Raw genomic sequence first — 230686 nt, 5'->3', positions numbered from 1 at the left:
CCAGATAGGCATTGGAGCCGGCCCAGAACTTCGGCACGATGATATGGCTACCCTTCACGAGACGGACGTTGCGGCCGGAGTTCGAGCCGGTGACACGATTGATGATGTCCATCACCCAGGGGCCGGCGCAGTTGACGAGACATTTTGCGCGGAAGGTTCGCGTCTCTCCGGTGAGGCTGTTTTTCGTCGTAACGATCCAGCTGCCGCTCTCACGACGCGCCGAGATTGCTGCCGATCGAGTGAGAATAGTAGCGCCCTTTTCCGCCGCGCTGACCGCATTCAGGATCACGAGGCGGGCGTCATCGACCCAGCAATCGGAATACTCGAAGCCGCGCGTGTATTGATCGAGGATCGGGGTTCCCTCCGGATCGCGCAGCAGATTGAGCGTGCGTGTCCCCGGCAGCTTTTTGCGGCCGCCAAGGTGATCGTAAAGGAACAGGCCGAGCCGCACGAGCCACGCCGGACGATCCTGCGGGCTGTGCGGCAGGACGAAGCGCATCGGCCAGATGATATGCGGCGCGGCATTGAGCAACACTTCACGCTCGATCAGCGCCTCGCGCACCAGGCGGAATTCGTAGTATTCGAGATAACGCAGACCGCCATGCACCAGTTTGCCCGAACGAGACGAGGTTCCCTGTGCCAAATCGTCCTTATCGCACAGCGCGACTTTCAGCCCGCGGCCCGCAGCATCGCGTGCGATTCCCGCGCCATTGATGCCTCCGCCGATGACGAAGAGATCCAGGAGGTCGGGTTCAGTCATGTCATGCTCCTTCGATGCCTGCTGCATCAAAACTTGATTTACTCGCCTACCGGCGATGTCGTTGCGGCTCGGGCGAGCTTGCCCCACGCAGGCGCCATTGCCTGGCGCACATCGGTGTAGGCGGAAAATAGCCGGTCGAACCGGGCAGCCTCGTTTACATCCGGAATCTCCGCGTCGCCGAGCAGCGGCGTCACCCAGTCGGCAATGCATTCGTCCATGCTGGAATAGACGCCGACGGCCACCGCGGCCATCATCGCCACGCCGGCGGCCCCCGTCTCATCGCGGCGCGACTGGCGGATCGGTGCGTTAACGGCGGCCGAGAGTGAACGGCGAAGGGCGAGCGAGCGTGTTGCGCCGCCCGTGACCCGCAACTCTTCGGGCATCGCGCCCATTGCCGCGTAGCAATCGCGGGTGGCAAGCCCCAACCCTTCGACCACACTGCGCAGCAGGTCGGGGAAGCCGTGGCGCGTAGAAAGCCCCGTGAAGCCCGCGCGCGCATTGGCGTTGACGAAGGGCCCACGTTCCCCAGCTTCGGAGATGTAGGGATGGTAAAGCACCGAACCCGGCCGGCTTTCCGCAAACCAGCCGTCGATGCGCGCAATCAGGTCTGCATGCGAAGCAGGCTTGCCCGCCTCGGCCATCAAGTAGGCGGCGACGTCCAGGATCCAGTCGATGTTGATCGTAGCGCCCATGTTGGTCTGGACCTGGGTGACGATACCGGGGATGGGCAGGGCGATCACATAGCCCGTTCCCTCATGATTGAGCTGAACGTCAGCAACGGGCTTGGCACGCATGTGCACGCCCGTCGAGCCGATCGTCGAGCAGGCGGCATTGCGAGCGCCGCTGCGCACGCCTGCACCGAGCGCCGTCATCGCCATGTCCACATAACCAAGGCAGACCGGCGTACCGGCAAGAAGTCCGCAGGCCCTCGCCGCCTCGGACGTCAGCGGGTGACTGATCGAGGTGCCGTCGATGATTTCAGGCAGAAGCGCCCGTCTATGGCTCAGGCCGAGCGCATCGATCACCACCGCATCATATTGCCGCGTCCGGAAGTTGCCGAAGGTAAAGCTCGCTTCGGACGGATCGGTCGCTCGCACGGTTGTCAGGTTGAGATAAAGCCAGTCCTTGCAGTGCAACGCCGTCTCCGCTCGGTCGAGAAGGTCCGGTGTGAAGCGATCCATATGGGCGAGTTGCGCACCCTGCTGGCAAGTGTTGAGGCCGGTGCCCGTTGCCTCGAAGCGGGCACGGTTCTCATTTCCGCCGGCAAGCGACGTGACGGTCGGTGCGGCGCGCGCATCGAGCCATAGCCAGGCATCAGCGACCGGCGTATTGCCGCGGCCGACGAGCCAGGTGCCGTCGCCCTGGCCGGTGACCGCGACGGCTGCGGTGCGTGATGCGAGATTGGGTATTTTTTCTCCGAGGCCACGTAATGCACTGGCGCAATCAAGCCAAGTCTGACCCAGCGACTGCGTTGCGGAGCCGTCGTCTCCCGTCGTGTATCTGTTGCGTACGGAGGCCGTGGCGATCTGGCGTCCGGACAGATCAAAGGCCACCGCCTTGATGACGGAGGTACCGGCATCTATCCCGATGATGATCTTCTCAGTCGATGTCATCGCAGGACCATCCCGCCTCTATTGCGAGCGCCTCGGCGGCTGTTATGCGCGTCCAATTCATCTGAAGTCCTCCCGATCGGCAAGATTCGTTGGGGATTCGGCATCCGGCTGCCAACTACTTCGGTCCTTCTGGCCTGCGGCAAGCTGCTCTGCCTTTTGAAAATCCTGGATGGAATATGTGGCCGAACCTCCGACAGGCCCTCGTTGCGAAACATAACATAAAGATACCATAAGGCTAGTAAGATTTTGCTGGCATTGAAATTTTTTTCAGCTAGAATAAATCGCATAAGAGTGTAGAAAGCCGCTTGCGAAGTGATGGGCCGCAACGTCATCATCGCCAGTCTCCGCCGCGCCGGATCTGAATAATACGCAATCTGTACAGCGAGTTATATGCCTCTGCCGGGTACGAAGCGTAGAGGAAAGTTTGTGCGTTTGCTTCCAATTATTCCGCGCTGCAGCGGGAAAAACTGAACGCGAAGTCACGCGTTTTTGCTCAGGTTCTCATCAAGTGGCCGTTGACATGTGTCGAAATTTATAACATCGTTTGCGACGTAAATAACATAGTGCTATCACGGAGGTGCGCTTCCGGATCGAGAGCTGCAGGTCCAGGTGGTTGGAGGAGACAGTCGCCGGTCTTGCTGAGGAGGCTTCCCAATGAGGATTTTTGTCCACGGTTGCGGTCCTGCCGGTGATCCGCCGATTTTTTGCTCTGGTGCGGCACAACGGGTCCGCCGGTCTGCGATTGCTGCCGCGCTCGCCCTTCTTTCCTCGCCATTCAAGTCAAAGGCCGTCCGGACATGAGTACACCGCCTGATTATGCAGCATCAAAGCCGAGCAGCGGCAATTTCAAGCTCATCGCAAGCGCGGCGCTTGCCGTCATCGTCGTTGGAGCGATTGCGCTCGATACCACGGTCGTCAAGATCGGCTCCGCCAACGATGTCCGCCAACAGGCATTTTCCGCGGAGACTTTCGGCGCGGACCAGTTCCCGAAAATTAAGGCGAATGTCGAGGATCGGGCCGTTGCGGTCGCCGAGCTTGCGGCCGCAATCGCTGCCGACAAGAAGGCAGCCGCCGAAAAATACGGCACTGCGACGAGCACCGGACCGGTGATTCCGGTTACGCTGACGGGTGTCTTCGGCGCCCGCAAGGCGAATATTAGCGAGATAAAAGTCGATGGGTTGCCTCCCGAGACGGTGGTCCGTGTCCAGACCGGTCCTGCGGTCAATGGCACGGACCTCCGTGACGCGACCGGAACCATCGAATTCGGGCAGTTTACCAACCAGATCCAGTATCAGGATGCCGGTTCGGCCATCAACAACGAGATGAAGAAGACGGTCTTTGCAGGCCTCGATCCTGACACGCTGGATGGAAAGACGGCGACCGTGGTGGGTGTCTTCAAGCTCATCAACCCGAAGAACTGGCTCGTCACGCCGGTGAAGGTCGAGGTCAAATGAGCCAGCCGCTATGCAACTCCGGAAGCCGGGGCGAGGTCGTTCTTGCCGCTCGCAACATCGCCAAGTCCTATGGCAATGTTCACGCCCTGAAAGGAGTGAACTTTGACATCCACCGCGGCCAGGTCACGACTCTGTTCGGAGAGAACGGCGCGGGCAAGTCGACTTTGATGAAAATCCTTTCGGGGGTCGTGCAGCCGAGTTCCGGCGAGATCATCCTCGACGGCTCGCCTGTCAGCTTTGCATCGTCGACCCATGCGCGCGGGTGCGGGATTTCTATCATTCACCAGGAGCTCAGCCTGGCACCCAATCTCAGCGTCCGTGACAACATCTTCATGGGTCGAGAGATCATCAAGGGTGGGGTTGTCGACTTCGCCGAGGAAGAGCGCCAGACACGTGCGCTCATGGAAGAGCTCGAGGAAGACATCGATCCGCTGACGCGTGTCGAGGATCTCCGCCTCGGCCAGCAGCAGATCGTCGAGATCGCGCGCGCCCTTTCTATCAATTCGCGTATCCTCATCATGGACGAACCGACTTCGGCTTTGAGTGCCACCGAAGTGGAAGTGCTCTTCAAGGTCATCCACGACCTAACCAGCCGCGGCGTCTCGATCGTCTACATCTCGCATCATCTGGAAGAGGCCCTGCAGATCACCCACCACGCCGTTGTCCTCCGCGACGGGAACATGACGGCCTATGCGGAGCGCAAGGATATCGACCTCGAATGGATCGTCCGCAACATGGTCGGCGATAACTTTGACCTTGGCAATCCACCGCAAGGCCATCAGTTCGGCGCAGTGGCGCTTTCCATCGAAAACCTGAGTGTTCCCGGTCCTTCCGGCGCTGCCTATAATGCGGTCGACCGCCTATCGCTGCAGGTGCGCACCGGCGAGGTCGTCTGCATATACGGGCTGATGGGGGCCGGGCGGACCGAACTCCTTGAATGCATCGCCGGTCGCCTGCGTTCGAACGGCGGCAAGGTTCTGCTCGAAGGACAGGACGTCGGCGGGCTCAGCATCGCCGGACGCATCGCCGGCGGTCTCGTCCTTGTACCCGAAGATCGCCAGCGCGATGGCCTGGTCCAGACGATGACGGTCGGATCCAATCTGTCGCTTGCGAGCATCGGCGCCTTTACGAAGGGGCTGTTCACCTCCGGCCACCGGGAGCGCGATCTCGTCAACGATGCGATCCGCCGGGTGCATGTGAAGACCGATGGCGGCGCGGCAGCTATCGGTTCGCTGTCCGGCGGCAACCAGCAGAAGGTCGTCATCGGCAAGATGCTGGCAACCCAGCCGAAGGTGATCCTGCTCGACGAGCCGAGCCGCGGGATCGATATCGGCGCCAAGGCCGAAGTGTTCAAGCTGCTCGCGGAGCGCGCCAAGCAGGGACTGGCGGTCATCTATTCGACATCCGAAGTCAATGAATGCCTGAGCATCGCGCACCGCATCGTCGTTATGCACCGCGGCAGGATATCGGCCGAGTTTGGCTCGGACGTCACCAAGGAAAAGATCATGGCAGCCTCCGGCGAAGCCGTGGTCGCGCACTAGCCTGGAACTATGGAGCGCTGAGTATGTCAGTCACAAACATCGTCGAGAAGAAGTCAGTTTCCACCGGGCAGAAACGCAATACCAACGTCGTGCGTCTCATCCTGGAAGGCCGGGCATTCTTTGCGCTGATCGTCATCATCGCAGTCTTCTCGTTCCTGTCACCCTACTATTTTACGCTGAACAACTTCCTAATCATGGCGTCGCACGTCGCGATCTTTGGCATTTTGGCAATCGGCATGCTGCTGGTGATCCTGAACGGCGGCATCGACCTGTCGGTGGGGTCGACGCTGGGGCTCGCAGGCTGCATCGCCGGCTTCATGATGCAAGGCGTCACGCTCAACTATTTCGGCGTCATCCTCTATCCGCCGGTCTGGGCCGTCGTCATCATCACATGTGCGCTTGGTGCTTTGGTGGGTGCCGTCAACGGCGTGCTGATCGCTTACCTCAAGGTGCCGGCCTTCGTCGCTTCGCTGGGTGTGCTTTATGTAGCCCGCGGTATTGCGCTATTGATGACCAATGGCCTGACCTACAACAATCTCGGCGGCCGCCCGGAGCTCGGCAATACCGGGTTCGATTGGCTCGGCTTCAACCGGCTCGGAGGCATCCCGATCGGCGTGATCGTGCTTGCGGTTCTGGCAATCGTCTGCGGCATCGTGCTGAGCCGAACGGCCTTCGGCCGTTGGCTCTATGCCTCGGGTGGTAACGAACGTGCGGCCGACCTTTCGGGCGTTCCCGTCAAGCGCGTCAAGATCGTCGTCTATGTGCTGTCGAGTGCCTGTGCCGCGATCGCCGGCCTGGTGCTGTCGTCGCAGCTGACCTCCGCCGGTCCGACTGCCGGCACCACGTACGAACTGACGGCGATCGCAGCCGTCGTCATCGGTGGTGCAGCGCTGACCGGCGGCCGCGGTACGGTTCGCGGCACCATGCTCGGGGCCTTCGTCATCGGCTTCCTCTCTGACGGCCTCGTAATCATCGGCGTCTCAGCCTACTGGCAGACCGTCTTCACCGGCGCGGTGATCGTTCTCGCCGTCCTCATGAACAGCATCCAATACGGCCGCCGGGTCAAATCGTCCTGACGGCTTCAACTGAACTTATCCGCGACGGCAGGCTGGATTCCATGAAGGCCGATTGGGGAAAGCACCGCCGGGTCTCCGGCAATAACTGAGCTCACTAATGGGAGAGAGACTATGTTTAAAAAAGGCATGCGCATTCTTTTTGCCGCCGCGACTGTGGCGCCGCTTCTTGCAAGCTCGGCCTGGGCGGCCGGGATGATGACGATCATCGTCAACGACCCGTCGAACCCGTACTGGCTGACGGAAGGCAACGTTGCCAAAGCCGCCGCCGAAAAGCTTGGCTATACCGCCTCGGTCAGCGCGCACAAGGGTGACACCAACACCGAAAGCAACCTGATCGATACGGCCATCACCAACAAGTCGGTTGCGATTATCCTTGATCCGGCGAATGCTGACGGTTCCGTCGGTGCGGTGAAGAAGGCCGTTGCCGCAGGCATTCCGGTTATCCTCGTCAACGCGGAAATCAACCAGGAAGGCCTGGCGAAGGCGCAGCTCGTTTCCAACAACGCCCAGGGTGCAGCACTCGGTGCCCAGCAGTGGGTCGAAGCTATCGGCGACAAGGGCAACTATGCCGAACTCTTCGGCGCACCGTCGGACAACAATGCCGCGACGCGCTCCAACGGCTATGAGACCGTGCTTTCGCAGTATCCGGACCTGAAGAAGGCTGCCAAGGAAGTCGCCAACTGGGACCGTACTCAGGGCCATAACAAGATGCAGTCCATGCTGCAGGCAAACCCGGACATCGTCGGCGTCATCTCTGGCAACGACGAAATGGCGCTGGGCGCCATCGCCGCTCTCAAGGAAGCCGGCAAGCTCGCCAACATCAAGGTCGGCGGTTTTGACGGTTCTCCGGATGCTGTTGCGGCCATCAAGGCAGGTGAACTCCAGTACACCGTCCTGCAGCCGGTTGCCGTGTTCTCCGAAGAAGCGGTGAAGCAGGCAGACAGCATCATCAAGACTGGCAACACCGGTGCCAAGAGCGAGAAACAGCTCTTCGATTGCCTGCTGATCACCAAGGACAATGTGGATAAGTACACGGGTCCGTTCGTCCTGTCGCAGTAATTGTCGAAGGGGCGCTCGAAAAGGCGCCCCTTTCAGCGACGGCGGCACAGGCTGCTCGGCTCTTCGGATGCCGGAAACGCTAACTTGTGGGCCGCAACCGCCCGTTCCATGTCGCCTTTTTGCCTTGGAACGGCAATCACTGTACGAAGCTGGGATCCAGAGTTCAGCGACAAGGGTGACCCGTGACACAGAAGACGAGCCAGGGCGACGATCTGTTGGACCAGCTTACGAGCGACAGCCGCCAGACGCGCCAGATCGCTCGCCGGCGGATGATTGCCGAGGCCGTCATGAATGAAGGCTCGATGCGGATAGAAGACCTCACCGACCGTTTCGGGATCAGCCTGATGACTGCTCATCGCGACGTGGACGAACTTGTCAGCCGCGGTCTCTTCAGGAAGACGCGCGGCATCGTCACTGCGGCTGCCACCAATCTCATAGAATCAAGCGAGGTCTATCGCTCGAACCGCCAGTCGGCGGAGAAGAAGCTGATCGCCGAAGCGGCGATGCAGTTCGTTGAGCCGGGGCAGGCCATTTTTTTCGATGATTCGACCACGGTACTACAGATGGCGGCGCATCTGCCGTCGAAGGTACCGGTCACGGCCATCACCAATTCGCTGACGCTCATGAACGCGCTGAAGGGCATGCACGACGTGACGCTGCTCGCACTCGGTGGACAGTATTACAACTGGTGTAACGCCTTCATGGGTCGCATGACCATAAACGAGATCAGAGGTCTCAGGGCCGATGTCGCGTTCATCTCCATGTCGGCGATCAGCGACGGCACGGTTCTGCACCAATCCCCGGAGACGGTCGATACCAAGCGTGCCATGTTCGACTGTTCCGTCAAGCGCATCCTGCTTGCCGATCACACGAAGTTCGAGCAGCGGGCGCTTCACAGTTTCGCGGCACTGGACGAGTTCGACGTCGTCATCGTCGACGACAAGACGCAGCCGGTGCACATCGACCGCATGCGGTCCAGAGATATCAACGTTGTCATCGCCAAGGGCGCCGGAGGGCGCTCGTGACCGGACAAGCCCGTTGCTGATAGCGAGGTAAAAGCGAATGCCGAGTCTGCTCGGGATCGATAGTGGCCTGACGGTCACCAAGGCCGTCATCTTCGATATTGACGGCACGCCGCTCGCAGTCGCCCGGCGCCGCGTCACGCAGTTTATCCCAAATGCCCGCCATATCGAACGGGACATGGACGAATTGTGGAGCGCGACGGTTGACGCGATTCGGGAGGCGATCACCCTCAGCAATCGGCCGGCAAGCGACATCCAGGGCATCGCGGCAACGGCCCACGGGGATGGCATCTATCTGCTCAACCACGAACGGACACCTTTGGGCCGGGCCATCCTGTCCCTGGACAGCCGGGCCGGTGCCGTCATCGATCGGTGGATGGAAAGCGATGTCGCCGACCAAGCCATCGAGCTCACGGGTCAGATCCCGCATGTCTCCGCACCATCGACACTGCTTGCCTGGATCCGCGACATGGAACCCGAGCGGTTCAAACGCATTGGTCATTTCCTGAGCTGCAAGGACTGGCTGCGGTTTTGCCTGACAGGCATCGTCGGTACGGATCGCACGGAGGCAAGTACCTCCTTTACCGATGTGAAGACACAGGAATACAGCCAGGAGGCCCTGAGGCTCTTTGGGTTGCAGAAACTTGTCCATGCTCTGCCGCCGGCCGCGCGTTCCGATCAGATCATCGGGCGGGTGACAGGTGAGGCGGCGCATCTGACCGGCCTTGCCAAGGGAACGCCGGTCGTTGCCGGGCTGCATGACGTCACGGCCTCCGCGCTCGGGGCAGGCGGCTATGCCAAGGGCGTCGTCGCCGTCATTGCCGGTACCTATTCGATCAATGAGACGCTATCGTCGGAACCGCGGGTCGACCGGCGTTGGTTCTGCCGCAACGGCATCGCGCCCGGCATCTGGAATAACATGTCGATCTCGCCGGCATCGACCGCGAATTACGACTGGTTTCTCGACAAGCTGTGCGCCGGCGAGCGGACGAAGGGCGAGGCGCAAGGCAGCTCCATTCACGCGTTGCTCGCGCCGGAAATCGATGCGGCTTTCGATCGGCCATCGACGGCGCTCTTCCATCCCTACCTGTTCGGCTCGCCCTATGGTGCTTTGGCAAGTGCCGGCTTCTTCGGCCTCGGCGGCTGGCACGATCGCGGCGACATGCTGCGGGCCGTGCTTGAGGGTATCGCTTTCAATCATCGCATCCATGTCGATGCACTTGGCGACGGCTTTGAATTTGAAGAGGCAAGGCTTGCCGGGGGTGTCTCGCGCAATCCGCTGGTCGTTCAAATGTTCGCCGATGTGCTCGGCATACCGGTGACCGTGACCGAAACGGATGAGGCCGCCGCCTGGGGTGCTGCTCTTTGCGCCGGATCGGGCGCCGGCGTTTATGCTGATCCGCAGAGCGATCCGCGCGACATCTCCCGCATCGCGAAGACGTGCCAGCCGGATGCGGCACGCAGCGCGGACTACGACAAACGCTACCGGGTCTTCCGCCAGATCGCCGACGCTATGACGCCCCTTTGGCCGAAAATCGCCGGCCTTGCGCCGGAGCAATCGGTAACCGACGAGGCAGAACCCCGGCACTAATGCGTGGGCGATTTAGGACGACAAGATCATGACTCCCGACATGCAGCAACGCTTCTCGAACCTTGGAGAGGGCGACATCGACGTCCTGATCATCGGAGCGGGCATCAATGGTGCCGGACTGTTTCGCGACCTTTCGGCGCAAGGCGTCAATTGCGTGATCGTCGACAAGGCCGATTTCGGCTCCGGGACGAGTGCTGCGCCATCGCGCCTTATTCACGGTGGCCTGAAATATCTCGAGACGGGCGAGTTCGGCTTGGTCGCCCAGTCGACGTTGGAGCGCAATTTGCTGCTGAAGAACGCTCCGCATTGCGTCGAGCCATTGCCTACTTTCATACCGGTATTCTCCTGGACACGGGGTATTTGGGCAGCGCTGCGCACGCTGCTTGGCTCCAAGACTGCGCCACGCAGCCGGGGGGCCGTTCTCATCAAGATCGGGCTTAGGCTCTACGATTTCTTTGGATCACGCGACCAGGTCATGCCGCGCCATCGGCTGATCCTGAAAAAGAAGGCGCGCAAGGAAATGCCGCACCTCACCCCGGCAATCGTTGCCGGCGGAATTTATTACGACGCCAAGATCAGCAGGCCCGAGCGGCTCGTCTACGAACTCGTCATGGACGGGCTCGAGGCAAATGCGAAGAGCCTTGCCGCCAATTTCGCGACGCTTGCGGCAGTCTCCGGCGGGCGGCTGACATTCAGGCAACCGGACGGCGGCGAATTTGCTGTGTCTCCCAAACTGGTGGTGAACGCCGCCGGTCCCTGGATCGATCATGTCAATGGGGCGCTCGGCGCTCCCTCTCGGATGATCGGCGGTACCAAGGGTTCCCACATTCTGCTGGATCATCCTGAGCTGGTTCGCAGCCTGAACGGCCACATGGTCTATTTCGAGGCCGATGATGGGCGCATCTGCCTTGTCTACAGCTATCTCGGGATGGCGCTCATCGGTTCCACTGATATCCCTGCCGACGACCCGGATAATGTCCGCTGCGAGGAACCGGAAACCGAATATTTTCTCGATAGCGTCCGCTCGCTGCTACCGACGCTTCGCTTCGATCGTGATCAGATCGTCTACAGTTATAGCGGCATCCGTCCGCTGCCGGCCTCCGACGCGACCGCCCCGGGGCTGATCAGTCGCGATCATTCCGCACCAGTGAAGGAGCCGGAAGAAGGCAGGCCGTTTCCGATCATCTCGCTGGTCGGCGGAAAGTGGACTACTTTTCGCGGTTTTGCCGAGGAAGTTGCCGATTCCGTTCTCGCGCGCCTGCAGCATGTTCGCAAGCAGTCGACCCGCTACCTGCCGATCGGTGGCGGAAAGGCCTTCCCAATGGATGTGCAGCAACGAAGCGTCTGGATCAAGGAAATCGCGGCGCGGACCGACGCGCCGGTCGAGCGCGTGGACGAACTGCTTGGCCGCTACGGAACGACGGCTGCGGCCGTGCTCTCTTTCTCGTCGGCATATTCCGATGAACAGCGGCTGACGGGCGCGGGGCACTACAGTTTCAAGGAAGTCGACTGGATTGCTCGAAACGAACTCGTCGTACACCTCTCAGATATCGTCCTTCGGCGCACGACGCTTGCTATCGAAGGCCGCTTGAAGCTCGAAGGCTTGCGGGAAATCGCCGGTGTCGCCGGGGCTGCGCTCGGCTGGAACGCCGAACGCATTGCAGGCGAGATCGAGGACGTCGTCAACCAGCTTGAAAATTTCCATGGCCAGACGCTCGCAAGCAGCATGCCTGCCGCCGGGCCTAAGCAGGCACAGCACCCCGCGTCAGCATAGGCTGCAGCTCAAGAGAAGACCGGATCGAGCGAACCGGATTTGTAGCGCTTGGCCATTTCCGACACAGGAAGCGGCGTAATCCGGCTTGCCATTCCGGCCGTGCCGAACTGTTCGAAGCGCTCCTTGCAGAGCTTGCTGAGCGCAGCCATCGCCGGCTTAAGATATTTGCGCGGGTCGAATTCGCTCGGATCTTCCTGCAGCACTCGGCGGATCTGGCCGGTCATCGCCATCCTGCCATCGGTATCGATGTTCACTTTGCGCACGCCGTTCTTGATGCCGCGCTGGATTTCTTCGACCGGCACGCCCCATGTCGGCTTCATCTGGCCGCCGTACTTGTTGATGATCTCCTGCAGTTCGATCGGGACTGACGACGAGCCGTGCATGACGAGGTGCGTATTCGGCAGTTTGCGGTGGATCTCTTCGATGACGCTCATCGCCAGCACGGATCCGTCCGGCTGGCGGGTGAATTTGTAGGCACCATGGGACGTGCCCATGGCGATCGCCAGCGCATCGACCTTGGTTTCGCGCACGAACTTTACGGCCTCGTCGGGGTTTGTCAGCAGCTGGTCATGCGACAGCTTGCCTTCGGCGCCGTGGCCGTCCTCGGCCTCGCCCATGCCGGTTTCCAGCGAGCCGAGAACGCCGAGTTCGCCCTCGACTGAGATGCCGCCGAAATGCGCCATGTCCGTCACCATCTTGGTGACGCCGACATTGTAGGCCCAGTCAGCCGGTGTCTTGGCATCCGCCTTTAGCGAACCGTCCATCATCACCGAGGTGAAGCCTGCCTGGATCGCCGTCATGCAGCTCGACGGATCGTTGCCGTGGTCGAGATGAACGCAGACCGGAATATGTGGATAGATCTCGACGACGGCATCCATCATGTGCTTCAGCATGATGTCGTTGGCGTAGGCGCGCGCTCCGCGCGACGCCTGCATGATAACCGGTGCACGAGACGCGTCCGCGGCCTCCATGATGGCGAGTGCCTGCTCCATGTTGTTGATGTTGAAAGCGGGAACGCCGTAGCCTTCCTCCGCAGCGTGATCGAGCAGCTGCCTCAGCGTGATGCGTGCCATTCAAGATTTCCCCATATCGATGGTCGAACGGAACGCCGCCATCCTGTCGAAAGTAGAGCCCCGGCGCGCTGGCTGTTCGCGCGCCCAATTTGTAAAGGGCAGAATGGCATAGGAGGAGGAATGTAACAAGCAGGAATAACAATATCACAATCAGTATGATATTTGCGGGAAGCCATCTTCGCATGCGCTCAACCGATCGGAGCAGTGACCAGGAAGGCAGTAGCCCTATAAATGCTCGCTGCACCGCGCTTCTCCTTTCCAGGCGAAGAATTGTTGGTTGTTGGTGGCAAAGCGGACTTTTCCGCCGCAATATCTCAGTGAAACTGCAGCTGTTGGTCGCGCCAGCTCGTGGACGCAGGGAGTGACAAACCCTGGCTGCGTCAGTAATCTCGCGCGACTAGCCGGCAATCCCGCTGCAACAACCGAACAACGTTTATAGAGAGGAACCATGAAGCGAACCTGTTTTGCGGCCACGTTGGTGGTGGCGTGGAGCCTGACATCGGCACTGACCTTCGCGGCGGACGACGCTCTATCGGAAATCAAGAAGGCTGGCGTGATCAAGATCGGCACGACGGGCGACTACAAGCCCTTCAGCTACAAAGCTGCTGATGGCACCCTCACGGGTGCCGACATCGCCATGGCCAAGGATCTTGCCGCCGATCTCGGGGTCAAGGCGGACTTCGTTACCACGACCTGGAAAACAATGTTGGACGATTTCAAGGCCGGCAAGTTCGACATCGCACTCGGCGGCATTACCGTAAACGCCGCTCGTGACGAAGTGGGCGACTTCTCGGTGCCCAATGTGACCGACGGAAAGCGACCGATTGCCCGCTGCGAGGACAAGGAAAAATACACCACGCTTGATGCGATCGACCGACCCTCCGTGCGGGTGATCGTCAATCCGGGCGGGACCAACGACAAGTTCGCCCACGAGCATTTCGACGAGGCGTCGATCGAGGTGTTTCCCGACAACAAGACAATTTTTGACCAGATTGCGTCGGGCAGGGCCGATGTGATGGTCACGGACGGCGTGGAGGTGGACCTGCAGTCCAAGCTGCATGCCAGCGTCTTGTGCCCGGTCGCCGTCAAAGAGCCGTTCACGCATTTCCAGAATGCCTATCTGCTGCGCGAAGACCCCGCCTTAAAGGCGGCGGTGGACGCTTTCATGCGCAAGCAACTGGAAAGCGGTGGGTGGAAAGAGAAACTCGACGCGGCAATGCAGTAAGGAATCTCTGCTGCGTAATAGCGGACGAAAAGAGTATTGTCCGCACTCATCTGCTGGGATCCTCGCCAGCGCTCAGCGGAACCAATAGGCCTAACTTGACGTCCCTCAGCACTACATTCGTGTGCATGCGCCGGATCTGCGGGTTTTCTTTCATGATCAGCGCCGCGATGTCGTCATAATGTTCGACGTCGCGGGCCGTGATAATGGTGATCAAGTCCACCGCTCCGGTAACGTAGTAAACTTGCTGGATGTGATCCTGCTTTTCCGCCCAAAGGCGGAACTTCGCTAGCGCATCGTAGTTGTCACGCTCGATCTCCAATCCGGCGATGAACACCATCGGTGTGCCCGTCGCCTTGCGATCGACGACGGCTACTTCTGCCTTGATGATGCCGTCCTCGCGCAGGCGTTTCAGCCGCCTCTGCACCGCCGAGGTCGAAAGCCCGACATTTTCGGCGATGGTTTCCGCCGTCAGCTGACAATTGCGCTGAATGATGTCGAGAATATCGCGATCAAAGCCATCCAATCTTTCCATGCTGCTCCCTCCGCTTCCGACGGCGAAATTACCCGGCGACACCGGTGTTCTGTCATATTAAACGCATTAGAAACAGATTTCTGCATAATAAATGCAAAACAATCAGAATTTGCGCGCAAAAACCGCAGCTATCCGCGATATTCTCCAAACATTATTTGAACCGGTACCGCGCATGACAAAACCGTCTATCCAGGCACTTCGTGTGGATGATCTTCACAAGAGCTATGGCCCACATGAAGTCCTCAAGGGCATTTCGACAACGGCCCGTAAAGGCGACGTGATTTCGATCATCGGTTCGTCGGGCTCCGGGAAGAGTACATTCCTGCGCTGCATCAATTTGCTGGAGATACCGGATCGGGGCCGCATTGTCGTGAACGGCGAGGAAATCGCTTTGAAACACAGCCGCAGCGGGCAGATGCAGCCGGTGAACTGGCGGCAGATCGAGCGGCTGCGGACCGGCCTCGGCATGGTTTTCCAGAACTTCAATCTCTGGGCACATCGAACGGTTCTTGAGAACGTCATCGAAGCACCGGTCCAGGTCATGGGATATGCTCGCCGCGAGGCCATCGAGAAGGCGGACGCTCTCCTCAATAAGGTTGGGCTCTACGACAAGCGCGACGCGTACCCCGCCTTTCTTTCCGGCGGCCAGCAGCAACGGGCGGCCATTGCCCGGGCGCTTTGTGTCGATCCGGCCGTCATGCTGTTCGACGAGCCGACCTCGGCGCTCGATCCCGAGCTGGTCGGAGAGGTGCTCAAGGTGATCCGCGAGCTCGCCGAGGAGGGCCGCACAATGCTGATTGTCACCCATGAGATGCGCTTTGCCCGCGACGTCTCAAGCCACGTTCTCTTCCTGCATCAGGGCCTGATCGAGGAGGAGGGATCGCCTCGGCAGATCTTCGACGCCCCACTCAGTGCCCGCTGCCGGGAATTTACCGGCATGCTCGCCCATCATTGATCCGCTGCTTGGTCACAGATACCCCCAAACAGGAGAAATCCACGAATGAAACTGCTCCCCCTGCTGCTCGCCGGCGCCACGTTTGCCATTTCTGCCATCACGGCTCAGGCTGAAGTCCGTTTTGGCGTCATGAACGAATCGTATCCTCCCTTTTTCGCCAAGGATGCCTCCGGTGAGTGGCAGGGCTGGGAAATCGACCTGATGAACGCCGTGTGCGAGCAGATGAAGGAGAAATGCTCAGTTGTCGAGGTCTCCTGGGATGGGCTCATTCCGGCGCTGCAGAGCAAGAAGTTCGACGTCATCTGGTCGTCGATGTCAAACACTGCAGAGCGCTCGAAGGTCATCGACTTCACCGACAAGTATTACAACACGCCGAGCACCTTGATCGGCCCAAAAGACCAGAAGCCGGGCGCGACGGCCGATGACGTGAAGGACAAGACTCTCGGCATTCAGGTCTCAACCATTCAATCGGAATACTACAAGAAGTATTTCGCTGATGTCGCTGACGAGAAGACCTATCAGACCCTGGATGAGGCATTCCAGGATCTTGCCGCCGGCCGCATCGACTATGTGTTCGGGGATTCCCTTGCCCTTGATGCATTCCTGAAAAGCGACGCCGGCAAGGATTGCTGCGTCAAGATGGGTGACGTCGCCGACGACGAGGAGATTCTCGGAGCCGGCGTTTCCGGCGGCCTGCGAAAGGAAGATTCCGAGCTCAAGGCAAAGCTGAATACTGCGATCGCCGCCGTGCGCGCCAGCGGCAAGTACGGTGAAATCACCAAGAAATATTTCGCCTTCGACATCTACGGTACGAACTGACCTCGATCCCGGATCCGGCCGGACGATGGCAACCGAACCACGAGGCATATTAGACCTGCTTTCCCCCTATCCGCCCGGATGGGGTGGAACCCTGCTTGTCGGTGCCGCCTCCACGATTGCCATCTCCGCCGGCGCTTTCCTGATCGGCATTCTGCTCGGGACGGGAGGCGCGCTTGGCAAGCTTTCCGGCAACAGGCCGCTCGGCTTGCTGCTCAATGTCTATACGACAGCTATCCGCGCCATTCCGGAACTGATTTTGATCGTCGGGCTCTATTATGCGGGAATGGACGGCCTCAACCGGCTTTTGGCCGGGCTCAATCTGCCTGCGATCGAAGTGAACGGCTTCGTCGTCGCCGTCGCCGTGCTCGGCTTCGTGCAGGGTGCCTATATGACGGAAGTGCTGCGCGGCGCGATCCTCGCCATCCCCGTTGGTCAGATCGACGCGGCGAAAGCCTTCGGCATGGGGCCGATGCTGCGTTTCCGCCGAGTCATCCTGCCGGCATTATTGCCAAATGCCCTGCCGGGCCTTGCCAATCTGTGGATGTCGGTCACCAAGGACAGCGCGCTGGTTGCCGTCGTCGGCTATCAGGAACTGGCGCTCGCCACTCGCCTGGCTGGCGCGAGCACCAAGCATTATTTCATCTTCTTCCTCGCATCTGCGCTTCTCTATCTCGCTCTCACGCTCGTCTCCAATATCTTCGGGTCCTACGAACCCCAGAACTTTGATCCTTTGCGGGTCCAGGACTATCTCAAGGTGCTAGTTGAACAGCTCAGCCCCTTTGTGGACCTGTGGCTCGGGGAAACCCTCAGCCTGATCGCCGAGGGCGAGGCTGTGCGCACTGCAGTCGCCGCAAACGGGAAGCCGTTCTGGATCTCATTCACGCTGGCCGATGACGAGGTACAAGTAAAAGGAGGTGAACCGAAGCTGCGTTCCGGCGAGCGGGTCGACGATGCGGCGAATTGGGCAGCCTCGTCTGGCGCGCAGGCGCTCTTGTTCAACTGCAGCAAGCCAGAAGTCATGCGGGCGGCGGTTGAAACAGCATCCCGTGCATTTAAGACTCGGGGCTCCACGGTAGAGATCGGTGTCTATGCCAATGCCTTCGAAGGGGAGCAAAATGATTCCGGCGCGAATGAAGGCCTCCATACTACCCGCAACGATCTGAACGATGATGGCTATTCGCGCTTTGCCTGCTCTTGGGCGGAGGCCGGTGCAACAATAATCGGCGGTTGTTGCGGCATTGGTGCCAGGCATATCCATCGCCTTAAGCAGACCCTGGCGGGTGAATCTGTATGAGCGAATGCTGTAAAGCCGCGTTTGTGTCGCAGGTTTCCTAAGTTTACAAAGCCGAGGCTGTGATGAGTGTACGACCGATCAGGAGGCATATACCTTGAATCTTATGCGTCGCGTGCTTTTGGGATCGATGTGGACCATGATCGGCTGGAAACCTTCGTTGGCGCAGGAATTCGGTCGAGATTCGTCTGACGGGGAAACAACGACGCAAACCGAGGCGAAAGGATCGTCAGTAACGCCCCGGCATGTTCTCTGTTTTCTCGGCAAGGAGCGCGACCTGACGCCTTTGTCCGGTGCGGCATCGCAGGCCATCCGCGACTTCGCCACGGGGTTCAGCGTCGACGAGGACTATTCTCAGGCCGAGCCGGATGATCGTATGGAGCAGTCATTCGCCGTGTGCTGGGATCGGGTCGAACCTAGAGCGTGGAACGCGGCAGACGAGGAAGGCGTCGCCAATCACCAATCCGTGCTCTATGTCCTTGGGCCGAGCATGACCCAGGTGGAGACGGTGAAGGTTTCGATGGCAGCCCTGCGCCTTGTCGGACGGTTGATCGACGCGGGGGCGGTTGCCGTAAAGGGAGAAAGCGCTGGCGTCGCCCATGGGCTTGATCGATGGAGAGAACTGATACGCCAAGGAGCCGAAGCGCTCAAGGCCGGCGACCTTTTGGCTCAACAGCGGGTCGGACGCCTGGCTTTTGCGAAACGCCCGCTATCAGCTCGGGGATATTTTGAGAGTGTCGGTTTTCATCTCGTGGGGCTTCCGGAAGTGTATGTGCCGGAACCGGTTGGCTCTGAAAGGCAGGCTGTCGCCACGATGGATGCGGTCGCTGACGAGATCGCGAAGCGGGGGCTCGAGCCGACACTTAAGATACGCCATGCAACCCTTTCCTTTGATTCAACTTACGACGTGGACGAGTTCAAGTTCAATCCATATGGAATTGTCAGGCTCGCCCTGTGAGCTGGGCGGATCCAGGCGAGGGGCCGTCGTCAAAAAGAAGGCGGTAGGCCCTCATGTTTGCCCACCGCCCTCCGCCTCCGAGCGTTCGCCGCCACGCGCTCAAGAGAGAGGCTGAGTCTATCTCAGCGGGGCCTCGGTTTGTATCGAAGCCGACAAACAAATGCATAGTGTCATCCAACAGTCACATAGCAATTGTGTGTTGTGATTACCGTCACGCAAATGTCATTGAAGTTGCTGCGGTCGTCGTCGCCATTGCTGTGGACAAGCTGTGGATAATCGGTGGATAACGCAATCAGTCAGCGCATGATATGGTCCCCAGATCCGATCCCATGTTGCCTATCCGTTCCGAATCTCTTCATCCTGTCGGTGCCTGCTGTCGACCTCCGCCGCAAACGTCGTCGACCGCATGCTACGGGCGCTCCGACATGAAGTCGTGGAGCGCCCTTTCTCTTCCGGCAAGATCGCTGCAAAGCTGGCGGGTGAGCCAGAACCCGATATGTTGCATTACCTTGTCGTGCAGTCGCTGGATCAAGTAATTGCCGACGCCCCCCGTGATCCTCCGGCACCACCAGAGGCGACGTTCTCTGAGCATTACCGTGACTACTACGGGAGCGCGGCTTGCGCGGACATTTGCGGATACTGATAAGTCTGCTACCGTCTTCCTTCTATCCAAACGGTGCTTCAACTCCCGGGAATTTCGGGCAGACAGCCCCGCGCGATCACGTAAAGCGCACTCTTCAGTGAAAGCGCTTTAATCGCACATCTCTGCCTGCACGCAAGAACTGACGAAAAGGCTTGCGGAAGATGAGTTGGTAGGCAGCACCGGAGGTGTAGTCATCGGAGAACCTACGATTGTCGGTCTACAACCTACAACGTCGGACGCAAATATAGGTGACTTATCTTTCCCCCGTAGGTATCCAAAGCACAGGGACGACTTGTCCAGGCCGCCATGTCACAACGCGACATATCCCGTTTCCGATCTTTGCAGGAACTTGCCATCGAACGCGGCACCCTCTACCCCTTCATCGAGACACAAGGGCGAACTCTAGGGCAATGTAACGTCCTGGGCTTAGTGGAGGATGGAACCGAGACATCCCGACGACGATTGAATGGGCGAAAATCAGAGCTCGGTCGTCAGTGTAATTCAAGATATCAGAGCTAGAATATGAATGTGAAGAACTGCCACAATTTCCATGATTTCCGCCAATTGGCCAAGCGGCGCCTCCCCGGGCCCATCTTCAATTATATCGACGGTGCGGCTGACGACGAAGTCACCTATCGTCGCAATACGACATCCTTCGGTGACTGCGACCTGGTGCCTAACGTATTGCGCGGCGTGAGCGATGTAGACATGTCGGTGACGATCATGGGCCAAAGACTAGCAATGCCAGTCTATTGCTCGCCGACGGCGCTGCAGCGGCTGTTTCATCATCAAGGCGAGAGGGCGGTGGCGGCAGCAGTAGCCAAATACGGCACTATGTTCGGGGTGTCGTCACTGGGAACTATCAGTTTAGAAGAAGCACGTCAAATCAGCGACGGGCCGCAAGTCTATCAGTTCTATTTCCACAAGGACCGTGGCCTGAACCGGGAAATGATGGCACGCTCCAAGCAGGCCGGTGTAAACGTGATGATGCTGACCGTCGACAGCATCACCGGCGGCAATCGCGAACGCGACAAGCGCACGGGCTTTTCGATTCCGTTTAAACTGAACCTCGCCGGCCTCACCCAGTTCGCGGTCAGGCCGGCTTGGGCCATCAACTATCTCATGCATGAACGTTTTCGTCTGCCGCAACTCGACAGCCACGTCGACATGAGCGGCGGCGCCATGTCGATCAGCCGCTATTTCACGGAAATGCTGGATCCTGCGATCTCATGGGCCGATGTCGCCGAAATGGTACAGCATTGGGATGGACAGTTCTGCTTGAAAGGCATCATGTCGGTTCAGGATGCTCAGCGAGCAGCCGAGATAGGATGTACCGGCATCGTGATCTCCAACCATGGCGGCCGCCAGCTGGACGGCTCGCGTAGCGCATTCGACCAACTCGCCGAAATCGTCGACGCGGTCGGCCACAAGATCGACGTGATGATGGATGGCGGCGTTCAGCGTGGCACCCATGTGCTCAAAGCATTGTCATTGGGCGCGAAAGCTGTCGGCCTAGGTCGATACTACCTGTTTCCGCTCGCCGCCGCGGGGCAAGCGGGCGTCGAACGCGCGCTGGATTTGATGCGTAGCGAAATCGCGCGCGATATGACGCTTATGGGGTGCGCATCCGTCGATCAGCTCACAAGACAGAACCTGCGCTTCCGTCAAAACCTCCCATATTAGATTGACCAGCAACCAAGCTCGCTCAAGTTTTGGCGACTTCGCCCGTGCCGCAAACGACCTATCCCGCCTGCGGGTTTGTAAAACCGGCTTCCTGATCGTGGAAAACCTGCTGCGGGGATAGGCGCGGCGTCGGTTCCATCGAGACGCAAGATGCGAATAGCGCGGTCGATCTGCCGGTGCCGGACCGCATGCATGTGCAGTGGCGGAACATCTGCGCTTATGCAGAGTTGAGACGCGATGAAACATGATGGCGACCATCAGCCGACCTCCAATCCATTTGACTGGCTTCAAGGGAAGATGCCCCAGAAACGGCGGCAAGGCCACCTGTTCGGGAGCTAAAAGCTTGCTCCCCAATGCGATGTGTGGGGTCGACTATTCCTTCCCCGACCCGGCGGATGGACCAGCTTATTCCTCCATGATTCTCGTAGCGGTCCCGGCACTAGCTTTGCCCTCTGGTTCCAGCTTGCATCGGATCCGCCCCTTTGGCTGCATGTGTTGTCACGTTACCAATTCCCTACTCGCATGCGTCCTCCTCTCAGACCGCTGAGGGGCTGGCTCGTCTTTTCCTCGTTTTTTTCATAAAGCGGAGGAAGGAAGTATCGATGTCGAGCGGCACACCGCCGCGGCTGAGCTTCGTTCATAGAAATAGCTACCAGCCGACCTTGGGTTTCGAAATGCGAGAACTGCCAGCGCTCGCTTTTCCAGGCCTCACAACCTGCATGCAGCTAGACAGCCATCGATAGTCAATGCCGCTCGGCAGCTTTCTTAGCATTATCAAGGCACCAGGCCCTGCAGCGTTGTGGAACAAGTTGCCGGTATCGGCCATTTGTTGTCCATGAAAACAGCCCTGCCGATGTCGCTGCTCGCTCTGGTCTTCACCGTTGGTGGTGTTGGCGCGCAGGAACTTCGGCGCGAAGCCATCGATGCCGCTTCGATTGCTTCCATCGTTGCAGAAAGGCCGACTAAGGCGCCTACCGATCCAGATCCAGCGGTCGTGCGTCTTCAGGTCCTGCTCGACCGCGCGGGCTCGTCTCCAGGTGTGATCGACGGCTTCTACGGCGAGAATGTCCGCAAAGCCGTGGCCGGGTTCGAGATGATGAACAGCCTTGTTGTCGATGGTAAGCCGGATCCGGAGGTGGTCGCCCGCTTGGAAGGCAATTCGCCCATCGTTGAGAGCTACGTCGTCTCGGCAGAGGATGCCACGGGCCTCGTCGACAAGATCCCTGAAGATTACGACGAGAAGGCGAAGATGCAGAGCCTTGGATACACCAGTGTTGCCGAGAAGCTTTCCGAGCGGTTTCACATGGACGTCGGCCTTATGCAAGCGCTTAATCCCTCTTCGCGGTTCGCTCCTGGTGACACGGTTTGGGTCGTGACGCCCGGCCCTCCGAAAGAAGGAAAGGTCGAGAGGATCGAGGCCAACAAGAAGACAGGGCAGATCCTGGCCTATGCCGAAAGCGGATCGCTGCTTGCAGTCTATCCTGCGACGATCGGAAGCGAAGACAATCCGGCCCCGTCGGGCAAGCACAAGGTGAAAGGCGTCGCGAGGATGCCAGCGTACAGGTACGACCCAAGGCTCAACTTCAGGCAGGGGAAGAATAACAAGGTTTTGACGATACCAAAGGGGCCGAACGGTCCGGTCGGCAGCGTCTGGATCGACCTGACCGAGCCGACTTATGGAATACATGGGACGCCTGAACCAAAACTCATCGACAAGGTTGGATCGCACGGTTGCGTGCGTCTGACGAACTGGGACGCCGAAGAGCTGGCCGGAATGGTCAAGCCAGGAGTCGTGGTGGAATTCGTCAATCAAGGTCCGGCCGCTCCTAAGTGAAGCGTATGGCATTTCGGTCGGTCGAAAAAACCGTGCGACTGGCGGTAATGAGCGCCACCCTTGCTCGGTCGCGGATTTTGGCCGGTCTTTCCGCTTTTGACGAGTGCTTGGCTCACGGCAAGCGATGCCTGAGCGCCGCCTCGAAAGTGGGCGGCGTTGTTTCTGGCGATCGACGTGCAAGGTATACGAACTGCGGCGCTGGCGTTGACCGAGTGTCCTAAGGGGCTAGCGCTCACGACAATTATGGCCGCGTTGACAAGTGCTCGGAATCCAAACACCACGTGCGCCAGTTTACACTGTGTTTACCAACTTTAAGGCGAATAATAGCCCTATATGATTAATTGACTTCGCCTTCTGGCTGTACGAATTATCCCGCGGGCTGGAAAACGGAGGGTGTTGCCAATGGCAATCGTTTTTCAATCACACGGGGGTACAGAGCAAAAGCGCACCGTTTCTATCTCAAGCCTTCGCGCCGGGCCGCCAGCGACAGGTGACGTCGCGGTCGACGAAGAGGCGGACTTCGGCTATTTCGTACCGCCACTGGATGCGCCCGAGAATTACTTGCCCAGCACGGCGGAGACGGTGGGGGAACTCGATGAACTGGGCGCAATGTTGATCGACGTTGTCGCTACGCCGACGAGTGAGGACCCGACTGAAGATTCTACGCTCCCGCCGGTTTTCACATATTGGGGGCAATTCCTGGATCATGAGCTGACAGCCCGAACTGATCGCGAAGGGGCGATTTCGAGCATGGTCAACGCACATCCGCCTGTCGCCTCGTCGACAGTGGAGAGCCAGTTCAGGAACGCCCGTTCGCCCCGCTTCGATCTTGATAGTGTCTACGGCGGATCTGCCGTCGGTGACGGTATAGATGCAGACGTTGTCAAAGTGATTTCTGGTCTTCGCCACCCCACGCTGAAAGACAAAATGCGTGTCGGAACAGCGATCGAACCGGGGCCTTTGCCCGACATGCTCGACCAACATCGAGACCTGCCTCGGTATGGCCAGGTCCAGTCGTCTGTCCGGGAAGCGGCTTTACGTCTGGCTCAGGCGGCGATGAACCCTGAGGCGTTTCAGAAATTCTCCGATACGTTGCCCCAGCGCGCGATAATCGGGGATAATCGCAACGACGAAAATCTCGTCGTTGCGCAGTTCCATCTGAGCTTTCTTCGGTTCCACAACAAGGCCATCGACTACCTTGCGTCGCACGACACGGGCTGGATCGCCGATTTCAGCTCAGCGCAGGCTCTAACCAGACTCCATTATCAGTGGCTGATCGTTGATGGATATCTCAAGGGCGTGTGCGACCCGGTTGTGGTGGACCGCGTCGTCAACGATCGGGCATCTCATTTCTTCAAGTTCAGAGCCGAATTCGATGCCCGAAGGCAGAATACCCGACTTGGAAATGCTTTGCCGTTGGAATTCTCCGCGGCGGCTTATCGGTTCGGTCATTCCATGGTCAGAGCCTTCTATGATTACAACAAGAACTTTGGGCGACCGGGCACTGGTTTTCTACCGCGCGCCACCTTGCGGTTACTTTTCGAATTCACCGGCGGCGGCGGCAGGCTGGATGACGAGAAGAAGCTGCCCAAGAACTGGATAATCGACTGGGCGCGCTTTACAGGGGTCGATCCCCACGACGGGAGCGACGGCGAGCCGGCCCGTCTTGCCAGAAAGATCGACACGGAACTCGCTCCGCCATTGCATACGATGTTCAAGGAAGGCGAAGACCAGGGCGATCAACAGCTCAAGGCGTTGTTCAAGAACCTGGCAAGGAGGAACCTTCGTCGAGGCTACAATCTCAGGCTTCCGACGGGCCAGGCGCTACACAAGCATCTCAAACAAATCGGCGCAGTGGAGTCCTCGCCGATCCAAGATGTCTCAGCCCTGTTTGCCACGAAGCCCGATTTGCAGAACTTCCTCGCCAGCACCGCGTCGCGCTTCCACGAACGCACACCCCTGTGGTTCTATATTCTTGCCGAAGCCGAGGCTGCAGGTGGAAACCGATTGGGCGAAGTTGGGAGCTGTCTCGTGGCATTGACATTCGTGGGCGTGCTGCTTGCCGATCCCGACTCGGCCCTTTCGCGCGGGTTCACGCCCGATCAGAGCCCTCTCAAGATGCCGGACAACGCACCGATCGACTCGATCGCCAAGTGGATGCAGTTCGCCGCGGTTATGCAGTAGGGGCTCTTGACACTGCTGCCTCGCCGCATCGCGGCGAGGCAAAGAGACATACTTGCTGCTTTGGGAAATCACTGGAGACGAGCTCAAGGCTGCCGCCGGCAGTGGCCGGCACGACCAACACCGTCTAACTGGCGTGCTGACGGCATCCTGTCCGCTGGTGTCGCTGATCTTGGCATCGGCTTTGCGTCGGAATGGACCGAGGGCTGCCGAACCGGTCCTTCGAGCTGAAGACGGTCAGGAGCATCGGTTCTAAGGATCGGATTGGGTGTTGCCCGGAACAAGTAAGATCCGATTACTCGTGCGAGGACATTCGTCGATATTGCACGGTCGTTGGTACAGATGGTGATGTGAGGGGGCATCTCAGTGCCTCCAGCCGAACAGCTTGCCGGACGCAGTCGATCCCGGTTTCCGCCTTTCCACGTGGCGCTCGCTAAACCCCTGCGGCTGCCCTTACCGGCCCACATGAGCTCGAACTGGCTCCGCGCATGGGCGCTTGCGCTTTGTATGCTCATTGTTTGAAGTAGCGTGCTTGCTGTGGCAGGTACGACGTCGACCCGAATGGCCGGCAACTGTTCTTCCCGGCGGATCGAGTTGGCGGCCGCGTTGCCCACGCGATTTCCGGCGTTCTATTTGGCGTTGACTGTACTGGCGGTGTCACGAACCCATGCCGCGGATCGTGTTACCGCAGGCGGAGAGTGAAAGCAGGATGCCGCAGGCGGCCGCAATTGTTGTCACGGTCTTCGTCATCTTCTCGTTCCTTTTGCCATGATCAGGGTTGCTCACGGGTGCCGGGCGCGGCCTCGCGCTGATCGGCATCTTCAAGGTCGGTTGCAACCAGGAACGCGTCGGTATGTTCGCGTGCGGCTTCTCTCAGGGCGTCCAAACTTGGAAGGTCGTCGCCTTCGATTTCCCCGGCCTCCCGTTCGATCTCCCCCTTCGCCTGGATCCAGTGATCTTCCTGACGACCCTCAGGTCGTCCTTCTCGCTCCCAAATGGCATGAGCTCGTCTCCGCACTTCGTCTTCGTGGATGGAGCCATGCCGTCCTCCATATTCATCAATACTCTGCGATCGAGCGTCATTTTGCTCTCCTGCCATGTCATTACCTCCAATACCGATTTCTGGTGGAGACGGACGACCTGCCCAGCAGGTAGCCAATGCCGAAGGCTGCCGCTCCAATACCGAGGATGAGTGAGCTTGCGGCCTGCGGATGGTCTGTCACGCCGACTGCGACAGCGTTGGCCTCCCGCTTGATTGCGGAGGCCGTGTCAGATGCGACTTTCCGGATGCCCTCAGGTTTTTCAACTGGCGATCCGGTGAAGCCGGCTTCGAGTTCATTTGCCATTGAGTTTTCCTTTCATAAAAGGAGAACTGGCGGGGAGGGGTGTCGGTTCCTCAGTATTTTACCGGCCGATGCGGATACTCCCGAGGTGGTCCGGACAAAGTTCCTGATCGCGTCCAATGAGGCGTTTGCAGGATGCGGCTTTTAAGATCGGCGGTTAGATGCCATTCAGGCGTCTGCTTAAAGAGCGAGCCAATGGCGATTGCCGCAAGAACTCCGGACCATATGCGGCAGACGCATAGCTGCGGTGACGGATTGTTGCTGTTTTAAAACGATTGAAACACCTATATTCCAATCATCGAAACGACGCCAGAGCCCAAGCACGGTTGCTGACGTCAGACAGCCCTCGGGAAAGGGGATTTATCATGAACGTGGCACGCTCTTTCAACAACTGGCGCAAGTTCCGCCAGACCGTTTCCGAACTTGGCCGGATGTCCAGCCGTGAATTGCAGGATCTCGGCATCGACCGCGCCGATATTCGTAGCATCGCCCGGGCATCGATCGCTCGCTAATAGCGCTGCTCCAAGCTCGCCGACACTGCCGACGCCCGCTCATGCGGGCGTTTTCGCGTCAATTTTCATGTTACCATATTCTCTAGGGCTTTTGCCGGTCGCGAGCCTGGTGGCTTGTGTTTCTTGCATAGCTGCAGTGCAACATAAAGCCTATCAACCGCCGAGCGATCGCGTATGATCTCTCTCAACGAAGCAATTGCATCTCCTCCCGCAGAGCTTCGTGTTTCAGGCGGCCCACTCCTCCTCCCAAGGGACGTCTGTAGGAATGGCGGCACTCCTCCTCCCAGTCGCTGTTCGGTTTTTTTGAGAAAGCCTGCCGCACCTCCTCCCGCGGCAGGCTTTTTCGTTTCTGGGCTCTGCTTGAGCACCACGTAGCGATGGTAGCGTATGTGAATTATAATTCACGAGATGAATTATATTGACAGGCGCGGCGCATTGCGTTTAGCTACCCCTACCGGACTTCGAGGAGGAAATCCGGTCATCACTGCGATCACCGGCGCCGGTCTGGCGCCCTTCGGGCTTTTTTGGGAGGGGCTTTGGCCCCGAGGAGGACACTTGCGCACTTTTTTCAGCACGACCGCGATGGCGGTCCTTGCGTCGACGCTCTTTGCCGGTTCCGCGGCCGCCGAAACGGAAAACCCGTTCCGCTGCAAGCCGGGCGAAAAATACGTCATGAACGTCATGGTGTCGGGCGTGGAATACTGGTTCCCCGTCTATGAAATGTTCAAGCAGGCCGGCCAGCAGCTCGGCTGTGAGACGGAATATACCGGCACGCCGGAATATGACGTCAACAAGCAGATCGCCACCTTCGACCAGGTGTTGGCACAGAACCCGGCCGGCATTCTCGTTCATCCGATGAATTCCGATCCCTTCATCGAGCCAATCAACCGCGCGATCGACCAAGGTACGGCGGTCGTCACGTTTGCGGCCGATTCGCCGCTTTCCAAGCGCGTCTCCTTCATCACCTCGGACAACACCCGCGAGGGCACCTATGCCGCCGACGCGATCGCCGAGAAGATGGGCGGCAAGGGTGAGTATGCGGTTCTCGAAAATCCGGGCCAGGACAACCACGACAAGCGTATCGCCGCCTTCATAGCCCGTATGGAAGAGAAGTGGCCGGACATGAAGCTCGTCGGCCGCGCTGCTTCCAACCAGGACCCGACCAAGGCTTATCAGGGGCTTTCGAGCCTTATCCAGGCCAATCCGAACCTCGGCGCGGTCTTCATGCCCGAAGCGAACTCGGCGATCGGCGCCGCACAGGCAAACAAGGAAAGCGGCGGCAAGGTCCTCGTCATGTGCGCAGATGTCAACGCCAACATCCTCGACATGATCAAGGCCGGTGAAGTCTTCGGCTCGATCAATCCGAACCAGGGCATGCAGGGCTATATGGGCTTCATGCTGCTGTGGTTCGCCGAGCATCCGGAACTGATCGACCCGATGAACGACGCCAAGCGCTCCGGATTCAACCCAATGAGCATCCCGGTCGTCGATAACGGCCTGTCTATTGTGACGGCGAAAAACGCCGACGACTTCTACTGGGACAAGTACCTGAAGAGCCGCGGCACGAAGGGTATCGAGGAATAAGCTTCTGAAGATCGCCATCCGCACCCTTGAGTGCGGATGGTCGTGATGGAGAGGGAGAAGACGATGGCAGAGCCGGTGCTCAGCATTCATGGCGTGACCAAGCATTTCGGGGCGGTGAAGGCGTTGACCGACGTCGATTTCACGCTGGAGCGCGGCGAAGTCCATGCGCTCTGCGGCGAGAACGGCGCCGGCAAATCGACGCTGATGAACATTATCGCCGGCGTGCTGCAGCCGAGCGAAGGCGAAATTCGCGTAGACGGCAAGGTCGTGCGCATATCCTCCCCTGCCGCCGCCCAATCGCTCGGCATCGGGCTCGTGCATCAGGAAATCGCCCTCTGCCCGGATGCGACCGTGGCCGAAAACATGTTCATGGCGGCGACCAACCGCCGCCGTGCTCCCTTCATGAACTATCGCGCGCTGGAGCGCGATGCACAGGCCGTCATGGATCATCTCGCCGCGATCGACGTCCGCCGCAAGGTCGCGGACCTGCCGATTTCCAGCCAGCAACTCGTCGAGATCGCCAAGGCTCTGACGCTCGACTGCCGCGTACTGATCCTGGACGAGCCTACCGCGGCGCTGACCGAAACCGAGACGCGGCAGCTTTTTGCAATCATCCGCGACCTTAAGGCGAAGGGCATTTCGATCATCTATATCAGCCATCGCATGGCGGAGATTTTCAGCCTGTGCGACCGGGTTACCGTGTTCCGCGACGGCCGCTACGTGTGTACCGACCACATCGCCGACATCACGCCAGACGACGTGGTGCGCCGCATGGTGGGGCGCGAGATCACGCAGCTCTATCCGGACAAGCTCCGTGCGGACGACGCGTCCGGGGAGGCGATCCTCGAGGCCGACAATATCGGTGACGGCGAGCGGTTCCATGATGTGAGCTTCGACCTGCGCAAGGGCGAGATCCTCGGGATCGGCGGCCTCATCGGCTCCGGCCGCACGGAAATCGCCGAAGGCATCTGCGGGCTCAAATCGCGCTCGGCGGGCACGGTTCGCCTGCATGGCAAGGCGCAGTCGATCCGCGCCTATTCCGATGCCGTGAAGGCCGGCATCGTCTATCTCTCCGAGGACCGCAAGGGGTCGGGCGTGTTTTTAGAGATGTCCATCGCACAGAACATCTCCGTACTGGACCTTAAGTCGCTGACCAATCCGATCGGTCTGCTCAACCGTCGCGCGGAAGCCGCACTGGCAGAGAATTTGGCGCGCCGGCTTGGGGTGCGCATGGGCGGCATTGAGGCGCCGGTCAAATCGCTCTCCGGCGGCAACCAGCAGAAGGTTGCGCTCGCCAAGCAACTTGCGGTGAAGCCAAAGGTCATCCTGATGGACGAACCGACGCGCGGCATCGATGTCGGCGCGAAAACCGAAATTCACCGCCTACTACGCGAGCTTGCGCGGTCGGGCATCGGCATCATCGTTATCTCTTCGGAAATGCCGGAGCTCCTCGGGCTATGTGACCGCGTGCTTGTCGTCCGGGAGGGGCGCATCGCCGGCGAGCTCGGCGTCGACGAGATGACGGAGGAGGCCGTGATTCGCCTCGCTTCGGGGGTGGGCACGGCAAAGGCGGCGAGCCATGCCGCGTGAGGACAAAGTGGGAGAGACGGGAATGGCAATCGACACGTTGGCGACAGGCGCACCGAAGACAGCATCCTTCAAACGCATCGGCACAATGCGCGAGGCGGGGCTGATCGCGATCATCCTCGCGCTCTGCGTGATCATGAGCTTTGCCTCGCCGCACTTCCTGACGCTTGGCAATTTCCGCGCCATGCTGATGAGCTTTTCCGTTGAAGGCATCGTTGTCGTGGGCATGACGATCCTGCTCATCGTCGGCGGCATCGACCTCGCGGTCGGCTCCGTGGTCTGCTTCGCGATGGTGCTCTCGGGCTCGCTCTTCCTCGCCGGGCTCGACCCGTGGACGGCCTCGCTCATCGGCATCCTCGCGAGCAGCACGATCGGTGGCATAATGGGCTTCTTTGTGACGGTCGTGGGTCTCAACCACTTCATCACCTCGCTTGCGGCAATGGTGATCGTGCGAGGCCTTTGCCTCATTATCACAAAGGGCACGCCGCTCTCGCTCTTCACGCTGCCGGCGGGCTTCAAGGCGGTGGGGCAGGGCACGTTTTACGGCGTACCCTACGTCATCTTGATCTTCGTCGCCGTCGTCATCCTGTTCGATTTCCTGCTGCGCCGGGCCACCGCCTTCCGCAAAGTCTTCTATACGGGCAGCAACGAGAAGGCCGCGCTCTACTCCGGCATCAAGACCAATCAGGTGAAATTCTGGGTGACGGTGCTCTGCTCCACGCTCGCCGGTGTCGCAGGCGTCATCTACATGTCCCGCTTCGGCGCGGCGACCCCCACCTTCGGCGTTGGCATGGAACTCAACATCATCGCTGCGGCGGTGATCGGCGGCGCCTCGCTCAACGGCGGCTCCGGCACGATACTCGGCGCCATCCTCGGCATCGCGCTTCTATCTGTCGTCACCAGCTCTCTGATCCTGCTCGATGTTTCAGTCTATTGGCAGGACATGATCAAGGGGTGCATTCTGCTCGCTGCCGTTTCGATCGACCATTTCCTGCACAAGCAGAAAGCTGCCTGACATGCCAATTGCGAAATTGAAAGCCAAGACGACAGTACCGCGCGAGGAGATTGTCATCGCCCGCCAGATGCACCAGGCGCTCGTCCTTCACTTTATGGAGGGCCTGACGCAGGCACAGATCGCCGGCCAGCTCGGCATCTCGCAAGCCACCGTCAACCGCCTCATCAAACGCGGCCGTCAGCTCGGCCTCGTCGAGATCAAGATCAAGTCCCCGGTCGAGCCGCTGGTCGACATGGAGGAGCGGCTTCTGGCACTCGGCGGCATCAGCCGCGCGATCGTGGTCCCGACCGTCTCCGACAATCCGCAGACCGCGCTCCAGGCAGTCGGGGAGGCGGCGGCGCGCCTACTGATGGAGGAGCTCGGCGACGGCGACACAATCTGCATCACTGGCGGCAAAGGGGTGAGCGCCGTCGTCGCCGGTCTGCAGCCGCCGCGCCGTTTTGATGTCGAGGTCATTCCGGCAACGGGCTGCGTCCAGGGCAAGCACTATACCGACGTCAACCATGTTTCGACCCTGATGGCCGACCGGCTCGGGGGTCATTCCTACCAGATCCACGCGCCCCTCTTCGCCGACGATGCCGAGCAGCGGGCGATGCTGATCAACATGCGCTCTGTCGCCGACGTCTTCAAACGTGCGCGCGAGGCGAAGGTGGCGGTGGTCGGCATCGGCTCGATCCTAACGGACGACTCCAGCTATTACGACCTGCATCCCTCCTCGAGTACTGATCGCGTGGCGATCGAGCGCTCGGGCGCAAGCTGCGAATTGCTTGCCCATCTGCTCGATGACCAGGGCCGGGTCTGCGACTACAGCCTCAATCGTTCGCTGGTGTCGCTCACCCTGGCGGAATTCGCCTCGATCCCGATGAAGATCGGCGTCGCCAGCGGCCCGAACAAGGCGGGCCCGATCCTCAGCGTCCTGCGCGGCAACCATCTCGACACGCTTGTCACCGACGAGGCGACCGGGGCACGCATTCTTGAAATTGCATCCAAGGAAGGGGTTTCGGCATGAGCGGCGAACAACTGATCCGCGAGATCGGGCGCTCCGGCGTCAAGGCGTCGGCCGTTGGGCTCGGCACCTGGGCGATCGGCGGTTGGATGTGGGGAGGAACCGACGAGGCGCAATCCATCGCCGCCATTCAGGCCTCGCTCGAAGCCGGCGTAACCCTGATCGATACGGCGCCCGCCTACGGGCTCGGCCGCTCAGAGGAAATTGTCGGCAAGGCGCTTGCCGGCCGGCGTGACAAGGCAGTGATCGCCACGAAATGTGGCCTCGTCTGGCACACGCATAAGGGCAATCACTTCTTCGACCAGGACGGTAAGCCGGTTCACCGCTATCTCGGCGGGGATTCGATCGTCCATGAAGTGGAGGACAGCCTGCGCCGGCTCGGCACGGATTATATCGACCTCTACATCACCCATTGGCAGGACGTGACGACGCCGGTCGAGGAGACCGTCGCGGCGCTGGAGGAACTGCAGCGGGCCGGCAAGATCCGCGCCATCGGCGCCAGCAATGTCAAACGGTCCGCGCTTGAGCAGTACATAGCCACTGGCTCGCTTGACGCGATCCAGGAGCGGTACAGCATGATCGATCGAGAGATCGAGGCGGACCTTTTGCCGCTCAGCGTTGCAAACGGCGTATCGACGCTCAGCTATTCCTCGTTGGCGCTCGGGCTACTTTCGGGCAGCATCGGGCCGGACCGGATCTTTTCCGGCGACGATCAGCGCAAGGACAATCCGCGCTTTTCCGTCGCCAACCGGCAGAAGGCCCGCGATTTCTCCGACGCGATCCGGCCCGTCGCGGAGCGTCACGATGCGAGCATCGCCCAGACGGTGATCGCCTGGACACTGGCGCAGCCAGGTGTGACTTTTGCCCTTTGCGGCGCGCGTAACCCGGCACAGTCACTCGACAATGCCCGGGCCGGCACGCTTCGACTGTCTCCGCAAGATCTCGCGGCCATCGACGCCGCCCTATCGGCGAAGCTGGCCAACATGGACGGATAACGGATTGTCATGATGAACCGCGAACAGACATTGGACGGGCTTCGCCGAAGCCCGAAGGTGGACGTGTGCGTCCTTGGCGGCGGCATCAACGGTCTCAGCGTGTTCCGCGAGCTGGCGCTGCAGGGCGTCAACGTGCTCATCGTGGAAAAGGGCGACTATTGCTCCGGGGCCAGCGCCGGGCTCTCGCGCATGGTGCATGGCGGTCTGCGCTACCTGGAAAACGGTGAGTTCAACCTCGTGCAGGAATCGCTCGTCGAGCGCGACCGGTTGCTGCGCAATGCCCCTCACTATGTCGCCCCGCTGCCGACCATGGTGCCGATCTTCGATATCTTTTCCGGGCTGGCAAACGGCATCGTGCGCTTCCTGGGGCTCACCCGTCGGCCGAGCCGCCGCGGCAGCGTCGCCATCAAGGCTGGACTGAGCATCTACGACTTCCTGACGCGCAAGCGCGCCCTGATGCCGCGCCATCAGTTTCGCGGTCGCAGGAGCACGCTTTCGAAATGGCCGGCGCTCAATCCGGCGATCCGCAACTCCGCCACCTATTATGATGCCTGGGTCAGTCACCCGGAGCGCATCGGCATTGAGCTCCTGCTTGATGGGCTCTTGGCCGGCCCGAGCGCCGGCGCCTTGAACTATGCGACGATCGAGCATGCACCGGCCGGGGCGTTTCTGCTGCACGACGGGATTTCGGGCGAAACCTTGGCAATCAAGCCGTCACTGGTCGTCAACGCGACCGGCGGCTGGATTGACATCGCCAATGGCGCGCTCTTTCCTGAGGCAGCTCGTCCCGCGCCGCTGATCGGCGGCACGAAGGGCTCGCACCTCATCATCGACCATGCGGGGCTTCGCGACATGCTCGATGGCCACATGATCTATTACGAGAACGAGGACGGGCGCATCTGCATCCTCTTTCCTTATCTCGGCAAGGTGCTCGTCGGCTCAACGGATATCCGCGTGGACGACCCCGGAACGGTGCGCTGCGAGGCCGACGAGCGGGACTATATCCTGCAATCGCTCGCCTTCGTGTTGCCGGGTGTCCGCATCCGCCCGGAAGAGATCGTCTTCCAGTTCGCAGGCGTGCGCCCGCTGCCGGCAAGCAATGACAGCTTCACCGGCCGCATCCCGCGTGACCATTACTGCACCGTTCTCGAAGGCCGCGACGGCGGGCCGCCAGTGCTCTGCATGATCGGCGGCAAGTGGACGACCTTCCGCTCCTTCGGCGAACTCGCCGCGGATATGGCGTTGGAACGGCTTGACCGGAACCGCCGCCTCGACACGGCGGACCGCACTTTCGGCGGCGGACGGGCATTTCCGGTAGACCGTAGCGGCTGGATTCGGGACCTGTCGGAATCGACAGGCCTTTCCCTCGATCGCGCCGCAACGCTTTTCGAGCGCTATGGCACAGATGCGAAGGCCGTCGCCCGCTTCACCGCCGCGGGGCCGGACAACCTCTTGCCTCATGCCGGCTACAGCGCCCGGGAGCTCCTGCATCTCATCCGCACGGAGGCGGTCGAGCATCTGGACGACCTGCTCCTCCGGCGCACGACACTTGCCATCACCGGTGAGCTTTCCCTCGACATGGCCGAGATCGCGCTCGACCTCCTCGCCGACGAGAAAGGCTGGCCAGTACAGCGCAAGGACGAAGAGCGCACCCGTTTTCTCACCCTCATGCGCGAGCGCCACGGCGTCGCGGAGGCAACCCTTTCCGCAAGGAACAAACAAAGGAGTGAACCATGCGAGACAACCGCAAGATCCGGATGAACCGGCTGTTCGGCAACGGCCGTTGCCTGGACGTGGCGATCGATCACGGCGTGTGCAACGAACCGTCCTTCCTCGATGGACTCGAGAACATGCCGGCCATCGTCAACGCGCTGGTCGATGCGAAGCCGGATGCGATCCAGATGAACTACGGCCAAGCCGACCTGCTGCAGGACATTGCCGGCAAGGAGAAGCCGGCGCTCGTCATGCGCATCGACATGGGCAACCCCTATAACCGGATCCGCCATCGCGACATGTGGGCGGTGTTGCAGAACGAGGCGGAGCCGCTGATCGGCGCGTTGCAGATGGATGCCGCCTGCGTGGTGGTCAACCTCTTCATGCTGCCGGACGAGCCGGATCTCTTCCGCCAGTGCGTGCAGAACATTTCTCGCGTACGGGCAGACTGCGAAAAGTACGGCGTGCCGCTGATGATCGAGCCGCTCGTCATGCAGCCGGTCACCGAACGCGGCGGCTACATGGTCGATGGCGATGCCGACAAGATCGTCACGCTGACGCGGCTTGCCCGCGAGATGGGCGCGGACATAGTCAAGGCGGACCCGACGACGAATGCGGAAGATTTTCACCGCGTGGTCGAGGCTGCGCGCTGCCCGGTTCTGGTGCGCGGCGGCGGCAAGGAAGACCTGCGCGCCGTGTTCGCCAAGTCCGCGGCCTTGATGCGGCAAGGCGCGGTGGGCATGGTCTATGGGCGCAACATCTACCAACATGCCAATCCGAGCGCCGTCGTGCGCGGGCTCATGGCGATCGTGCACGAGGATGCGAGCAGCGAGGACGCCTTCGCGCTCTATCAGCAGGGGTGAAGGCGTAACCAACCGAACCTGGGAGGGGTTGCGAATGGGAGACTATCTTTTAGGGATCGACGCCGGCAACACCGTCATCAAGGCGGTGATCTTCGACCGGACGGGCCAGGAACTGGCGCATGCGGGGGAGGAGGGCCACAGCCGCATGCCATACCCCGGCCATGTCGAGCGCGATCTCGGCGAGCTCTGGGCCCATGCCAAGCGCGTCATCCGCACCTGTCTGGACAAGGCGGGCATCGCGGCGACCGATATCGCCGCAATCGGCTGTGCCGGCCATGGCAACGGGCTTTATGCGCTCGACCGGAACGGCGAACCGTTCCTCGCCATCCAGTCGCTCGACACGCGGGCGATAGGTCTCGTCGAAGAATGGGCGGCGGAAGGCGTGGGCGACCGGACCTATCCGATCGGCCGCCAGCGCCCCTGGCCCTCGCAGACGCCAACGCTTCTTGCTTGGCTGAAGCGTCACAGGCCGGAGCTCTTCGAGCGCATCGGCACGGTGTTCTTCTGCAAGGATTTCGTCGTCAACCGTCTGACCGGCCGTCGCGTCAGCGAGGTCTCGGACATGTCCGGCGCCGGCCTTCTCGATCTCGCCGCCCGCCGGTACGACCGGACGCTGATGGCTGCCTATGGGCTGGCTGACTGCATGGACCTGCTGCCGCCGCTCATCGAAAGCGCCGACATCGCTGGCACCGTGACTGAAGAGGTCGCAGCGCAAACCGGGCTTGCAGCCGGCACGCCAGTCATCGGCGGGTTGTTCGACGTCGTCGCCTCAGCACTCGGCTCGGGCGTCTCGCGCACCGGCAGCGCCTCGATCATCGCAGGCACCTGGAGCATCAACCAGGTGATCATCGATCGCCCCGCCCTCGACGGGCCGGTCTTCATGTCCGCGACCTTCGACCGCAGCCGTTACATGGCGATGGAAAACAGCGCGACCTCGGCCGCCAATCTCGAATGGCTGGTGCGGGAATTCTTCGAGGGGGAACATCAGGATGGCGTATCGCCCTTCGACGCCTGCTGCGCTTTGGCGGCTGCGATCGAGCCTGCGTCCGACGATCCACTCTATCACCCCTATCTCTACGGTGCCCAGCAGGACGGCCATGCGCGGGCGGGCTTTTATGGAGTTGCGGGCTGGCATGGCAAGGGGCACCTGGTTCGCGCGCTTCTGGAAGGCGTGGCCTTCGGGCATCGTCAGCACATCGAGACGATCCGCAAGGCGGGCGCCATCTTCGACGAGGCCGTGCTGTCGGGCGGCGGATCGCGCAGCCGCCTCTGGCCGCAGATATTCGCCGACCTGCTGGGTATGCCGGTTTCCGTCGCTGTCTCGCGGGAAACAGGCGCGTTGGGCGCGGCGATTGCGGCGGGAACGGGCGTCGGCCTCTTTGCGGATTTCACGGAAGGGGCGAATGCCATGGTGCGGGTCGAACGGCACTACGAGCCGAACGATGCGCTGACGGCGCACTACAACAGGCGCTATGCGCTCTACAAGGATATTGCAGAAGCGATGACCCCCCTCTGGCGGCGGCTTTCGGCAACCAAAGGCCAGGTGGCGGGAGCTGCGGCATGACCATGCATAGCACTGAAATGCCGGTGGACGAAGGCAGCTACGATTTCATTGTCGTGGGTGCCGGCTCGGCCGGATGCGTCCTGGCAAACCGGCTGTCCGCCGATCCGAAGAACCGGGTCCTGCTGCTCGAAGCCGGCGGCTCGGATCGCTACCATTGGGTCCATGTGCCGATTGGCTATCTCTATTGCATGGGCAACCCGCGTACCGACTGGATGATGAAGACGGCCGCGGAAGCCGGCCTCAACGGCCGCGCGCTGAACTATCCGCGCGGCAAGCTGCTTGGGGGCTGCTCGTCGATCAACGGCATGATCTATATGCGCGGGCAAGCCGCCGACTACGACGGCTGGCGGCAGGCCGGCAATGTGGGCTGGGGCTGGGACGACGTACTGCCCTACTTCTTGAAGTCAGAAGATAACTATCGTGGCAAGTCCGCCACGCACGGCGCCGGCGGCGAATGGCGCGTCGAGCGCCAGCGTCTCTCCTGGCCGATCCTCGACGCCTTTCGCGACGCGGCGGAAGAACTCGGCATTCCGAAGACCGGCGACTTCAACGACGGTGTCAACGAGGGTTCGGGTTATTTCGAGGTCAACCAGCGCGGCGGGGTGCGCTGGAACACAACAAAAGCCTTCCTGCGGCCGGCGATGAAACGCACGAATCTGCGCCTGCTCACAGGCGCCGAAACTGAACGACTTGAATTCAACGGAAAGACGGTCACCGGCGTGCGCTTCCAGCATCGCGGCCGCCTCTGTTTCGCTCGCGCATCCCGAGAAGTCGTGCTGTCGGCTGGCGCGATCAACTCTCCGAAGATCCTGGAGTTGTCCGGCGTCGGCCGGCCGGAGGTGCTCTCGGCCAACGGCATTCCCGTCCACCACGACCTTCCGGGTGTCGGAGAAAACCTTCAGGACCACCTTCAGATCCGCACGGTTTTCAAGATTGAAGGCGCGCGCACACTGAACCAGCTCTATCACAGTCTCTTCAGCCGCGTCGGCATGGGTTTGCAATATGCCATCAGCCGGTCCGGCCCGCTCTCCATGGCGCCGAGCCAGCTCGGTATCTTTGCCAAGAGTGATCCGGCCGTCGCGACGGCCGATCTCGAGTACCATGTCCAACCGCTCAGCACCGATCGGCTTGGCGAACCGCTCCATCGCTATCCGGCTGTAACGGTGTCCGTCTGCAATCTCCGGCCCGAAAGCCGCGGCACGGTGCATGTGACGACGCGCGACGCGGCGCTGCCGCCAGAAATCCGCCCTAATTATCTCTCCACCGCCGGCGACCGGATTTTGGCGGCACGGTCCATCCGCCACGCCCGCAGCCTTATGAAAACGAAGGTGCTCGCGCGCTTCCGGCCGCAGGAAATCCTTCCCGGTCGGGAGCACGACAGCGACGAGGATTTGATCCGCAGGGCGGGCGACATCGCGACGACCATTTTTCACCCAGTCGGCACATGCAAGATGGGGAATGACACTTTGGCGGTGGTGGATCCGACGCTGAACGTGCACGGGATCGATAGATTGCGTATCGTCGACGCCTCTATCATGCCGACGATTGTCTCCGGCAACACGAACTCACCGGTGATTATGATCGCGGAGAAGGCTTCGGAAATCATTCTGAAGCGGTTGTGAGCATTAATTGAAAATGTGCCAGCGCTGACGTTCGCGTTCAATCGCAGTGAGCGAGGCTCCAGTTCTGATCCGTTTAAGGCGCCTAATCTGTGCAGCAGAGCGATTCTACGAGAGGCGAGCCAGTTTTTGTGTTGTGCTGGTGATTGTGCGGCAGATCAGCCGCCATGGACCATCACTTGACGAGTCCACCCATGAGCTTAAGACCGAGACTTGATCCAGCCTCGCGGGTTCTCCGGCAACCGACCCCTCTCTGTCGTCTTCGTCATCGCATAAAGAATGGGGACCTTTTTCCCAGAAAGGGCGCTCGCCATTGAGCGTCATCACGTCTGCGGTTCGACGGGAATGGATCCGATTGATGCGTCTCTTTCAAGCGCACGACGGCGCACGGCATGACCTCCACTCATGTCAAAGGCGCTCCTGTGTGGTTAGATTTGGCGGCTGATGGCTGTTGCCTGCGACCAGACGACCGTCCAGACGCCGTCGCGATGCTCGTAAGCGTCCGTGTGCCAGTAGTCTCCGGGCGGAACGGGATGCCCGTTGAATACGACTTCGAGGCGTGCGCGGTAGCGTATCACCGCCGCGAAGCTGTAGAGGCGGACCGCGATGTCACCCGCTTCCCAGGCGCGATATTTGATCTGCCCGGCTGCGATCGCACCGAGATATTCGTCCCCCAGCGAAACGCTTCTTCCTCGGAGCGTGGCTGCCGTTGAAACCGCTTCTCTGCCATTGCGAGCTATCGTGGTCAACGACGCGCATGGTTGAGCGCCTCCATTCACCCATCTATGTCCGCGGCTGTGCACCGCCTTGTAATGCAGACGGGCACCTCTTATCTTTTGGCAATCACCCACATATCCCATACCGCGCGGCTTGCTCCTGATGAGGTCGACAATCCGCGTGTCAAAAGGGCGGCCGAGGTGTGGCCGCCTGTACTGCTAAGGTACTCGATTGAACAAGACAAGCATCGCTACCGCGCCTGCGGTCATGAAGCCGCGCGAGCGCGGTGACGTCGTCGCTCGGCCGGACAACAACTGGAAGCCGTACCCCTGCCTTCTAACGCGCAGGGAACTGGAGGCGATCATTGCCAAGCAACTCGGCTGAACATAAACCACAATGATAGGGGAAGAAGCAGATGCAGGTCATCGTCAGAGAGATGTCGAACAGGCCAGCCGCGCGGTGAAAAAGATATACAGCGCGAAGGCCTGTTCCTCGAGATAAAGGAACGCCGCGCTTACGAGAAACCGTCGGAACGTCGGGTTCGCGAACGAGCCCAGGTGATTGCCAGATGGCAAAAGGCAGTCCGCAAGAAGATGCAGCGCGAGGGCCTTCTGCCTATCGCCATGCGCCGAGCGTCTGCCCGTAAATTATTTTGGCCCGCCGGCACATTGAGCAGCCGGCAGCCGAAACCTTGAAAGGTCGAACGATGGAAGAATTGCACAGCATAACAATCTCGGACGAGCGGCTCGACGATTGCCGCGATGTCGTCGAGCCTGATCTGCAGGATCTGATCCGCACTACGATCGCTTCTGGCTTCTCGGCCGAGGAAGTCCTGATTGCGATCAGCGAACTGGTGGCAGAAGATTTCGCCGCAGTCGTCAAAACGCCGCGTGTCCACTGACACGCCGGCGAGGAACTGACCATGAGCATTTCGCCGCAAGGAGACTTGTTTGCCGAAGCGGAGACGCGATTGCCGCAGGGCTTCCGCTATCAACCCGCCGTCGTTCCCGAGGCGGTCCAGTCGGATCTGCTTCGAGAGATAAGACAATTGCCGCTGAAACCCTTCGATTTTCATGGCTTTGAGGGCAAACGAAAGGTCATCTCCTATGGCTGGAAATATGACTTCGATAGGGAGCGGGTGAGGCGCATTGACGACGTTCCGCCGTTCCTTTTGCCCGTGCGCACCCTTGCGGCAGATTTCGCCGGTATCGAACCCGATGGATTGCAACAGGCGCTGATCACCGAATATGCGCCGGGCGCGCCGATCGGCTGGCATAAGGACAAAAAAGTGTTCGGCAGGGTCGTCGGTGTCTCATTGCTATCGCCATGTACTTTCAGGTTGAGGCGCCCTGCCGGCCCGAACTGGGAGCGTGTCTCGGTGATTGCCGAGCCGGGCTCCGTCTACCTGCTGTCGGGTCCCGCCCGGAGCGAATGGGAGCACTCCATCCCGCCTGTCGGGCAGCTTCGCTATTCCATTACCTTCCGGGAGATCGGTTGACGGAACCGTGCAGATTCCCTGAACAACGGCGCGATGATCTGGTTGGCCTTACGGTCTTGAACAGTCGGAGACAACTCCCAATATCATTTCGTCAGGATCATTGGTGGCATGAAAGGAGGAAAAGATGCCGCTCAACGATGTTCCATGGACCCGGCCGGTAAGGATTCGGCTGCAATGCGGTTTGGAGCGGACCTTCACAGGCGCTTACGACGCGTTGGATTTTCTCGAAAACGAATGGCCACTGCGCCACGGAGAGCGCCATGAACGCGCGGTGAAGACTTGCCGGGGTGCCCTCAACGGAACCATTCCCGCTGTGATCGCGCGCGAGGCATTCCTGGCGGCTTGTCTCGAAGCCGGCATGCCTGCCGTCATGGCCCCGTGGAAGAGAAGGCCGGCCATCCACGCGGCCCGGCCAGCACGTGTAGCCATTATCTAGAGCATCAGCGATGGCCTCGTCTCCGAAGAGACGAGGCCTGGTACAAGCTTCCTGTTTTCCAATTATCGGCTGGAGGAACGCCATCATGGAACTTCCAGCTGCCAACCAGCATTTCGCTGTCGGACGCTGTTTGCGGGAACAACCATGGCCAGTGACAAACTATCGACCTATCGATCGAAGCGCGATTTTCAAAGGACTGCTGAGCCGAGCGGTGAAGGGCGCATTGCGCGCAGCAATCGCCCTCGTTTCGTCATCCAGAAACACGACGCGACCCGCCTTCACTACGATCTGAGGCTCGAGTTCGATGGGGTCTTCAAGTCCTGGGCCGTCACGAAAGGCCCGTCTCTCGACCCGCACGACAAGCGGTTAGCGGTCGAGGTGGAGGACCACCCACTCGATTATGGCGATTTCGAAGGGACGATCCCGAAAGGCCAGTATGGCGGCGGTACTGTGATGCTATGGGACCGCGGCTATTGGAAGCCGGAAGGAAAGAAGAGCCCGAAGCAAGCTCTGGAAAAGGGCGACTTCAAATTCACCCTCGAAGGCAAACGCCTGCATGGCGGCTTCGTGCTGGTGCGCATGGGCAACGATCGCGAACGTGGTAAGCGAACCAACTGGCTGCTGATCAAGCACCATGACGCGTTCTCGGTCGAGGAGAATGGCGCGGCGATCCTGGAGGACAATGACACATCGGTCGCCTCCGGCCGAACAATGGAGATGATCGCCGCTGGCAAAGGGCGCAAGCCCAAACCATTCATCGTCGCAGGAGGCGACGTTCAGGCTGATGCGGTCTGGGACAGCCATCAAGGGCTGGCCGCTGACGAGCGAAAATCGGATGTGCGAGCCGGCAAGGCGTCGGTTTCGCCTGTCGACCTGCCTGACTTCATCGCGCCACAGCTCTGTCAGACCCTGGAGCGCCCTCCCGTGGGCAAGGGCTGGATCCACGAGATCAAGTTCGACGGTTACCGGATCCAGATGCGCGTGCTGGACGGTGAGGCGACACTGAAGACCCGCAAGGGCCTCGACTGGACAGCCAAATATCGCGAAATAGGCGAGGCGGCATCTGCACTGCCCGATTCGATTATCGATGGTGAGATCTGCGCCCTCGACGAGAATGGTGCGCCCGATTTCGCAGCCCTCCAAGCGGCGCTTTCGGAAGGCAAAGCCGGCGATCTCGTCTACTTCGCATTCGATCTTCTTTACGACGGTGGTGAGGATTTGCGATCTCTGTCAGTTGTAGATCGGAAGGCGCGGTTGCAGAGCCTGCTGGCCGAGGCAGGCAATAATCCCCGCATCCGGTTTGTCGAGCATTTCGAGACTGGCGGCGACGCGGTCCTCAGATCTGCCTGCAAACTGTCGCTGGAAGGCATCATCTCAAAGCAGGTGGACGCGCCGTATCAATCCGGCCGAACCGAAACCTGGGCCAAATCCAAATGTCGGGCCGGCCACGAGGTCGTGCTCGGGGCTTATGCCAAGACGAATGGCAAGTTCAGATCCTTGTTGGTCGGCGTCTACCACGGCGACAACTTCGTCTATGTCGGCCGCGTCGGTACCGGATACGGCGCGAAGAAAGTGGAAACGCTCCTTGCGAAGTTGAAGGCGCTCGAGACGACGAAATCGCCCTTTACTGGCATCGGCGCGCCGAAGAAGGGGGCGGAGGTCACTTGGCTGAAGCCCGAACTCGTAGCGGAAATCGAATTCGCAGGCTGGACCGCCGACGGTCTTGTCCGCCAAGCTGCATTTAAGGGACTGCGCGATGACAAGTCGGCCAAGGAAGTCGAGGCCGAACGGTTGGCGAAGCCTTCGAAAACCGACGTGCCCGGGCCGGCGCTGCTAGTTCCGGCGGCCAGGTCAACGCGGCGGAAGGGTGTTAAGGCGGAAGTGATGGGTGTGCTGATCTCCAACCCGGACAAGCCGCTGTGGCCGGATGCTAGCGACAAGGGACCCGTCACCAAGGAAGAGCTGGCCCGTTATTACGAAGCCGTCGGCTCCTGGATGATCGAGCACATCAAGGGGCGGCCCTGCTCCATTATCCGCGCTCCCGACGGGATCGGTGGCGAGCAGTTTTTCCAGCGACATGCCATGCCTGGCACCTCGAGCCTTCTCGAACTAGTAAAGGTCTTCGGTGACAAGAAGCCTTACCTGCAAATCGACCGGATCGAGGGTTTGGCTGCCGTCGCTCAGATCGGTGCTGTCGAACTGCATCCTTGGAATTGCGAGCCGCAGCAGCCGGAAGTGCCGGGACGGCTCGTCTTCGACCTCGATCCTGGTCCGGACGTACCCTTTTCTACAGTCGTTTCAGCAGCCCGCGAGATGCGTGACAGGCTTGAGGAACTGGGCCTGATCAGTTTCTGTAAGACAACTGGCGGCAAGGGCCTTCATGTGGTCACTCCGCTTGCCATCAACAAGCGCAAGCCGCTCTCCTGGTCGGAGGCGAAAGGGTTTGCGCATGCTGTCTGCCAGCAGATGGCGCGCGACCATCCCGAACTCTATCTGATCAAGATGACCAAGAGCTTGAGGAACGGCCGGATCTTTCTCGACTATTTGCGCAATGACCGCATGGCGACGGCGGTTGCACCATTGTCACCACGGGCCCGAGCGGGCGCCACCGTCTCGATGCCGCTGACATGGACGCAGGTCAAATCCGACCTCGATCCGAAGCGATTCACGGTCAGGACTGTGCCGGTTCTGCTCGCAAAGACATCGGCTTGGCAGGGCTATTGTGATGCCCAGCGGCCGCTGGAGCAGGCGATTAAGCGTCTGGGCAAGACAAGAGCCGCCGCATGAGCGGCATCTGCAATAGCTCTGATGCGGATCGTATTGCCTTGATGGTCATGGCCTGAGTTGCCGTCATGCCAAAGCGCACGACGGCTGGCTTATCGCCGTAGCCGATGATTTCATGCTGGCATCAAGCGCGGATCGCCTGTTCCGGCGCGCCGACGGTGTGATCTATTCCCATCACCAATCCGTCACATCGAAGACGGCCGCGTTGTCCTGGACCTCCCGAAGCCCCTTGTAGGAAGCGTGTCGTAGATTGCGGTCATGCGTCCAGCCGCGAAATTCGATCTCGACGATCAGTGTCGGCTGCGCGAAGACGAAGCGCTTGCCCTTAAGCGGAACCACCGGCGTGTTCGTTCTCAGCTGATCGAGCGCCTTTTTCAAATACTCGGCATCGCTCCTGGTGAAACCGGTTCCGACCGACCCGACATAAACCCAGTCGAAGCCCTTCTTGCCGGCCAATAGCAGACTGCCGATGCCGCCGCACGCTGATGCCGATTGTTCATAGCCGACGACCATGAAGCTTTCACTCTGGACGCACTTGATCTTCAGCCAGTCGCCAGTCCGACCGCTGCGGTAAGGCTGATCCCGATGCTTGGCTATGATCCCTTCCAGGCCGACCTGGCATGCGTGCTCAAGGAGATCTTCGGCTGGCAGTTCTATCGCTTCGGAAAGGCGGATCGTCCCATTGCCGCCTTCTGGTATCAGATCTTCAAGAAGGCGCCGGCGCACGGCAAGCTCGGTGCGAGTGAGATCGTATCCGTCGAGATAGAGAAGATCGAAGGCGTAGAGGATGGACTCGGTCGAGATCCGTTTGCCGCCCCGACCTCCGAGCGAACGCTGCAAGGCGCCAAAGTCCGACCGGCCCTGATCGTCGAGAACAACGGCCTCGCCGTCGAGAATGGCGGTCGTCACCCCGAGGTCTTTTGCCGCCGCGGCGATCGAGGGAAAGCGGCGGGTCCAGTCATGGCCGCCGCGGGTAATGATGCTCACACCCTTTGGTTCGATATGGATCGCGAGCCGGTAACCGTCCCACTTCACCTCGTAAAGCCAATCCGGTCCCAGCGGAGCCACGCTCTTCAGCAGCGCGAGGCAGGGTTCCACGCGCTGCGGCATCGGATCGAAAGGCAGGTTCGGCTGCTCAGGATCGCGCTTGCGGATTGGACGAGACTGCAGCGCCGAATGAGACACGTCGAGCAATGGCAAAGAGGGTCGGCGCGGGCGCGTCATGAGGCTACTGCCTCTCCGAGCGGTTTTCAGCTTCGACCGATCTGCGCAATGCATCCATGATATTGATGACGTTGGTTGGCGCCGGCTCTTCCTTGCCCTTGCCTTTCGGCTTTGCCCTGGCGGGCTTCTTCATCAGCTTCTTCTTCGCCTCGATCATGTCGAGGAGCTTATCCTGGACAGGGTCGGAGGCCATCTTCGGGTTCCAGGGTTGTGTCTGCTTTTTGATGAGTTGCTGGACCAGGGGCATCAACTCATTGTCGGCCATTTCGTCATCGATCTTCTCGAAGTAGGTCTCGGCGTCGCGGACCTCATCGCCGTAACGCAGCGTCCAGAGCACGATGCCCTTACCGCGCGGCTCAAGCATGACAGCGCGTTCCCGCCGCGAGATGACAAGTCTGGAAATACCGACCATATTCTCGGCCGCCATGGCGTCGCGAATGACCGAGAAGGCTTCTTGGCCGACAGGATCGGCCGGCGACAGATAGTAAGGCGTGTCGAGCCAGATCCATCCTACGCTATCGCGCGGCGCGAACACCTCGATATCTATGGTTTTGGTGCTCTCGAGTGCAACATTTTCGAGTTCCTCGTCTTCGAGAATGACATAGTCGTTCTCGCCTTTTTGGTAACCTTTGACTTCGTCTTCGTCCTTCACCTCCTTGCCGGTGACGGAATCGACATAGTGGCTCACGACGCGATGCTGGGTTTGCCGGTTCAGCGTGTGGAAGCGCACCTTTTCGTTTTCCGACGTGGCCGGCATCATCTGTACCGGGCAGGTAACCAGCGAAAGCTTCAGATAGCCTTTCCAGTAGGGGCGGAGAGCCATGGTGTCCTCTTCGATCAGCCAGCACGACGCTGGTGGGCACCAGTGCTGCGGGCCTTGGATGCGGCGGCCCGACTGGCTTGTTGCCGGCCTTTGCCGGCGTTGGCGTTGGCCGCGGTGCGTTTGCTCTTGGCAGGCGTGGACATTCCGGCACTTTCACGCAGGGCCTCCAGAAGATCGCCCGGTTTGGATGCTGGGGGTGCCTTCTTCTTCGGCAGCGTGCGGCCTTCCATCTTTGCTTTCACGAGCTCGGCCACCGCCTCCTCGTAGCGGTCGTCGAACTGTTTCGGGTCGAACTCACCCTTCTTGGTGTTGATGATGTGCTTTGCCAGCTCCAGCATCTCGCCTTCAATCTTCAGGTCCGGCATCTCCTCGAACGCCTTTTCGGATGAACGCACCTCGTAGTCGTAGTTCAATGTCGATCCAATCAGGCCCTTGCCGTGCGGTCGGATAAGTAGGGTGCGCAGGCGCCGGAACAGGACCGCACGAGCGATCGCGGCGACCTTGGCTTTTTTCATGCCGTCGCGCAGAAGCTTGTACGCATCGCTGCCCATCTTGTCGGGCGCAAGATAATACGGTTTGTCGAAATAGACGTCGTCGACCTCGTCGCAAGGAATGAATGCCTCGACCTTCAGTGTCTTGTCGCTATTTGGAATCGCCGCTGCGACTTCTTCGGGTTCGAGGACAACATAGCGCCCGTCCTCGATCTCGAAGCCCTTCACCTGTGCATCGCGCTCCACCGGATCGCCGGTTTCGCTATCGACGAATTCGCGGCGGACGCGATTGCCGGTCTTGCGATTCAAGGTATTGAAGGCGATCCGCTCGGAGGACGAGGCGGCCGTGTAAAGCGCGACCGGAAACGCAACTTCACCGAACTTGATGTAGCCCTTCCAATTCGCTCGCGGGGTAACCATTTACGCGGACTCCTGACTCCAACTATCGCGAATCAACCGAATCACTGATCGATTGTTCCGATTCGAAACGAATCTAATTTCAATGACTTAGCCTTGCGTCGAGGCTCGTTTTCCGAGTCATCATCATGGCCTTGATTCGATGCATCTTTTTGCCCCGGCGTGCGGTCTTCGTTAGTCGCAACTGACGGATGGATGTTGACCAAGCCCGAACTGATGATACAGGCAGCGACGAACGCTATGTCCGCCGCAATGAAAAGGGGAGGGAGAGCGACGACCTCGGCGGCTCTCTTTCTGTCGATCGCCGCCGGACGGCAAAACCAAAGCAAGGCCTGGGGTGTTGTGCGGCTGGTCTATAATCTGGCGCTGGAGCAGCGCAGGGACTGGTGGCGGCATTACCGGCGGCAGACCGGGAACCGCTTGAATTACATCGCCCAGGCGCGGGAATTGACCGCACTGCGGGCCGCGTTCGACTGGATTGCCGCCGTGCATGTGACGCCCCAGCAGCAGGCCCTGCGCGATCTGGATAAGGCGTATGCCAACTTCTTCGCCGGGCGCGCAGGATATCCCTCGCGCCCCGCAAGAAGGGCGTGAACGGCGCCTTCCGCTTTCAGGGGCGGGAGATCGAGGTCAAGCGCCTGAACGGCAAGTGGTCCGCCGCGCGCCTTCCCAAGATCGGCTGGGTGAAGTTCCGCGACACGCGGCGCCTGCGTGGCAAGACCATGAATGTGACGGTGAGCCTGGCGGCGAACGGCTGGCACATCGTCTTCGCCTGCGAAATCGACCATGCCGTCCCGCAAAACGATTTGCCCGCCGTGGGGATCGACCGGGGCGTGGCGAACACGCTGACGCTTTCGACCGGGGAGCATTGGTGGATGCCTGCCGGCCTTGCGGAGATCGAGCCCAGGAAGCGCCGGGCCCAGCGCGTTCTGGCGCGGCGCAAGCGCGGGTCGAGCCGCCACGCCAAGGCCCGCCGCCGCGTTGCCGCCTTGCAGGCCCGTGCTGCCCGCATCCGGCAGGATTGGCGGCACAAGGCCAGTCTTGATATCGCCCGTCGCTTCGCAACGGTCGTGCTGGAAGACCTCGCCACGCGCAACATGACGCGCAGCGCCAGGGGAACCGTGGACGCGCCCGGAACCAACGTCTGCCAGAAGGCGGGCCTGAACCGGGCGATCCTCGAACAAGGCTGGCACGGCTTTGAAACCGTGTTGGCCTACAAGCTCGAAGAACGGGGCGGATACCTGTGCAAGGTCGATCCCCGCCACACCTCGCAGACCTGTTCGGCCTGCGCAGCCGTGGACAGGGAAAGCCGCGAAAGCCAAGCGTCTTTCCGCTGTTGCCAATGCGGCTTGCGCGCCCATGCCGACCACAATGCTGCAATCAACATCCTGCGTCGGAACACGGCGTCTATGATCGTGGAGGAAGGGCAGCGGCTCTCCGTTGAAGCGATAACGATCGGCGGAGCTTCGCGCACCCTCGGAAATCCCCCGCTTTCAAGCGGGGGAAGATGTTAATGAAGTGCTTCGATCAGTTCCCCGATCGTCCGGATTGGTCGCTGCTATGCGGCCACTTGCATTGTGTCTTGTCTCCAGTCTTGATGAAAACTACCCGTGAAGATTCCCATGAGAAATTCGCCAGCGGTCAAGGCAAAACTGGCGATTCGTGCTATAGGGCTGAATCGGTGAGATGATGCAAAGCATTGGGAGGACCTGGAATGGTTGAAGCCGGCTCCAATAGCCGACTAACTGGCGGATGCCGTTGCGGCGCCGTTCGATATGAGTCGGATCGACCTGTTCACGCCGCGATCTGCCACTGCGAGGATTGTCGTCGTTCGTCCGGTGCGCCGATGGTCGGTTGGATGGGGGTAGAGGCCGGCAGCTTCCGAATTACCAAAGGCGAACCTCGCATCTGGTCATCCAACGGCCAAGCGCACCGCCATTTCTGCGCGATATGTGGAACAGGCCTTGTCTATCTGAACGAAGCCCTCATTCCCGGGATCGTTGACGTGCAAATTGCCACCCTCGACGATCCAACGATGGTTGCCCCTGACATTCAGGTTCAGGTCGCCGAGCGCTTGCCTTGGTCCGCGCACATCCAAGCGCTTCCAATATTCGATCGGTATCCAGATTGAGTCGGCCGTGAGAGGAAACCGCGGAAGAGAATGCTCAAACCTAAGCCGCGAGAGGCGGGTAATATAGTCTTTCCAGCTCGGTCTCTCCTGAATGAAGGTTCCCGGTAAACAGCTTACAATATTTGAGTGCGGTCGCAGAGGATTGAGGCTACTCGACAAGCTGGATCTCCGGGTTCGGCTCGTACCAGCCGTGGCGGCGCCGTGACCAGAAGATCGCAGCTGGCGGCGCGAAATCTGGCTCGGCGAAACAGCCAATCGAGACGACGATCTGCTCGTCCAGCACCTCAGCCTCCATGTAGATCAGCGTGCCGCAATTCGGGCAGAAGATCTGATCCATCCAGCGGCCCTTGTCGGTGAAGCGCCGGAAGCGCCGTCGCTCGCCGTCGTCGGCGATAATGGCCTGTTTTCGATAACGCGCCCGGTAGGAAAATGCCGAACCAGTCGCTTTCTGGCAGTTCAGACATGCGCAGGCATAGACCCGTTCCGGCGCGCCGCGGAGGCTCAGCTTCAGGCTGCCGCAGGAACAGCGTGCCGTGCGGACGACGGGCTTTTCCGCACCGGTCATGGCGCCCTCATGAAACGAGCCAGTATCGCGAAATCGTCGCCGACGTGACCATTTTGGATGGCGGTTCTGAAGAGGCTGTCGAAGGCATCGGCAAGGACCGGATTCAGGCCGCGCTCGGCGTTGATATGCCGCAGATGCTGGAGAGCGACATTGTGAGCAGCGATTGTTGCAAATGTTTCATCGTCACCGCGGTCGCGGCCGTCGCGGACCCGTTGCATGAGGTCCCGCTCGGCCCCGTCGATGACCGGCTGGACGAGCTTGAGGTACGTCGCGTAGGTGTCGGCATTAATGTTTTCTGCCCTGTTAATGGCGAGCGCTTGAAGCGTGCCGAACAACGTGCCCCACATCTGCCCAAGAAGGGCGCTGTCGAGGGCCGATGCAGCCCCGAAATCCTCGCTGAGGAAGGCGGATTTGCCGCCGAGCGCCACAAATACCCTTTCGTGCTTTTGGTAACGCGACTTCGACCCGGCGAAGAGGATCAGCGTTTCGGGTTCTCCGATGACATTTGGTGTCGCCATAATGGCTCCGTCGAGATAGGCGATCCCGTGGCCGGTCGCCCAGGCGCCGGTGTCGCGCGCCGCTTTTGGGGAGCCCGAGGTGAGCTGCACCAGGAGCTTGCCCTTCAGCGTCTGTGTGACCTCCGGCTTTCTCAGCTGTGCGTCGGAGGCAGCATAGTCTATCAGGTTGACGAAGACGATCTCGGCCTCAGCCGCCGCCGCTTCCGGCGTTAGTTTCGGCTGCACACCGAACGGCGCCAGCGCTTCCGCCTTCGCCGCCGTTCTGTTCCAGACATGCACCTCATGGCCGCTTTTTGCGAGCGTCCGAACAAGTGAAGCTCCCATCCGGCCCGCGCCGAAGAACCCTATTGTAGTCATCGAATTGAACTCCAATATTTGAGACGTCATTTGATACGGCTGCAAGTCGGTGAGGTAAATTGCGTACCTTCAGGTAAGCGGTTACTCTGCAGTAAGGGGAGAACGGAAATGAAACGCCTGCCGGACGACGATTGCGGCTTTGCAAGTGCACTCAACGTGATCGGTGGAAAGTGGAAGACTGACATCCTCTGGGAGATCAATCTCTCGCCCCGCCGCTTCGGCGAGTTGAGGCGCATCCTGTCAGGGATCAGCGAGAAAGTCCTCGCCCAGCAGCTCCGCGAGATGGAGGCGGACGATCTCATCAGCCGCGCGGTATTTCCGGGGAAGGTGCAGCGGGTGGAATATTCTGCGACCGAGTTCGGCCGCAGCCTCAACCATGCCGTGACCGTGATGGCAAACTGGGGTAAGGCATACGAAATCCGCATGGCGGAGAAGGCAGAGCAGGAGCGTCGGCCCGTCTTGGCGATGGGGGCCTGAGGCAGATCCTGCCGAAATTCATCGCCGTTCCACGCTACGGCTTCACCGTATTTGTTGAGCAGCCGATGACGCTTGTCTTGTCGCTCAAGCGGGACAGCACCACCACCACTGCGGGGTAAAGTTTCAGTTCTATGGGAGCCGCCAGGCCATTCCTTGGGACCTTCTTTCAAGCATCGTGCTGGATCATGATGCCGTTCTGTCCGTCGGAATAAGGGCATCTGCGAATCACCGGCGAATTCGGCGGCGGGACCCCGCGCGAAGGCGTGGATCGCACCAGTTCGATCTTGGAATTCGCGACGTGAGCGGCAATCAGCCAGATCACGTCTTGTTCAAAAAATGTTGCGACGCAATATGCTGCGAGACTCTTTTTTTGCTCTCGTTCTGCCCTTTATTGTGCATCTGCGAACAGATCGCTTCTGCAACCCGCCGGATGAGAGACATCCTCCCAGTCCGACGTCCGGCCAGAAAGAGGATCCGATATATGGGTGACTTCCTGAAAGGTATCTCCAGTTTTCGTGGCGCCGTGTTTCCGAATCATTCGGCCCTTTACCGCAAGCTGGCGCGCGAAGGCCAGCAGCCACATGCCCTGATGATATCTTGTGCCGACAGCCGAGTGATGCCGGAAACGATAACACAGTCCGGTCCCGGCGATCTCTTCGTCTGCCGCAATGCCGGCAATATCGTTCCCCCCTTCTCGACCCTCAATGGTGGGGTCTCTTCCGCAATCGAATATGCCATCCTGGCGCTCGGCGTCAGCGACATTGTCGTTTGCGGTCACTCCGATTGCGGGGCGATGAAAGGGCTGTGCCACCCGCAAATGCTGGAACCAATGCCGAATGTCGCAGCCTGGCTGCGGCACAGCCACGCCGCCTATTCGATTGTTTGCCAAGCCTATCCCGACGATCTCTCCGAAACTGACCGCGTGCGTGCGGTAGCAATGGAAAACGTCGTCGTGCAGCTCGACCATTTAAAGACCCATCCGTCGGTGGCTGCGAAGCTTGCGACCAACGAGATCACGCTGCACGGCTGGTTCTTCGACATCGGGACGGGCGAGGTCCAAGTCTATGACGGGGTTTTGGCGACGTTTACCGAGGTGCAGGAGGGCGAGCCGCTGCCGGTCGCCATCACAGGACGAGACCACCCGCATGTCATGCCGCGGGTTGCCGCAACGCTTGGCGGGGAGTAGTGCCATGATAAACAACGGCTCTGCATTCTCGCGCGACCTCGCTTCGTCTCTGGTGGTTTTTCTTGTCGCCATTCCGCTCTGCCTGGGAATTGCGATCGCCTCCGGGGTACCAGCGGCCATGGGGCTTATCTCCGGTATCATAGGAGGCCTCGTTGTCGGCCTGCTGGCAGGCTCGCCTCTTCAGGTCTCCGGGCCTGCCGCCGGTCTTGCCGTCATCGTCTTCGGCTTCGTCGAACAGTACGGCGTTGCCATGCTCGGTCCCGTGCTGCTCATCGTCGGCCTCCTGCAGATCTTGGCGGGTTTCCTCAGGATCGGCTCCTGGTTCAGAGCAATTTCGCCGGCCGTCGTTCATGGCATGCTGGCCGGCATCGGCATTTTGATCATCCTCGGACAGGTCCATGTGCTCATGGATGCCAAACCTGCCGCCGGCGGCATCGAGAATGTCACCGCGATAAACGAGAGTGTCGGTAGATTGTGGGGCGCCAGCGTGACCAACGAGGCCGTCGCGCTACTGGTCGGTCTAATCGCCCTCCTCGCCATGGTCTGCTGGGAACAATTCCGGCCCAAATGGCTGGCGCTGGTTCCGGGGGCGCTTGTCGGGGTTGCTGCCGCGACGGTCCTGACGACCACTCTTGAACTCCCGATTGCCCGTGTGGAAGTGCCTGCCTCACTGGCAGAGAGCATATCGATACCGACGGCCGAGAATTTTGGCCAGCTAGCGCAGCCCGGCATTATCTTGACGATCCTGATGATTGCCGTCATTGCGAGCGCCGAAACGCTTCTTTCGGCGGCCGCTGTCGACCGCATGCATGACGGGGGACGCACGCGCTTCAACAGGGAGCTTTTCGCCCAAGGCGTCGGTAACGGGCTTTGCGGATTGCTCGGGGCATTGCCTATCACCGGTGTCATCGTCCGTTCATCGGCCAACGTCCAGGCTGGGGCTCGCACGCGGACCTCGGCAGTATTGCATGGCGTGTGGATCCTCGGCCTTGTTGCGCTTTTGCCGGGATTGCTGGAAATGGTACCCTTGACGGCGCTCGCCGCCGTGCTGCTCGTCACCGGCTGGCGGCTGATCAGCCTTCACCATGTGCGCCACCTGTTCGAACACCATGGTCTCATGCCGGTTGGAATCTGGGCCGTCACGGTGGCCATGGTCGTCCTGCAGGACCTGCTGGTCGGGGTGGCGCTCGGCCTTGCGCTGTCGATCCTCGAAATTCTTCCTTATCTGCGCCGAAAGCTCGCAATCAGGCATTCCGAGGTCGACGATGAAATTCATGTCCGACTGGGCGGAGCGGTCACCTGCAAGGACGTGCCGGTGCTGCTTAGCACGCTCGAAGGGCTGCCCGAAGGCCGTAAAGTCAGTATTATCGGCAAACACCTGCTCTACATGGATCACACTAGTGCAGAGACCATCAGCGAATGGCTCAGGCGCGAGACGAAATCCGGCCGAACCGTAGAGATTCATCCGCCTCAGGCGGCGCGTCATCCTCGCCTTAAGCCGCTATTTGCACGTTTCTCTGCAGAAGCCGCCTGATTGTTCGCGGGAGGGCAATTCTTCCGTTGCCCTCCCGTCTAAAGCCCGTCTCACTGAACCGGCAGCCTGTAATACCCGCCATGATGGCGGGAGCTAGAGAACGCTCCAACCGGGTGCGATCACGTCGCATTTGTGGATTTTGCTTCCGTAATTGCGAGGATGATTTGCCGCAGAAATGCCACCCAGCTCGTGGAGCTCTATGGATTGCGCGGTGCCCAGGCCCACCTTATGGCCCAACCGCGTAAGAACGCGAGCCCCGCTCGCATGAAGCCGGCTGCTCAGAGACAGAGCCTTTGGAAGAGTTCGTTTTTAGATCCTCTTCCGCATCGATTTCTCCGTCAGGCTCCTCCGGCCACTCAATCGATTTCGCGACCCTTGCCGTAGTCATCGTCGGAAACCTTCTCCATCCAGGTGACCGAACTGCCGTTTAGGGCTTCGGCCACTGCAAAATGTGTCATCGGCTCGCCTGCCGAGGCGCCGTGCCAGTGCTTGACCAGCGGCGGTATCCAGACCACGTCGCCCGGTCCGACCTGCTCGATAGGCTTTCCTTCTGTCTGAATCCAGCCGCGGCCGGAGATGATGAAGAGCGTTTGACCAAGCGGGTGGGTATGCCATGCCGTGCGGGCTCCAGCCGGGAAGGATACTGTCGCTCCTCCTATGCGGGCGGGCGTATCGCCCCGATAGAAGCCAGAGGTCTCAACCTCGCCCGTGAAATATTGTTCGGGAGCGCTGGCCCGGCCCTGATTGACGCGGGTTATCTTAAGATCGGCCGAGGCCGCAGATGCTTTAGAGGCGGCCTCCCGACTGTCGAACACCCGCTGGAGCACCTGCACTGCGGACATGGCTCGTGGCCAACCCGCGTAGAAGGCAACCTGGGTTACGACCTCGGATGCCTCCGCGCGGGTCAAGCCGTTGTCCATCGCCCGGTTCGCATGGAAAGGAAGCTGCTCCGGTTGTCCAATGGCAATCAGCGCCGACATCGTCACCAGGCTGCGGTCGCGGGCCGAAAGATCTGGCCGCTGCCAGAGGTCCCCGAAAAGCACGCGGTTTGTGAGACCGGCAAGACCCGCGGCGGTCGGAGCGACGGACGCATTGACCGTCGCTGCGCGAGCCGCCTCGGCGGCAGCCTCGAGCTCGATCCGGGCCGTCACACTGTTCTTGACCGGAGCGATGTTGCGCTCGTCAAATACCGTTTTAGTCTCTGCTACGGCGGAGATGGCGTTCGGCCAACCGGAATAAAAGGCGAGCTGGGTGATCAGTTCGCCAATCTCTCCGGCTTTGACGCCGTTGTCGAGGGCGCGCCGGACATGACCGCCGATCTGCGCCGTCTTGCCAGTCGAGATGATCGCCGAGACGGTGACGAGGCTGCGATCGCGAGGTGCAAGTTCTGCTCGTTCCCAAACCTCGCCGAAGAGCACATCGTCGGTGAAGTGGGCAAGGCCGGGCGCGACGTCGTAGACGGCGGGTGGAGCGACCCGGCGACGTTCCTGAGCCTCGACTCCTGCCGCGGCGAGAGCGGAAATGGCGATGCCTGCGGCAATGTTCTTCATCTGGTTTTCCTCTTCCATGGTCTGCTCCCGTGAACACTAGCTCTCCAGTAGCGCGCCGCGTCTAGTGTGTCAGATGCGTAACGAATCCCATTCGATTAGATTGCTGCATCCGATTAGGTCTATGTCTCCCATTCATGAACCGGACTGTGTGTACGCGTCCCGCAGTAGCAGCGCCTCGCCGACGTCCAATTGGACCCTGAGCAGCGTATTGCGCGGCGTTCGTCCATGGCGCCATAGCCTTCGGCGACATCGGCAAGCGGCAGTTCGAGGTCGAAAACCCTGCCTGGGCCGATGGTGCGGTCGAGCGCCAGGTCCATCAGCCAGGGCAGGAACGGCGGACTGGGGCCGGACCGCCGAGCAGGCTCTTCTGCGCGAAGAACAGGCCCTGTCGGTCAAGCTGCACGCCGTGCGGGACCCCGACGAAGCCGATCTTGCCATCCGGGCGGGCACAGTTGTGCGTCAACCCGCCCAAGCGTCAGCGCCCGGTAGTGGCCATCAATTGTTCCGGATAGCGTTCCCCCTCGATTTCGATCGTCGCGGCGGCATCCTCGATCTCGGCAAGGTCCGCGGCCGTCAGGGCGACGTCGACTGCTCCCAGATTCTCTTCTAGGCGATGCAGCTTCGTGGTGCCCGGAATCGGCACGATCCACGGCTTTTGGGCAAGCAACCAGGCCAGAGCGATCTGAGCGGGCGTCGCGCTTTTCTCTCCTGCGATGCGTTTCAACAGATCGACGAGGGCCTGGTTCTTTTCAAGCGCTTCAGGAGTGAAGCGCGGCAGAATTTTACGGAAGTCATTGTCTCCGATCTCCGTGTCCTTGCTGATCGCACCGGCGAGGAAACCCTTGCCGAGGGGACTGTAGGGAACAAGGCCGATACCGAGTTCCTCGCACGCGGCCAGGATTCCGTTGGTTTCCGGCCCGCGGGTCCAAAGCGAATACTCGTTCTGTAGTACTGCAACGGGCTGGACGGCGTGGGCGCGGCGGACCGTCTGCGCGCCAGGTTCGGACAGTCCGAAGTGCCTGACCTTGCCCTCTGCGATCAGTTCTTTCACCGCGCCGGCGACATCCTCAATCGGCACGTTCGGATCCACGCGGTGCTGGTAAAAGAGGTCGATGACCTCGACACCGAGCCGCTTCAGCGATGCGTCGCAAACCTCGCGTATGTGTTCCGGATGGCTGTTCAGTCCCGCCATCTTCCCGTCTTCGATGTTGAAGCCGAACTTGGTTGCGATGACCGCGCGGTCGCGGACCGGCGCGAGCGCTTCACCTACGATCTGCTCGTTCGTAAATGGGCCGTATACCTCAGCCGTGTCGAAGAAGGTCACGCCGCGTTCGACCGCGGCGCGGATGAGCGCGACGCTGTCCTGCCTGCTCAGGGACTGACTGTAACTGAAGTTCAGCCCCATGCACCCGAAGCCGAGAGCCGATACCTCCAGGCCACTCTTTCCAAGGACACGTTTCTGCATTTGCTTTCTCCATTTTTGCGTGGTGGGGTCGGGGCTACACCTGCCATGGCGCAATCTCCGATGATGATGAAACGCGTGACCTAAAATTTAGCGCTGGTAGGGACGAGCTGTTAGGTGCTAGGTTCGGCATGAACCTATGCTGTGGATTCATGAATGAAGCGGGACGAACTCGGGGATCTTGTCGCCTTCCTCGCTGTCGCGGAGGAGCGTAGCTTTACCCGCGCGGCTGCACAGCTCGGAACTTCTCAGTCTTCGCTGAGCCACACCGTGCGCCGTCTGGAAGAGCGCATGGGCGTGCGGTTGCTCACACGAACGACGCGTAATGTCTCTCCCACTGATGCAGGCGAGCAACTGGCCGAAACTCTGCGCCCAGCCTTCAATGACATCCGGAGCAGGATCGATGCCCTGAGCGCGTTGCGTCAGCGGCCCGCCGGAACGATACGCGTCACGTCCAGTCGACACGCGGCCGAGACCATACTCATGCCCGCCGTGAAACGTCTGATGGCCGAATTTTCTGAGATCAACGTGGAAATATCGATCGAGCAAAGGTTCGTTGATCTGGCCGCTGAGCGCTTCGATGCTGGCATACGGCTTGGAGAGGGCGTTGAGAAGGACATGATCGCTGTGAGGATCGGACCGGAGCTTCGCATGGTGGTTGCCGGATCGCCGCAGTACTTCGAGCGTCATACGAAGCCTCGGACACCCCACGACCTGACGCAGCACTCCTGCATCAATCTGCGCCTTCCTACGCTCGGCGGGCTCTACGCATGGGAATTCGAGAAAGATACACGTCCGCTGAACGTCCGCGTCGACGGCCAATTCATCTGCAATGATGTGCCGATGATAATCGACGCCGCTTTGAGCGGTATCGGGTTGACGTGTCTCCCCGACGATCATCTCGGTCCGCTGGTGAAGGAGGGTAAATTGGTTTCGGTGCTGGAGGACTGGTGCCCTCTATTCCCTGGCTATCACCTCTACTACCCGAGCCGCCGCCTGGCTTCGCACGCGTTCGCGCTTCTGGTCGACGCTTTGAGATATCGCTCGGCCTAGAGCCAAAGAAAAAACAACTCTGAGTGTTACGCCAGCTCTCGGGCAGTGCTCCTTCGGCAGCACTGTTTACAAATCGAAGCCCCGTCGATTTGGGATTTGGCGGAGCTGATTGAGACGGAGGAATTTCCATGAAACCGCGAATTTCTGTCTTGACGCTGGGTGTTGCCCATCTTGAGCGCTCGCTTGCCTTTTACCGTGACGGACTGAAACTGCCCACTCAAGGGATCGTCGGCCGTGAGTTCGCGCATGGCGCCGTCGCGTTCTTTGACCTTTCCAGCGGGGTTAAACTTGCGATTTGGGCTCAGGATGATCTAGCCCACGACAGCGGTCTGACGAAAGCGCCCGCGAGCAGCACCTCGTTCTCGATCGGCCACAACGTCTCGCATCGACGTGAGGTTGACGAGGTCATGGAACAGGCCCGGCTTGCGGGAGCAGACATCGTAAAGCCCGCTGAGGAAACGTTTTACGGTGGATACGCTGGATACTTTACTGATCCGGACGGCCACCTTTGGGAAGTGGTGTGGAATCCGGCCAATCTGCCACGGCAGGATTGAATGACTTGACGTCCGCTACTGCGAACGGAACGGATGCCCGCATCCTGGCCAACGCGCCGCGCCGGGGGATGCTGCCCTGCAGATTGTGCGGCCGTAGGCTCTGAGCCCTGCACAGTGCAGAACTCAGCCCTTAAATCAGCCGGCCTTCTAAACTGTCCAACTTAATGGGGTCAGTTCAAAGGCGGGCCTCCTTGATCCGAACGATCACTTGTTCAGAGCATCCTTCACTGCCTTGGCCGGCGTGAAGGCGAGCTTCTTTGCGGCAGCGATCTTGACGGTGGCCCCGGTTGAGGGATTGCGGCCTTCGCGCTCCGGCGTCTCCTTTACCTTGAACTTGCCGAAGCCCGGGATCGAGGTCTCGGCGCCAGATGTGGCGGCCGACGTGATGGAGGCGAAGACCGCCTCTACGACGGCTTTGCTCTGGGCTTTGGTAAGGCCATGTTCACCGGCAATCTTGTCTGCGATTTCGTTTGTCGTCGTCATGTAAGATGGTTCCTTTTGAATGTTTCCTATCCACCTTGACACATCAGCTTCGCAAAAGGGTAGAGAGGGAACGGGTTCAACGGCGTCAATCCACTGATTTGATGCGTACTTCCCTTCGGCGGTCATGAAACGAGAGGCTGAATTGCAGCGTGTGCGTGAATGCCTAACATCCTGCTCGTTGAGCTCTGGGAGCCGTTGAAGCCTATGGGACGGCAAACGAGACGGTGCGTCCACGAGCTACGATTGGATCCAGACGAAGAGTATCGTTCGCTATCCGTATCTCCCTGGCGAGACCGAAGACGCAAAAGGAGGGTCGCCTCAGGTGTTCGTCTGGCCGACCTGAGGACCGCAAAACACCAAAGCGGAGATTTGGCTTCAGGCGCCGAGGCGCACTTTGCAGAATCGTCTCCGCAAGCGTCTGCAGGTCCTTCACCCGCGCGACAAGCCATTGCAGTTCATCATTGCTGACCGTGTATTTCGAGGAGTAGCGCGCCTCGACATAAGCCCGTGACAACGGCTCGAAGCAGCGGCGGCAAAGCGAGTGTCGCGCGGCCAGGCCGCGACCAGCCGCGCATCGGTGCTCTCGGCTTGAGAACGCAGCACTCTGATCCGGTGCGATTTCGGGCTGTAGAGGGTCAGGGTCGGCAAGACGCAATGATAAAAGCGCTCTGTCGATTGGTGAAGGTCGAATGCGGCGCTGCGCCTCATCGGTTGGTGCGCACCTAAACTCTTTACGTGCACAATTTGTAAACTGAAACTGGACTTCGGGCGGAAAGTCGTCTGGATCCCAAACTTCACCTCGATCCCGCGAGGCTCCGGATTCACTTTCGAGCAGTTCCGCTGCCCTTTCGGCCGCGCCCACTTCAAAGTGACAGGCAATTGCGCGCGAAGCGCTGTGTGACAAAGGATGCATGGCCGGCATAACCTTGCACTAGCCTGTCGGAATGCCATTCATGAATCAGATCGATAAGAGTATGCAGCAGGAAGGCCTAATCATCGCTCGTTTCTGCTCTATCTAGCCTGCTGGCGCCTTTACCGGATCGACTGGACGCGCCCCCATGCAATGAGCGTGAAGTGGAGCTGCACATGCATAACCCCATTCAACTCGAAATCTCCCGTCGGGATTTACTTATCTCGTCTGCCGCGACCGTCGCGGTCACCGGCGTTGCAGCCGGGGGAGCGGCGGCACAATCTGCGGAAACCGCAATGCACTACACAACGAAGATGTCCTTCACCGTCAACGGCGAGAGGCGTGATCTCGACGTTGACAATAGAACAACGCTCCTCGACGCGCTGCGCGAACACCTCCATCTGACGGGTACGAAGAAGGGATGCGACCACGGTCAGTGCGGCGCGTGCACAGTCATGGTCGACGGCCGTCGCGTCATCTCGTGTTTGACGCTTGCCGTCATGCATGAAGGCGACCAGATTACGACGATCGAAGGTCTCGGAAAGCCAGGCGATCTCCACCCGATGCAGGCGGCCTTCGTCAAGCACGACGGATTTCAGTGCGGCTATTGCACGCCTGGGCAGATCTGTTCCTCCCTGGCGGTGCTAGAGGAGATCAAGGCGAACATCCCGAGTCACGTCACTGGCGACCTAACCGCCAAGGTGGCTGTCACCCCGGCCGAGATCCGCGAGCGCATGAGCGGCAATATCTGTCGTTGCGGCGCCTATTCCAACATTGTCGACGCCATCGTCGAGGTCGCGGGGACAAAAGCATGAGAGCCTTCACCTACGAACGGGCCTCGTCCGTCGAGGCCGCGGCCCAAGCGGCCGCCTCCAATCCGGAAGCGAAGTTTATCGCCGGGGGCACTAACCTTCTCGACCTCATGAAGCTCGAGATCGAGACGCCGACGCATCTGATCGACGTGAACGGCCTCGGATTGGACAAGATTGAACCCACTTCGGAGGGCGGACTGCGTATCGGAGCCCTGGTTCGCAACACGGACCTTGCGGCACACGAAACCGTTCGTCGAGATTACGAGCTCCTGTCCCGAGCGCTCGTCGCGGGCGCTTCCGGTCAACTCCGCAACAAGGCGACGACGGCGGGGAACCTCTTGCAGCGCACGCGCTGTCCGTACTTCTACGACCCGAACCAGCCGTGCAACAAGCGTCAGCCAGGCAGCGGCTGTTCGGCCATCGGCGGCTTCACCCGCCAGCACGCCGTCGTCGGCACGAGCGACGCCTGCATCGCCACCCATCCGAGCGACATGGCGATCGCCATGCGAGCGCTGGATGCCGTGGTCGAAACGGTAAAGGCAGACGGCAGCCAGCGTTCCATCCCCATCGCCGACTTCCACCGCCTGCCGGGCAACACCCCGCATATCGAGACGGTTCTCGAACGCGGCGAGTTCATCACAGGGGTCATTCTCCCACCGCCGATCGGGGGGCGTCACATCTACAGGAAGGTCCGCGATCGCGCCTCCTACGCCTTCGCACTCGTTTCCGTGGGCGCGGTTATCCAACCTGATGGGACCGGTCGCGTCGCCGTCGGTGGCGTTGCCCATAAGCCTTGGCGCGTCGAGGCGGCCGAAGCCGAGCTGCCAAAAGGGGCCCGCGCCGCCGCTGGTGTCCTTCTCGCGGACGCCCGTCCTACCGAACAGAACCGTTTCAAGGTCGACCTGGTCGAGCGCACGCTCGCAGCGGTCATCTCGCAAGCCAGGGGGTAGCCATGCAGTTCGATACGCCAGCAACTACGAACCCGATCGACCAGCTCAAGGTCGTCGGCCAGCCGATCCACCGCATCGACGGCCAGCTCAAGACGACAGGCCGGGCGATGTACGCCTACGAATGGCACGATGCCAAGGTGCCGTACGCCTACGGCTATCCCGTGGGCGCGGCTGTCGCCAAGGGCCGCATCAAATCCATGGACGTCTCTGCCGCAAAAAAGGCGCCAGGCGTCATCGCCGTTGTGACCGCGCCTGAAGTCGGCGAACGGAAGAAGGGCAAGTTTAACACCGCCAAGCTCTTCGGCGGTGACGAAATCCAGCATTACCACCAGGCGATCGCCGTCGTCGTGGCCGAAACCTTCGAACAAGCCCGCGCAGCCGCAGCACTGGTAATAGTCGACTATGCCGAAGAGAAGGGCGCCTTCGACCTCAGAGAGGCGAAGGAATCGGCGGTGAAGCCGGACGAGTCCCAGCAGCCGGACTCAGCTGCCGGCGACTTCGATGCGGCTTTCAGGACGGCTCCGATCACTTTCGACGAAACCTACACGACGCCGGACCAGTCCCACGCGATGATGGAGCCGCATGCCTCCATCGCAGCCTGGGATGGCGACGAGCTAACAGTCTGGACCTCGAGCCAGATGATAGACTGGTGGCGGTCAGACCTGGCGACCACCCTCGACGTGGAAAAGGAGAAAATTCATCTGATGTCGCCATTCATCGGCGGCGGGTTTGGAGGCAAGTTATTTCTTCGTGCCGACGCCGTCCTTGCCGCGTTTGGAGCAAAGGCTGCGAAGCGACCTGTCAAAGTGGCGCTGCCGCGTCCGTTCATGATGAACAACACAACCCACCGCCCGGCGACCATCCAGCGCATCCGCATCGGAGCGGAACGCGACGGCAAGATCACCGCGATCGCCCATGAAAGCTGGTCAGGCGATCTGAAAGGCGGACAGCTCGAGACGGCCGTCAATCAGACCAGGTTGCTCTACGCCGGCGCGAACCGCATGACGGCGATGCGGCTGGCGACGCTCGACCTTCCCGAGGGCAACGCGATGCGTGCTCCAGGCGAAGCGCCTGGCTTGATGGCGCTGGAGATCGCCATCGACGAGATGGCCGAGAAGCTCGGTCTCAATCCCGTGCAATTTAGGATTATCAATGACACCCAGGTCGATCCCGAGAAGCCCGAGCGGCCGTTCTCGCACCGCGATCTCGTCGGATGTCTGAAGCTCGGCTCCGAGCGGTTCGGGTGGAGCGCGCGAGGAAGACCGGGGTCGAAGCGTGAGGGCAACTGGCTGATCGGCATTGGCGTCGCAGCCGCCTTCCGCAACAACCTGCTGCTTCCTTCCGGAGCACGCGTCCGCCTCGCCCGGGAAGGGGTCGTTACCGTCGAAACCGACATGACCGATATTGGAACGGGCAGTTACACCATCATCGCGCAGACTGCGGCCGAGATGATGGGCGTCACCGTCGACAAGGTCGCGGTCCGGCTTGGCGACTCCCGCTTTCCGGTGTCCGCCGGTTCCGGCGGGCAGTTCGGGGGCAACTGCTCGACGGCGGGTGTTTACGCAGCCTGCGTGAAGCTGAGGGAAGCCATTGCGCAGAAACTTGGTTTCAATTCCGAGGATGTCGTCTTCGAAAACGGCGAGGTCCGCTCCGGCAACCGGTCGGTGTCACTCGCAGAGGCAGCGGGCGCCGAGGGACTGGTTGGTGAAGATACGATCCAATGGGGCAAGCTTTCCGAAACGCACCAACAATCGACCTTCGGCGCGCACTTCGTCGAGGTCGGCGTGGACGTCGCCACGGGAGAAACGCGCATCAGACGGATGCTGGCGGTGTGCGCGGCGGGACGCATTCTCAATCCGATTACCGCGCGCAGCCAAGTGATCGGCGCGATGACCATGGGGGCGGGCGGGGCTCTTTCGGAGGAGCTCGCGGTGGACGCGCGCCGCGGCTTCTTCGTCAATCACGATCTTGCCGGCTATGAGGTACCAGTGCATGCCGACATCCCTCATCAGGACGTTATTTTCATGGACGAGACGGATCCGATGTCGTCACCGATGAAGGCGAAAGGGGTCGGCGAGCTCGGCCTGTGCGGTGTCTCCGCCGCAATCGCCAACGCCATCTACAACGCGACCGGCGTCAGGGTCCGGCACTATCCGATCACAATTGACAAACTGATCGGCGGCCTTCCAGACACCGCTTAGCGCAGGCAACACGGAACCGCCGTGCACGAGGTCTTGAGCCGCCGCTGCCTAGAGGCTCCTTGAGTCAGAGAAGTGACCATCGGTTGAACATGAGCTCACCGGCTTGCGGTGTTGTCGGATTCCGAGAGCAATCTCACCACTTCTGTGATGAATTGCGAACGGCCACGCTCGGAACGATCGAGGTGGACATAATGCGTGGCGCCCGGAATCGTTACGCTACGGACACGGGCCGCATTGACGAGGTGACCTTCAAGCGTCGTTACGTCATCAGGACGGCTCCAAAAGTCGTTCTCAGAACGGATGATCAGCACGCGTGCGGTAATCGATGCAGCGTCCCAAAGCTGCCTGCTGGAGGCAAGATAGAAGCTGTCTTCCATTGCCCCGGAAGGGGAGCGGAATGCAGCTGGCTTCCGATCGCCAGATGTCTGATCGGACGCCAGCGCCGCCTGTTGGTAGGCTTCGACCACTGCCGGATCACGCCAGCTTTCCTTGGCGTCCACAGGAATGGATTTGTCCCAGGAGGGCATGAGTGAAGCAGCCGTGTTCAATCGGTAGGCCCCGAACTTCGCAATGTTGAAGCGGCGGTGATCATTCGGGTCGGCGGTCTCGCTGTCCGATCCAAGTGTCGGATGTCCAGAGGTTGCGCCGTAAAGCGAGTTATAGACGACCAGGTGGCTGACCTTTTCCGGGAAAAGAGATGCGTACATGCCAGCCCAATGTCCGCCGGTGGCCCAGCCGAGCAACCCGACTTGCCGACTGTCAGTCCTATCCCGGATAGCCTCGACCGCAGCATCGATGTCGCGGGCGACTTCGTTGGAATGGGTCAGCGGCCGGCCTTCCGGTGGACCATCCTGTCCGGGACGGTCCGATCTGCCGTAGCCACGGGCGTCCACGATGAACACCTGATATCCTCTCGTTGCCAAGTCCGCAGCCAGTGATCCTCCTTCGACCGGCAAATCGAAGGAGGCAATACCCGGCACCCGTGCTCCATGGACAAGGACGATGGGAGGCCCGTTGCGTTCTGCCTCTGTCTTCCAGACCTCCCGGATAGCCAGTTCGACATCAGGTGCAGCATTTACCCGGAAATCCTTGCGTTCGACTTCTGCGAATGTAGGCACAACACCGAACGTCGTCGCGATGGCAGCGCAATAGAAAGCAAGTTTTTGCATGGTCACTCCTTCGAAATAGTTTTCCGCCCATGGGCTGGCTTCGACTGGATCGAACCGTAAATCGTTGTTGCCGGCGAATTTTTCCAATATCAAAACAGTGTTTATTGATATTCTCTTGATATGGTGATCAGCTTGCTCCATATGCGGCATTTCATTGCCGTGGCCGAAGAATTGCATTTCGGACGCGCCGCTGCCCGGCTCGGCATGGCGCAACCGCCGCTTAGCCAATCGATCAAAAGGCTTGAGGAGCGTTTGGGATTTCCGCTATTCGAGCGGACGCAACGCATGGTGAGCCTCACTGCCGCGGGTCGCGTGTTTCTGGAGGAGGCTCGTCGAACAATTGCGCAATCTGAAGACGCGGTTCGCTTGGCCCGCCGCGCGGCTTCAGACGACCTTGCCCAGATTTCCATCGCCTTTGTCTCCGCAGCTCTCTATCGGCTGCTTCCTCGGGCCATTCGCGCCTTCCACAACGTTTGGCCCGATACGACAATTCGCCTCTATGAACGTTCCACGGAGGCGCAACTGGCCGATCTTGCCGGCGGTGATATCGACCTTGGCTTCTTCCATCCGCCCATCAAGACTGTCGATGGCCTCGCGGTGGAACTGATACACCGGGACAAGCTGGTTGTCGCAGCGCCATCACATCACCCGCTCGCTGTTTCGAACTTTTGCCGGCTTGCTGATCTGGCTGGACACGATTTCATTATGTTTCCTCACCCTCAAGGCCCGACGCTTCATGGGAGGATTACAAACGCCTGCAGGACGGCGGGTTTCGTACCGAATATCGTCCAGGAAGCGAGGCAGATGCATACGATTTTGAGCTTGGTCGCCGCTGGGCTCGGCGTATCGTTGGTGCCCGTGGGCGCGACGACGATGAAGATCGCTGGTGTAGCATTCATCCCACTGATTGACGCACCTGTAGAGCTGGCCTGGGAACTGGCCATGGGATGGCAGCCACGAGGTGCGCGAAAAGCACTGCGAAACTTCCTGGAAGCGGTACGATCAACAAGTCAGGAGCTGAAGTCCGAAATAGCCTGCCTCCCTAACCAACGCTCAAACTCATGACGTTTCCAGGCATAGCTGCCGTCCCGCTCCACGGGTCGGAAGAGGAGCCGCTTTAGTGAGTAGGTACGGAAGAATAACCCCTTTTCGGAGGAGCACATGGACCCTGGCGGAGGCAGGATATCTCATTCGTTCGATTGCAGAGGTTAGTGCCGCCGGCGTCAATGTTTAAAGCGCGCGGTGGGGCCTAACGCTATGTCGAAACACATCCTTGAAAACGAGGGGAAGCCTCGGCTTTCAACGAGTTGCACAAGCCACTCGTCGGCGCTCACGGTCTTCGAGTGAGCTCCGATGCGGTCTTCGTCAGCCGTCCCGCTTCTGGCCTTGCGCTCTTCCGATCCTAGAGACGCAAGCGTTGGCCAAGCGACGGAAAGTCCGCCCGCGAATTTGGCCCAGGGATGGCCGAGAACGGGGCGCTTACTGTGCTTGCCGCTCAATTCGCCGCTGCTCTGCCTACCCGATTTCCGGCACTTTGGGTGGCATCCACGGTATTGGCAGCATCACGCCCCACGCCGCGGATAGTGTTCCCGCAAGAGGAAAGGGCGAGAAGAACGCAGCAGGCGGCGGCGATTTTTGTCGTCAGTAACATTGCATAGATCCTTGGAGTTTAAGGCCGTTTGCGAATTCGCGACGCCTTCTGTTGGTCGACATCCTTGGTACTCTCGGAGAGAAACATGTCGGTGTGCCTGCGCGCAGCTTCGCGAAGCGCGTCCATCCTCGAAAGGTCGTCTGCGTTGGCGCCGGCTGCGCCTTGACCGATTTTCGGTAAAGCCTGGCCCCAGTGCTCAACGCTTTTGCCCTCTTGCCGGCGTTCCTTCTGTCCGGCGCGCAGGCATAAAGGCCGTCCTCCGTTTTCATTGACACCCTCCCATCGGGCACCTTTTGATCCGCTGATCATGATGATCTCCTTCCATGAGAGGAGAACTGCCGGGGAGGGCGTGTGTTCCATCGCGGCGAGAATAAGCGCGGCGCGCCTAGAGGTAGTTCCTCGACACTCGTCATATTAAACCTTCCTCTTCAGCGAGGCTTGCCTGAAGGAGAGGGATCGCGTCCTTCAGACCCAGCTGCTTGGCCCAGGCGATCAGCGTGCCGTAGAGGTCGATTTCGTAATGTTCGACGGCCTGGGCCGCAGAGATCAATCCTGCGTCGAGTGCGGCAGAGCCCTTGAACTCTTCGATGATCTCTTCGCTTTCGGCGATGATGCCCTTCAGGAAACCCACTTTGCCTTCCTCCGATTGCGCCGCGCGCGCCATCCTCGGCAAGGCTTTGAGGATTTGCTTCTCGGCGAAGTAAATGTCCTTCAGCGTGTCGACGAACAGGTCGGTTTAGCGTCTTTGCAGCCATTCTGCTCTCCTATGGTGGGGGTAAGGCACCAACCCGCCGCGTAGGGCGTCGCGGGATGTTCCGCTCAGCAACGATAGGCGCATTTTTCGAGCTCGCCTCTGGATGCAATCAATCGGAAGAATGGAATTCCGGCCGGCAACCAGCTCATACCTGCGCCGGCTGGAACTTAAAGCGCACCATGGTGTTCTCCGGTCATGGATCGGACATGAGGTCCGCAAAAAAGGAAACACCGATGAAAAACATCATTCTCGTGGCGGCCCTCGGGGCATCCGCGCTCTCGGCGTTTGCCCAGACAACCCCCGCTCCCTCGTCGAACGGAAATACCCCTGCAGTAGCGACCCCGGACACGAAGAACCCGGCGGCGCCTGTCGAAGGTGCCAACAGCTTTACCGAAGCCCAGGCCAAGGAGCGCATCGTGAACGCAGGTTACACCGATGTCAAAGGCCTGAAGCTCGATGACAAGGGGATCTGGATGGCGTCCGCCACCAAAGACGGCAAATCGTTATCGGTCGCACTCGACTACCAAGGAAATGTAGTCGCCAAGTAACCAGCACCATCAAGGAGAAGAACAATGAGAACTGTAAACGGACTATTCGACGACTATTCCGACGCCCGCTCGGCCGTGAATGAACTGGAGTCGGCCGGAGTTCCCTCCGATGATATCAGCATCGTCTCGAACAATGGGCGCGATCAGGATAACGCCTCTGGCGCAGCAGAAGGTGCGGCGACTGGCGCCGGTATCGGCGCGGCGGTGGGTGGCACCGGTGGACTACTTGCCGGGTTGGGCCTTTTGGCCATTCCAGGTGTCGGGCCTGTCGTTGCAGCCGGTTGGTTGGTCGCGACCGCGGCTGGCGCCGCTGCTGGCGCGTTAGCTGGCGGAGCTGCGGGCGGTCTGATCGGAGCGCTCACCAGTTCGGGAGTCTCGGAAGAAGATGCTCACCTCTATGCAGAGGGCGTGCGTCGGGGCGGGACGCTCGTGAGCGCAAGGGTGGACGAGGGTCGGGTCGCTGAAGCCGAAGCCATCCTCCGGCGTTCCAACTGGGTGGATCCGAGCGAACGCCGCCGTGCCTATATGGAGGAGGGCTGGACACGGTTCGACGACAGCCTCGATCCCTATAGCCCCGAGCAGATCGAACAGGAACGGAACCGCTACCGCCGTACCGCACCCTAAGAAAGCGCGGGATTGAGAGCACGAATGTCTTTGGGCTCTGCTTATGATGTCGTGCGACTTGCGTTAGGCGGGACACTTTTTTCGGGAAGCGGCAACCAGACGACTGGCGATCGCGCCTGGGCCCCACATCGAGCCTTTCCATAACCGTCCGGTCGTTGCCCCCGAGCCCTGGGGCACGTGGTTCGATCTCATCCGGTCAGAAGCGGGACTCCTGCGACCCTATGGGCGGGCAGCCCTGGAGGTAGCAGCTTGGGTCAGCAAGCGATTGAGCGAGACGAGATGCCTGAGGGATGGAGTGGGCAATGCCTTCGCATTTGATCCGCGACACCAATTATGATGCGGCGAGCCGCACACTCTCGGTCTGGCTGGTCACCAGCGAGAACCGCTACGACTACGAGGATGTTTCTCCCGAAACATATGCGGCGTTCCGGCGGGCCTTCTCGAAGGGACGGTTCTTCAACGCCCATATCAGGAATCGGTTCACATATCGAATTTCCAAGGAGGAGTGACGTGTTGGCCCTCTGGTGGTTGGCGCTGCTGGGTGTGGCGAGAAGGGTCCGAGCCACTAGGGACGGTACGCCCGTATATGGCAGACGGTTGACCTGAACCACTGCCGAGCGAGCGTTCTTGTCCTGTCTGGAGGAAAAGACCTAACGCCGGATTGTCGTGCGTAGCAGCGATTGCACGGGCAGAACGTGCCAATCGCTATCGACAAATCTGTGCCAACATGTATCGACTGTTTCATCTTGCTCGCGAAACCACTTAACTTGACCAGCTAAATTCGGACTGGCAGTCGACGTACCCTCATCGGTACATGGCGCATAGGAGTGAGAGCTGCGATTGGGCCCAATCGCGGGCCATCTGTTGGGTTTCTGTCAGTCCGGACAAGAGCGCGCCAATTTCGCCGCTGATTTCAAGGTTCGTATCTCTTATCCGGCATTCAACTGTATCAAGCGTTATCGTGGCCACAACCTGACTGTCGAGTGGCGGCGTCTGAAAAAGCGCCTCTGAATCAGCCTCGCACGTCAGCAATGCCCTTGCTGTGACTGAGGAGACACTGCTCGAAACGGAGCAGAAATCGACCGACTCCACCTGAAGCCGGGCGGTTTGATTTGGGCCGACGGGAATCTGTTCGCACAACTGCAAGGAAGCAATTGACTTGGCGATCCTTGGCCACTCTGGGTTGTCGAGGGCTGATCGGCAGTCTGCTGAAACTGGAGCATAAGACCAAAACGAGATTGCTGCCGCAAGGCAGCAAGCTTTGGATTCTCTGGAAAATCGTCCCCTCATTGACCATCCTCGTTGGCCGAGAGGTCGATTTTACGCTACTTGGGGACAGTCAACAAAGGGTTCCCTCCAAAAATTGAGAACTGGGCTCTTGGAGGCTGCCTTCGGTAGCGGCCGCAGAAGTCCTGCTTCGGGTTTGTGAGCTCTAGCCGGTGCCACCAGCGTGCGGCTTCAGGACGACGATCTGTCGTGCACGACGCGGGGTGGCTGCTTTCGCCCTCCCGCCAAAGGCTGCCGAAAGCCATGAACGGTGCGCCGACAAAGGTGAACCGATGCTCGGCCTTACGATATTTCGTGCCGTAACTTCAGAATGCCGAGGCAGGGACGAGGCACCTCTTGCTGTCGCCGAAGTAGCGGCCTCCGAACCGGAAATTGAAGGCTGGTCCGCGTCTCTTGCCTGCGGGCGGCCGGAAGCCGTTCCTTCATGGGAGACAGGCTGACGATGCTCTCACCGGCGGCGCGCATTACCAGCCCCGTATCGCCGAACTTGATGTCGTCGGCCAGAGGCAAATCGAGCTCGGATTGGTGATCCGGTAGTCCGAGCGCGAGATACTGCATCATTTTGCAGTGGCGCCATCGAGCGGCGACTGACCCCGCCAACGGATAGTTGGCTGCGCTCCGATCGAGCCGCTCAGGTCTTGTCTGTCATTACGGCCCGCAATGTCTCGTTGATCCGATCCTGCCAGCCGGGGCCGTCTTCCTGGAAATAGGCGAGCACATCGCTGTCAATCTTGAGCGAGACAAGCTCTTTTGTTTTTGGGAGCGCTGGCCGGTCGATCGCAGGTGCTGCGGCCTTTCTCGCTGGTTTGAACAGCGCTTCGGCCGCGTCCATTGGATTGAGGGGTCTGCGAGGCGGGTTTGCCATGAGCGAATCTTTCTATTCTGACAGCAGCCGTAACCGTCTGATCTGTTAAAGGCATATCACCTTTTCGCCGGTTATGTGAACCGCTCCTACCCGCCGAAGATGTGTGCAAACGATGTCTCGTTACTTGAAATGCCCGCGTCGCCATCACACCTATCGAGCGCCTTTTCGTTTTCAGACGGGTGCCTGACCGCCTGAGTCATTTTGTCCTCGTGGAATGCCGGAAGTCCGAAAACTAATTTGATGCGTGCAGATGGGGGACGCATCCCTTGAAATTGGCAAGCACAGGCCGTCGTCGCGCCGAAGCGGCATTCTGACACCATTTGCCGCCCTCTCCGAGTTGGCTTCGAGCGATGACTGGCGGGCGAAGGACGAGGCAACCTGAAAATCTGTTTCCAGATCAGTGTCTCTTAGTCGAGGAGTTCAAGCACCTTCAGGAAGTGCGGATGACGACGGATCGGGTCGAGATCCGAGTCGTATTTCACCCACCTTTTTGTTTCGTGGGTGGCGCGCGGGAGAAGCTCCACTAGCAGGCCGATGGCTCGTTCATGTTCACCCTCGAGCGAGTAAAAGCAAGCCACGTTGTATTTCGCCAGGCGGTCGTCGGGATCGATGGTCAAAGCGCGTCCTGCCCATTCCTTAGCACGATCAAGCTCACCAAGGGCCGCGAGACCCAAAGCCCCCAGGTAGGCGGCCCTCGCGTTTTCCGGACGCAAAACGAGCTCGCGCTCGGCGCGTGCAACACCTTCACGCGCCGCTATCTTCATTTCCTGCTCGCGCCCGAGCGATCGGAGAACGTTAATGAGCACAAGCAAGGCCTGGTAATCGTCAGGCTTGATCTCTGCGGCGCGCTGGAAAAGCCTGGCCGCTTCGTCCAGTTTTCCCTGGGTGAAGCAGGCGCGGGCATAGAAGTAATAGGCTTCAAACAGATTGGGATCGAGGGCAATTGCCTGATCGAACTCTGCCATCGCTTCCGGATGTCGCTCGCGAAGCGAAAGAGCGAGGCCGCGTGAAGCATGCGCTTCTGCGAGACCGCTCTCAAGATCCAGCGCCTTTGCGCTGGCCGCCAGAATGCCGTCGATTGAGACATCAGCGTTATAGTGAAGGAAGAGAAAGGAATCGCAGTCCGCAATTCCGGCGTAGGCCCGGGCATAGAGTGGGTCGAGTTCGACGGCCATGGCGAACATGCGCTTCGCCAGGACGTAATGAGATTTGGAGTGCCAGTGCAGGAAATGCCGTCCTCTAAGGTAGTACGCATAAGCCTCGAAACTCCCGGTCGGGGCCTGACCGATGACCTTCTTCTCCTCGGGTAACAGCTTGACCTTCAAGTGGTCCACGATGGTATGGGTGATCTCGTCTTGAAGGGCGAAGATGTCGGTGAGATCACGGTCGTAGCGATCGGCCCAGAGATGACCTCCGCCCTTTCCCTCGACGAGCTGCGCGGTGACGCGCACACGCGAGCCGGCCTTGCGGACGCTTCCTTCAAGAATATAGTTCACCCTGAGATCCTGGCTCACCTGCTGTACCTTCGCCGGCTTGCCCTTGTAGGTATACACCGTATTGCGCGCGACGACGAACAGACCGGAGATTTTCGACAGGTCAGTAATTATGTCCTCAGTGATCCCATCACTAAAATATTCTTGCTCGGGGTCGCCGCTGATGTTGTTGAATGGCAGGACCGCGATGGACGGCTTTTCGATCTCCCAAGGCTCTTCTTGGCTTGCATCCGAGCCGCTCGGAGCCGGAGGAAAGTCCAGGGAGATACCATAAGCGCGCACGGGCCTGTCGATGTTCTTGAGCGTCTGCTCGCCCATGTCCTCGAACCGAAGATCGAGCCGGTTGCCGACATTATCTCGGACGGCTGCAGAGACCGCGATTCCGCCCGGCGCCGCTATGCTTTCAAGCCTCACCGCCACGTTGACGCCGTCCCCGAAGATGTCGTCGCCCTCAACGATCACGTCCCCAAGGTTGATGCCCATGCGAAGCTCTATTCGGCTGCGCTGCGGCACACCCGCATTACGCTCTAGCATGCCCCGCTGGACTGTGGCCGCGCAGGTGACCGCATTCACGACGCTCGGAAATTCCGCCAGAAATCCGTCGCCGGTGAGCTTCACGATGCGACCCTCACATTCGGCGATCTTGGCGTCGATCAGTTCCTTGCGATGCGATTTCCATGCCGCGTGAGTGCCTTCCTCGTCCCGGCCCATGAGTCGGCTATAAGTTACAACGTCTGCGGCGAGGATTGCCGTCAAACGTCTGTGCACCGTCGGATCGTCCATGTGACCATCTCGTCTCCGTGTACTGCCACGCTCGGGGTGCCATATTTCCAGGCCGATCCGATCATACTCCAGCGGTTGATGAATGTCTCTTTTTGCTGCCGCCAAGACCGCGAACTTGCGCTTTCTGGTCGTTCCCGACCGCCGATATTCAGGGGGTGCGGATCAAGTTCCATAGTTTTTACGCGGACTTACGAGAGAGCCTTGCTCTTCCAAAGAGTTGAAACCGCAGCGCGTCGAGATCTGGCTCACGGGCTAAGGAAAAAGACGGCAATCGACATGACTGCGGCCGGTTTTCGGATGCCGAGTAAGCTAATCCATTCTGTTGAGGTCTAACTGGATACGTGATCTGGACGGTGGCTTTTGGGATTCCCTCCGGGAGATGAGACCACGGTCTTGGAACCACGACGGTTTTGGCTATAACTGATAGGGTTCCAACGAGGCTCTTCCATGACGAAGGTTTTCAATCCGCCGTCGGTTCGCCGACCCTTCGGAAACTATAATCACGGCATGCTGGTGCCGCCCGGAGCTTCGTTGCTGGTGACATCCGGCCAACTCGGGATCAGCCTCGACGACACAGTGCCCGGGGACGTGACGGCGCAGGCCGCACTGTGCTTCGAGGCGATCAGGGCTATACTCGAAGAGGCGGATATGAGCTTTGCCGATGTCATCCGCATTTCAGGCTTCCTGACGCGGCGCGAGGATTTTCCGGCCTATATGGCCGTGCGCGACCGCTTTACCGCGGACCTGAAGCCCACGTCGACGCTGATCATCGTCAATGGCTTTACCCGGCCGGAATTTCTGGTCGAGGTCGAAGTGACCGCTGCTAAGGTTTTCTAGAAACGCTCCATTGCCGTCTTCACCTTACCAAGGAATGCAGCGCGCGTTTCCGTCGTGCAGTTGTTCATGTCGTAATGGGCGAGGAAAGTGACCGGCCTCAGTGGGTTTATCTGGGCGCGCAGCACCCGCTTGACGATCTTCTTCGGCGGATTGCCGGCGACGAAGGCGCGAAAAGGCGTGGCGCCGTAAGTCAGGACGGCTGCTAGTTTTTGGATGTGCCGGAGCCGCGATTGCACCTGTCCGTCAACCAGCTCGAAAGATACACCCGGTAGCCAGACGCGGTCGAAATATCCTTTGAGGATCGCCGGGAAACCGAAATTCCACACGGGTGTGACGATGACGAGCCCTTCCGCCTGCTTGAGGCGATCGACATAGGGTTTCACCAGCGCGATATTCCCCGGATATTCGTGATAGACGAGGCGATCGTCACGGGAGAGCACCGGATCGAAGCTTTCCGCATAAAGATCGCAGCCATCGACCGTGTGTCCGGCCGTGGCGAGACTTTCGAGCGTCTGTCGGTAAAGGGCTGCACCGTAACTTGCTTCCACCGGATGGGAATGAAGGACGAGAACCCTCATGAGGGCTCCATGATGCTGGCAAGACCCGGGAACAGATAGTTCTTGCCTGCCGAGAAGTCGAAATTCGGGTTCTCCCAGGCAATCATCTTGCCGGGATTGAGTAAGCCCTTTGGGTCCGTTTCATGCTTGAAAGCAAGCTGAACCTTGTCGGTCCGCTTCATGCCGCCCTCCTCCAGCGTATAGCGGTGCGGATTGAAGATCGGGCAGCCATGGTCCTGATGGATCTGAATGATTTTTTCGAGCCGCTCTTCCGTCGTGTAGCGCACCAGCGGCAGGCCGGAGCACTGGATCTGACCGTCGAACCTGATGAATTCGAGATGCCCAGGCACTTCATCGCCGAAGATTTCGACCATCTTCTGAACCTTCTCGACATGGTCCGGTCCCGGATACTGGACCTGAAGATAGGTGAATTTCGGATCGATCTTCAGCGCACGGAGCGTCGTGTGGTTCCAGGCAAGCTCGTAGGCATGCGGAATACCCCGCATGCTCTCCACCTTGTCGGAGCGGAAAATGATCTCGCCGTTCTGCGATGCCGCAAAGGCAAGGAACGCATCCATGGAATGCGGCGCAATCATCAAGACGACGACTGACTGATCCTTGCGGATGTAGGGCCTGTGGCGGGTGAAGTAGTCATGCGGGATCGGGGCGGCAATCGGCGCGATTTCCTTGACGAGGATGCCGTTGCACCGCGCGAGCTTATCGGAGAAGCGGACGGCCGTCATGAAATCGTCGTAGCCGACCAGCACGTCCACCCAATCGTAGGCCGGCGCGAGCGGCATTTCGATCTCGGTGATGATGCCGTTCGTGCCGTAGGCGTGGCTCACCTTCTGCAGGTCCCAGCCCGTCAGGTCGAGCACCCGCGGTTCTGCTTCCATGGTAACGACGCGCAGCCGCAGGATATTGCCGAGGTCGCGCAGTCCACCCCAGGTGATCGAGCCGACGCCGCCGGAGCCGCCAGCAATGAAGCCACCGATCGTTGCGGTCTGGGCCGTCGACGGGTGGAAGCGCAGTTCCTGGCCGGAATGGGCCTTCGTCTCTTTGTCCAGTTGCGCCATGACGATGCCCGGCTCGCAGATGACGCGCCCTGGATGGATTTCCTTGATCTTGTCCATGGCCGCAAGATTGAGCACGATGCCGCCGGAAAGCGGCATGGCCTGGCCGTAATTGCCGGTGCCGGCGCCGCGCGGCGTCACGGGTACGCCGTGTGCGAAGGCGACCTTCAGCGCCTGGATCACCTCGGCTTCATTTTTCGGCGTGACGACGAGATCAGCGGTCACGTTGTCGAGCTGGGCCTTCAGGATCGGCGAGTACCAATAGAAATCGCGGCTCTTTTGACGCACGAGCGCTGGATTGTCCTCGATGGCTATGCCTGCAAGTTCCTTTTTGATCTTTTCGTAATCCGGCATGTCAGGCTCCAACGACACTATCGAGTTCACGGTAATCCGGCAGGCTGCGGTCGATCACCTTGCCGCGCCGAAGCACGACGCGGTCAGACTGCGGACGGGAGAGAAATTCGCTCCAGCGCCGGGCGCTGAAGAGGACGAGATCGGCCGGGCTTCCGGGGGCGATCCGGCCGATATCCGGGCGGCCGACGATCGACGCTGGCGACGTGGTGATGATGCGAGCAGCCGTATCCAGAGGATGATCGAGATGCAGGATGCGTACCGCCTCGCGGAAAACCTCGACCGGATCAAGATCGCCATAGGCATAGAACGGGTCGCGGGTATTGTCGGAGGCGACGGCGGTCTTGACTCCGGCTTTGGCAAGCTCCTTGAAGAGCGTTACCCCACGCCATCGCGGCGTGCGGTCCGGATAGCGGTCCTGGAGATACATGTTGCACATCGGAAGCGAGATGATCGACAGGCCGGCCCTGGCGACCAATTCGACAGTTCTCTGAGCAAGACCGTCGTCCTGTCGGGCGAGCGAGCAGCAGTGGCCTGCCGTGACCTTGCCCTGAAAGCCGTTGCGGATCACCGAGTCGGCGATTGCTTTTAGCGTTTCAGCGCCCGGATCGTCCGTCTCGTCTACATGGAGGTCGACGTCGAGCCCACTGTCTGCGGCCGCACGAAAAAGCGTATCCAACTGCCAGACGAGGTCTGGTCCCATCTTCGTGACCCCGCCAAGCAGGCCGCCTTTATTGCGAACGACCGTCACGAGATCGGCGAAATAGGCCGCATCGGTCATGAGCTCCATGGGAAAGAGCGCGACAGCTTGCAGTGTAATCCTATCTTTCCAGGCATCCCGCACGTCGTCGAAGACATCGAAGGAAATCCTGTGCTGCGGAGCGATAGAATCGAGATGCGTGCGGATGAGGCTGGTGCCGTGGGCGTAGGCGGAGCGTAGCGAGAATTCCATCCGCATTCTGACGTCTGTGGCGGACCAATGCGCCTCCCGATCGACGCGCACCGCCTCCAACGCTCCCATGAAGGTGCCGTCGAGGTTGGCGTTGCGGGACCATATATGTCCCTTGTCGAGATGCGTATGAGCGTCCACGAAGCATGGCCAGGCCATGCCGCCCTTAAGATCGGACCTTGCATAGTCCGCGGGTGCTTCGCCTGGCGGCAGAACGGCGGAAACCAGACCGTCTGCGACGACGATATCAGCCCTGACGAGACCCTCTTCGGCCGGTGCGGCGTAGCCGCTGACAGCTGCCGCCGGAAGCGTTGCATTGCTCAGCACGAATCGGCCGGCATTGGGAGGTGAGATGAAGGAATAGGTCATCAGTTTTCCCGTCTCAGGCTGCTTTCATGCCAGCGATGCAGGCTGAGCCACGAGATGAAGGACGTGACGGCAAAGATTGCGACGCCGAGCAGCGACAGCATCAGCAAGGCCGCGAAGAGTCGGGGTATGTTTAGCCGATACTGGGCCTCGAGCAGGCGAAAGGCGAGGCCGGAACCGGCGCCGGCTGAGCCGGCGGCGAATTCCGCCACAACAGCGGCAATCAGCGCAAGCCCGCCACCGATCCTGAGCCCTGTCATGAAATAGGGCTGGGCTGCAGGCAGCTTGAGATAGAGCAGCGTCTGCCAACGCGAGGCACCGTAAAGCTCGAAGAGATTGATCAGATTGTGATCGACGCTTTTCAGGCCCTGGACCATGTTGGAAAGGATCGGAAAGAAGGCGACGAGGAAAGCGCAGATGAGGAGGGCCACCTGCGTCGATGGTGCATAAATGAGGATGAGAGGCGATATAGCCACAATCGGTGTTACCTGCAGGATCACTGCAAGCGGGTAGAAGGCGATCTCGATCCACCGGGATTGAACGAGGAAGATCGCAAAACCGACGCCGCCGACCAGTGCCAGCATCAGCGACATGAAGGTGATCTTGGTTGTGACCCAAAGGGCGGGGGCGAGCGTGCCCCAATCCGTGGCAAAGGCATTGGCCACGGCGATCGGTCCGGGGAGGATATAGGGCGGAACACCGGAGAGCTTGACATAGAGCCCCCAAATCAAGACAACGACGGCTATGACGGCGAAGGGTACGGCAATACGAAGCGCCAGATCACGCCGCCTGGGGTTGGGCCGATTGGGGATCGACGGCGCGAAGGCGTCGGCTGTGTCCATCTTCAACGATCTTCCTTTGCAGCGTTAATTGCCCCGATCAGCGAATGGGAGACCGTTTCGCAGGCGCGCCGGTATTCTTCCGAGGTGCGATAATGCGCGTCGCGCTCCCGGCTCGTCACAAGCGAAAGATCTGCATGAACCCGGCCGGGGCGCGCCTTCATGACAACGATGCGGCTAGACAGATAGGCGGATTCGAAGACGGAATGGGTGACGAAGATCACGGTGATGCCCGTCTCCTTCCAGAGCCGCAGTACATCGTCGTTCAGCTTCTGACGCGTGATTTCGTCGAGTGCCGCGAAGGGCTCGTCCATCAAAAGAAGTTTCGGCTTGGTTACGAGCGCACGGGCGATCGAGACGCGCATCTTCATGCCGCCGGAGAGCTCGCGCGGATAGGCGCCGGCGAAATCCTGCAAGCCGACGGTCGCGAGCGCACTCATGATCTGATCGCGTGCCGCGGCCCTTGAAACCCCGCGCAGCTTTAGTGGCAGATGGACATTACTGAAGACATTCTTCCACGGCATCAGCGTCGGCTCCTGGAAGACGAAACCGATATCGCCTTCGGGAAGTCCCTTTGCGTTGATGCGCGAACTCGGCCAGTCGATGTTGCCGGACGTGATATCACCAAGGCCGGCTATGATGCGAAGCGCAGTCGACTTGCCGCAACCCGACGGGCCGAGCAGGCTGATGAACTCGCCAGTCTCGACCGTGAGCGACATGCCAGAAAGCGCGACCGTTCCGCTGGAGAAAACCTTCGAAACGGATTGCATGGCGACCAGCGGCCGTTTGCGTTTTTCAGTCAGCGGCGCCGTCTGGACTTCGGCTAGGGGCATTGCGGGTCTCTTTGTTTGAAGAGGATGCAGCTTGACGCTTGGCGCGGCAAGCTCTTCACACAGCCCTGTGGCTTACTTCTTCAGCGACATGCCGGTGCCCTTGCAGACGAACTTGGTCGTAAAGGCCTTGGTATAGTCCGTGTCTGCCTTGAAGATCTTGATCGCCACCATTTCGTCGAAGAACTTCTTGTAGTGCGCGTCGGTGATGCAGCCGATGCCCTTGTCCATGGCGTCGCCGGATTCAACGATGCCGAATTCCTTCATCTTGGCAATGGAATAGGCGATCTGACCATCCGTCATTTCCGGATTGTCATTCTTGATCAGTTCATTCGCCTTGCTGTTGTCACTGTAAAGGTAATTGTACCAGCCTTCGATCGAGGCATCGACGAAGCGCTGGACGATGTCCGGCTTCGTGTCGATCATCATCTGGGTCGTTGTGATCATCGTGGAGTATGGGGTATAGCCGTTGTCGGCGAGCAGGAACACCTTCGGCTCCCAGCCCGTCTGCTTCTGGATTTCGTAGGGTTCGGACGTCAGGTAGCCTTGCTGGGCAGACTCCTTGTCGGCGATGAACGGTCCAGGATTGAAGTTGTAGGGTTTGTACTGTTCGTCCTTGAAGCCGTTGTAATTGGATTTCATCCACTCGAAGTAGGTCAGGTAACCGTCCTTGCCGAGGAAGAGCGTCTTCAGCTTGGCCAGATCCTCGAACGTCTCAATGCCGGCATTAGGATGCGCAATCAGCACCTGCGGGTCTTTCTGGAAGATGGCTGCGACATCCACCAAAGGAATGCCTTGCTCGACGGCGGTGATTTCGCCCTGTGAGCCGCCCATGTAGAAGTCAATCTTGCCGGATATCAGCAGCGCGCTGTTTGCTGCATTCGGGCCGCCCTGAACGATGCTGACGTCGAGACCGTACTTCTCGTAGGTGCCGTCGGCGACCGCCTGATAGAAGCCACCATGCTCGGCCTGCGCCAGCCAGTTGGTGCCATAGCTTACCTTGTCGAGCGCGTGGCCCGGCACGGCCGCGGCGATCGCGCCCCCGATACCAAGGAATGCGGTGAGTGCAATATTTTTCAGTGCATTGGACATGTTCGGCGTTCCCCTATGGTGCCAGGGATTGCCCTACCGGCACCCCATTTTCTTCATTTGAGCGATTGCGTTGCTCTTTGAAAAGCATCAAAATTCGTGCGCAACGATGCCTTTTTGGCATCTCAAACGGTGCGCGTTCCTTATTTGGGCTGCGTGCTTAAATTTGATGCACCGAGGGCGCGCGATGCTGCATTCCAGGAAGCTTCTCTACATCAACGAAATTGCGCGGTCGGGCTCTATTCGCAAGGCAGCGGCACGGTTGAACGTTGCTTCCTCTGCCATCAACCGGCAGATCCTGGCGCTGGAAGCGGAAATGGGCGCTCCGCTCTTCGAGCGCCTGCCGCGCGGCCTCAGGCTGACTGCGGCCGGCGAACTGTGCATAGAACACATTCGCGAGGTTCTGAAGAATTACGATCGTTTGGAGGGCCGCATCCGCAGTCTCAGGATGCAGCAGGCGGGCAAGGTGCGTCTGGTAACGACGGTCGGGCTTGCCGCTGGGCCGCTGGCGGAAATCATCAGCCGCTTTCAGTTGGAACATCCGCGTGTTTTCTTTCAGATCAGAAATGATGCCGGCACGATGACGGTCAATCCCGTGCTGTCGGGTGAGGTGGATATCGGCCTCGGCTTCAATATTCCGGCGACACCTGGAATACGCACTCTCGGAGCTTTCGACATCCCGATCGGCGTCGTCATGCCACCCGGCCATCGGCTTATCGGTCAAGGCCCGATCAACCTGACGGACGTGGTGCAGGAGCGACTGGTGCTGGCCCAACAGGGCACCAGCCTGCGCGAAGTGATCAATCTTGCACTTGCGCGGCTCGATGTTCATGTCGAGCCGGTGCTCGAGACCAATGCTTCGGAGATGCTGAAGAAGCTGGTGAAATGCGGGGCAGGGTTATCGATGCTCAATCCGCTCGACGTGATCACCGAGTGCCGAAAGGGCGAACTGGTTTTCCGTCCGGTCGCCGAGCCACATGCGCGCCAGCAGCCGATGAAGTTGTTTGCCCGTGTGCGTGCGCCGCTGGACGCCGCAACGAGCCTGTTCGTGGAATACCTGCTGGCAGAGCTTGCCGGCCTTGTACAGGAACTTCAGGTCAAGGGGCACATCGCGCCCGACAAGCCGGCTGCCAGTTGACCTTACTTCGTGTAGAGATTTGAAAGAGGATAGAGCTTCAAATCATAGAGCATCTCGATGAAGCCCTTCACTTGATGGCGGCAGATGGCTGCGCCCTTTTCCGCCGTGCCGCGCGAGGCGTCGCCGACGACGCCGTTGGGATTGAGATCATGCGCAATCCACGCCAACGAATGCGGGGGTAAAGGCTGAATATAGTTCGACCGTTCCCGCATCCATTCGGCTTTCGAGGCAAAATTCTGCGCCTTGTCCATGCGCACCAGGTCCGGCCGGAAACGCAGCATCAGGGAGGTCTCCACCTCGCCGCCGTGAATACCGTATTTTGCTTCGTGTTCGCTGATCATGCCTTCCGGATGTCCGAACCGGCCCCACTGCGTCGACAGCACGGCCATCTGGTGACGGACGCGCAATTCGCGCGCAACGATGCTCATGATGTCGACATTGCCGCCATGCGAGTTGACGATTACCATTTTGCGGATACCAGCTTCCGCGACCTTTGCGCCAATCGCAGTCCAGACCGGGATCAAAAGTTCGGCTCCAAGCGAGAGCGTGCCCGGGCCATAGATATGTTCGTTCGCCTTGCCGATCTCCTGCGTCGGCAGGACCAGTATGTCAAGGTCTTCGGGCCGCTCCTTGCGCAACTCCGCAAGCATTCCGTGTGCGATTGCGACATCGGTGGCGATTGGCAGATGCGGCCCATGCTGTTCTGTCGACGCGATCGGCAGGATGGCTATGGTCGTGTCGCAAGAAAGCGCCGCGAAGTCAGAGGTATTGAGCTCGTTCCAGTAAAATGGCATCGCCATTGCCGCATCCCTTCCTTGGCCTTCCACTATTGAGTAGGGAACCTGCGTGCATGCGAAAAGCATCAATTTGCGCCAATGCCGATGCCTTTTTGCGAGAGGTGCCAAGAGTACAGTCTAAGGCTTGCCCAGGTGGCGCTCGGATAATTTTTCGGACGCAGGTGCTCGACCACAATCCGAAGAGAAAATGCGGTTCGAAACGCGCGCCTTCGGCCAATGGGCGGTTGCCGCCGCAACGCAGGTTCATGGTCGAACTCTCTTCACACCTGAATTTTCAAAAGCCGCTTGGCGTTATGCTAGCGTTCGAAAGGCTCGCCGAGCGAGGCGACGCCATTCAGCTTTAGCAGGCGGCGGTCTGCCGAAATGATGCCCAGCACGATAATCGTGACGAGATAGGGCAGGCTCGCAAGCAGTTGTGATGGGACGTCCAGTCCGGCCGCCTGGGCTGCGAGACCCGTCAGTGACACGGCTCCGAAGAGGCACGCCCCCAAAAAGATCCGACCGGTGAGCCACGTCCCGAAGACGACGAGCGCGATTGCGATCCAGCCACGACCGGCGATCATCCCATCGGCCCAAAGCGGTGTGTAGACGACCGACGCGTAGGCGCCGGCAAACCCTGCCATCGTTCCGCCGAATGCGATGGCGGCGAAGCGGACGGCGATGACTGAATACCCGACAGCATGGGCGGCTTTGGGGTTCTCGCCGATCGCCCGGACGACAAGACCGGCCTTCGTATAGGCAAACATCGCCCAAATGGCGAATGTTGCGGCAAGGGAAAGCCAGACGACGGCGTCTTGGATGAAAAGGTTGCCAATGACTGGGATATCGGAAAGCCATGGAAAGGCAAACTTTGGAAGCCCCTTGACCGTGAGGCTTTCATAGGTCTTGCCGAAGAGCGCCGAGAGGCCTTGACCGAGAATGCCGATCGCTAGACCTGTCGCTACTTGGTTTGCCCGAAGTCCGACCGCGATGACGGCAAATACGATTGAAAGCGCGGCGCTGCCGAGACCGGCGGCGACGAAACCCAAAAGATGGCCCCCACCATGATAGACGATGATGAAGGCGAGCACCGCACCGAACGCCATCAAACCCTCGGCGCCGAGGTTGAGAACCCCGGCTCGCTCGACCACCAGCTCGCCGAGAGCTGCAAGGAGGAACGGTGTCGCAGCCGCGAGCATCCCGGCAAGGATGAATTCGATGGCGTTCATGGCTGGCTCCGGTAGTTGGAAAGGCGCCATTCGAGACGGTACCGCACGAAGGCGACGGCGATGAGATAGGCGACGAGGAGACTACCTTGAAATACGCGGACCGCGGCAATCGGCAAGTTTGCCGACACCATGGCATTGTCGCCCCCGATGTAGAGCGCCGCCATGAACAGCGCAGAGACCACGATCCCGATTGGATGCAGACCGCCGAGATAGGCGACGATAATAGCCGCATAGCCATAACCCGTCGAAATCGAGCGCTGCAACTGGCCGAGGGGACCGGCAACCTCGGCTGCGCCAGCAAGCCCTGCGGCGCATCCGCCGATGAGAAGGGAAAGCCAGATCGCCCACCCTTCGTTAAAACCGGCGTAGCCGGCGGCACGCGGCGCGAGGCCGCCGACCTGGAGCTTATAGCCGGTGAAGCTCTTCTGCATGAAGATCCATGCCACCATCGACAAGACGATCGTCAGGAGCAGGGAAACGTTGATGCGGGTGCCGGAGATCAAGATCGGCACCATCGCATCATACTGGAACATCACAGATTGAGGAAAGTTAAACCCGTTGGGATCCTTCCAGGGACCAAGCAGCAGGTAGTTGAGCAACTGCGCAGCAACGAGGCTCAGCATCAGGGAAACGAGGATCTCGTTCGCGTTGAGCCTGACGCGCCAGAAGGCGGTAAGCGATGCCCATGAAGCACCACCGAGTGCGCCAAGGAACAGCATCAGTGGCCAGATCCATTGACCCGTCGCCTGCGGGAACCATACGGGGATGGCCGAGGCGAAGATCGCACCCAGAATGAACTGGCCCTCGGCACCGATGTTAAAGACCTTGGCGCGAAAGCCGATCGCCAGGCCCTGCGCGATGAGGAGAAGGGGGCCTGTCTTCAGCATGACTTCGGAGAACGACGCCCAAGAGAGGAAGGGTTCGAGAAGCATCGCGTAGAAGACAGCGACCGGATCGCGGCCCATCAACACGTAAAGTCCGAGATTGAGAGTGGTAGCCACCCCCAGAGCAACGGGAGGTGCAAGCAAGGTGGCGGTCAGCGAGGCGCGCTCCCGACGGACAAGGGTGGGAAGGATAGCTGCCAATAAAGCCCTCATGCCAGAGCCTTCTCCTGCGAAGAATGTGCACCGATCATATATCGGCCGATGTCCTCCGGCCGCGTGTCCCGTGTGACGAGAGCCGGGCTCAGCGTGCCGTGGTGCAACACCTGAATGATATCGCAGAGTTCGAAAAGCTCTTCGAGCTCCTCTGAAATGATGAGGATCGCCATGCCTTCGTTACGCAGCCCGACAAGCCGCCTGCGGATGGCCGATGCAGCGCCGATGTCGACGCCCCATGTCGGCTGTGCGATGAACAGTAGTTTCGGAGACAGCATGATCTCTCGGCCGACGATGAACTTCTGCAGATTACCGCCAGAGAGCGAGCCGGCTTCCACCTCTGGGCCGGGCGTGCGGACATCATACTGGCGGATGCACTCATCGGTGAATGCCATCGCCTTCGCTTCGTCAAAGAGACCGTATCTGAGAAGGTTGAGCGGATGAGCGGTCAGCAGGCTATTTTGGGTGAGGGACATTTCGGGTACGGCGCCACGCCCAAGCCGGTCTTCGGGAACGAAGGCAAATCCAAGCTGCCGGCGTGCAGCCGCATCGAGCGTGCCCACGTCCTTTCCCATCATGTAGATCCGCTCGCGCTGTTCTCCTGGCAGGACCACTTCGCCGGAAATGAGCGAGGCAAGCTCGCTTTGCCCGTTGCCGGAAATTCCGGCTATGCCGAGGATTTCGCCCGAACGAACCGTGAGGCTCAAAGTGGAGAGCGGCACGGCAAAGGGGTCATCCGGCCGATAGTCGAGGCCTATGATTTCAAGCCGCTTTTCCCCGCCAGAAATGGGCAACGCCGGCATTGGCTCCGGCATGTCGCGGCCGATCATCATGCGGGCCAGGTCATGAGCATCGTGTTTTCGCGGATCGACATGCCCGGTAACGCGCCCGCCGCGCAGAATGGTCGCCCTGTCGCAGATCGCGCGGATTTCCTCCAGTTTATGCGAGATGAAGAGAATGGAGACGCCACCGTCGCGCAGGCGACGCAATGTCTCGAAGAGCCTCTCCACCGATTGCGGCGGCAGGACGGAGGTCGGCTCGTCGAGGATCAGCAGCTTCGGGTTTGTCAGCAGACAGCGGATGATCTCCACCCGCTGCCGCTCGCCGACGGAAAGCGTGTGCACATGGGCGAGGGGATCGACTTCGAGCCCGAAGTCGCGCCCGATCTTCCGGATGCGCTCAGCGAGATCGGCTTTCCGGCCCGGAACGACCAGTTGCGTGTTCTCCACCACCGTCAGGGTCTCGAACAGCGAGAAGTGCTGAAAGACCATGCCGATACCCTTGCGCCTCGCCTCTGCAGGGGATGCGAGGCTCAAAGGTTTTCCTTCCCAGATGACGGTTCCGCTGTCCGGTTGCTCGACGCCATAGATCAGCTTCATCAGCGTCGATTTACCCGCCCCGTTTTCTCCGAGGATTGCATGGATCGACTGCGGGGCCACGTCCAGGTCGATGGCTTGATTGGCCCGGTTCTGGCCGTAGCTCTTGGAAATGCCGCGCAGCGACAGGAGCGGAACGGTCATGGCTCACTTCGGCAGAGGCGTAGCGACGCCCTTGACGTGCCAATTCATGGCGACGACCTCGCCATCTGTGAGCGTTGCACCGGAGGGCGCCGCTTCGCTGCCATCGGCCTTGGTGATCGGCCCTGTGAAGGGAGTGAAGCTGCCGCTGGCGATCTTCGCCTCGATCTCCTTGATCTTGGCCATGGCGTCGGCCGGGATATCCGGATTCCAGTCGACAACCTCGACGACCTTTTCAGCGACGCCGAGGAAGGCATTGCCGCCCTTGAACGAGCCGGCGATATGAGCGTCCACCGAGGCCTTGAAGAACGGCGACCAGTCGGTTGCGACACAGCCGAGATAGGTCTTAGGCCCGTACTTCTTCATCGACGAGTTGAGGTTGAACGCGTAAACGCCGGCTTCCTCGCAGGCAGAGATGACCGACGGCGTGTCCTGCGCATTGGAAAAGATCACATCGCACTTCTGCGCCATCAGCGCCTTCGCTGCTTCCTGCTCCTTGGCCGGATCGAACCACGAGTTCACCCACACGACCGACACCTCGATATCCGGTTTCACCGACTGGGCACCGAGCGTGAAGGCATTGATGGACGTGATCAGTTCCGGGATGGCAAAGGCGGATACTGAGCCTAACTTACCGGTCTTGGAGAGCGCAGCGGCAGCCATGCCGAGCAGGTAGGTTCCCTGAAAATACTTGGCTGCGAAGGGCGAGAAATTCGGTGCTACCTGGAAGCCGGAGGCATGCAGCACGGTGACCGCCGGATTCCGGCGGGCGATCTGCAAGGCGCCGTTCTGATAGCCGAAGGAGCCGGCGATCAGGAATTTGTTTCCGTCGGCGACCGTCTTGTTCATGATGCGGTCGGCATCCGGACCTTCCGGAATGTTCTCGATGACCGTGACCTTTACCTTGTCGCCGTACGCAGCCTTGACGGGTTCGAGGCCGGCGGCAAGGGCGTGTCCCCAGCCGACGTCACCGACCGGCGAGGGGATCACGAGAGAAATACCGAGCGGCTCGTCGGCTGCCATGGAGGACCGGCCGCCAAGCACGCTTGCGAGGCCGGAAGCGGCAACAGCCTTTATCAATGTTCTGCGGGTGAGGTTTTTCAGCATGTCAGTTCCCCTGTTTCGTTTTAGAATTCCATTGTCGCGAGAGCGGCCTCGGCTTCGGCGAACAGCCGCATTTCGTCGAGCCCGATGAACTCGCCCTTGGCCCAGACGATGCGTCCATTGATCATGGTCATGTCGGTAGGCATTCCGATGCCTACTTTGGCAATCAGGCTCAGCGGGTCATGCCGCGTGCCGATGTAGTCCATGCGCCGGGTGTCGATTGCAAAGAGGTCGGCGGCCATCCCGGCAGCAAGCCGGCCGATATCCCGGCGGCCGAGGAGGGCCGCCCCGCCGGTCGTCGCATAGCCGAGAAAATCGACCGGAGGCGGGACGGGATGGGCGCGTGTCGAGGCTGTCAGGCACTGCAGCATGTAGGCGGAGTGCAAGCAGTGCATCAGGTTTGAATTGTCGTTCGAGGCGGCTCCATCGCAGCCGAGACCGACGCGGAGACCGAAGGCCGACATGGCCGGAATATCGGTGACCTCGGCGCCGACCAGATAGACCGGCTCGGGGCAATGGGAGACACCGGTGCCGCTTGCCGCCATCATGCGCAGTTCGTCATGGGTGAGTTCCCAGCAATGGGCATAAAAGGTATCGGGACCGGCAAATCCAATTTCTGCGCAGTAATCCACCGTCCTCATGCCGTGCCGAGCCTCGATGACGGGGCTTTCGCCTTCGCCGACATGGGTATGGAGTTGCACGCTGCGGTCGCGCGCCAGCGCTGCCGCCTCGACGAAGGTCTCTCTATAGCAGTTGACCGGCTGACAGGGCGCGACCACGACCTGCCGCATGCTGAAGGGGCTTGTATCGTGGTAAGTGTCGATCAGGCGCGTACAATCGGCGATGAATTCGTCCGTCGTCTCCAGCATGGCGTCCGGGATGGTCGAGCCTTCGGACTTCGGCAGCGTGTTGCCGCCGCGGCCCGCATGAAAGCGCATGCCCAGCAGGTCGGCTGCCTCGAACTGACGGTCTATCAGTTGCTTGCCAGCGCGGCGCGGGAAGCAGTACTGGTGGTCGAAGGCCGTCGTGCAGCCGTGCTTGATCATCTCCGCCATGGCGGTGACAGAGGCATGGTAAAAGCAGTCCTCGGTCAGGCGCGAGAAGATTGGATAGATGCGATCAAGCCATTCAATGACCGTCAGCTTCGTCCAATCGAGATCCGCCCGGTTGCGCACGAAGCACTGGAAGAAGTGGTGGTGGGTATTGACGAGCCCCGGATAAACGAACCAGCCGGTCGCGTCTTGGGTGATGGTCCCGGCCGGCAGCTCTCCCTTGTAGAGGTTTTCGCCGATCGCTTCGATCGAAGGACCGTTTGTCAGCAGGTCCACGTTCCGGCAGACACGCAGCCCCTCGCCATCGTTGGCGATGACGGCAGCACAGTTCGTTAGGAGATAACCGGCCACGTCACACCTCGCCCGGTTCTGCGTAGGGTTCGGGCGTTAACTCGTGCAGCCTATGGATGCCAGGCATCTCGACAAAATTATCGAGGCTGCGGATTGCACGCGACCAGAGCCTGATGGCGGGATAGGGGTCGAGCGGGATGCCGCCATCCGGCGCGAGCGCCACGTAGGGAAAGCAAGCGATATCAGCAATTGTCGGGCGGTTCGACGCGAGGAACTGAAATCCCCGCAAGCCCTGTTCGACCAGGTTCGCTTCCAGTTCGCGAAGCGCAGCAATCCCTTGTGCTTGAAGCGAGGCGATGTCCCCTGGCCCCAGAAGCATTTCATGAAGGCGCGCGCCTCCGAGGTTGGCGGTCAGCCGGTGTGAGAACGAAAGCCATTGCTGGACGCGCGCTGTTTCTTCCGGCGTGCCGCTGCCCAGCCACTTTGGCGCCGTCTTGGCGGCGAGGTAGGTAAGCATGGCGGCGGATTCGGTCAGGATCAGATCCCCATCTTCCAAGATCGGGATCGAGCCCGCCGGATTAAGCGCCATGAGCTCGAGGCTGCGATGCTCGGCGCCGGGATGAAAATCTACTGGCCGGATTTCCAGCTTCACGCCGGCCAGAGCCGCCATCAGCCGAACTTTGTAGCAACTGGGTGAGAGAACGTAATCATAGAGCTTCATTGCGCCACCAATTGTGCCCCATAGGTGTAGTGGTGGCGTTTCAGCCAGCGTCTGTAAGCGATCGAAGTCAGGTCGGCTCTGGTGGGGATTTCCATTCCGGGATCGAGGGGCAGGAGCCTGGGGATCTGGTTTTCGAGAATGGACCGGTCCTGCAGGAAGATCGTCTGCTGAAAGTGAATGAGATCGGTCATCGGCGTGACATCGTCGAAGAGCGCCATCCACGGCCAGACGTCGCACAGGTCTTCGGCGAGGGGTTGGACGAAGAGGGCGATGACATCCCATTCACCAGGGCGGGGCGGACAGGTCTTGTAAAGGACGGAGCAGGTCGGCGCCGGCACGCGGTACATGTATTCGGTCGTGATGCCGCCGCTTGCCGACTTGGCAGCCTGCGGTTGGTAGAATTTGACCTGCGTGGCCCAGACCTCATCTACTTCATCGCGGATTTCGACCTTGTAGTCCTGAACCTCGGTGTGTGGCTCCGCGCCTAAGATGTCGGTGTGCACAAAGGGAAAGTGCGCTATGTCGAGAAAGTTCTCCACTGCGCGCAGCGGCGAGCAGCGCACGCGAGCGACACCCACATCGACAAACCGGCGGCCGGGCTGATCGGCCTCGGGAATCGGAAAAAGATCCGTTCGAGGTTTGCCGAGAGAGGACCAGATGTGGCCGTAGCGGAGGCAAACGGGGAGAAAGCGCCCGTCGCCGGATTTCACGTTGATGTTTCCGTGGGCGTCAAGCGCCACTTCGATAGGCTCTCCCATCAGGGCGGTCTTGCGCCCATCGATGTCGAGCTGGCTGAAGAGACCGACGGGATACCACTCGTCGATCATCGCGTTTTGCCTCATGACGCTTTCCCTTTCGTCTGAAGCTCCTCGGCCATCCGCCGCAAAGTTTCGGATGCCCGTGACGCGGCAATGCGCGCGGCCAGGCAGCTATCATTATCCAGCAGGATATGAATCAATGTCTGGCCGTTGTCTTGCGGGACGAGCAACAGCCGGATCGTCTGGCTATTCTGCGCATGCCAGACAAGGCCTTCCGGGCCTGCCTTTCCGTTCGCAGCAGCTTCGACCGCCTCAGTACCGGCATCTGCCACCAGGGAGCGCAATGGAACAAGGCCTTCAAGCCGCGGGGGCCCAGCTATAAGTTGCTCTGCGGCAACCCAGATGACGCCGTCAGACTCTTCGACCTGTTGCGTCTCCAAGCGGATCGTTTCGGGCGGCGTGAGGCCTGGATGGGCCGGGATGCGCAGGCAGGTTCCGGTCCGGGTGTAGCTCCAGCCGTGATAGATGCACGAAAGTGCCTCGCCACGCACGAAGCCGTGAGACAAGCGCATGCCGCGATGCGGACACCGGTCTGCCGATGCTGTCACGTGCCCCGACTGACTTCGCCAAAGAGCAATCGGCCCGGCTGGCGTCCGTGCCGGAATAACGGTTCCCGCTGGCAAATCCGCGGACAGGGCGACTGGCGTCCAAGAGCCCGTCGTGTCAGACAGCATCACTCGGCTTTCTATATAAAATCAATGGCCTGGTTGGTGAATCCGCGGCTAAGCGTCGGCGGTCCGCCAATCAGTGTGGTCACGTTTGCATAATTTTTTCGCATTGGCAATATTGATTAAATATAAGGCATACAATGCGCATGCAGCCAAAAAAGATCGATCGCGACGTCAGCCGGCTCCCCTGTCGATTGGTGTGCGGTGTATCGTCTCGACCCAGACATCGATAGGCCCGAGCAAACATCCGATCTCCATCATGTCGATCAGCTCCACGGGCCCGGTGATGTCGAGCTCGACCCGATCGGAACTGGTATGGGCGATCGCCTGCGCAAGCCCGAGCTTAGCGGCATGGCGTCGGATCCAAGGAAGGAAGGAGGCGGCGTCAAGTTCGCCGAGGATCGTCATTCGCTCCCGAAAGTCGCTTTGATGTTGGTCCGTCATGAAAGGCCCTAAGCTTGGTATCTTGGCATAGAGCATAGCGCCCAGGTGGACTTATGAAAGGGTGGTCATCAAAGCGCGCCTCTATCGGTAGGCACTGCCCTTTGCCGCCGATCAGTCACGCAAAAGAAACGGCAAGCGGCGCTTTATAGTTCGTTCTCCTGGCCGGGATCCAGCAGATCAACAAGCCGCGCAATTCTTCCCGTCGGCAACGGACGGCCTTCATCGGCCAGAGCTTCTTCAGCATTCACCCAGGCCCAGGCTTCTGCCAGTTCCTTTGCCGAAGCTCCTGTCGCCAAAATGTCTGCAAGCAAGACCTCGTCAACCGGGCCGATGATGGCCCTTACTTCTCCTGACGATAGGGTCATTTCAATCACCTCCCTCACGTTCGGCACTTCATGACTGCGGCTGTGCCAGCACATTGTGTCGCTGCTGGCAGCCAATAGGACACGCATCGCATCCAACCGCGGCAATGCCGCGCCGGGTAAAAGCCCGGCGCGGGTCGTCGTCATGTTCGATCAAGCCACCTGCTTTTCGCCTTCGATCTGTAGCGGCCCAGTCTCCTCTTTGGCCTGCTTGGCCTCATTCGTTCCGATAGCAATGCGCCGCGGCTTCATCTCTTCGGGGATCTCGCGTTTCAGCTCGACCGACAGAAGGCCGTTCTTCAGGCTCGCACCAAGCACCTTGACGTGGTCGGCAAGCTCGAAGCGTCGTTCGAATGATCGGCCGGCGATGCCGTGATGCAGATATTGCATATCCTCCTTGTCGGGCTTCGCACCGGCAATAACGAGCACGTTTCGCTCATGTGTGACCGACAGATCTTCCTCGGCGAAACCTGCAACTGCCATGGTTATGCGGTACTCGTCCTCGCCTGCCTTGACGATATCGTAAGGCGGCCAGGTATCGACAGCTTGAAATCGCTGCGCATTGTTGAGGAGATTGAAGACGCGGTCAAAGCCGATGCTGGACCGGTAAAGCGGGGCGAAGTCGAATTCGTTTCTCATAGCCATATCCTCCGTAAAGCAACATGGAATGGAGACGCATGGAAACTCGCGTCTCCAACATCAGCCCCGTACGGGCGGCTGACGGAATTGATTTGGTTGCGGAGTTTTCAGGTTCAAGAGCGTTCAGACAAAAATTGGCACTCCAGGCTCGAGAGTGCTAAAAAATGTCGCCGCCGTTCTTGAAATGCCGTCTTCCACATTGTGACAGCTGCGCCTAAATAATGAGCAGTTGCCGCTCGGTGCCGCTGTGAGATAGCCGAGACAATAGAAAAACCTTTATAGAATCAATTTAGCAGAAACTGGCACGGGTCTTGCTTTGACAATGCTGAGTTGGTGGCTAGGGTTCCGGCGCTTGACAAGCGTGCTGGTCCGAGAGCTGCCGTCGGTGGGAGAGAAATCCCGCCGGATGCACGGCGGGACAAAAGCCCGGGAGACCTCGTAAGCCAAGGGATTGGCGGCGCGATGGTCTTTGCCAATCCCTTTTTGAAAAAAGCAAAAGGGGAATTTCAATGCAGACTTTTTCGAAGCTTCTTTCCATCACCGCCTTGACCGCCTACTTCATCCTGGGCCTCGGCCCCACCGTTGAGGCTGCCCAAAAGACCGAGTTCAAGGTTGCATGGTCGATCTATGTGGGCTGGATGCCCTGGGGCTATGCTGCCGATCACGGCATCGTCAAGAAATGGGCCGATAAATACGGCATCAAGATCGATGTGACCCAGTTCAACGACTACGTCGAGTCGATGAACCAGTATACGGCCGGTGCCTTCGACGCCGTGACGCTCACCAACATGGATGGCCTTTCCATTCCGGCCGCCGGCGGCGTCGATACGACCGCCGTGATCGTCGGCGACTTCTCGAATGGCAATGACGCCGTAATTCTCAAGGACAAGACGAGCCTTGCCGATATCAAGGGCCAGAATGTCAATCTGGTCGAGTATTCCGTCTCGCATTACCTGCTTGCTCGCGCGCTCGAAAGCATCAAGCTGACAGAGCGCGACGTGAAGGTCGTCAATACGTCCGACGCCGACATGGTCGCCGCCTATAAGACGCCCGACGTCACCTCCGTCGTCACCTGGAATCCGCTGGTCTCCAGCATCCTTGAGGATCCTTCGGCCAAGAAGGTATTCGACAGTTCGCAGGTTCCTGGCGAAATCATCGACCTGATGGTCGCCAATACCGATGTGCTCAAGGACAATCCGAACTTCGGCAAGGCGCTGGCAGGCATCTGGTATGAGACCGCGGCGCTGATGGAGGCGGATACGCCGGACGGCAAGGCGGCCCGCGAGACGATGGGGTCGGCCTCCGGCACCGACCTTAAAGGTTTTGAGGCGCAGATCGCTGCGACCAAGCTCTTCGCCAAGCCCGCTGACGCCGTCGCCTTCACCGTGTCCCAGAGTCTTCCCAAGACGATGGATCTGGTGCGCAACTTCCTCTTCGAGAAGGGCCTGCTCGGCAACGGTGCGCCGTCGGCGGATGTCATCGGGATCGAAATGCCGGACGGCAAAATCCTCGGAGACAGCGGCAACGTCAAGCTGCGCTTCACCGAGACCTACATGAAGGCGGCCGCTGACGGGACGCTCTGAAGTTCGACCGGCGGCGCGGGAAAACTGCGCCGTGTCATTCCTTCATCAGCGGAGCTTTCCTCATGCGCTGGATCAATATCAAGCCAAGTCGGGGCGCGCAATTTGCCCTGATGCTGATACCCTTCGTGCTGCTGATCGTAGCCTATGCCTTCGGCTCGGCGGCGCGCCTGTCCGAGAATGCCAACGACAAGCTGCTGCCCACTCTCTCCGGCTTCGCCCAGGCGATCGAACGCATGGCCTTCATCGCGGATCAGCGTACCGGCGATTACCTGTTCTGGTCGGATACCTGGGCGAGCCTGATCCGGCTTTTCGCAGGCCTCGGCATCTCCACAGCGACAGCGCTGCTGATCGGAATGCTGATCGGCATGCTTCCGTATCTGCGGGCGCTCCTCGCTCCCTTCATCGCTGCCGTCTCTATGGTGCCGCCGCTGGCGCTGCTTCCGATCCTCTTTATCGTGATGGGTCTCGGCGAGACATCCAAGATCGCTCTTATCGTGATCGGCGTCGCGCCGACGATGATCCGCGACCTGGCGCTGAAGGCGCTGGACTTGCCGCGCGAGCAGGTCGTCAAGGCCGAGACGCTTGGCGGCTCCTCGTGGCAGATCGCCTTGCGCGTGGTTCTGCCGCAGATCCTGCCGCGGCTGATCATCTGCCTCAAGCTGCAGTTGGGGCCTGCCTGGCTCTTCCTGATCGCGGCCGAAGCGATTTCCTCGGAATCCGGCCTCGGCTACCGCATCTTCCTCGTCCGCCGCTATCTGGCGATGGACGTGATCTTTCCCTATGTCGTCTGGATCACGCTCCTCGCCGTCTTGACGAACTACGTCCTTGATCGCATCCGCGTCGCCGTCTTCCCCTGGTCCGAACTGGAGAAGCAGGGATGAGCGAACTCAGGATCGAAAATCTCTGGAAGGAATATGGCGACCAGATCGTGCTCGAGAACGTGTCGCTGAGCGTCCCCTCGCGCGCCTTCGTCGCACTTGTCGGGCCTTCCGGCTGCGGCAAGTCGACGTTCCTGCGTATGCTGCTCGGTCAGGAACAGCCGACCAGGGGCCGGATTTTGCTCGATGGCGAGCTTCTTCCGGCGCAGCCCGGCCCCGATCGGGGTGTCGTCTTCCAGCGCTATTCTGTCTTTCCGCATCTAACCGTGCTCGGCAATGTGCTACTCGGCAAGGAACTTTCCGGCGCGCGCTACATGGCGAAGCTCTTCGGAGCGGCGCGGCGCAATGCGATTGCCGAGGCGCAGCAATTGATCGGCGAAGTCGGCCTGGCCGGGGCGGAGGACAAATATCCGGCACAGCTTTCCGGGGGCATGCAGCAACGGCTGGCCCTTGCCCAGGCGCTAATCATGAAGCCCAAGGTAATGTTGCTTGACGAGCCATTCGGCGCGCTCGACCCGGGTATCCGCGCCGAGATCCACATACTGATGAAACGGCTCTGGCACGAAACGCAGATGACCGTCGTCATGGTGACCCATGACATGCGCGAGGCTTTCACGCTTGCAAGCCGCGTGGTCGCCTTCGAGCGGCGCCGCGATCGACCCGAGGAGAAGCTGCGCTACGGCGCGACCATCACTAAGGACATCTCAATCTGGCCGCCACGCCATGCCGGAGCGCCTTCGATCTTCAGCCCCGACCGGGACGGCCTGGTCGCTTACCAGGGGCATTGCCGGGACGACCTGGCTTCGTCAGGAGAAACCCAGCCATGACACGCGTCAGACGTTCGCCGGAAGAAATCACTGCCAACCGCGCGCGTTACGAGGAGCATCAGAAGAAGGGGCTCGAATTTGCACCCAAGGCACTGCCCGGTGCAAGCCCATTGCCGGCGCCCGGGATCGCGCCCGACAAGATCATCCACCGCGAGGTAATCCCGGGTGGCTGGTATTGGTCGACCCATATCAAGAAGCACGAGGCATTCCGTGTCAGCCTCGATAGCGGATTCTCGACCATTTCCCTCATCGCTTGGAGTACCGCCGACACCAGCGAGCGGTTGAACCTGCCCGATACAGTGAAGGTGCAGTGGACAACTGCTCTGGGGAAAGGCCGTGTGATTTTCTCTGACATGGGGCGGGTGATGTTTTCGGTGACGGAAGACTCGTCCGGCGCCCACGACGGGCTGATGGGCGGTTCCACATTCACGTCGAACGCCGCAAAATACGGAGAGGGGACACGCAACACCCGTGACAACCTGATCCTCCTTGCAACCAAAGCCGGGCTCGATAAACGCGACATTCCGCCGGCCCTTGCACTCTTTGCTCCGGTCCGCGTCGACCGGAACGGGGCATTTTTGTGGAAGCCGGAACTTCTGCACGAAGGCGATTATGTCGAGTTGCGCGCCGAGATGGATATGATCGTCGGCTTTTCCAACTGCCCCCATACGCTCAATCCGGACACGGTCTATCGACCCAACCCGGTGACCGTCACGCGTATCGCGGCGACCGAGCCCCCGAGCGGCGACCTTTGCCGGACTGCGACCGCCGAGGCTGTTCGCGGCTTTGAAAACAACGCGCGGGCAGCCGTGTGAGGGAAACATGACCATGACCGATTTCATTCAGACAGCGCCGGGCCGCACGCTCGAAAACGCCGCACAGGACCATTACATCCCGGCTGAGGCACCATTTTCGGCGGTGGTCCGGAAGGGCCAGACCATCCGTATCGAGGACACATACGGCCAACAGGCGATCGACACGCTGTTCTACAATGCCGAGGACTTTTCCGAGCGCTACTCCAACCAGGATACGATGCGCGAACAGGGTGCGGCCTATATTTCGACCGGCACGAGGATCATCTCCAATGAGGGCCGGGTGATGCTGACAATGACCGCCGACAGTTGCGGGCGCCACGATACGTCCGCTGGTGCCTGCTCCTGCGAGAGCAATACGGTACGCTTCGGCCACGGCACCAAATATCTCCATGCCTGCCGGGACAATTTCGTTCTTGAAGTCTCCAAGCACGGCATGAGCAAGCGCGATGTCGTCCCCAACATCAATTTCTTCATGAACGTCCCGATCGAGCCAAGCGGCGAGATGACGATCGTCGACGGGATCTCCGCGCCGGGTGACTATGTGGAACTGAAAGCGGAGATGGATGTTTTGCTCGTCATTTCCAATTGCCCGCAGATCAACAATCCCTGCAACGGTTTCGATCCAACCCCGATCCGGGTGCTGGTCTGGGACAGCGAGATCTGACATGTTCAAGAAGGTTCTGATCGCAAACCGGGGCGAGATCGCTGTCCGGATCATCAAGACGTTGCAGCGCATGGGTATTGCATCGGTCGCCGTCTTTTCGGATGTCGACCGCTTTTCCAAGGCGGTGTTGATGGCAGACCAGGCGGTAAGGCTCGGCCCGGCGCCGGCGGCCGAAAGCTACCTCGACGTCGAGGCCGTCATCGCGGCCTGCATGGCAACAGGTGCCGAGGCCGTCCATCCCGGCTACGGCTTCCTTTCGGAGAATATCGACTTCGCCGAGCGGCTGGCAAAGGTAGGCATCGCCTTCATTGGCCCGACGCCCGGCAATATCTCGGCTTTCGGGCTCAAGCACACCGCCCGCGAACTGGCGCAAGCCTGCGGGGTGCCGCTACTTCCCGGCAGCGGCCTCCTGGAGACGAGCGAAGCCGCGCTCACGGCCGCAGCCGACATCGGATATCCGCTGATGCTGAAATCGACCGCCGGCGGGGGCGGCATCGGCATGCGACTCTGCGATGACCCCGAACACCTGACGGCGGCCTTCGAGAGCGTGCAGCGCACTGCGCGCGCAAGCTTCGGTGATGCGCGCGTCTATCTCGAGCGTTTTGTCGCCAAGGCCCGCCATGTTGAAGTGCAGATCTTCGGCGATGGCAATGGCCGAGTGATCGCGCTTGGCGATCGCGACTGCTCGTTACAGCGCAGGAACCAGAAGGTGATCGAGGAGACACCGGCGCCGGGATTGCCGGATGTGGTTCGCACGCGGCTGCATGCCGCGGCCGTCGCGCTCGGCGCCTCCGCCGGCTACCGCTCGGCGGGAACGGTCGAATTCATCTACGATCCTGCGCGTGAGGAATTCTACTTCCTCGAGGTCAATACCCGCCTGCAGGTCGAACATCCGGTGACCGAGGCCGTCTTCGGCATCGATCTCGTCGAATGGATGATCCGCCAGGCGGCTGGGGAGGATATGCTGGCCGGTAACGCGGCCCTTATACCCAGCGGCGCGGCCATCGAAGCGCGCATCTATGCCGAAATGCCGCATGCGGAGTTCAGGCCAAGCGCTGGACTGCTGACCGAGGTCGTCTTTCCGAAAAACGTGCGTGTCGATGGATGGATCGAGACCGGCACCGAGGTCAGCCCCTATTACGATCCCATGCTTGCCAAGGTGATCGTGCAGGCCGAAGATCGCCCCGCCGCAATCGCGGCACTCGGCAAGGCTCTTAAGGAAAGCGCGATTTCCGGAATCGAGACCAATCTCGATTATCTGAGGGCGATTGCGGCTTCGCAGCTCCTGTTAAGTGGTGATGTGGCGACGACGGCGCTCAATGATTTCGCCTTCGTGCCCGAAGTCGTCGAGGTGATCGCGCCAGGCGCCCAGTCGAGCTTACAGGAATTGCCCGGGCGGCTGGGTCTCTGGCACGTCGGGGTACCGCCATGCGGGCCGATGGACGAGCGATCCTTCCGCCATGCCAACCGGCTGGTCGGAAATGCAGACGAGGCGGTAGCTCTCGAACTCACCGTATCCGGCCCAGTGCTCAAATTCCTCTCGGATGTCAGGATCGCACTTGCCGGCGCGCACATGCCGATGACCCTCGACGGTACGTCGATTCCGCAGGGAGCGGCGATCCTCGTCAAGGCGCACCAGACGCTTGCGATCGGGACGATTGCTGGCGCCGGCCAGCGCTCGTATCTCGCCGTCGCCGGCGGATTTGCAGCACCAGTAGTGCTCGGTTCACGAGCAACCTTCGGCCTGGGACAGTTCGGCGGCCATGCGACCGGCACGCTTCGCGCCGGACATGTGCTGCGGCTTGCCCGCACGCCGCAGCCGACATCGAAGCCGGCCAACGACCCAGCCGAGCTCACGCGCGCCTGGGAGGTCGGCGTCCTCTACGGCCCGCATGGCGCTCCCGATTTCTTTTTGAAGGAAGACATCGAAACGCTGTTTTCGACGGAATACGAAGTCCATTTCAACAGTGCCCGCACCGGCGTGCGGCTGATCGGTCCGGCGCCGACGTGGGCCCGCGCCGATGGCGGCGAGGCGGGGCTCCACCCGTCGAACCTGCACGACAATGCCTATGCCGTCGGCGCAATCGACTTCACCGGCGACATGCCGATCATCCTCGGCCCCGACGGCCCAAGTCTCGGCGGTTTCGTTTGCCCGGCGGTGATTGCGCGCGACGAACAATGGAAGATGGGCCAATTCAAACCGGGCGACAAGATCCGCTTCCACGCGGTGAAACGCACCGGAGACCCGATCGCCGGGCCGATGGTCAAGCGCATCGGCGATGCCGCCGGCTGCCCGATCGTCGGCCGGAACGAGACGGGGCCGGTCCCCGTGATCTATCGCCGGCAGGGAGACGACAACCTGCTGGTCGAATATGGGCCAATGCAGCTCGACATTGCGCTCCGCTTGCGTGTCCATCTTTTGATGCAGGCGATCAAGGAGGCGAAGCTCACCGGGCTTATCGATCTTACCCCCGGCATACGATCGCTGCAGATCCACTATGGCGGAAGCGGCCTCACCCGTACACGCCTTCTTGGCCTGCTCGCCGAGATCGAAGCTTCCCTGCCGCCGGCGCAGGCGGTGAAGGTGCCGAGCCGGATCGTGCATCTGCCGCTCTCCTGGAACGATTCAGATGCCGAACTTGCGATGCGCAAGTATCAGGAACTCGTCCGGCCGAATGCGCCCTGGTGCCCGTCGAATATCGAGTTCATCCGACGCATCAACGGCCTGGCCGACGAACAGGCGGTGCGCAAGGTCGTCTTCGACGCCAGTTATCTCGTACTCGGGCTCGGCGACGTCTATCTCGGCGCTCCGGTTGCCACACCGGTGGATCCCCGGCATCGGCTGGTGACGACAAAATACAATCCCGCCAGAACCTGGACGCCGGAAAACGCCGTCGGCATCGGGGGCGCCTATATGTGCATCTACGGCATGGAAGGTCCCGGCGGCTATCAGTTGTTCGGCCGGACGATCCAGGTCTGGAACACTTGGCGCCAGACGCCGTTCTTTTCCAAGGACAAGCCCTGGCTGCTCGATTTTTTTGACCAGATCCGCTTCTTCCCCGTGAGCCACGAGGAACTGACCGAGGCGCGCGCCGCCTTCCCTTATGGCGGTTATCCAGTCCGCATCGAGGAAACCGAATTCAGCTATGCGGCCTATGAAGCGGAGCTTTCTGCCAATGCACAGGCGATTGGCGCCTTTAAGGCCAATCAGCAATCGGCGTTCGAGGCCGAACGCAAGCGCTGGAAGGATCTTGGCCTTGACAGCTTCGTCGTCGACGAGGGCACCGGCAGTGGGCTTGGGGGCGAAATACCCGATGGCTGCTTTGGCGTCGAAAGCGCCGTACCCGGAAACGTCTGGAAGATCCTCGTCGAGGAAGGCCAGCCGATCGCCGCCGGTCAGACGCTCGCCATTATCGAATCCATGAAGATGGAAATTAATGTGACCGCCCATGCCCCAGGTCGCGTCCGCGATCTGCGCGCAGGCCCCGGCCGCAACGTGAAAGCCGGCGATGTCCTCGTCGTGCTGGAGGAAATCTGATGCTCCCTACCATTCTCGATCTCGCTTCGCTCCAATCCGCCTATGCAGCCGGACTTTCACCCCTTGATCTCGTCGAGCAGGTGATCGCCCGAAGCAGAGCTGCCGATGATCCGGCGATCTTCATCACACAGACCCCCGACGATGATTTACGCGCCGCCGCCAGGGATCTGATGGCCCGCGCTCCCGAGCCAAACAGTCTCCCGCTCTGGGGCATCCCCTTCGCGGTCAAGGACAATATCGATGTTGCCGGCTTGCCGACGACGGCGGCCTGCCCGGCCTTTGCTTATCGCCCCGAGCAGGACGCGACGGTGGTGGCGCGGCTGACAACCGCCGGCGCGTTGGTGATCGGCAAGACCAATCTCGACCAGTTCGCCACCGGCCTCAACGGCACGCGGTCGCCCCACGGCGCGCCGCGCTCGGTCTTCGACAGAAATTATGTGTCGGGCGGCTCGAGTTCCGGGTCGGCCGTAGCCGTTGCTTCGGGCCTGGCGAGCTTCGCGCTCGGCACCGATACGGCCGGTTCCGGCCGCGTGCCGGCAGCCTTCAACAACCTGGTCGGCATCAAGCCGACGCCGGGGCTCGTGCCGAATGTCGGCGTGGTTCCCGCCTGCCGCAGCGTCGATGTCGTCACCGTCTTTGCCGCGACGGTCGGCGACGGCGTTGCGATCCGCAAAGTGATGGAGGGTTATGACGCCGCCGACCCCTTCTCACGCAAGGCAGTTCCCGCCAGCCTGCCCGCCTCCGGCCTGAGAATCGGCGTGCTCGACGGAGCCGAACGGGAATTCTTCAGCAACAAGGATGTCGAAGGCCTCTATGATGCGGCCATCGAAAGGGCGCGTGCTCTCGGTGGCACCATCGTTCCTTTCGATTATGCCCCGTTCCGGCAGGCGGCCGAATTGCTGTATAACGGCCCCTGGATCGCCGAACGGCTGGCCGCGGTGAAGGATTTTCTCGCGACGAATGCCGGTGATTTTGATCCGACGGTGCGCACTATCATCGAGGGTGCGAAAGCCTATGATGCCGTTGCCGCCTTCGAGGGCAGATACAAGCTCGAAGCGCTCCGGCAGAAGACCAGGCAGGAATGGCAAAAGGCGGATATTTTGATGCTGCCGACCTCGCCGACTACTTATACGGTCGAGCAGATGATGGCGGATCCGATTGTCAAAAACGGTCATTTCGGCCGGTACACCAACTTCGTCAACCTGCTCGATTGCGCGGCGATCGCCGTCCCAGCCGGATTTGATGCGGACGGCCACCTGCCGGCCGGTGTGACGCTGATCGGCCCGGCCTTTACCGACGACGCTCTCGCCCCTTTAGCCGACGCCATGCACCGGACCTTGAACATGGGGATGGGTAAGGACCGCGCGGCCGTCATCCCCGAGGTAAGCCACGTGCCGCAGGCCGATGATTGCTCGGTGCCGATCGCTGTCGTCGGGGCACATCTGACTGGCATGCCGCTCAATTCCGAGCTCACGGGAGGAGGTGGGCGCCTTGTCAAAACTTGCCGGACTGCAGGTGACTACCGGCTATTTGTCCTTCCGAATACAGCCCCGCCAAAACCCGGCCTGGTGCGCCAACCTGGGTATCAGGGAAAAGGCCTCGAAGTCGAAGTCTGGGCGCTGCCTCCGGAAGCCTTTGGTCGCTTCGTGCAGAATATCCCCGGACCGCTCGGCATCGGCAAGCTTGTTCTCGATGATGGCTCCAGCGTCTCAGGATTTATCTGCGAAGCCTATGCCGTCGATGGTGCGCACGAGATTACCGAACTCGGCGGCTGGCGACACTACATGCGAATGAAGACCGAAACAGAGGAAAAGGACAGAGGATGAGGACATCACTGGCGAGTCGGCCCCCCGCGCAAAGACGACGCTCCCCTCCGAGACTAGGTATGGCTTTTTTGCCTTCGTGTCGTTCGCCTCGTGCGATCCCCAATGGATAGCGGCCTTACACGACGTTATGGGAGGACGTGAAGCGCTGAGTTCACAACCAGGCGCCGCAAGCAATAGCCCTCACAGAAGCAGCACGATCTAGCGAAAGCCACTTGCGGCCTGGCACATCACGCCACGCGTGGCCGAAGGTTTCGAACTGGAATAGTAGTCAGCCGGTTCTGTTTTCGTCGCCCGCGAGAGACGAAGGATGGCCACCGGGCGGTGGCGCGCAATCATGGTTGAGCCTCTCGACCAATGTATCCGACGACTTGATGCCACAGCTAACAAGCTCGATGGCGCGCTTGACCGCGTCCTGGCCGCGCTCGCTGTGGATTTCAACGCGATTTTTTTGCGACCACCGGCGCAGGGCGGAGGTGATGAGATCGACCTCTTCGTCCGTGAAGGAGAGGAGTTCAAAGAGAACCATGACGCCCTCCCATGAAGCAAAACAGTCGTCCGAATACAACCTCGTCGGGGCCAGGAAAAACTATGGCAGAAAGCACGAACGGCTAAAAGGCATTGTGCGTTTTCGGACATACCGGATCCATCAAGCCAGCCACGGCGCTGCCGGACCGGCTGTTGGTCAGCAGCGTTGAAAGCCAGCCTCAGGGCCAGCTTGACTGATCCAGAGCTTCACGCGCCCAGGATCTTGGTACAACGGCCCCCCGCGCTTACCCAACGCGACGTTTCGAGCACAAAAGGACTGAGCGCTGATCTCCCTACGCTGGAAGATGCCAGGCATGAGGCGCTCAATGACGCGCGCGTACTGATGAGCGACGCTGTCCTTCGGGGTCGAGACATTTCCGACCGGAATGTTGAACCCTGCGATGATGCCGGCCGTTTTTTGCAGTTCAGTTTGCAGATGCGATCAAGCGATGCGAATAGCCCGATGCGCCACGCTCATTGGAATGCCTATCGGCCGCTCGTACTCCGCCTCGGGCAGGCCGTAGCAGCCACCGGCAATTTTTCTTGAGCTTTTCCCTGTCGATGATGCGTACGTTACCCCGCGTTGATCTGATGGCGTGGATGCCTTCGAGAATGTGCAACTCGTTTTGTCACACCAGCACGCCGAACCCCGAGCATCATTCCCAGGAATTCATGGGTAAGCGCGAGATTGTCGCCCTCGAGACGGTCATGACACATCAGCAGCCATCGCGCGAGGCGCTCCTGCATGCTGTAGCGCGCGTTTGCGAGAGCTGAATGAGCAAGCTGCAAGCTCGCCGAATTGCACGTAGCGCAGCAGCAAATCTCTCGTCGGCTTATGGTTGTCGATAACGGTCATGAAGTGTTCGACCGGAACGGCTATTCCAGTTCCGGCGACTTGCATAAATGTTTTACTCGGGGTGCGGTCGGTCATTAACAGCACATGGTGGCCGGCATGGACGTCACAGGGCTAGAACTGCGGCGGTTACTCGGGAGCTCCAGAGGCCCCATATTCGATGACGGCCAGGGTACTCGATGGTCGCTGCGACCGATAGAACGAGATTGGTGTGAGCCCAGATACCCGCAACCACGCGCAAGCGCACGTTCACGTGGCTCGCGCAGAGGGACTCATCAGGCGGCTCGACCAGCCTGCCTGTGTCGAGCTCACTCGTGCTTCGCCGCTGCGTATCGAAGTGGCCTTCCTTCCGAGCAACGAGGCAGTGCCCGCGATCCCTCAGCCAGGCCCCCGCGCGTCCTGCGGGCGCTGCTGCTCGGTCCGGGAAGAGGCGGCTTCGCCAAGCACACCGAGATCGTCAGCGGACGTGTCACCGACAATCGACACTGCGAATTCCGAAAGCCGGCGGCGTAAGCGCACTGAGTATTGCGCTTCATTCGGCGTTAAAGAAACATCTTGAATTCAATCGAAGTCTTTGCCACCTGATCGATCGTTTTTTTCATCATGGGAGATCATGACGTATGACGACGACCGCCACGCACAACACTGCCGAAAACCACATCTTCGAAGCCGATGTGGCGCGCCTTCTGCATATGATGGTGCATTCGGTCTATTCGGATAAGGATGTCTTTCTGCGTGAACTGATCTCGAACGCCGCCGATGCGTCCGAGAAGCTGCGGTTCGAGGCGATTGCCACACCCACAATGCTTGCAAACGATCCGGACAGCCGGATCACGCTATCGCTCGACGAGGAAAAGCGCCGGTTGGTCGTCGAGGACAACGGAATTGGTATGAGCCGTGACGAATTGATCGAGGCGCTCGGCACCATTGCCCGCTCGGGAACCCGTGCCTTCATGGAGCGCATTGAGGCCAACAAGACCGGGGAGAGCGCACAACTGATCGGACAGTTCGGTGTCGGCTTCTATTCATGCTTCATGGTTGCCGAACGCGTCGACGTGGTTTCCCGGCGTGCGGGCGCCGATGAGGCTTGGTTGTGGTCGTCTGATGGTCGGGGCAGCTATAGCGTCAGCCCCGTGGACGTGGTGGATGCTCCGCCGCGTGGCACGCGTATCACTTTGCATTTGATGGAGGACGCCAAGACCTACACATCCCGTTGGTCGGTCGAGCGGATCGTCAAGGAGCAATCCGGCCACGTTCCCGTGCCGATCACGATCATTGAAAAGCCGGGCGCCGAACCGATCCAGCTCACCGACGGTACGGCTCTTTGGACTCGTTCGAAAAGTGACATTTCGACCGAAGAGTATACGGATTTCTACCGCGGAATTTCCGGACAGTACGACGAGCCTGCCGTGACTGTTCATTTCCGGGCCGAAGGACGGCATGAGTATACTGCACTAGCCTTTGTTCCGGGATCGCAGCCGTTCGACATGTTTGATCCTGACCGCAAGGGCCGGATGAAGCTTTATGTAAAGCGTGTCTTCATCACCGATGACACCGAACTCATGCCGCGTTATCTTCGCTTTGTGAGAGGCCTGATCGATACCGCAGACCTTCCCCTCAACGTTTCGCGCGAGATGATCCAGGCGAGCCCCATTCTGGCGGCGATCAGGAAGGGCGTCACCAGCAGGGTCGTAGCAGCAATCGAAAAACTCGCCGAGACCGATGCGGACGCCTTCATCAAGTTTTGGGAGAATTTCGGTTCAGTCGTTAAGGAAGGCATTTACGAGGATTTCGAACGCCGCTCGCAGCTGATTGCCCTATCGCGCTTTAGAACCACGGCCTCGAGTGACGGGTATCGCTCTCTGGCAGATTATGTGAAAGATGCCAAACAGGATCAGAGCGCAATTTATTATTTGACCGGCAACAATCTGGATCAGCTGAAGGCATCGCCGCAGCTAGAAGGATTTCGCGCTCGCGGCATTGAGGTCCTGCTGTTGACCGACTCCATCGACAGCTTCTGGGTGATGAATGCCCCCGAATTCGAAGGAAGGACCTTCAAATCGATCACGCAAGGGGCAGCTGACCTGGCGCAGTTCGCCACGTCCAATGACGAAGCAGCCACGAAGAGCGAAACGTCGGCGGATCTCGAGAGCTTCATCGCCTTTGCCCGCGAGACGCTCGCAGACCAGGTGTCGGATGTTCGTGCCTCCGATCGACTGACGGAAAGTGCGGTTTGCCTTGTCGCATCTGAGCAAGGCTACGACCGCCAGATGGAAAAGATACTGCAGGGCGCAGGGCGGCTCCAGTCGGCTGCAAAGCCCATCCTGGAGATCAATCTCGAGCATCCGCTGGTGAAGGGAATTGCTGCCAAAGACGACGGCTCTTCGCTAAGGGAGGATGCAGCATTGCTCCTGCTTGACCAAGCACGGATCCTTGATGGCGACAGACCCGTCGATCCCCGTGCCTTTGCCGAGAGACTGACACGGGTATTCCAAAGAGCGTTGCAATCTTGATGGAGAGCTGGCGGTAGGCTTACTCTGCCGCAATAGTCAACATCACCGGTAACGCTTGCGGAACCGTGCTCGACATGGGCAGGACGCGGTACGAATGTCACATTTCCGGCGGACGGCATGTCCGCCGGGAATGGGCCACGTAACTGTTTTCTTTGCTGCGATAGACGTCCGGCAGGATAAAGATCTCATCGGCGCGGCCGTAACCGCCGTCCTTCACCTCCTCGATTACTACCATGGTGTGCGGCCTTGCGGCCTCTGAAAAATACTCGACGAGCATGTTCGTCGTGCGGTGCACGATCTCCTGCTTCTGGGCGCGGTTCAGCGCGCCTTCCGGCGTCTTGATGTTCACGAATGGCATGGTTTTATCCTCGGTTCGGGCTTGCTTCAGATCATGCCGCCATTGACGCGAAGTACCTGGCCGCTCACCCAGGCACCTTCCGAGCTGGCCAGGAAGGCAACGACCAAAGCGACATCCTCCGGTTGGCAAAGCCGGCTCAGCGGTATCGTTCTGACGATGGACTGGACCAGTTCATCCGATTTGCCGGTCACGAACATATCCGTTTCGACCGGGCCGGGCGCGACCGCGTTGCTCGCTCTGAGACGTGGCTGTCTTATTACTCCTTCGCTTAAGCCTTTGGGACAGGCTTCGATGCGCGAGAAATATGTTATTCTTCGATCTCGCGCGCTCTCGCAGACCATCGACGCCCACGGGACGTGCGTTCCGCCAGTCCTATTCTGGCATCTGGCCCTGCCCCGTCTGCCCCCAGCCCGCAGGGCCTTTTTTGTGAGGGGTATCACTGCGAGCCGACGTTCCACCACTTTGGAGGAATTGAATGGGTCATTCAGTCTGGGCATTGCGAGCAAGCCCAGTCGTGCATCGTGTTTTCATCTGTCAGCCCAAGCAGTAATCCCGAACGCTGCAAGAAATACAATTTGCTTGTGGAAATGGTCCTATGAGGGAAAGTCAGCTGGGGATCCGAGCGACATCCCGATATGTCAAAGGGCTGCGCGGCGGCGCGCTCTTCTAGACGGGTGGCCTTCCACCTTGGCCGTCGACGATCACGAACGGCTGCCGCGGAAGCATGTGTCAATCCCGAAAGAAAGCAGCCATCGCAATGCCTTGTGCGCGACCAGCCTACGCGCAATTCCCTGTTGACAGCATTGTTATCGATAACAGACCATGTCTTGCAAGTTCACAGAGCTTTGGGAGGAGCGCCGATGTCGAGCGAAAAACTGCTGGAGGTTCGCTCCATCACCAAGGAGTTCGGCGGCACTCGGGCCTTGACGCAGGTATCGCTGGATTTGCATCCGGGGGAGATCCTGGCGCTTCTTGGAGAAAACGGCGCGGGCAAATCGACACTCATCAAGACCTTGGCCGGCATCTACAGGCCGGACGGCGGCGATATTCAGTTCCGTGGTGAACCCTATGTCCATCGGCCGCCAAAGCCTAACGAACGTCAGCCTCTCGCCTTTATCCACCAGGACCTTGGCCTGATCGAATGGATGACGGTGGGCGAAAATGTCGGATTGGCGCAGGGTTTCTCCATGCGTTCGCGCCTGATCGACTGGAAGCGAACGGAGGAGCGGGCCAGGGAGGCGCTGAATCTCGTCGGCTGCGACTTTGATCCGTCGACGCGTGTCCAGGATCTCACCCGTACCGAAAAGTCGCTTGTGGCGATTGCCCGCGCGCTCGCCGTGGAAGCGGACGTGCTTGTTCTTGACGAGCCGACCGCCAGCCTTCCGGCTGATGAGGTGGAGCGTCTCTTCCATGCTATCCGTCCGCTGAAAGCGCGAGGGGTGGCGATGATCTACGTGTCGCATCGGCTCGATGAGATTTTCCGCATCGCCGACCGGGTCGCGGTCTTGCGCGACGGACGCCTCGTTGGCCAGAAGCCGGTGGCACAGACGACGCCGGACGAATTGATTGAAATGATCGTCGGCCGCAAGACGGACCAACTCTTCGCCAAAGCGACAAGCAATCCGGGCGAGACGATCGTCAGCATTCGGGATCTTGCCTGCCGCAGCGCCGGACCTGTCTCCTTTGATATCCGGAAAGGAGAGCTGCTTGGGTTGGTTGGCTTGCGCGGCGCCGGTCAGGAACTGATCGGTCGGGCCCTTTTTGGCTGCGAAGCTTTTTCCGGCGCAGTAGATGTCGGTGGGGAGGTACCGGACCTGTCGAGCCCGGTCGCTGCAATGAGGTCCGGCATAGGCCTGATTGCGCGCGACCGCACCGAAGAATCCGTTGCCATGTCGCTGTCGCTTCGGGAAAACACCTTCCTCAATCCGGCAGCGTCCGGACGCAGGCTCCTTTCTTTCCTGTCGCCGTTTAAAGAAGCGTCCCTGGCGCGCACGATCGGCGAGAGTGTCGGATTGAGGCCGAACGACCAGAGCCTGCCGATCGAGGCGCTATCGGGAGGCAACCAGCAGAAGGTGGTTGTCGGCCGCTGGCTTGCAACTGGCCGCAAGCTCCTGATCGCCGAGGATCCGACCGCAGGCGTCGATGTCGGCGCCAAGGCCGACATCTATCGGCTGATCGCCCGTGCGCTTGAGGCGGGTCTGGCTGTCGTCGTCGTGTCGACGGATTTCGAGGAAATCGCACATATCTGCCATCGTGCCTTGGTGTTTTCACGCGGACGGATTGTACGTGAATTGCAAGGTGCGGATTTAACCACATCGGCGGTGATCGCTGCCGCGTCGGCTTCAGAGGCCGCTTGAGTTCCGGGAGAAGATAATGCAGTCGATCGAATCCACCGCCCTTGAGCCGACCCGAGCCGAACTGGCGGGCCTCAGCTATACGCAGAAGCTCCTGCGGTTCCTGCCGGTTTACGGCCTGGTCATCCTTACTTTGCTGCTTATCGTGCTGTTTTCGCTTCTCCTGCCGCAGACCTTTCCGACGGTTCTCAATCTTCGCTCGATCGTCTCCGACAAGGCGATCATCGCTCTCCTGTCGCTGGCGGCCATGATCCCGATGGCTGGCGGCCGCATCGATCTTACGGTCGGCTACGGCATCGTGCTCTGGCACATTCTTGCGATCAGCCTGCAAACCGTGTTCGGCGTGCCTTGGCCGGTCGCAGTCGTCATCGTGCTTGCGCTCGGTGCTATCACCGGCTTCCTCAACGGTCTTCTGGTGGAGGTCGCACGCATCGACTCGTTCATTGCGACGCTCGGCACCGGCACGGTCCTCTACGCGCTGGCACTCTGGCACACCGGCGGGCGCCAGGTCGTTGGCGTCTTGCCGGAGGGTTTTTACTCGTTGAACGGCACCATGGTATTCGGCCTGCCGATCACCGGCTTTTATGTGCTGCTGCTTGCCGTTGCGCTCTGGCTTATTCTCGAATATCTGCCGATTGGCCGCTATATCTATGCGATCGGCGCCAATCCGAAAGCGGCAGCGCTGAACGGCATTCCGGTCCGCCGCTTTGTCATCGCCGCTTTTGTCTCCTCGGGCACCCTTGCTGCGCTTGCAGGCGTCCTGCTCGCCTCTAAGCTGCGCATCGGCCAGGCCAGTGTTGGCCTCGAGTACCTGCTGCCGGCGCTCGTCGGTGCCTTTCTCGGCTCAACCACCATCAAGCCTGGACGCGTCAATGTCTGGGGCACGATGACCGGTGTCATCATTCTTGCCGTCGGCATTTCCGGCATCCAGCAATTCGGTGGCTCGTTCTTCGTCGAACCACTCTTCAACGGCATCACCCTGCTCGTGGCCATCGGCATCGCCGGTTATGCGCAGAGGAAACGGGGTGCAGTTGGAAAAACGGCAGCCACCAATCCGGCATCTGCAAACCCACCGAAAAACTGATCGCCGTCGGCACACAAACTTCAAAGGGAGGAAGAACCATGAAACGCAGAACGCTTATCCAGAGTTCCGTCGCCGCACTGGCCTTGATGCTCGCGGGACCGGCACTGGCAGATGCCATGTCCGACGCCAAGGCGGTGGTCGAAAAATATGCGACCCGCGTCACCACCTGGGACGGACCGAAGACAGGACCCAAGGCGCAGGAGGGAAAGACGATCGTCGTGCTCGCCGGCGACCTGAAGAACGGCGGCATCTTGGGCGTTACCACCGGCGTCGAGGAGGCTGCAGCCGCCATCGGTTGGCAGGTCAAGGTTCTCGACGGTGCGGGCTCGATCGGCGGCCGCACGGCAGCGTTCGGCCAGGCCATGGCGCTGAAGCCCGCCGGGATCGTCATCAACGGCTTCGATGCCGTCGAGCAGGCGCCGGCTCTTGAGCAGGCAAAGGCTGCCGGAATTCCGCTCGTCGCCTGGCACGCAGGCCCGGTCATCGGCCCTGACGAAAAAACCGGCCTTTTCGCCAACGTCAGCACCGACGCGATGGAAGTTTCCAAGTCGGCCGCGGACTGGGCCTATGCAGATGCGAAGGGCAAGCCAGGCGTCGTGATTTTCACCGACTCGACCTATGCGATCGCCATCGCCAAGGCCGACAAGATGAAAAAGGAGATCGAAAAACTCGGCGGCAAGGTTCTTGAATATGTCGATACGCCCATTGCCGAAACCTCCCAGCGCATGCCGCAACTGACGACATCGTTGCTGCAAAAATACGGCGACCAGTGGACTCATTCGCTCGCCATCAACGATCTTTATTTCGACTTCATGGGCCCGTCGCTGGCAGCCGCCGGCAAGGGTGGTACAGACGCGCCAATCAATGTCGCTGCCGGTGACGGCTCGGAATCGGCCTACCAGCGCATCCGCGCCGGCCAGTTCCAGAAAGTTACGGTCGCCGAGCCCCTCAACCTGCAGGGCTGGCAGCTTGTCGACGAGTTGAACCGCGCCTTTGCCGGCCAACACTGGTCTGGCTATCTCTCCCCGCTCCATGTCGTCACCGCCGACAATGTCGAATTCGATGGCGGCCCCAAGAACTCGTTCGATCCGGAAAACGGTTACCGCGACGAGTATAAAAAGCTCTGGGGCAAGCTGTAGCAGCCTCCCTCCCGGAAACTGGGCACCGCGAATGGTGCCATTTTTTTGCACGTTGCGTCGCAAGCGATATTGACGGAAGGATGAACGGGCGACCGATTATCGTTTCGTCGTCGTGTTGCCCTGGATGAGCTGGATCTCAGCCCGCCACGATCTGTTCACGTGCACGTGTGCAAGTATATTCAAGAGCGCCCGAGCCGCCGTCTTGCCGATCTCGGCGCGAGGTACATCAACGGTCGTAAGTCTGGTTCGGACCGTGTTGGGGATGGACGTGCCGTTAAATCCCACCACGGACACCTGCTCTGGAACTGGAATTCCCGCTTCGTGCAGATAGGAGAGGCCACCAAGCGCCATCGCGTCGTTCAAAAAGTGAATAGCCTGGATCTCGGGATGATCGCGGATCAATTCCTGCGTAAGGGCGCGTCCTGTTTCGGCCTGTCTCGGCCGATTTTCGCAAACCATGCTGATCACGTCGATGTTGGCGCTCGCAAGCGTAGACCGCAAGGCAAGGTAGCGCCAGCGGGCGCAGAGATCCTTCTCCAATTCGGCGCCGACATAGGCAACGCGCCTGAGGCGGCGCTCCAGGAAATGCGCAGCAACGAGTTGCCCTGCCTCCATGTGCGAAGGGCCTGCGCTGAAATCAAGATCTTCATTGTCGCAATCCCACATTTGAATGGCCGGGCAGGTACGTCTTTCTAGCAATTTGTCGCAAGCGGCGCTTCGTGCCATGCCGCCGTTTAGCAAAAGCCCTGCCGGGCGGAAGGACAGCATCTCGCGCACGAGGTCTGCTTCGATGCCGGGATCGAAATGCGATTCTCCGATGAAGGTATGAAGTCCATTGGGGCGCAGGATGGCGTTTACCCCACTCAGCACTTCGGAAAAGACAATGTCGCTCATCGAGGGGATAATCACTGCTACCATCCGGCTCTTGCGCGAACTCAATGATCCGGCAAGGTTGTTCGGCAGATAGCCAAGCTCGTCTGCGGCACATCTCACCCTTTGTTGCGTCGCCTTGGAAATGTTGCCGACGCCTCGCATAACCTTTGAGACTGTCATGCTGCTTACGCCTGCCTTTGCCGCCACATCAAGCAGCGTGACGATCCGTGTCTTATCCTTTGCCACTTGCCTCGTCCCCACGCCTTGAAAAGTAAAAACTGGCTTGACAGTCCGATTGTTATCGATAACATAAAATGAGGTTAACGATAACCCTTGCATGATTCAGATGCAATGCCCGGTGCAAGGGAGTCCAGAGGAGGCGAGCAATGGAGCGGTTTCTGTCGCTCCAGAGATCGCATGCACGAGCAAGAGCTCAGTCAAATAAGGTGGAGGAATGTCATGAATGTTCTTAACTCTATGCGCGCGGTTGTAATGGCAGCCGCACTCGCCATCACGTCCTTGGCGATGACCGCCGAAGCCGGGGCGGTCACGCTCAATGACATCATATCACGCGGCACCGTCCGGATCGGCGTTCTGACCGGTGCGCCGCCGATGGGGATGGTGGATGAAAAAGGTAATCCGACCGGCTACGACGTTGACGTCGCCAACTTGATTGCCGGATATCTCTCGCTGCCTGTCGAACTCGTCCCACTGACGCCGCCGGCCCGCATTCCGGCGCTCCAGACCGGCAAGGTCGATTTCCTCGTTGCGACGCTGGCCCCGACGGGTGAGCGGGCCAAGACCGTCATGTTTACGCAGCCCTACAGCGCCTTTAACATGGATATCATATCCGGTCCCGACCAGAAGTTTGCGAGCCTTGCCGATCTTCAGGGCAAGCGCGTCGCGGTCAATCGGGGTTCGTCACAGGAAACCGCTCTTCGCAAGGCGGCGGTCCCCGGCATGGAGATCGTGGTTTTCGAAGACGACTCCACCAGTGCGCAGGCGCTGATTGCCGGTCAGGCGGACGCGGTCGCACTGCCGTCGACTGTGGGAGAAGCGATCATCAAGCAGCGTCCTGACGCTGGCCTCCAGGTCGGCTTCACCTTCTTCCAGCAAGGCAACTCGATGGCGACGAAGCTCGACGATTTCGAACTGCGTCAATGGCTGAATACGTCGATCTATCTGATGAAGATCTCCGGCGATCTCGACAAGATCGCGACGAAATGGACAGGCCGTCCGATGCCGACCCTTCCGTCCTTCTGATTGAGCTTGCGTGAGAGCCTGCCGGTGAGGCACCGGCAGGCCGCGAAACTTCGACGGAGCTCGCTTATGTCCTACACATTTCAATTCGGCGTGCTGGCCCAGTATCAGGGCGAAATCCTGAGCGGTATCTGGCTGACGATCAAGCTGTCGATCCTTTCGATCGTTCTCGGTTCGGCAGCAGGTGTCATGCTTGCATCCTTGCGCTCCATAAAGGGCGGTGCCGTGCGGTATCTTGTCGATGCTTACGTCGAGGTGATCCGCAACACGCCCTTTCTGGTCCAGCTCTTCATCGTCTATTTCGGCCTGCCTGGGCTTGGTATTCGCGTGGGCGCCGATACAGCGGCGCTGATCGGCATGACCATCAATCTTGCCGCCTATTCAACGGAAATCATCCGTGCCGGCATCGAGGCCGTGCACAAATCTCAGATCGAAGCGGGCGAGGCGCTTGGCTTCTCGCGTTTCCAGATCTATCGCCACGTCATTCTGGTGCCGGCGGTCGCCAAGGTTTATCCGGCGCTGTGCAGCCAGTTCGTGTTGATGATGCTGGCCTCCAGCATCTGCTCCGCAATTTCGACCCATGAGCTTGCCGCCTCGGCCGCTTTCGTCGAATCGCAGACCTACCGGTCTTTCGAAGTCTATATTGTCGTCACGCTGATCTATCTCGCGCTGGCGCTGGCGCTGCGCGCAGCCCTGGCATTCATGGGCATGTGGCTTTTTGGCAGGCGGGTTGCCCGCCGCACGATGACGGCCCTGCCGGAGGTGCCGGCATGACGCTGAGAACATTCGGTTTCGATGAATTCGGTTTCCTGCTGCAAGCATTGCAGTGGACCATTCTCCTGACGGTCATCGCCCTTGTCGGTGGAGGTCTGCTCGGCTTTGCCGTGGCGCTTGCCCGAACCTCACCCGTCAAGGCCGTGCGCTTTGCCGCAGGTTCCTATATTCAGGTTATCCAGGGCATTCCGGTGCTGATGATCCTGTTTTTGTCCTATTACGGCCTCAGCCTTGCCGGGCTTGAGCTGCCGCCGCTCTTTGCCGCCGGCGCATCGATGACGATCTACGCATCAGGTTATCTCGCGGAAATCTGGCGCGGCTGCATCCAGGCGGTGCCGAAGCAGCAATGGGAAGCGTCGGAATCGCTTGCCATGACCCGCCTTCAACAATACCGCTACATCATCCTGCCGCAGGCAATCCGTGTTTCGCTGCCGCCAACCGTCGGCTTTGCGGTGCAGGTGGTCAAGAATACGTCGATCACATCGATCATCGGCTTCGTCGAACTCGCCCGCGCAGGGCAGCTTGTCAATAACACGACTTTCCAGCCATTCCGCGTCTTCATCGCGGTGGCCGCTCTTTATTTCGTCGTCTGCTACCCATTGTCCCAGCTGTCGCGTTGGCTGGAAAGGAGGCTTCATGCCGGAAGTAATCGTTGAAAATGTTCACAAGAGCTTCGGTGCGCTCGAGGTTCTCAAGGGCGTATCGCTCAGCGTCGGGCGCGGAGAGGTCTTTGCACTGATCGGCCGGTCCGGTTCTGGAAAGAGCACGCTGTTACGCTGCATGAACGGTTTGGAAAAGATCAACTCCGGTCGCATCGAGATCGCCGGCCATGCGCTTGGAGGAGACGCAAAGGCGCTGCGAAGCCTGCGCACCGATGTCGGCATCGTCTTCCAAAGCTACAACCTCTTTCCACATTTGACCGTGGGCGAGAACATCATGCTGGCACCCCGCATTGTCAAAGACGTTGCAAAGGCGGAGACACGGGAGATCGCCCGCGAGGTTCTCCAGCTCGTGGGCCTGTCGGAAAAATTCGATGCCTATCCGGACCAGCTTTCTGGCGGCCAGCAGCAGCGTGTGGCGATTGCCCGTTCCCTTGCAATGCGCCCGAAGGTGATGCTCTTCGACGAAGTCACCTCTGCGCTCGATCCGGAACTGACCGAGGAAGTGCTGACGGTCATGGAGAAATTGGCCCGCGATGGAATGACCATGATACTCGTCACGCATGAGATGGGTTTTGCGCGACGGGTGGCTACGCAGACGATCTTCATGCACAAGGGCACGATCTGGGAGCAGGGGGCATCCAAGGAGCTGTTTGTTAATCCACAGACGCCCGAGTTGCGGCAGTTTGTGAAATCGGACGTTAAGTAATCGTGACAGCGGGTGGGCAAGCAATCTTCTTCCGGCCCGCTATTTCCTCAGCGGCTTGTTTGACGCAGAATCAAATCCGGTCGGATCGTTATCACGCCCGCGCTGTCCGAAAGCGACCCGTCCAGGACGTCGAGAATGAGCCGCGCCGTTTTTGCTCCGATCTCGGCTGCAAAGGCATTGATCGTTGTCAGACTGGGAACGCAAATTGCGCCGATCTCGTAGTCGCCGAAGCCACCGATGGCAATCTGGTCCGGCACCGCAATGCCGCGCCGTTGACATTCGGTAAGGGCGCCGAAGGCCGAAAGATCAGAAACGCAGATGACCGCTTCGGTATCTGGGAAATGCTCCAGCAACCGGCCCATCGCGTTCGCGCCCTCGCGCATTGAAATCGGCGGCGGCCCGGCGGCAATCAGGCGCGTCGCGTCCAACCCGTGATCCTCCATCGCGGTTATGAAGCCGGCTCGCCGATCGCTGCCGCGTGTGTCTCGATCAGCATCACCACCAATGAAGGCGACCTTTCTATAGCCGACGGTGACAAAGTGATCGATCATCTCGCGCACCGCCAATGCGTTGGAAAACCCGACCACGTGTCCAATCGGGTCTTCCGGAAGATCCCAGGTTTCAATGACGGGGATGCCGGCATTCGACAGGAGTTTGCGGGCTCGCGATGTATGCTTGCCGCCCGTTACCACGATTGCTTCGGGCTTGCGCCGCAAGAGCTGCTCGATCAGCCGCTCTTCTTCACGAACGTCGTAGTTCGTGTAGCCGAGCAGGACCTGCAAGCCCTTATCCGACAAGCCGTCCGACAGCGCCCGCACCGTATCGGCGAAATTGGCATTGTTGATCGAGGGGATCGTAACGGCCACGAAGTCGGTGCGCTGTGATCGCAGATTGGAAGCCGTGCTGTCGAAGACGTAACCCAGTTCCTCGGTTGCGCGTCTGACAGCCTCGCGTGTCTCTTGGCTGACGGAGGTGTCGCGCTTGAAAGCGCGCGACACCGTCATCGGCGACACGCCTGCCATGCGGGCGACATCCGCCATGGTTGGTGGTTTACGAATATTGGGCATTTGCATCCATGTTATCGTTACCAGATTGATACAACCGCCTTTACGCTTAATTTGCAAGCAGGTTGTGATTTCGCCTCGTTCAATGCGAAGCCGAAGGCCGATGCTTTGGGCCTCGACGGTTCGGTCTTTGGATCTGCCCCTTGCCGGTAGTCGAACAGCCAAGAGGGCAGCTAGCCGCCACGGCGTCGAGCTTAGAGCGGGAATTCGTTCGCCTGGGTCACATGATGATGGATTCGCCCGTCAAAAAAGCGCGCCAATACCTCTTCCGTCGCTGCCTTGGCCGCAGTGCGGGCTGGACTTGCAAGCGCGGCCTCGACGGTTGCGAGATCGGGATAGTTGATCGCAAGGATCATGGGAATTTCCGGCGCTCCTTCATCGCGGGCATCGGCGAAGGTTACCCGGACATCGAGGGCGCCGGGAAAGGCCTTCCATTTCGGCAGGATGTCGTTGAGCACTGCGGCCCGAAACGCCTCCGTTTGACCGTCCTTCACTTTTCCTTCGAAGAGGGCATAGCGTGTTATCATTGTACGATGTCCTTGTTGGGTCCCTTGAAAAATTCCATAAGGGCGGCCTGGTCCTCACCGCCGAGACCGGCGGCAGTCAGCATGCGGTGAATTTCGGCGCACAGCGCCGTCAGCGGCATGGCGGTGTTGGTGCGGCGGGCGAGATCCTGCGCCCCGCTCAAATCCTTGACCATGTTGTCGATCCGGCCGGTGCGACGGTAATCTTTGACGACAAAGCGCGGCATGTATTCTTGCAGGATTGCGCTGTCGGCCCGGCCGCCTTTCAATGCCTGCGGGATCTTTGCCGCATCCACGCCGGCGTCGAGAGCCAATTGCGTCGCTTCCGCCACGGCCAGAAAATTGAGCCCGCAGAGAACCTGGTTGATCAGCTTCGTGGTCTGGCCGGCGCCGGAAGGCCCCATATGCGTGTAATTCGAGGCAACGTGCCGCAGCACCTCATGTGCATCAGCGACATCTTGTTCCTTGCCGCCGGCCATAAGCGTAAGCTGTCCGACCAATGCCTTGGGCGCGCCGCCCGACAGGGGACTGTCGACCCAGCGCAGGCCCTTTTCCGCCGCGTCGGACGCCAGGGCCTTCGTCGCCTCCGGGTCGATCGAGGACATGTCTATGATGACAGTTCCGGGCCTGGCGCCGCCTGCAACGCCGCCTTCGCCGAAGACGGCGAGCCGGACGATTTTCGCCGAGTTGAGGCTGAGGATGACATAGTCCGAGTCGGCGGCTGCTTCCGCCGCGCTTGCCGCCGGTAGAGCGCCTTTGTCGACCAGGTCGCGCATCTTGGTCGTGTCGAGATCAAAGACCGTCAAATGATTCCCGGTTTCGACGAGCCGCGTTCCGATGGCGCCGCCCATCGCGCCGGCGCCGATCAATGCAATCTTGTTCGTCATGTTTTCATTCCTTCCAATTGCGTGACGATTGCTTCGACGATCGCGCCGAGCGGCCGGTCGATATCCACGCTGAACGCGTTTTCGTCCGCGTCCGGTGGTTCGAGCGCTGCGAACTGGCTCGTCAGCAGGCCGGCCGGCATAAAATGACCTTTTCTTGCATTCATTCGCGCCTTGATGACCTCGGGCGTACCGGCAAGATGAACGAAGGTGATCGTCTCTCCGGAAGTTTGCTTGATGTGAGCGCGGTAGGCTCGCTTGAGCGCCGAACAGCCGACGATCTGCGGCCCTTCGGACTTGGCCAGAGTCTGGCCCACGAGGGTCAACCATGGCCAGCGATCCTCATCGTCCAAGGCCATGCCGCGGCTCATCTTGTCGATGTTCGCCGACGGGTGAAGGTCGTCGCCATCGAGATATGCCGCCCCCAGTCGTGCGGCGAGCGCGGCCCCGACCGAGGACTTGCCGCACCCTGCAACCCCCATCAGCACCATTCGCTGCGGAACCTCAAAGAGAGGCCGTAATGCCACCGTCAACATAAAGCACATGTCCGTTCACAAATGAGGATGCGTTGGAGGCGAGGAACACGCAGGCGCCGACCAGTTCGTCCACCTTGCCCCAGCGGCCGGCCGGCGTGCGCTTTTCCAGCCAGGCGGAAAAGGCGGAATCGGCAACCAATGCGGCGTTCAATGGCGTATCGAAATAGCCGGGCGCAATGGCATTGCATTGCAGCCCGTATTTGGCCCAGTCGGTCGCCATTCCCTTGGTCAGATTACCGACGGCGCCCTTCGTCGCCGTGTAGGGTGCAATGCCGGGACGTGCCAATGCAGTCTGTACGCTGGCGATATTGATGATCTTGCCCGCTCCGCGTTTGATCATGTGCCGTGCGACCGCTTGGCCAACGTTGAAAACAGTGGAGATATTGGTCCGCATAAGCTGCTCGAACGCGTCCGCCGGAAAGTCCTCGAGAGGCGTGCGATGCTGCATTCCCGCATTGTTTACGAGGATGTCGATCGCACCGATCGTTGCTTCGAAGCCATCCACTGCTGCGCGAACGGCCTCATGATCGGTCGCGTCGAATGCCAATTGATGCGTGCTGCCGCCGAGACCTCTCGCGGCTTCCGCAAGTTTTGCGGCGTCGCGGCCATTGAGCACGATTTCGGCACCGGCATTGGCAAGACCGCGCGCAAGGGCAAGGCCGATCCCCTGCGACGATCCCGTGACGAGGGCTCGGCGGCCCGTCAAATCAAACAAGTCCTGCCCCATTGGCTTCCCTCATTTTTTGTCTCGACATTCGCAATGCTCACCTTTATGTTATCGATAACATTAATTGTCAAGGGACGGAGACACCGAAATGAGCAAACCCCAGATCCTTCAAGTCGGGCCCTATCCGGAATGGGACGAAGCGCCTCTGAATGCTGCATTTTCGGTTCATCGCTACTTCGAGGCCTCCGACAAGTCGGACTTTCTTGCTGCTGTCGGTCCCAATGTCCGGGCGATCGCTACGCGAGGCGAACTCGGGGCCAGCCGGGCCATGATCGGGGCCTGCCCTTCACTTGAGCTGATCTCTGTCTATGGGGTTGGTTTTGATGCCGTCGATCTGGCTGCTTGCCGGGAACGTGGCATCCGCGTCACCAACACACCGGACGTGCTGACGAGCGACGTAGCGGATCTTGGCGTGGCGATGATGTTGTGCCTGTCGCGCGGCATGATTGGCGCGGAAAGCTGGGTAAAGGACGGAAGCTGGGCGGCAAAGGGGCTCTATCCGCTGAAGCGTCGCGTGTGGGGCCGCCGCGCCGGCGTACTCGGCCTTGGCCGGATCGGCTATGAAGTGGCCAAACGCCTTCAGGGCTTCGATATGCAAATCGCTTATTCCGATGTGGCGCCAAAAGATTTTGCCGCCAATTGGGAATTTGTCGCCGATCCGGTAGCGCTCGCGGCGCGTTCGGATTTCCTGTTCGTCACTTTGGCCGCTTCCGCCGCCACCCGCCACATCGTCGGCCGCGAGGTGATTGCGGCTCTCGGCGGGGAGGGGATGCTGGTCAATATCTCCCGCGCTTCCAATATCGATGAAGAAGCCCTGCTTGATGCACTCGAATGCGGTGCGCTGGGCTCCGCCGCCCTTGACGTGTTCGAAGGTGAGCCGAAGCTCAATCCACGGTTTCTCGCCCTCGACAATGTGCTCTTGCAGCCACACCACGCATCTGGAACCATCGAAACACGCAAGGCCATGGGACAGCTTGTTCGTGACAATCTCATGGCGCATTTTTCCGGTCAGCCCCTGCTGACCCCGGTTCTTTAAGGAGCGCGCCGATGAAAGCCATTGTCATTCACGGTCCGAAAGACCTGCGTATCGAGGAGCGCCCGATCGAAGCGCCAGGTCCCGGAGAAGTGCGCCTGCGCCTTGCGACCGGTGGCATCTGCGGCAGCGATCTGCACTATTACAATCACGGCGGCTTCGGCGCAGTCAGGCTGCGGGAGCCGATGATCCTTGGTCACGAGGTGTCCGCGTATGTGGAAGCACTCGGCTCGGGCGTTGAGGGATTGAAATCGGGCCAGCTCGTCGCTGTTTCTCCGTCCCGGCCGTGCCGATCCTGCCTATATTGCCAGGAAGGGCTTCACAATCAGTGCCTCAATATGCGGTTTTATGGCAGTGCCATGCCTTTCCCGCATGTCCAGGGAGCATTTCGAGAGGTTCTCGTCGCCGATGCCGTTCAATGCGTGTCGGCGGACGGTCTTACCCCAGGCGAAGCGGCGATCGCAGAACCCCTGGCCGTTACTCTTCACGCCACTCGCCGGGCGGGAGAAATATTGGGTAAACGGGTTCTGGTGACCGGCTGCGGGCCGATCGGCCTTCTGTCGATCCTCGCAGCCCGCCGTGCCGGCGCCGCCGAAATCGTCGCAACGGATCTCTCGGATTTCACCCTCTCGCTGGCACGCAAGGTCGGCGCGGACAGGACCATCAATATGGGAGGCGAGCCGGATGCGCTGACCCCTTACGCAGCCCAAAAGGGCTCATTCGACGTCCTTTACGAGTGCTCCGGTGCCGCGCCTGCCTTGGTTGCCGGCATCGCTGCTCTTCGCCCGCGCGCCGTGATTATTCAGCTTGGCCTTGGTGGAGACATGAACCTCCCGATGATGGCGATTACAGCCAAGGAGCTGGACCTGCGTGGTTCCTTCCGCTTTCACGAGGAGTTTGCGACCGGTGTCGGACTGATGCAAAAGGGGCTGATCGACGTGAAGCCGCTGATTACCCACACACTTCCCCTATCAGACGCTGTGACGGCCTTCGAACTGGCAACTGATAGGAGCCAGGCGATGAAGGCGCAGATTGCCTTCAATTGACACCAGTCCCAACTCGCGTCCGGCTGTCCGAATAAGAATGGCCCGGTAAATCTGGGAGAAGAACGCAATGCCATGTTTCGAAGTGCTTGATCCGCTGTTTAGCACCTATGTGCTCGGCAATGCGCCGGTCAAGCAGATCGCCACCGGCTTTGACTGGGTCGAGGGCCCGGTCTGGTTCGGTGACGCGGGATGCCTACTGTTCTCGGACATTCCGAATAATCGCATCCTTCGCTGGTCCGCGGGCGCTGGGGTATCGGTATTCCGAGAGCCGTCAAACTTTGCCAATGGCAATACGCGCGACAAGCAGGGCAGACTGGTGACCTGCGAGCATGGAACGCGGCGGGTGACACGGACGGAACTCGACGGTTCCGTCACTGTAATTGCAGACAGCTACCAGGGCAGGCGGCTAAACTCCCCTAACGATGTTGTGGTAAAATCGGACAATTCGATCTGGTTTTCCGATCCGCACTACGGGATCATGACCGACTACGAGGGCTATCGTGCCGAGCAAGAACTGCCATGCCACGTCTACCGGGTGGAGCCCTCGGGAAAAATCGAAGCCGTTCTGACGGATTTTGCCTGCCCGAACGGCCTGGCCTTTAGTCCAGACGAATCTCGCCTTTATGTTGCCGATACCGGGCGGATGTTCAGCTCAGATCCGCGACATATCCGGGTCTTCGATGTTGCGTCCAACGGCAGGCTTGCCGGCGGAGAGGTGTTTTGCGCCATCAATCCCGGATGCGCGGATGGTTTTCGGATCGATGGTGAAGGTAACCTGTGGTCTTCGGCAGCCGATGGGGTGCACTGCATCGCTCCAGACGGTCATCTGATGGGCAAGATCCTCGTCCCGGAGCTTGTGTCGAACCTTTGCTTCGGTGGTCGTGCAAAACATCAGCTCTTCATCGCTGCGACAACGAGCATTTATGGAATCGTCCTCGAAGAGGCGCTCAAAATCCGTGAGTTCACCCGATCGCGCGATCAAATCTGAAATCGAACACGACGGTTTTCAGGTCGAACCTTTCAAGGCGATTTTGCTGGTGCATTTGTCTCGCACACCGCCGTTGAAGCTGCTTGTTACGCCCCGAACGACTTTGGAGGTTGCTAAAGCAGTCCGGTGGTGCAACCGACCGCTCATCGCCTCATGTCGACAAACCTGCCCCCTGAAGATCACCGCAGCCAGTGCCCCTTCGAAGCTTGCGGCAGCCTCAAGAAGCCACCGGGGCACCCACGAATGCGAAATAGAGCCAGGCGACCGCAAACAAAACAAGCACGACAAGTACAATGAGAATCTTGCGAAGACGGGGATCTCGCTGACGGGGCGGCCTGGGCTTGCGAAACTTGATGACATTGTCGTCCATCACGCAGGCTTAGCGCGATTGCCGGGCGAAGTGCAAGTCGATCGAAATTCCGCCGCCTCTCTTAAAGCTGCGTCAAAGTCCGTCGGCATCTCTTGCGGCCCTCGTGCACGATCCGCTCCAGTACTCGGGCTGGATCACCACCTCCTGTGACGATCTGCTGGGGAACATCTCCGCAGACCTGATCGACCTTGGCGGCAAGTTGGCCAACGCGCTTTACGGTCGATGCCGGGCTCAGCCCAGTCTCTTCGGCGAACGCTTTCCACTGCTTCCCATGTAAATCCGCCGCGAGAAAGCTGCCGCCAATATTTTGCGGCAGGTGTTGATCTACCCGGTCGTAGATTGCCGCGCAGATCAGATCGTAGGGCGCAAGCTTTGCAGTTCCGCCCGCACCGATCAGGACTGAGCAGTTCTTCGCTTGGGAGTCGGATTTGCAGATCAACACGTTAAACATCACTGCGTCCAGCAGCCCCCAAGGCGCTCTGCGGGAGAGACGAGATCGGCGACGGCCGGTAGCGTGGCGCCGGATCCACCTGCCGCATTCTCATATTTCTGCGATGGGAAGTGACCGGTGAGCTGGCAAAGATCCTCCTGATGGAGCCTGCGGATTTGCAATCCCTAGGACTTGGGAAGACACTCCTTGTCGGCGACGAAGAAATGTCGGATGCCTGAGCGTCTCGAGCGCGTCGGACCATCGCGAAAGAGACCGATGGTTCAGAACTCTGCAGTGTCTGTATCGGGGTTCGTGGGGCGCTCTTTGCCTCTCATGGTCTGGGCGTCGCCAGCCGCTTCGGAAGAACCGGTTATATATCGGTGTGCCTGGGCGGCTCGAGTTCGTCTGCAGATCCTTGCCAGCCCGCCTGGAGTTCGCGACTGAGAGAAGACTACAACAAGCGGGAGTATGTGCCGACCAGCCAGAAGGTCGAAACCTATAGCAAATGCTTCTCATCGAAGTCGCGACAGCCAAGGTAAAGATGAAGAGGCCGTGCGTCGTCAAGAGATCGATAACGCCACCATGAGCGCTGCGGCCCAGAACAGGGCCGACAGTTCAGCTGCCACCATGAAACCAACAGCGGTATCGCTCATAATCTAACCCTCCTTAGGCAACCTCCATTGCTGAAAGGAAACTATAGGGCACAGCTGGAGGTTCGGCTACCCAACGGGTGTCAACTTTTCCTCGAGCAATCGAATCAAGACCCGGCCGGGAGGGACGAGTTTCGCAGAACGCCTTCACGTAAGCAGGGAGTACATCAGAACGCCGACGGAACCCCAGAAAACAACCATCACGAGTGACATCGCAACAACGAAGATTTTAGCCATAGCGAAAACTCACAACCCTTTCGCGTACAAACATACTGTAGCTGCCGAGAGGTGGTATCGGCACGAAGTCTGAGAAACGGTCGGACTTTGGTCTGATATTCGCTCTTTACACCTGCCCGACCGGGCCTGACGGTGTTTCGGCGCGGCATTTGAGGCCCATCTCCATGAAGGACCGTGGCAAATCTGGCAGCCGCAATCCTAAAGGAAAGGGCCGGGCGACACGCGCACCGGCCCTTCCTGATCAATCGACGACGGCTGCCAGTACATCCGTGGTCAGCCGTCAGTACGAATTTGATGAATCCATGATAGCGTCTTCGACGAGAAGCGCTATTACCCAAGGGTAGTACATTTGGCGGACGTAACGGTCACCACCCCACTGGCCGAGGGAAGGCCCATCGGAGATGGGCTCGGGAATGTCCTCATCGATGCCCGACAGTGTGCTCTGACCGCACACGCGCCGGTCGCAGCTATCCTGGGCGCAGAACAGGGCGGAACATTAGGCCGGGATTGAAAGGCACGCCTGTCATTGAAGAGAACGGATCGGGCGATTGGGAGGGACACCTCTTCAAGAACTAGCTAGATTGGATCAATCGACAACGTTTCCACACTGGCACAATTTTAATTCCCTGAGGCGCAAAGGAAAGATCATGAATAAAGCCGTTAATGCGAAGGAGCCAAGTGCAGTCGACATAGAAGTCGGAAGGCGAATCCGTATGCAACGACGGGTGCTTGGCATGAGCCAGTCAGCGCTTGCTGAACGGGTCAGTGTCACATTTCAGCAGGTGCAGAAATACGAGAAGGGAAGCAACCGGGTGGGGGCGAGCCGGCTTCAGGGCATTGCCGACTGTCTGAACGTGCCTGTTTCATTCTTTTTCGAAGGAATGGCCGGAGCGGATGAAAGTGAATCAGGTTTAGTGAAGGGCATGGACGATCTGACGGGCTTTATTTCCACCGCCGAGGGGCTCGCGCTAAACCGCGCATTCCTTGCTGTAAAAGACGCCCGAATACGGCAAAAGATCGTGGGTTTGGTAAAGTCGCTTGCGTCGCTGGAAGGCGACGACTGATACTCACGGATTCCAAGAATAGGATGCTTCCGGCCCATGGCGGTTGTAGGCTTGCTGTTCACTTCAGTTGTGAAAACCGACAACAGCAAGATGCGGTGGTTGGGCCGGAGGCGAGGCGACAGCCGGGCAATTGACGTGGCCTGGCCGCCATTCACGTAGTTTCCGCCGCTTAAGCAGGACCGATCATTAATCCTCACACCCTTTGATCCGGGCGACTTTGCCGCCAGGAGATAGACCGAAACGACAAACGACCGGCATGGCGGGCGTGTAGGTAGCGGTGCCCCTCAACTCGACGCGTGCCCCGTCCTTGGAAAAAGTCATTTCTGGCGTGCCTATGCTGTAGAAGCCACCTTTAACCAATTCCACGGAATGGACGATTTGGGCGTCATCTGTTTCAGTCGGCACTGATTTCCATTCCACCACGACGCGCGACGATACGTGCTCAAAGCCCTGGTTCACAACGATGATGCGGTAACTTCCTTCGCCGACGCCGTCTTCTTGCCAGTGTCCGCCTTCAACGACAGACACGACATTCGTGTCTACGAAGGTTTCGGCGAATGCCGCGTTTGCAACGAGCAGAAAAATGCCCCCACATAACCTCGGGATCGTTGGGTACGCGCCGCCGACACATTTGCCGTTCATCATCATCATCAACAACGCAAGAATACCTTTAGTAGAAAGGCCTGATCCTAGCACGATCAAGACGCCTCGCGAACCGCGATTGCGCCTCGCCCGGCAGAGGATCCAAATCAGCCGCCGTCGACCACGTACGAGCAGCGAACTCTTGACCGTCGCGCCCGCCTCCTGTCTGCTGACCCTGCCATTCGACCCGAGTGAGGGGACGCCAAGAGGTGGAAAAGACCGACAAAACGATGGAGGACGCCGACAGAAATGCCATTAATGCATGGAAGGCTGCGCTCGATCCGACGACGCGCAAACGGGCGCTGAAGCTTCTGACGAAGGAGGTGGATGATATCTTTCTGCCGCTAGGCTTTGTCCGGAAAGGGGTCCGCTGGCATCGCACCGGCTGGTTCGCGACGACGTTTGTCGAGATCCAGAAGAGCCGCTATGGCAATGCCTGCTTCATCAACTTCGGCCGAGACGCGAGGGATGCCGACTGGCGCGCGCCGAGCTACCGCAACAACACGCATTGGCGAATCGCATCGCTCGCGCAGAGGGACGCCGCCTGCCGGCTCGACCAGCTTCCCTATGCCGAGCTCGATGGTGCTTCGGAGCTGCGTCTCGAGGTGGTCTTCCTCCTGCGCAACGGGGCAGCGCCCTTCCTTGAGCAGGCGCAGGGATTGTTTGGTTCTATCCTGCGGCCCCGGCGATCCGTTGAAGATGAACTCCGCCGCAGGCCCGCCGCTGTCTTCCGACGCGTACTGTCGGCGCTGCTGTTCGGTCGCGACGACAACAGGGGCGCCGGGAGCGGCCACTGATCTTTTCAGGCCTCAACTTTCTTCCTGATTTGTTCGAGCGGATGTCTTATAGCGACTTTGGCGGATGATGCAGTCCGGAGAGCCATTTGAGAATTAGGCCGAGATAGCGAATGACGCAGCAGTTCGATCTGTTTGATGCTAACGGGGCAGCACCTGCAAAGGGCGCAGGCTCATCGACGAAGCGCCATTCTCCGGCTGCGTTGAGCGAAGATGATATGGTGCGGCAACTCCACGAGACTGGCCGCTACCGTATCCTGAGAAAACTCGAGCCACGTTTGGTGATCACGGCTGCGCGACCCGGATTTCCGCTGAAAGGCGTGATCATCGACACTGAAACAACCGGCCTTAATCATCGCAAGGACGAGATTATTGAGATTGGCGCGGTTGCGTTTACATTCGATGAGACGGGAAATATCGGCGATGTCATCGGCGTCTATAGCGCTCTTCAGCAGCCCAGCATTTCCATCCCGGAGGAGATCACACGTCTCACCGGTATCTCCGACGACATGGTGGCCGACCAGATGATTGATCTTTATCAGGTTCGTGCCGTCATCGAGCCTGCTGATCTCGTAATTGCCCACAATGCCGGCTTCGACCGGCCGTTCTGCGAGACCTTTTCACCAATCTTTGCCGGAAAAGCCTGGGCTTGTTCAGTCTCTGAAATCGACTGGGCGTCGCGCGGCTTTGAAGGAACAAAGCTCGGTTATCTGATTGGGCAGGCCGGTTATTTTCACGAGGGCCACCGAGCGGTTGATGACTGCTTTGCTCTCCTTGAGGTTCTCGCGGAGAGTGGTGGAGAATCGGGACGAACACCTTTTGCCGAGCTCTACGAAGCAAGCCAGCGATCACGCGCCCGCATCTTTGCGGAAAACAGCCCCTTCGACATGAAGGATCAATTGAAAGCACGCGGCTATCGTTGGTCGGATGGCAGTGACGGCCGTCCGAAGTCCTGGTGGATCGAGGTTGCGGAAGACGCACTCGATGACGAACTCCGCTATCTGCGTACGCAAGTCTATCGCTGGGATGACGCAGATCCACCGATCAAGCGTCTCACCGCCTTTGACCGCTTCAGGGCGGCCTAACAACCGCTCGGTGCGCATCGCGCATGGCTGGACGGACGATCCGCGACTGGGTTTGCGCCGGAGCATCTGGCTAACCGACGAGAGAAACCGCGGTCCTGGGCCGCAGCTTCTGCCCGCAATCGCTCCTGCGAAGCGATCAAGGCTGTCCAAAAGTGCTGCGAGCCCGGAGCTTGCCAGCACACCGGCGCTGGGTCTGCGGCAACCTGCTTCGCGTCAATCAATCGTGTCGTCGCAAGAAAGTCGAAACCGTCTCCAGGCAGAGTGCCTTCTCTTCCACATGCGGCATGTGGCTCGACTGCTCGAAGAGCACCCATTCGCATCTCTCAATGCGGTCGACATAGGGCTTGACGACCAGCGGGGTCGCCTCATCGAACTTGCCCGAAATCAGCAGCGTCGGGGCCTCGATGAGCGGCAGCCTATCTTCGATCGTCCAATCCTTCATCGTGCCAATGACATGGAACTCCGTTGGGCCGTTCATGTTGCGGTAGACGGTGTTGTCTTCGTCCATGATGGCGAAGGTGCGGGCGACTTCCGGCGGCCAGGGTACGACGCGGCAGACATGGCGATCATAGAAGACGCGCGAGGCGGCGATATATTCGGGGTCGGTAATCGTTCCGGCCTGCTCGTGCTTTAAGAGCTTATCCTGCACCTCCTGCGGCAGTTCCTCGCGCAGCCGGTTGGCTTCAGAAACCCAGGTATGCATGTTGGCTGGGGAATTGGCGATGACGAGCGCCTTCAGGCCCCTCGGCCGGCGCACGGCATGTTCCGCGCCGAGCATGCCGCCCCAAGACTGGCCGAGGAAGGCATAGCGGTCGTGAATGCCGACCTGCTTCAGGAGCGCATCCAGCTCTTCCAGAAAGAGCGCCGGCGTCCAGAAATCCGGTCCTTTTTCCCGCAGGCGGGTGGAATTGCCGTTACCAAGCTGGTCGTAGTGAATGACCGGGCGGCCGTCGATCTCGGTAATCCCGGTGAAGGAATCCACATAGTCATGGGTGCAGCCAGGACCGCCATGGGCCACAACGAGCGGCAGCTTGCCGCTGTCGAGCGAGCCGGTGATGCGATACCAGGTCTGGTACTCGCGAAAGGGCAGAAAGGCTTCCTTCGACGCAATTGCGGCCACATGGATCTCCATTCAGATTCGAAGTGTCACAGCCGCCTTTGCGCGCCACGAGTGACACGCGACGCTGCGGCGAGCAATTGAGAAAGCATAGCGTGGTGCTTTAGAGCGCGGCAGCTATCACAAGTTATAGGATGAGCGCTCTTCCAGAAGGCGATAATGGGTGGCGCGAACCACGGCCTGCGTGCGGTTCTTGGCGCCGAGCTTCTTGGCGGCGGCGGTCAGATGCATGACCACCGTTGGCACGGAGCGACCGATGATGCGCGAGATTTCCTTGGCCGAGTATCCTTCGGCCGAATACCGCAGGCATTCGCGCTCCCGTTCCGTCAGCCTGGCCTTGCCGACATGGAAGACGTCGGCATCGAAGAGGTTGTAAGCCGCTTCATGGAAGACATGGGCGAGCAGATTGAAATCGGCGATATAGCGCAGGGCGTGCCGCTCGAATTCTTTGTTGCCCCCGAAGCGGATGCCGGTGACTGTGGCATAGTCACCGCGCGGCATATGAATGGGCACCGTCACGCCGGTCGACATATCCCTTTCGCTCAGATAGCGGGCGACGGGCGCGGTGTCCTCGGTCATGAAACGGCGGATCAGCGTGTCGGCGTCGGCATCATAGCTCCAGAAGAAGGGTGTCGAGGTGCGAAGCGCGACCTGCTGCACCGGGTCGATGCGGAAGTAGCCGCGGTTGAACCAGTAGTCATGCATGTCGCCGCAAATGTTGCGAAGCTTCAGCAGCGACGGAATCATGATCGCGCCGTCGAGATCGTAAGCCACCGGGGTATAGTCATATATCAGCGCTTCGAAGCCGATTGTCTTCATGGCCTCGAAGATCTGATCGATGCGGCCATCCAGTGTCTGATGAGCCGTAAACTGGCGTCTGATGGTTTCGATTTCGTCAAGCATCGGCTGACTCCGGCTCGTATTCCCTGGCGACCCTATCACTTCTTATAGCTGGCGCGGACCGTCGTTTGAGATAAAAATTTAGACATGCTCAAATATTGAGCAAGGAGAATCTTTGCCGGAGTGGTCAATGTGGCGTGAAATCGAACCCGAGGCGCGACACCAAATCGGAGTCGATGGCTATAAGGTCGTCGCCTATAGCTTCGGCTCCGGCCCCGAGACGATCTTTTGCCTGAACGGCGGGCCGGGACTGCCCTGTGACTATCTGCGCGATGCGCATTCCTGTCTTATCGACAGAGGCTATCGCGTGGTGGCCTTCGACCAGCTCGGCACGGGCGCTTCAGACCGCCCGACCAGTCCGGCGCTGTGGACGATCGGGCGCTATGTCGAGGAGACGGAGACGGTGCGCAAGGCGCTGGGGCTCGGCAAGGTGCACATGCTCGGCCATTCCTGGGGCGGTTGGCTGGCAATCGACTATGCGCTCACTTACCCTCAAAACCTGCAGACGCTGATCCTCGAAGATACGGTCGCGGACATGCCCCATCTCATTACCGAGCTGGAGCGGTTGCGCGCGGCGCTCGGCCCCGAGACGGTTGCCATGATGCAGAAGCACGAGGCGCAGGGCACCTACGACCACCCGGAATATCTCGCAGCCATCACTATATTGAACTACCGCCACGTCTGCCGGTTGCCGGAATGGCCGGCGCCGGTGCGCCGGTCGCTCAACGACTGGAACTTGGGGCCATATGGCACGATGCAGGGACCAAACGAATTCCTCTATATCGGCAACCTCAAGGATTGGAGCCGTATTCCCGACCTGCCGCGCATCACCGTGCCGACACTGATCACCACGGGCGAGCACGACGAACTGACGCCGGCCTGCGCACTGAAGATGAAGCTCGCCATTTCGAATGCCGAACTCAAGGTCTTTGCCAATGCCAGCCACATGCCCTTTTACGAAAATCCCGGAGACTACTATCCAGCGCTGATCGATTTCTTGTCGCGGCACAGGCGGAACTGATGCAAAGAATGGCGACCGACATCCGAACAATACGGAGGCGCTGACATCACCATGCATCGCTATAGGTTCGTCCTCACCCGACCCTTGCAATTTATGCCCGTCATTTTCGGCATCAGCGTCATCACCTTCATTCTGGTGCGGCTGATCCCTGGCGATCCGGCACGCAACCTGCTCGGCTCGCGCGCCACGCCGACGGCGATCGCCAATATCCGTGCCCAGTACGGCCTCGATCAGCCTATGTGGCTACAATATCTGTATTTTCTTAAAAACCTCGCCAATGGCGAGATGGGCAAATCGATCCTCTACAAGATCGACGTGCTGAGACTGATCGTCACCCGCATCGAGCCGACTGTTGCGCTCGTTACCACCAGCGTCGTTCTGTCGATCCTGATCGCCGTGCCGATGGCAGCGATTGCCGCGCGCAATGCCGGCAAGGCGCCTGATCATGCGGTGCGTATCGTCTCTACCTTCGGCATCGGCTTCCCGCCCTTTTGGCTCGGGCTGATGCTCATCATCCTCTTCAGCGTCGAGCTCGGCCTGCTGCCGGTCTCGGGCTATGGCGCAACAATCGGCGACAAGCTTGCGCATCTGATCCTACCGAGCTTGACCGTGGCCCTGTCGCTCTCGACCGTTTTGACGCGCAGCCTCAGGGCGGCGATGATCGAATCTCTTAAATCCGACGTGGCGACGGCAGCGCGCGCCCGTGGCATGCCCGAACGCATCGTCTTCTGGCGCCATGTCGTACCGAATTCGCTGGTGCCGACCGTCAATCTTCTCGCGGTCAATATTGGCTGGCTCATCGGTGGCACCGTCGTCGTCGAGAGCGTCTTTGCGCTTCCCGGCATGGGACAGCTTCTCGTCCGCGCCATCTTCTCGCGCGACTATATGGTGGTCCAGGGCGTTGCCATGGTTTTCGCCTGCGCCACCGTGCTCGTCAATTTCGTCGCCGATATCGTCACCGTTGCGATCGATCCGAGGGTGAAGCTATGAGCGTCGATACCCTGTCTTCAGGCTCCGTCGGCTGGCGGACGATCTTCAGCAAGCACTTGATGCTTGTGACCGGCGCCGGCATCTTGCTGTTCTTCGTCCTGCTGGCGACAGGCGCGCCGGTTCTGGCACCCTATGACCCAATCCTTCAGAACGGCGATGCCCGCCTGCAGGCGCCTTCGCTGCTTCATCCGTTCGGTACGGATAATTTCGGCCGCGACGTGCTTTCCCGCGTCATCTGGGGCACGCGGATCGACCTGCAGATCGCGCTGATCGGCGTCGCTTTCCCCTTTCTCATCGGCACCGCTGTTGGCACCATCGCCGGCTTTTTCGGTGGCATCGTTGATGCGCTGTTCATGCGGCTCGTGGATATCATCCTCGCCTTTCCCTTCCTGGTGTTGATGCTATCGATCATCGCCATCCTCGGACCGGGGCTCGGCAGCTTTTACCTCGCCATGGCACTGGTCGGCTGGGTTTCCTATGCCAGGCTGATCCGGGCGCAGATTCTGGTGCTCAAGAACAGCGACTATGCGATGGCCGCCGTCAGCCTCGGCTTTTCGCGGATGCGCATCATGTTCCGACACCTGCTGCCGAATGCGATTGCCGGCTCGATCGTCTTTGCGATGTCGGATGCGGTGTTGGTGCTGCTCAGCGGCGCGGCCGTCAGCTATCTCGGCCTCGGTGTGCAGCCGCCGGTCGCCGAATGGGGTGTTATGGTGGCGGAGGGCCAGAGTTTTGTCACCACGGCCTGGTGGATCACGCTGTTTCCTGGGCTTTCCATCGTCTGCCTCGCTTTCGGCTTCAGCATGCTCGGCGATGCGTTCGGCGAACGGCTCGGAGTGCACGAATGAGCGCGTCCGTTCTTTCCGTCCGCGACCTGACCGTCAAAGCGCATCTCGACAGCGGGGTCCGCATTCTGCTCGATGCCGTGTCGCTTGATCTCGCAAAAGGCGAAATTCTGGGTCTCGTCGGCGAAAGCGGCTCCGGCAAGAGCCTGTTCTGCCGCTCGCTCGTCCGCCTCCTGCCCTCCTCGCGACTAACGATCGAGAGAGGCATCGTGCTTCTGGAGGGCCGTGATCTCACCGCCGTCAGCGATGCTGAGATGCTGAGCGTGCGCGGCAGCGAAATCGGCATGATCTTCCAGAACCCCACCAGCCATCTCGACCCAGTCATGCGCATAGGCGACCAGATCGCAGAAGGCATCCGCTATCACCAGGACCTCAATGGGCGCGATGCGCGCGCGGCCGCCGTCGAGATCCTGGCGCAGGTCGGCTTTCCGGATCCAGTTCGGCACTTTGACAGCTATCCGCACGAATTTTCGGGCGGCATGCGCCAGCGCGCGATGATCGGCGTGGCGCTTTCCTGCAATCCGAAAATCCTGATCGCCGACGAGCCGACGACGGCGCTCGACGTGACCATCCAGGCACAAATTCTCAACCTTCTGATGGATCTGCGCGATAAGCGCGGGCTGTCCATCATTCTCATCACCCACGATCTCGGCATCGTGGCACGGACGTGCGACCGTATCGCCGTTATGCGTGGTGGCAGGCTGCTGGAGGAAGGCCCGAAGCGGGCGATCCTCTCCCGCCCGAAAGACCCCTACACGATCAATCTGATCCAAAGCCATCCGTCCATGCCAGAGATTGGCGTCTCCGCCGGGAGCGAGACCGCGCGCTCGGCAGGAGCGTTGAAGCCGCTTCTTGAGATCGACGACTTGCACGTGCGCTTTCCTTCCGGCGGCAGGCTCTTGAAAGGAGCTGCCGCCAAGACCGTCAACGCGGTTTCCGGCGTCAGCCTGCAGATCATGCCGGGCGAGACGGTCGGCATCGTCGGCGAATCCGGTAGCGGCAAGAGCACGCTTGCCCGCGCCGTCCTCGGCCTGACGCCGATCTCTTCCGGCCATGTCAGTTTCGACGGCATCGACCTTACCCAGCAGAGGAGGGCGGGACTGGCTAAGCTGCGGCGGGAGACGGCGATGGTCTTCCAGGACCCGTTCAACGCGCTGAACCCGCGGTTGACGATCGGCCAGACGCTGGCTGAGGTGCTGACGGTGCAGGCCACGGTCGCCAAACTCGACATTCCAGCACGCATCGGCGAATTGCTCGACCTCGTCGGGCTCGACCGCGAATTCGCACACCGAAAGCCGCGCAGCATGAGCGGCGGCCAATGCCAACGGGCCGGCATTGCGCGGGCACTGGCTGTAAATCCCAAGATGATCGTCGCCGATGAATGCGTGGCGGCGCTAGACGTGACCATCCAGGCGCAGATCATCGGCCTGTTCCGGGATCTGGCGGCCAAGATGGACCTGACGTTGATCTTCATTGCCCATGACCTGGCGATTGTGCGCCATCTCTGCACACGCACCGTCGTCATGTACCGCGGCGAGGTGGTCGAGGAGGGGCCGTCCGAAGAGGTTTTTTCGCGGCCGAAGCATGCCTATACCGCCGCGCTGATCGCGGCGATCCCAGATATCGATCCGGATAAGCCTCGGTTCAAAGGTGTCGAGCCGACACCGGGCGAACCGATCCAATCCATCAAATGCATGCCATAACAACGAAGGGAACGACATCATGACAATCAGGTGGAAATCTATCGGGCTTGCTGCCTTCGCCGCTGCCCTCACCCTCAGCGCCAGCTATGCGGAAGCGGCCGGCGTTCTGACGATCGGCCGCCGCGAGGATTCGACGACATTCGACCCGATCAAGACGGCGCAGAACATCGACAACTGGGTCTTCTCGAACGTCTATGACGTGCTGGTGCGGGTCGACAAGGCCGGCACCAAGCTGGAGCCTGGCCTTGCCGAAAGCTGGACCACCTCGGATGACGGCCTGACCTATACATTCAAGATCCGCGATGCAAAATTCTCGGACGGAGCGCCGCTGACGGCCGAAGATGCCGTCTTCAGCCTCCTGCGCATTCGCGACGACGAAGGCTCGCTCTGGAGCGATTCCTACAAGGTGATCGACACTGCGGTCGCGACCGATCCGCGCACGCTGACCATCAAGCTGAAGAACCCCTCCGCGCCATTCCTTTCAACGCTCGCGCTTCCGAACGCCTCGGTCATCTCCAAGGCGGGCATGGAATCCCTGGGCGCTGACGCTTATGCCGAAAAGCCGATCGCTTCCGGCGCTTTCACCGTGGAGGAATGGCGACGCGGTGACCGCATCATCCTCAAGAAAAACCCGAATTTCTGGCAGGCGGATCGGGTGAAGCTCGACGGAGTCGAGTGGATCTCGGTACCTGACGACAATACCCGCATGTTAAACGTTGAGGCGGGGGAACTGGATGCGGCGATTTTCGTGCCTTTCTCTCGCGTCGAGGAACTGAAGAAGGATCCGAACCTCAACGTGCTCACCGATCCCTCGACCCGCGAGGACCATCTGCTGATCAACCACGCCCATGGCGACCTCGGCAAGAAGGAAGTGCGCCAGGCGCTCGACATGGCGATCGACAAGAAGGCGATCGTTGATGCCGTCACGTTCGGACAGGGTACGATCGCTAATTCCTACATTCCGAAGGGGGCGCTCTATCACTATGCCGCCAACCTGCAGCGGCCCTATGACCCGGAAAAAGCCAAGCAAATGCTGGCGGATGCCGGCGTCTCCAACCTGACGCTCACTTATCTGCTGCGTGCCGGCGATGAAGTGGATGAGCAGACGGCCGTGTTGATCCAGCAGCAGCTCGCCAAGGCCGGCATTACCGCCAATCTTCAGAAGGTCGATCCCAGCCAGGAATGGGATATGACTGTCAACGGCGACTACGATATTTCGGTCAACTACTGGACCAACGACATTCTCGACCCGGACCAAAAGACGACCTTCGTTCTCGGCCACGACTCCAATAACAACTACATGACCAACTACAAGAGTGATGCGGTGAAGGACCTCGTCGCCAAGGCGCGTCAGGAACTGGATCCGGCCAAGCGCGCGCAGATGTATTTCGATCTGCAGAAGATGGCCAAGGAAGACGTGAACTGGATCGACCTCTACTACAGCCCCTACATCAACGTCGCGCGCAAGAACGTTGAGAATTTTTACCAGAACCCGCTTGGCCGGTTCTTCCTGGAAGACACCGTGAAGAACCAGTAGTTGTTGTGTTCATACCTCGCGGCAGGGGGTCGCGCGCGCGACCCTTGGCCTCTTACGTGACATCAAAGCGCTCGAGCATCTTCTTGAGCTGCAGGTTCTGTGCATGAAGCCGTTCTGCCAGTAGCCTCTTGAGCCGCTTGTTTTCTGCATCAAGTGTAGTTACCTCCTCGAGGGAAACCGCATCCCGAGCCGTTACGGCTTCCACGCTTCGGGGCTTGTTCCTCCTCATCGCAATATGCGCGGTCGCGCGGAGGGGACCGCGCTTAACACGCTTTCGAGGAGTGTCGCTTGATGTTCGCTTGGGCTGAAACACCGGCGGGCTCTCCTGCACCGGTTCAACAACTTCGGCAGTCGCAACAGTCGTCTCACTTTGCTTTGGCACGTCGACCTCTGCGCCGTCACCTAATGATGTCGATGCTCCCGCAACGCTGGCCTCGCCTGCGTGTCCGCCAGCAGAGCCCGAGTTCATCGTATCAGACGCTATGTCTTCTCCGCCCTCGTCAGGCCTACCAGGTGCCGCATTTGAATTGAACAGATGCGGCGCCTTGTCTTCCGCTTCACGAACCAAAGCCTTGAGATCGGTGTCACCCCAAATTGAGTTCGTCCGCGCCTTCGTCTGTCGTCGACCCGACTTGAATTCAACAACGAATTTCCGTTGTGGCGTTTTCATATGGTTTCAACCTTGAGCAAATCGCTAAATAGCAGGCGCCGATCAGCGCGACTGCGTTCCTGCTGGCGAACCCATATATCGCCTTGCCGCGCGCTTCAACTGGCCAGTGTCCGAGAGAATGACGATACTTAGCGCCAAAATCCCGTCGCAAACGGTCATTTGAACAGGAGACATTTGCTCCCGCGATCGCTCTCCTCAACGGAGAGACTGGAGGCGACCAAGCCTCTGGAGTAAAAAAAGATCAGGCGGCCAATCGAGAAGATGACCGCCTGCGTCGTTCTCAGATCAATCCAGCCCGAGCCTCTTGCGCAGCTCCGTATTTTCCGAGCGCAATTTTTCCGCCAGAAGCTTGCGAAGCTTCTGGTTCTCTTTTTCGAGCTGGACAAGATCTGCCAGCTCATCGCCGGCCGGAACAGGCTTTGCGTTCCTTTGAACAACGGGCGTCGCGGTCCGTTTCCAGTTATAGTAGGTTTGCTCCGATATGCCGGCACTCTTGATCGCATCCTTGAGGGTGCTTTTGCCCTCGGTGATTGCCTTTTCGATCAGCTTGAGCTTGCCGGTTTTTTCCTGTTCGCTATACGTCCTGGGCTTGGCGACCTGCGACTTTGCGGCACTTGCCTTTGCCGCGGCTCGCGCCGGTTCGACGGTCGTCTTCTGACGCTGTGGTGGCTTCTGCTTCTTGGCAGCGGGTGCTTTTGCCTCTGCATCCGTCGCCTCAACTGCAGCAACCGGTCCTGTGGTGTTCTCGTTGGCCATCATTATTTCCTCTCTATTCGATCGCCTGTTTTCGGCTGAGTGAACTCCAGAGTCAACACTACCGCCAGTCTCCTCATTTGCAGTCGTTGAAGATGGGGAGATATTCTGCCGGCGATCGCTGCGCGACTGGCGCTTAAACTTCGATCCATCATGAAGAACGCGCATGCTTTTGCTTAGGGTATATCGCCCATTGGCGACGTCGACTCCTGATTGCTTCCTCGACTGGTGTGAGATCTCTGACAAGCTCGAAACGCAGAATTATCTCCGCAGCAACCGCGAGCCATCGTGGAAGTTCGCGACGGAATACGAATTAGCCAAAGCGCGATTATGCTAGCGGTGAAACTCTGACGCTTGGTATGCGACACAGACTGCCGCTTGAGATCTGTTCCAGCCGCCGATCGGAAATACCCGGCAAGAGGCGACCGGTACCCGAAGTAATCCCAACTTGGTCGGAAAGGTGTTCACGTTCGTCGATTCAAGCCTGCTCGCAACGTTGCGGGCCGGCGCTCGTGATTTTGGAGATTAAGCCACATGGCTGAAAGGTGACTGAAGGCTTGGGCTGCTAGTGTTGTCGTCGCATCGTGGAGGAGAGACACGAGCCCGTGTGTTATTGGCGATGCTGAAAACCATCAGGAGGATATAGTCTATGCGTTGTACACGCGCGCTTTTTCACACCGCTGCCGTTTCCGTCTTCCTTGCCGGCGCCGCCATGGCAACGGCGAATTCGGCCAATGCTGCTGACAAGATCACGATCATGGTCGGCGGCTATGAGAAGCAGATCTATTTGCCGGCAGCGTTGGGAGATGGGAATGGATCAGAGCGCATCAGACCGCCAGTCCTGCCCTCCGGAGACCTTCAACGCGATGGTTAAAGTCCTGGGGGTTTCTGAATGGAAGGACGCGACGGCGGCGCTCGATAGAGAAGTCAGGGTTTATCTGGAGCGCCGTCTCCCAAGCCTGTCGACTTTCCTCCAGCCGGCCTAGGTGGCCGTAACATGACGCAAGCAGCGCATAGGCGGTCTCAGATTGGGAGTTTCGTGCGAGGCGCTGCTTGATCGCAAAAATCGCTCGCTCATACTCGCCGAGAGAAAAGCGCGCATCGGCGAGAAACTGGAGAAGAACTTCTGGATAATGCGGGTCCAAGCGCATGGAAGCATCAAGTGTCTCAAGGGCATCTGCGGGATCGCCGGAGAATATCTGGATATGGGCCATCAACATGAGGAGTTCGGTGGAGTTGGGCGAAAGCACGAGGCCTCGTTGCGCTTCTGTCCGCGCCCTCTCCAGTTCCCGATTCCACATGCAAGCCATCCCCAGTGCGAAGTGGCCGTCGGGCTGTTCTTCGGCCATTTCCACTGCCTGCTGCGCGAGTTCCAGTCCAGAGCGCAGCGAGTCCTCCGGATCGGTGCTCCAGGCGTTGACGTAGTCGAGCAAATGGGTGAAAGAAATGAGTGCCTGGGCGGCAACATATCCTGGATCGATAGCGATGGCGTCGGTCGCCAAGCTGCGAGCTGCGACATTTCCGGTTCGGGTATGTGCGGACGCCTGCTCCCGCCCACGCAAGAAAAACTCATACGCCTGGACATTGACTGCGCGCGCCCGAGTTAGCCGATCCTGATCGCCACGCGTGAGGTTCAGTTTGAGCGCGGCCACGATCTCCTGTGTGAGTTCGTCCTGAACCGCAAAAATGTCGGTCAGGTCACGATCATACCGGCTGGCCCAGACATGTCCGCCGCTGCTTGCATCGATCAATTGCGCTGTGACACGAACCCGGTTGCCGGCCTTGCGCACGCTGCCCTCGAGCACGTAGCGGACGCCAAGCGCCCTGGCCATCTGTGGCACAGAGGCTGCTGCATTCTTGTATACGAAAGACGAGTTGCGGGCGATTACGTGCAACTCAGACAGCTTCGAGAGGTCGGTAATGATGTCCTCGCTGATGCCGTCGGAGAAATATTCCTGTTCGGCATCGCCGCTCATGTTGTTGAACGCCAATACGGCAATGGAGATTTTATCGAGATTGGCCGCAGTCAAAGGTATTTCCGTTGCGGGCGGCGGCGTTTGTACCGCCGCTGGGGGGACCGTTCCGATCTGGAGGGAATAGACCCGCATCGGCTCTGAAATATTTTTCAGATGGAGCTGGCCGAGATCAGTCACCGCAAAATCAAGCCGCGCTTTCACCTGGCGGTAAGCATCTTCGGAGAGATAGATCGTGCCGGGCTTGGCAATTCCTTCTAAGCGCGCAGCGATGTTGACGCCGTCGCCCATTAAATCGCCGTCGCTCTCCTCGACCACATCGCCTACGTGGATCCCGACCCGGAACTCGATGCGCTGCTCACGCGACACGCCGGTATTGCGATCGATCATGGCCGTCTGCACCTCGATCGCGCAACGCACGGCGTCCACGACGCTACGGAACTCGATAAGAATTCCGTCCCCGGTGCGCTTGACCACGCGGCCATGATTGACGTCGATAGTCGGGTCGATCAGATCGCTGCGCAGCGTCCGCAGCCGCGCTAGGATGCGATCCTCGTCCGCACCAGCAAGACGGCTGTAGCCGACTACATCCGCAACTAGGATCGCCGCAAGTTTTCGCGTCTCGCTCATAGCTCCAGTTCCCGTCGATCCAGATTAGCACATAGGCCAGCGAATGCCTCGCATAGGAGCGAATTTATATGAGGTTTAGAGGTGAGGGGGCCCGTCAGTTCGAGAAATTGCGCCTAAGGTCTGCGGCGAGCGGATTGATCGCGCGAGCAACCCGCCCCTGCTCCTTTTAGCGGGCACGGATGTGGCGACCGCCGAGGGCGAAGACCAGGCTTCGTAGTGACCTCAGTTCCTCGATGACCGGCGCCATGCGCCCGAACTCCACTCGCACAATCTGGAGTAGTGGATCCGGACGCCGAAGCGTTGGCGCATTTGCCAACGAATTGCACTCATTTCAGCGAGGGTCGTCGGAGTGACCTTTCCCGAGAAGTTCGGCTCTCGGCATTGGCGGCACTCAATGAGGACTTGCAGTAGGTCGTATGACGATTTCGCTCACATCAACATCTCCTAGCTGGTCGTCTGCATAGGCTTGAGCGCCGATTCCAATTCCTCTGCCGGCATGGTTAGGCGTCTCGCTGCCGGAACTGAGAGCCCTGCCGATTATAATTTTCAAGGTGATCAGGACCGGCGCCGCGGCAATGAAGAAAAGGGAAAGAGTAAGAAATGCGGTGTCGAAGGCGATGATGCTCGCCTGTGCAGTCACTTCTCTTGTGAGGATCTGCACAGCAGCTTTAGCAGCGACGCTCAACTCCATCCCATGCGAGGTGAGGCTATTGGTCAGCAGGGCAAGTCGTTCGGTTACAGCCATGCGACCCGGGACGATGTATGTGGCGATGACACCCTTATTCAAAGCCGTTTGCTGATCGAGAAGCGTCTGCATGACTGCCACGCCGAAAAGCCCCCCGGTCTGGCGGCCGACATTGAAGAGCCCAACCCCGTACGCGATTTGCGGCCCCTCAAGATCGAGCAACGTGATCAGCGTGATCGACAGAAAGAGGAAACCTAGCGCAAGACCACGCAGGAGGATGGCCGGCATCAAGTCCGAAAAGCCGCTTTCGCCGTTGGAACCGGATAGCATCCACATGGCTACGATAAAGCCGAGGATACCGAAAGGTACCGTGATGATCGGTGGGAGCTTGCCCCGCCTGACCAGGAAGGTGGTTAGGAGGAGTGCGCTGATGAACATCAGTGTGCTGGGAAGCAGCAGCATGCCCGCTTCAGTCGGAGTCATGCCAAGGACGGAAATGGCGAAGGACGGTATGAGATAGGCGCTGCCGAACAGCGCGAAACCGGCTGCAAAGCTTGCGATGAAGCCAAACGCAAATCCGCTGTTCCGGAAAATCGCAAGATCAAGAATGGTATCGGAGCCCGTCGCGCAAAGCTCAAAGGCTATGAACAAGAGCAAGGATACGACGCCCACGAGCAACAAGTGCACGATCATCGGCTCTTCCAACCAATCCCAACGGCTGCCTTGATTGAGGACAAAGGTCAGACAAAATGCGGCGATGGTAAAGAGCACTGCGCCCAGCCGGTCTAGTCTAACTGCTCGTGTCTGCGCATCAGCGCCAAGATCCGTCGACGCAAGAAGTGCCAGCGCCGACAGGCCGATTGGCACGATGCTCAGGAATATCCATGTCCACGACAGGCTGTCGAGCAGCCACCCCTGCATGTAGGGCGTGAGCGTTGCAGGGGCGACCACCGCTCCGAAGGCAAAAAAGCATTGAACGACAGGCTGAAGCGAACGGGAGAAAGTCTGGAACAGCAATGTCTGTCCGCTCACCAGGAGCGCTCCTCCGGCCAGCCCTTGAAGAAGTCGCAGAACGACGAGGGTATCGAAATTATAAGTCAATGCGGCCGCTCCACAGACGAGCGTCATGATCCCTGTCGCGGCGCGAAGGCACGTCTGTGATGAAAACCTGCCCATGAGCCAGGGGGTCAGCATAAAGGCGGTCAGCTTGGCGGCCGTATATCCAACTTCCAGCAGCGCGAACTGGTCGAGGGTTGCGTGGGTATCGCCGATCATGTCGAGCCGGGCCGTGGACAAGGCCGTGCCGGCCACCGCCTCAGTGAGCGCGGCGAAGACAATGCCGGCAACAACAAGCAATGTCGGCATGGTTCCGTGGGAGGCTCTGGTGTTGACCGGTGCGACTTGGTCCGGATCGATGACCACAAGCTTCATGATGTCTCCCCCTCTTCTACGGTGCGGATCGATACACGGGCAGAAAGACCAGGCACGAGGCGCACCTGCGATGGGATACTCGTTAGCCTGATCTTGACTGGCACGCGCTGAACGACACGAACGAAATTGCCTGTCGCGTTGTCCGCCGGGATCAGACTGAAGGCAGCGCCGCTCCCGGGCGCGAGACTGTCGACAGCGCCCCGAACCTCTGCATGGGGGTAGCCGTCAACGGAGATACGCACCGGCTGGCCCACACGAATATGCTCAAGTTCAGTCTCCTTGAAATTGGCGACGATCCAAACGTCATGGATAGGGACGATGTCGAGCATCGGCGTTCCAGTGGTGACAAATCGGCCAACACGCACCTGACGATTGCCGACGACGCCGTTCACCGGGGCGCGCACCGTCGTGTTGTCGAGATCGATCTGAGACAATGTACGAGCAGCCTCAGCTTGAGAAAGCGCTGCTTGGGCAGCATCTCTTTGGGCGGCCAGAACGTCCAGCTTTCTATGCTGGGCCTCAATTCCGGCTTGTGCGGCGCTGACAGAAGCGTCAGCTTGGGCGATGCCCGCTTCGCTTTCTTCGAACTTTGCCTGGCTGACAGTGCTGGCGCGTATTAGCGAGCGATAGCGGTCGAAACTCTGCATCGCCAGTATCTGAGCGGCGAGTGCGGATTTGAGCTGGGCTTCACTTTGAGCGATTACGGCTTTTTGGAAGCGTGTCTCGGCTTCCAGATTCACGAGAGCAGCCCGGGCGGAAGCAACATTGGCATCTGCCTGAGCCAGCCGAGCCCTGTAGTCCCTATCGTCGATACGAAAGAGAATATCGCCTGCCTGGACCATGGCATTGTCGGTAACGCCCACCTCAAGGACATAGCCTGCGACCTTCGGCGCCAGAGACGTGATGTCGGCCCGGACATAGGCATTGTCGGTTGCCTCCTCAAAACGGCCCGTTGTCACCCATTGCCATCCCCAGGACCAAACAAGCCCCGCGATAAGGGCAGCCAGAGCTCCCAGAGTTCCGATTTTGATCATGTGTCGCATCTGTGGATCCTAACTGGTACTGATCGTTACCATTGACAAGTACGGTAACGTACCGTATCCGTCAAGTTGGTAACAACAGGATGGACAGGATGGCTACCAGGACAGCAAAAAGATCGTCTTCAGATGAACGGCGATCTGCGATTCTGCAGGCCGCTGCCACCGTGTTTTTCGAGCAAGGCTATGCCGCTACCAGCGTGGATGCGATCATTGATCGGGTCGGCGGGTCGAAACGGACCATCTACAGTGAATTTGGAAGCAAGGAGGGGCTGTTCACTGCCTTGGTGTCCGAGGGAGCCGATAGTGCGCTAAGCACGTTGGCAGTTGAAGAAATCGTCGGTCGCAATCTCCGTGAAACGTTGACGCAATTCGCTCGCAAGCTTGTTGAAGTCTACATGTCGCCCATGATGATCGGCGTGTACCGCGCAATCATGGCGGAGGCTTTTCGCTTCCCTGATCTTGCTAGGGCCTTCTATGATCGAGGACCCGGTCGCGCCTCATTTCGTCTCGCCGAAGTTCTGGAAGAGGCGAGCAAACGGGGCGAAATCGAGGTCGAGGACTGCAAATTGGTTGCAGATCATTTTGCCGGTATGTTGCGCGATAATACACACCTGCAAGTCGTGCTCGGCTTGCGCCCGCCCTTGGGTCCTGAGGCGATAGAGGAAGTCGCCGGTTCGATCGTGGCGATTTTTCTTGATGGAATTCAAAGACGGACCGCGTCGGGCGGCTAACGCCCTCCCGCCACGCGCGAGGGCTTTGGAGTGAGCCCGCAACCAGTCCAAAGCACCCTGGCTTGTCCGCTGTTGCTGATGAAAAACCGTCAGACTCTCCGGCAATCAAAGTCATTTCGACCCCGTCGGCATAGGTTCTGGTCACTTCCGACGCGTCGTAGTGTACAAAGCGCGGGGCAGCCTCTTCGTCTCGGGAGGGAAGAGCGATCCAGGCTTGAATGCCGAGGAGGTCGCTTCCGATGGCCCGGATGTCTGGAGGCGTCCGCTCGGAATGCACGATGCCCGATCCGGCGGTCATCCAGTTAATCTCGCCAGCGTGGATGGTCTGCACCTCACCCAGACGGTCTCGGTGGAGAATCTCTCCATCGATTAGGTAAGTCACGGTCGCAAGGCCTATGTGGGGATGCTGCGGTACGTCGAGGCCATGACCGGCTCTAAACTCAGCAGGGCCGATTTGCTCGAAAACGACGAAAGGACCGACCAAGTATCGATGTTGAGACGGCAAGGCACGCTGTGCCTTAGAGCCATCTCCAAGATCACGAACTGGTTGCAATACGATAGTTTCGATGCCGATCATGGCTTTCTGTTCCATTGTAGCAAGCAACTCAGCCGCCATATGAAGCCCGGTGCCACACAACAGGTGACATCACGAAAGTGGGCGGAGCCGGACAGGTTGGACGCTCGGCTGCCGCTTCGTTGGCTGCAGGTTGAAACCGGAAAGACTCCCGCATTCGTCATCTCTGTCATGTCCGGTTACCGCAGCTCACGGCATCAAGCTGCCACGAGAACGCCCGCCTCGACCAGCCACACAATCGATCAGGAGCGCCAAGCCGACGTATGTGTGCATCAATCCCCACGTGAGCCATCGGCGCAGGTGCATAACCTGCCCCGGCAGGGTGATTAACGCTTTAGCGTACCCCTCGTAGACGGCTTGGTTTGCGAGGGCAGATTGATCTCTCGATTAGCAACCGGTGCGATCAGGCGACCTGTCCCTCGGTATTATCTGCTCTCGTCCTTGATCTGATCGATTGCAACCGCGCTCTCCTCATAGGTTCCTTTATGTTGACGGCGTGGGTTCATGTGTCGATCGGTCAGACCATTTTTCACGACGAGAACGACCGGATTGGGCGGCCTTGGCCTGCCCGCAGTCAAACGCTTTTGTCCAGGAGGCGGGAGGAAACATCGGCATCGAAAACGAACCAGGGGTCGGCACGGTCGTTGTGCCGCGTTTGCCGGTTCCATGGTCAAAGGCTGAACATCGATCAACACCATCAAAGCCGGCGGGGGAATAGTACTCACACCGGCACTTTTTCAAAAGCAGGAGCAGCGATTACATGGGTATGCTTGCAGGCAAAGTCGCCGTCATCACGGGCGGAAACAGCGGGATCGGACTGTCGGCGGCGAAGACCTTCGCTGCTGAAGGCGCGCAGGTCGTCATTACGGGCCGGCGCCAGCAGGCGGTCGACGATGCGATTGAGCAGATCGGTGCGGGTGCGCTGGGGATACAAGGCGACGTCGCAGATCTTGCCCACCACGACCGCATTGCGAAAGAAATCGCAAATAAGTTCGGGGCGCTCGACATCTACATGGCGAACGCGGGGATCAACACGATCACACACTCGGCCGAGGTTAGTGAAGCGGAATATGACGCGCAATTCGCCGTCAACACGCGAGGCGTCTTTTTTGGCGTACAGAAACTAGCACCGATTATCCGGGATGGCGGCGCGATCATTCTCACTGGTTCGATTGCCAGCGAGAAGGTGCTCGACGGACATGCCGTATACGCGGGTTCGAAGGCAGCGCTCGGTGCCTTCGCTCGGTCCTGGTCGATCGAACTGAAGTCGCGCGGCATCAGGGTCAATGTGCTCAGCCCAGGGCCTGTCGACACCGAAATCCTGGCCAAGCTGGGCATTCCGGCCGAGCAACGGGGGACCTTCGAGAAAGCCATGGCGGAAGCGATACCTCTGGGGCGTATGGGGTTGCCGGAGGAACTTGCGAAAGCTGCGCTCTTCCTGGCAACGGACGCGAGCAGCTTTGTCACAGGCGTCAACCTGAGGGTCGACGGTGGTATGACACTGCTTTGACCCCGGTATGGCCACGCACGCGACTGCACTTGCGAGTGCGAAGCCATCGAAGCGTCTGGCACAGACGACGGTTATCTGTGTTTCGCCATCTGAAAACGCCGATCGCGGCACTGCGATCATCAGGCTGCGACCTCTCGCCCGCGCTCCTTCATTAGGCTGCGATCCCACACGGGCTCGCCACGGAAGCGCTCGACCATGATGTCGATCAGCACGCGCACCTTGGCCGGCACGTATGGTCCTGGTGGGCGTACCACGTAGATAGCGCCGGCATCCATCGGGTAGTCGAGCAGCAGCGGGACGAGCGCTCCGCTCTTGACTGCGTCAGAGACCATGAAAGAGGGGAGCTCGGCGATACCGAGTCCAGCGATCGTCCAGTTCAATATCGCTTCGCCATTGTCGGTGAAAAGACGCCCTTTCGGACGAACCGAAATCATGCGTTTGCCTGCGCGGAATTTCCAGTCAAGCGCCGAACGGCCCGAGTAGATGAGGCACTCGTGAGTGTGCAGATCCTCGGGCTTTTCGGGACGGCCGTAGCGCGCAAGATAATCGGGACTGGCGACAATGAAGGGCCTGACAGAGGCGATGCGGCGTGCGATCAGGCTGGAGTCGCGCAACTCGAAGAGACGGACTGCGACATCGTAGCGCTCGCCGATAAGGTCGACGCCACGGTCGCTGAAGGAGACCTCGAGTTCGAGCCGCGGATGGCGACCGGCGAGCTCGGTCAATACGGGGACGAGGTAGCGCTGTCCGAAATTCAGCGGCGCCGAGAGCCGCAGCCGGCCAACCACCTCACCGGCGTGCATTGCAACTGCTTCGCGCGCCTCATCGAATTCCGATATGATCCGCTCGCTGCGCTGCTTGAATTCGAGGCCGGCCTCTGTCGCGCAGATGCCACGGGTGGTGCGGGTGATGAGGCGGGTGCCGAGGTCAGCTTCCATACGTGCGATGCGCCGGCTCACGATCGACTTCGACACCCCGAGCCGCCTGGCGGCGCGGTTGAAGCCGCCGCTTTCGACCACTTCGATGAAGCTTCTAAGGTCATCCAGGTCGGTCACAAGTGTTCCCCCCGATGCAACAGCCTGCTGCCTGAAACGAGCATTGTGCTGCCCGGTCGGCCCCGCTACCCTACCGATATTGCATTTGCCAGATTTCAGGACGGTATCATGATGAGCAATGTGCTGTCATCACGGCAGTGCGCTGTGCGATGTATAGGCTTCCATAACGTGGATGAACATTATCCGAGTTATGCCTTGCTTGCTATAACTCGGACTGATACAGTCCGTGTAATGGCGCATTTGACGGTGAGCGTGGAATATGGATTGCACTGCCTGCTCTGGCTCGTTGGTTCGCCCGAGGCGCCGGTGAGCAGCCGTGACCTGGCTGACTTCCAGGGGATTTCTCCAAGCTTCGTGGCCAAGATATTCCCGAAGCTCGAGAAGGCCGGAATCGTGCGGGCCTCGGAAGGGGTGCGGGGCGGATATCTACTTGCCAAAGCGCCCGAGAGTATCAGCATTTTGGATGTCGTCGATGCGATCGAGGGCCAAAAACCACTCTTCGATTGCCAGGAGATTCGCGGACGCTGCGCTGTATTCGGTAATCAGCCGCCGAAGTGGGCGACGGCAGGAGTCTGCGCGATCCATGCGGTGATGCTCGGTGCGGAGAAGGCAATGAGGGATTCTCTGGCCAGTCAGTCGCTGGCGGATGTGGGACGCGTCGTGGGCCGTAAGGCGCCGCGTGATTTTTCGAATGAGGTTCGTGATTGGCTTGACGAACGGACTAAGTCTCGTAGCCGCAAGCCCGCGGCGCGTGATCTGTCTTCCTGAGGGCTGCCCAAGTGCCGACGGAGCTCGGGAGACCAAATCTGGTCCACCCTCAGGCGATGGCTGAAATGCGTGACGTCCGGCGAGCAGAAGGAGATGTGGCAATGAAGCGAGACTTTAGTCGCCCGCCTGGGATTTCCCGGTTTGCAGGCCAGGATTGGACGCAATCACAGCCGGAACATTGGTGCGCCGACGGCAAGGCCTTTCGTTTTCAGAGCTTGCCGAGTCCGGAGGTAGCCCCATGACAACGCTCGCCGCAGATACCGATTGCCCGTTGGTCCTCGTCGTTGACGACGACGAGGAGGTGCGGAGCTCGCTTCAGGAGCTCATGTTGTCCGTCGGTCTCGAAGTCAGTTGTTTCGCCTCGTCGGGCGAACTGCTGGAAGCGGAGCTTCCCGAGCGGCCTGGCTGCCTGGTACTTGACGTTCGCATGCCAGGATCGAGCGGCCTGGACCTTCAGTATCAACTCGCTGCAAGGGGCAGTCCAAAGCCAATCATCTTCCTGACCGGCCATGGCGACATTCCGATGACGGTGCAGGCGATGAAGGCCGGAGCCGTCGATTTCCTGACAAAGCCGGTTCGAGACCAGACCCTGCTCGACGCGGTGATAGCCGGGATCGAACGCGATGTCGCGCAGCGGGCACAAGCGCAGACGATCAAGCAGCATGCCGGGCGGTTTGCGACCTTGACGCCGCGCGAGCGGCAGGTCCTGCGCGAAGTCGCCCACGGCCGCCTCAATAAGCAGATCGCCTTCGAACTCGGAATCAGCGAGATCACCGTGAAGCTCCATCGCAGCAACGTGATGCGTAAGATGCGGACCATTTCTGTCGGTGAGCTTATCCGCGCCTGGGATACGCTGCCCGCCGACCTTCGCGAAAAGTACCAACCCTAGTCATGGGTATGTGGAGGGATTAAGCGGCACTTTTAGAAGGCGCTCTGAGAAGCCCAGTTGCAAGGCTGTCCCTTTGTTCGAGCCGCCTGTCGTTGCGGTGGTTGAAGGACGTCGCGCCCATGCGTGAGGTCCTTCCCGAGCTACTCCAGGTTCTTGGCCTGCCATGGCCTACTTTCGATCGGTGGCAGGCGTCTACGCGATTATGTTGAGACCCGTGACGTCGTCGATGGCGCAATCGTGCGTCGGCGAAATGACGCGAACGCTCGTCTGCGACAACTTCATAGGCTTTGCCTTCATCATGCCGGATAGTGTTGTGCTATCGACGATCAGAGCGTCGGAGGTAGGTCGCCAGCCCTTCAAGGCGGCAGAGACCTGGTTCCAGAACTGCGCACTTCTTCTCCATGATCTACGGACCTTTGACGAACCCCGTAAAAGCCGCTCGAAACCGACGTGTCGGCGATGGAGATTTGCACGCGCTGTCGTCCACCACATTTACTGATACCCAAGGCGGTCGACGGTCGACCTGGAGCAAATCCAGCCAATTCCAAGGATGGCCGGCTCAGGTTCGTTTCGACCGGGATTGCCAATCACCCGATATATGCGACCTACACTCTGGCATCATATGGCCGATGCTTGCGTTCGATAGGCTGGCCCGCCCGGCTGGCGCATTCTCCTCAGACTGGTCACGACGACCGCAGGAGGAAAAAAACAGGTGCGAGACATCATCAGAGTTCTGGCGCTTGCCACAGCGGCGACCGTGTCGGGAAGCGCGCTGGGACAGCCCACACATCCGCAGGACAAGCCGACCATCGTGCTCGTGCATGGCGCTTTCGCGGAATCTTCGAGCTGGAGCGACGTCATTGGCGAATTGAGAAGGGATGGCTATACGGCCATCGCCGCGGCCAATCCGCTTCGCAGCGTCTCCGGAGATGCAGCGGCCGTTTCGTCCCTCATCCGCTCGATCTCAGGCCCAATCGTGCTGGTGGGCCATTCCTATGGCGGGCCGGTCATCACGGAGGCTGCCAACGGCAACGCCAATGTGAAGGCCTTGGTCTATGTAGCCGCTTTTGCGCCGGATACTGGCGAATCCAGTCTTACACTCTCGGGAAAGTTTCCGGGCAGCACGTTGGCGAGCGCGATTTCGGCGATCGCCCTGCCGGATGAAGGCCAGGATCTTTACATCCAACAGGACAAGTTCCGTGCTCAGTTCGCCGCTGACGTGTCCGAAGATCAGGCAAAGCTGATGGCCGCAACCCAGCGGCCCATTAGGCAGGCCGCCCTGGCCGAACCCTCGGGTGCCGCCTCATGGAAGAAACTTCCTTCCTACATGGTCTACGGCTCGCAGGACCGCAACATCCCGCCTGCTGTCATGAACTTAATGGCGGCGCGCGCGCACGCGGTGAAGACTGTGGTCATCGAGGGGGCCTCCCACGCTGTCATGGTTTCACATCCCACCGAGGTCGCCTCGCTCATCGAAGAGGCCGCAGCGGCTGAGTAAGTGCCTGGCGGCGCAAGGACTTCTTTCGATCCAGCGACGCAACTTCAATAATGCAAACGAGGAGAATGGGCATGAAAATCGTTGTTGTCGGTGGAACCGGACTGATCGGTTCAAAGACTGTGGAAAGATTGCGCAAGAAGGGACACGAAGTCCTGGCAGCATCCCCGAATTCGGGGGTCAACACCATAACCGGGGAGGGCCTGACCGATGCTCTGGCTGGTGCGCAGGTGGTGGTCGACCTGGCGAACGCGCCATCGTTCGAAGAAAAGGCCGCTATTGAGTTTTTCGAGACATCCGGCCGAAACCTCCTTGCAGCCGAAAAGCCTGCCGGCGTTCGACATCACGTCGCGTTATCGGTCGTTGGCACCGACCGCCTTCAGGCAATGGGCTACTTCCGCGGCAAGATGCTTCAGGAAAACCTGATCAGGAGTTCGGGAATTCCCTATACGATCGTTCACGCCACCCAGTTCTTCGAATTCATTGGCGCCATCGCCCAATCCGGCACCACGGGGTCGACTGTTCGACTGTCTCCAGGCGCCTTGCAGCCGATCGCAGCTGACAATGTCGCCGATGCCATGGCTGATGCGGCCCTGGCAGAGCCCCAGAACGGCATGATCGAAATCGCCGGTCCGGAGCGAGCGCCTCTCAGCGACTTCGTCACGCGCTTTCTGAAAGCGACCAAAGACGCGCGCGACATCGTGGTCGATCCGCACGCCCGCTACTTCGAGGTGGAGATCGGCGACCGGACGCTCGTTCCCGGCGATGGCGCACGCCTCGGGGCAATCCGGTTCGAAGACTGGCTCCGCCATTCCACGCAGCAAAGATAGTCCCAGACAAGAACCCTCGCGGTTCGCCGATCCATTGGGTCGGTGTAGTGACGATTATACGGAGACAAAGATGACGATGCGAAGTTCGGTTTGGAGAAGGCAGCGCTCAGCTGACATTTGCCGATTATGCCGCAGCGGCGCCTGTCCGGTCTCGAATGAAACACTTGGCGTGGCAGGCTATGACCCGCGGAAGCTCTCAGGAGGGCGCAATGCGCATCGAACGATTATATCCTATGACAGTGGCTCGTTTGAAGGTGATCGATGTCAACGCCACTTTGCAAGCTGCGGCACTCTCGCTTTCCAGCCCCGGGATTGGCTTGGCCGTCGTGAGCGGGGAAAATGGAAAGGCGACGGGCGTGCTGAGCAAATCCGACCTCGTTCGCCATCTCACGTACCGAGAACCTGCGGAGGTTTCAGTCGAGACGCTCATGAGCCGGAATATCATTTCGTGCGATCCCAATGACGAGCTCCATGCAGCCTGGGAGATCATGGTGGCGCGTCGGCTTCAGAACATGCCGGTGCTTGGTGCGGGTTCGAAGCCTCTCGGCGTGCTTGATATTCGCGACGTGATGAAAGTCCTCTTCGAGCAAGAGCAGCTGCAAGAACACATGCTCGCGAACTACATCGCGGGTATCGGCTACCAATAACCAGTGGCGGTTCGAAGATGCTGGTCTGCAATCATTGCCGGCGTTCGCTGCCATCATATTCAAAAGTATCCCGGATCGAGGCGGTTCCTTCACACCAGATCAGGCCTTCCAAACCCCGTCGACACTGAAGTCTTCGAATGTCAGGCGCAAACCGATCTGCCATTTACGCCAAGAGATGACCATCATGCTGCAGGATTATCTGAGTGAAATCGCGAGCGCTCCCCTGGCCTGGATGATCTTTCTCGGATTGGCTGGAATAGTCGTATGGCATCTGCTTTCGGCTCGGCGCGCGAACCTCCGGCTGGTCGTACAAATTGCCTTCTTTACTGCCATGACCGCCGTCCTTGTCCAGGGCGGGATCTCTCCCAGCCGAGCGATCTTCGCCAGCTGACCTGGGTTTATGCTGTCGAAACCATTGCGGATCTGAGGCATGAAAAATGCGAAGGGGCGCATTGAAGCCGATTTTTCCTGCCCCTAGTTTGCAAGGATGAGGGTTTGGGTCAACCTCTCGGGTATTTTGATGCCGGGACAAAAAAGCTCCAGGCCTCGGTGCTTCCTGGACTGCCTGGCGACCTCCAAGAAGGGCTTCACCGACAAGCTGCCGGACCCTATTCTTCGGAATAGGTGTTTTTGTCGCTTGCTTCCACGTATCCTAAGCGCAGAAGCGCAGGACCTATTCCGGCTTTCGTGAGGAGGGTCCACTATAGGCATGCTGGGATTAAGTTGGGGTATGATTAAATCAGCCCGGATATTGGGTAAAGGTGCCGGACGAAGCGCTGACAGTGCCCAGACTTCCTTTGTCCGACAGGAGCTGCCGATGAGGTGCGTCTGGTCGCATCGTCCCCAATTCTTGCACCTGGGGCTTTTTTTTGCAGCTTATGTGTTGGGTTGCGCATTCGCTCAGTCGCTCGCAATCGTACCTGGAACAGGTATCTCCATTTGGCCTGCGGGCGGACTTTTCATTGCCACGCTTGTCGTCGCCTCCAGGTACAGCTGGCCGTGGTGGGTGCTGGCGGGGTGCCTGGCTGAACTGTTCAGCAATTTCTTGTGGTTCCATAGTCCGCTGCCTGCAGCCTTCCTGATCTATATCGGCAACGCGCTTGAAGCGGCGGTTGGCGCTTGGCTTGTGAATCGGACCTGCAGGCGGCCGGTTCGGCTGGAAACCTTGCAGGAAGTACTCGCATTCGTGGTACTGGCCGCCGGAATTGCGCCAGTCGTAGGCGCGACGGTGGGAAGTGCGACACTTGCGTGGTTTGGCATACAATCGCAGACCTTCGTGGCGGCTTGGCCACTATGGTGGGTCGGAGACGCCACCGGGATCCTGATCGTAGCGCCACTGGCGCTGGTCGTGTTCCAGAACTGGCGCGGTAGGATCGAGCTCTCGTCCGCGCGATGGATGGAAGCTTGCGTCCTTGGGCTGATCTTTCTTGGTGTCGCCGCCCTTTCCTTGAGCGGTTATCTACCCTTCGCCTACATCATCATGCCGCCCCTTCTTTGGGCTGCGGCGCGCTTTGAGTTCAGAGGCGCCGCCGTCGCCTTGACCCTCCTTGCTCTCATCACGGCGGTATTTACAATATCCGGCGCCAGCCAATTTGCCGGCGATGCCGAGTCCTTGAAGCACAAGCAGATAATGCTGCAGCTTTTTCTGGCCATCTCGGCATTTTCTGCGCTCATCGTTGCCGCTATATCCCGGCAGCATCAGCTGGCGCTGCTCACGTTGCGCCAAAGCGTGGTGGCATTGCGCGACCGGGAGCGGGAGCTCTCGCAGCTCGTGGACATGGTTCCCGTCCAGATCAGACGTTTGACGCCCGAAGGCAAGCCGACATTCTTCAACAAGCGCTTGCTTGACTTCTTCGGCTTGAACGACGTGGCCGAACTGGATAGGCCGGACATGAGCCGGATGGCGGCAGCCATAGAGTCTCTGGTCCATCCCGAAGATGCAGCCCGTCTGCTAGAGACGGTCCGACACTCCCTAGCCACCGGTGAGCCATACTCCATGAAATATCGTATGCGTCGCGCGGACGGCGCGTATCGCTGGGTTGATGGCCGCGGGGAACCGTTGCGGGATGAAGGCGGCGTGATTGTGCAATGGCTGGCCATTTCCATCGACATCGATGATGAGGTGCGCGCGCAGGAAGCATTGCGCGAAAGTGAGCGGCAGCTCCGGCAGCTCATCGACGCCGTGCCCGCTCTGATCTGGAGCACGACGCCTGAAGGGATCCCGTCCTACATCAACAAGCGGCTCATGGACATGGTCGGCGTCACGCTCGAAGACTTGACCGCGCCGGACGCCTCGCGGTCCTTGGCCGATGTCCACCCGGAAGAAAGGCAGGCGGTGGAGCAGGCGCTCGCGCGCTCGTTCGAGACTGGTACCTCCTTCGCGATGAAGTATCGTCAGCATCGGGCAGATGGAACCTATCGCTGGACCGAGGGGCGTGCGGAGCCGCTGCGCGACCCCGACGGCCGGATCGTGCAATGGTATGGGGTCTGTCTCGATATCGATGACCTGGTGACGGCGCAGGAGGCTTTGCAGCAAAGCGAGCGTCGCTACCGCGACCTGTTCCACTATATGCCGATCGGGCTCACGCAGGTGGGTGCCAGCAAGCTTATTCCCTTGTTCGAGGAGTTGCGGGCGCAGGGCGTGACGGAACTCCAGACCTACATCGACGAGCATCCCGAATTCCTGCCGCGCGCCGTGGAAGCTCTGGAGGTTGAGGAGGTCAACCAACATCTCATCGAGATGTTCGGTGCAAAAAATGCCGAGGAGATGCACGGGCCAATTACCCGCTACTGGCAGCCGAGCATTTCCACCATACGTCGCTCCATTGAGGCGCGTTATCGCGGCGAGGAGGTCTTCCAGGAGGAGACCCAGGTGGCGCGAATGGACGGCACCGTCATCGACGTCCTATTCACAACCGCCCGTCCCGGCGCCGTCGCCGACAAGAGTCTGGTCGGCTTTATCGATATCACAGAACGCAAGAAGGCTGAAAAGGCTCTGCTCAACCGGGAACGGGAGTTCTCGCAGCTCGTCGACATGGTTCCAAGCCTGCTCTGGCGGCTAAGTCCAGAGGGCGAGCCGGTTTTCTTCAGCAAGCGCATGATCAAGTTCTTCGGTTTGGACGTAGGCGATTACGATAGTCCGGAATCGAGCGGGCTGGCTGCGGCCATAGCAGCGCTCGTCCATCCCGATGATGCAACCCGGCTGGCGGACGCGCTCAATCACTCCTTCGCCAGCGGCGCGGCCTTTTCCCTGAACTATCGCCTGCGTCGTGCGGATGGGGTCTATCGCTGGATGTCGGCCCGCGCTGAGCCGCTGCGCGATGATGGCGGGCGCATCCTGCAGTGGTACGGCCTCTGTCACGACATCGAAGATCAAATGCATGCCGAGGAGGCGCTGCGCGAGAGAGAGCGTTTTCTCTGGCAGCTGGTTGAAACGCTGCCGGCCTTGATCGATTGCGCGGCGCCGGATGGTGAGCCGGTCTATCGCAGCCAGCAGCTCCGCGAATTCCTCGGATACGAGCTTGAAGAACTGGACGGCGCAGGAAAGTCCCGGCTGGCCGGCACACTGGACGCCGGCGTTCATCCAGACGACGTCGCGGGCGTTAAGGAGCAGTACGCCCATTCCCTGTCCACCGGTGAGCCCTATGCTCGGAGACACCGTCTGCGGCGCTTCGATGGTGAGTATCGCTGGGTCGAAACGCGCGCAGCGCCAATGCGCAACGCCGACGGCGCCATTGTGCAGTGGAACGTCATCTGCCTGGATATCGACGGTGAGGTTCGAGCTCAGGAAAAGTTGCTTCTAACGCAAGAGAGCCTCGCCCGCGCAAGCCAGGCGGCCAGCCTTGCTGAACTTTCGGCATCCATCGCGCATGAGGTCAATCAACCCCTGGCGGCCGTGATGAACTACTCAAGCGCCTGCCAGCGTTGGCTCACAGCCGAGCCACCAAATATCGAGCGAGCTCAAAAAACGGTGGAGCGTATCATTCACAGCGCAAATTCCGCCGCCGACGTCGTCAGCCGCATTCGCGCCTTGTTCAGGCAGTCCTCAGACACGCGAGATTGTACGACCCTCGGCGGCGTCATCGCCGAGGTGCGCGATCTCGTGGCCGAGGAGGCGTCACGGCGCCGCGTCCGCATGAGCATCGAGGTCGAGGACCATCTTCGGCTTGTCGCGTTCGATCGCGTCCAGGTTCAGCAGGTTATGATCAATCTCATTCGCAACGGCATGGACGCGATGGCGTCAGTTCAAAATGACAGGGTTCTTCGGATACGGGTACATCGGATGGGCGACATGGTTCAGACCGAGATCAGTGATCGTGGCCGTGGCGTTCAGTTTCCTGACAAGATATTCGAGCCGTTCTTTACGACGAAAGAGAACGGGATGGGCATGGGGCTTGCGATCTGCCGTTCGATTGTCGAGGCGCATGGTGGACAGCTATGGGCCGAGAAAAACGAACCACACGGAGCGAAATTCATCTTCACATTGCCGGCCGAAATGAACTCAGCTCCATGACAACAAATGATCCATTCGTATGGAGCGTGAATGACGATGCGCGCATCCGAACGGCGTTCAGCCAGGCGGCAATCGGCCAGGATCGGGAGAAGACCGGAGCGTCATGAACTTGATGCGCCGAGGAAGGGCTGCCGCTTACGGGAGCGGTGTCTTTAACAGATAGGCCGCTGCAGAACTGCGGATCAGCGGGGTCATGCAGCAAATCCACACAAGGAACGTTATGCGGGGGATAGCGGAGTTGGAAATGTCAATAACTCACTCGCGTCAAGCGAGAGGGAGCAGAGCATGAGCAAAAAAAGACCTGTCGTGGCGGTTGTTGATGACGACCCAAGGGTACTTGAGTCGCTGGAAGAACTCCTGGAGTCCGGGGGCTACGCAGCACGCAGCTTTTCTTCCGCAGAATCGCTGCTCACGAGCGGGCTGTCAGGCGTGGATGTCCTCATCACCGACATAGGAATACCAGGCACGGATGGCTTTGAACTTCGTGACTTGGTGAAGAAGGCGCATCCGGAATTGCCGGTGTTCCTGATCACAGGCCGCCATGAGATCGCGGATCAGGGCCGCGCCCAGGGCATCAGCGGTTTTTTTCGTAAGCCCTTCGAGGGCCGAGTGCTGCTTGCCGCCATCGGCGAGGCCCTAGGCAGTTGAAAAGGAATTCATCGCGGGCCTGAAAATCGATGGAGGTTCCGACAAAACTAGCGCATCAACGATCGTGACGTCGGTGAAAGCCTCAGCACCTCGCTCGCCCGCCACGTGCGTCGCATGATTTGCGGTTCGATTTCCTCGGTCCACTTCCGCGACGCTGCAAGTGCGCCGAGATGAGTGGCGTAAGCTTGCGGCGTCGGGAAACGGTAAAGAGCGACAAAAACCGATTCTCCTTCTCGGATCGGGAGCCTTGGGAACGTGTTGGCGCTGTGTTCGCTCATGAAGGTTGCAGGGACGGTCGCGCCACTTTCGAGAAGCGGTAAGCGGAGGTCATTTTCGAAGAAGGCAGAAAAAGCCTCCTCTTTACCCGGCGCAGTGTAATGGATCGCGCAAAGAAACAGCGCGGACGACTCCAAAGTGCTGCCGGAGCGCGGCCGCTCTGCGGCGCACGGCTGAGAACTCGGGTCGAGGTTGGCGGGGCGCAGCAGCCGAACATTGTCGGAATTGACCATTGTGCCGTTGGCGACATCACGATGGCGCGCCCAGACCGAGCCTCCGTAAAAGCGGCCGAGCGCCTCTCTTCGCGACTCCATATTCGCAAAGCCGCGCAGCCAGACGAAGCTGTCGGTATCATCGAGATCGCGAAACTGAGCGACGACGCGTATGCCAGCCTCCTCCTGTGTCTCCAGGAATTCTCGATCGAAAACGTCGATCAGCGTTTCGCGCGCACCCGGATGGAGACGGTACTGGCGGAGTTCGAAGACTGAATCGGCTGACGTGGGGTTACGCATTGATCCCTCAAAAAAACAGGATAGCTGTCCTGTTTTTAATTACAGGTCGATTGTCCTGTTTGTCAAGTTATGTTACAGAACCCTTCAATGGCGAAACGTCTGCAGAAGCGAAGATCGAACGATCCGGAAGGCGTAAGAAGGCGAATTGTCGACACCGCTTTCAACGCCTTCACCACCCGCGGCTACGGCGTTACTACCGTTCAGGACCTCAAGGCGGCGGCGCGCGTAACAGGTGGAGCGTTCTCACATCACTTCCCGACCAAGAAGGAGCTGGGTCTTGCAGTTTTGAACGGCAATGTCGCCGACGCAGTCGAGCAAACTTGGATCAAGCCGATATCACAGGCTAAGACGGCATCCGACGGCATAGAAGCCATATTCACCGAGATCATCCGAGAACTGGATCAACAGGGCTTTGTCTCTGGATGTCCGCTCGGCAACATGGTGAGCGAACCGGTCGGACAAGATGGCGCCATGCGGGAGGCCGCCGTCGCAATCCTCGCGCAATGGAGAAGTCAACTTGCGCAAAAGATCCGCGCAGATCAACTCGCCGGACGCTACGCGCACCTTGATGCCGAGGCCGCAGCAATCTTCATCATTGCTTCATACTGGGGGGCAATGGGGATCGCGAAGGCAAGCCAGAGCAGTTCTGCTCTCAAAGACTGCGGCCAGGAACTATTGAGATACCTTGATCTTTGTCCGAGCCAGAAGCCATGAAACGACAGCGGCGCAAAGTCCGCAGCGCGCATCTTGACGACTCCGAAGTATTCAGGATGCGGCTTCAGCGAAGATCACCTGATTTTGGGCGGCATCTCCTTCGAAACTGGCTAATGGGAGCGGTCAGTGTCCGCAGCTATTCTCCGGCTCTGTCCGAAGCTATGCTGACGCTGGTGCATATGGATCACCATGGCCGTTCTGAGCTCAATCGGGAGGCACCATTGTGACTGAGAACGAAGTAGATGTGGCGATCATCGGCGCTGGCGCGGCCGGTATAGCGGCGGGCCGGCACCTTATGGCGGCGCGACCGGACCTTTCGCTCGTCGTTCTGGAGGCGTCCGCACGTATAGGAGGGCGAGCGCGGACTGAGCATTTCGGTGCGGGACTCGGCGCCCTTGACGTCGGATGCGGATGGCTGCATGGGGCAAGAACGAATGCCTGGACGGCGATCGCCCGGAAACTGGGGCTTACGATCGATGACGCCCGCGCCCCATGGGACGAGGGAGGTCGCCAGCTCGAAACAAACGCTGACGCCCGGCCCGCAATCCGCGCCCTCGAAGCATTCTTTGAGAGGATCAATTCCCATGAGGGCGAGGATGCGGCGCTTTCGAGCATGCTCCCCGCCGGCGGCAGGTGGAACGAGTACGTCCACGCGGTCGGTGCGTTCATCACCGGAGCCGGACTTGAAAGATCGTCGGTTGTCGACCTCCAGCGGTATGAGCCCGGTCCCGGTCCCGACTGGCGAGTACGTGAAGGCTATGGAACGGTTGTCTCCGCCTATGCCGGACCCCTTGCGATCGAGCTGCAGACCCCCGTGGAACGCATCGACCACCGCGCCGCGGATCACGTCGGTATTTCGACATCGAAAGGCCACCTCCGTGTCAAGGCGGTAATCGTCACTGTCTCTACGAATGTGCTTGCGAGTGAGCGCATCGCGTTTCTCCCGCCGCTTCCCAAAAAAATCGATGCAGCCTCCCGCCTGCCCCTCGGCCTTGCGAACAAACTGTTCATGAAGGTGGAAAGGCCAGACGCCCTACCGCTGGACAGTCATCTTCTAGGCTCCTATCGCGAACGCCGGACAGGTGCCTACCAAATCAGGCCCCTAGGAAATCCCGTTGTGGAGGGATATTATGCAGGGGATTTGGCAAATGACTTAGAACGTGGGGGACCGAAGGAGGCATTCCAGTTCGGACTTGACGAGCTGAAGCGCGCTTTGGGATCCGACATCGGACGGCAGCTTTCATTGATCTCCTTTTCGGCTTGGGGCTCCGATCCGCACATCGGCGGCTCCTATTCATACGCCAGCCCAGGAGCGTCTGATCTTCGCAGAACGCTTGCCGCTCCGCATGACAATCGCATCTTCTTTGCAGGTGAAGCCTGTTCGACTGGACGCTATTCGACTGCACACGGCGCATATGATACTGGAGTGATGGCGGCGCAGGAGCTTGTAAAGACCATCGCCTGAGGGGCCTGGGCAAGAATTTCAGCACGCGACAGGGACCAGGCATTCTCGCGGGGACACGAGGAATGCAGCGCGTGATTTCAGATCTCCTCAATCTTCCGATCTTCGAGCGGCAAAACAGAAAGCTCTCGCCAGTCGATCTCCTCAAGCAGCAGATTGTACTCATCGACGTTGAGTTCATTCTGGGAACGAAGTCGCTCAAGCTCCATGCGTTGGGCGGCAATCGAGCCCAGCGCCAGTTTGCGGTAGGTTTCAAGCGAGGAGGGTCCTTCAACATTGAAAAGTGCTTTCTGCTCGATCAGAAACTTGCTTCTCAAGAGCTCCGCCTCCGGGCCGGATTGATCCTCCAGTACGCAGATGCCGGCCTTTGTGATCTGCGCGCGACGGCCCCGCAGCTCCTCGGCTGCCGCTGCGCGCCCGTCGAGACCCAGCCATCGGATCAAGGGTGAAAGCGTCAGTCCTTGGATGACGAGTGTTGCAAGAACCACCGCGAAAGCAGTCAGCACGACTGTGTCGCGCTGAGGAAAATCGCTCGGCAGCGCGAATGCTGTCGCAAGGGTGACCAGTCCTCGCATTCCGCACCAGCCGGCGAGAACCGCCTGCTTGATCGTCGCTGGTTCCTTTCGTCCGCGGCGGCGTGCAAGGCTGGCCAGGATACGGTTATAGCCGATGCAGACCGCAAACCGGACGAGAACGACGATCGCGACGACAAACGCAGCGAATGTGCAGGCCTGGCCGAGCTGACCCTCCGGCATGCCTGCGATGATGCCTCTGATCTGCATGCCCATTAATAGGAATGCCATGATGTTGAGGACGAAGACGACGGCACTCCAGACCGCATAGGACTGGACCCGCATGCGCGCAGATGTCGCGACGCTGCTTGCCATAGCCATGGCCATGGCCACGACCGCAAGCACCGCCGACAGCCCCAGATGTTCGGCAAGAATCCAAAGCAGGTACGTCTGGACGAACTGAAGCAGGTTTCCGCCCAAGGTGCCGGACACGAAACCGGAAAGATGCTTGCCGACGAAAGCCGCCAAAATACCGAGAAGGATGCCGCCGGGAGCCGCAAGGGCGAAATGTAGGCCGACGGTGACACCAAGATTCCCCGTTGAATGTACCGCGAGCGCGGCCCCGAAGATGAGGAGGGCGGCCGCGTCGTTGAAAAGGCTTTCGCCTCGCAGCACGGCATCTGTGCTGCGAGGTATCGCCACCCCTGAAAGGATCGCAGTCGCCGCTGCTGCGTCGGGTGGTGCGACAATGGCCCCAAGGACGAGCGCGGCCGCAAACGGCAGGCCAGCAAGCCAAGATCCTGCAAGCGCAACGGCGAATGCTGTGACAATCACTCCACCGATGGCAAAGACGAGCAACGGCAACCAGAAACGCCGGGCAGTTCGGACTGGAAAGTCAAATGCCGCGTCCATCAGCGCGGGGGCGATGAACAAAGCAAGGGCGGTCTCAGGTTCAAGTGAGACATATGGGGTTCCCGGCACAAGCGCAGCTGCAGCGCCCGCCATTGCCAGCAGGGAAGGATAGGGAAGCGACAGACGTCGCGAAACCTGCAGTAGCAGGATCGCCACGAGAGACAAGACGAGGAGGCTTTCAAAAAAGCTCATAATCGACACGATCCCATCTCTTTGTTGTCCGGCATCTCCTGAAACGATGTTGGCCGGTCTGAGTGCTTCAAAAGCATCAAGCGTTGCTGCTGGGCGTCCTGATCGGTTTCATCTTCCATGGCAGACTGTGAATCGAAAACAGGATCTCGATGTCACTCGGCGCCCAATTCGGTTGATTTCATCACAAATTCTCGGCGGCATCCATGGTGGCCGTTCACCGGCGCCGAACACGCTGAAAATCAGCTCCCGAAGCCCGGCCGCGAAAAATGCAGTCATGGCAGGTGAGTATTGGCCGTGCGAAAGACGAGCGGCACTTCATTGGAGCCAGGGAGGCACCGGCCATTTGCCGAGAGCCGCTTTCTTGCCGAATGGGTTCGGCACACCAAGGCTGCTGCAGCCTTGCCGTCATAAGACCAATTTGGTGTCCATCTGAACAGCACGCCAGACGCGTTGGCGTAAAGCCCGATCAGTGCATGAGCTTTTGGCGTTCGGCGCGCCGGTGCAGCCACTGGATAGTTGCGAGAAACAGCGTTGAGAATAGGATCAGCAGTGTTGCGACGGCGGCGATGGTCGGGCTCAGTGTCTCGCGAACGCCGCTCCACATCTGACGGGGCAGGGTGCGTTCCTCGGAGCCGGCGATGAAAAGTGCAATCACCACCTCGTCGAAGGACGTGACGAAGGCAAATAGCGCACCCGACACGACACCCGGTGCGATGATCGGCAGCATGATGCGCAGCACGGCTTCAAGGGGCGTTGCGCCAAGACTTGAGGCCGCGCGCATCAAATTGTGATCAAAGCTCGCAAGTGTCGCCGTCACGGTAATGACGACGAAGGGCGCTCCGATTGCGGTATGGGCAAGGACTAAACCGGTCAAGCTGTTAAGCAGACCGACGGCTGCAAAGGCATAATAGATGCCGACCGCCGAGACGATGACCGGTACGATCATCGGTGAAATCAGAATGGCAGTCAGTGTGGCGCGGAAGGGGCATTCCGGCCGGCTAAGGCCGATTGCTGCCAACGTCCCGAGTGCGGTTGACACCAGTGTGGTGCAGACGGCGACGATGATGCTGTTCTTCAGAGCCAGTTGCCAGACTTCGGAGGAGAAGAATTCCTCATACCAGCGCAGCGAGAGGCCTGGCATCGGATACGTGAAGAAGGGCTCCACGTTGAACGACAGGGGCACGATGGCGATGATCGGCGCGATCAGGAAGACAACGACAGTGCCGCCGGCAATCCATAGCAGGATGGGAAGCAGGCGTTCGACGGAAAGGGAGTGGTTCATCAGCCTATCCTTAGACGATCAATGCCGACCATGCGATTGTAGACGGCGTAAAGGATGAGCACGGCGACCAGGAGGATGGCGCTCAATGCCGCCGCCATCCCCCAGTTGGTCACCTGGTTCGAATAGTAGGCAATGTAGTAACTGACCATTTGATCGCGCGGACCGCCGACGAGCGCTGGGGTGATGTAGTAGCCGAGGGCCAGGATGAAGACCAGAAGTCCACCGGCGCTGACGCCTGGCATGCTCATCGGCAAATAGATTCGCCAGAAGGCCGATAGTGGTGGCGCCCCCAGCGAGGAGGCGGCGCGCAAGTAGATCGGGGGGATGCTCTTCATGACGCTGTAGATCGGCAACACCATGAACGGGAGAAGGATATGCGTCATCGCGATCAAGACGCCGATGCGGTTGTAGATGAGTTCCAGCGGCTGCGATGGGTCGATGACGCCAAGCCATGCAAGCGCGGAATTCACCACGCCGCGGCTCTGCAATAGCACGACCCAAGCGCTCGTACGCACCAGCAGTGATGTCCAGAAGGGCAGGAGCACGAGGATCAGCAGAGTGTTGGCGGCGCCCCCCTTGGACCGGGCGATCAATGCCGCAAGCGGATAACCAAGCAGCAGGCACAGCAGCGTCACCGAAGCACTGACGGCGAAGGTGCGCAGCAGTACATCGACATGAACGGCGTTTTCGGGTGCGACTGTCGCTATAACGCCGGTCTCGTCGCGGCTCATGTCCAACGCTGCGAGCAGATAGAAATCGGTAAGCTCAGGCATTGCCTGCCTGAGAAGATGCCAATAGCGGGGCGTTGCCCATTGAGCGTCCGCTGCGACGAAGGCATCCTCGTAGGGCGCCTTTGCATTGCGGATCGTGCGCGCGGTTTTCAAAAGCATCGAGCGCATGCCAGTTTCGTAATAATTGAGCCGTTTGGCGATCTCGGCCACATCCTCGCGGGACGATGCCTTCAAGTCGGTTGCGAGGGCGGCATAGACCGCCTCGTCTGGTACGCCTCTGCCGTCCCACGAGGAAAGCATTGCGACGGTGTTCGGCAGCGTTCGCGCCACTTCGCGGTTGTCGACGCTTCGGGTAAGAAGCATGCCGATCGGCAGGATGAAGATCGCCAGCAGGAAAAGCATCAGCGGCGCGACGAGAAGCAAGGCTCTCATCTGCCCCTTCCGTCGCAGGCCACGCAGCCGGCGGGCAAGAGGCGCCGTGTCGATGGCATTGTTGATGACGTCGTCGGTAAGCATGAGCGCCATGGCACACCTTCATTCGCAAAAAATGGGCGGGCAGGCCCGGGAGGAAAAGCCCGCCCGCCGAGCGAGGACTATTGCGCCAGCCACTTGTTGAAGCGTTCGGTCAATTCCTCGTCATGGTCGGCCCAGAATTCTGCCGAAACCACGAACGCGTTCTTGGTGTTTTCGGGCGCCGTCGGAAGGTCGGGTAGGATGTCGGCCGGAACCTTGGCGATCGCCGCCTTCAGCGTCGGGCCGTAGGAGATGTACTGCGACTGCCGGGCCATGACGTCCGGGGTCATCGTATAGGCGATGAATTTGTCGGCCGCCTCCTTGTGCGGCGATCCCTTCGGCTCGGCCCAAAGGTTGAAGTCCATCCCCTGGCCATCCCAGACGATCTTGAAATTCTTGCCGCTGTTTTTGACGGCATCGTAGATGCGTCCGTTCCACGCCGTGGTCATCAGCACTTCGCCGTCGGCCAAAAGCTGCGGCGGTTGGGCGCCGGCCGTCCACCAGACCTTGACATCCTTCTTGATCGTATCGAGCTTCTTGAAGGCGCGATCGACGCCTTCGGGCGAGCCGAGGACGTCATAGACCTTGGCCGGCGCGACGCCATCGGCGATCAGCGCGAATTCCAGCGTCGTCTTCGGCGCTTTGCGCAACGCCCGCGGACCGGGGAATTTTTTCGTGTCGAACAGATCGGCCATCGTCGTCGGCCCGCCGTTCGGAAATTTTGATGCATCATAGGCATAGATCGTGCCGAAAACGATGGTGGCCGCCGCACAGTCCATTGCCGCGCCATCGATGAAGGCCTCCTTGCCGCCGAGCTTGGAATAGTCGATCTCTTCCAGCCATCCTTCGTCGCAACCCTGCAGCGCATGTCCTGGTTCGACATCGACGACATCCCAGGTGACCTGGCCGGTTTCCACCATGCCCTTCAATTTCGCGGTGGATCCATCCCACTCGTCCTGCAGGATCTTGACGCCGGTCTCCTTCGAGTAGGGACCAAAGAAGGCTTTCTCCTGGCTTTTGGTATATGCGCCTCCCCACGACGTTACCGTGATCGTATCCCCAGCAAGGGCAGGTGCGCTCATGGCGAGACAAAGCATGGAGGTCTGAAGCAGTATCGAGATGCGGTTCATATTTGTTCCCCTGTTCTGGTTGAATGCAGTTTAGGCCTTTCGCTCTCACGATAGAGCCAGCGCCCGGCAGTCTTCCGGCGCCCAGCCGATGACGATGTTGTCCCCGGAGGCCCGAAACGTGTCCGCCAATGCAGCCGGCACCTTTATACGGACGTCATCGCACCCGCAGGCCTGGACGCGCAGCCGCAGGTGATCGCCGTGGTAGATCAGTTCGACGATCTTGGCCGTGAAGCGGTTGGGACTTTCGGCAGGAGACGACAGCGTGATGCGCTCCGGGCGCAGCACTAAGGTCGTGCGCGTCCCCTGTTTCAGCCCGTCACCGGCAAGAGCCGAGATGATGGAGCCGTCCGCGGTCCTGATCCGGCAGGTCTTTCCGACAAGCTCGACCACTTCGCCCGCGATGGCATTGTTCTCCCCGATGAAGGTCGCGACAAACGGGTTTGCCGGCGCTTCGTAAAGGGCGTGCGGCGAGGCGATCTGCTGCAGCGTGCCGTCATCGAAGACGCCGACGCGATCCGACATGGTCAGTGCCTCGCTCTGGTCGTGCGTCACATAGACGACGTTGATGCCAAGACGGCCGTGCAGGTGCTTGATTTCGAGCTGCATGTGTTCGCGCAATTGCTTGTCAAGCGCGCCGAGCGGCTCGTCCATCAGTATCAGTTGCGGCTCGAACACCAGCGCACGGGCCAGTGCGATGCGCTGCTGCTGGCCACCGGAAAGCTGGTTCGGCCGGCGCGTTTGGAAGCTTTCCATGCGCACCATGTCGAGTGCGCGGCGCACGCGTTCGGCCGTTTGCGCCTTGCCGAGCCGCCGCATCTTGAGTGGAAATGCCACGTTTTCGCCAACGGTCATGTGCGGGAAAAGCGCATAGTTCTGAAAGACCACGCCGATGTTACGGCGGTGCGGCGGTACGCTATCGATGCGGTGACCGGCGAGCGTGATGGTGCCATGGGTCGGAGCCTCAAAGCCGGCAAGCATCATCAGTGTCGTGGTTTTGCCCGAGCCGGACGGGCCAAGCAAAGTGAGAAATTCGCCTTTTGCGACACTGAGGTCGAGCCCGCGCACGACGTAGCTTTTGCCGTCATAGGATTTGCGGACGCCTTCAAAGGCGATGAAAGGCTCATTCATGAAAATCCTCCGGTCACCGGTCAGGTTCTTTGCCTTTTGTCTCGGTGTGCGATCGATATTGTCTCGCTGGCGTCAACTTTGTCAAGCAAGACAAATAATTTTGTATGGCGATCAACTGCCCCTCGAAATTCATAGAAAAAAATGATAGGCAGCAAAGAGATAAGGGAAAGCAACGAGAACGAGTGCATTTTCCGCCATACCAGCGGATCGGCGTTCGAAAGCAGATGCGGAAATTTGTATGCCGAGAGATATGCAGGAGAACCACACAAAGAGCGGGGTGCTGAAGCGACCGGCGCGTCGGCCCGCCTATCTCGAGCTTGCCGGCGAGATTGAGGCAAAAATCCGTTCCGGCGAGCTTTCGCCCGGAAGCCAGTTACCGCCGCAACGGGATCTGGCAAAGGAGCGTTCGGTCAATGTATCGACTGTCACCAAAGCCTATCGCGAGCTGCAGAACCTCAATCTGGTAGTGGGAAGTACGCGCCGCGGGACGATTGTGATGAGGGAAGGTGCGATGCCGCGCGTCGATCGCGCGACACCGCCCAGCGGCGTCATTGACCTTACCGTTAACCGCCCGGCTGTCGATGATTTCCAAAAACGCCTTGCCGAAACACTCCCCACACTTGCGGCCGATTCGCGCTTCCAGGAAATGCAGGAGTACCAGCCGCCCGAAGGAGCCGCCTGGGCACGCGCCGCCGGCCGGCGCTGGATCGGGCTCAACGGCTTTGAACCATCCGCTGACGACATCGTCGTCACCAGCGGGGCCCAGCACGCCCTCCTGGCAGCCGTCAGCAGCCTGATCGAGCCTGGCGACGTAGTCGTCTCGGACCGCCTCACCTATTATGGCCTGAAGGCGCTCGCGCAGATGTTTCGCTTTCGCATCGTTGGCATCGGCAGCGATGATGAGGGCATGTCGGCAAGCGAGCTTGAGGATATCTGCCGGCGCGAAACGGTCCGGGCGGTGTTCGCCGTTCCTTCGATGCACAATCCGAGTGTCGTGACGATGAGCGAGGCGCGGCGCCACGAATTGGTCGCCGTGGCCGAACGCCACGACGTGGTGATCATCGAGGACGACGTCTATGGACCGATGCTCGGCACCCGAGCTCCGACGCTCGCCACGCTTGCGCCGGAAAGGACCTACCATATTTCGGCCCTCTCTAAGGCCCTGGCGCCGGGCCTGCGCGTCGGCTATCTGACCTGCCCGCCGGGGCTTGCACAGGTGACTGCCGAAGCAGTGCGCACAACGGCCTGGATGCCTGCGCCGTTGCCGCTCCTCATCGCAAGCCGGTGGCTGGAGGATGGCACCGCCCAGGCCATTTTGAAGGCCCAGCTTTCCGAACTTCGGGCGCGCCACACGCTTGTTACCACTATTCTGGCAGGCCACTCCTTTGCAGCGGATCCCCGCTGCATGTTTGTCTGGCTGCGATTGCCGGCACCCTGGCGGGCAGAAGATTTCGCCGCCAACCTGCGTGCTCACGGCGTCGCGGTCATGCCGGCTGCTGCCTTTGCCTGCGATCGGCAGCCGGTCGAGCATGCCGTCCGTGTCAACATTGGATGTGCCGCCTCGCGCGAAGAGTTGACGACGGCGCTGCGGATCATCGCTTCGACACTCGCCGACCGTCCCCGGGCGTTGATCGGTCATGTCTGAGCAATCGGGCGTGACAAATCTGGAAATCGCGCCGCTGCCGGAGACGGAGCGGCGACATGTTCTCGTGATTGGTGCCGGTTTGGTGGGCCTTGCTTCGGCGCTCTGGCTGCAAAAGGCAGGGCATCGCGTCACCGTCATAGACCGCGAGCCACCGCTCGCCGGCGCATCCTATAAGCAAGCCTGTTCATACGGGAATGCCTGCACGATTGCGCCTCATAGCGTCGTGCCCGTCGCAACGCCCGGCATTGCCTGGCGGGTGCCAGGGATGCTTGCAAACCCGCTTGGCCCACTTGCAATCGTCTGGCGCTACCTTCCGCATCTGGCACCTTGGTTGCGTGCGTTTGTGGCATCGAGCAGCAAGGATGAGGTCGAACGGATCGCCGCTGTGCTCTCCGGCCTTCTTATGCAGGCCGATGCCGGCTGGCGGCCGCTTGTCCACGAAGCAGGCGCAAAGGCGCTTGAGCGGCGCCATGGATGTCTTTATCTCTATAAGACAGAGGCGCAGTTTCAGGCGGCGGAGCCTGAAATGCTCTTTCGCGAGCGTCACGGTGTTGCCCTGGAGCGGCTGGACGCCGCGGCAATCCGCGATCTCGAGCCCAATCTTGCACCACTATATTGTCGCGGCGTATTGTTCCGCGATGCCTATACGATTTCGAGCCCGAAGCTGCTGGCCTTCGCGCTTGCCATGGTCGTCGGCGAGCGCGGCGGCACGTTTGTCGGCGGCGACGCCAGCGGGCTGGAGATAACAGAAGCAGGCGTCCGCCTCCGGGCCGGTGATGATGAAATGGGTGCCGATCACGCCGTGGTGGCGGCAGGTGCGTGGTCAGGCACGCTTGCGAGGCAGATCGGCGACAGGGTCCTGCTCGACACTGAACGAGGCTATCACGTGCTCTTCCCGTCGGCCGGCTCTCTCTTGGCGCGCCCCGTCTGTTATCCGGAACACGGATTCTACATGACGCCGATGGCAGATGGCCTGCGCGCTGCCGGCACGGTGGAACTCGGCGGCCTCTCGGCCCCGTCCAATGCCGGCCGCACGGCCATGATCCGCAGGGGCGTCGAAGCGCTTCTGCCTGGTGCGGGAGAGGGCACCTTGGAATGGCTCGGCTTTCGTCCATCGATGCCGGATTCGCTGCCGGTCATCGGTAACTCTCCGACATCACCGAACGTGACCTACGCCTTCGGGCACGGCCACCTCGGGTTGACGCTGGCTGGCATCACCGGGCGGCTCGTGGCAGATCTCGTCTCAAAGCGGAAACCGTCGATCGATCTGACGCCGTTCCGTTCTCAGCGCTTTAGCCATTTTGGCGCAAGCCGATGATAGGCGACTGCTGGCCCAAGACTGGAAATCGGCGCGCTTAGCTGTACTTCCATGATCTTCCCTAAACGGCACCACTCGATGCGTGGCTGATCGGCGCGGCCCCGGACGGCGCAGTCTTATGCGCGCTGCCATGGCGGCAGTATCGACTGCAATCAGCGGCTTTCCGGACCCTCTAGGACAGGCGGCCCACAGCGCGCACCACAGTCGCCAGATCGTCATCTGGTCAGCGAGCTCCGGTACCCAACCCGGCGCCATGTCCGGAAATGATGGTCAATTGCGCCAGTAAAAAAAAGGAACAAGCACGGCGGCCTTGCAGTTAATGCTGAAAAGGTTAGGGACTCACAATGAACACGCGCCCGCAATTCGTGTCGCGAAGCTCGCAACTTCCGCCGCAGATCTACTACGTGCATCCCCTGATGTTGAAGGGTTTGGCGGCGTGGAGGGAGGTTTTTGCGCATGCAAGAGACCTTGGTTTTGACACGGTCCTGACGGCTCCACTTTTCGAACGCGGTCATAACAGCAGTGTCTTTGTCACGAAAGGCTTCGATCACCTCGATCCGGCATTGGGGCTGGGAAGTTCTGTCACTGAGGCCGTCGGAGCCTTGGTCCAAGCCGCGACAGACAACAAGCTCAAGATCATGCTCGACCTGGCCATTGATCGGGTGGCGGTCGACGAGGCTTCAGGTTCAGTCGTCGCCGATCCGCGCGTGCCGCCGCACAAAGCCGGCAGCCAGCGCATCGATCCTACACGTGATCCTGGCCATCTCGACGACTGGCTCGCTCGGATGAGGCTGCTTACCGGCCTCGGAATTGCAGGCTTTCGCTGCCTCGGCATCGCAAGCCTGGCGCCGGAAGCCTGGTTCAACATCATCCTGTCGACCCGCAAGTCTGCGCCAGAAACAACCTTTCTGGCCTGGACGCCGGGCAGCGACTTCGAAGTCCGCAAGGCCCTGGAGGGAACCGGTTTTGATGGCAGCTTCTCCTCGCTGGCATGGTGGGACCTCGAGGAACGTTGGATCATGGAGGAATACCAGATCCAGCGGCAGATCGGTTATCAGATCACCTTTCCGGAAGCGCCGTTCGGCAAGCGCGTCGCCCACGGCACCGACAGCTGGGAGGTCCTACAGCGCAAGGCCGTCCGAGCATTGCGGCTGTCTTCCACGTTTGCCAGCGGCCTGATGATCCCAATGGGCTTCGAGTATGGTGCCGCCGCACCGCTTGATCCGATGCATGGGGACGGGACCGGCCTGCGCGGCCTTCGCGAACGGGGCGCGTTCGACCTTTCCGGCGATATTCGCGCCGTCAACGCCTGGACGAACAAGACGGCTGCCGGTTTCGCGCGTCGGCCGCTCAAGCTCATCTCCACCAGCCAAACGCCGGCCGTTGCTCTGATGCAGACGGATCAGGAGGATGTGCCAAGCTCACAGAAAGTGCGTGTCGTCGTCCTCAATCGTGATCTGCGGCGCAGCGTCGGCGCTCCGTTCAATCTTGTGCGGGAGGCCGCATCCTCATTTCTGCCGCTGAGCAACCCGCAGGCCGACGATGAGATCCTTGACGCCCAACTGAAGTTGAAACCGGGTGAGCTTCGCGTTTTCGAAGGACTGTCGTCCGTTCCCATCATTGACGCACTTGCTGTACCCGCAGCCAGCGAGGCCGCGGCGTCTGCAAGATTGGCAATCGAAAAAATCACGCCGGCGGTCGACGAGGGACGTTTCGTGGTCAAACGCGTTGTCGGCGAAACGATAAAGGTTGAAGCCGATATTTTTGGAGACGGTCACGACCCCCTGTCGGCGGCGCTTCTTTGGCGCCCGGCCGACCAGAGCGGGTGGAACGAAGTCCGCATGGAGCTCGTCGAAAACGATCGCTGGCGTGCGGAATTCGTGGCAAAGCGCCTAGGGCGGCACGAATTCGTCGTGGAAGCATGGCGCAACCCCTTCCAGATCTACCGCTATGAACTCGTCAAGAAGCACGAGGCACGTCTCGATCTCAGGCTGGAAATCCAGGAAGGCATCAACCTCGTGCTGGACGCGCTCGATCACGCCGACGGCCAGATCAAGAGCCGACTGAAAGTCTTGTTCGACGAACTGACGGAGACGCAGGATGCACGGCGCACCGAAATCCTGCTCGCCACAGAAACCGCCGAGCTGATGGCGGCGGCAGATAGGCGTCCTTACCGGCTCCGGTCTCAAGTCATCCCGCTCGATGCCGAGCGTTCGGCTGCCGCCTTCGCAAGCTGGTACCAGATATTCCCGCGCTCCCAGAGCGGCGATGCGGACCGACACGGCACATTCGATGATGTTATCAAGCGGTTGCCGGCCATTCGCGCAATGGGCTTCGACGTGCTCTACTTTCCGCCTGTTCACCCCATCGGTACAACAAATCGCAAGGGTAAGAACAACAGCCTGCGTGCAGAACCAGGCGATCCCGGCAGTCCGTACGCGATTGGCTCGCAGGCGGGCGGCCATGACGCAATTCACCCCGAACTCGGCAGCTTCGAGGACTTCCGGCGGTTGGTCGATGCCGCCAAGGACGAGGGCCTGGAGATAGCGCTTGATCTTGCAATTCAAGCTTCCCCCGATCATCCGTGGCTAAAACAGCATCCGGGCTGGTTCGACTGGCGACCGGATGGGACCATACGTTATGCGGAAAATCCTCCCAAGAAATACGAGGACATCGTCAATGTCGACTTCTACGCGGGTGAGGCAGTCCCGTCATTATGGATTGCGCTGCGCGACATTGTTCAAAAGTGGGTCGACAACGGCGTAAAGCTGTTTCGGGTCGATAATCCGCATACTAAGCCTTTCCCGTTCTGGGAGTGGCTGATTGCTGACATCCGATCCCGGCACCCGGAGGTCGTATTCCTGTCGGAAGCCTTCACGAAACCCAAGGTGATGTACCGGCTCGCCAAGATCGGATTCTCGCAGTCCTACACCTATTTCACCTGGCGCACCGCCAAGTGGGAACTGGAACAGTACATGCGTGAGATCACGACGGAAGAACCCAAGGAATTCTTCCGTCCGCACTTCTTCGTCAATACGCACGACATCAACCCTGACTTTCTGCAAAATGCGCCTCGTCCGGCTTATCTCATCCGTGCGGCGCTCGCAGCGACACTGTCGGGACTATGGGGGGTCTATAACGGTTTTGAGCTTTGCGAGGGTCGCCCGGACGCCAAGCGCAAGGAATATGCCGACTCAGAAAAATACGAGATCCGGGCCTGGGACCACGATCGGCCGGGCAACATTAAGTCCGAAATCACGATGCTCAACCGCATCCGCAAGGAAAACCCGGCTCTGCATTCCCACCATGGCCTGCAGCTTCTCACAGCCTGGAACGACAACATCATGTTCTACGAAAAGGCGAGCCCCGGGCGCGAGAACGCTCTGCTGATCGCTGTCAATCTCGATCCGCATAATGCCCACGAGGCAGATGTGGAAATTCCGCTCTGGTCATGGAACCTCGCGGACCATGCCGCGCTCGATCTCGAAGACCTGATCGACGGTCACAAATTCACCTGGACCGGCAAGGTTCAGCGCCTTCGGCTCGATCCCCACGCCGGGCTGCCGTTTTCGATCTGGCGTGTGAGATAAGGGAGGAAAGCAAAATGGACGTCGCAACCACAAGCCGTAGTCAGACGCAGACCGAGACGCAGACAAGCAAGCAAGATTCCGATCCCCTGTGGTACAAGGACGCTGTCATTTACCAGCTTCACATCAAGTCGTTCTTCGACGCCAATGGAGACGGCATCGGTGACTTCGAGGGACTGCATGAGAAGCTCGATCACATCGCTTCGCTCGGAGCCAATGTCATATGGCTCTTGCCGTTCTTCCCGTCCCCGCGCCGTGACGATGGATACGATATCGCCGACTACACCAATGTCAGTTCGGACTACGGCACCATGGAGGAGTTCGAGGCCTTCGTCGAAGCCGCACATCAACGTGGGCTGAGAGTCGTTATCGAGCTCGTAATCAACCACACCTCCGATCAACATCCGTGGTTCCAGCGGGCGCGCCATGCGCCTCCCGGCTCGCCGGAGCGCGACTTCTACGTCTGGTCGGACACGGATCAGAAGTTCCCGGAAACCCGGATCATCTTTCTTGACACTGAAAAGTCCAACTGGACCTGGGATCCTGTCGCCGGCGCCTATTATTGGCACCGGTTCTATTCCCACCAGCCCGACCTCAATTTCGATAATCCGCTCGTACTGAAAGAGCTTCTAAGCGTGATGCGCTTGTGGCTGGAAACCGGAATCGATGGTTTCCGACTGGACGCAATCCCCTATCTGGTCGAGCGCGAGGGGACAATCAACGAGAACCTGCCAGAGACGCATGGAATCCTGAAGAAGATCCGTGCAGCGCTGGATTCCACTCACCCTGGCAAGATGCTGCTTGCCGAGGCCAATCAATGGCCGGAGGATACCAGCGACTATTTCGGCAACGGCGATGAATGCCACATGGCATTCCACTTCCCCTTGATGCCGCGCATGTATATGGCAATCGCCAAGGAAGATCGGTTTCCGATCACCGATATTATGCGTCAGACGCCCGAAATCCCGGAGAGTTGCCAATGGGCGATCTTCCTGAGAAATCATGACGAGCTGACACTCGAGATGGTCACTGACGACGAACGGGACTATCTTTGGAACATCTACGCCGCTGATCGCCGCGCGCGCATCAACCTCGGAATCAGGCGACGTCTTGCGCCGCTGATGGAGCGCGACCGCCGCCGCGTCGAGCTGATGAACGCGCTTCTGCTTTCGATGCCCGGTACTCCCGTGATCTACTACGGCGACGAGATAGGCATGGGCGACAATATCTATCTAGGCGACCGCGATGGCGTGCGAACGCCGATGCAATGGTCTCCGGACCGCAATGGCGGCTTCTCGAAGGCAAACCCCGCGCGCCTCGTTCTGCCGCCCATCATGGATCCGCTTTACGGCTACGAAGCGGTTAATGTCGAAGCGCAGGGGGCCGATGCCCATTCGTTGCTCAACTGGACACGGCATATGCTGGCCTTGCGCAACAAGCATACTGCATTTGGGCGCGGTTCCTTACGGTTCCTGTCGCCCGGCAACAGGAAAATCCTTGCTTATCTTAGGGAATACCAAGGCGAAACGATCCTTTGCGTCGCCAACCTGTCGCGCCTGCCGCAAGCCGTCGAGCTGGATCTTGCCCATTTTGCCGGTTACATCCCGATTGAGCTGACGGGCATGTCTCCTTTCCCGCCGATCGGTCAACTCACTTATCTGCTCACGCTGCCCCCTTATGGTTTCTTCTGGTTCCAGCTCAGCCAGGAGACTGATGGCCCCGCATGGCGCGCCGAGCCTCCCGAGCAGATGCAGGACATGGTGACCATGGTCGTGCGTCGCGACCTGCAGGAACTGCTCGATGAGCCCCGGCTTTCAGGTACGCTTTCGAGCGAGGTGCTGCCGGCCTATCTCGGCAAGCGGCGCTGGTTCGCCGCCAAGGGCGAGAGGTTAAGGCGTGCGTCCCTGATTTCCGCCATGCCGTTTCCATTCGCCGGCAACATCTTGTTTGCAGAACTGGAAGCGGAACTGGAAGCTCGCAATGAGACATACCTGCTGCCGCTTGCCGTATCGTGGGATGACAGCCAGCCCAGTGCTCTTGCCCAGCAGCTTGCCCTTGCCCGTCTCCGTCAGGGCCGTCGCGTCGGCTTCCTGACTGACGGATTTGCGATGGAAGGTCTTGCACGCGGCGTCATACGAGGCCTCTGTGACCGTGCCGTCATTGCCGGTCGCGCTGGCAAGCTCGAGTTCTTAGGGACCGCGCAGCTCGACTGCATGAGCGTCGATGATGACATACAAGTGCACTGGCTCTCTGCCGAGCAATCCAACAGCTCGCTGATCGTCGGCGATATGGCGATGGTAAAACTCATCCGCCATATCTTCCCCGGTGTCCATCCGGAAGTGGAGATGACGCGCCGGCTGACCAGCGTCGGATATGCCAATACCGCGCACCTGCTCGGCGAAGTCGTTCATATCACACCCGATGGCAGCCGATACACGCTGATTATCGTGCAAAGAGCCATTCGCAATCAGGGCGATGCGTGGAATTGGATGCTGGCCAATCTGCGTCGCTCGACCGACGAGGTCGTGGTGACCGGCGTTGACGGCAAGGCGGCCGACGAGCATTTCAAGCCGCTCGTCGCGTTCGCTGCGACCGTTGGCAAGCGGCTCGGCGAATTGCATGCGGCGTTGGCGCGGCCGACCGAAGACGAAGCCTTCAAGCCCGTCCGCATCACCGATGAGGACGCCGCTCGCTGGGCAAACGCTGTAAGGGAGCAAATTCGCGGCAGCCTCGCCATGCTTGAGGCAAGCGGCGACAGTCTTGCGCCGGCGCTGGCGCAACAGATCGGCTTTCTCGTCCAGCAGCGCGAGGATCTCTTGAATGCTGTTGACGATCTCGCCAGGGCTGCGGTCGGTACGCTGATGATCCGAAATCACGGCGATTTCCACCTCGGCCAGGTCCTGGTTGCGGAAGGGGATGCCTACATCATCGATTTTGAGGGCGAGCCCGCACGCGATCTTGCCGAACGCCGTGCAAAGACCAATCCCCTGCGAGATGTCGCGGGCCTCCTGAGGTCGTTTAGCTATTTGGCGGCATCCGCCGATCTTGACCTGGAACGGGTAAGCGAGGTGGAAGACCAAAGACACAGCGCACTCGTTAGGCGCTTCATCGACTTGGCCGAGCAGGCGTTCCTCGGTGCTTATTTCGGAGTGATCGAAGACGTGCGCGAACTCAACATTCCGACCAATTCGCGCAGTCGCATCCTCGATCTGTTCCTGCTCGAGAAAGCCGCTTACGAGATCGCCTATGAAGCGCGCAACCGACCCAACTGGCTGGCCCTGCCGCTTGGCGGTTTCTCGGCCATCGCATCGAGACTGCTGGAGAAAGTCGCATGAGATACGAGCGCACAGACTTGATGATAGGCACTGTCCAGGAGGGCCTTCAGGCTCTCGTCGAAGGCCTTCACGGTGATCCATTCTCGATCCTTGGACGCCACCAGTATGGCGATCTTACCGTCGTAAGAGCCTTGTTGCCCGGGGCAGCATCCGTCGACGTGGTCGAGGCTGACACCGGCCGCGTGCTGACGAGACTGGAGACGATTCATGAAGGTGGCCTCTTTGCCGGGGCAATCGGTAGCACGACGAATTACCTCTTTCGCATCAACTGGCCGGATGCCGTACAGGAGACGGAGGATCCTTATTTTTTTGGATTGCTGCTCGGTGAGCTTGACCTGCATCTAATTTCTCAGGGCACCCACTATGATCTCGGCCGCACGCTCGGGGCCATTCCGATGGAGATCGATGGCATACAGGGCGTGCGATTTTGTCTGTGGGCACCCAATGCGCGGCGGGTTTCCGTGGTTGGCGACTTTAACAGTTGGGATGGTCGCCGGCATCCGATGCGACTGCGTCCTTCAGCCGGCGTATGGGAACTCTTCATCCCGCGCCTGACGCATGGAGAACGCTACAAGTTCGAACTCATTGATGCCAACGGCAATCTCATGCCGCAAAAGGCCGACCCGGTTGCCCGTGCCAGCGAGGCCGCACCTTCTACGGCTTCGATCGTCGCGCCCTCAAAACCCTTCCGCTGGAGCGATGAAGACTGGATGCGTACTCACCGCGCCGAGCGCGCACTCGAAGGCGCAATTTCAGTTTACGAGGTGCATCTTGGCTCCTGGCTTCGGATTGCCGAGGAGGCAAACCGGTCCCTCGACTGGGTCGAATTCAGCCAGAGGCTGGTTCCCTATGTCCAAGATCTCGGCTTTACGCATATCGAACTGTTGCCGATCATGGAACATCCGTTCGGCGGCTCCTGGGGCTATCAGCCACTTGGCCTTTTTGCCCCGACCGGCCGTTACGGCCTTCCGGATGACTTCGCCTATTTCGTCGACCGCTGCCATGCTGCCGGCATTGGCGTCATTCTCGATTGGGTGCCGGCACATTTTCCAACCGATGTCTGGGGGCTTGCCCGCTTCGATGGCACCGCGCTTTACGAGCACGAAGACCCGCGCGAGGGCTTCCACAAGGACTGGAACACTCTGATCTACAATCTCGGGCGCAACGAGGTGAAAGGGTTCCTGATCGCCAGTGCCCTTGAATGGCTGGAACACTATCACGTCGACGGTCTGCGCGTCGATGCGGTCGCCTCAATGCTTTACCGCGACTACAGCCGCAACGAGGGCGAATGGATCCCCAACGCATATGGCGGACGCGAGAATCTTGAGGCGGTGGAATTCTTCAAGCACCTGAATAGCATCATCCATCATCGGTGCCCGCATGCCTTTACGGCTGCCGAAGAGTCGACCGCCTGGCCAGGGGTCACGACGCGGCCCGAGGACGGTGGCCTCGGCTTTGATTTCAAGTGGAACATGGGCTGGATGCACGACACCCTGCATTACATGCAGGAAGATCCAGTTCACCGCAAATACCATCATGCGGCGATGACGTTCGGCATGATCTATGCCTATTCCGAACACTTCATGCTGCCGCTTTCCCATGACGAGGTTGTGCACGGCAAGGGTTCGCTTTTCGCAAAGATGCCCGGCGATCACTGGCAGCGGCTTGCAAATCTGCGCGCCTATTACGGCTTCATGTGGGGACATCCAGGCAAGAAACTCATTTTCATGGGTTGCGAGCTTGCCCAGGAGAGTGAATGGGACCACGATGGTTCCGTTCATTGGGACCTGCTCGACAGTCCCGCTCATGCAGGTATTCAGCGGTTGATCCGTGACCTCAACAGGCTCTATGCGCAAGAGCCGGCGCTACAGTTCAGCGACCTTCATGCCGCTGGCTTCGAATGGGCAGTCGCAGACGACGCGGAAAACTCCGTCTACGGCATGCTTCGCAGTTCGCCCGACCGCTCGTCGCTGATGCTGATTATGTCCAATCTCACCCCTGTTCCGCGCTACGGTTACCGGGTCGGTGTGCCCACGGAGGGCCGCTGGCAGGCGGTACTCAATACCGACGCGGCGATCTACGGGGGGGCCAATCTTGGCCAGACTGAGGTCTGGGCAGAACGCCAGCCAAGTAACGGCAAGGAGTATTCCGTCCTTCTGACACTGCCGCCGCTCGCAACGGTCTTCTTAAGGCACAAGGAGTAACGCTCTTCCATCTGCGCTGGGGTGGTGCCGGACGCCAGGCGTCCGGCACCTGGTCGTGCTTTCGGGGAATACTGCGGCGAAGCCGATTCACCGCGATGGTATGCGGCGCTTTTGTCAGACAAGAAGCGGCCAGACGCTTGGCTTCCGAAGGCTTCTCAGCGCGACTGGGAAGGCGAGCCTTTGCGCAAGAGTTTCTCGACGTGACTGAAAGGCAGAGGTTTTCCGAAGAAATATCCCTGAATTTCGGTGCAGCCGTGCTCCCTCACTTGATCGAGCTGGTCGGTCGTTTCGACGCCTTCGGCAGTGGTCGTGATACCGAGGCTGGATCCCAGATCGACCACCGCCTTCACGATGGCGGCGCAATCCTTGGAATCTCCAAGTTCACGGATGAATGATTGATCGATCTTGATCTTGTCAAACGGAAAAAGCCTCAGATAGCTCAAGGAGGATCCGCCAGCGGGATGAATTCAGCCGGTGAAACCAGGCCCCGCTCGGGATGGTGCCAACGCAAGAGCGCTTCGAAGCCGACAACCTCTTCGGTTCCTGCATTGACCTGCGGCTGATAGTAGATTTCGAACTGGCGCCCTGCGATAGCCTGCCGAAGGTCGACTTCGAGTTTGCGCCGCTTCTGGATGCCGGCATCCATTGCAGGCTCGAAGAAGCAATAGGTGCCTCTGCCATCCGTTTTTGCTTTGTAGAGAGCGGTGTCGGCATTCCTCAGCACACCATCTGCCGTGTCGCCGTCGTCAGGAGCTATCGCAATGCCGATGCTTACCCCGATTTGAACAGGCTGCCCCTCGACGATAAACGTTTCGCCGATAGCATTGACAAGTCTTTGTGCAAGTGCCGCGGCGCGTTCCTTCGTTTGGACCTCCTCCTGAAAGACGACGAATTCGTCGCCGCCCAGCCGAGCAATGCTATCGCCCTCACCCAGGCATGTCTTCAGCCTGTCGGGTACGGCCTTCAGCAGGAGGTCGCCGACGGCGTGCCCCAATGTATCATTCGCACGTTTGAAGTGGTCCAGATCCAGGCATAACATCGCGCAGCGCTTGCCCCCGTTACCAAGGGCCAATTCCTTTTCAAGCTTCTCACGTAAAAGCGTGCGATTGGGCAGGCCAGTCAGCGGGTCGTGACCAGCCATGTGTTTGATCTGTTCTTCGGCGCGCACGGATTCGGTGACGTCTTCATGGGTTGCGACGTAGCCGCCGTTTTCCATCGGGTTATGTGTGAGCTTTATCACCCTGCCATCCATCAAGACGATATTCTCACTGGCGGCGGAACCCTTTAGCGCGGCTTCGACGACAACATCGAAATACGCCTCCTGCTGAACCGGCGCGTTTCCAGCTGTTTGCCGATAGTCGAGGATTTGCCAAAGAGGCGTCCCCGGCCGTGTCAACGTTTCGGGCAGGTCGTACAAGCGACAATAGCCTGCGTTGCACAGCAACAGGTTCTTGTCAGCATCGAACATGCACAGACCGTGCGGCATGTTTGCCAGTGCCGCATCGAAGCGGCGGTTCTGATCGGCCATATCCTTTCTTATGCTGGCCAGCGCCGAAATATCATCGCAGCTGATCAACCATCCGCCGTCGTCCACCGGCGTGGAGGTCAGCGAGACGATCCTCTCACCGACTGAGATCTCCTGATAGAACAAGGTTGAACGTGTGAGGAGATGCGTGAGCCAGCTCTCTTGACTGTCGTCGGATTGCTGCGTCCGGCCAAGGATCGGAATCTGAGCAGCCATCCTTGTCGCACTGACGCCGACTTCAATAGCCCCTTTGGGGGCCTGCAACAGTTTCCCTATCCGATCGTTGAAAATCACAACCCGTAAGTCTGGATCCAGCAGCGCGACACCCTGCTGCATAATCTCCAGAATACGGAAGGAACTAAGCATAATCTACCTTTGCAACAGCCGACATAAAACGCAACCGTAAAGTGCGCCAGATGCAATCACAATGCCTTTTTTTCAAAATTGCTCAACCAGGTCGTGTCGGCGATCGCTTCTGCGCGTGCAAACAAGCCGACACTTCCGGCATGATTTGCCGTCGTGCTTCGCTCCGCAAGTGCTTATATAAGGGCCCAGGTTCTGCCATTGAGAGAAACAGCGAGCTAGAGACTGACGGAGATGCTGCGAGCCTTAACGGTTCGATGCCGTCTGAACGGAACAAAGGGTGCGGTCGAGACCGCCGCAATGCTCAGACCGCGTAGCGGTGGCGCATTGTTGCACAAGGTGCACCCAGAATTCTTGAAAACGGGTTCGTTCTGCCTCCGGCGAGCGCACGACGGACCTATATCTATTAGGAGCCACGCAATGCGTTAAGCGAAGAGGAAGAACTTGAACGAGATCCACATCACCAAGCGAGAGAGGGAAATCCTGACGCTCATGTGCGACGGAAAGAGCGCGCAGGAGATTGCGATCATCCTCGGGTGCTCGGTGCATACCGTGCGAACGCATATCGAAGCGCTGAAGGATACATTTGCAGTCTACAAGGACACAGCTCTGGTGGCCGCGGCGCTAAGGACAGGCGTGATTGAATGATGAAAGTGTCACGCCTGTTCTGCAACGTGCACAGGGAAATGGCCGGCGCGCTGCGGCAGTTCGCCTGTTCCGGCTGCCGTTTGAGGGCGGCGCCATTCCTTCAGTTTGCCCGTAAACGCATTTTTTCATTTTGATGCAGGCGAAGACCCGGTATTGCATTGTCGATCGTATCGGGAATGGCTTGATTTGAAAATAGGACGGCGGCTTTCGGTATCTGGCGCATCGAGGGGGCGGGATCGCAACGATGATCGTCCAGGCATCAGCCCGGTCGACATTGCAGATCACAATTCCCGCACGGCCATGGGGCTCCTGCGCCGCTTTGGGCCGCTTACCCGCCAGGAGCTTTCCAGGCATCTTGGGCTCACGGAGCCGGCTATAACGGGGATTATGCGCCGCCTGGCCGATGCGGGTCTGGTCAGCGGGAAAAAGCGTCCCACAACTGCGCACTACACGGCGCTCGAGTTCTCGTTGCGAGCCGACGCCGCATATTCCTTGGGAATCCGCCTCGGTGCGCATGGCGGCGAAGCTGTCGTCATGGATCTTGCCGGTAGGATCCTTCAACAGCACGCCTTCACAAAACCCGAAGAAATCAAGAAGGCTGTTTTGCACATCCGGCATGCCGCTGGCCTCTCTGGCAGACTGCTGGGATGCGGCATCGCTCTCTCGGCCGGGTTGGCACTCGATCGGAAAGCCATTGAGGATAGCCTTGAATTGGACGTTGGCCCGCTCTTTTTTCTGGATGACACCGAGGCGGCGGTCAATGCCGAGCGTATGTTGGGCATAGGCGACCACGAAGGCGGTCTGGTGATCGTCATCGTCGACGAGACTGTGCGCGCCGGGCTTTTGATCGGCGGGCGGCCGTTTCGGGGTGTTCACGGATTGGCGGGCCAGATCGGCGACATGCGCTCGGGTGTTGATGGCGCGAGCCTGAACGAAGTCGCGACGTTGCCCTCGCTCAAAGAGTACCTTGCAGCCCACCGGGGCGAAACGGATGGCTGGGTGGCGATTGCTGCGCGCCATCTTCATGAGGCGGTCCTGGCGATTTCAGGATTTATCGCTCCGGGCGCCATCCTCATCGGTGGTGCTCTGCCCGACGATGTTTTCGAGGCAATCATTGCGCGCCTGTCGCGCGAACGGGACGACAAAATTCGCGATCTCGTGATCGCGCCTTGGATACCCTCCGTGCGGCGTGCGTCCTTTCCGTGGGCAGGGGTCGCCGTCGGCGCGGCATTACGGCCGTTTTCCGACACACTTTTGCCCGCTGACCGTCCATGATCTTTCGGGCGTGGCTTGACGCGCCCTGCCAACCGTCACGCAACCGTGACCGGGTCCTGGGACTGTCGGCTGCTGATTGGATTTCGAAACCTCTGACCCGGTTCGGCGGATGGCAACCCCAGACGATGGGCAAGCGGGATTGCGGCAGCACCGAGAGCCGCGGCATCTTCCGAGCCGGCCGCCCGGTGAAGGGACGGCGCTCGTGCGCCAAGCCGGGTAATCTCCTCGTGGACGTAGACAAGCAGTTCATCGATTAGACGGACAGGAAAGCGGCCACCGATGAGAACGCCTTCCGGATCAACGATCATGCCGATATCGACAATTGCTTGGGCAAGCTTGACGCTGATCTTTCGCAGCCAGCTGCTGACGCGGCTGCGTCCCGCGTTGTCGAGGTTGAGAAGATCTCCCGGGGTTGTCGCTTTGATGCCGTTGCGCTCAAGATAGTCAAACAGGATAAACAGCGAGAACATTTCGCCCAGCGGCTGGGTGCTTCCTGCAAACGGGCCATCATCAAAGACGACCGGCAGCCAGCCAATTTCTCCGCCGATTCCGCTGGCGCCTTTATGACGGACCCCATCTATGACGAGGCTGCCGCCGAGACAGGCATTGGCGAGGATGTAAAAGAAACTGCCGATTTCCGTGCCGAGACCATACTCGATTTCACCGAGTGCAGCAGCGTTGGCGTCATTGTCGATGAACACCGGATGATCGGAAATTGCCTCCAGCGCACCGCGCACGTCATAGCCAACCCATTGCCGGTATTCTGATGGAAAGCCGACGACTTTAACCTCTCCCAGCCAGTCAGGAATAGCAAGGCCAATCCCCGCCAGACGAGCTTCTTCGATGACCCTACGGCGTCGGAAGGAGGATAGCGCGTCTGCCATCAAGCCCGCGAAGTCGTCCGGTAGCAGAAAGCGCCTTTCGTGATGGATGCGTCCGCGCACCGTGCCGGCTGCATCCACAGCGACGATCGTCAGGTGATCGCGATCGATATTCGCGCCGACCGAAAACACGCCTTCGGGATCGATCTCCAGCTCGATGGCAGGTTGTCCGCGCAGGCCGTGCCTGCGGCGGGCCTCCATAACGAGACCCTCATCGAGCAATCGATCCACGATGCGGGTGACGGCTTGTTTCGTCAGCCGCGATTGGTGGGCAAGCTCCGTGCGCGAGATCGGGGCGCCGCGATGAATTGCGGCGAGAATCATGGCCCGATTGGCCGCCGCAGCCTGCTCCGTATTCGAGCCCGACAGTATCAATCCCGGTATCCCTTCGCCGTGACCTAATCTCAACGCAAACTAGGCGATTGTAGTGGATGCGAAAAGCGCCCCAAGAGCGCTGTTGCATCGAGCCGTATCGCATCAAGTCCTGGCTATTCGCCAGCTCTTGACCTCAAAGGGGCGCAAACCGGCATTCGGCACCTCCATCGGCTCTTCGAGGATACTGACGACGCCCATGTTCTGCCAGCGCGGCGGAAGGCGTAACTCAAAATTCCCGCGCCGCCCGGCAGGCTCGTACACGCGCACGATGAGGCCATCGCCGTCCTCCGAGGGCTTGACGGCGGAAAGTGCCGCATCAATCCCGACGGCGGCAAGCGGCTGCCATCTGCCCGTTGCGCGATCTGTGACGGCGACGGCCAACAGCGGTTGGTTTAGATCTTCGGCCTCCTCCCTCACACCCCCTTCGTACCACGTGCCCTCATGTGGCATCAGTGAATAGGTGAAAGTCTGGATGCCTTCGTCGGCAAGCGGATCGGGATAGACCGGCGCGCGCAGGAGGGAGAGGCCCAGGACATTGCCGCGCACGCTGTGGCCATACTTTGCGTCATTGAGGATGGCAACGCCAAAACCAGGCTCCGAAAGATCGGCAAAGCGGTGGGCAGGTGCTTCGAACATCGCAGCGTCCCAGGACGTGTTCGAATGGGTCGGACGTTCCACGACCCCGTAGGCGCATTCGCAGGTCGCCCTCGCGTGACGCACGGCAACGCCCGTGAGCGTGCGAATGAAGACACGTCGGTCATGCCAGTCGAGTTCTGTCTGTATGTCCAGCCGCCGCGCGTTGGCACCAAGCGACAGAACCTGCGTGATGCGCGAGTGGCGCCAGGTTCGAACGATCTTGATCGCCGCCCGGTGGGGACCGTTCTCAAGCAGTTCAAGGCTGTCGAGATGAGTGATCTCTTCGCCACGAGCCGCGTAGTCTTCTTCGACATCCCAGGCGTCCCAATTGCGCGGCTTGTCGGCAGGATAGACGAAAAGCCGATTGCCGCAGCCCTCAAGCGCCTCACGGCCTGTTGGCTTGTGCAAAATGCTGGCGATCGAGCCGTCGTTGGCAAGCCTCACTTTCAGGACAGCGTTTTCCAGATAGTCGCGCCCAGCCGAAAGGCCGGTCTTTGGTTGGAGAGCTTCGGTCGCCAGTACAGCAATCCCAAGCGGCGCGATCTGTCCCTCGGCCGAGATTGTGCTGCCGTCTGATAGCGTCAAGCGGATGGGACGCTCAGACAGCGACGGATTGACCACCAGAACATTGTTGCCTTCTCCAACCGGCAGTTGCGCGGCTATCGATTCCATCGCCGCCATTTGAGTTGAGCGCGCCTCTGCCACGACTGCGTCGAGTTCGTTGGCGGCATCGACATAGACCTCGGCAATCGAGGAGCCGGGCAGGATGTCATGAAACTCGTTCTTTAAGACGACACGCCATGGGCGCTCCATTGATGCCGGCTGCTCGCCCCCCAGAAGATAAGCAAGGCCGGCCAGCGTCTCGGCGGTAACCAGACTGCGCTCTGCTTTTCGGTGCAGCCGCTTAACGGCGCTCTGACTTGTGAGCGTTGCGCGGTGCAGTTCGAGATAGATTTCGCCTTGCCAGACTGTCAGGTCCTTCCTGGCTGCCGTGTCATGCGCATCCTTGAAGAAGTCGTGGACCCTTGTCCAGCGTGCTTGCGGCAAAGCCGGGAAGAAGCGCAGTTGCTCTTCCCGCATAATCATTTCCGGCGTCACGCCGCCGCCGCCATCGCCATAGCCCACAGCAAGCAGCGTGGTTTCGTGCTTGTCCTTCTGGCGGAAGTTCTTCCAGGTCGGCACGAAACAATCCGGGCGCACGAAGCCATTGTAGCCCTGCATCGGATTGTCGAATGTGTGGGCAAGGACCCTGCTGCCATCGAGCCCTTCCCACCAGAAGAGGTCGGCCGGGAACTGATTGGTTTCCGACCAGTTGACCTTGATCGTGAAGAAGCTGTTCATGCCGCCTTGACGCAGGAGCTGGGGCAGGGCGCCGGAAAAACCGAAGCAATCGGGAAGCCAGCAGACGGTATGGCGAATCCCGAAGGTCTTTTCGAAATAGCGCTGGCCATAAAGGATCTGCCTGCTGAGGCTCTCGCCGGTCGGCATGTTGGTGTCGGGTTCGACCCACATGCCACCAAGCGTTTCCCATTGGCCTGCCTTTGCCCGCTCGATGATGCGCGCCAGCAAGCCTGGATCGTCTTCGGCAATCTGCGCATAGTAGTGGGCTGTGGACTGATTAAAGCGGAAATCGGACGATTGCTCCATGAGCGACAACGCCGTGTGGAATGTACGGCGCATCTTCCGCCGGGTTTCGCTGTAAGGCCAAAGCCATGCAAGATCGATATGCGCATGCCCGGTCAGTGCGATTGCGCCTTGCGGCGGAAAACGCTCGCGCAGTTGCCTGAGCTGTCCAACAAGTGTTTCGTAGGCTTCGAGCACGCTGGCCCGCTGGCTCTGATTAAGACCTTCAGGTGAAACCTCAAGTGGCGGCAACTGCCAGATCTTCTGCTGGACCGGCGAGGGCGCCGTACGCGCGACATAGGCGGCGGTGGCCGACGGCCAGTCGAGGCCGCGCATGGCGTGCTCGGCGACATCCAGGAGATGCGGAATGACCTCGTGGCCGTCGAGGATTTCGGCCGCCTCGGTGATCTGCCGCAAGAGCAGCCAGAGCCTGTCAACGGCAGTGTCCAGCCAGATGACTGCACCACGTTCCAACCTCGGGTGCCGCACGGGTTCTCCAAAGGGCAGGCGCGCGACAGTTTCGGAAGAGATGCGGATGCTGCGCGAAGGGACAAGGAATTCCCGGTGATAGGGATCGAGGCCGAGCCGTGTCTCATTACCCGTCTCGTCGGCGATCGTGATCAGGCTTTCGCCGCCAAGGTCAAGCACGAGCCGAGCGTCGTCAAGGGGCCAATGGCCGGGCAAGGTGATTGCGCCGGAAAAGCGCACCGTGCCGTTTTTGCGTGGCCATGAGTCGCCGATTGCGATCGGCTCTCCTTCAAAGGTCCAGCCGTCTATCTCAATTGTTTCGCGCGAACGCCAGTATTCCAGCTCTGCGATACGGACGCGAATGCGGTCGAGGCGTTGGGTCAGAGTAAGCGTCATGATGAGATCCTGAGATGTGAATGCAATGTCAGCCCTTGACGGCGCCCTCCGTCATGGCGCCGAGGATGAGCCGCTGGAGGGCGAGAAAGGCAACAATGGCTGGAACGACCGATACAAGGCAGGCCGCCGCCAGCAACTGGAGGGAGGAGTCGTTTTGTGTTCCGGCATACTGGAATATCCCGACGCCAATGGGCATGAGCGATTCCTTGCTGATGAGAAGAAATGGGACGAGAAACTGCGACCAGCCGGCGATGACCGAGATGATGAAGGCTGAGGCGATGCCTGGTGCCGACAAGGGAAGGATGATGCGCCAAAAGACGCTAAAATGACCGCAGCCGTCAATGACGGCAGCTTCGTCGAGGCTCTTCGGAATGCCGTCGATTGAGCCCTTCAATATCCACGTCACCATTGGTACCGCGAGTGCAATATAAACCATCGTTGCACCGAAATGGCTGTCGGTAAGGTGAAGTGCTGCCATGTAGCGGTAGAGCGGCACCATGATCACAAGCGGTGAAATCATCTGAAAGGCGAGCAGGACCATCATCCAAGCTCCCTTGCCGCGAAACGGAAATCGGGAGAAGGCATAAGCTGCAGGCAGCGCCACGATCAGGCAGCCGATTGCGCTGCACGAGGACAGGATCAACCCATTCCAAAGATATCCTGCGAACTTGTCGGAGGATAAGATGGCGCCGAAATTTTCCAAAGTTGGCGCTTTGGGGATGAGACGGCTCACGCCCAGAAAGATTTCCTTGCGCGTTCTTAGCGCAAGCGACAGCAGCCAAAGCAACGGCCAGGCGAAGAAAAGAAACGTTGTAGCAAGGAACAGATAGCTGAGCGCATCGCCAATGCGATCTTGTCTGAGAGGCCTCAAGTCGGTTCTCCTCTTGGCAGAAAACGCGCATAGACGAGTGCAAGACCAAGGCTGATTGTAAGCATCAGGATCGACAAGACCGCGCCGGCTGCAAGGTCGTAATTTCGGAACACGACATTGAAGGTGTATAGCGAGAGAACCTCGGTCGCGCGGCCGGGGCCGCCGCCGGTGAGCGAAATGATTGCGTCAAACGTGTTCAGGGTCTGGATCGTGATGAGGATCATGTTGACGAGGATAGCGGTCCGCAGCTGGGGTAGAGTGATATAGATCAGCCGTTGCCACGGATTTGCGCCGTCGACTTCGGCAGCCTCGTAAAGAACAGGATCGATGGCCTTGCTCGCCGCATACATCACAACCATCGAGAACGCCGTGCCGCGCCAGACATTGGAAATTACGACCGACCACATGACCATGTGCGGATCCGACAACCACTGCACAGCCGGAACGCCGATCAGGCGCAAGAGACTGTTCAATCCGCCAAACGGCGCTTCGTTGAAAAGCATTTTCCAGATGATGCCGCCGGCAATGCCCGGAACAACCCAGGCGACGAGGGCTGTTGTTCGCACGATCGTCGAGCCGAAGAGCCGGCGCTTTTCGCTGTGCAAAACAATCAAGGCGATGAAAAGCCCGAAGAATTGCTGCACAACGACGCTCGACGCGGTGAAGACGAATGTCACCCACAGGATTTGCAAGAGCTCGGGCTTTGACAATGTGGTGACGATCGTCTGCAGCGTATATTCTTCGTCCGTGCCAAGCAGCGAGACGTTGGTGAACGCAAAACGAAAGACGTCAAGCAAGGGGTAAAGATAAAAGACGCCAAGGACAAGAATGAGCGGCATAAGCCAAGGCAGCGGGGAGGGACTATGGCGTCCGGCGGCTTTCCTGCCGATCCTCTGGGGGCCTCTGGCGGCAATGCTTGCATCCATCATCGGTCCGATCCGGCCATTTCATCGTTAGGCAGCGGTTGCACGGGCTTCCTGGCGGCACGAGGCGTTCCGGCCCGCGCCGCCAGGTGGTGTTCAGCTGCGTTTGAAGGCGCTAAGCGAAGCGCCGAATGCCTCGTCCACGGCGGCCTCGGTTGGCTGGACGCCCGTCAGCACCTTGCCCATCATGATCTGAATCTGATTTGAGATTTCAGGATAGACGGGTGCACCGGGCCTTGCCTGCCCGAACTTCAGCGCTGCCGCAAAGGTCTTGTTGGCGTCTGAGGAAAACACCTCGTATTTGTCATAGAGATCGGCGCGGGTCGGAAGCTGTTCCTGCAGCGCATTGGCAGGTCCCATATAGATATCGCGGGCAAGTTCTGCGCAGAGCTTCACCTTTTCAGTGTCCTTGCTGAAAGCCGCCACCGTCCAGCCGCCCGTGCCCGTTGAGCGCTGGTCCGCTGCCGGGCCAGGAAGCGGGGAAAAAGCCCATTTCGCGAATTCATCGGCATCAAGCGCTGTTTTGAGCTGCGCGTATTGCCAGTTGCCACCGACGAATAGCGCCGTCGTGCCGGCCGCAGCCGCTGCATTGAAGTCGTCATAGTTGCCGATTGTCGCCACGCGTTTCGGAGCGGCTCCGGACTCAACGAGATCGCGGTAATAGTTGACGGCTTTGATGAACTTGTCGCGATTTTCGCCCTCGCCAAAGATCGGCTTGCCATCGTCATCCACCAATTTGCCGCCTTGGGCCCAGAAATTGGCGAGCCAGTCGAATGTTGTTCCTTCATAGCGGCCGCCGTTGAACAGAACGCCTTCCATTCCCTGCTCGACCGAGGAAAGGGCCGCCTTCTTCAAGTCGTCCCAGGTCTGTGGCGCATCAGGAACAATTTCCTTGTTGCGGTAAAGGACACGAAGGTCCGTCGACCACCACCATGCGTAGATGTTGCCGTCCGAGCCGGTTATGCCTTCGCGGATAAAGGGGAAGAGCTGGTCAATTTCCTCTTTGGTGAAGTAAGGTGAGAAGGACTGCAAGACGCCGGCTTTCTTGAAGAGCGGCAATACGAAGGAATCGACGGCTGCACAATCGGGGGCCGATCCCGATTTGGCCTGCTCGAGCATGCGCGCTTGTTCCTGTCCGATATCCCCCGACATCATCTGCAACTCGATCTGCCAGTCGGAATGCTTGCCGATGAAGTCGTTGAACAGCTTGCTGTAGCCTTGGGCGTAAGCCGGCTCGTTGTTGCGCGGACCATCCGTGGTCATCCGGAAAATCAGCTTGTTGGGTGCGTCGGACTTGCCGACGATGTCGCCGGTGATGGCCTCTTGTGCCGGGCTGTCATGCGGCGCGGCTAAGAAAGTGGTCGCCGCCAGTGCAAGAATGAGTGCTGTATTCCTCACGAGTATCTCCTCCCGGGTCAGGATCCGATTTGAGCCGCTGCCTCCAACAACGCTCCGATCCGCGAAAATAGATTAAGTCACATTCATTTGGTGTCAAGGTTCGATCGGGCTGGAAATATTGATCAAAAAATATCGCTTCTGTCGGCTCCCCCGGACTGAAAAGAGGCTCTGGCTCCAATGTCTTTGCGAGCAAGCAGGCAATACGGAAATTTCCCTGTGTCATTTGCGGCGGCGACGCGCTGAGATCTCAGCCGGGACCCGATCATGTCGATCGATGTCTGGCGTTGCCGATGCTTGCATACATGCCCGTGGTTCGAAACTCTGTGGGCGTGATGCCGTAAACGCGGCGGAAGACCTTGGAAAAATAGTTGGAATCTTCGAAGCCGCACATGATCGAGACCTCCTTGACCGGCAGGAAGTCGGCCTTCGTCAAAAGTTTTGCCGCACGCTGCAGCCTTTGCTGCAGCACATATTCGGCAGGCGGCATGCCTTCGCTTTCCGCGAAGCTGCGGGAAAAATGCGCGCGGCTGAGGCCGACGATGCCCGCAAGTTCGCTCACCGGCAATGGCTGGTCGAGATTGGCGTGGATATGATCGATCACCGGCTGCATGGCGCTGAGGTCTGCCGCAAAAGCCGGAGAACCGAAGACGTCGTCATAAAGCGCCATGGCCGCCTCATAAGCGATCGCCGACGCTGCTCCGGGCGTTGAAGCACCCTTGACAAGGCGAAGGCTGCAGTCGGCGAGATGATCAATGGTCGATGGCTTGAGCCTTAGAACCGGACCGGCCAGCCCAAGTACCATCTTGTGGATTCTCAGCGTCTCCTCACCGTGCATCGATATCCAGAAATATTCCCAACGGTCGCCCTTTTCGAGCCAGTAGCGGTGATTGTGTGGCACGAGAACCAAAAGCGTATCGCCGCTTTGGAGCCTGTAATTGCGATTCTGGTAGCGTAGGCGGCCCGTGCCGCTGATCGTGTGCTGCAGCACGGTAAAGGGGGTCTGGCCGCGCCGCCTGCCGTCCCAGTCGTAGACTTCGTTTTCCCGCACCTCATAGCCAGCACTCGTCGGCATGGCGTGCAGGCGCTGGCGCCCACGCGGCAGGGAGATTGTCCTCATGGACTGGCCGTTGGCGATCAAATTCCGCAGCACAAAATTACCCTCGAAAGCATAATCCTTCTCTGGCCACCTCCGCGAATATCCGCATAATCCCCCTTCATTAGAGGAAGAGATTGCGGTCGAGAGAACGGCCGGGAGGAAATATAGGCGTTATTTATGCTTTTTCGGACTGCATGCGCCGGCATGTGGTCTTTCCTCTCCTGCCCGTCCTTTACCTAGCATCTGATCAGGTTGAGGTGAAGATTATGAGTTTCAAAATCGCTATCATCGGGGCAGGCAGCGTCGGCTTCACCAAGAAGCTGTTTACGGACATCTTGTGCGTTCCCGAGTTCAAGGATGTCGAATTTGCGCTGACGGATCTCAGTGAACATAACCTTCAGATGATCAAGGCGATCCTCGACAAGATCGTTCAATCGAACAAGCTGCCGACCAGGGTCACGGCGACGACCGACCGCCGCAAGGCACTCGAAGGCGCTCGCTACATCATCAGCTGCGTGCGCGTCGGGGGGCTCGAAGCCTATGCCGACGATATCCGCATTCCGCTGAAATATGGCATCGACCAATGCGTCGGCGATACGATCTGCGCCGGTGGCATCCTTTATGGGCAGCGCAACATTCCCGTCATTCTCGATTTTTGTAGGGACATCCGCGAAGTCGCTGAACCCGGCGCAAAATTCCTGAACTATGCAAACCCGATGGCGATGAATACGTGGGCTGCGATCGAATATGGCAAGGTCGATACGGTCGGTCTGTGCCACGGGGTGCAGCATGGGGCCGAACAGATTGCCGAGGTTCTCGGCGCAAGGTCGCTTTCGGATCTCGATTACGTCTGCTCCGGCATCAATCATCAGACCTGGTTCATTGACCTGCGCCTCAACGGCCGCAAGATCGGCAAGGACGAGCTTTTTGCGGCCTTCGAAGCGCATCCGGTCTATTCGCAGCAGGAGAAGCTGCGCATCGATGTTTTGAAGCGCTTCGGCGTCTATTCGACGGAAAGCAACGGGCACCTTTCCGAATATCTGCCGTGGTATCGCAAGCGTCCGGAGGAAATCACCAAGTGGATCGACATGTCCGACTGGATCCACGGTGAGACAGGCGGCTATCTCCGTCACTCGACGGAAACGCGCAACTGGTTCGAGACGGAGTTCCCGCAGTTTCTTGAATCGGCGTCGAAGCCAATCGATCCGTCCAGGCGCTCCAACGAGCATGCAAGCCATATCCTTGAGGCGTTGGAGACCAACCGGGTCTATCGCGGCCACTTCAATGTCAAGAACAATGGCGTCATCACCAACTTGCCGGCCGACGCTGTCATCGAGTCGCCCGGTTTCGTCGATCGCTTCGGCATCAACATGGTCTCCGGCATCACCCTTCCGGAAGCCTGTGCGGCAACATGCATCTCGTCGATCAACGTTCAGCGCATGTCCGTCCATGCGGCGATCAGCGGCGATATCGAACTGTTGAAGCTTGCGGTGCTGCACGACCCCTTGGTCGGCGCCGTCTCGACGCCCGAAGAGGTCTGGCAGATGGTCGATGAAATGGTCGTGGCTCAAGCCCGCTGGCTGCCGCAATATGCAAACGCTGTGCCGGCTGCGCAGGAGCGTCTGTCGAAATCGAGCGTGAAGACGCGTGATTGGGCCGGCGCTGCTCGCCGCAGCGTGCGCTCGATCGAGGAGCTGCGCGCAGAAAAGGCGGCCTTGAAACAGGCCGTTTGAACTTCGTGGAAGGCGGGTTGCGGCGGTTTTCCGGGAGGAAAAGCTGTCGCCTCAGACCTGATTTCACGCCGCTAGAGGAGAACGGAGAGCGCAAGCGCTCCGAACAAGAGGGAGAGACGATGAGACATTTTCGCAAAATTGGCGTTCTCGCCGGACTGGCGCTGAGCGTCTCGGCCGCGGCCTTGAATGCCTATGCATCCGAACCGACCGTTCCGCCGGCGCCGGCGCCGTTTCCGGCTGAAGGCAAGATCAAATACGTTGCCCGCGACTCCATTTTGGAGTTCAAGGCGCTGCCGGAATATAACGAGCCCGACTGGGTGAAGAAGAATTTCGTCGACACTGGCAAGCTTCCGCCGGTCAAGGATCGGCTTCCAAAGGAGCCGCTGGTCTTCAAGACCGAAAACATGCCGGATGGTATCGGCGTATACGGCGATACGATGCGCCATGTCATCGGCGGGCGGCCGGAAGGGTGGAACTACGGCGCGGGCCAGACGCAGGGCTGGGGCGGTATCGATATCGGCCTTTCGGAATGCCTGACGCGCACCGCACCGCTCTTCCAGGTGGAGGCCAAGGATACCGAGCCGCTTCCGAACCTTGCCAAGAGCTGGGAGTGGTCCGAGGACGGCCACAAGCTGACGATGCATCTGATCGAAGGTGCGAAGTGGTCAGACGGTGCCCCTTTCAACGCCGATGACATCATGTTCTACTGGGAAGACGAGGTTATCGACCCGAACGTCTCGCCCCTCGGCGGGGGCGCATCGCCGGAAGCCTTCGGCACCGGCACGACCCTGAAGAAGATCGATGATTATACCGTCGAATGGACCTTCAAGGAGGCCTTCCCGAAACAATATCTCTACACGATGGCCTATCCCAACTTCTGCCCGGGTCCATCGCATCTCCTGAAGCCGCAGCATCCCAAATATTCGAAGAACACGTACGACCAGTTCAAGAATGCGTTCCCGCCAGAATATATGAATATGCCGGTGATGGGCGCCTGGGTGCCTGTCGAATACCGGCCGGACGACATCATCGTGCTGCGCCGCAATCCCTATTATTGGAAGGTCGACGAAAAGGGCAACCAACTCCCCTATCTCAACGAGCTGCATTACAAGCTTTCGACCTGGGCGGACCGTGACGTTCAGGCGGTCGCGGGCTCGGGCGACTTCTCGAACCTCGAACAGCCTGAGAATTTCGTTGCTTCGCTGAAACGTGCTGCCGAAAAAACGGCACCCGCCCGTCTCGCCTTCGGCCCCCGGTTGATTGGCTATAACCTGCGCATGAATTTCTCGGCCAACGGCTGGGGCGATCCGGATGCGCGTGGCCAGGCGATCCGCGAGCTGAACCGCAACGAGGATTTCCGCAAGGCTGTCACGATGGCGTTCGACCGCAAAGCCATCGGCGATTCGCTCGTCAAGGGACCGTTCACGGCCATCTACCCCGGCGGCTTGTCCTCCGGCACGAGTTTTTACGATCGGCAATCGACGCTCTACTATCCGAACGACCTTGAGGGCGCGAAGGCCGGACTTGCCGAGGCGGGCCTGAAGGATACGGATGGCGACGGCTTCGTGAACTTCCCCGCCGGGCAGGCGGGCGGAAAGAACGTCGAAATCGTGCTGCTCGTCAACAACGACTATGCCACCGACAAGAGCCTCGCAGAAGGCGTCGTCGGCCAGATGGAGAAGCTAGGCCTCAAGATCATTATCAATGCGCTCGACGGACCGACGCGCGATGATGCGCACTATGCCGGCCGCTTCGACTGGCTGATCCAGCGCAACACCACGGAACTGGCTTCGGTCGTGCAAAATACAGAGCAACTCGCCCCTGTCGGCCCGCGCACCAGCTGGCATCACCGTGCCGGCAAGGACGACCAGCTCGACCTGATGCCCTTCGAGAAAGAGCTTGTCGATATCGTCAACAAATTCAGGACAAGCCAGGACAATGACGAGCGGGTCAGGCTGATGAAAGAGTATCAGAAGATTTCGACGGAGCACGTGAACACCGTCGGCCTCACGGAATATCCGGGGGCACTGATCATCAACAAGCGCTTCTCGAACATCCCGCAGGGCACACCGATCTTCATGTTCAACTGGGCTGAAGATTCCGTCATCCGCGAACGCCTGTGGGTGGCTGCCGACAAGCAGCAGAAATATGAACTTTTCCCCGAGCAACTTCCCGGCAAGCCGGGAGAAAAGGGTCCGCTGAACTAGAGCTCCCTCCCAAATGAAAGTGAGCTTCCGGCCGCGCGTGGCGCGCGGCCGGTCATAACCAACAAGCCGGCCGCGCTGCCGAGGAGCGACTGGCGGCAAGGAGAAGCGAACCGTCCGATGTTACGATTCCTGCTCGTGCGCATAGCCTCAGCGATCCCTGTGCTCTTCATCCTGAGCGTGGTGACCTTCGCGATCATTCAGGCACCGCCTGGCGATTACTCCGATTACATTCGCTCCCAGCTCATCAACCAGAGCGGAGCCTCCTATGCGCAGGCGGAGGCGCAGGCCCAGGCCTACCGCGTCGAGCACGGCCTTGATCGACCGATGGTCATCCAGTATTTCAACTGGATCGGCGGTATCGTCACCCGCGGCGATTTCGGCTACAGCATGTATTATAACAAGCCGGTTGCCGACGTCGTCGGAGAGCGCTTGCCGCGCACACTGCTCTTGGCCCTCGTGTGCCATCTCTTTGCCTCCGTGCTCGGCATCACCTTCGGCATCTGGGCGGCGACACGCCAATATTCCTGGATCGACAGCCTTCTTTCCGGCATTTCTTTTCTCGGCATGACGGTGCCGCGCTTCTTGATGGCGCTGATCATCGTCTACCTGCTGGTGTTCCAATTCAACATTTCCGAGATCGGCAGCTTCTTCTCGCCGCAATATGGCGGCGCGCCATGGTCGTGGGCGAAGTTCGTCGATCTGGTCAGTCATGTCTGGCCAGTCGTTGCGATCGCCACATTCGGGGGACTCGCCTACAATATGCGCGTCATGCGCGGCAATCTCCTTGATACGCTGAACGCGCAATATGTCGAAACGGCCAAGGCGAAAGGCTTGACCGGCAGCGCGGTCGTCATGCGCCATGCGGTGCCCAACGCGCTGCATCCACTCGTCATGTACCAGGGCGTCGTGCTTCCCTACATGCTGACGGGAGAAATCGAGACGGCGATCATTTTCGCCCTGCCGACCGTCGGTCCTGCCATCGTCGGCTCCATGGCGATTGGCGATGTCTATGTTACCGCGACCTTCATGATGGTGCTGTCGGCAACGCTGATTGTCGGCAACATCATCGCCGATATGCTGCTTGCCCTGCTCGACCCGCGTGTCCGTCAGTCTGTAGGAGCCTGATATGTTCGCTTTCGACTCCTCCCTGCCACCACCGCACGAAGAAACCATCAAGAAGCCGCCGCATGGCAACGAAAGCTACATCGCGCTCGTGTGGCGCCGTCTGAAGCGCTCCTGGACAGGCATGATGGGCCTCATCCTCGTCGGGCTGCTGATCATCATGGCCGTCTTTGCGGATTTCTTCGCGCCGATGGATCCGAAGGCAACCGATGTGGGCTTCGCGCCGCCGCAGGCCATCAGCTTCCACGACAAGGATGGCAACTTCGTCTTTCAGCCGCGCGTCTATGCGCTCGCCGATTCCGAAGAACTCGACCCCGTCACCTTCCAGCCGATCGTCGGTCCGGATTATGACAATCCCCGCTACCTCGGCTTCTTCGTGAAAGGGGCGGACTACAAGCTTTTCGGCCTCATCCCGGTGAACCGGCATTTCTTCGGTTCGACAGATGGCCAGCCGGTGCATTTTCTCGGCACCGACAAATTTGGACGCGACGTGCTTTCGCGCGCGATCATCGGCTCGCGCATTTCGCTGGTGATCGCTCTCACCGTCGTCTTTATCGTCACGCTCGTCGGCACGACCGTCGGTATGGTCTCCGGTTACTTCGGCGGCACATTCGACGTCTGGGTTCAGCGCTTCGTCGAACTGGTTCTCGCATTTCCTCAACTGCCGCTTTATCTGGCGCTGACGTCGCTTATCCCGGTGACGGCTCCGACCAACGTCTTCCTTGCCTTCGTCATCTTCGTCATGTCGGCACTCGGCTGGGCGCAGATGTCGCGGGAGGTTCGCGGCAAGACGCTGGCATTGGCGCGCATCGACTATGTGCGGGCGGCGATGGCCGTCGGGGCGACTGACCGGCGCATCATCTTCCAGCACATCTTTCCGAACGTGATGAGCCACGTGATCGTATCGGTGACACTGCACATTCCGAGCGTCGTGCTGCTCGAATCCTTCCTCGGTTTCTTGGGCTTTGCGGTGAAGCCGCCACTGATCTCCTGGGGTCTCATGCTGCAGGATACGGCGAATTACTCCGTCATCGGCACCTACCCTTGGATCCTTGCCCCTGTCGGCTTTGTGCTTGTGACCGTCTTTGCCTTCAATGCGCTGGGCGATGGCCTGCGCGACGCAGTCGATCCTTATTGAGGTGGTGAAGATGGCCCTTTCTCTCGTCAATTCCTTTGCGCCGCCCGTTCGCCATGATCATGATGGCCGCAAGGAAAGTCCAATCATCGACGCGCGCAATGTCGCGGTGACCTTCAAGGTCGAAGACGGTTTCGTCGAGGCGGTCAAGGATATCTCGTTTCAGCTCTATCGCGGAGAGACGATCGCGATCGTCGGTGAGTCCGGATCCGGAAAATCGGTAACCGCGCGCACGGTGATGGGGCTTCTTTCGAAGCGCGCCGTTGTCTCGCCGAAATCGACCATCGACTATGATGGCGCCAATATCCTGAAATTTTCCGAAGGCGCCCGGCGCAAGTTGCGCGGCAACCGCATCTCGATGATTTTCCAGGAGCCGATGAGCTCGCTCAACCCGATCTATACGGTCGGCAGTCAGATCGTCGAGGCAATCCGTGTACACCAGAAGTTCGGCCGCCGGCAGGCGGAAGCGCGGGCGCTGGAGCTTTTAAAGCATGTGCAAATTCCCGATCCCGAAGCCCGGCTGAAGCAATATCCGCATCAGCTGTCGGGCGGCCAGCGCCAGCGCGTGATGATTGCCATGGCGCTCGCCAACGATCCGGACGTCCTGATCGCCGACGAGCCGACGACAGCGCTTGACGTCACCGTGCAGGCGCAGATCCTGAACCTTATCCGCAACCTGCAGAAGGAACTGCGGATGGCGGTGATTCTGATCACCCACGATCTCACGGTCGTCCGGCAGTTCTCGGACTATGTCTATGTGATGCAGCATGGCGAGATGCGGGAGCACAACACGACCGAAAGGCTCTTTGCCAATCCTCAGCATCCTTACACGAAGCATCTGCTCGGCTCCGAGCCGCGCGGTCAGGCCAACCCATTGCCGGAAAATTCCGAGATCATTCTTGATGCCAGAGGGGTGCGCGTTTCCTTCATGCTGCGCCACGGCACGTTCTTCAAGCCGGAAATGAAGGAACTCGTCGCTGTCGACAACCTGAGTCTCACGCTTCGCCGTCATGAGACGCTTGGTCTCGTCGGCGAATCCGGTTCCGGCAAAACGACCTTCGGTCAGGCGCTGGTCCGGTTGAACGATCCGGACGGCGGAGAGATCTATTTTGACCGCCAGCCCATCCACGGCCGCTCGCGCGCCGAGATGAGGCCGCTACGATCGCGCATGCAGATCGTCTTCCAGGATCCGTTCTCGTCGCTCAATCCGCGCATGACGATCGGCCAGATCATCGAGGAGGGGCTGGTCGTCAACAGGCTGGGTGCGACTAAAGCCGAGCGCATGGACCGGGTGCGCGAGGCGTTGATTGCGGCCGGCATGCCGGGCCATATTCTCTCGCGCTTCCCGCATGAATTCTCCGGCGGCCAGCGCCAGCGCATCGCCATCGCCCGCGCTATCGCCCTCGAACCCGAATTTATCTTGCTCGATGAGCCGACTTCGGCGCTCGATCTTTCCGTCCAGGCGCAGATCATCGAGCTCTTGCGCAGGCTGCAGGACGAGCGGGGCCTGAGCTACCTCTTCATCTCGCACGATCTTAAGGTCGTGCGGGCGCTGTGCCACCGGGTGATCGTCATGCAGCATGGCCGCATTATGGAAGAGGGGCCCGTCAACGAAGTTCTATCCAATCCCAAGACCGCCTACACGGAACGGCTGGTGAAAGCCGCTTTCGAGGTAGCATGATTGCCGAATGCCGGAGGTTATAATGGCACGAAATCCCAAGATCACGTTTATCGGAGCAGGCTCCACCGTCTTCATGAAGAACATCGTCGGCGATGTCTTGCAGCGTCCGGCGCTGTCGGGCGCCACGATCGCGCTGATGGACATCAATCCGCAGCGTCTCGAAGAAAGCGCCGTCGTTGTCAACAAGCTGATTTCGACGCTAGGCGTAAAGGCCAGGGCCGAAACTTATTCCGATCAGCGCAAGGCGCTGACATGCGCAGACTTCGTCGTCGTCGCCTTCCAGATCGGCGGCTATGAGCCCTGTACCGTCACCGATTTCGAAGTGCCGAAGAAATACGGTCTGCGCCAGACCATTGCCGACACACTCGGCGTTGGCGGCATCATGCGCGGGCTTAGAACCGTGCCGCACCTTTGGAAGATATGCGAGGACATGCTCGCCGTCTGCCCGGAGGCGATCATGCTGCAATATGTGAATCCGATGGCCATCAACACCTGGGCGATTGCGGAAAAATATCCGGCAATCAAGCAGGTCGGCCTCTGCCACTCCGTCCAGGGCACGGCCATGGAGCTGGCGCATGACCTTGACATTCCTTACGAGGAAATCCGCTATCGCTCGGCCGGCATCAACCATATGGCCTTCTATCTGACGTTCGAGCACCGGCAGGCGGATGGTTCCTACAAGAATCTCTATCCCGATCTTGTCCGCGCCTATCGTGAAGGCCGTGCCCCGAAGCCCGGCTGGAACCCGCGCTGCCCCAACAAGGTGCGCTACGAGATGCTGACACGCCTCGGCTATTTCGTCACCGAGAGCTCGGAGCATTTTGCCGAATACACGCCCTACTTCATCAAAGAGGGCCGAGAGGACCTGATCGAGAAGTTCGGCATTCCGCTCGACGAATATCCGAAGCGTTGCATCGAGCAGATCGAACGTTGGAAAGGACAGGCCGAAGCCTACCGCTCGGCCGAGAAGATCGAGGTCGCACAATCGAAGGAATATGCTTCCTCCATCATCAACTCGGTCTGGACTGGCGAACCGTCGGTCATCTACGGCAATGTCCGCAACAACGGCTGCATCGCCTCGCTGCCGGCAAACTGCGCCGCCGAAGTGCCCTGCCTGGTCGACGCCTCGGGCATTCAGCCAACCTTCATCGGCGACCTGCCGCCACAGCTGACAGCGTTGATCCGCACCAACATCAATGTTCAGGAGCTGACCGTCCAGGCACTGATGACGGAAAATCGCGATCACATCTACCACGCTGCGATGATGGATCCGCATACGGCAGCTGAACTCGACCTCGACCAGATCTGGTCGCTCGTCGACGATCTTCTTTCCACCCACGGTGAGTGGCTGCCGGCCTGGGCGAGAACAGCCAAGAAGGTGCAGGCAGCCTAGAGTGCAAGCGACGCCCTTCAGGCAGCTCGTTTAAGCCGGCGAGGCTTGTCGCCGGCTTCGCCTTCAATCTGCCGGATCGGCCGCTTGCCTCTTGATGTCTCCCAGAAAGGCGAAGAACGGGGCGGATACCTGTGCAAGGTCGATCCCGCCACACCTCGCAGACCTGTTCGGCCTGCGCAGCCGTGGACAGGGAAAGCCGCGAAAGCCAAGCGTCTTTCCGCTGTTGCCAATGCGGCTTGCGCGCCCGTGCCGACCACAATGCTGCAATCAACATCCTGCGTCGGAACACGGCGTCTATGATCGTGGAGGAAGGGCAGCCGCTCTCCGTTGAAGCGATAACGATCGGCGGAGCTTCGCGCCCCCTCGGAAATCCCCCGCTTGCAAGCGGGGGAAGATGTTAATTTTCTGCCGCCATCGCACCCAGCAACTTCGGAAGATCGCCGAAGCGCGCGATGACGCCGAAGACGAGCGCTGCGATTGCGACAAAGAGGACCGTCACCGAAGCCATGGTCGGCGTATAGCCATAGCGCAGCGCGTTGAAGATCTTGATCGGCAAGGTTTCCATGGTAAAGCCGACAGTCATGTAGGCGACGATGTATTCGTTCAGCGAAAGCACAAACGCAAAGGCGTAACCCGAAATCAGGTAGGGCCGGATCAGCGGCAAGACGACCGTCGTAAATATCGTCCTCTCATTCGCCCCCATCGTCGCCGCCGCTTCGACGAAGGAGCGATCGATTGCGGTGAAGCCGAGCGACAGCGTCACCAGTGGCAATGTGACGAAGAAGATCGCGTGGCTGATCACAGCGGTCCACGGTGCGCCGTAAAAGCCGGTCGTTGCCCAGAAAGTCAAAAGGCCGAGTGCGGTAATGACGGGTGGCAGGGTGAAAGGCGCGACGCCCAAAAGCTGGAAGATGTTCGCCCATGGCGCAATTCTCCGCCACAAGAACCAGGCAAGCGGCAAAGCAATGAGCACTGCAAGTGCTGCGGACAGAACCGCAAGCGTCAGCGAAGCAAAAAGCGCGTTGCGCCATTCCGGATTGGTGAATATCTCACCGTACCAGCCAAGCGAAAAGCCTTGGGGCGGGAAAGTGAGGCTCTGTTTCGCATTTACGGATACCCCGGCAACGACGATCATGGGTGCCGCCAGGAAAAGTCCGATGAGCGAAAAATAAAGACGGCGGAGCAGCGTGTTCATGCCGCATCTCCCTTCCGGCCGATCAGCACCGTCAGCCCGACCATGGCAAGCGTCACCAGCACCAGAAAGACGGCCATTGCGGCGGCGAAGGGCATGTTCGACTGATAGACGGCCTGATCGGTGATCAGCACAGACAAGGTCCAGTGCGACGGACGGCCGAGAATCTGTGGCAGCAGATAGGAGCCGAGCGCAAAAATGAAGACCATGATGAGCGTTGCGATAATGGTGTTGCGCAATGTCGGTAGGACGACCGTGAAAAATGCCTTGACCGGCGATGCGCCGAGCGTGCGCGCCGCTTCCGTCAAGGTTGGGTCAAGCCGAACGAGCGCGGGATAGAGGATCAGGATCGTGTAAGGCAGGGCCTGATAGACCATGCCGGCCAGCACTGCGCCGAAGCTCGGCGTCAGAGCCACGGGCTGCTGCATGAGGCCTGCCATGACAAGCAGATTGGTGATGCCGGCGGTGCGTGAGAACAACGTCGACCACGCAAAGCCGATGATGACTTCGGAGAGCGAAAGGATCGCCAGCATCGCCACCAGCCAAATCACCTGAGCTTTGCGTCCCATGCGCGTCAGCAGATAGGTGAATGGAATGCCAAGCACGATGCAGCAGATCGCGACGGCGATTGCAAGCATCAGCGAAAAGCCCAGCACCCTGCCGAAAAACAGACTGACGAAGCGGGCGTAATTGTCGAATACGAAGGCCGGCGTGTAAAAGCCGCCCTGCTGCCGCTGGAAAAAGCTGACGGCAATCATCGTTGCGAAAGGAATGACGAAGAAGACCGTCAGCATTCCGGCCGGGAAGGCAAGCGGCCAGTAATCGGCAATTTTTTGTGGTGGTTCACGCCTCATTTCTGCAGTACCACGCAGACTTCCGGCGAGAGCTTGACGCCAACCTCCTGGCCCACGGTGACGGCCGGCCTTTCGCGCGGTGTCGAAACGGCGACGACCTGTGTTCCGGATAGATCGAGGAAGGTCTCGATCGTGCCGCCGAGATCGCGAATGAAGGTTACCTTGCCAGCAATAGTGTCGCCGCCCGGCGCTGTCAGATGCACGTCCTCCGGCCGCACCGAGATCGTTGCCCTGTTAAGGCCGGGAGGAAGCAGAACGCCTTCGATGACCTTGCCGAAGACCGTTGCGCGGCCGGCGCTGTCGGCTTCTGTCGTGAGCAGGTTGGTCGAGCCGATGAAATCGGCGACGAAGCGGTCGGCGGGACGGCGGTAGATCTCGATCGGGCTTGCTGCCTGGCGCAGTTCGCCACTGTTCATGACGACGACGGTATCTGCCATCGTCATTGCTTCGCGCTGGTCGTGGGTCACGACGATCGTCGTGATGCCAAGCGTCTGCTGCAGCTGCCGGAGTTCCACCTGCATCGCCTCGCGCAGTTTTGCATCGAGGGCCGACAGGGGTTCGTCGAGCAGGAAGAGCTTCGGCGAAATCGTCAGTGCACGGGCAATTGCGACACGCTGGCGCTGGCCGCCGGAAAGCTTGTTCACCGGCCGGTCTGCATAGCCGGGCAAATGGATCAGCGACAGCAGCTCATCGACACGCTTCGTCTGGGCTTCCTTGGCCGTGCCACGGATCCGCAGCGGATAAGCGATGTTCTCGCCGACGGTCAGGTGAGGGAAAAGCGCGAGGGACTGAAACACCATCCCCAGATCGCGCTTGTGTGTCGGGACGGCCGTAATGTCGTTGCCGTCGAGCACAATGGCGCCGCTCGTCGGCATGTCGAGACCGGCTATCATGCGCAGCAGCGTTGTCTTCCCGCAGCCCGAGGGTCCGAGCAGGCAGACGAACGTGCCATGCGGAACGTTGAGCTGCACATTGTCGACGGCGGTGAAGGCGCCGAATTTTTTGGTGATATTGTTGAGTGTCAGTCCGGACATAAATCCCCCGCATGGGCCACGTGCTTAGGACGACTGCCCCCGCATGAGCCTTGGCCGTCAAAGGCGCAAGGCGCATGCATTGTTATGGGGCGTTCAGTCTCGAAAACTCAACCGACGATGAGTTCCGTCCACTTCTGGTTCAGCCAATCGGACTTGGTCTGATAAAGATCGTAGCGCGGCGTAATCGGCTCGATGTCGGAGGCGACGCCTGCAAACTCCTTGTCGGTCAGGTCAAGCAACTCGCGCTTGATCGTTGGCGCGGTGCCTACCTTGCGCGACATCAGTGCCTGGATCGCCGGCTGGCACATGTAGTCGATGAAGATATGTGCCTCTTCCGCCTTCTTGGAGGCACGCGACAACGCCCAGCAGCCGGAATCCTGGATGCCGCCTTCCTTAGGGAAAGTCGAGCGGACGGGGAAACCATCGGCGGCCGCAAGGCCGGTGACGTCGTGATAATACTGTCCCATCGGGATCTCACCGGACTTCAGCGCCTGCTCGAACTGTGCCTCGTCGCGATACCACAGGCGGACATTCGGCTTCACCTCGGCAAGCTTTTCGAACGCCTTCAGGAGACCCTCTTCCGTATCGAGTGCGTTCGTGCCGCCAAAATGCGTCTTGGCCGTCACTTCCAGCAGGAACGAGTTGGAAACAAGGGCAAGCAAACCGAGTTTGTCGGCATTTGCCGGATCCCACAGGGCGTTCCAGGAGGTCGGCGCTTCTTTAAAGACGTCGGTATTGGTGACGAGCGTGATGTACCACGCAACGGCCCCGACGCCGGCAACACGGCCATCCGGATACTTGTTGACGAAGCGGTCGATAAGGCCGGAGGCGTTCTTGAGCTTTGCTGTGTCGATCGGCGTCCACAGTTCGGTCGCCTGGCCCTTGAGCATTGCGACCTGCGACATCATCGAAAGGTCGGCAGGCGCCTGGCCGGCCTTGGCAGCCTGCTCCAGCTGCACCAGCCAGGCCTCGCCCGTCGGTTCGGCCACCGATTCGACGGCAATGCCGGTTGCCTTGGTGAATTCCGGGAAGACGTTCTTGTCGAACGAATCCTTGAAATAGCCGCCATAGACGCCGACCTTCAGCGACTTGTCCTGCGCGCGCAGAATGGAGGGCATGGCGAGCATGCTGGTGGCGGCGAGGCCGCTTGCCAGCAGGTTTCGGCGGCTGACCGCCTTGTCGAGAATGGTTTTCATGGCGTTGTTCCCTCTTTTGTTTGGTCTGACATGTTGCAGTTTCCGGTCGTTGCCGATTTTTACTCGCCCTTGCCGCCGATGGACGGGCTGAAGACCATCAGGCTCAGGATTTCGAACAAGACCTGGGCGCCGGCATGGGCGGTATTCGTCGTCGCGTCATATTGCGGGGCCACCTCGACAACATCTCCGCCGACAAGATTGATCCCTTTCAGGCCGCGGATCAATTGCAGAACTTCCCGCGTCGTCAAGCCGCCGACTTCCGGCGTGCCGGTGCCGGGCGCAAAGCTCGGGTCGAGGCTGTCGACGTCGAAGGAGAGATAGGTCGGCGCGTCGCCGACGATTTGCTTTGCCCTCTCGATGATCGCGGACATGCCCATGCCTGTCACCTCCTCGGCGTGGATCACGGTCATTCCGGATTCGTAGGAAAACTCCCAGAGATATTCTGCCGAACCGCGGATGCCGATCTGCACCGTGCGTGTCGGATCGAGCACGCCATCGAGAACGGCATTGCGGAATGGACCGCCGTGGTGGAATTTTGTCTGGTCGAAGGCGCCGCCGGTATCACAATGCGCATCGATGTGGATCATGCCGACCGGCTGCTTCTTGCCGACTGCCTTGAGGATCGGGTGAGTCATCGAGTGATCGCCGCCGACGCAAAGCGGTGCGACGCCTGCATCGACGATCTGGCCGATGCGTTTTTCGATGTCGTCATGGCTGAGCTCCAGCCGGTAACGGCTCTGGAAGGGGACGTCGCCGATATCGGCTGCGCGCAAATCAAACAGCGGCGCCGTGCCCAGCACATGGTTATAAGGACCAATGCGTTCGATTGCGCGCAGTGCACGCGGTCCGAAGCGCGATCCCGGACGGTTGGTGACGCCGAGATCCATCGGAACGCCGGTGATTGCGACCTGCAGATTGCCGAAATCCGGCTCGTCGGCGGCAACCTGCATATAGGGCGCGCTGAGGAATGTCGGAACGCCGGCATAGGGCGCAAGGCGCGTGCCGCTTTTTGAAAAGATCTTGTCGGCTACCTTGCGAAAGTCAGGATCGAATATCTCGCCGCCGTGGCTGTCGGCAAATTTTGCGCGCAGTTCTTCGAGCTTCGTCTGGTTCCAGACCATTCCAGTTCACCTCTTGTCTTGAACGACGGGGAAGCGGAACCTTGCTGCGGCACACGTCATTCCCCTCGTCGTTCTTGCTTTTTCTGCATTACCCAACAAAAAGGTTGGAAATGCAACTCACATTGTTATAGCAGTAAGCGTGAGTTTTATTCACATACAAATTGCCATGTTCAACCGACTGCCGCCTCTGAATTCTCTGCGTGCTTTCGAGGCAGCTGCCCGCCGGGGCTCGGTCTCGGCGGCTGCGCGCGAGCTCAATGTTACCCATGGTGCCGTCAGCCATCAGATCAAGGCGCTGGAGGCGGTCTTCGGCACGCCGCTCTTTGAGCGCAATGGCAAACGGCTGAAGCTTACCCCGCAGGCTGCCCTGCTGTTGCCGGCTCTGACACATGCATTCGAGAACATTGCGGCGGCAACGGCCCTAGTGACCCGCCCGTCGACAAGCGGGAGTCTTAGAATTTCATGCGTTCCGGCTTTGCTGTCGTTCTGGCTGATCCCGCGCATGCACCAGTTCAGCGAACAGTTCCCCGATATCAGCCTGACGCTCGTCGCCTCCAATGATCCTGAGCTGCTTTACTCGCCGGATATCGATGTCTGTATTCTCTATGGTGATGGGACCTGGCTTGACTGCTGGGCGCGTCTTTGGAGCAACCTGCAGCTTTTTCCGGTCGTCAGCCCAACACTGATGAACAGCCGGGCAGTGCGTTCGGTGCGCGATCTGCGCGACCATGTTCTGCTTCACGGCGACGATGGACGCGAATGGAACACGTGGCTGGCGGCAGCTGACGCGCTGGACATGCCGCGGGGCAGGCAGCACTTCATGAGCGATGCGCGGCTTTCGACGGAAGCGGCCTTGAGCGGGCAGGGGGTCGCACTTGGCGATACGATTACGGCCGGTAGCCTGATTGCTCAAGGCGAACTCGTCGTCCCCTTCGACCTCTCCGTTCCGGCCAGTGATGCCTTTTATGTCGCCTGCCGAAACGAAGTGCGCTCCGCGCCGATCGTCAAGGTCTTTGTCGACTGGTTCTTCTCAGCGCTCGAAAGCGACCGCGGAGCAGAACTGCAGGCGTCCGCCCGGCGTGCGATCCGCGGGCGCGGACGCGTCGACGCCCTGGCGGCGGCTGAAAGCTTCACGCCTGTCTCCCGCGCCCGCGCTGCGTCACAACGGCCCATCAAGCGCCGTTTGAAATCCTGATCGATCTCTCAAGGAAAGCCCTGGAATGCCGCTTGCTCATCCAAATCCGCTCGTCGCCCGTCTGTCACCGCCGCCCATTCCCTCCGTACTTGCCTGGGCCGGTGACTATGATGGTGCCAAAGGGCCGCTGATTGATCTGTCCCAAGCTGTACCCGGCTATCCGGCGCATCCCGAAATGCTGCGGCTCCTCGGCGAGGCGGCCGCCTCCCCGGCCATGACCAGCTATGGGCCGATCGAGGGGGAGGAGGTGCTCAGGAAGGCTTATGCGACACATGTGTCGGCGGTCTATGGCGCGAGCGTTTCTGCCGCCAACATCCATATTACCTCCGGCTGCAACCAGGCCTTCATGTGCAGCACCATCGCGCTTGCCAAGTCGGGCGAGACGATGGCGCTCACCAATCCCTTCTATTTCAACCACGATACCACGCTTTCGATGCTGGGGATCGGACGTGTTCTCGTCGATTGTGATGCCGCAAAAGGCTTCCTGCCGAGCCTGGTATCGGCAGAAGAGGCCCTGTTGTCGGGAGCGCGTGGCCTTGCCGTCGTTTCGCCGAACAATCCGACCGGTGCTGTCTATCCGCCGGCGCTGCTTCGCGAACTCTTTCAGCTCTGCCAAAAATATGGAGCGTGGCTGATCCTGGACGAAACCTATCGGGACTTTCTGCCGACCGATGCCGGAGCGCCGCACGACCTGCTCTCCATCGAGGGCTGGGAAGAGACGCTCATCCTCCTCTACAGTTTTTCCAAATCCTTCTGTATTCCGGGACATCGATTGGGGGCGATCACAGCAGGTCCGCGCATCGTCGGCGAGATCACCAAGATCATGGACAACATGCAGATTTGCGCCCCGCGGGCGGCTCAGGTCGCCGTAGCGGCAGCGCTTCCGATTCTGGCGGAATGGCGCGTGGCAAATCGGCTGGAGATCTCCCGCCGCGCCGATGCGCTGAAAGCGGTCATGGCAGCAACGGACGGCTGGTCGATCGCCGCCGTCGGCGCCTACTTTGCCTTCATCCGGCATCCTTACGGCAACACACCTTCCGCCGAGGTGGCGGAAAGGCTGGCGAAGGATGCTGGAGTGATCTGTATCCCCGGAAGCTATTTCGGCGAGGGACAGGAGAATTATCTCCGGCTTGCCTTCGCCAATGCCGATGTTGGCGTGATCTCGCAGTTGCGCGGCCGTCTGCGATAGGCGGCTTCCGCGCAATTTTGTGATAGTCTCGCCCCGACGGTCCGATGGAGTAGGGGAGAGGGCACCGATGAGGCGCTCCATAGGGAAGGCAGCCGAAAGACTTGCGCCGATCGCAGCTGCGTTCATTGCCAGTTTTTTTGGCAGCCACCGTGCGCATTCCCAGCCCGAATGGAGTGCTGCGCCGCCGGCATGTCTTTATTCTCTAGAGGCTTCGGCACGCGGGCCGGCCCTTTGCGTCAGAAAGGAGAGCTTCAGCGCCGACATCTGCACGGCCATCGATCATTTTGCGCGCGCTAACCGACTTCCTCCTGATTATTTTGCACGGCTCATCTGGCGGGAAAGCCGTTTCCGCCCCGATGCGCTAAGTCCGAAAGGCGCTGAAGGGATCGCCCAATTCATGCCGGGCACTGCCAAGCTGCGCGGCTTGGAAAACAGTTATGATGCGCTGAGCGCGCTGCAGGCATCGGCGGCCTATCTTAATGAGCTGCGTAGCCGTTTCGGTAACCTGGGGCTTGCGGCGGCGGCCTATAATGCCGGCGAAAACGGTCTTTCGTCATTCCTCGAACATGGCACGTTGCCTTTCGAAACACGAAGTTATGTCACGGCGATAACCGCACACAGCGTTGAAGAATGGAAAAACAGCCCACCCGACAAAGCAGCACTTGAACTCGACAAGGACAAGACCTTCCTGGAGGCTTGCACCGCTCTTGCCGAAAGCCGCCGTTTAAAAAATGCGCCTTGGCAGACCGAAGGCGAGTGGGCGCCCTGGGGCGCGCAACTCGCAGCGCACTTCGATCCTGCGGCGGCACGCAGTCTTTTCCTGGAAGACGTTCGCAAGTTGCCGGCGCCTCTGAACGCCGAGAAACCGCTGATTTTACGCCAACGTGACCGCAGCTTCGGTTACCGGCCGCGCTATGTCGCTCGCGCTGCGCGCCAAACGAGGGCGGAGGCAAATGAGGTCTGCACCGAGGTGCGCAAGCGCGGCGGCGTCTGCCTGGTATTCAAGAATGAATAAGTGCTTTTTCTATTCGGCCGGAGAGTTCGAGGCCGCCGCCCGATCGGGATGAGCCGCAGCAAACGCACGCAGCCTTTCGCATCTCTCTGCGATGGCCGTCGCGCGCGGGTAGGCGGAAAGATCGACGTTCCATCGCCGAGCATTGTAGATCTGCGGCACGAGGCAAAGGTCAGCCATGGTGGGCTGATCTGCATGGCAGAACTCACCAGCTTCCGGCGCCTTCAGCATACGCTCAAAGGCGTCAAGACCCTCGCGGATGAATTTGCCCATCCATGCCAGCCGGGCAGCGTTCGGATCGTCCGATTGCTGCATGACGTGGGAAACGACGCTCAGATTGCAGATAGGATGTATGTCCATTGCGATGGCATAAGAAAGCGCCCTGACGCGCTGGCGACCCAAAGCATCCGAGGGCAGCAGGCCTGCGTTCGGCCGCGTTTCCGAAAGATACTCGATGATGGCGAGCGACTGCGTCAGCATCTCGTCGTCGATGGCAAGCACGGGAACCAAACCCTGGGGATTTCGCGCGAGATGAGCCGCCTGCTTGTGTTGGCTTGCCAGGAGATCGACGGGAACAGACCGATAAGGGATCGCCAGCATGTTGAGTGCGATCCGGACGCGATAGCTTGCCGAAGAGCGCCAGTAGTCGAAAAGAACGGTATCGCTCGCCATGTCTGGCCTCACTGCCTTTCGTATCTCGCAACGACCTGCTCGATGGCTCCAAAGATCGAGCGCCCATGCACATCCTTCATCTCGATGCGGACCGTATCGCCGAACCTCATGAAGGGTGTTGCAGCCGCGCCGGTCCCGATCGTTTCGATCATGCGGATCTCAGCGATGCAGGAATAGCCGGCGCCGCCTTCGGGGATCGGTTTACCCGGCCCGTCCTCCAGCTTGTTGGAGACCGTCCCGGAGCCGATGATGGTGCCGGCGCCGAGCGGTCGGGTCTTGGCAGCGTGGGCGATGAGCTCACCGAAATCGAATGTCATGTCGAGACCGGCATTAGCGCGCCCGAAGGGCTGGCCGTTGAGGTCGACGAGGAGCGGCAGATGCAGTTTGCCGCCATCCCAGGCGTCACCAAGCTCGTCTATCGTCACCGCAACCGGCGAGAACGCAGAGGAGGGTTTTGACAGGAAGAATCCAAAGCCTTTTGCAAGTTCGGCCGGGATCAATCCGCGCAGGGAAACATCGTTGACGAGCATGACGAGCCGGATGGCGCTACGCGCTTCGTCGACCGTGGAGCCCATTGGCACGTCATCGACGATGACGGCGATCTCTGCTTCCATGTCGATACCATAGGATTCGTCCGCCATCACAATGGCGTCGCGCGGCCCAAGAAAGCTGTCGGAGCCCCCTTGATACATCAAAGGCTCGGTCCAGAAGGTTGCCGGCATCTCGGCGTTGCGCGCCTTGCGAACCAGCTCGACGTGGTTGACGTAAGCTGAACCATCCGCCCATTGATAAGCGCGCGGGAGCGGCGACGCGGCATCGTGCTCGTGAAATCGCATGGCTGGCTGCGCGCCGGTTTCCAGACCCTCTGCAACTGCGGCTAGGCGTGGCGCAGCGTATGCCCAGTCGTCGAGCGCGGCCTGAAGCGTCCGGGCGATATGGCCCACATCGGAGCATTGGCTGAGGTCTTTGGAGACGACGACCAGGCGGCCATCTCGGGTGGAGTCCTTGAGCGTTGCAAGCTTCATGCGGTTGAGTTCCGTTTCTTGAATAGCCGGTAAACGGCTTCACTTGATGCCGGGCGTTCCGTCGAATTTGCGCTCCAGGCCGTCCCAGCATTCGAGATAGTTATCCTGCAGCGTCTCAAGCTCGGCTGCGTATCGTGTCAGTTGCTGCGGATAGCGGGTCTCGAACATGAAGGCCATCGTGCGGTCGAGCTTCACGGGTTGTAGATCGACGCTGGATGCCTTTTCGAAGCCCATGGCGTCCGGCCCATGCGGCAGCATCATGTTGTGCAGGCTCATCCCGCCCGGCACGAAACCCTCCGCCTTGGCATCGTATTGACCATGGATAAGCCCCATGAACTCGCTCATGATGTTTCGGTGGTACCATGGCGGACGAAATGTATGTTCTGCCACCAGCCATCGCGGTGGAAAGATGACGAAATCGACATTGGCCGTCCCCTCTTCGCCCGAAGGCGCCGTCAGCACAGTAAAGATCGATGGATCCGGATGGTCGAAGAGGATTGCGCCGACGGGCGCGAAAGTGCGCAGATCATACTTGAACGGCGCATAGTTGCCGTGCCAGGCCACCACGTCGAGTGGCGAATGGCCGATCTTGGTCGCATAGAACCTGCCGCACCATTTGACGTGGAGACGGCATGGGATTTCCTTGTCTTCGTAGGCGGCCGCCGGCGTCTTGAAGTCGCGCGGGTTGGCAAGGCAATTGGCGCCTATCGGTCCGCGATCTGGCAGCGTGAACTTGGCGCCATAGTTCTCGCAAATATAACCGCGCCACTCGGCACCCTCGCCGAGGCGCGTTACCTTGAAGATCATGCCGCGGGGAATAAGGCAGATCTCCAAAGGCTCGACGTCGATGATGCCCATTTCGGTGAACACGCGGATGGCGCCAAGCTGCGGCACGACCAGCAATTCTCCATCGGCATTGAAGAAATAGTCATCAACCATGTCGGCATTGAAGACATAGGCATGGGCCGCCATGCCAGTCTGGGTCATGACATCGCCGGCCGCCGTCATCGTGCGGATGCCGGCGAGGAAGTTGAGTTCTTCCGCCGGCGCCGGGATCGGGTTCCAGCGCAGCTGGCTGAGCGGCAGCGAATGATCATCGAGACAGGGTGCTGATTTCCAGAAGGGATAACTGGCGTTGGAAAAACGGCCTGTATGGCGCACGCTCGGGCGAATGCGGTAGAGCCAGGAGCGTTCGTTGGTGCCGCGCGGCGCGGTGAAAGGCGAGCCTGACAGTTGTTCGGCATAGAGCCCGTAATTGCATTTCTGCGGGCTGTTCTGGCCCTGCGGCAGCGCACCGGGCAAGGATTCCGTCTCGAAATCATTGCCAAAGCCCGGCATGTATTGCGGATTGTTGACGACGGCATCGGCAGCCGTGCTCCTCGTCCTGTCCAGCATCGCTTGCACCTCCTCTGCAGATATGGTTACAAACGTAACTGTCGATTTTGTAACTATCAAGGAAGTCATGAAGAACGGCGAGTTCGACCTCGAGCAGTTCCTGCCGTTTCGCCTCAATCGCGCCGCGGAGTTCATCGCGCTGCGCTTTGCAGCCGCCTACAAGGCCAAGTATGGTCTGACGCGGCCGGAGTGGCGCACGTTGGCAGCACTCGGGAGTTCGGGGCGTATGACGGCAAAGGAGGTCGGCGTTCATTCGACGATGCACAAGACCAAGGTCAGCCGGGCGGTTTTCTCACTTGAGAGACGCCGCTGGCTGAAGCGGACGCAGCACGAAGACGACCGCCGCGTCGAATATCTTGAGTTGACGGCTGCCGGAAGCACTGCCTATGGCGAGCTGACGATGCTCGCCGCTAACTATTCGGCGGAAGTAGCGTCCCTTCTTGGCGAGGACGGCCTGAAGGCGCTTTCCTCCGGCTTGAGTGCTGTGGAGGCTGCCATGGTGACACGACGCCGTTAGCTCCTATCGGCGCGAGCGTGAAGAGCCGCAGGTTCAAATCCTGCCCCGCAAAACCCCGGTGAGGGGCTCCGATTTGTCGTTGTTTTGCAAGGTCGCATGGGACTGGTGGCCAGCGCCTCCACTGGACATCCGCACACCGACGAGCTGCGCGGTTCTCAGCGATGATGAGCATAAGCGGAATCAGACATTCGCAAATGATGTACCTTCTCAGGTCATCCCGAGCCCCGCGGTAGGTTTCAGGAGGCCTCCATGACATTCGAGCATGTCGACGCGGAGGCTCCATTTTTTTCGAAACGGATCTCGCTTCATGTGCTGTTGTGGCGGATAGGGAAAGCACCCCGGGGCGCCAAGCGAGTCTTAGACAGGAGGCCTTCAGGCGGAGAGCGCGGTGCTGCAGCCTTCGGCGATCTTGCTGTCGGCTGAGGTTTGTCCTGGCATGGTTGCCCATCCGCCGGCTTCGATGAATTGGCGCTTCTTATAGCTGTCTGGAAGAGCCTTAAATTCAACCAGTTTTGCGGCGGCATCCGTCGCACTGTTGAACCGGTCAACGCATATGGCGGATGCAAGTTCTCCACGTGCTGTTTCGCCCGCAGTTGCCGCTGCTTTGAGGGAAGTGCCGCCCGTCACCCAGCCCCCCCAGTTAAATCCGACGATGATCGTGGCGACTGCAGTGACGACACAAGCCCAGACGAGGATCGTCTTCGATGGCTGATAGCTGTCGAAACGTTGGAAAATCGATGTTTTGCTGCTGCTCTGCATTGCCATTGGAATTCTCCTTGCCGATGTTGTTTGGTTCACCGCTGTGGCCGTCCTGGCCGAGCGGCTCAGGCACTGTCCTCAGTATCCCATGCCACCCATGCCGACGTTTCCGGCCGGCAGCGCAGATTCTCTTTCGGGAATATCGGCAATCACCGCTTCGGCGGTGATCAGAAGTGCTGCGATCGAGCCGGCGTCTTGCAAAGCGGTCCGCACCACCTTGGCAGGATCGACAATGCCAGCCTTGATCATATCGACATAGGTCTCCGTCTGTGCGTCGAACCCCTGGTTGTGATCCGTGCTGTCGGCGAGTTTCCCAACAACGATAGAGCCCTCGACACCGGCATTGTCGGCGATCTGCCGGATCGGGGCTTCCAGCGCCCTCAGCACGACCGAAATCCCCGCCGTCACGTCGGCGTTTTCTGCAGTTAGCCCCGCCAGGACCGACTTGGCGCGCAATAGGGCGACGCCTCCGCCCGGAACGATTCCCTCCTCGACCGCCGCACGAGTTGCGTTCAGGGCATCGTCGATGCGGTCCTTCTTCTCCTTGACTTCAATTTCGGTCGAGCCACCGACGCGGATCACCGCAACGCCGCCGGCGAGTTTTGCAAGGCGTTCTTGCAGCTTTTCCTTGTCGTAGTCGGAGGTGGTTTCCTCGATCTGCGCCTTAATCTGGCTGATGCGTCGAGCGATCTCAGATTTTTCACCTGCGCCGTCTATGATCGTGGTGGTATCCTTTTCGATCAGTGCCCGCTTGGTGCGCCCGAGCATATCCAGCGTGACATTTTCCAGCTTGATGCCGAGATCCTCGGAGATCATCTGGCCGGCCGTCAGAATGGCGATGTCCTCCAGGATGGCCTTGCGTCGATCGCCGAAGCCCGGGGCCTTGACGGCAGCGACCTTCAATCCGCCCCGCAATTTATTGACGACCAATGTGGCCAGAGCTTCGCCTTCGACATCCTCGGAAATAATAAGCAGCGGCTTGCCGCTCTGCACCACGGCTTCGAGGATGGGCAGCATTGCCTGCAGATTGCCGAGCTTCTTCTCATAGATAAGGACATATGGGTCCTCCAGCTCCACGCGCATTTTTTCGGCATTGGTTACAAAGTAAGGCGAGAGATAGCCCCGGTCGAATTGCATACCCTCGACGACACTGAGTTCAGTATCGGCCGTCCTGGCCTCCTCGACTGTGATGACACCTTCGTTGCCAACCTTTTCCATCGCATCAGCGATCATTTTGCCTACCGTCGCATCGCCATTGGCGGCGATTGTGCCGACCTGGGCGATTTCGCTCGATGAGCTAACCTTCGTGGCGCGCGCTTTGATTTCCGTGAGTACGGCCGCAACGCCAAGATCGATGCCGCGCCTCAAATCCATGGGGTTCATCCCGGCCGCAACAAGTTTGGCGCCTTCGCGAAAGATGGAGGCTGCGAGCACCGTCGCGGTTGTGGTGCCGTCGCCCGCAAGATCGTTGGTCTTGGATGCCACTTCGCGCACCATCTGCGCGCCCATGTTCTCGAACTTGTCCGCAAGTTCGATTTCCTTGGCGACCGCGACGCCGTCCTTGGTAATGCGTGGCGCGCCATAGGACTTGTCGATGACGACGTTGCGGCCTTTGGGGCCTAACGTTACCTTGACGGCATTGTTGAGAACCTCGACGCCGCGAAGCAGACGATCGCGTGCGTCGGTGGAGAAGATGATTTCCTTGGCAGACATTGTCTGTGGTCCAGTTCGGTCTTGAGAGTCGGGGTCGGAATTCGGCGGATCAGGCGGCCGTGTCGGCGGTCGCCTCGGTCTTTTTGACGATGCCCATGATGTCGCACTCCTTCACGATCAGGAGATCTTCGCCATCGATCCCGATCTCGGTTTCCGCCCACTTTCCGAACAGGATCACGTCGCCGGTCTCCACTTCGAGCGGCATCAGTCGCCCATTTTCGTCGCGCAAGCCCGGCCCAACGGCGATCACTTCGCCTTCCTGCGGCTTTTCCTTGGCGGTGTCGGGAATGATGATCCCGCCCCTCGATTTTAGGTCACCTTTCGCGCGCCGTATGACGACGCGGTCGTGGAGAGGACGGAATGTCATGAGGGATCTTTCTGCGGTCGGCGCATAGGGCGGCCGCATCTATTACATAACATCTCTGGCACTCGATTGGTAGGAGTGCCAAGAAATATTATCTGCAAGCGGATAATCCGAATCATTATCCGTTAGAAAATACAACAAGCTCTAGGATATTCCGCGGATTTTTTGTTCGATTTTCATGAAGTATTTCAGGATGGATCACGACAAAGAACTTCTCGAAAGTCTATCAGCGACGTTGAGCCATACACTGCTTCTTTGCCGGACAAGGATACTTCGCGTTTCAGTGGGACATCATCACAGCTCGATTTCGCTGAGCCATGTCCTGACCTCGTTGAGAGTTCGGCGTTCCTGGTCCGCCTCCATTGAGAAGGGAGGCTCGATCTGAGCGCCCCGTGCATGGCTGCAAGGACGGTCATACTATTGCCAAGACCATAACCTCCATGGGTGACGAAGGGCCGGACCGTCTTGCCCAAGAGATCATGCAAGCTCAGAAATGAGCGGATCACCGGTGGGGCGGTCTCCCCCCAGATCGGAAAACCGAGGAATACTGTCTCATAGGTGGCCATGCCAAGAACCGTCATCTTCAGAGGTGGCTCAAAGCCGCTATCCCGCTCCTGCCGTGCCTGCTCTACTGTCTGCTCGTAGTCGTCTGGATAGGGCCGCGACGGAAGGATTTCGAAGAGGTCTGCAAGAAGCGTCCGCTGCAGGGTTCCGGCGAGGACACGAGTGTTTCCCGTGCGGGAGAAATAGGCGACAAGGATGTTTGAGGGCGCGCGCTGTGGCGTACTCGTCAGCTGCGCGCTCGCGCACGTCCCAGCACCCAAAGACAACAGAGCGGGAGCGGCCAGCAATGCGCGTCGGGATATGTCTTTGATCATATTGACTTCAGCCTTCGCGTTAGGGTGTACACTCAGAGTGCCCGTCGCTCACTTTGCGGCGGGCCGCTAAGGCTAGGCGGGCAATTATGTCGAGCCTGCCGGTCACGTTTTTGGAGGCGCTTCGACACCCGAAAAGACCAGGACCTGGTCAGGAAGACGCGCTCCCCGACTTTCAATCGTTGACGCAGCAGCATTGAGCTCGGTGAGTTCGGCCAAAGTGAAACGAACCGATGCTGCGCTGATGTTCTCGAGCATGTGCGGCATCTGCGTGCTACCGGGAATCGGAACAATCCAGGGCTTCTGCGCCATCAGCCAGGCCAGAGCGATCTGGGCAGGGGTCGCCTGCTTCCGTTCGGCCCACGTCTTCAAAAGGTCAACGAGCGAGAGATTGTGCGGCAGGTTCTCAGGTGAGAAGCGGGATTCCACTCGGCGAATGTCGCCCTCTGCAAAGCGCGTCCTTGCGTCAATCGCGCCAGTTAAAAAACCAACCCCCAGAGGGCTCCACGGCACAAACCCGATGCCCAGCTCCTCGCAAAGGGGGAGTACCACCTTCTCAGGCCCGCGCCACAGCATCGAATATTCGTTCTGCACAGCGGTGACCGGAAGCACGGCATGGGCGCGACGCAACGTGTTCGGTCCCATTTCGGAGAGGCCCCAATGCAGCACCTTGCCTTCGTCCATGAGGACCTTAACTGCGCCGGCGACGTCCTCGATGGGGACCGCGGGGTCCACACGGTGCTGATAAAGGAGGTCGATCCGGTCGGTCCGCAGGCGCTTGAGCATGCCGTCGACGGCCAGCTTGATATGGTCAGGGCGGCTATTGAGACCCGGGCGACGCTCGCCCGTTTCAAGATCGATGTTCCAGCCGAACTTGGATGCGATCACGACTTTGTCCCGGAATGGCTCGACGCCTTCACCGAGAATCCGCTCCACCTCATGAGGTCCGTATGCCTCAGCCGCGTCAGTGACACCGCGTTCGAAGGCCGTCCGGATAATCTTGATCATCTCCGGCCGGCTAGGGATCGTGGTCTGGTAGGTCCGGCTCATGTTCTGGACGCCGATGCCGACGCTGGCAACTTCCAGTGCCCCGAGCTTTCGCCGCCCGCTCTGCGTGGACTCGGCTGGGCTGGTCAAGGCACTGGTCTGAGCGGACGCAGATGAAGCATTTCCGGGTAGGAACGATGCTGCTGCGAGGCTTCTCGCTGTCCCCAGAAAGCCACGTCGTCCCATATTCATGTTTTGCTCGTTTGTCATGTCAGATGGTCCTTTCATCGCGGACGGCATCAGTCTTCGATCCGAAGGGGATACGTCTTGGTATCGATGTCATCCGGGTTCGGGCCGCTGCGGACGCCTGTGTCCAGGGCATCTATTGCCGCCATCTCGTCCACGGACAGAACGAAGTCAAAAACGTCGAAGTTCTCGGTGATGCGTGCGGCGCGGACGGATTTCGGGATGGCGGAGAAACCATGTTGCAGATGCCAGCGGAGGATGATTTGTGCCGGCGTCTTGCCGTGTTTTTCGGCAAGATCCGCGACCGCAGTATGCGACAACGGGCTCGGCGCGGCTTCCGGATGGTCGGAGACGTAGCGCATCACGCCGCCGATCGGCGACCACGCCTGGGTGGCAATCCGGAGCCGCTGATGTGTCGCTCGCAAGTCTTCCTGTGTAAAAAAGGGTGCAGCTCGACCTGATTCACGTGGGGAACGAAGCCGGTGCGGTCGATCAGGTCGGCCAGGAGCTCGGAGTTGAAATTGGACACGCCGACGGCGCGGGTGCGCCCCTCGTCGAAAAGACGCGCCAGAGCCTTTCACGACGCGACCGTCCGCTCCCACTCATTGGGCATCGGCTGATGCAGAAGATAGAGATCGATTCCGTTAAGCCCGAGCTTGCGCATGCTGCGATCGAAGCCGCGCAGCGTCTCGTCATAGCCGTAGTCGCTGATCCACAGCTTGGTGATGACGAAGACATCCGCGCGGTCAACGGCACTCTGACGCATGGCTTCGCCGACCTGCTCCTCATTCCTGTAGGCTGCGGCGGTATCGATCAGCCGGTATCCGGTGGCGAGTGCGGTCGAAACCGCCTGCACGGTGTCTTCGGGACTGCTGCGATAGACGCCGAGGCCTAGGAGCGGCATATCGACACCATTGGACAGAGTGGTCTTTTGGGTGTTGGAAGTCATTGCTGTCTTTCTTGCGGATATGAATCAGCGATTGACCAAGCGCTGGTGCGAAGCAAAATAGCGGTCACCGAGCACTTGGATGCCGGCAGGGCTTGCTCTGTACGAGCCAGGTCATTAGCCGTCAGTTCCACATCCGTTGCTCCGAGATTTTCTCGAGCCGGTGAGCTTGGTAGTGCCGGGGATCGGCACGATCCAGGGTCGCTCCGCGAGCGCCGGCGTGACACCCTTGGCTGAGGTATAGATCCGATGAGGTCGACAAGCGCCTGGTTGGCCTTGAGCGCCTCGGGGGCGAAGCGTGGCACAATGCGCCGAAAATCGTTTTCGCCGAAGGTAGTGCTTGCAGCCGAGGCCGATGGCCGAGACTTGGAGATTGCTGTTGCCGAGCGCGCGCTTTTGAATGTCGTCCTCCTTTGAGATCCGGTCTGGTCTGAAAGCTACGGGTCGGGCCCGCGATGCCGCTCGGTGAGCCTGCGGGGGCTTCGAATGCGATGAGGACAACATAACGCTCGCATCACCTCTCGATTAGTCGCTATAATCGGCATTGCCTTATAAGTTGGTCTAATGAATGCAGATCGAAAACTTCAACAACCTCGCCGCCTTCGTCGTCGTTGCGAAGGAGCGGAGCTTCACCAGGGCCGCCGCCAAGCTCGGCGTTTCCCAATCCGCTCTGAGTCAAACCGTCAAGGCTTTGGAAGCGCGTTTAGGGTTGCGGCTGCTGACGCGCAACACGCGCAGCGTCTCGCCCACAGAAGCAGGAGAGCGGCTGCTACAGTCGGTCGCGCCCCGGTTCGAGGATATCGCGCAGGAAATCTCAGCACTCAGTGCCTTGCGGGAGAAGCCCGCCGGGATGATCCGCATCACAGCGGGTGAACATCCAGCGGTGACGATTCTCCAGCCTGCATTGGCGAGGTTTCTCCCGGAGTATCCGGACATTCACGTGGAGATCGTGGTCGACTATGGCCTGACCAATATCGTCGCAGAAGGCTATGATGCCGGCGTGCGGCTTGGCGAACAGGTCGCCAAGGACATGATCGCTGTCAGGATCGGTCCTGAAATGCGCGTGGCAATCGTCGGATCGCCCGCCTATTTCCAGAAGTATCCGCGGCCGGAGACGCCGCAGGATCTGACGCAGCATAACTGCATCAACTTCCGGCTACCGACCTATGGTGGCCTTTTCCCGTGGGAATTCGAAAAGGGCGGGCGCGAACTCAAGGTGAGGGTCGAGGGTCAGCTCGTCTTCAATAACATGGCGTTGAGGTTGAACTCGGCTCTCGCGGGGCTAGGGCTTGGGTATGTTCCCGAAGACGAAGTTCTCGAACACATCGCTGAGGGCCGCCTGATCCGGGTGCTTGAGGACTGGTGTGAACCGTTCCCCGGCTATCATCTCTATTATCCCAGCCGCCGGCACTCCTCTCCTGCTTTTGCCCTGCTTCTTGAGGCACTACGCTATCGGGGCCGGTGAACCAGGGCGTTCTTCGCCCTATCGAGGGGAGGTTTTGCCTTCGGATTGGCGCATGCCGCGACGCCTGAAACAACGTCATCGACAGTGCTGCAGGTTGCACACCATCACGAGCCTGGATCGAGATGCCTTGCATCACCGCCACCAAATGACGCCCCAGACGGGAAACGTCATAAGTGCCGGCGAAAGGCTTGAGTATTTCTGTAATCCTCTCTTTCATGGCCTCACGCCGGGTTGCGGCTTCGCGGGCGAGAATTTCAACCTCCAACAGGTGACGAGTTGCAGCGAATGCTTGCCATCAACGGCATGACGCCGCGCGCAGTGAACGAAGGTTTCGTGAAGACCCAAACCTCAGATCTGGAGCCTGCGTTCCGCGGCTTTCCCGGCCCCATTCTCCTGACGCGCGGCAAGCACGATCGGCTTGTCCGTACGGCCACGTCGGAACGAGTAAAAGCGACCCACAAGGACAGCCGCTTGTCGATCTTTGCCAACAGCGGCCATTCGCCCTTTTACGAGGAGCCCGACCGCTTTGGGCGCGAACTGGCGACGTTCGTGAAGGCTGCAAATCGGGGGTGAATATAACGGCCGGCCGGCTAAGCAGATTGGTTGATGCTGGGGCGCAGACCAGGGACGAAGCTATGGCGGCGCGCCCGTCGAAACCAAAACCTCGGATCTTGCCGAAAGACCGGTGGACGAGCTTTCCGGCGGGCAACGCAAGCGTGTCTGGATTGCCATGGCGGCGGCGCTTCGAGACCTTGGCGAGCGGCTCAGCCACATCAGAACCGCAGTGGTTTGTCCGCCAACGACAATAATCTTGTGAAAAATCCGATACTAGGGCACAATTTATAAATGCACCTGAAGTGCAGAGCTATCTCAAATCCGGCCGTCTCGCGCCGAGTGACAGCTCGCGTGGGAGGGTCGCGTCGATGGATCAGGGGTTCTTTCTTCTGTTCGCTACGGTGTCCGTGATCACGGCCCTGACGGTGGTCCTGGCGCGGAATCCGGTTCACTGCGCATTGGCGCTGATGGCGTGTTTCCTGCAGATTTCGGCAATCTTCGTCCTGCTCGAAGCGCCGTTGCTCGCGGTCATCCAGATCTTCGTATATGTCGGCGCAATCATGGTCCTGTTTCTATTCGTGATCATGATGATCGATGTGCGCGAAGCAAAGTTGCAGCGGTTCTTGCCGGGGGGCAACCTGCCGGCTCTGGTGATGCTCGTTCTGCTTGGGATCGAGATGTCGGTACTGGTGCTCTGGAGCGATCGCTTTTCGGTCACTGTTCCCGTAGGCGGCGGCGATGAGATCAGGCAGCTCAGCACGACGCTTTTCGCCGGTTATCTTCTGCCGTTTGAGGTCGCCTCCGTCATCCTGTTGGTGGCTTTGGTCGGCGCCATCGTGCTGGCGCGGAAGGAGCAGGGGTGATGGTTCCGCTGTCGTGGTATATTCTGCTCGGGGTGGTCCTGTTCGTGATCGGAGCGGCGGGCGTGCTGCTCAGGCGCAATATTCTGGTCGTGCTGATGTCGCTGGAGTTGCTGCTAAACTCGGTCAACATCAATTTCATCGCTTTCGGGCGCATCTACGACGACTTCCGCGGGCAGATCTTCGCCATCTTCGTCATAGCAATCACTGCGGCCGAGGTTGCCGTTGCTCTTGGCATCCTGGTCGCCCTTGTGAGGAACAAATCCACCCTCAAGGTCGACGACGTGACCATGATGAAAGGATAACGGCTTGGACCCGGTGATATCGATCAGGCCGCTGCTTGCCGTCGCCGTCCCGGGCCTGACCGCCGTGGCAGTTCTTCTTTTGAATAACCGTGAGAAAATCCGCGATCTCGTCTCGCCGCTGGCCGCGATCGCCCTGTTTGCGATTGTTGCCTCTATGGCGCCCACGGTGTTGGCGGGCGGAACCGTCGATTTGCGCCTGTTCGAGATCCTGCCGGGGGCCGACTTCGCTTTCCGGGCGGATGCGCTCGGCATGGTGTTCGCCACCGTCTCGTCACTCCTATGGATCGTCGCCGCGGTCTATTCCGTCGGCTACATGCGGCACTTGAACGAGCATGCGCAGACCCGATTCTTTGCCTGTTTCGCCACCAGCCTCGCGGCGGCCGTCGGAGGCGCCTTTGCCGCCAATCTGTTCACGCTGGTGATCTTCTACGAGGTGCTCAGCCTCGTTACCTATCCGCTCGTCTACCACCATGAGGACGAAGAGGGATGGGCGGGCAGCCGCAAATACCTCGTCTATCTGATGGGCGCGTCGAAAAGCGTGCTGCTTGCCGCGCTGGCACTGACATATTCCATTGCGGGGTCGCTCGACTTTGTGGAGGGGGGGCTATTGGAGGGAGTCAATGCCTCGGCGCCGCTGCTGACGGTTGTCTATTTCTGCTATCTTTTCGGCTTCGCCAAGGCTGCGGTGATGCCCATGCACGCGTGGCTGCCGGCCGCTATGGTGGCGCCAACACCTGTCAGCGCACTCTTGCATGCAGTGGCTGTCGTCAAGATGGGTGTGTTCTGTGTGCTGCGGGTGGTGTTCCACGTCTTCGGCGTCGGGCTGGTCGGAGAACTGGGCCTCGGCATCGCCACGGCCTATCTGGTTTCATTCACGATCCTGATGGCGTCGGTCTACGCCCTGACACGGGACGACCTGAAAGCTAGGCTCGCCTATTCGACGGTTTCCCAGCTCTCCTACATCGTGCTGGGCGCGGTCCTGTTGTCGCCGGTCGCAATGGTCGGCGGGATCATCCACATTGCAGCGCACGCATTTTCCAAGATCACGCTGTTTTTTTGCGCCGGGTCGATCTACTGCGCATCGGGAAAGCGCAACATCAGCGACATGGCTGGCATCGGCCGCCGGCTACCCTGGACGATGGGGGCATTCTTCGTCGCCTCGCTCAGCATGATCGGGGTGCCGCCGACCGCGGGATTCGTCAGCAAATGGTATTTGACGCTGGGGTCGGTGGAGGCGGGACAGATGGCGTTCCTGGTCGTACTGCTGGTGAGTTCGATCCTGAACGCCGCCTATTTCCTGCCGGTCAGCTATGTCGCCTTTTTCGGGACCGAGTCGCAGGAGAGCCGGACGACGGTCCGTGAAATTCCGATGATCACGATCCCGCTTGTTGCGACCGCCATCCTATCGGTGCTGATGGGCATCTTCCCCGATTATTTTCTTACCCTGGCGGACGGAGTGGTCAGATGATCAAGCGCGTGGTCGACTTCTTTGGTGACGAAGAATGGGCAAGGCAGCGCCGCCGACTGTTCTATCTGGCACTCGTTCTGATCGTGGCCGCCGACTTTCTGGTTTCTCGCGAACACGCCGAATACATTTGGGAGCGCCTGCCTGGCTGGTCCGCCGTCTACGGTTTCGGCTCCTGCGTTCTGCTCATCTTCGTTTCCAAGTTTCTCGGCCATCGGATCGGGCTGATGCGGCGCGAGGACTATTATGACTGACTTCATCCATCCGGCTCTGCTCTTCATTCTCGGTGCTCTGCCGATACCGTTCCTCAGGGGATCGATCGGCAAGGCCTATCTGCTGCTGATCCCGACGCTGGCGATCCTTGCCGTGCTCGCGATGCAGCCGGGCAGTTATGGCGAGGCGAGGTTTATCGGGCAGGAAATCCTGATTGCGAAGGTCGACAGGCTGAGTATCGTCTTCGCCACCGTTTTCACCGTCATGGCGCTGATCGGCACGGTCTACGCGTTGCACCTGACACGCCCCGGCCAGCATGTGGCCGCATTCATCTACGTCGGCAGCGCACTCGGCGTGGTGTTCGCCGGTGACTACCTGACCCTCTATCTGTTCTGGGAAGGCATGGCATTTTCCTCTGCCTATCTGGTCTTTGCCCAGGGAGGCGACAAGGCGATCCGGGCGGGGTTCCGGTATCTCATGGTCCATATCACCGGCGGGGTCTGCCTGCTCGGCGGCGTGGTTCTCCACGGGCTCGCCACGGGTTCATCTCTTTTCGGCCCGATCGAGGGAGAAATGGGCGTGGCCGTCTACCTGATCCTTGCCGGGTTCATCCTCAACGCCGCAGTGCCGCCGCTCAACGCCTGGCTCACCGACGCCTATCCGGAGGCGACCGTCACAGGCGCGGTGTTCATGAGCGCCTTTACCACCAAGACCGCCGTCTACGTGTTGGCGCGGGCGTTTCCGGGGACCGAGCTTCTGGTCTGGCTCGGTACCGCGATGGCGCTCTACGGCGTTATCTACGCGGTGCTGGAGAACGACTGCCGGCGACTGCTTGCCTATCACATCGTCAGCCAGGTGGGGTACATGGTGGCGGCCGTCGGCATTGGGACCGAGATGGCGCTGAACGGAGCCACCAGCCATGCCTTCGCCCATATCCTCTACAAGGCGCTTCTGTTCATGGGTGCGGGGGCGGTGATTCATGTCACTGGGCGGCGTAAGCTCACCGAACTCGGCGGGCTCTACAAGACCATGCCGCTGACCTTGACGCTCTATATGGTCGGCGCCTTAGCGATCTCGGCATTTCCGTTCTTCTCGGGTTTCGTCACCAAGTCGATGGTCGTGGCCGCCGCTGGGCAGGATCACCGCGCGTTGGTCGTGCTCGCGCTGACGATGGCATCGTCCGGGACGTTCCTGCACACCGGGCTCAAGCTCCCGTACTACATGTTCTTCGGTAAGGACCAGGGCCTAGGGGCCCGGGACCCGCCCGGCAACATGCTGGTTGCGATGGGTATGGCGGCGGTGCTCTGCATTGCGATCGGTGTGTTCCCGCGGCCGCTTTATGCATTGCTACCCTATCCGGTCGACTTCGAACCATATACGGGTCTCCATATTACGGAGAGCCTCGGCGTGCTGATGTTCACGGCACTGGGTTTTGTCATTTTCCTGCGAGCTCTCGATCCCGAGAATACGATCAGCCTGGACACCGACTGGTTCTACCGCAAGGGTGCGCGGTACTTCATGTGGCTCGCCGAAAGGCCGCTGGCGCGCTACGAGAAGGCGGTGAGCGAGGTGTCTGAGACCACGGCGCTACCTTTCCTGCACGGGTCGGCACGAGAAGGATTGCGGATCGATCTTAACGGTGTGGACGCCGTCGTGAACGGCGTCGCCCGTTCGATCCTGAGCGGGGGCGCGGCGTTGCGGCGGCTCCAGACCGGTGTCGTGACCCATTATGTGCTGGCGATGATCGCCGGACTGATCGCGGCCGCCGTCGTTTTCGCCGTGGCTTGGCGGTAGGGGGTGCGATGGGATTGCCGCTCCTCAGTCTCATTGTATTCACGCCTGCCGCCGGGGCAGTGGTTTTAATGTTTCTCCGCAGCGAGGATGCGGTGCGCTGGACAGCGCTGGGTATCACCGTCCTCGACCTGGCTCTCTGCATCGCAATGCTGGCCGGCTTCGACCAGACGACCCACGAGATGCAGTTCACCGAGATACACCCTTGGGTGCCTACGCTCGGGATCACCTACGCGCTCGGTATCGATGGGATCAGCGCGCTCTTCGTGTTCTTGACCGCACTGCTGGGGTGGATTTGCGTGCTTGCCTCGTGGGTCGCGATTGACAGCAAGGTGAAGGAGTTCATGGTGAGCCTGCTCGTCATGCAGGCGCTGATGCTAGGGGTATTCTGCGCCCTCGACCTGTTTCTGTTTTATGTGTGCTGGGAGGCGATGCTGATCCCGATGTACCTGATCATCGGCGTGTGGGGCGGTGATGGCCGGGTCTATGCCGCGTTCAAGTTCTTCCTCTACACGCTGGCGGGCAGCCTCCTGTTCCTGATCGGTGTCATCGTGCTCTATTTCCACGGCGGTAGGACCTTCGACATTCTCGCGCTCACAGGTCAGGATTTGCCGTTCTGGGTTCAATCCTGGCTTTTCTTCGCCTTCCTGATCGCCTTCGCCGTGAAGGTGCCGATGGTCCCGGTTCATACCTGGCTGCCGGACGCTCATGTACAGGCGCCGACGGCTGGCAGCATCATTCTGGCCGGAGTGCTCCTGAAGATGGGCGCCTACGGGTTCTTGCGGTTCTCGCTGCCGATGCTGCCGGAGGCGTCAGTATATTATTCGACGCTGATGCTGGCACTTTCGGCTCTTGCCATCGTCTATGGCGGATTACTTGCGCTGGCGCAGGACGACCTGAAGAAGCTGGTGGCCTATTCCAGTATCAGCCATATGGGTTTCGTAACGCTGGGGATTTTTGCGCTGAACTTCCGCGGGCTCGAGGGCGGCATCCTGCAAATGTTCAATCATGGCGTAACGACGGGCGCATTGTTCCTCTTCGTCGGCCTGATCTACGAGCGGACGCATACGCGCAGTATCGCCGACTACGGCGGGCTGATGAAGGTGGCGCCGGTCTACACGGCGTTTCTGGCGCTGTTCACCTTGTCGTCGATGGCCTTGCCGGGGACGAATTCGTTCGTCGGCGAGTTGCTGGTGCTGTCGGGCGGATTTGCGGCCAACCTGGCCGCCGGCGCGGCCGCGGTCGTGGGCGCGTTGCTGAGCGCGGCCTATCTCCTTGGCATGTATAGGAGAGTAGCACTTGGTCCGGCCAGCATCGGCGCCCGCTTCAAGATACGCGACGTAAACGCCCGCGAGATGGCTGCGATCCTGCCGCTGGCCGTCTTCGTGCTTTGGGTCGGGCTCTATCCGAAACCCTTTCTCAACATCATCGACGTCTCGGTGAAGCATTTGCTGGCGCACGTGCACACCAAGGGGAGCGGCCAATGACCGCCGCCGCGCTTTTCCAGTCGGCTTTAGCGAGCCTGCCCGAGATCGTGGTGATTACTGGAGCCTGCATCCTGCTGATCCTTGGCCAGCTTGTGCGGAAGGGGCAGGAACATGTCTTTGTCTGGGCTTCCGTCGCCGTCGTGCTGATTGCGGCTTTGGGGACACTCATGCTGGCGAGCGAGGTACGGCCGGCCTACACGGGCATGTTCGTCGCCGACGGCTTTGCGGTCTTTTTCAAGCTCGTGTTCTACTTAGCCACTGTTTTGACATTCTTCCTGTCGCGAAAATATGCCGACATTGAGGGGATTGAAAGTAGCGAATACTATGTTCTGCTGCTCTTCGCCCTTTCGGGAATGATGATCATGGCCTCGGCGACCGATCTCTTGTCGCTTTATGTGGGTCTCGAACTGATGGTGCTCTGCACCTATGTACTGACCGGTTTCTTGCGAAGAGAGCCGCGTTCGAACGAAGCGGCACTGAAATACGTGATCCTTGGCGCGGTCTCGACCGCGATCTTCCTCTATGGCGTTTCGCTCGTTTACGGGCTCACCGGCACGACGCAACTGGACGGCATGGCGGCCGCGGTGACCGGCGATCCGCTCGATCCCGGATTGCTGCTGGCGGTGGTCTTCATCGTCGCGGGGTTGGTCTTCAAGGTCGGCGCGGTGCCGTTCCATATGTGGGTCCCGGACGTCTACGAGGGCGCGCCGACGACGATCACGGCTTTCATGTCTGTGGGGCCGAAGGCTGCGGGGTTCGCGGCGATCCTGCGGGTGTTCCTCAACCCGCTGGTTGCAGCCTCGGACGCCTGGGTCGTTGTCGCCGTCATTGCGGTGGTGACAATGGCACTCGGCAGCTTCGTGGCGCTGGTGCAGGACAATTTCAAGCGCCTCCTGGCCTATTCCAGCATCGCCCATGCCGGGTTCGCCATTTTCGGCGTGGTGGCCGGCGGTGCGGACGGCATCGCCAGCGTGATGCTCTACCTGCTGATCTATTCTTTGATGAACCTCGGCATTTTCGGCATCGTCATCATGATGCGGAACGGCGATTTCTCGGGCGAGATTATCGAAGACTACGCGGGCTTTGCCAGGTCGCATCCCGGGCTGGCGCTTCTGATGCTGCTCTATCTGTTCTCGCTGGCCGGCATTCCGCCGACGGCCGGGTTCTTCGCCAAGTTCTACGTGCTGGTCGCGTTGGTCGAGCGGGGTTTCGTCATGCTGGCGGTGATCGCAGTGCTGCTGAGCGCCGTCGCCGCCTACTTCTACATCCGCATCGTCATGGTGATCTACATGCGCGAGCCACGCAGGGCGTTTGACCCGGCTCTGACGCCCCTGGTTCGCGCGACGCTCGCCTTCACCGCCGTCGGCACTCTCGGAATCGGCCTATTTCCGGAACGGTTCCTGAGGCTTGCTCAAGGTGCGGTGTTTGGAGGCTGATCTATTGGATTTGCAATGGTTCCCCCGAGGGAATACACTGACAATTGAAGAAAGGAGCGCCCAAGTCACTTACTGGGGCGACCGCATTGCCGGCCCGAATGGGGCCGGTCGCGGCCTGAGCAAGGCCCTCGGCGGGTGACCGGGGAAATGCGACATGTCTGCAATGGAATTTCTGCCTGTTCTCTTCATGGCCGCCGGAATTGTTCTGGTGGCGATGACGACGCTTTTCGTCTCGTCGCTGCTGCGCCCCTCCAATTCCTATCCCGCAAAGAACATGCCCTACGAATGCGGCATGGACCCGTCGGGCGAGGCCGCCGGGGGCCGCTTCAGAGTGCCTTTCTTTATCCTTGCGATACTGCTGGTGGTCTTCGATGTCGAGGCAATGTTCCTCTTTCCCTGGGCCGTCGTTCTGAAAGAGATCGGGTTCATCGGCTATGTTGAGATGTTCGTCTTCATGTTGCTGCTTCTCGTGGGCTTCGCCTACGCTTGGCTGAAGGGAGCGTTGGAATGGGAGGAGTAAACAACGCGATCCGCGATAGCGTGCTGTTCACCACGGCCGACAGCATCATCAGCTGGAGCCGGAGGTCGGCCCTATGGCCTGAGACCTTCGGCATTGCTTGCTGCGCCATCGAGATGATCTCAGCCGGTTGCGCGCGCTATGATCTCGACCGGTTCGGCGTGGTGTTCCGCCCTTCACCACGTCAGTCCGATGTGATGATCATCGCCGGCACCGTGACCCGGAAATTCGCGCCCGTGGTGCGTCGGCTCTACGACCAGATGCCGGAACCGCGCTGGGTGATTGCGATGGGCACCTGCGCCATTTCGGGCGGGGTTTACAACACCTACGCCGTGGTGCAGGGGTCGGAGACTTTCGTGCCCGTCGACGTGCATGTGCCGGGCTGTCCCCCGCGGCCCGAGGCGTTGATGCATGGCTTCCTCCTGCTTCAAGAGAAGATCAAGAGGACCCGCGCGCTGGCCGGGACGCCTCTGGATCGGGTTGCAGCGTCATGAGTGTAGGGCGGCCTCTCAATCTGGGTCCGATCATGGAGCGTTTCGGGGGATCAATCGAGGATCTCGGCTGCGCGCACGGCATTCACGTCTTTGCTGTTCCTCCCGAGACGATCGTCGAGTTCTGCCGGTTCCTGAAGGAACACCCAGCACTGCGATTCAACTTCCTCTCCGACATCTGCGGGGTTGATCACTATCCCGAAACGCCGCGATTCGAAGCGGTATACCACCTCTACTCGCTCCCCAACCGGTGGCGGATTCGCATCAAGTGCTGGCTTGGCGATCCGCCCCAGCTCTCCTCGGTTACGGGCGTCTGGCGTACCGCCAACTGGCATGAACGCGAGGCCTGGGACATGTACGGGATCAGGTTCGAGGGCCACCCCGACCTGCGCCGGATCTACATGTGGGAGGGATTCGAGGGCTTCCCGCAGCGTAAGGACTTTCCGCTGCGTGGATACAAGGATAAGTTGAATCCGTTTGGAGCCGAAGGCCCGCCGCCGACACAGCCGGACCTCGCCACCAGGGATATTCCGCAAGTAGGCCGTTCCGCGCCGGAGAGTTGAGATGACTGAAGTCACCGAGCTCAGCAGGCCTGAAGGCGAAGCGCTCCATACCAGGGAAGTGCTTCTCAATCTCGGCCCGCAGCACCCCAGCACTCATGGGGTTCTTCGGCTCGTCCTCGAATTGACCGGCGAGTACGTCGAGCGCGTGGACCCGCATATCGGCTATCTCCACCGCGGCACCGAAAAACTGGCGGAGAGCTTCACCTATACCCAGATTTTCCCGCTGACGGACCGGCTCGACTATCTCTGCCCACCTTCGAACAACCTGGCGTTTGCGCTGGCCGTGGAGAAACTCCTCGGCATAGAAGCACCGGAACGGGCGCAGTATATTCGTGTGTTGATGGCTGAGCTGGCACGGATCTCGGGCCATCTCCTGATCACTGGCGCGCTGCCAATGGACCTTGGCGCCATGACTGCCCTGCTCTACGCGATGCGCGAGCGCGAAATGATCATGGATCTGTTGGAGATGATTACCGGGGCGCGGATGCATACCTCTTTCTGCCGGGTCGGTGGTGTGCGCGAGGACCTGCCCGACGGGTTCCTCCCCAAGATCCGGGAATTCTGTGACATTTTCCCGAACCGCATTCGCGACTATGACCGGCTGCTCGAGAACAACCGGGTGTTTTTGAACCGTACGCAAGGGATCGGCGTAATCGCCGCCGAGGATGCCATCGATCTCGGCCTGAGTGGCCCGAACCTGCGCGCCTCGGGCGTCGATTGGGACATCCGCCGCGACGAGCCTTATGAGATCTACGATCGGCTCGACTTCAATGTCATTACCCGCAAGGAGGGCGACTGCTATGCGCGCTGGCAGTGCCGTGTCGAGGAAATGCGCGAGAGCATCCGGATCATTGAGCAATGTCTCGACCAGATGCCCGAGGGGCCGTTCCAGATCGACATGCCGACAATCGCCTTCCCGGTGGACAAGGACAGGGTGCACTGCTCGATGGAGGCATTGATCCAGCATTTCGACCTCTCGGCCTACGGCTTCAAGGTGCCGAAGGGCGAGGTCTATTCGGCGATCGAGGCGCCAAAGGGCGAGCTAGGCTTCTACATCATCAGCGACGGATCGCCCAAACCGTTCCGCATGAAGGTGCGGGCACCGTCCTTCGTCAACCTTCAGGGACTCTTTGGAGTGACCAACGCCCGCTATCTGGCGGACATGATCGCCGTGCTCGGCAGCCTCGACCCGGTGATGGCCGAGGTGGACAAGTAGCAGGGAGGTTCAAACCCGATGACCATGAGCGAACAGATCGAGGCGGCGGCGGCGCGGTATCCCGACCAGCGCTCAGCGATCATGCCCGCGCTTCTGATCGCGCAGAGGGAGCATGGCCATTTGCCTGGTCCAGTGCTGGAAGAAGTCGCCAATATCCTTGGTGTCGAGCGGATCTGGGTCTACGAACTGGCGACCTTCTACACACTCTTCCATATCGAACCGGTGGGCATGTTCCACCTGCAACTCTGCGACAACGTTTCTTGCATGCTGCGACGCTCCGAGGACCTGCTGAGGCATTTGGAGGAGGTGCTGGGGACCAACAAGGGCGGCACGACGCCGGATGGGCTGTTCACGCTTTCGACCGTCGAGTGCCTCGGTGCCTGCGAGATGGCTCCGGTGATGCAGGTTGGCGATGATTACCACGGCAACCTTGATGTCGCGCGGATAGACGCACTCCTGGACAGCCTCCGCACCATGGCGAGGCAGGTCGAAAGTGAGCCCGCCCTTGCGCGACCGCCGGGAGAGTAGTGTCATGTTCGAGCCGGTTCTTCTCAAGAATGTCGACGTGCCGGACAGTCATTTGCTGTCGACCTATGAGGCTGGCGGCGGCTATCAGGCATTGGCCAAG

200 protein-coding genes, 15 pseudogenes and 1 riboswitch (2 of these 216 running past the window's edge) are annotated in these 230686 nt (G+C 59.8%); of the genes and pseudogenes, 124 read left to right on the top strand and 91 right to left on the bottom strand.

Annotation, left to right across the window (positions count from 1 at the left end):
• Positions 1-760: the 5' portion of a glycerol-3-phosphate dehydrogenase gene (locus ISN39_RS29930; RefSeq protein ID WP_194731559.1), read on the bottom strand. It extends 752 nt beyond the left edge of the window; only the first 760 of its 1512 coding nucleotides appear in the window; it begins with the start codon at positions 758-760; its stop codon lies beyond the left edge, outside the window.
• Positions 761-798: 38 nt separating this feature from the next.
• Entirely contained in the window at positions 799-2373 is a 1575-nt protein-coding gene (locus ISN39_RS29925) for an FGGY-family carbohydrate kinase (protein WP_194731558.1), read from the bottom strand.
• A 797-nt stretch (positions 2374-3170) separates the two neighbouring features.
• Here ISN39_RS29925 and ISN39_RS29920 point away from each other — a divergent pair.
• The 7 genes from ISN39_RS29920 to ISN39_RS29890 all read left to right on the top strand — a co-directional run bounded on the left by ISN39_RS29920 (position 3171) and on the right by ISN39_RS29890 (position 11890).
• Positions 3171-3827, top strand: a complete 657-nt coding sequence (locus ISN39_RS29920; RefSeq protein WP_074071386.1) for a DUF2291 family protein — start codon at positions 3171-3173, stop codon at positions 3825-3827.
• On the top strand, positions 3824-5368 hold the full coding sequence (locus tag ISN39_RS29915) for a sugar ABC transporter ATP-binding protein (RefSeq protein ID WP_194731557.1): 1545 nt from the start codon (positions 3824-3826) through the stop codon (positions 5366-5368). The genes ISN39_RS29920 and ISN39_RS29915 overlap by 4 nt, the downstream gene beginning before the upstream one ends.
• Before the next feature lie 23 nt (positions 5369-5391).
• On the top strand, positions 5392-6444 hold the full coding sequence (locus ISN39_RS29910) for an ABC transporter permease (protein WP_194731556.1): 1053 nt from the start codon (positions 5392-5394) through the stop codon (positions 6442-6444).
• 111 nt (positions 6445-6555) lie between these two features.
• Positions 6556-7503 (top strand): D-ribose ABC transporter substrate-binding protein, encoded by a 948-nt coding sequence (locus tag ISN39_RS29905; protein WP_074071389.1) that lies wholly within the window; start codon positions 6556-6558, stop codon positions 7501-7503.
• Positions 7504-7685: 182 nt separating this feature from the next.
• Positions 7686-8528, top strand: a complete 843-nt coding sequence (locus tag ISN39_RS29900; RefSeq protein WP_074071390.1) for a DeoR/GlpR family DNA-binding transcription regulator — start codon at positions 7686-7688, stop codon at positions 8526-8528.
• A 37-nt stretch (positions 8529-8565) separates the two neighbouring features.
• Positions 8566-10116, top strand: coding sequence for an FGGY-family carbohydrate kinase (locus ISN39_RS29895; RefSeq protein WP_194731555.1), 1551 nt, complete (start codon positions 8566-8568; stop codon positions 10114-10116).
• A 28-nt stretch (positions 10117-10144) separates the two neighbouring features.
• Positions 10145-11890 carry a glycerol-3-phosphate dehydrogenase/oxidase gene (locus ISN39_RS29890; RefSeq protein ID WP_194731554.1) on the top strand — a complete coding sequence of 582 codons (1746 nt, stop codon included), beginning with the start codon at positions 10145-10147 and terminating at the stop codon, positions 11888-11890.
• An 8-nt stretch (positions 11891-11898) separates the two neighbouring features.
• Here ISN39_RS29890 and fba read toward each other — a convergent pair whose 3' ends face one another.
• The gene (gene fba, locus ISN39_RS29885) at positions 11899-12963 is read right to left on the bottom strand and encodes a class II fructose-bisphosphate aldolase (protein WP_074071393.1); all 1065 of its coding nucleotides are present in this window, start codon (positions 12961-12963) and stop codon (positions 11899-11901) included.
• Between the two features lie 448 nt (positions 12964-13411).
• Between fba and ISN39_RS29880 the strand changes: the two genes are divergently transcribed.
• Positions 13412-14188 (top strand): transporter substrate-binding domain-containing protein, encoded by a 777-nt coding sequence (locus ISN39_RS29880; protein ID WP_194731553.1) that lies wholly within the window; start codon positions 13412-13414, stop codon positions 14186-14188.
• 46 nt (positions 14189-14234) lie between these two features.
• On the opposite strand, the gene ISN39_RS29875 is transcribed toward ISN39_RS29880, so the two are convergent.
• A complete protein-coding gene (locus ISN39_RS29875; protein WP_194731552.1) occupies positions 14235-14720 on the bottom strand; it encodes an Lrp/AsnC family transcriptional regulator in 486 nt (161 codons plus the stop codon).
• Positions 14721-14892: 172 nt separating this feature from the next.
• Between ISN39_RS29875 and ISN39_RS29870 the strand changes: the two genes are divergently transcribed.
• The 8 genes and pseudogenes from ISN39_RS29870 to ISN39_RS36915 all read left to right on the top strand — a co-directional run.
• Positions 14893-15675: an ATP-binding cassette domain-containing protein gene (locus ISN39_RS29870; RefSeq protein WP_194731551.1), complete on the top strand. Its 783-nt coding sequence runs from the start codon at positions 14893-14895 to the stop codon at positions 15673-15675.
• Between the two features lie 45 nt (positions 15676-15720).
• Positions 15721-16494, top strand: coding sequence for a transporter substrate-binding domain-containing protein (locus tag ISN39_RS29865; RefSeq protein ID WP_194731550.1), 774 nt, complete (start codon positions 15721-15723; stop codon positions 16492-16494).
• 25 nt (positions 16495-16519) lie between these two features.
• Positions 16520-17788 carry an ABC transporter permease subunit gene (locus tag ISN39_RS36920; RefSeq protein WP_246763469.1) on the top strand — a complete coding sequence of 423 codons (1269 nt, stop codon included), beginning with the start codon at positions 16520-16522 and terminating at the stop codon, positions 17786-17788.
• A gap of 94 nt (positions 17789-17882) precedes the next feature.
• Complete coding sequence (locus ISN39_RS29855; RefSeq protein ID WP_194731549.1) at positions 17883-18743, top strand: hypothetical protein; 861 nt, start codon at positions 17883-17885, stop codon at positions 18741-18743.
• 1165 nt (positions 18744-19908) lie between these two features.
• Complete coding sequence (locus ISN39_RS29850; protein WP_074071402.1) at positions 19909-21069, top strand: alpha-hydroxy acid oxidase; 1161 nt, start codon at positions 19909-19911, stop codon at positions 21067-21069.
• An 835-nt stretch (positions 21070-21904) separates the two neighbouring features.
• Positions 21905-22903, top strand: a complete 999-nt coding sequence (locus tag ISN39_RS29845; protein ID WP_194731548.1) for a L,D-transpeptidase — start codon at positions 21905-21907, stop codon at positions 22901-22903.
• Between the two features lie 402 nt (positions 22904-23305).
• On the top strand, positions 23306-25087 hold the full coding sequence (locus tag ISN39_RS29840; RefSeq protein WP_194731547.1) for a heme peroxidase family protein: 1782 nt from the start codon (positions 23306-23308) through the stop codon (positions 25085-25087).
• A 144-nt stretch (positions 25088-25231) separates the two neighbouring features.
• Positions 25232-25369, top strand: a pseudogene (locus tag ISN39_RS36915) (transcriptional regulator); the annotation flags it as partial.
• Between the two features lie 344 nt (positions 25370-25713).
• On the opposite strand, the pseudogene ISN39_RS29835 reads toward ISN39_RS36915, so the two are convergent.
• The 3 genes and pseudogenes from ISN39_RS29835 to ISN39_RS29825 form a co-directional block, all read right to left on the bottom strand.
• Positions 25714-25834, bottom strand: a pseudogene (locus ISN39_RS29835) (entericidin).
• A gap of 22 nt (positions 25835-25856) precedes the next feature.
• The gene (locus ISN39_RS29830) at positions 25857-26183 is read right to left on the bottom strand and encodes a DUF2934 domain-containing protein (protein ID WP_083635933.1); all 327 of its coding nucleotides are present in this window, start codon (positions 26181-26183) and stop codon (positions 25857-25859) included.
• A gap of 4 nt (positions 26184-26187) precedes the next feature.
• Positions 26188-26430, bottom strand: coding sequence for a hypothetical protein (locus ISN39_RS29825; RefSeq protein ID WP_040114960.1), 243 nt, complete (start codon positions 26428-26430; stop codon positions 26188-26190).
• Positions 26431-26792: 362 nt separating this feature from the next.
• Between ISN39_RS29825 and ISN39_RS29820 the strand changes: the two genes are divergently transcribed.
• The 10 genes from ISN39_RS29820 to ISN39_RS29775 all read left to right on the top strand — a co-directional run bounded on the left by ISN39_RS29820 (position 26793) and on the right by ISN39_RS29775 (position 38888).
• Positions 26793-26939: a DUF1127 domain-containing protein gene (locus ISN39_RS29820; RefSeq protein WP_074071407.1), complete on the top strand. Its 147-nt coding sequence runs from the start codon at positions 26793-26795 to the stop codon at positions 26937-26939.
• A gap of 555 nt (positions 26940-27494) precedes the next feature.
• Positions 27495-28523, top strand: a complete 1029-nt coding sequence (locus ISN39_RS29815; protein WP_194731546.1) for a substrate-binding domain-containing protein — start codon at positions 27495-27497, stop codon at positions 28521-28523.
• A 63-nt stretch (positions 28524-28586) separates the two neighbouring features.
• Positions 28587-30113 carry a sugar ABC transporter ATP-binding protein gene (locus ISN39_RS29810; protein WP_194731545.1) on the top strand — a complete coding sequence of 509 codons (1527 nt, stop codon included), beginning with the start codon at positions 28587-28589 and terminating at the stop codon, positions 30111-30113.
• A gap of 22 nt (positions 30114-30135) precedes the next feature.
• Entirely contained in the window at positions 30136-31125 is a 990-nt protein-coding gene (locus tag ISN39_RS29805) for an ABC transporter permease (RefSeq protein WP_183923502.1), read from the top strand.
• Between the two features lies 1 nt (position 31126).
• Complete coding sequence (locus ISN39_RS29800; protein ID WP_194731544.1) at positions 31127-32134, top strand: sugar-binding transcriptional regulator; 1008 nt, start codon at positions 31127-31129, stop codon at positions 32132-32134.
• Positions 32131-33126, top strand: a complete 996-nt coding sequence (locus ISN39_RS29795; protein WP_194731543.1) for an aldo/keto reductase — start codon at positions 32131-32133, stop codon at positions 33124-33126. The genes ISN39_RS29800 and ISN39_RS29795 overlap by 4 nt, the downstream gene beginning before the upstream one ends.
• Before the next feature lie 12 nt (positions 33127-33138).
• Positions 33139-34887, top strand: a complete 1749-nt coding sequence (locus tag ISN39_RS29790) for a glycerol-3-phosphate dehydrogenase/oxidase (RefSeq protein ID WP_194731978.1) — start codon at positions 33139-33141, stop codon at positions 34885-34887.
• The gene (locus ISN39_RS29785; protein ID WP_246763468.1) at positions 34884-35702 is read left to right on the top strand and encodes a class I fructose-bisphosphate aldolase; all 819 of its coding nucleotides are present in this window, start codon (positions 34884-34886) and stop codon (positions 35700-35702) included. The genes ISN39_RS29790 and ISN39_RS29785 overlap by 4 nt, the downstream gene beginning before the upstream one ends.
• A 34-nt stretch (positions 35703-35736) precedes the next feature.
• Complete coding sequence (locus ISN39_RS29780) at positions 35737-37266, top strand: FGGY-family carbohydrate kinase (protein ID WP_194731541.1); 1530 nt, start codon at positions 35737-35739, stop codon at positions 37264-37266.
• The gene (locus ISN39_RS29775) at positions 37263-38888 is read left to right on the top strand and encodes a GMC family oxidoreductase (protein ID WP_194731540.1); all 1626 of its coding nucleotides are present in this window, start codon (positions 37263-37265) and stop codon (positions 38886-38888) included. Before ISN39_RS29780 ends, ISN39_RS29775 begins: the two co-directional genes overlap by 4 nt.
• 425 nt (positions 38889-39313) lie before the next feature.
• Here the strand turns inward: ISN39_RS29775 and ISN39_RS29770 are convergent, their stop codons facing one another.
• A complete protein-coding gene (locus tag ISN39_RS29770; protein WP_246763467.1) occupies positions 39314-39634 on the bottom strand; it encodes a nuclear transport factor 2 family protein in 321 nt (106 codons plus the stop codon).
• 199 nt (positions 39635-39833) lie between these two features.
• Between ISN39_RS29770 and ISN39_RS29765 the strand changes: the two genes are divergently transcribed.
• The 6 genes and pseudogenes from ISN39_RS29765 to ligD (ISN39_RS29740) all read left to right on the top strand — a co-directional run bounded on the left by ISN39_RS29765 (position 39834) and on the right by ligD (ISN39_RS29740) (position 44323).
• The gene (locus ISN39_RS29765) at positions 39834-39986 is read left to right on the top strand and encodes a hypothetical protein (protein ID WP_194731539.1); all 153 of its coding nucleotides are present in this window, start codon (positions 39834-39836) and stop codon (positions 39984-39986) included.
• Between the two features lie 31 nt (positions 39987-40017).
• Positions 40018-40297 (top strand): annotated as a pseudogene (locus tag ISN39_RS29760) (30S ribosomal protein S21).
• Positions 40298-40308: 11 nt separating this feature from the next.
• A complete protein-coding gene (locus ISN39_RS29755; protein WP_074073013.1) occupies positions 40309-40503 on the top strand; it encodes a hypothetical protein in 195 nt (64 codons plus the stop codon).
• Positions 40504-40524: 21 nt separating this feature from the next.
• Positions 40525-41100 carry an alpha-ketoglutarate-dependent dioxygenase AlkB gene (locus ISN39_RS29750; RefSeq protein WP_194731538.1) on the top strand — a complete coding sequence of 192 codons (576 nt, stop codon included), beginning with the start codon at positions 40525-40527 and terminating at the stop codon, positions 41098-41100.
• A gap of 124 nt (positions 41101-41224) precedes the next feature.
• Positions 41225-41536 (top strand): DUF982 domain-containing protein, encoded by a 312-nt coding sequence (locus tag ISN39_RS29745; RefSeq protein WP_194731537.1) that lies wholly within the window; start codon positions 41225-41227, stop codon positions 41534-41536.
• Positions 41537-41680: 144 nt separating this feature from the next.
• Positions 41681-44323, top strand: a complete 2643-nt coding sequence (gene ligD / locus ISN39_RS29740) for a DNA ligase D (RefSeq protein WP_194731536.1) — start codon at positions 41681-41683, stop codon at positions 44321-44323.
• A 171-nt stretch (positions 44324-44494) separates the two neighbouring features.
• Here the strand turns inward: ligD (ISN39_RS29740) and ligD (ISN39_RS29735) are convergent, their stop codons facing one another.
• The 3 genes from ligD (ISN39_RS29735) to ISN39_RS29725 are packed head-to-tail and all read right to left on the bottom strand — an operon-like array spanning position 44495 to position 47278.
• The gene (gene ligD / locus ISN39_RS29735; protein WP_194731535.1) at positions 44495-45544 is read right to left on the bottom strand and encodes a non-homologous end-joining DNA ligase; all 1050 of its coding nucleotides are present in this window, start codon (positions 45542-45544) and stop codon (positions 44495-44497) included.
• A 4-nt stretch (positions 45545-45548) separates the two neighbouring features.
• Positions 45549-46367: a Ku protein gene (locus ISN39_RS29730; RefSeq protein WP_194731534.1), complete on the bottom strand. Its 819-nt coding sequence runs from the start codon at positions 46365-46367 to the stop codon at positions 45549-45551.
• 14 nt (positions 46368-46381) lie between these two features.
• On the bottom strand, positions 46382-47278 hold the full coding sequence (locus ISN39_RS29725; protein WP_194731533.1) for a Ku protein: 897 nt from the start codon (positions 47276-47278) through the stop codon (positions 46382-46384).
• Positions 47279-47617: 339 nt separating this feature from the next.
• On the opposite strand from ISN39_RS29725, the gene ISN39_RS38040 reads away from it, so the two are divergent.
• The 3 genes from ISN39_RS38040 (at position 47618) to ISN39_RS29710 (ending at position 49406) form a co-directional block, all read left to right on the top strand.
• Positions 47618-47869: a hypothetical protein gene (locus ISN39_RS38040; RefSeq protein ID WP_348651994.1), complete on the top strand. Its 252-nt coding sequence runs from the start codon at positions 47618-47620 to the stop codon at positions 47867-47869.
• Positions 47866-48789 carry an RNA-guided endonuclease TnpB family protein gene (locus tag ISN39_RS29715; RefSeq protein ID WP_194731531.1) on the top strand — a complete coding sequence of 308 codons (924 nt, stop codon included), beginning with the start codon at positions 47866-47868 and terminating at the stop codon, positions 48787-48789. The genes ISN39_RS38040 and ISN39_RS29715 overlap by 4 nt, the downstream gene beginning before the upstream one ends.
• Positions 48790-48989: 200 nt before the next feature.
• Positions 48990-49406 carry a GFA family protein gene (locus ISN39_RS29710; protein WP_194731530.1) on the top strand — a complete coding sequence of 139 codons (417 nt, stop codon included), beginning with the start codon at positions 48990-48992 and terminating at the stop codon, positions 49404-49406.
• Positions 49407-49554: 148 nt separating this feature from the next.
• On the opposite strand, the gene ISN39_RS29705 is transcribed toward ISN39_RS29710, so the two are convergent.
• Positions 49555-49971, bottom strand: coding sequence for a GFA family protein (locus tag ISN39_RS29705; RefSeq protein ID WP_194731529.1), 417 nt, complete (start codon positions 49969-49971; stop codon positions 49555-49557).
• Positions 49968-50876 carry an NAD(P)-binding domain-containing protein gene (locus ISN39_RS29700; RefSeq protein ID WP_194731528.1) on the bottom strand — a complete coding sequence of 303 codons (909 nt, stop codon included), beginning with the start codon at positions 50874-50876 and terminating at the stop codon, positions 49968-49970. Before ISN39_RS29700 ends, ISN39_RS29705 begins: the two co-directional genes overlap by 4 nt.
• 78 nt (positions 50877-50954) lie before the next feature.
• Here ISN39_RS29700 and ISN39_RS29695 point away from each other — a divergent pair, with 78 nt between their 5' ends.
• The 3 genes from ISN39_RS29695 to ISN39_RS29685 all read left to right on the top strand — a co-directional run bounded on the left by ISN39_RS29695 (position 50955) and on the right by ISN39_RS29685 (position 54043).
• Entirely contained in the window at positions 50955-51323 is a 369-nt protein-coding gene (locus ISN39_RS29695) for a helix-turn-helix domain-containing protein (RefSeq protein ID WP_194731527.1), read from the top strand.
• 481 nt (positions 51324-51804) lie between these two features.
• A complete protein-coding gene (locus ISN39_RS29690) occupies positions 51805-52509 on the top strand; it encodes a carbonic anhydrase (RefSeq protein ID WP_194731526.1) in 705 nt (234 codons plus the stop codon).
• A gap of 4 nt (positions 52510-52513) precedes the next feature.
• The gene (locus ISN39_RS29685; RefSeq protein ID WP_194731525.1) at positions 52514-54043 is read left to right on the top strand and encodes a SulP family inorganic anion transporter; all 1530 of its coding nucleotides are present in this window, start codon (positions 52514-52516) and stop codon (positions 54041-54043) included.
• Positions 54044-54399: 356 nt separating this feature from the next.
• Here ISN39_RS29685 and ISN39_RS29680 read toward each other — a convergent pair whose 3' ends face one another.
• The 3 genes and pseudogenes from ISN39_RS29680 to ISN39_RS29675 all read right to left on the bottom strand — a co-directional run bounded on the left by ISN39_RS29680 (position 54400) and on the right by ISN39_RS29675 (position 57058).
• Positions 54400-55593 carry a carboxymuconolactone decarboxylase family protein gene (locus tag ISN39_RS29680; RefSeq protein WP_194731977.1) on the bottom strand — a complete coding sequence of 398 codons (1194 nt, stop codon included), beginning with the start codon at positions 55591-55593 and terminating at the stop codon, positions 54400-54402.
• Positions 55594-55796: 203 nt separating this feature from the next.
• Positions 55797-56041, bottom strand: a pseudogene (locus ISN39_RS36910) (IMP dehydrogenase); the annotation flags it as partial.
• 27 nt (positions 56042-56068) lie between these two features.
• Positions 56069-57058, bottom strand: a complete 990-nt coding sequence (locus tag ISN39_RS29675) for an aldo/keto reductase (RefSeq protein WP_194731976.1) — start codon at positions 57056-57058, stop codon at positions 56069-56071.
• A 153-nt stretch (positions 57059-57211) separates the two neighbouring features.
• On the opposite strand from ISN39_RS29675, the gene ISN39_RS29670 reads away from it, so the two are divergent.
• Entirely contained in the window at positions 57212-58108 is an 897-nt protein-coding gene (locus tag ISN39_RS29670; RefSeq protein ID WP_194731524.1) for a LysR family transcriptional regulator, read from the top strand.
• A gap of 128 nt (positions 58109-58236) precedes the next feature.
• A complete protein-coding gene (locus ISN39_RS29665) occupies positions 58237-58662 on the top strand; it encodes a VOC family protein (protein WP_194731523.1) in 426 nt (141 codons plus the stop codon).
• Between the two features lie 204 nt (positions 58663-58866).
• Here the strand turns inward: ISN39_RS29665 and ISN39_RS29660 are convergent, their stop codons facing one another.
• A complete protein-coding gene (locus ISN39_RS29660; protein ID WP_074071425.1) occupies positions 58867-59145 on the bottom strand; it encodes an HU family DNA-binding protein in 279 nt (92 codons plus the stop codon).
• Between the two features lie 409 nt (positions 59146-59554).
• Positions 59555-59841 (bottom strand): annotated as a pseudogene (locus ISN39_RS36905) (nucleotidyltransferase); the annotation flags it as partial.
• 390 nt (positions 59842-60231) lie between these two features.
• Here ISN39_RS36905 and paoA point away from each other — a divergent pair.
• Genes paoA through paoC form a run of 3 tightly spaced genes read left to right on the top strand, consistent with a single transcriptional unit; the run spans position 60232 to position 64018 of the window.
• Positions 60232-60870: an aldehyde dehydrogenase iron-sulfur subunit PaoA gene (gene paoA, locus ISN39_RS29655; RefSeq protein ID WP_194731522.1), complete on the top strand. Its 639-nt coding sequence runs from the start codon at positions 60232-60234 to the stop codon at positions 60868-60870.
• Positions 60867-61817: a xanthine dehydrogenase family protein subunit M gene (locus ISN39_RS29650; RefSeq protein WP_194731521.1), complete on the top strand. Its 951-nt coding sequence runs from the start codon at positions 60867-60869 to the stop codon at positions 61815-61817. The genes paoA and ISN39_RS29650 overlap by 4 nt, the downstream gene beginning before the upstream one ends.
• A gap of 2 nt (positions 61818-61819) precedes the next feature.
• A complete protein-coding gene (gene paoC, locus ISN39_RS29645) occupies positions 61820-64018 on the top strand; it encodes an aldehyde oxidoreductase molybdenum-binding subunit PaoC (RefSeq protein WP_194731520.1) in 2199 nt (732 codons plus the stop codon).
• A gap of 95 nt (positions 64019-64113) precedes the next feature.
• Here the strand turns inward: paoC and ISN39_RS29640 are convergent, their stop codons facing one another.
• The gene (locus ISN39_RS29640; RefSeq protein ID WP_194731519.1) at positions 64114-65187 is read right to left on the bottom strand and encodes an alpha/beta fold hydrolase; all 1074 of its coding nucleotides are present in this window, start codon (positions 65185-65187) and stop codon (positions 64114-64116) included.
• A 120-nt stretch (positions 65188-65307) separates the two neighbouring features.
• Between ISN39_RS29640 and ISN39_RS29635 the strand changes: the two genes are divergently transcribed.
• Positions 65308-66252 (top strand): LysR family transcriptional regulator, encoded by a 945-nt coding sequence (locus ISN39_RS29635; protein WP_194731518.1) that lies wholly within the window; start codon positions 65308-65310, stop codon positions 66250-66252.
• A gap of 430 nt (positions 66253-66682) precedes the next feature.
• Here the strand turns inward: ISN39_RS29635 and ISN39_RS36900 are convergent, their stop codons facing one another.
• Together ISN39_RS36900 and ISN39_RS29630 are read right to left on the bottom strand one after the other, a co-directional pair.
• Complete coding sequence (locus ISN39_RS36900; RefSeq protein ID WP_239601195.1) at positions 66683-66838, bottom strand: entericidin; 156 nt, start codon at positions 66836-66838, stop codon at positions 66683-66685.
• Between the two features lie 409 nt (positions 66839-67247).
• Positions 67248-67568, bottom strand: coding sequence for a DUF892 family protein (locus tag ISN39_RS29630; protein ID WP_194731975.1), 321 nt, complete (start codon positions 67566-67568; stop codon positions 67248-67250).
• A gap of 257 nt (positions 67569-67825) precedes the next feature.
• On the opposite strand from ISN39_RS29630, the gene ISN39_RS29625 reads away from it, so the two are divergent.
• The 3 genes from ISN39_RS29625 to ISN39_RS29615 all read left to right on the top strand — a co-directional run bounded on the left by ISN39_RS29625 (position 67826) and on the right by ISN39_RS29615 (position 69273).
• Positions 67826-68140: a PepSY domain-containing protein gene (locus ISN39_RS29625; protein WP_194731517.1), complete on the top strand. Its 315-nt coding sequence runs from the start codon at positions 67826-67828 to the stop codon at positions 68138-68140.
• 24 nt (positions 68141-68164) lie between these two features.
• Positions 68165-68764, top strand: coding sequence for a general stress protein (locus ISN39_RS29620; protein ID WP_074071432.1), 600 nt, complete (start codon positions 68165-68167; stop codon positions 68762-68764).
• A gap of 302 nt (positions 68765-69066) precedes the next feature.
• Positions 69067-69273, top strand: a complete 207-nt coding sequence (locus ISN39_RS29615) for a KTSC domain-containing protein (protein WP_194731516.1) — start codon at positions 69067-69069, stop codon at positions 69271-69273.
• Between the two features lie 1409 nt (positions 69274-70682).
• Here the strand turns inward: ISN39_RS29615 and ISN39_RS29610 are convergent.
• Together ISN39_RS29610 and ISN39_RS29605 are read right to left on the bottom strand one after the other, a co-directional pair.
• Positions 70683-70916: a BrnA antitoxin family protein gene (locus ISN39_RS29610; protein ID WP_074071434.1), complete on the bottom strand. Its 234-nt coding sequence runs from the start codon at positions 70914-70916 to the stop codon at positions 70683-70685.
• A gap of 407 nt (positions 70917-71323) precedes the next feature.
• The gene (locus ISN39_RS29605; RefSeq protein WP_194731515.1) at positions 71324-73192 is read right to left on the bottom strand and encodes a tetratricopeptide repeat protein; all 1869 of its coding nucleotides are present in this window, start codon (positions 73190-73192) and stop codon (positions 71324-71326) included.
• Between the two features lie 447 nt (positions 73193-73639).
• On the opposite strand from ISN39_RS29605, the gene ISN39_RS29600 reads away from it, so the two are divergent.
• Positions 73640-74029 (top strand): RidA family protein, encoded by a 390-nt coding sequence (locus tag ISN39_RS29600; protein WP_194731514.1) that lies wholly within the window; start codon positions 73640-73642, stop codon positions 74027-74029.
• Here ISN39_RS29600 and ISN39_RS29595 read toward each other — a convergent pair.
• From ISN39_RS29595 to ISN39_RS29570, 6 genes are all read right to left on the bottom strand, one after another.
• Positions 74026-74607 (bottom strand): NAD(P)H-dependent oxidoreductase, encoded by a 582-nt coding sequence (locus tag ISN39_RS29595; protein WP_194731513.1) that lies wholly within the window; start codon positions 74605-74607, stop codon positions 74026-74028. The two genes, ISN39_RS29600 and ISN39_RS29595, sit on opposite strands and share 4 nt — an antisense overlap.
• Positions 74604-76013, bottom strand: a complete 1410-nt coding sequence (locus ISN39_RS29590) for an FAD-binding oxidoreductase (protein ID WP_194731512.1) — start codon at positions 76011-76013, stop codon at positions 74604-74606. The genes ISN39_RS29595 and ISN39_RS29590 overlap by 4 nt, the downstream gene beginning before the upstream one ends.
• Before the next feature lies 1 nt (position 76014).
• Complete coding sequence (locus ISN39_RS29585) at positions 76015-77328, bottom strand: cytosine deaminase (RefSeq protein WP_194731511.1); 1314 nt, start codon at positions 77326-77328, stop codon at positions 76015-76017.
• Positions 77328-78167, bottom strand: a complete 840-nt coding sequence (locus ISN39_RS29580; RefSeq protein WP_074071440.1) for an ABC transporter permease — start codon at positions 78165-78167, stop codon at positions 77328-77330. Before ISN39_RS29580 ends, ISN39_RS29585 begins: the two co-directional genes overlap by 1 nt.
• A gap of 2 nt (positions 78168-78169) precedes the next feature.
• A complete protein-coding gene (locus ISN39_RS29575) occupies positions 78170-78997 on the bottom strand; it encodes an ABC transporter ATP-binding protein (RefSeq protein WP_194731510.1) in 828 nt (275 codons plus the stop codon).
• Positions 78998-79069: 72 nt separating this feature from the next.
• Entirely contained in the window at positions 79070-80086 is a 1017-nt protein-coding gene (locus ISN39_RS29570) for an ABC transporter substrate-binding protein (RefSeq protein ID WP_194731509.1), read from the bottom strand.
• Between the two features lie 184 nt (positions 80087-80270).
• On the opposite strand from ISN39_RS29570, the pseudogene ISN39_RS29565 reads away from it, so the two are divergent.
• A pseudogene (locus ISN39_RS29565) lies at positions 80271-81282 on the top strand (LysR family transcriptional regulator).
• Here ISN39_RS29565 and ISN39_RS29560 read toward each other — a convergent pair.
• From ISN39_RS29560 to ISN39_RS29505, 12 genes are all read right to left on the bottom strand, one after another.
• On the bottom strand, positions 81224-82021 hold the full coding sequence (locus ISN39_RS29560) for a creatininase family protein (protein WP_074071444.1): 798 nt from the start codon (positions 82019-82021) through the stop codon (positions 81224-81226). The pseudogene ISN39_RS29565 and the gene ISN39_RS29560 sit on opposite strands and share 59 nt — an antisense overlap.
• Positions 82022-82314: 293 nt before the next feature.
• A complete protein-coding gene (locus ISN39_RS29555; RefSeq protein ID WP_074071445.1) occupies positions 82315-83226 on the bottom strand; it encodes an ABC transporter permease in 912 nt (303 codons plus the stop codon).
• On the bottom strand, positions 83223-84323 hold the full coding sequence (locus ISN39_RS29550) for an ABC transporter permease (protein ID WP_194731507.1): 1101 nt from the start codon (positions 84321-84323) through the stop codon (positions 83223-83225). Before ISN39_RS29550 ends, ISN39_RS29555 begins: the two co-directional genes overlap by 4 nt.
• On the bottom strand, positions 84320-85843 hold the full coding sequence (locus ISN39_RS29545; protein WP_194731506.1) for an ABC transporter ATP-binding protein: 1524 nt from the start codon (positions 85841-85843) through the stop codon (positions 84320-84322). The genes ISN39_RS29550 and ISN39_RS29545 overlap by 4 nt, the downstream gene beginning before the upstream one ends.
• 3 nt (positions 85844-85846) lie before the next feature.
• Positions 85847-86944: a BMP family ABC transporter substrate-binding protein gene (locus ISN39_RS29540; RefSeq protein ID WP_194731974.1), complete on the bottom strand. Its 1098-nt coding sequence runs from the start codon at positions 86942-86944 to the stop codon at positions 85847-85849.
• Positions 86945-86967: 23 nt separating this feature from the next.
• On the bottom strand, positions 86968-88347 hold the full coding sequence (locus ISN39_RS29535; RefSeq protein ID WP_074071449.1) for an amidohydrolase: 1380 nt from the start codon (positions 88345-88347) through the stop codon (positions 86968-86970).
• Position 88348: 1 nt separating this feature from the next.
• Positions 88349-89008, bottom strand: a complete 660-nt coding sequence (locus ISN39_RS29530) for a glutathione S-transferase family protein (RefSeq protein WP_074071450.1) — start codon at positions 89006-89008, stop codon at positions 88349-88351.
• Positions 89005-89850 carry an aromatic ring-hydroxylating dioxygenase subunit alpha gene (locus tag ISN39_RS29525; protein WP_194731505.1) on the bottom strand — a complete coding sequence of 282 codons (846 nt, stop codon included), beginning with the start codon at positions 89848-89850 and terminating at the stop codon, positions 89005-89007. The genes ISN39_RS29530 and ISN39_RS29525 overlap by 4 nt, the downstream gene beginning before the upstream one ends.
• Entirely contained in the window at positions 89847-90500 is a 654-nt protein-coding gene (locus ISN39_RS29520; RefSeq protein WP_194731504.1) for a Rieske 2Fe-2S domain-containing protein, read from the bottom strand. Before ISN39_RS29520 ends, ISN39_RS29525 begins: the two co-directional genes overlap by 4 nt.
• A gap of 168 nt (positions 90501-90668) precedes the next feature.
• The gene (locus tag ISN39_RS29515; RefSeq protein ID WP_194731503.1) at positions 90669-90938 is read right to left on the bottom strand and encodes an acylphosphatase; all 270 of its coding nucleotides are present in this window, start codon (positions 90936-90938) and stop codon (positions 90669-90671) included.
• 143 nt (positions 90939-91081) lie between these two features.
• The gene (locus tag ISN39_RS38035) at positions 91082-91447 is read right to left on the bottom strand and encodes a hypothetical protein (protein ID WP_335727783.1); all 366 of its coding nucleotides are present in this window, start codon (positions 91445-91447) and stop codon (positions 91082-91084) included.
• A gap of 6 nt (positions 91448-91453) precedes the next feature.
• Complete coding sequence (locus ISN39_RS29505) at positions 91454-91939, bottom strand: Hsp20 family protein (protein ID WP_074071453.1); 486 nt, start codon at positions 91937-91939, stop codon at positions 91454-91456.
• Between the two features lie 326 nt (positions 91940-92265).
• Positions 92266-92374, top strand: a riboswitch (guanidine-I (ykkC/yxkD leader).
• A gap of 74 nt (positions 92375-92448) precedes the next feature.
• Here ISN39_RS29505 and ISN39_RS29500 point away from each other — a divergent pair.
• The 7 genes from ISN39_RS29500 to atzF all read left to right on the top strand — a co-directional run bounded on the left by ISN39_RS29500 (position 92449) and on the right by atzF (position 102070).
• On the top strand, positions 92449-93522 hold the full coding sequence (locus tag ISN39_RS29500) for a putative urea ABC transporter substrate-binding protein (RefSeq protein WP_194731502.1): 1074 nt from the start codon (positions 92449-92451) through the stop codon (positions 93520-93522).
• A gap of 62 nt (positions 93523-93584) precedes the next feature.
• Entirely contained in the window at positions 93585-94403 is an 819-nt protein-coding gene (locus ISN39_RS29495) for an ABC transporter permease subunit (RefSeq protein ID WP_194731501.1), read from the top strand.
• Entirely contained in the window at positions 94400-95227 is an 828-nt protein-coding gene (locus ISN39_RS29490) for an ABC transporter ATP-binding protein (protein WP_194731500.1), read from the top strand. The genes ISN39_RS29495 and ISN39_RS29490 overlap by 4 nt, the downstream gene beginning before the upstream one ends.
• A complete protein-coding gene (locus ISN39_RS29485) occupies positions 95224-96042 on the top strand; it encodes an urea amidolyase associated protein UAAP1 (protein ID WP_074071457.1) in 819 nt (272 codons plus the stop codon). Before ISN39_RS29490 ends, ISN39_RS29485 begins: the two co-directional genes overlap by 4 nt.
• A gap of 13 nt (positions 96043-96055) precedes the next feature.
• Entirely contained in the window at positions 96056-96706 is a 651-nt protein-coding gene (locus ISN39_RS29480) for an urea amidolyase associated protein UAAP2 (RefSeq protein ID WP_194731499.1), read from the top strand.
• Position 96707: 1 nt separating this feature from the next.
• The gene (gene uca / locus ISN39_RS29475) at positions 96708-100244 is read left to right on the top strand and encodes an urea carboxylase (protein WP_194731498.1); all 3537 of its coding nucleotides are present in this window, start codon (positions 96708-96710) and stop codon (positions 100242-100244) included.
• Positions 100244-102070 (top strand): allophanate hydrolase, encoded by a 1827-nt coding sequence (gene atzF / locus ISN39_RS29470; RefSeq protein WP_194731497.1) that lies wholly within the window; start codon positions 100244-100246, stop codon positions 102068-102070. The genes uca and atzF overlap by 1 nt, the downstream gene beginning before the upstream one ends.
• A 268-nt stretch (positions 102071-102338) precedes the next feature.
• Here atzF and ISN39_RS29465 read toward each other — a convergent pair whose 3' ends face one another.
• Both ISN39_RS29465 and ISN39_RS29460 read right to left on the bottom strand, forming a co-directional pair.
• Complete coding sequence (locus ISN39_RS29465; RefSeq protein ID WP_074071460.1) at positions 102339-102596, bottom strand: hypothetical protein; 258 nt, start codon at positions 102594-102596, stop codon at positions 102339-102341.
• 441 nt (positions 102597-103037) lie between these two features.
• A pseudogene (locus tag ISN39_RS29460) lies at positions 103038-103547 on the bottom strand (helix-turn-helix domain-containing protein); the annotation flags it as partial.
• A 521-nt stretch (positions 103548-104068) separates the two neighbouring features.
• On the opposite strand from ISN39_RS29460, the gene htpG reads away from it, so the two are divergent.
• The gene (htpG, locus tag ISN39_RS29455; protein WP_194731496.1) at positions 104069-105961 is read left to right on the top strand and encodes a molecular chaperone HtpG; all 1893 of its coding nucleotides are present in this window, start codon (positions 104069-104071) and stop codon (positions 105959-105961) included.
• Between the two features lie 97 nt (positions 105962-106058).
• On the opposite strand, the gene ISN39_RS29450 is transcribed toward htpG, so the two are convergent.
• Together ISN39_RS29450 and ISN39_RS36895 are read right to left on the bottom strand one after the other, a co-directional pair.
• Positions 106059-106319, bottom strand: coding sequence for a 4-oxalocrotonate tautomerase family protein (locus ISN39_RS29450; RefSeq protein WP_194731495.1), 261 nt, complete (start codon positions 106317-106319; stop codon positions 106059-106061).
• Positions 106320-106345: 26 nt separating this feature from the next.
• Positions 106346-106549 (bottom strand): annotated as a pseudogene (locus ISN39_RS36895) (SDR family oxidoreductase); the annotation flags it as partial.
• 630 nt (positions 106550-107179) lie between these two features.
• Between ISN39_RS36895 and ISN39_RS29440 the strand changes: the two are divergent.
• From ISN39_RS29440 to ISN39_RS29430, 3 genes are read left to right on the top strand one after another with little or no spacing between them, the layout of a single operon-like run.
• Positions 107180-108676, top strand: coding sequence for a sugar ABC transporter ATP-binding protein (locus ISN39_RS29440; RefSeq protein WP_194731493.1), 1497 nt, complete (start codon positions 107180-107182; stop codon positions 108674-108676).
• A gap of 16 nt (positions 108677-108692) precedes the next feature.
• Positions 108693-109757, top strand: a complete 1065-nt coding sequence (locus ISN39_RS29435) for an ABC transporter permease (protein WP_194731492.1) — start codon at positions 108693-108695, stop codon at positions 109755-109757.
• Between the two features lie 38 nt (positions 109758-109795).
• Positions 109796-110896, top strand: a complete 1101-nt coding sequence (locus ISN39_RS29430) for a substrate-binding domain-containing protein (RefSeq protein WP_194731491.1) — start codon at positions 109796-109798, stop codon at positions 110894-110896.
• Between the two features lie 96 nt (positions 110897-110992).
• Here the strand turns inward: ISN39_RS29430 and ISN39_RS29425 are convergent, their stop codons facing one another.
• A complete protein-coding gene (locus ISN39_RS29425; protein WP_194731490.1) occupies positions 110993-112108 on the bottom strand; it encodes a LacI family DNA-binding transcriptional regulator in 1116 nt (371 codons plus the stop codon).
• A 120-nt stretch (positions 112109-112228) separates the two neighbouring features.
• Between ISN39_RS29425 and ISN39_RS29420 the strand changes: the two genes are divergently transcribed.
• The 4 genes from ISN39_RS29420 to ISN39_RS29405 all read left to right on the top strand — a co-directional run bounded on the left by ISN39_RS29420 (position 112229) and on the right by ISN39_RS29405 (position 115171).
• The gene (locus tag ISN39_RS29420) at positions 112229-113032 is read left to right on the top strand and encodes a transporter substrate-binding domain-containing protein (RefSeq protein WP_074071467.1); all 804 of its coding nucleotides are present in this window, start codon (positions 112229-112231) and stop codon (positions 113030-113032) included.
• A gap of 66 nt (positions 113033-113098) precedes the next feature.
• On the top strand, positions 113099-113803 hold the full coding sequence (locus ISN39_RS29415) for an amino acid ABC transporter permease (protein WP_074071468.1): 705 nt from the start codon (positions 113099-113101) through the stop codon (positions 113801-113803).
• Positions 113800-114459, top strand: coding sequence for an amino acid ABC transporter permease (locus ISN39_RS29410; RefSeq protein WP_074071469.1), 660 nt, complete (start codon positions 113800-113802; stop codon positions 114457-114459). Before ISN39_RS29415 ends, ISN39_RS29410 begins: the two co-directional genes overlap by 4 nt.
• Positions 114440-115171, top strand: coding sequence for an amino acid ABC transporter ATP-binding protein (locus tag ISN39_RS29405; RefSeq protein ID WP_194731489.1), 732 nt, complete (start codon positions 114440-114442; stop codon positions 115169-115171). Before ISN39_RS29410 ends, ISN39_RS29405 begins: the two co-directional genes overlap by 20 nt.
• 47 nt (positions 115172-115218) lie before the next feature.
• On the opposite strand, the gene ISN39_RS29400 is transcribed toward ISN39_RS29405, so the two are convergent.
• The 5 genes from ISN39_RS29400 to ISN39_RS29380 all read right to left on the bottom strand — a co-directional run bounded on the left by ISN39_RS29400 (position 115219) and on the right by ISN39_RS29380 (position 118906).
• Positions 115219-116238, bottom strand: a complete 1020-nt coding sequence (locus tag ISN39_RS29400) for a LacI family DNA-binding transcriptional regulator (protein WP_074073021.1) — start codon at positions 116236-116238, stop codon at positions 115219-115221.
• A gap of 191 nt (positions 116239-116429) precedes the next feature.
• Complete coding sequence (locus ISN39_RS29395) at positions 116430-116762, bottom strand: hypothetical protein (protein ID WP_074071471.1); 333 nt, start codon at positions 116760-116762, stop codon at positions 116430-116432.
• Complete coding sequence (locus ISN39_RS29390; protein WP_194731488.1) at positions 116759-117646, bottom strand: NAD(P)-dependent oxidoreductase; 888 nt, start codon at positions 117644-117646, stop codon at positions 116759-116761. The genes ISN39_RS29395 and ISN39_RS29390 overlap by 4 nt, the downstream gene beginning before the upstream one ends.
• Positions 117643-118134, bottom strand: a complete 492-nt coding sequence (locus ISN39_RS29385) for a gluconokinase (protein ID WP_194731487.1) — start codon at positions 118132-118134, stop codon at positions 117643-117645. The genes ISN39_RS29390 and ISN39_RS29385 overlap by 4 nt, the downstream gene beginning before the upstream one ends.
• 13 nt (positions 118135-118147) lie before the next feature.
• Positions 118148-118906 (bottom strand): SDR family oxidoreductase, encoded by a 759-nt coding sequence (locus ISN39_RS29380; protein WP_074071474.1) that lies wholly within the window; start codon positions 118904-118906, stop codon positions 118148-118150.
• 88 nt (positions 118907-118994) lie between these two features.
• Here ISN39_RS29380 and ISN39_RS29375 point away from each other — a divergent pair, with 88 nt between their 5' ends.
• The 3 genes from ISN39_RS29375 to ISN39_RS29365 all read left to right on the top strand — a co-directional run bounded on the left by ISN39_RS29375 (position 118995) and on the right by ISN39_RS29365 (position 121973).
• Positions 118995-119942: a 2-hydroxyacid dehydrogenase gene (locus tag ISN39_RS29375; protein WP_194731486.1), complete on the top strand. Its 948-nt coding sequence runs from the start codon at positions 118995-118997 to the stop codon at positions 119940-119942.
• 11 nt (positions 119943-119953) lie between these two features.
• Complete coding sequence (locus ISN39_RS29370) at positions 119954-120985, top strand: L-idonate 5-dehydrogenase (RefSeq protein WP_194731485.1); 1032 nt, start codon at positions 119954-119956, stop codon at positions 120983-120985.
• A 67-nt stretch (positions 120986-121052) separates the two neighbouring features.
• Positions 121053-121973, top strand: a complete 921-nt coding sequence (locus ISN39_RS29365) for an SMP-30/gluconolactonase/LRE family protein (protein ID WP_194731484.1) — start codon at positions 121053-121055, stop codon at positions 121971-121973.
• A 431-nt stretch (positions 121974-122404) separates the two neighbouring features.
• On the opposite strand, the gene ISN39_RS29360 is transcribed toward ISN39_RS29365, so the two are convergent.
• Positions 122405-122794 carry a HipA domain-containing protein gene (locus ISN39_RS29360; RefSeq protein WP_246763465.1) on the bottom strand — a complete coding sequence of 130 codons (390 nt, stop codon included), beginning with the start codon at positions 122792-122794 and terminating at the stop codon, positions 122405-122407.
• A gap of 1513 nt (positions 122795-124307) precedes the next feature.
• Between ISN39_RS29360 and ISN39_RS29355 the strand changes: the two genes are divergently transcribed.
• On the top strand, positions 124308-124724 hold the full coding sequence (locus tag ISN39_RS29355; RefSeq protein WP_074071477.1) for a helix-turn-helix transcriptional regulator: 417 nt from the start codon (positions 124308-124310) through the stop codon (positions 124722-124724).
• Positions 124725-124910: 186 nt separating this feature from the next.
• On the opposite strand, the gene ISN39_RS29350 is transcribed toward ISN39_RS29355, so the two are convergent.
• The gene (locus ISN39_RS29350) at positions 124911-125426 is read right to left on the bottom strand and encodes a hypothetical protein (protein ID WP_194731483.1); all 516 of its coding nucleotides are present in this window, start codon (positions 125424-125426) and stop codon (positions 124911-124913) included.
• 149 nt (positions 125427-125575) lie between these two features.
• Here ISN39_RS29350 and ISN39_RS29345 point away from each other — a divergent pair, with 149 nt between their 5' ends.
• The gene (locus ISN39_RS29345; protein WP_194731482.1) at positions 125576-126163 is read left to right on the top strand and encodes a DUF4304 domain-containing protein; all 588 of its coding nucleotides are present in this window, start codon (positions 125576-125578) and stop codon (positions 126161-126163) included.
• 110 nt (positions 126164-126273) lie between these two features.
• Positions 126274-127245 (top strand): 3'-5' exonuclease, encoded by a 972-nt coding sequence (locus ISN39_RS29340; RefSeq protein ID WP_194731481.1) that lies wholly within the window; start codon positions 126274-126276, stop codon positions 127243-127245.
• A 217-nt stretch (positions 127246-127462) separates the two neighbouring features.
• Here the strand turns inward: ISN39_RS29340 and ISN39_RS29335 are convergent, their stop codons facing one another.
• The gene (locus ISN39_RS29335) at positions 127463-128377 is read right to left on the bottom strand and encodes a proline iminopeptidase-family hydrolase (RefSeq protein ID WP_194731480.1); all 915 of its coding nucleotides are present in this window, start codon (positions 128375-128377) and stop codon (positions 127463-127465) included.
• A gap of 105 nt (positions 128378-128482) precedes the next feature.
• Positions 128483-129265, bottom strand: a complete 783-nt coding sequence (locus tag ISN39_RS29330; protein ID WP_194731479.1) for a LuxR family transcriptional regulator — start codon at positions 129263-129265, stop codon at positions 128483-128485.
• A 127-nt stretch (positions 129266-129392) separates the two neighbouring features.
• Between ISN39_RS29330 and ISN39_RS29325 the strand changes: the two genes are divergently transcribed.
• From ISN39_RS29325 to ISN39_RS29305, 5 genes are read left to right on the top strand one after another with little or no spacing between them, the layout of a single operon-like run.
• Entirely contained in the window at positions 129393-130283 is an 891-nt protein-coding gene (locus ISN39_RS29325; RefSeq protein ID WP_194731478.1) for a proline iminopeptidase-family hydrolase, read from the top strand.
• Between the two features lie 51 nt (positions 130284-130334).
• Positions 130335-131273, top strand: a complete 939-nt coding sequence (locus ISN39_RS29320; RefSeq protein ID WP_194731477.1) for an ABC transporter permease — start codon at positions 130335-130337, stop codon at positions 131271-131273.
• Complete coding sequence (locus tag ISN39_RS29315) at positions 131270-132121, top strand: ABC transporter permease (RefSeq protein WP_194731476.1); 852 nt, start codon at positions 131270-131272, stop codon at positions 132119-132121. Before ISN39_RS29320 ends, ISN39_RS29315 begins: the two co-directional genes overlap by 4 nt.
• Entirely contained in the window at positions 132118-133821 is a 1704-nt protein-coding gene (locus ISN39_RS29310; protein WP_194731475.1) for an ABC transporter ATP-binding protein, read from the top strand. The genes ISN39_RS29315 and ISN39_RS29310 overlap by 4 nt, the downstream gene beginning before the upstream one ends.
• 19 nt (positions 133822-133840) lie before the next feature.
• Entirely contained in the window at positions 133841-135358 is a 1518-nt protein-coding gene (locus tag ISN39_RS29305) for an ABC transporter substrate-binding protein (RefSeq protein ID WP_194731474.1), read from the top strand.
• A gap of 52 nt (positions 135359-135410) precedes the next feature.
• Here ISN39_RS29305 and ISN39_RS29300 read toward each other — a convergent pair whose 3' ends face one another.
• Positions 135411-136028 carry a hypothetical protein gene (locus ISN39_RS29300; protein ID WP_194731473.1) on the bottom strand — a complete coding sequence of 206 codons (618 nt, stop codon included), beginning with the start codon at positions 136026-136028 and terminating at the stop codon, positions 135411-135413.
• Positions 136029-136313: 285 nt separating this feature from the next.
• A complete protein-coding gene (locus ISN39_RS29295) occupies positions 136314-136784 on the bottom strand; it encodes a transposase (protein ID WP_074071489.1) in 471 nt (156 codons plus the stop codon).
• A 646-nt stretch (positions 136785-137430) separates the two neighbouring features.
• On the opposite strand from ISN39_RS29295, the pseudogene ISN39_RS36890 reads away from it, so the two are divergent.
• Positions 137431-137589 (top strand): annotated as a pseudogene (locus ISN39_RS36890) (ABC transporter substrate-binding protein); the annotation flags it as partial.
• A 19-nt stretch (positions 137590-137608) separates the two neighbouring features.
• Here ISN39_RS36890 and ISN39_RS29290 read toward each other — a convergent pair.
• The 3 genes from ISN39_RS29290 to ISN39_RS29280 form a co-directional block, all read right to left on the bottom strand.
• Positions 137609-139384: an adenylate/guanylate cyclase domain-containing protein gene (locus ISN39_RS29290; RefSeq protein ID WP_194731472.1), complete on the bottom strand. Its 1776-nt coding sequence runs from the start codon at positions 139382-139384 to the stop codon at positions 137609-137611.
• A gap of 391 nt (positions 139385-139775) precedes the next feature.
• Positions 139776-141500, bottom strand: coding sequence for an MFS transporter (locus tag ISN39_RS29285; protein ID WP_246763464.1), 1725 nt, complete (start codon positions 141498-141500; stop codon positions 139776-139778).
• Positions 141497-142543, bottom strand: a complete 1047-nt coding sequence (locus tag ISN39_RS29280) for an HlyD family secretion protein (RefSeq protein ID WP_194731471.1) — start codon at positions 142541-142543, stop codon at positions 141497-141499. Before ISN39_RS29280 ends, ISN39_RS29285 begins: the two co-directional genes overlap by 4 nt.
• 89 nt (positions 142544-142632) lie before the next feature.
• On the opposite strand from ISN39_RS29280, the gene ISN39_RS29275 reads away from it, so the two are divergent.
• A complete protein-coding gene (locus ISN39_RS29275) occupies positions 142633-143271 on the top strand; it encodes a TetR/AcrR family transcriptional regulator (RefSeq protein ID WP_194731470.1) in 639 nt (212 codons plus the stop codon).
• 265 nt (positions 143272-143536) lie between these two features.
• On the opposite strand, the pseudogene ISN39_RS38030 reads toward ISN39_RS29275, so the two are convergent.
• A pseudogene (locus ISN39_RS38030) lies at positions 143537-143755 on the bottom strand (pirin family protein); the annotation flags it as partial.
• On the opposite strand from ISN39_RS38030, the gene ISN39_RS38025 reads away from it, so the two are divergent.
• A complete protein-coding gene (locus ISN39_RS38025; RefSeq protein ID WP_348652004.1) occupies positions 143696-144175 on the top strand; it encodes a hypothetical protein in 480 nt (159 codons plus the stop codon). The pseudogene ISN39_RS38030 and the gene ISN39_RS38025 sit on opposite strands and share 60 nt — an antisense overlap.
• Before the next feature lie 430 nt (positions 144176-144605).
• Positions 144606-145355, top strand: a complete 750-nt coding sequence (locus ISN39_RS29265) for a glucose 1-dehydrogenase (protein WP_194731469.1) — start codon at positions 144606-144608, stop codon at positions 145353-145355.
• A 119-nt stretch (positions 145356-145474) separates the two neighbouring features.
• On the opposite strand, the gene ISN39_RS29260 is transcribed toward ISN39_RS29265, so the two are convergent.
• The gene (locus ISN39_RS29260) at positions 145475-146410 is read right to left on the bottom strand and encodes a LysR family transcriptional regulator (RefSeq protein ID WP_194731468.1); all 936 of its coding nucleotides are present in this window, start codon (positions 146408-146410) and stop codon (positions 145475-145477) included.
• A gap of 231 nt (positions 146411-146641) precedes the next feature.
• Here ISN39_RS29260 and ISN39_RS29255 point away from each other — a divergent pair, with 231 nt between their 5' ends.
• From ISN39_RS29255 to ISN39_RS29220, 8 genes are all read left to right on the top strand, one after another.
• Complete coding sequence (locus ISN39_RS29255; protein ID WP_194731972.1) at positions 146642-147178, top strand: Rrf2 family transcriptional regulator; 537 nt, start codon at positions 146642-146644, stop codon at positions 147176-147178.
• 238 nt (positions 147179-147416) lie between these two features.
• Complete coding sequence (locus tag ISN39_RS29250; RefSeq protein WP_074071499.1) at positions 147417-148067, top strand: response regulator transcription factor; 651 nt, start codon at positions 147417-147419, stop codon at positions 148065-148067.
• 712 nt (positions 148068-148779) lie between these two features.
• Complete coding sequence (locus tag ISN39_RS29245; protein ID WP_194731467.1) at positions 148780-149565, top strand: alpha/beta hydrolase; 786 nt, start codon at positions 148780-148782, stop codon at positions 149563-149565.
• A 71-nt stretch (positions 149566-149636) separates the two neighbouring features.
• A complete protein-coding gene (locus ISN39_RS29240; RefSeq protein ID WP_194731466.1) occupies positions 149637-150392 on the top strand; it encodes an SDR family oxidoreductase in 756 nt (251 codons plus the stop codon).
• A 209-nt stretch (positions 150393-150601) separates the two neighbouring features.
• Positions 150602-151039, top strand: a complete 438-nt coding sequence (locus ISN39_RS29235; protein ID WP_194731465.1) for a CBS domain-containing protein — start codon at positions 150602-150604, stop codon at positions 151037-151039.
• A gap of 184 nt (positions 151040-151223) precedes the next feature.
• Positions 151224-151430, top strand: a complete 207-nt coding sequence (locus ISN39_RS29230) for a hypothetical protein (RefSeq protein WP_194731464.1) — start codon at positions 151224-151226, stop codon at positions 151428-151430.
• Between the two features lie 426 nt (positions 151431-151856).
• A complete protein-coding gene (locus ISN39_RS29225; protein ID WP_194731463.1) occupies positions 151857-155552 on the top strand; it encodes a PAS domain-containing protein in 3696 nt (1231 codons plus the stop codon).
• 285 nt (positions 155553-155837) lie between these two features.
• Positions 155838-156200 (top strand): response regulator, encoded by a 363-nt coding sequence (locus tag ISN39_RS29220; protein ID WP_194731462.1) that lies wholly within the window; start codon positions 155838-155840, stop codon positions 156198-156200.
• A 47-nt stretch (positions 156201-156247) separates the two neighbouring features.
• On the opposite strand, the gene ISN39_RS29215 is transcribed toward ISN39_RS29220, so the two are convergent.
• Positions 156248-156988 (bottom strand): NIPSNAP family protein, encoded by a 741-nt coding sequence (locus ISN39_RS29215; protein ID WP_194731461.1) that lies wholly within the window; start codon positions 156986-156988, stop codon positions 156248-156250.
• Positions 156989-157075: 87 nt separating this feature from the next.
• On the opposite strand from ISN39_RS29215, the gene ISN39_RS29210 reads away from it, so the two are divergent.
• Complete coding sequence (locus ISN39_RS29210) at positions 157076-157702, top strand: TetR/AcrR family transcriptional regulator (RefSeq protein ID WP_194731460.1); 627 nt, start codon at positions 157076-157078, stop codon at positions 157700-157702.
• Positions 157703-157925: 223 nt separating this feature from the next.
• Positions 157926-159167 carry an NAD(P)/FAD-dependent oxidoreductase gene (locus ISN39_RS29205; RefSeq protein ID WP_246763463.1) on the top strand — a complete coding sequence of 414 codons (1242 nt, stop codon included), beginning with the start codon at positions 157926-157928 and terminating at the stop codon, positions 159165-159167.
• A 77-nt stretch (positions 159168-159244) separates the two neighbouring features.
• Here the strand turns inward: ISN39_RS29205 and ISN39_RS29200 are convergent, their stop codons facing one another.
• The 5 genes from ISN39_RS29200 to ISN39_RS29180 form a co-directional block, all read right to left on the bottom strand.
• Positions 159245-160780 carry a cation:proton antiporter gene (locus tag ISN39_RS29200; RefSeq protein WP_194731459.1) on the bottom strand — a complete coding sequence of 512 codons (1536 nt, stop codon included), beginning with the start codon at positions 160778-160780 and terminating at the stop codon, positions 159245-159247.
• Between the two features lie 466 nt (positions 160781-161246).
• The gene (locus ISN39_RS29195) at positions 161247-162062 is read right to left on the bottom strand and encodes an ABC transporter permease (RefSeq protein WP_074071509.1); all 816 of its coding nucleotides are present in this window, start codon (positions 162060-162062) and stop codon (positions 161247-161249) included.
• Entirely contained in the window at positions 162062-163309 is a 1248-nt protein-coding gene (locus tag ISN39_RS29190; RefSeq protein ID WP_246763512.1) for an ABC transporter permease, read from the bottom strand. Before ISN39_RS29190 ends, ISN39_RS29195 begins: the two co-directional genes overlap by 1 nt.
• 77 nt (positions 163310-163386) lie before the next feature.
• Positions 163387-164436, bottom strand: a complete 1050-nt coding sequence (locus tag ISN39_RS29185) for an ABC transporter substrate-binding protein (RefSeq protein WP_074071510.1) — start codon at positions 164434-164436, stop codon at positions 163387-163389.
• A 45-nt stretch (positions 164437-164481) separates the two neighbouring features.
• On the bottom strand, positions 164482-165564 hold the full coding sequence (locus ISN39_RS29180) for an ABC transporter ATP-binding protein (RefSeq protein WP_194731457.1): 1083 nt from the start codon (positions 165562-165564) through the stop codon (positions 164482-164484).
• 250 nt (positions 165565-165814) lie between these two features.
• Here ISN39_RS29180 and ISN39_RS29175 point away from each other — a divergent pair, with 250 nt between their 5' ends.
• The 5 genes from ISN39_RS29175 to glgB all read left to right on the top strand — a co-directional run bounded on the left by ISN39_RS29175 (position 165815) and on the right by glgB (position 177653).
• The gene (locus ISN39_RS29175) at positions 165815-167209 is read left to right on the top strand and encodes a PLP-dependent aminotransferase family protein (RefSeq protein ID WP_194731970.1); all 1395 of its coding nucleotides are present in this window, start codon (positions 165815-165817) and stop codon (positions 167207-167209) included.
• Positions 167202-168527 carry an FAD-dependent oxidoreductase gene (locus ISN39_RS29170; RefSeq protein WP_194731456.1) on the top strand — a complete coding sequence of 442 codons (1326 nt, stop codon included), beginning with the start codon at positions 167202-167204 and terminating at the stop codon, positions 168525-168527. Before ISN39_RS29175 ends, ISN39_RS29170 begins: the two co-directional genes overlap by 8 nt.
• 344 nt (positions 168528-168871) lie before the next feature.
• Entirely contained in the window at positions 168872-172117 is a 3246-nt protein-coding gene (locus tag ISN39_RS29165) for a maltotransferase domain-containing protein (RefSeq protein WP_194731455.1), read from the top strand.
• Between the two features lie 14 nt (positions 172118-172131).
• Entirely contained in the window at positions 172132-175449 is a 3318-nt protein-coding gene (treS, locus tag ISN39_RS29160) for a maltose alpha-D-glucosyltransferase (RefSeq protein WP_194731454.1), read from the top strand.
• A complete protein-coding gene (gene glgB, locus ISN39_RS29155; RefSeq protein WP_194731453.1) occupies positions 175446-177653 on the top strand; it encodes a 1,4-alpha-glucan branching protein GlgB in 2208 nt (735 codons plus the stop codon). The genes treS and glgB overlap by 4 nt, the downstream gene beginning before the upstream one ends.
• Positions 177654-177808: 155 nt before the next feature.
• Here the strand turns inward: glgB and ISN39_RS36885 are convergent, their stop codons facing one another.
• Positions 177809-178096: an EAL domain-containing protein gene (locus tag ISN39_RS36885; RefSeq protein WP_246763462.1), complete on the bottom strand. Its 288-nt coding sequence runs from the start codon at positions 178094-178096 to the stop codon at positions 177809-177811.
• Complete coding sequence (locus ISN39_RS29150) at positions 178093-179514, bottom strand: PAS-domain containing protein (RefSeq protein WP_246763461.1); 1422 nt, start codon at positions 179512-179514, stop codon at positions 178093-178095. The genes ISN39_RS36885 and ISN39_RS29150 overlap by 4 nt, the downstream gene beginning before the upstream one ends.
• Positions 179515-179985: 471 nt before the next feature.
• On the opposite strand from ISN39_RS29150, the gene ISN39_RS29140 reads away from it, so the two are divergent.
• The 3 genes and pseudogenes from ISN39_RS29140 to ISN39_RS36875 all read left to right on the top strand — a co-directional run bounded on the left by ISN39_RS29140 (position 179986) and on the right by ISN39_RS36875 (position 181464).
• The gene (locus ISN39_RS29140) at positions 179986-180189 is read left to right on the top strand and encodes a helix-turn-helix domain-containing protein (RefSeq protein ID WP_022716742.1); all 204 of its coding nucleotides are present in this window, start codon (positions 179986-179988) and stop codon (positions 180187-180189) included.
• Positions 180190-180489: 300 nt separating this feature from the next.
• A pseudogene (locus ISN39_RS38020) lies at positions 180490-180564 on the top strand (hypothetical protein); the annotation flags it as partial.
• Between the two features lie 624 nt (positions 180565-181188).
• Entirely contained in the window at positions 181189-181464 is a 276-nt protein-coding gene (locus ISN39_RS36875; RefSeq protein ID WP_246763523.1) for a hypothetical protein, read from the top strand.
• Positions 181465-181499: 35 nt separating this feature from the next.
• Here ISN39_RS36875 and ISN39_RS29130 read toward each other — a convergent pair whose 3' ends face one another.
• From ISN39_RS29130 to ISN39_RS29105, 6 genes are all read right to left on the bottom strand, one after another.
• Positions 181500-182669: an ROK family transcriptional regulator gene (locus ISN39_RS29130; protein WP_083636049.1), complete on the bottom strand. Its 1170-nt coding sequence runs from the start codon at positions 182667-182669 to the stop codon at positions 181500-181502.
• 153 nt (positions 182670-182822) lie between these two features.
• The gene (locus tag ISN39_RS29125) at positions 182823-185843 is read right to left on the bottom strand and encodes a glycoside hydrolase family 38 C-terminal domain-containing protein (RefSeq protein WP_194731451.1); all 3021 of its coding nucleotides are present in this window, start codon (positions 185841-185843) and stop codon (positions 182823-182825) included.
• Between the two features lie 28 nt (positions 185844-185871).
• The gene (locus ISN39_RS29120) at positions 185872-186714 is read right to left on the bottom strand and encodes a carbohydrate ABC transporter permease (RefSeq protein ID WP_194731450.1); all 843 of its coding nucleotides are present in this window, start codon (positions 186712-186714) and stop codon (positions 185872-185874) included.
• On the bottom strand, positions 186711-187640 hold the full coding sequence (locus tag ISN39_RS29115) for a sugar ABC transporter permease (protein WP_156886669.1): 930 nt from the start codon (positions 187638-187640) through the stop codon (positions 186711-186713). Before ISN39_RS29115 ends, ISN39_RS29120 begins: the two co-directional genes overlap by 4 nt.
• A 93-nt stretch (positions 187641-187733) precedes the next feature.
• Positions 187734-189035 carry an extracellular solute-binding protein gene (locus ISN39_RS29110; protein WP_074071521.1) on the bottom strand — a complete coding sequence of 434 codons (1302 nt, stop codon included), beginning with the start codon at positions 189033-189035 and terminating at the stop codon, positions 187734-187736.
• 262 nt (positions 189036-189297) lie between these two features.
• Positions 189298-190185, bottom strand: a complete 888-nt coding sequence (locus ISN39_RS29105; protein ID WP_194731449.1) for an AraC family transcriptional regulator — start codon at positions 190183-190185, stop codon at positions 189298-189300.
• Positions 190186-190397: 212 nt separating this feature from the next.
• On the opposite strand from ISN39_RS29105, the gene ISN39_RS29100 reads away from it, so the two are divergent.
• The 7 genes from ISN39_RS29100 (at position 190398) to ISN39_RS36870 (ending at position 199803) form a co-directional block, all read left to right on the top strand.
• Entirely contained in the window at positions 190398-191864 is a 1467-nt protein-coding gene (locus ISN39_RS29100; protein WP_194731448.1) for an alpha-glucosidase/alpha-galactosidase, read from the top strand.
• A 119-nt stretch (positions 191865-191983) separates the two neighbouring features.
• On the top strand, positions 191984-194071 hold the full coding sequence (locus tag ISN39_RS29095) for an ABC transporter substrate-binding protein (protein ID WP_194731447.1): 2088 nt from the start codon (positions 191984-191986) through the stop codon (positions 194069-194071).
• A gap of 117 nt (positions 194072-194188) precedes the next feature.
• Positions 194189-195196, top strand: a complete 1008-nt coding sequence (locus ISN39_RS29090) for an ABC transporter permease (protein WP_194731446.1) — start codon at positions 194189-194191, stop codon at positions 195194-195196.
• 1 nt (position 195197) lies between these two features.
• Positions 195198-196331 carry an ABC transporter permease gene (locus tag ISN39_RS29085; protein ID WP_194731445.1) on the top strand — a complete coding sequence of 378 codons (1134 nt, stop codon included), beginning with the start codon at positions 195198-195200 and terminating at the stop codon, positions 196329-196331.
• 10 nt (positions 196332-196341) lie between these two features.
• The gene (locus ISN39_RS29080; RefSeq protein WP_194731444.1) at positions 196342-198009 is read left to right on the top strand and encodes an ABC transporter ATP-binding protein; all 1668 of its coding nucleotides are present in this window, start codon (positions 196342-196344) and stop codon (positions 198007-198009) included.
• A 22-nt stretch (positions 198010-198031) separates the two neighbouring features.
• A complete protein-coding gene (locus ISN39_RS29075) occupies positions 198032-199402 on the top strand; it encodes an alpha-glucosidase/alpha-galactosidase (RefSeq protein WP_194731443.1) in 1371 nt (456 codons plus the stop codon).
• A 131-nt stretch (positions 199403-199533) separates the two neighbouring features.
• Positions 199534-199803, top strand: a complete 270-nt coding sequence (locus ISN39_RS36870) for a zinc ribbon domain-containing protein (RefSeq protein ID WP_348651993.1) — start codon at positions 199534-199536, stop codon at positions 199801-199803.
• Here ISN39_RS36870 and ISN39_RS29065 read toward each other — a convergent pair.
• The 5 genes from ISN39_RS29065 to speB form a co-directional block, all read right to left on the bottom strand.
• Positions 199800-200597, bottom strand: a complete 798-nt coding sequence (locus tag ISN39_RS29065; protein WP_194731442.1) for an ABC transporter permease — start codon at positions 200595-200597, stop codon at positions 199800-199802. The two genes, ISN39_RS36870 and ISN39_RS29065, sit on opposite strands and share 4 nt — an antisense overlap.
• Positions 200594-201448 (bottom strand): ABC transporter permease, encoded by an 855-nt coding sequence (locus ISN39_RS29060; RefSeq protein WP_022716722.1) that lies wholly within the window; start codon positions 201446-201448, stop codon positions 200594-200596. The genes ISN39_RS29065 and ISN39_RS29060 overlap by 4 nt, the downstream gene beginning before the upstream one ends.
• The gene (locus tag ISN39_RS29055) at positions 201445-202482 is read right to left on the bottom strand and encodes an ABC transporter ATP-binding protein (RefSeq protein ID WP_194731441.1); all 1038 of its coding nucleotides are present in this window, start codon (positions 202480-202482) and stop codon (positions 201445-201447) included. Before ISN39_RS29055 ends, ISN39_RS29060 begins: the two co-directional genes overlap by 4 nt.
• 107 nt (positions 202483-202589) lie before the next feature.
• Positions 202590-203669: an ABC transporter substrate-binding protein gene (locus ISN39_RS29050; RefSeq protein WP_194731969.1), complete on the bottom strand. Its 1080-nt coding sequence runs from the start codon at positions 203667-203669 to the stop codon at positions 202590-202592.
• 68 nt (positions 203670-203737) lie between these two features.
• The gene (gene speB / locus ISN39_RS29045) at positions 203738-204799 is read right to left on the bottom strand and encodes an agmatinase (RefSeq protein ID WP_194731440.1); all 1062 of its coding nucleotides are present in this window, start codon (positions 204797-204799) and stop codon (positions 203738-203740) included.
• Positions 204800-204965: 166 nt separating this feature from the next.
• Between speB and ISN39_RS29040 the strand changes: the two genes are divergently transcribed.
• The 3 genes from ISN39_RS29040 (at position 204966) to ISN39_RS29030 (ending at position 208198) form a co-directional block, all read left to right on the top strand.
• Positions 204966-205994 (top strand): LysR substrate-binding domain-containing protein, encoded by a 1029-nt coding sequence (locus ISN39_RS29040; protein ID WP_194731439.1) that lies wholly within the window; start codon positions 204966-204968, stop codon positions 205992-205994.
• Positions 205995-206019: 25 nt separating this feature from the next.
• Complete coding sequence (locus tag ISN39_RS29035; RefSeq protein WP_194731438.1) at positions 206020-207183, top strand: aminotransferase; 1164 nt, start codon at positions 206020-206022, stop codon at positions 207181-207183.
• Between the two features lie 109 nt (positions 207184-207292).
• Positions 207293-208198, top strand: a complete 906-nt coding sequence (locus ISN39_RS29030; RefSeq protein WP_246763510.1) for a lytic transglycosylase domain-containing protein — start codon at positions 207293-207295, stop codon at positions 208196-208198.
• A 9-nt stretch (positions 208199-208207) separates the two neighbouring features.
• Here the strand turns inward: ISN39_RS29030 and maiA are convergent, their stop codons facing one another.
• From maiA to hmgA, 3 genes are read right to left on the bottom strand one after another with little or no spacing between them, the layout of a single operon-like run.
• Positions 208208-208867: a maleylacetoacetate isomerase gene (gene maiA / locus ISN39_RS29025; protein WP_239601092.1), complete on the bottom strand. Its 660-nt coding sequence runs from the start codon at positions 208865-208867 to the stop codon at positions 208208-208210.
• Positions 208868-208875: 8 nt separating this feature from the next.
• Entirely contained in the window at positions 208876-209892 is a 1017-nt protein-coding gene (locus ISN39_RS29020; RefSeq protein WP_194731435.1) for a fumarylacetoacetate hydrolase family protein, read from the bottom strand.
• A 39-nt stretch (positions 209893-209931) separates the two neighbouring features.
• A complete protein-coding gene (gene hmgA, locus ISN39_RS29015; protein WP_194731434.1) occupies positions 209932-211287 on the bottom strand; it encodes a homogentisate 1,2-dioxygenase in 1356 nt (451 codons plus the stop codon).
• 67 nt (positions 211288-211354) lie between these two features.
• On the opposite strand from hmgA, the gene ISN39_RS29010 reads away from it, so the two are divergent.
• Positions 211355-211804: a MarR family winged helix-turn-helix transcriptional regulator gene (locus tag ISN39_RS29010; RefSeq protein ID WP_194731433.1), complete on the top strand. Its 450-nt coding sequence runs from the start codon at positions 211355-211357 to the stop codon at positions 211802-211804.
• Between the two features lie 372 nt (positions 211805-212176).
• Here ISN39_RS29010 and ISN39_RS29005 read toward each other — a convergent pair whose 3' ends face one another.
• The 7 genes and pseudogenes from ISN39_RS29005 to ISN39_RS36865 form a co-directional block, all read right to left on the bottom strand.
• On the bottom strand, positions 212177-212569 hold the full coding sequence (locus tag ISN39_RS29005) for a hypothetical protein (RefSeq protein ID WP_040115119.1): 393 nt from the start codon (positions 212567-212569) through the stop codon (positions 212177-212179).
• A gap of 72 nt (positions 212570-212641) precedes the next feature.
• Positions 212642-214276, bottom strand: a complete 1635-nt coding sequence (gene groL, locus ISN39_RS29000; protein ID WP_194731432.1) for a chaperonin GroEL — start codon at positions 214274-214276, stop codon at positions 212642-212644.
• Positions 214277-214325: 49 nt separating this feature from the next.
• Entirely contained in the window at positions 214326-214643 is a 318-nt protein-coding gene (locus ISN39_RS28995) for a co-chaperone GroES (protein ID WP_194731431.1), read from the bottom strand.
• A gap of 291 nt (positions 214644-214934) precedes the next feature.
• Positions 214935-215518: pseudogene (locus ISN39_RS28990) on the bottom strand (flavodoxin).
• A 102-nt stretch (positions 215519-215620) separates the two neighbouring features.
• Positions 215621-216772, bottom strand: coding sequence for an aldo/keto reductase (locus ISN39_RS28985; protein WP_194731968.1), 1152 nt, complete (start codon positions 216770-216772; stop codon positions 215621-215623).
• A 29-nt stretch (positions 216773-216801) separates the two neighbouring features.
• A pseudogene (locus tag ISN39_RS28980) lies at positions 216802-217697 on the bottom strand (aldo/keto reductase).
• 24 nt (positions 217698-217721) lie between these two features.
• A pseudogene (locus ISN39_RS36865) lies at positions 217722-218029 on the bottom strand (aldo/keto reductase); the annotation flags it as partial.
• Positions 218030-218262: 233 nt separating this feature from the next.
• Here ISN39_RS36865 and ISN39_RS28975 point away from each other — a divergent pair.
• The 16 genes and pseudogenes from ISN39_RS28975 to nuoF form a co-directional block, all read left to right on the top strand.
• Positions 218263-219159, top strand: coding sequence for a LysR family transcriptional regulator (locus ISN39_RS28975; RefSeq protein ID WP_194731430.1), 897 nt, complete (start codon positions 218263-218265; stop codon positions 219157-219159).
• 285 nt (positions 219160-219444) lie between these two features.
• The gene (locus ISN39_RS28970; protein WP_194731429.1) at positions 219445-219732 is read left to right on the top strand and encodes an alpha/beta hydrolase; all 288 of its coding nucleotides are present in this window, start codon (positions 219445-219447) and stop codon (positions 219730-219732) included.
• Between the two features lie 82 nt (positions 219733-219814).
• Positions 219815-219901: pseudogene (locus ISN39_RS28965) on the top strand (ABC transporter ATP-binding protein); the annotation flags it as partial.
• A gap of 181 nt (positions 219902-220082) precedes the next feature.
• Entirely contained in the window at positions 220083-220577 is a 495-nt protein-coding gene (locus ISN39_RS28960) for an NADH-quinone oxidoreductase subunit J (protein WP_040115122.1), read from the top strand.
• The gene (nuoK, locus tag ISN39_RS28955; protein WP_074071540.1) at positions 220577-220879 is read left to right on the top strand and encodes an NADH-quinone oxidoreductase subunit NuoK; all 303 of its coding nucleotides are present in this window, start codon (positions 220577-220579) and stop codon (positions 220877-220879) included. The genes ISN39_RS28960 and nuoK overlap by 1 nt, the downstream gene beginning before the upstream one ends.
• Positions 220880-220883: 4 nt before the next feature.
• Positions 220884-222347 carry a monovalent cation/H+ antiporter subunit D family protein gene (locus ISN39_RS28950; protein ID WP_194731428.1) on the top strand — a complete coding sequence of 488 codons (1464 nt, stop codon included), beginning with the start codon at positions 220884-220886 and terminating at the stop codon, positions 222345-222347.
• A complete protein-coding gene (locus ISN39_RS28945) occupies positions 222344-222598 on the top strand; it encodes a hypothetical protein (protein WP_194731427.1) in 255 nt (84 codons plus the stop codon). Before ISN39_RS28950 ends, ISN39_RS28945 begins: the two co-directional genes overlap by 4 nt.
• On the top strand, positions 222591-224351 hold the full coding sequence (locus ISN39_RS28940; RefSeq protein WP_074071543.1) for a Na(+)/H(+) antiporter subunit D: 1761 nt from the start codon (positions 222591-222593) through the stop codon (positions 224349-224351). The genes ISN39_RS28945 and ISN39_RS28940 overlap by 8 nt, the downstream gene beginning before the upstream one ends.
• An 8-nt stretch (positions 224352-224359) precedes the next feature.
• Entirely contained in the window at positions 224360-225835 is a 1476-nt protein-coding gene (locus ISN39_RS28935) for an NADH-quinone oxidoreductase subunit M (RefSeq protein ID WP_194731426.1), read from the top strand.
• Positions 225832-227271 carry an NADH-quinone oxidoreductase subunit N gene (locus ISN39_RS28930; protein WP_194731425.1) on the top strand — a complete coding sequence of 480 codons (1440 nt, stop codon included), beginning with the start codon at positions 225832-225834 and terminating at the stop codon, positions 227269-227271. The genes ISN39_RS28935 and ISN39_RS28930 overlap by 4 nt, the downstream gene beginning before the upstream one ends.
• A gap of 154 nt (positions 227272-227425) precedes the next feature.
• The gene (locus tag ISN39_RS28925) at positions 227426-227791 is read left to right on the top strand and encodes an NADH-quinone oxidoreductase subunit A (RefSeq protein ID WP_074071546.1); all 366 of its coding nucleotides are present in this window, start codon (positions 227426-227428) and stop codon (positions 227789-227791) included.
• Positions 227779-228282, top strand: a complete 504-nt coding sequence (locus ISN39_RS28920; RefSeq protein ID WP_022716698.1) for an NADH-quinone oxidoreductase subunit B — start codon at positions 227779-227781, stop codon at positions 228280-228282. Before ISN39_RS28925 ends, ISN39_RS28920 begins: the two co-directional genes overlap by 13 nt.
• The gene (locus tag ISN39_RS28915; RefSeq protein ID WP_194731424.1) at positions 228279-228842 is read left to right on the top strand and encodes an NADH-quinone oxidoreductase subunit C; all 564 of its coding nucleotides are present in this window, start codon (positions 228279-228281) and stop codon (positions 228840-228842) included. The genes ISN39_RS28920 and ISN39_RS28915 overlap by 4 nt, the downstream gene beginning before the upstream one ends.
• Before the next feature lies 1 nt (position 228843).
• Entirely contained in the window at positions 228844-230058 is a 1215-nt protein-coding gene (gene nuoD / locus ISN39_RS28910; protein WP_194731423.1) for an NADH dehydrogenase (quinone) subunit D, read from the top strand.
• 18 nt (positions 230059-230076) lie between these two features.
• On the top strand, positions 230077-230586 hold the full coding sequence (gene nuoE, locus ISN39_RS28905; protein ID WP_194731422.1) for an NADH-quinone oxidoreductase subunit NuoE: 510 nt from the start codon (positions 230077-230079) through the stop codon (positions 230584-230586).
• Positions 230587-230590: 4 nt separating this feature from the next.
• A protein-coding gene (gene nuoF / locus ISN39_RS28900) for an NADH-quinone oxidoreductase subunit NuoF (RefSeq protein ID WP_194731421.1) crosses the window boundary here: on the top strand, positions 230591-230686 show its 5' portion. The gene runs 1170 nt beyond the window's last position; 96 of the gene's 1266 nt are visible here — the first part of the coding sequence; its start codon is at positions 230591-230593; the stop codon falls past the right edge of the window.

This window comes from Rhizobium sp. 007 (genome assembly GCF_015353075.1).
Lineage (GTDB): Bacteria > Pseudomonadota > Alphaproteobacteria > Rhizobiales > Rhizobiaceae > Rhizobium.
The sequence above is the reverse complement of the archived record's forward strand: the minus strand, read 5'-3'. Positions and strand labels throughout refer to the sequence as shown.

Bases quoted from the DNA above. Each gene is read 5' to 3' on its own strand.
- ISN39_RS29925 (WP_194731558.1), bottom strand. From the start codon at position 2,373: ATGACATCGACTGAGAAGATCATCATCGGGATAGATGCCGGTACCTCC.
- ISN39_RS29920 (WP_074071386.1), top strand. From the start codon at position 3,171: ATGAGTACACCGCCTGATTATGCAGCATCAAAGCCGAGCAGCGGCAAT.
- ISN39_RS29915 (WP_194731557.1), top strand. From the start codon at position 3,824: ATGAGCCAGCCGCTATGCAACTCCGGAAGCCGGGGCGAGGTCGTTCTT.
- ISN39_RS29910 (WP_194731556.1), top strand. From the start codon at position 5,392: ATGTCAGTCACAAACATCGTCGAGAAGAAGTCAGTTTCCACCGGGCAG.
- ISN39_RS29905 (WP_074071389.1), top strand. From the start codon at position 6,556: ATGTTTAAAAAAGGCATGCGCATTCTTTTTGCCGCCGCGACTGTGGCG.
- ISN39_RS29895 (WP_194731555.1), top strand. From the start codon at position 8,566: ATGCCGAGTCTGCTCGGGATCGATAGTGGCCTGACGGTCACCAAGGCC.
- ISN39_RS29890 (WP_194731554.1), top strand. From the start codon at position 10,145: ATGACTCCCGACATGCAGCAACGCTTCTCGAACCTTGGAGAGGGCGAC.
- fba (WP_074071393.1), bottom strand. From the start codon at position 12,963: ATGGCACGCATCACGCTGAGGCAGCTGCTCGATCACGCTGCGGAGGAA.
- ISN39_RS29880 (WP_194731553.1), top strand. From the start codon at position 13,412: ATGAAGCGAACCTGTTTTGCGGCCACGTTGGTGGTGGCGTGGAGCCTG.
- ISN39_RS29875 (WP_194731552.1), bottom strand. From the start codon at position 14,720: ATGGAAAGATTGGATGGCTTTGATCGCGATATTCTCGACATCATTCAG.
- ISN39_RS29870 (WP_194731551.1), top strand. From the start codon at position 14,893: ATGACAAAACCGTCTATCCAGGCACTTCGTGTGGATGATCTTCACAAG.
- ISN39_RS29865 (WP_194731550.1), top strand. From the start codon at position 15,721: ATGAAACTGCTCCCCCTGCTGCTCGCCGGCGCCACGTTTGCCATTTCT.
- ISN39_RS36920 (WP_246763469.1), top strand. From the start codon at position 16,520: ATGGCAACCGAACCACGAGGCATATTAGACCTGCTTTCCCCCTATCCG.
- ISN39_RS29850 (WP_074071402.1), top strand. From the start codon at position 19,909: ATGAATGTGAAGAACTGCCACAATTTCCATGATTTCCGCCAATTGGCC.
- ISN39_RS29845 (WP_194731548.1), top strand. From the start codon at position 21,905: ATGAAAACAGCCCTGCCGATGTCGCTGCTCGCTCTGGTCTTCACCGTT.
- ISN39_RS29840 (WP_194731547.1), top strand. From the start codon at position 23,306: ATGGCAATCGTTTTTCAATCACACGGGGGTACAGAGCAAAAGCGCACC.
- ISN39_RS29830 (WP_083635933.1), bottom strand. From the start codon at position 26,183: ATGGCAGGAGAGCAAAATGACGCTCGATCGCAGAGTATTGATGAATAT.
- ISN39_RS29825 (WP_040114960.1), bottom strand. From the start codon at position 26,430: ATGGCAAATGAACTCGAAGCCGGCTTCACCGGATCGCCAGTTGAAAAA.
- ISN39_RS29820 (WP_074071407.1), top strand. From the start codon at position 26,793: ATGAACGTGGCACGCTCTTTCAACAACTGGCGCAAGTTCCGCCAGACC.
- ISN39_RS29810 (WP_194731545.1), top strand. From the start codon at position 28,587: ATGGCAGAGCCGGTGCTCAGCATTCATGGCGTGACCAAGCATTTCGGG.
- ISN39_RS29805 (WP_183923502.1), top strand. From the start codon at position 30,136: ATGGCAATCGACACGTTGGCGACAGGCGCACCGAAGACAGCATCCTTC.
- ISN39_RS29800 (WP_194731544.1), top strand. From the start codon at position 31,127: ATGCCAATTGCGAAATTGAAAGCCAAGACGACAGTACCGCGCGAGGAG.
- ISN39_RS29795 (WP_194731543.1), top strand. From the start codon at position 32,131: ATGAGCGGCGAACAACTGATCCGCGAGATCGGGCGCTCCGGCGTCAAG.
- ISN39_RS29790 (WP_194731978.1), top strand. From the start codon at position 33,139: ATGAACCGCGAACAGACATTGGACGGGCTTCGCCGAAGCCCGAAGGTG.
- ISN39_RS29785 (WP_246763468.1), top strand. From the start codon at position 34,884: ATGAACCGGCTGTTCGGCAACGGCCGTTGCCTGGACGTGGCGATCGAT.
- ISN39_RS29780 (WP_194731541.1), top strand. From the start codon at position 35,737: ATGGGAGACTATCTTTTAGGGATCGACGCCGGCAACACCGTCATCAAG.
- ISN39_RS29775 (WP_194731540.1), top strand. From the start codon at position 37,263: ATGACCATGCATAGCACTGAAATGCCGGTGGACGAAGGCAGCTACGAT.
- ISN39_RS29755 (WP_074073013.1), top strand. From the start codon at position 40,309: ATGGAAGAATTGCACAGCATAACAATCTCGGACGAGCGGCTCGACGAT.
- ISN39_RS29750 (WP_194731538.1), top strand. From the start codon at position 40,525: ATGAGCATTTCGCCGCAAGGAGACTTGTTTGCCGAAGCGGAGACGCGA.
- ISN39_RS29745 (WP_194731537.1), top strand. From the start codon at position 41,225: ATGCCGCTCAACGATGTTCCATGGACCCGGCCGGTAAGGATTCGGCTG.
- ligD (WP_194731536.1), top strand. From the start codon at position 41,681: ATGGCCAGTGACAAACTATCGACCTATCGATCGAAGCGCGATTTTCAA.
- ligD (WP_194731535.1), bottom strand. From the start codon at position 45,544: ATGACGCGCCCGCGCCGACCCTCTTTGCCATTGCTCGACGTGTCTCAT.
- ISN39_RS29730 (WP_194731534.1), bottom strand. From the start codon at position 46,367: ATGGCTCTCCGCCCCTACTGGAAAGGCTATCTGAAGCTTTCGCTGGTT.
- ISN39_RS29725 (WP_194731533.1), bottom strand. From the start codon at position 47,278: ATGGTTACCCCGCGAGCGAATTGGAAGGGCTACATCAAGTTCGGTGAA.
- ISN39_RS29710 (WP_194731530.1), top strand. From the start codon at position 48,990: ATGGTTGAAGCCGGCTCCAATAGCCGACTAACTGGCGGATGCCGTTGC.
- ISN39_RS29705 (WP_194731529.1), bottom strand. From the start codon at position 49,971: ATGACCGGTGCGGAAAAGCCCGTCGTCCGCACGGCACGCTGTTCCTGC.
- ISN39_RS29700 (WP_194731528.1), bottom strand. From the start codon at position 50,876: ATGACGTCTCAAATATTGGAGTTCAATTCGATGACTACAATAGGGTTC.
- ISN39_RS29695 (WP_194731527.1), top strand. From the start codon at position 50,955: ATGAAACGCCTGCCGGACGACGATTGCGGCTTTGCAAGTGCACTCAAC.
- ISN39_RS29690 (WP_194731526.1), top strand. From the start codon at position 51,805: ATGGGTGACTTCCTGAAAGGTATCTCCAGTTTTCGTGGCGCCGTGTTT.
- ISN39_RS29685 (WP_194731525.1), top strand. From the start codon at position 52,514: ATGATAAACAACGGCTCTGCATTCTCGCGCGACCTCGCTTCGTCTCTG.
- ISN39_RS29680 (WP_194731977.1), bottom strand. From the start codon at position 55,593: ATGAAGAACATTGCCGCAGGCATCGCCATTTCCGCTCTCGCCGCGGCA.
- ISN39_RS29675 (WP_194731976.1), bottom strand. From the start codon at position 57,058: ATGCAGAAACGTGTCCTTGGAAAGAGTGGCCTGGAGGTATCGGCTCTC.
- ISN39_RS29670 (WP_194731524.1), top strand. From the start codon at position 57,212: ATGAAGCGGGACGAACTCGGGGATCTTGTCGCCTTCCTCGCTGTCGCG.
- ISN39_RS29665 (WP_194731523.1), top strand. From the start codon at position 58,237: ATGAAACCGCGAATTTCTGTCTTGACGCTGGGTGTTGCCCATCTTGAG.
- ISN39_RS29660 (WP_074071425.1), bottom strand. From the start codon at position 59,145: ATGACGACGACAAACGAAATCGCAGACAAGATTGCCGGTGAACATGGC.
- paoA (WP_194731522.1), top strand. From the start codon at position 60,232: ATGCATAACCCCATTCAACTCGAAATCTCCCGTCGGGATTTACTTATC.
- ISN39_RS29650 (WP_194731521.1), top strand. From the start codon at position 60,867: ATGAGAGCCTTCACCTACGAACGGGCCTCGTCCGTCGAGGCCGCGGCC.
- paoC (WP_194731520.1), top strand. From the start codon at position 61,820: ATGCAGTTCGATACGCCAGCAACTACGAACCCGATCGACCAGCTCAAG.
- ISN39_RS29640 (WP_194731519.1), bottom strand. From the start codon at position 65,187: ATGCAAAAACTTGCTTTCTATTGCGCTGCCATCGCGACGACGTTCGGT.
- ISN39_RS29635 (WP_194731518.1), top strand. From the start codon at position 65,308: ATGGTGATCAGCTTGCTCCATATGCGGCATTTCATTGCCGTGGCCGAA.
- ISN39_RS36900 (WP_239601195.1), bottom strand. From the start codon at position 66,838: ATGTTACTGACGACAAAAATCGCCGCCGCCTGCTGCGTTCTTCTCGCC.
- ISN39_RS29625 (WP_194731517.1), top strand. From the start codon at position 67,826: ATGAAAAACATCATTCTCGTGGCGGCCCTCGGGGCATCCGCGCTCTCG.
- ISN39_RS29620 (WP_074071432.1), top strand. From the start codon at position 68,165: ATGAGAACTGTAAACGGACTATTCGACGACTATTCCGACGCCCGCTCG.
- ISN39_RS29615 (WP_194731516.1), top strand. From the start codon at position 69,067: ATGCCTTCGCATTTGATCCGCGACACCAATTATGATGCGGCGAGCCGC.
- ISN39_RS29610 (WP_074071434.1), bottom strand. From the start codon at position 70,916: ATGGCAAACCCGCCTCGCAGACCCCTCAATCCAATGGACGCGGCCGAA.
- ISN39_RS29605 (WP_194731515.1), bottom strand. From the start codon at position 73,192: ATGGACGATCCGACGGTGCACAGACGTTTGACGGCAATCCTCGCCGCA.
- ISN39_RS29600 (WP_194731514.1), top strand. From the start codon at position 73,640: ATGACGAAGGTTTTCAATCCGCCGTCGGTTCGCCGACCCTTCGGAAAC.
- ISN39_RS29595 (WP_194731513.1), bottom strand. From the start codon at position 74,607: ATGAGGGTTCTCGTCCTTCATTCCCATCCGGTGGAAGCAAGTTACGGT.
- ISN39_RS29590 (WP_194731512.1), bottom strand. From the start codon at position 76,013: ATGCCGGATTACGAAAAGATCAAAAAGGAACTTGCAGGCATAGCCATC.
- ISN39_RS29585 (WP_194731511.1), bottom strand. From the start codon at position 77,328: ATGACCTATTCCTTCATCTCACCTCCCAATGCCGGCCGATTCGTGCTG.
- ISN39_RS29580 (WP_074071440.1), bottom strand. From the start codon at position 78,167: ATGGACACAGCCGACGCCTTCGCGCCGTCGATCCCCAATCGGCCCAAC.
- ISN39_RS29575 (WP_194731510.1), bottom strand. From the start codon at position 78,997: ATGCCCCTAGCCGAAGTCCAGACGGCGCCGCTGACTGAAAAACGCAAA.
- ISN39_RS29570 (WP_194731509.1), bottom strand. From the start codon at position 80,086: ATGTCCAATGCACTGAAAAATATTGCACTCACCGCATTCCTTGGTATC.
- ISN39_RS29560 (WP_074071444.1), bottom strand. From the start codon at position 82,021: ATGGCGATGCCATTTTACTGGAACGAGCTCAATACCTCTGACTTCGCG.
- ISN39_RS29555 (WP_074071445.1), bottom strand. From the start codon at position 83,226: ATGAACGCCATCGAATTCATCCTTGCCGGGATGCTCGCGGCTGCGACA.
- ISN39_RS29550 (WP_194731507.1), bottom strand. From the start codon at position 84,323: ATGAGGGCTTTATTGGCAGCTATCCTTCCCACCCTTGTCCGTCGGGAG.
- ISN39_RS29545 (WP_194731506.1), bottom strand. From the start codon at position 85,843: ATGACCGTTCCGCTCCTGTCGCTGCGCGGCATTTCCAAGAGCTACGGC.
- ISN39_RS29530 (WP_074071450.1), bottom strand. From the start codon at position 89,008: ATGAAGCTCTATGATTACGTTCTCTCACCCAGTTGCTACAAAGTTCGG.
- ISN39_RS29525 (WP_194731505.1), bottom strand. From the start codon at position 89,850: ATGAGGCAAAACGCGATGATCGACGAGTGGTATCCCGTCGGTCTCTTC.
- ISN39_RS29520 (WP_194731504.1), bottom strand. From the start codon at position 90,500: ATGCTGTCTGACACGACGGGCTCTTGGACGCCAGTCGCCCTGTCCGCG.
- ISN39_RS29515 (WP_194731503.1), bottom strand. From the start codon at position 90,938: ATGACGGACCAACATCAAAGCGACTTTCGGGAGCGAATGACGATCCTC.
- ISN39_RS38035 (WP_335727783.1), bottom strand. From the start codon at position 91,447: ATGACGACGACCCGCGCCGGGCTTTTACCCGGCGCGGCATTGCCGCGG.
- ISN39_RS29505 (WP_074071453.1), bottom strand. From the start codon at position 91,939: ATGAGAAACGAATTCGACTTCGCCCCGCTTTACCGGTCCAGCATCGGC.
- ISN39_RS29500 (WP_194731502.1), top strand. From the start codon at position 92,449: ATGCAGACTTTTTCGAAGCTTCTTTCCATCACCGCCTTGACCGCCTAC.
- ISN39_RS29495 (WP_194731501.1), top strand. From the start codon at position 93,585: ATGCGCTGGATCAATATCAAGCCAAGTCGGGGCGCGCAATTTGCCCTG.
- ISN39_RS29490 (WP_194731500.1), top strand. From the start codon at position 94,400: ATGAGCGAACTCAGGATCGAAAATCTCTGGAAGGAATATGGCGACCAG.
- ISN39_RS29485 (WP_074071457.1), top strand. From the start codon at position 95,224: ATGACACGCGTCAGACGTTCGCCGGAAGAAATCACTGCCAACCGCGCG.
- ISN39_RS29480 (WP_194731499.1), top strand. From the start codon at position 96,056: ATGACCGATTTCATTCAGACAGCGCCGGGCCGCACGCTCGAAAACGCC.
- uca (WP_194731498.1), top strand. From the start codon at position 96,708: ATGTTCAAGAAGGTTCTGATCGCAAACCGGGGCGAGATCGCTGTCCGG.
- atzF (WP_194731497.1), top strand. From the start codon at position 100,244: ATGCTCCCTACCATTCTCGATCTCGCTTCGCTCCAATCCGCCTATGCA.
- ISN39_RS29465 (WP_074071460.1), bottom strand. From the start codon at position 102,596: ATGGTTCTCTTTGAACTCCTCTCCTTCACGGACGAAGAGGTCGATCTC.
- htpG (WP_194731496.1), top strand. From the start codon at position 104,069: ATGACGACGACCGCCACGCACAACACTGCCGAAAACCACATCTTCGAA.
- ISN39_RS29450 (WP_194731495.1), bottom strand. From the start codon at position 106,319: ATGCCATTCGTGAACATCAAGACGCCGGAAGGCGCGCTGAACCGCGCC.
- ISN39_RS29440 (WP_194731493.1), top strand. From the start codon at position 107,180: ATGTCGAGCGAAAAACTGCTGGAGGTTCGCTCCATCACCAAGGAGTTC.
- ISN39_RS29435 (WP_194731492.1), top strand. From the start codon at position 108,693: ATGCAGTCGATCGAATCCACCGCCCTTGAGCCGACCCGAGCCGAACTG.
- ISN39_RS29430 (WP_194731491.1), top strand. From the start codon at position 109,796: ATGAAACGCAGAACGCTTATCCAGAGTTCCGTCGCCGCACTGGCCTTG.
- ISN39_RS29425 (WP_194731490.1), bottom strand. From the start codon at position 112,108: ATGCAAGGGTTATCGTTAACCTCATTTTATGTTATCGATAACAATCGG.
- ISN39_RS29420 (WP_074071467.1), top strand. From the start codon at position 112,229: ATGAATGTTCTTAACTCTATGCGCGCGGTTGTAATGGCAGCCGCACTC.
- ISN39_RS29415 (WP_074071468.1), top strand. From the start codon at position 113,099: ATGTCCTACACATTTCAATTCGGCGTGCTGGCCCAGTATCAGGGCGAA.
- ISN39_RS29410 (WP_074071469.1), top strand. From the start codon at position 113,800: ATGACGCTGAGAACATTCGGTTTCGATGAATTCGGTTTCCTGCTGCAA.
- ISN39_RS29405 (WP_194731489.1), top strand. From the start codon at position 114,440: ATGCCGGAAGTAATCGTTGAAAATGTTCACAAGAGCTTCGGTGCGCTC.
- ISN39_RS29400 (WP_074073021.1), bottom strand. From the start codon at position 116,238: ATGCCCAATATTCGTAAACCACCAACCATGGCGGATGTCGCCCGCATG.
- ISN39_RS29395 (WP_074071471.1), bottom strand. From the start codon at position 116,762: ATGATAACACGCTATGCCCTCTTCGAAGGAAAAGTGAAGGACGGTCAA.
- ISN39_RS29390 (WP_194731488.1), bottom strand. From the start codon at position 117,646: ATGACGAACAAGATTGCATTGATCGGCGCCGGCGCGATGGGCGGCGCC.
- ISN39_RS29385 (WP_194731487.1), bottom strand. From the start codon at position 118,134: ATGGTGCTGATGGGGGTTGCAGGGTGCGGCAAGTCCTCGGTCGGGGCC.
- ISN39_RS29380 (WP_074071474.1), bottom strand. From the start codon at position 118,906: ATGGGGCAGGACTTGTTTGATTTGACGGGCCGCCGAGCCCTCGTCACG.
- ISN39_RS29375 (WP_194731486.1), top strand. From the start codon at position 118,995: ATGAGCAAACCCCAGATCCTTCAAGTCGGGCCCTATCCGGAATGGGAC.
- ISN39_RS29370 (WP_194731485.1), top strand. From the start codon at position 119,954: ATGAAAGCCATTGTCATTCACGGTCCGAAAGACCTGCGTATCGAGGAG.
- ISN39_RS29365 (WP_194731484.1), top strand. From the start codon at position 121,053: ATGCCATGTTTCGAAGTGCTTGATCCGCTGTTTAGCACCTATGTGCTC.
- ISN39_RS29360 (WP_246763465.1), bottom strand. From the start codon at position 122,794: ATGTTTAACGTGTTGATCTGCAAATCCGACTCCCAAGCGAAGAACTGC.
- ISN39_RS29355 (WP_074071477.1), top strand. From the start codon at position 124,308: ATGAATAAAGCCGTTAATGCGAAGGAGCCAAGTGCAGTCGACATAGAA.
- ISN39_RS29340 (WP_194731481.1), top strand. From the start codon at position 126,274: ATGACGCAGCAGTTCGATCTGTTTGATGCTAACGGGGCAGCACCTGCA.
- ISN39_RS29335 (WP_194731480.1), bottom strand. From the start codon at position 128,377: ATGGAGATCCATGTGGCCGCAATTGCGTCGAAGGAAGCCTTTCTGCCC.
- ISN39_RS29330 (WP_194731479.1), bottom strand. From the start codon at position 129,265: ATGCTTGACGAAATCGAAACCATCAGACGCCAGTTTACGGCTCATCAG.
- ISN39_RS29325 (WP_194731478.1), top strand. From the start codon at position 129,393: ATGTGGCGTGAAATCGAACCCGAGGCGCGACACCAAATCGGAGTCGAT.
- ISN39_RS29320 (WP_194731477.1), top strand. From the start codon at position 130,335: ATGCATCGCTATAGGTTCGTCCTCACCCGACCCTTGCAATTTATGCCC.
- ISN39_RS29315 (WP_194731476.1), top strand. From the start codon at position 131,270: ATGAGCGTCGATACCCTGTCTTCAGGCTCCGTCGGCTGGCGGACGATC.
- ISN39_RS29310 (WP_194731475.1), top strand. From the start codon at position 132,118: ATGAGCGCGTCCGTTCTTTCCGTCCGCGACCTGACCGTCAAAGCGCAT.
- ISN39_RS29305 (WP_194731474.1), top strand. From the start codon at position 133,841: ATGACAATCAGGTGGAAATCTATCGGGCTTGCTGCCTTCGCCGCTGCC.
- ISN39_RS29300 (WP_194731473.1), bottom strand. From the start codon at position 136,028: ATGAAAACGCCACAACGGAAATTCGTTGTTGAATTCAAGTCGGGTCGA.
- ISN39_RS29295 (WP_074071489.1), bottom strand. From the start codon at position 136,784: ATGGCCAACGAGAACACCACAGGACCGGTTGCTGCAGTTGAGGCGACG.
- ISN39_RS29290 (WP_194731472.1), bottom strand. From the start codon at position 139,384: ATGAGCGAGACGCGAAAACTTGCGGCGATCCTAGTTGCGGATGTAGTC.
- ISN39_RS29285 (WP_246763464.1), bottom strand. From the start codon at position 141,500: ATGAAGCTTGTGGTCATCGATCCGGACCAAGTCGCACCGGTCAACACC.
- ISN39_RS29280 (WP_194731471.1), bottom strand. From the start codon at position 142,543: ATGCGACACATGATCAAAATCGGAACTCTGGGAGCTCTGGCTGCCCTT.
- ISN39_RS29275 (WP_194731470.1), top strand. From the start codon at position 142,633: ATGGCTACCAGGACAGCAAAAAGATCGTCTTCAGATGAACGGCGATCT.
- ISN39_RS38025 (WP_348652004.1), top strand. From the start codon at position 143,696: ATGACCGGCTCTAAACTCAGCAGGGCCGATTTGCTCGAAAACGACGAA.
- ISN39_RS29265 (WP_194731469.1), top strand. From the start codon at position 144,606: ATGGGTATGCTTGCAGGCAAAGTCGCCGTCATCACGGGCGGAAACAGC.
- ISN39_RS29255 (WP_194731972.1), top strand. From the start codon at position 146,642: ATGGCGCATTTGACGGTGAGCGTGGAATATGGATTGCACTGCCTGCTC.
- ISN39_RS29250 (WP_074071499.1), top strand. From the start codon at position 147,417: ATGACAACGCTCGCCGCAGATACCGATTGCCCGTTGGTCCTCGTCGTT.
- ISN39_RS29240 (WP_194731466.1), top strand. From the start codon at position 149,637: ATGAAAATCGTTGTTGTCGGTGGAACCGGACTGATCGGTTCAAAGACT.
- ISN39_RS29235 (WP_194731465.1), top strand. From the start codon at position 150,602: ATGCGCATCGAACGATTATATCCTATGACAGTGGCTCGTTTGAAGGTG.
- ISN39_RS29230 (WP_194731464.1), top strand. From the start codon at position 151,224: ATGCTGCAGGATTATCTGAGTGAAATCGCGAGCGCTCCCCTGGCCTGG.
- ISN39_RS29225 (WP_194731463.1), top strand. From the start codon at position 151,857: ATGAGGTGCGTCTGGTCGCATCGTCCCCAATTCTTGCACCTGGGGCTT.
- ISN39_RS29220 (WP_194731462.1), top strand. From the start codon at position 155,838: ATGAGCAAAAAAAGACCTGTCGTGGCGGTTGTTGATGACGACCCAAGG.
- ISN39_RS29215 (WP_194731461.1), bottom strand. From the start codon at position 156,988: ATGCGTAACCCCACGTCAGCCGATTCAGTCTTCGAACTCCGCCAGTAC.
- ISN39_RS29210 (WP_194731460.1), top strand. From the start codon at position 157,076: ATGGCGAAACGTCTGCAGAAGCGAAGATCGAACGATCCGGAAGGCGTA.
- ISN39_RS29200 (WP_194731459.1), bottom strand. From the start codon at position 160,780: ATGAGCTTTTTTGAAAGCCTCCTCGTCTTGTCTCTCGTGGCGATCCTG.
- ISN39_RS29195 (WP_074071509.1), bottom strand. From the start codon at position 162,062: ATGAACCACTCCCTTTCCGTCGAACGCCTGCTTCCCATCCTGCTATGG.
- ISN39_RS29190 (WP_246763512.1), bottom strand. From the start codon at position 163,309: ATGCTTACCGACGACGTCATCAACAATGCCATCGACACGGCGCCTCTT.
- ISN39_RS29185 (WP_074071510.1), bottom strand. From the start codon at position 164,436: ATGAACCGCATCTCGATACTGCTTCAGACCTCCATGCTTTGTCTCGCC.
- ISN39_RS29180 (WP_194731457.1), bottom strand. From the start codon at position 165,564: ATGAATGAGCCTTTCATCGCCTTTGAAGGCGTCCGCAAATCCTATGAC.
- ISN39_RS29175 (WP_194731970.1), top strand. From the start codon at position 165,815: ATGCAGGAGAACCACACAAAGAGCGGGGTGCTGAAGCGACCGGCGCGT.
- ISN39_RS29170 (WP_194731456.1), top strand. From the start codon at position 167,202: ATGTCTGAGCAATCGGGCGTGACAAATCTGGAAATCGCGCCGCTGCCG.
- ISN39_RS29165 (WP_194731455.1), top strand. From the start codon at position 168,872: ATGAACACGCGCCCGCAATTCGTGTCGCGAAGCTCGCAACTTCCGCCG.
- treS (WP_194731454.1), top strand. From the start codon at position 172,132: ATGGACGTCGCAACCACAAGCCGTAGTCAGACGCAGACCGAGACGCAG.
- glgB (WP_194731453.1), top strand. From the start codon at position 175,446: ATGAGATACGAGCGCACAGACTTGATGATAGGCACTGTCCAGGAGGGC.
- ISN39_RS29150 (WP_246763461.1), bottom strand. From the start codon at position 179,514: ATGCAGCAGGGTGTCGCGCTGCTGGATCCAGACTTACGGGTTGTGATT.
- ISN39_RS29130 (WP_083636049.1), bottom strand. From the start codon at position 182,669: ATGATTCTCGCCGCAATTCATCGCGGCGCCCCGATCTCGCGCACGGAG.
- ISN39_RS29125 (WP_194731451.1), bottom strand. From the start codon at position 185,843: ATGACGCTTACTCTGACCCAACGCCTCGACCGCATTCGCGTCCGTATC.
- ISN39_RS29115 (WP_156886669.1), bottom strand. From the start codon at position 187,640: ATGGATGCAAGCATTGCCGCCAGAGGCCCCCAGAGGATCGGCAGGAAA.
- ISN39_RS29100 (WP_194731448.1), top strand. From the start codon at position 190,398: ATGAGTTTCAAAATCGCTATCATCGGGGCAGGCAGCGTCGGCTTCACC.
- ISN39_RS29095 (WP_194731447.1), top strand. From the start codon at position 191,984: ATGAGACATTTTCGCAAAATTGGCGTTCTCGCCGGACTGGCGCTGAGC.
- ISN39_RS29090 (WP_194731446.1), top strand. From the start codon at position 194,189: ATGTTACGATTCCTGCTCGTGCGCATAGCCTCAGCGATCCCTGTGCTC.
- ISN39_RS29085 (WP_194731445.1), top strand. From the start codon at position 195,198: ATGTTCGCTTTCGACTCCTCCCTGCCACCACCGCACGAAGAAACCATC.
- ISN39_RS29080 (WP_194731444.1), top strand. From the start codon at position 196,342: ATGGCCCTTTCTCTCGTCAATTCCTTTGCGCCGCCCGTTCGCCATGAT.
- ISN39_RS29075 (WP_194731443.1), top strand. From the start codon at position 198,032: ATGGCACGAAATCCCAAGATCACGTTTATCGGAGCAGGCTCCACCGTC.
- ISN39_RS29065 (WP_194731442.1), bottom strand. From the start codon at position 200,597: ATGAACACGCTGCTCCGCCGTCTTTATTTTTCGCTCATCGGACTTTTC.
- ISN39_RS29060 (WP_022716722.1), bottom strand. From the start codon at position 201,448: ATGAGGCGTGAACCACCACAAAAAATTGCCGATTACTGGCCGCTTGCC.
- ISN39_RS29055 (WP_194731441.1), bottom strand. From the start codon at position 202,482: ATGTCCGGACTGACACTCAACAATATCACCAAAAAATTCGGCGCCTTC.
- speB (WP_194731440.1), bottom strand. From the start codon at position 204,799: ATGGTCTGGAACCAGACGAAGCTCGAAGAACTGCGCGCAAAATTTGCC.
- ISN39_RS29040 (WP_194731439.1), top strand. From the start codon at position 204,966: ATGTTCAACCGACTGCCGCCTCTGAATTCTCTGCGTGCTTTCGAGGCA.
- ISN39_RS29035 (WP_194731438.1), top strand. From the start codon at position 206,020: ATGCCGCTTGCTCATCCAAATCCGCTCGTCGCCCGTCTGTCACCGCCG.
- maiA (WP_239601092.1), bottom strand. From the start codon at position 208,867: ATGGCGAGCGATACCGTTCTTTTCGACTACTGGCGCTCTTCGGCAAGC.
- ISN39_RS29020 (WP_194731435.1), bottom strand. From the start codon at position 209,892: ATGAAGCTTGCAACGCTCAAGGACTCCACCCGAGATGGCCGCCTGGTC.
- hmgA (WP_194731434.1), bottom strand. From the start codon at position 211,287: ATGCTGGACAGGACGAGGAGCACGGCTGCCGATGCCGTCGTCAACAAT.
- ISN39_RS29010 (WP_194731433.1), top strand. From the start codon at position 211,355: ATGAAGAACGGCGAGTTCGACCTCGAGCAGTTCCTGCCGTTTCGCCTC.
- ISN39_RS29005 (WP_040115119.1), bottom strand. From the start codon at position 212,569: ATGGCAATGCAGAGCAGCAGCAAAACATCGATTTTCCAACGTTTCGAC.
- groL (WP_194731432.1), bottom strand. From the start codon at position 214,276: ATGTCTGCCAAGGAAATCATCTTCTCCACCGACGCACGCGATCGTCTG.
- ISN39_RS28995 (WP_194731431.1), bottom strand. From the start codon at position 214,643: ATGACATTCCGTCCTCTCCACGACCGCGTCGTCATACGGCGCGCGAAA.
- ISN39_RS28985 (WP_194731968.1), bottom strand. From the start codon at position 216,772: ATGACAAACGAGCAAAACATGAATATGGGACGACGTGGCTTTCTGGGG.
- ISN39_RS28975 (WP_194731430.1), top strand. From the start codon at position 218,263: ATGCAGATCGAAAACTTCAACAACCTCGCCGCCTTCGTCGTCGTTGCG.
- ISN39_RS28970 (WP_194731429.1), top strand. From the start codon at position 219,445: ATGCTTGCCATCAACGGCATGACGCCGCGCGCAGTGAACGAAGGTTTC.
- ISN39_RS28960 (WP_040115122.1), top strand. From the start codon at position 220,083: ATGGATCAGGGGTTCTTTCTTCTGTTCGCTACGGTGTCCGTGATCACG.
- nuoK (WP_074071540.1), top strand. From the start codon at position 220,577: ATGGTTCCGCTGTCGTGGTATATTCTGCTCGGGGTGGTCCTGTTCGTG.
- ISN39_RS28945 (WP_194731427.1), top strand. From the start codon at position 222,344: ATGATCAAGCGCGTGGTCGACTTCTTTGGTGACGAAGAATGGGCAAGG.
- ISN39_RS28940 (WP_074071543.1), top strand. From the start codon at position 222,591: ATGACTGACTTCATCCATCCGGCTCTGCTCTTCATTCTCGGTGCTCTG.
- ISN39_RS28935 (WP_194731426.1), top strand. From the start codon at position 224,360: ATGGGATTGCCGCTCCTCAGTCTCATTGTATTCACGCCTGCCGCCGGG.
- ISN39_RS28930 (WP_194731425.1), top strand. From the start codon at position 225,832: ATGACCGCCGCCGCGCTTTTCCAGTCGGCTTTAGCGAGCCTGCCCGAG.
- ISN39_RS28925 (WP_074071546.1), top strand. From the start codon at position 227,426: ATGTCTGCAATGGAATTTCTGCCTGTTCTCTTCATGGCCGCCGGAATT.
- ISN39_RS28920 (WP_022716698.1), top strand. From the start codon at position 227,779: ATGGGAGGAGTAAACAACGCGATCCGCGATAGCGTGCTGTTCACCACG.
- ISN39_RS28915 (WP_194731424.1), top strand. From the start codon at position 228,279: ATGAGTGTAGGGCGGCCTCTCAATCTGGGTCCGATCATGGAGCGTTTC.
- nuoD (WP_194731423.1), top strand. From the start codon at position 228,844: ATGACTGAAGTCACCGAGCTCAGCAGGCCTGAAGGCGAAGCGCTCCAT.
- nuoE (WP_194731422.1), top strand. From the start codon at position 230,077: ATGACCATGAGCGAACAGATCGAGGCGGCGGCGGCGCGGTATCCCGAC.